135 protein-coding genes (1 of these 135 running past the window's edge) are annotated in these 182,217 nt (G+C 66.6%); 63 read left to right on the forward strand and 72 right to left on the reverse strand.

Annotation, left to right across the window (positions count from 1 at the left end; translation table 11 throughout):
- Window positions 1-445, forward strand: the 3' portion of a protein-coding gene (locus tag AAF481_07120; GenBank protein MEM7480929.1) for a hypothetical protein. The gene continues 47 nt to the left of window position 1, outside the view; only the last 445 of its 492 coding nucleotides appear in the window; its start codon lies beyond the left edge, outside the window; the stop codon is at window positions 443-445.
- On the opposite strand, the gene pepT is transcribed toward AAF481_07120, so the two are convergent.
- From pepT to AAF481_07140, 4 genes are all read right to left on the reverse strand, one after another.
- Window positions 442-1,707 (reverse strand): peptidase T, encoded by a 1,266-nt coding sequence (pepT, locus tag AAF481_07125; GenBank protein ID MEM7480930.1) that lies wholly within the window; start codon window positions 1,705-1,707, stop codon window positions 442-444. The two genes, AAF481_07120 and pepT, sit on opposite strands and share 4 nt — an antisense overlap.
- Window positions 1,704-2,501, reverse strand: coding sequence for a GNAT family N-acetyltransferase (locus AAF481_07130; GenBank protein MEM7480931.1), 798 nt, complete (start codon window positions 2,499-2,501; stop codon window positions 1,704-1,706). Before AAF481_07130 ends, pepT begins: the two co-directional genes overlap by 4 nt.
- A gap of 25 nt (window positions 2,502-2,526) precedes the next feature.
- A complete protein-coding gene (locus tag AAF481_07135; protein ID MEM7480932.1) occupies window positions 2,527-5,100 on the reverse strand; it encodes a molybdopterin cofactor-binding domain-containing protein in 2,574 nt (857 codons plus the stop codon).
- Between the two features lie 157 nt (window positions 5,101-5,257).
- Complete coding sequence (locus AAF481_07140; GenBank protein ID MEM7480933.1) at window positions 5,258-6,532, reverse strand: PQQ-binding-like beta-propeller repeat protein; 1,275 nt, start codon at window positions 6,530-6,532, stop codon at window positions 5,258-5,260.
- Window positions 6,533-6,640: 108 nt separating this feature from the next.
- On the opposite strand from AAF481_07140, the gene AAF481_07145 reads away from it, so the two are divergent.
- Both AAF481_07145 and AAF481_07150 read left to right on the forward strand, forming a co-directional pair.
- Window positions 6,641-7,342 (forward strand): hypothetical protein, encoded by a 702-nt coding sequence (locus AAF481_07145; protein ID MEM7480934.1) that lies wholly within the window; start codon window positions 6,641-6,643, stop codon window positions 7,340-7,342.
- A 50-nt stretch (window positions 7,343-7,392) separates the two neighbouring features.
- The gene (locus tag AAF481_07150; protein MEM7480935.1) at window positions 7,393-8,994 is read left to right on the forward strand and encodes a right-handed parallel beta-helix repeat-containing protein; all 1,602 of its coding nucleotides are present in this window, start codon (window positions 7,393-7,395) and stop codon (window positions 8,992-8,994) included.
- A 23-nt stretch (window positions 8,995-9,017) separates the two neighbouring features.
- On the opposite strand, the gene AAF481_07155 is transcribed toward AAF481_07150, so the two are convergent.
- Entirely contained in the window at window positions 9,018-9,575 is a 558-nt protein-coding gene (locus AAF481_07155) for a (2Fe-2S)-binding protein (GenBank protein MEM7480936.1), read from the reverse strand.
- Window positions 9,576-9,664: 89 nt separating this feature from the next.
- Here AAF481_07155 and AAF481_07160 point away from each other — a divergent pair, with 89 nt between their 5' ends.
- Window positions 9,665-10,360 (forward strand): SDR family oxidoreductase, encoded by a 696-nt coding sequence (locus AAF481_07160; GenBank protein MEM7480937.1) that lies wholly within the window; start codon window positions 9,665-9,667, stop codon window positions 10,358-10,360.
- A gap of 3 nt (window positions 10,361-10,363) precedes the next feature.
- Here AAF481_07160 and AAF481_07165 read toward each other — a convergent pair whose 3' ends face one another.
- The 5 genes from AAF481_07165 to AAF481_07185 form a co-directional block, all read right to left on the reverse strand.
- On the reverse strand, window positions 10,364-11,716 hold the full coding sequence (locus tag AAF481_07165) for a VCBS repeat-containing protein (GenBank protein ID MEM7480938.1): 1,353 nt from the start codon (window positions 11,714-11,716) through the stop codon (window positions 10,364-10,366).
- Between the two features lie 125 nt (window positions 11,717-11,841).
- Window positions 11,842-12,246 carry a secondary thiamine-phosphate synthase enzyme YjbQ gene (locus tag AAF481_07170; protein MEM7480939.1) on the reverse strand — a complete coding sequence of 135 codons (405 nt, stop codon included), beginning with the start codon at window positions 12,244-12,246 and terminating at the stop codon, window positions 11,842-11,844.
- Window positions 12,243-12,587 carry a bacillithiol system redox-active protein YtxJ gene (ytxJ, locus tag AAF481_07175; protein ID MEM7480940.1) on the reverse strand — a complete coding sequence of 115 codons (345 nt, stop codon included), beginning with the start codon at window positions 12,585-12,587 and terminating at the stop codon, window positions 12,243-12,245. Before ytxJ ends, AAF481_07170 begins: the two co-directional genes overlap by 4 nt.
- A gap of 26 nt (window positions 12,588-12,613) precedes the next feature.
- A complete protein-coding gene (locus AAF481_07180; GenBank protein MEM7480941.1) occupies window positions 12,614-13,333 on the reverse strand; it encodes a response regulator transcription factor in 720 nt (239 codons plus the stop codon).
- A complete protein-coding gene (locus AAF481_07185; GenBank protein MEM7480942.1) occupies window positions 13,330-14,301 on the reverse strand; it encodes a HAMP domain-containing sensor histidine kinase in 972 nt (323 codons plus the stop codon). The genes AAF481_07180 and AAF481_07185 overlap by 4 nt, the downstream gene beginning before the upstream one ends.
- A gap of 221 nt (window positions 14,302-14,522) precedes the next feature.
- Between AAF481_07185 and AAF481_07190 the strand changes: the two genes are divergently transcribed.
- A complete protein-coding gene (locus AAF481_07190; GenBank protein ID MEM7480943.1) occupies window positions 14,523-15,401 on the forward strand; it encodes a fatty acid desaturase in 879 nt (292 codons plus the stop codon).
- Between the two features lie 183 nt (window positions 15,402-15,584).
- Here AAF481_07190 and AAF481_07195 read toward each other — a convergent pair whose 3' ends face one another.
- From AAF481_07195 to AAF481_07225, 7 genes are all read right to left on the reverse strand, one after another.
- Complete coding sequence (locus tag AAF481_07195) at window positions 15,585-18,290, reverse strand: sulfatase (protein ID MEM7480944.1); 2,706 nt, start codon at window positions 18,288-18,290, stop codon at window positions 15,585-15,587.
- Window positions 18,290-20,998, reverse strand: a complete 2,709-nt coding sequence (locus tag AAF481_07200) for a sulfatase (protein ID MEM7480945.1) — start codon at window positions 20,996-20,998, stop codon at window positions 18,290-18,292. Before AAF481_07200 ends, AAF481_07195 begins: the two co-directional genes overlap by 1 nt.
- 8 nt (window positions 20,999-21,006) lie before the next feature.
- Window positions 21,007-21,582: a DNA-3-methyladenine glycosylase I gene (locus tag AAF481_07205; protein ID MEM7480946.1), complete on the reverse strand. Its 576-nt coding sequence runs from the start codon at window positions 21,580-21,582 to the stop codon at window positions 21,007-21,009.
- Window positions 21,579-23,090: an ion transporter gene (locus AAF481_07210; GenBank protein ID MEM7480947.1), complete on the reverse strand. Its 1,512-nt coding sequence runs from the start codon at window positions 23,088-23,090 to the stop codon at window positions 21,579-21,581. The genes AAF481_07205 and AAF481_07210 overlap by 4 nt, the downstream gene beginning before the upstream one ends.
- Window positions 23,091-23,230: 140 nt before the next feature.
- On the reverse strand, window positions 23,231-23,572 hold the full coding sequence (locus AAF481_07215) for a DUF1820 family protein (GenBank protein ID MEM7480948.1): 342 nt from the start codon (window positions 23,570-23,572) through the stop codon (window positions 23,231-23,233).
- A 61-nt stretch (window positions 23,573-23,633) separates the two neighbouring features.
- The gene (locus tag AAF481_07220; protein MEM7480949.1) at window positions 23,634-24,563 is read right to left on the reverse strand and encodes a hypothetical protein; all 930 of its coding nucleotides are present in this window, start codon (window positions 24,561-24,563) and stop codon (window positions 23,634-23,636) included.
- Between the two features lie 62 nt (window positions 24,564-24,625).
- Complete coding sequence (locus AAF481_07225) at window positions 24,626-25,663, reverse strand: hypothetical protein (GenBank protein ID MEM7480950.1); 1,038 nt, start codon at window positions 25,661-25,663, stop codon at window positions 24,626-24,628.
- 290 nt (window positions 25,664-25,953) lie between these two features.
- On the opposite strand from AAF481_07225, the gene AAF481_07230 reads away from it, so the two are divergent.
- The 3 genes from AAF481_07230 to folK are packed head-to-tail and all read left to right on the forward strand — an operon-like array spanning window position 25,954 to window position 27,664.
- On the forward strand, window positions 25,954-26,715 hold the full coding sequence (locus AAF481_07230) for an SDR family oxidoreductase (protein MEM7480951.1): 762 nt from the start codon (window positions 25,954-25,956) through the stop codon (window positions 26,713-26,715).
- A 39-nt stretch (window positions 26,716-26,754) separates the two neighbouring features.
- The gene (gene folB, locus AAF481_07235; GenBank protein ID MEM7480952.1) at window positions 26,755-27,126 is read left to right on the forward strand and encodes a dihydroneopterin aldolase; all 372 of its coding nucleotides are present in this window, start codon (window positions 26,755-26,757) and stop codon (window positions 27,124-27,126) included.
- A gap of 4 nt (window positions 27,127-27,130) precedes the next feature.
- The gene (gene folK / locus AAF481_07240; GenBank protein ID MEM7480953.1) at window positions 27,131-27,664 is read left to right on the forward strand and encodes a 2-amino-4-hydroxy-6-hydroxymethyldihydropteridine diphosphokinase; all 534 of its coding nucleotides are present in this window, start codon (window positions 27,131-27,133) and stop codon (window positions 27,662-27,664) included.
- A 498-nt stretch (window positions 27,665-28,162) separates the two neighbouring features.
- Here the strand turns inward: folK and AAF481_07245 are convergent, their stop codons facing one another.
- The 7 genes from AAF481_07245 to AAF481_07275 all read right to left on the reverse strand — a co-directional run bounded on the left by AAF481_07245 (window position 28,163) and on the right by AAF481_07275 (window position 34,783).
- On the reverse strand, window positions 28,163-30,736 hold the full coding sequence (locus AAF481_07245; protein ID MEM7480954.1) for an alpha/beta fold hydrolase: 2,574 nt from the start codon (window positions 30,734-30,736) through the stop codon (window positions 28,163-28,165).
- An 11-nt stretch (window positions 30,737-30,747) separates the two neighbouring features.
- Window positions 30,748-31,317: a DinB family protein gene (locus tag AAF481_07250; GenBank protein MEM7480955.1), complete on the reverse strand. Its 570-nt coding sequence runs from the start codon at window positions 31,315-31,317 to the stop codon at window positions 30,748-30,750.
- Between the two features lie 95 nt (window positions 31,318-31,412).
- Window positions 31,413-32,234, reverse strand: coding sequence for a GNAT family N-acyltransferase (locus AAF481_07255; GenBank protein MEM7480956.1), 822 nt, complete (start codon window positions 32,232-32,234; stop codon window positions 31,413-31,415).
- A gap of 4 nt (window positions 32,235-32,238) precedes the next feature.
- The gene (locus AAF481_07260) at window positions 32,239-33,000 is read right to left on the reverse strand and encodes a hypothetical protein (GenBank protein MEM7480957.1); all 762 of its coding nucleotides are present in this window, start codon (window positions 32,998-33,000) and stop codon (window positions 32,239-32,241) included.
- Entirely contained in the window at window positions 33,001-34,038 is a 1,038-nt protein-coding gene (locus AAF481_07265; GenBank protein MEM7480958.1) for a Rieske 2Fe-2S domain-containing protein, read from the reverse strand. It lies immediately after the preceding gene.
- Window positions 34,035-34,508 carry a hypothetical protein gene (locus AAF481_07270; protein MEM7480959.1) on the reverse strand — a complete coding sequence of 158 codons (474 nt, stop codon included), beginning with the start codon at window positions 34,506-34,508 and terminating at the stop codon, window positions 34,035-34,037. Before AAF481_07270 ends, AAF481_07265 begins: the two co-directional genes overlap by 4 nt.
- Window positions 34,505-34,783, reverse strand: a complete 279-nt coding sequence (locus AAF481_07275; GenBank protein MEM7480960.1) for a hypothetical protein — start codon at window positions 34,781-34,783, stop codon at window positions 34,505-34,507. The genes AAF481_07270 and AAF481_07275 overlap by 4 nt, the downstream gene beginning before the upstream one ends.
- Before the next feature lie 291 nt (window positions 34,784-35,074).
- Here AAF481_07275 and AAF481_07280 point away from each other — a divergent pair, with 291 nt between their 5' ends.
- The 3 genes from AAF481_07280 (at window position 35,075) to AAF481_07290 (ending at window position 39,594) form a co-directional block, all read left to right on the forward strand.
- Window positions 35,075-35,812, forward strand: a complete 738-nt coding sequence (locus AAF481_07280; protein MEM7480961.1) for an NRDE family protein — start codon at window positions 35,075-35,077, stop codon at window positions 35,810-35,812.
- 127 nt (window positions 35,813-35,939) lie between these two features.
- Entirely contained in the window at window positions 35,940-37,559 is a 1,620-nt protein-coding gene (locus AAF481_07285; GenBank protein MEM7480962.1) for a glutamate synthase-related protein, read from the forward strand.
- Between the two features lie 64 nt (window positions 37,560-37,623).
- Window positions 37,624-39,594, forward strand: coding sequence for a thiamine pyrophosphate-dependent enzyme (locus tag AAF481_07290; protein ID MEM7480963.1), 1,971 nt, complete (start codon window positions 37,624-37,626; stop codon window positions 39,592-39,594).
- An 8-nt stretch (window positions 39,595-39,602) separates the two neighbouring features.
- Here AAF481_07290 and AAF481_07295 read toward each other — a convergent pair whose 3' ends face one another.
- The 4 genes from AAF481_07295 to AAF481_07310 all read right to left on the reverse strand — a co-directional run bounded on the left by AAF481_07295 (window position 39,603) and on the right by AAF481_07310 (window position 49,609).
- On the reverse strand, window positions 39,603-39,758 hold the full coding sequence (locus AAF481_07295; GenBank protein MEM7480964.1) for a hypothetical protein: 156 nt from the start codon (window positions 39,756-39,758) through the stop codon (window positions 39,603-39,605).
- 11 nt (window positions 39,759-39,769) lie between these two features.
- Window positions 39,770-43,912, reverse strand: coding sequence for an Ig-like domain-containing protein (locus AAF481_07300; GenBank protein MEM7480965.1), 4,143 nt, complete (start codon window positions 43,910-43,912; stop codon window positions 39,770-39,772).
- A 356-nt stretch (window positions 43,913-44,268) separates the two neighbouring features.
- The gene (locus tag AAF481_07305) at window positions 44,269-45,216 is read right to left on the reverse strand and encodes a hypothetical protein (GenBank protein ID MEM7480966.1); all 948 of its coding nucleotides are present in this window, start codon (window positions 45,214-45,216) and stop codon (window positions 44,269-44,271) included.
- Window positions 45,217-45,478: 262 nt separating this feature from the next.
- The gene (locus AAF481_07310; protein ID MEM7480967.1) at window positions 45,479-49,609 is read right to left on the reverse strand and encodes a hypothetical protein; all 4,131 of its coding nucleotides are present in this window, start codon (window positions 49,607-49,609) and stop codon (window positions 45,479-45,481) included.
- Between the two features lie 245 nt (window positions 49,610-49,854).
- Between AAF481_07310 and AAF481_07315 the strand changes: the two genes are divergently transcribed.
- Complete coding sequence (locus tag AAF481_07315; GenBank protein MEM7480968.1) at window positions 49,855-52,740, forward strand: insulinase family protein; 2,886 nt, start codon at window positions 49,855-49,857, stop codon at window positions 52,738-52,740.
- Between the two features lie 6 nt (window positions 52,741-52,746).
- On the opposite strand, the gene AAF481_07320 is transcribed toward AAF481_07315, so the two are convergent.
- Window positions 52,747-53,763 carry an NADP-dependent oxidoreductase gene (locus tag AAF481_07320; protein MEM7480969.1) on the reverse strand — a complete coding sequence of 339 codons (1,017 nt, stop codon included), beginning with the start codon at window positions 53,761-53,763 and terminating at the stop codon, window positions 52,747-52,749.
- Between the two features lie 224 nt (window positions 53,764-53,987).
- Window positions 53,988-55,376 carry a TIGR00366 family protein gene (locus AAF481_07325; GenBank protein ID MEM7480970.1) on the reverse strand — a complete coding sequence of 463 codons (1,389 nt, stop codon included), beginning with the start codon at window positions 55,374-55,376 and terminating at the stop codon, window positions 53,988-53,990.
- A gap of 310 nt (window positions 55,377-55,686) precedes the next feature.
- Between AAF481_07325 and AAF481_07330 the strand changes: the two genes are divergently transcribed.
- The 8 genes from AAF481_07330 (at window position 55,687) to AAF481_07365 (ending at window position 67,035) form a co-directional block, all read left to right on the forward strand.
- Complete coding sequence (locus AAF481_07330; protein MEM7480971.1) at window positions 55,687-57,378, forward strand: pre-peptidase C-terminal domain-containing protein; 1,692 nt, start codon at window positions 55,687-55,689, stop codon at window positions 57,376-57,378.
- 87 nt (window positions 57,379-57,465) lie between these two features.
- Window positions 57,466-59,439 (forward strand): CehA/McbA family metallohydrolase, encoded by a 1,974-nt coding sequence (locus AAF481_07335; protein MEM7480972.1) that lies wholly within the window; start codon window positions 57,466-57,468, stop codon window positions 59,437-59,439.
- Window positions 59,440-59,484: 45 nt separating this feature from the next.
- Window positions 59,485-61,995: a zinc-dependent metalloprotease gene (locus AAF481_07340; GenBank protein ID MEM7480973.1), complete on the forward strand. Its 2,511-nt coding sequence runs from the start codon at window positions 59,485-59,487 to the stop codon at window positions 61,993-61,995.
- Window positions 61,996-62,004: 9 nt separating this feature from the next.
- Window positions 62,005-62,694: an ABC transporter ATP-binding protein gene (locus AAF481_07345; GenBank protein ID MEM7480974.1), complete on the forward strand. Its 690-nt coding sequence runs from the start codon at window positions 62,005-62,007 to the stop codon at window positions 62,692-62,694.
- 14 nt (window positions 62,695-62,708) lie between these two features.
- Entirely contained in the window at window positions 62,709-63,857 is a 1,149-nt protein-coding gene (locus AAF481_07350) for an ABC transporter permease (GenBank protein ID MEM7480975.1), read from the forward strand.
- The gene (locus tag AAF481_07355; GenBank protein MEM7480976.1) at window positions 63,857-65,047 is read left to right on the forward strand and encodes an ABC transporter permease; all 1,191 of its coding nucleotides are present in this window, start codon (window positions 63,857-63,859) and stop codon (window positions 65,045-65,047) included. Before AAF481_07350 ends, AAF481_07355 begins: the two co-directional genes overlap by 1 nt.
- A gap of 22 nt (window positions 65,048-65,069) precedes the next feature.
- Window positions 65,070-66,308: an efflux RND transporter periplasmic adaptor subunit gene (locus tag AAF481_07360; GenBank protein ID MEM7480977.1), complete on the forward strand. Its 1,239-nt coding sequence runs from the start codon at window positions 65,070-65,072 to the stop codon at window positions 66,306-66,308.
- Between the two features lie 181 nt (window positions 66,309-66,489).
- Window positions 66,490-67,035 (forward strand): DUF4256 domain-containing protein, encoded by a 546-nt coding sequence (locus tag AAF481_07365; protein ID MEM7480978.1) that lies wholly within the window; start codon window positions 66,490-66,492, stop codon window positions 67,033-67,035.
- Window positions 67,036-67,097: 62 nt separating this feature from the next.
- Here AAF481_07365 and AAF481_07370 read toward each other — a convergent pair whose 3' ends face one another.
- The 4 genes from AAF481_07370 to AAF481_07385 all read right to left on the reverse strand — a co-directional run bounded on the left by AAF481_07370 (window position 67,098) and on the right by AAF481_07385 (window position 74,104).
- Complete coding sequence (locus AAF481_07370; protein MEM7480979.1) at window positions 67,098-69,974, reverse strand: VWA domain-containing protein; 2,877 nt, start codon at window positions 69,972-69,974, stop codon at window positions 67,098-67,100.
- A 26-nt stretch (window positions 69,975-70,000) separates the two neighbouring features.
- Window positions 70,001-71,863, reverse strand: a complete 1,863-nt coding sequence (locus tag AAF481_07375) for an ABC transporter ATP-binding protein (GenBank protein ID MEM7480980.1) — start codon at window positions 71,861-71,863, stop codon at window positions 70,001-70,003.
- Window positions 71,864-71,996: 133 nt separating this feature from the next.
- A complete protein-coding gene (locus tag AAF481_07380; GenBank protein MEM7480981.1) occupies window positions 71,997-73,661 on the reverse strand; it encodes a PA domain-containing protein in 1,665 nt (554 codons plus the stop codon).
- A complete protein-coding gene (locus AAF481_07385; GenBank protein MEM7480982.1) occupies window positions 73,661-74,104 on the reverse strand; it encodes a hypothetical protein in 444 nt (147 codons plus the stop codon). Before AAF481_07385 ends, AAF481_07380 begins: the two co-directional genes overlap by 1 nt.
- A gap of 325 nt (window positions 74,105-74,429) precedes the next feature.
- Between AAF481_07385 and AAF481_07390 the strand changes: the two genes are divergently transcribed.
- The 4 genes from AAF481_07390 (at window position 74,430) to AAF481_07405 (ending at window position 78,412) form a co-directional block, all read left to right on the forward strand.
- Window positions 74,430-74,948, forward strand: a complete 519-nt coding sequence (locus AAF481_07390; GenBank protein ID MEM7480983.1) for an RNA polymerase sigma factor — start codon at window positions 74,430-74,432, stop codon at window positions 74,946-74,948.
- On the forward strand, window positions 74,935-75,567 hold the full coding sequence (locus AAF481_07395; protein MEM7480984.1) for a zf-HC2 domain-containing protein: 633 nt from the start codon (window positions 74,935-74,937) through the stop codon (window positions 75,565-75,567). The genes AAF481_07390 and AAF481_07395 overlap by 14 nt, the downstream gene beginning before the upstream one ends.
- Window positions 75,564-76,169, forward strand: a complete 606-nt coding sequence (locus tag AAF481_07400) for a DUF4252 domain-containing protein (protein MEM7480985.1) — start codon at window positions 75,564-75,566, stop codon at window positions 76,167-76,169. Before AAF481_07395 ends, AAF481_07400 begins: the two co-directional genes overlap by 4 nt.
- 71 nt (window positions 76,170-76,240) lie before the next feature.
- Window positions 76,241-78,412 (forward strand): choice-of-anchor D domain-containing protein, encoded by a 2,172-nt coding sequence (locus AAF481_07405; GenBank protein MEM7480986.1) that lies wholly within the window; start codon window positions 76,241-76,243, stop codon window positions 78,410-78,412.
- 7 nt (window positions 78,413-78,419) lie between these two features.
- Here AAF481_07405 and AAF481_07410 read toward each other — a convergent pair whose 3' ends face one another.
- The 5 genes from AAF481_07410 to AAF481_07430 form a co-directional block, all read right to left on the reverse strand.
- Complete coding sequence (locus AAF481_07410; protein ID MEM7480987.1) at window positions 78,420-80,513, reverse strand: DUF3857 domain-containing protein; 2,094 nt, start codon at window positions 80,511-80,513, stop codon at window positions 78,420-78,422.
- Window positions 80,514-80,644: 131 nt separating this feature from the next.
- Window positions 80,645-81,376, reverse strand: a complete 732-nt coding sequence (locus AAF481_07415) for a ParA family protein (protein ID MEM7480988.1) — start codon at window positions 81,374-81,376, stop codon at window positions 80,645-80,647.
- Window positions 81,373-82,911: a CHAD domain-containing protein gene (locus tag AAF481_07420; protein ID MEM7480989.1), complete on the reverse strand. Its 1,539-nt coding sequence runs from the start codon at window positions 82,909-82,911 to the stop codon at window positions 81,373-81,375. Before AAF481_07420 ends, AAF481_07415 begins: the two co-directional genes overlap by 4 nt.
- The gene (locus tag AAF481_07425) at window positions 82,908-84,173 is read right to left on the reverse strand and encodes a S1 RNA-binding domain-containing protein (protein ID MEM7480990.1); all 1,266 of its coding nucleotides are present in this window, start codon (window positions 84,171-84,173) and stop codon (window positions 82,908-82,910) included. Before AAF481_07425 ends, AAF481_07420 begins: the two co-directional genes overlap by 4 nt.
- On the reverse strand, window positions 84,173-84,661 hold the full coding sequence (locus AAF481_07430) for an EVE domain-containing protein (GenBank protein MEM7480991.1): 489 nt from the start codon (window positions 84,659-84,661) through the stop codon (window positions 84,173-84,175). The genes AAF481_07425 and AAF481_07430 overlap by 1 nt, the downstream gene beginning before the upstream one ends.
- Window positions 84,662-84,804: 143 nt before the next feature.
- On the opposite strand from AAF481_07430, the gene AAF481_07435 reads away from it, so the two are divergent.
- Window positions 84,805-86,520: a hypothetical protein gene (locus AAF481_07435; protein MEM7480992.1), complete on the forward strand. Its 1,716-nt coding sequence runs from the start codon at window positions 84,805-84,807 to the stop codon at window positions 86,518-86,520.
- On the opposite strand, the gene AAF481_07440 is transcribed toward AAF481_07435, so the two are convergent.
- On the reverse strand, window positions 86,517-87,497 hold the full coding sequence (locus tag AAF481_07440) for a hypothetical protein (GenBank protein MEM7480993.1): 981 nt from the start codon (window positions 87,495-87,497) through the stop codon (window positions 86,517-86,519). The two genes, AAF481_07435 and AAF481_07440, sit on opposite strands and share 4 nt — an antisense overlap.
- A 43-nt stretch (window positions 87,498-87,540) precedes the next feature.
- Between AAF481_07440 and AAF481_07445 the strand changes: the two genes are divergently transcribed.
- From AAF481_07445 to AAF481_07455, 3 genes are all read left to right on the forward strand, one after another.
- Window positions 87,541-88,635 (forward strand): SDR family oxidoreductase, encoded by a 1,095-nt coding sequence (locus tag AAF481_07445; GenBank protein MEM7480994.1) that lies wholly within the window; start codon window positions 87,541-87,543, stop codon window positions 88,633-88,635.
- 71 nt (window positions 88,636-88,706) lie between these two features.
- Window positions 88,707-89,123 carry a hypothetical protein gene (locus tag AAF481_07450; GenBank protein MEM7480995.1) on the forward strand — a complete coding sequence of 139 codons (417 nt, stop codon included), beginning with the start codon at window positions 88,707-88,709 and terminating at the stop codon, window positions 89,121-89,123.
- Between the two features lie 202 nt (window positions 89,124-89,325).
- Window positions 89,326-89,982, forward strand: coding sequence for an FKBP-type peptidyl-prolyl cis-trans isomerase (locus AAF481_07455; GenBank protein MEM7480996.1), 657 nt, complete (start codon window positions 89,326-89,328; stop codon window positions 89,980-89,982).
- A 74-nt stretch (window positions 89,983-90,056) separates the two neighbouring features.
- Here AAF481_07455 and AAF481_07460 read toward each other — a convergent pair whose 3' ends face one another.
- Both AAF481_07460 and AAF481_07465 read right to left on the reverse strand, forming a co-directional pair.
- Complete coding sequence (locus tag AAF481_07460; protein MEM7480997.1) at window positions 90,057-90,722, reverse strand: YceH family protein; 666 nt, start codon at window positions 90,720-90,722, stop codon at window positions 90,057-90,059.
- A complete protein-coding gene (locus AAF481_07465; protein ID MEM7480998.1) occupies window positions 90,722-91,162 on the reverse strand; it encodes a thiol-disulfide oxidoreductase DCC family protein in 441 nt (146 codons plus the stop codon). Before AAF481_07465 ends, AAF481_07460 begins: the two co-directional genes overlap by 1 nt.
- A 125-nt stretch (window positions 91,163-91,287) precedes the next feature.
- Between AAF481_07465 and AAF481_07470 the strand changes: the two genes are divergently transcribed.
- The 3 genes from AAF481_07470 to AAF481_07480 all read left to right on the forward strand — a co-directional run bounded on the left by AAF481_07470 (window position 91,288) and on the right by AAF481_07480 (window position 93,865).
- Window positions 91,288-92,319, forward strand: coding sequence for a serine/threonine protein kinase (locus tag AAF481_07470; GenBank protein ID MEM7480999.1), 1,032 nt, complete (start codon window positions 91,288-91,290; stop codon window positions 92,317-92,319).
- Between the two features lie 241 nt (window positions 92,320-92,560).
- The gene (locus AAF481_07475) at window positions 92,561-93,355 is read left to right on the forward strand and encodes a thymidylate synthase (protein ID MEM7481000.1); all 795 of its coding nucleotides are present in this window, start codon (window positions 92,561-92,563) and stop codon (window positions 93,353-93,355) included.
- 18 nt (window positions 93,356-93,373) lie between these two features.
- The gene (locus AAF481_07480; GenBank protein ID MEM7481001.1) at window positions 93,374-93,865 is read left to right on the forward strand and encodes a dihydrofolate reductase; all 492 of its coding nucleotides are present in this window, start codon (window positions 93,374-93,376) and stop codon (window positions 93,863-93,865) included.
- 701 nt (window positions 93,866-94,566) lie between these two features.
- Here the strand turns inward: AAF481_07480 and AAF481_07485 are convergent.
- Complete coding sequence (locus AAF481_07485) at window positions 94,567-95,250, reverse strand: alpha/beta family hydrolase (GenBank protein MEM7481002.1); 684 nt, start codon at window positions 95,248-95,250, stop codon at window positions 94,567-94,569.
- A gap of 124 nt (window positions 95,251-95,374) precedes the next feature.
- Here AAF481_07485 and AAF481_07490 point away from each other — a divergent pair, with 124 nt between their 5' ends.
- Together AAF481_07490 and AAF481_07495 are read left to right on the forward strand one after the other, a co-directional pair.
- Window positions 95,375-96,346: a hypothetical protein gene (locus AAF481_07490; protein ID MEM7481003.1), complete on the forward strand. Its 972-nt coding sequence runs from the start codon at window positions 95,375-95,377 to the stop codon at window positions 96,344-96,346.
- Window positions 96,347-96,351: 5 nt separating this feature from the next.
- Window positions 96,352-97,725: a hypothetical protein gene (locus tag AAF481_07495; protein ID MEM7481004.1), complete on the forward strand. Its 1,374-nt coding sequence runs from the start codon at window positions 96,352-96,354 to the stop codon at window positions 97,723-97,725.
- 84 nt (window positions 97,726-97,809) lie between these two features.
- On the opposite strand, the gene AAF481_07500 is transcribed toward AAF481_07495, so the two are convergent.
- The 5 genes from AAF481_07500 to AAF481_07520 all read right to left on the reverse strand — a co-directional run bounded on the left by AAF481_07500 (window position 97,810) and on the right by AAF481_07520 (window position 107,857).
- Window positions 97,810-99,273, reverse strand: a complete 1,464-nt coding sequence (locus tag AAF481_07500) for a hypothetical protein (protein MEM7481005.1) — start codon at window positions 99,271-99,273, stop codon at window positions 97,810-97,812.
- 120 nt (window positions 99,274-99,393) lie between these two features.
- Window positions 99,394-100,323 (reverse strand): DMT family transporter, encoded by a 930-nt coding sequence (locus tag AAF481_07505; GenBank protein MEM7481006.1) that lies wholly within the window; start codon window positions 100,321-100,323, stop codon window positions 99,394-99,396.
- A 9-nt stretch (window positions 100,324-100,332) separates the two neighbouring features.
- Window positions 100,333-102,129: a translation elongation factor 4 gene (gene lepA / locus AAF481_07510; GenBank protein MEM7481007.1), complete on the reverse strand. Its 1,797-nt coding sequence runs from the start codon at window positions 102,127-102,129 to the stop codon at window positions 100,333-100,335.
- A 245-nt stretch (window positions 102,130-102,374) separates the two neighbouring features.
- Window positions 102,375-104,438, reverse strand: coding sequence for a sulfatase-like hydrolase/transferase (locus AAF481_07515; GenBank protein ID MEM7481008.1), 2,064 nt, complete (start codon window positions 104,436-104,438; stop codon window positions 102,375-102,377).
- Window positions 104,439-104,524: 86 nt separating this feature from the next.
- Complete coding sequence (locus AAF481_07520; GenBank protein MEM7481009.1) at window positions 104,525-107,857, reverse strand: hypothetical protein; 3,333 nt, start codon at window positions 107,855-107,857, stop codon at window positions 104,525-104,527.
- A 305-nt stretch (window positions 107,858-108,162) separates the two neighbouring features.
- On the opposite strand from AAF481_07520, the gene AAF481_07525 reads away from it, so the two are divergent.
- From AAF481_07525 to AAF481_07545, 5 genes are all read left to right on the forward strand, one after another.
- Window positions 108,163-110,241 carry a sulfatase-like hydrolase/transferase gene (locus AAF481_07525; GenBank protein ID MEM7481010.1) on the forward strand — a complete coding sequence of 693 codons (2,079 nt, stop codon included), beginning with the start codon at window positions 108,163-108,165 and terminating at the stop codon, window positions 110,239-110,241.
- The gene (locus AAF481_07530; GenBank protein ID MEM7481011.1) at window positions 110,238-111,419 is read left to right on the forward strand and encodes an RNA methyltransferase; all 1,182 of its coding nucleotides are present in this window, start codon (window positions 110,238-110,240) and stop codon (window positions 111,417-111,419) included. The genes AAF481_07525 and AAF481_07530 overlap by 4 nt, the downstream gene beginning before the upstream one ends.
- The gene (locus AAF481_07535) at window positions 111,419-111,997 is read left to right on the forward strand and encodes a DUF2147 domain-containing protein (GenBank protein MEM7481012.1); all 579 of its coding nucleotides are present in this window, start codon (window positions 111,419-111,421) and stop codon (window positions 111,995-111,997) included. Before AAF481_07530 ends, AAF481_07535 begins: the two co-directional genes overlap by 1 nt.
- Window positions 111,998-112,134: 137 nt before the next feature.
- Window positions 112,135-113,994, forward strand: coding sequence for an alkaline phosphatase family protein (locus tag AAF481_07540; GenBank protein MEM7481013.1), 1,860 nt, complete (start codon window positions 112,135-112,137; stop codon window positions 113,992-113,994).
- A complete protein-coding gene (locus tag AAF481_07545; GenBank protein MEM7481014.1) occupies window positions 113,991-115,292 on the forward strand; it encodes an MltA domain-containing protein in 1,302 nt (433 codons plus the stop codon). The genes AAF481_07540 and AAF481_07545 overlap by 4 nt, the downstream gene beginning before the upstream one ends.
- A gap of 10 nt (window positions 115,293-115,302) precedes the next feature.
- Here AAF481_07545 and AAF481_07550 read toward each other — a convergent pair whose 3' ends face one another.
- Window positions 115,303-116,598, reverse strand: a complete 1,296-nt coding sequence (locus AAF481_07550) for an APC family permease (GenBank protein ID MEM7481015.1) — start codon at window positions 116,596-116,598, stop codon at window positions 115,303-115,305.
- Between the two features lie 56 nt (window positions 116,599-116,654).
- On the opposite strand from AAF481_07550, the gene AAF481_07555 reads away from it, so the two are divergent.
- On the forward strand, window positions 116,655-117,785 hold the full coding sequence (locus tag AAF481_07555) for a hypothetical protein (protein ID MEM7481016.1): 1,131 nt from the start codon (window positions 116,655-116,657) through the stop codon (window positions 117,783-117,785).
- Between the two features lie 28 nt (window positions 117,786-117,813).
- Entirely contained in the window at window positions 117,814-119,160 is a 1,347-nt protein-coding gene (pepQ, locus tag AAF481_07560; GenBank protein ID MEM7481017.1) for a Xaa-Pro dipeptidase, read from the forward strand.
- A 10-nt stretch (window positions 119,161-119,170) separates the two neighbouring features.
- Here pepQ and AAF481_07565 read toward each other — a convergent pair whose 3' ends face one another.
- The gene (locus tag AAF481_07565) at window positions 119,171-120,502 is read right to left on the reverse strand and encodes a PQQ-binding-like beta-propeller repeat protein (protein MEM7481018.1); all 1,332 of its coding nucleotides are present in this window, start codon (window positions 120,500-120,502) and stop codon (window positions 119,171-119,173) included.
- Window positions 120,503-120,661: 159 nt separating this feature from the next.
- Between AAF481_07565 and AAF481_07570 the strand changes: the two genes are divergently transcribed.
- From AAF481_07570 to AAF481_07580, 3 genes are all read left to right on the forward strand, one after another.
- Entirely contained in the window at window positions 120,662-121,786 is a 1,125-nt protein-coding gene (locus AAF481_07570; GenBank protein MEM7481019.1) for an amidohydrolase family protein, read from the forward strand.
- A 79-nt stretch (window positions 121,787-121,865) separates the two neighbouring features.
- Window positions 121,866-123,731, forward strand: a complete 1,866-nt coding sequence (gene recQ / locus AAF481_07575) for a DNA helicase RecQ (protein ID MEM7481020.1) — start codon at window positions 121,866-121,868, stop codon at window positions 123,729-123,731.
- A gap of 678 nt (window positions 123,732-124,409) precedes the next feature.
- Window positions 124,410-125,903, forward strand: a complete 1,494-nt coding sequence (locus AAF481_07580) for a sulfatase (GenBank protein ID MEM7481021.1) — start codon at window positions 124,410-124,412, stop codon at window positions 125,901-125,903.
- A gap of 170 nt (window positions 125,904-126,073) precedes the next feature.
- Here the strand turns inward: AAF481_07580 and AAF481_07585 are convergent, their stop codons facing one another.
- Window positions 126,074-126,766 (reverse strand): response regulator transcription factor, encoded by a 693-nt coding sequence (locus AAF481_07585; GenBank protein ID MEM7481022.1) that lies wholly within the window; start codon window positions 126,764-126,766, stop codon window positions 126,074-126,076.
- A complete protein-coding gene (locus AAF481_07590; GenBank protein MEM7481023.1) occupies window positions 126,763-128,436 on the reverse strand; it encodes a HAMP domain-containing sensor histidine kinase in 1,674 nt (557 codons plus the stop codon). Before AAF481_07590 ends, AAF481_07585 begins: the two co-directional genes overlap by 4 nt.
- A gap of 179 nt (window positions 128,437-128,615) precedes the next feature.
- Between AAF481_07590 and AAF481_07595 the strand changes: the two genes are divergently transcribed.
- Window positions 128,616-129,089: a PDZ domain-containing protein gene (locus tag AAF481_07595; GenBank protein MEM7481024.1), complete on the forward strand. Its 474-nt coding sequence runs from the start codon at window positions 128,616-128,618 to the stop codon at window positions 129,087-129,089.
- Window positions 129,090-129,214: 125 nt separating this feature from the next.
- Here AAF481_07595 and AAF481_07600 read toward each other — a convergent pair whose 3' ends face one another.
- The 4 genes from AAF481_07600 to AAF481_07615 form a co-directional block, all read right to left on the reverse strand.
- Entirely contained in the window at window positions 129,215-129,682 is a 468-nt protein-coding gene (locus tag AAF481_07600) for an RNA-binding protein (GenBank protein MEM7481025.1), read from the reverse strand.
- Between the two features lie 172 nt (window positions 129,683-129,854).
- Window positions 129,855-130,634, reverse strand: a complete 780-nt coding sequence (locus AAF481_07605) for a hypothetical protein (GenBank protein ID MEM7481026.1) — start codon at window positions 130,632-130,634, stop codon at window positions 129,855-129,857.
- A 213-nt stretch (window positions 130,635-130,847) separates the two neighbouring features.
- Window positions 130,848-131,651 (reverse strand): sigma factor, encoded by an 804-nt coding sequence (locus AAF481_07610; GenBank protein MEM7481027.1) that lies wholly within the window; start codon window positions 131,649-131,651, stop codon window positions 130,848-130,850.
- Window positions 131,652-132,329: 678 nt separating this feature from the next.
- Window positions 132,330-133,106: a sigma-70 family RNA polymerase sigma factor gene (locus tag AAF481_07615; protein ID MEM7481028.1), complete on the reverse strand. Its 777-nt coding sequence runs from the start codon at window positions 133,104-133,106 to the stop codon at window positions 132,330-132,332.
- A 192-nt stretch (window positions 133,107-133,298) separates the two neighbouring features.
- Here AAF481_07615 and AAF481_07620 point away from each other — a divergent pair, with 192 nt between their 5' ends.
- The 3 genes from AAF481_07620 (at window position 133,299) to AAF481_07630 (ending at window position 137,495) form a co-directional block, all read left to right on the forward strand.
- Window positions 133,299-133,865 (forward strand): sigma-70 family RNA polymerase sigma factor, encoded by a 567-nt coding sequence (locus tag AAF481_07620; GenBank protein MEM7481029.1) that lies wholly within the window; start codon window positions 133,299-133,301, stop codon window positions 133,863-133,865.
- Between the two features lie 137 nt (window positions 133,866-134,002).
- Window positions 134,003-136,594: a protein kinase gene (locus AAF481_07625; protein ID MEM7481030.1), complete on the forward strand. Its 2,592-nt coding sequence runs from the start codon at window positions 134,003-134,005 to the stop codon at window positions 136,592-136,594.
- A gap of 112 nt (window positions 136,595-136,706) precedes the next feature.
- Window positions 136,707-137,495, forward strand: a complete 789-nt coding sequence (locus AAF481_07630) for a hypothetical protein (GenBank protein ID MEM7481031.1) — start codon at window positions 136,707-136,709, stop codon at window positions 137,493-137,495.
- Window positions 137,496-137,691: 196 nt separating this feature from the next.
- Here the strand turns inward: AAF481_07630 and clpB are convergent, their stop codons facing one another.
- The 5 genes from clpB to hemB all read right to left on the reverse strand — a co-directional run bounded on the left by clpB (window position 137,692) and on the right by hemB (window position 144,282).
- Window positions 137,692-140,343 carry an ATP-dependent chaperone ClpB gene (gene clpB, locus AAF481_07635; protein MEM7481032.1) on the reverse strand — a complete coding sequence of 884 codons (2,652 nt, stop codon included), beginning with the start codon at window positions 140,341-140,343 and terminating at the stop codon, window positions 137,692-137,694.
- Between the two features lie 45 nt (window positions 140,344-140,388).
- Complete coding sequence (locus AAF481_07640; protein MEM7481033.1) at window positions 140,389-141,345, reverse strand: J domain-containing protein; 957 nt, start codon at window positions 141,343-141,345, stop codon at window positions 140,389-140,391.
- A 206-nt stretch (window positions 141,346-141,551) separates the two neighbouring features.
- A complete protein-coding gene (locus AAF481_07645) occupies window positions 141,552-141,806 on the reverse strand; it encodes a ferredoxin family protein (GenBank protein ID MEM7481034.1) in 255 nt (84 codons plus the stop codon).
- A gap of 183 nt (window positions 141,807-141,989) precedes the next feature.
- Window positions 141,990-143,267 carry a glutamate-1-semialdehyde 2,1-aminomutase gene (gene hemL, locus AAF481_07650; GenBank protein ID MEM7481035.1) on the reverse strand — a complete coding sequence of 426 codons (1,278 nt, stop codon included), beginning with the start codon at window positions 143,265-143,267 and terminating at the stop codon, window positions 141,990-141,992.
- A gap of 13 nt (window positions 143,268-143,280) precedes the next feature.
- Window positions 143,281-144,282 (reverse strand): porphobilinogen synthase, encoded by a 1,002-nt coding sequence (gene hemB, locus AAF481_07655; protein ID MEM7481036.1) that lies wholly within the window; start codon window positions 144,280-144,282, stop codon window positions 143,281-143,283.
- A gap of 139 nt (window positions 144,283-144,421) precedes the next feature.
- Between hemB and AAF481_07660 the strand changes: the two genes are divergently transcribed.
- Complete coding sequence (locus tag AAF481_07660) at window positions 144,422-145,291, forward strand: ArsA family ATPase (protein MEM7481037.1); 870 nt, start codon at window positions 144,422-144,424, stop codon at window positions 145,289-145,291.
- Entirely contained in the window at window positions 145,288-146,382 is a 1,095-nt protein-coding gene (locus AAF481_07665) for an ArsA-related P-loop ATPase (protein ID MEM7481038.1), read from the forward strand. Before AAF481_07660 ends, AAF481_07665 begins: the two co-directional genes overlap by 4 nt.
- Before the next feature lie 186 nt (window positions 146,383-146,568).
- Here AAF481_07665 and AAF481_07670 read toward each other — a convergent pair whose 3' ends face one another.
- From AAF481_07670 to sppA, 3 genes are read right to left on the reverse strand one after another with little or no spacing between them, the layout of a single operon-like run.
- Complete coding sequence (locus AAF481_07670) at window positions 146,569-147,363, reverse strand: DJ-1/PfpI family protein (protein ID MEM7481039.1); 795 nt, start codon at window positions 147,361-147,363, stop codon at window positions 146,569-146,571.
- A gap of 26 nt (window positions 147,364-147,389) precedes the next feature.
- Window positions 147,390-148,604: a DUF790 family protein gene (locus tag AAF481_07675; GenBank protein MEM7481040.1), complete on the reverse strand. Its 1,215-nt coding sequence runs from the start codon at window positions 148,602-148,604 to the stop codon at window positions 147,390-147,392.
- A 34-nt stretch (window positions 148,605-148,638) separates the two neighbouring features.
- Entirely contained in the window at window positions 148,639-150,408 is a 1,770-nt protein-coding gene (gene sppA, locus AAF481_07680) for a signal peptide peptidase SppA (GenBank protein MEM7481041.1), read from the reverse strand.
- 219 nt (window positions 150,409-150,627) lie between these two features.
- Here sppA and AAF481_07685 point away from each other — a divergent pair, with 219 nt between their 5' ends.
- Window positions 150,628-151,086 carry a RidA family protein gene (locus tag AAF481_07685; protein MEM7481042.1) on the forward strand — a complete coding sequence of 153 codons (459 nt, stop codon included), beginning with the start codon at window positions 150,628-150,630 and terminating at the stop codon, window positions 151,084-151,086.
- 167 nt (window positions 151,087-151,253) lie between these two features.
- Here AAF481_07685 and AAF481_07690 read toward each other — a convergent pair whose 3' ends face one another.
- Both AAF481_07690 and AAF481_07695 read right to left on the reverse strand, forming a co-directional pair.
- Window positions 151,254-151,709, reverse strand: a complete 456-nt coding sequence (locus AAF481_07690) for a hypothetical protein (GenBank protein ID MEM7481043.1) — start codon at window positions 151,707-151,709, stop codon at window positions 151,254-151,256.
- 132 nt (window positions 151,710-151,841) lie between these two features.
- Entirely contained in the window at window positions 151,842-152,396 is a 555-nt protein-coding gene (locus AAF481_07695) for a hypothetical protein (protein MEM7481044.1), read from the reverse strand.
- Window positions 152,397-152,615: 219 nt separating this feature from the next.
- On the opposite strand from AAF481_07695, the gene AAF481_07700 reads away from it, so the two are divergent.
- From AAF481_07700 to AAF481_07755, 12 genes are all read left to right on the forward strand, one after another.
- Window positions 152,616-154,406 carry an amidase gene (locus AAF481_07700; GenBank protein ID MEM7481045.1) on the forward strand — a complete coding sequence of 597 codons (1,791 nt, stop codon included), beginning with the start codon at window positions 152,616-152,618 and terminating at the stop codon, window positions 154,404-154,406.
- Complete coding sequence (locus AAF481_07705) at window positions 154,403-156,079, forward strand: sulfatase-like hydrolase/transferase (protein MEM7481046.1); 1,677 nt, start codon at window positions 154,403-154,405, stop codon at window positions 156,077-156,079. The genes AAF481_07700 and AAF481_07705 overlap by 4 nt, the downstream gene beginning before the upstream one ends.
- Window positions 156,080-156,126: 47 nt before the next feature.
- Window positions 156,127-158,232, forward strand: a complete 2,106-nt coding sequence (locus tag AAF481_07710; GenBank protein ID MEM7481047.1) for a glycosyltransferase family 39 protein — start codon at window positions 156,127-156,129, stop codon at window positions 158,230-158,232.
- The gene (gene pheA / locus AAF481_07715) at window positions 158,229-159,350 is read left to right on the forward strand and encodes a prephenate dehydratase (GenBank protein MEM7481048.1); all 1,122 of its coding nucleotides are present in this window, start codon (window positions 158,229-158,231) and stop codon (window positions 159,348-159,350) included. The genes AAF481_07710 and pheA overlap by 4 nt, the downstream gene beginning before the upstream one ends.
- A gap of 27 nt (window positions 159,351-159,377) precedes the next feature.
- Window positions 159,378-159,608: a ribbon-helix-helix protein, CopG family gene (locus AAF481_07720; protein ID MEM7481049.1), complete on the forward strand. Its 231-nt coding sequence runs from the start codon at window positions 159,378-159,380 to the stop codon at window positions 159,606-159,608.
- 3 nt (window positions 159,609-159,611) lie between these two features.
- Window positions 159,612-160,016, forward strand: a complete 405-nt coding sequence (locus AAF481_07725) for a PIN domain-containing protein (protein ID MEM7481050.1) — start codon at window positions 159,612-159,614, stop codon at window positions 160,014-160,016.
- Window positions 160,017-160,029: 13 nt separating this feature from the next.
- A complete protein-coding gene (locus AAF481_07730; GenBank protein MEM7481051.1) occupies window positions 160,030-161,001 on the forward strand; it encodes an NADPH:quinone reductase in 972 nt (323 codons plus the stop codon).
- Window positions 161,002-161,098: 97 nt separating this feature from the next.
- Window positions 161,099-163,021 (forward strand): hypothetical protein, encoded by a 1,923-nt coding sequence (locus AAF481_07735; GenBank protein MEM7481052.1) that lies wholly within the window; start codon window positions 161,099-161,101, stop codon window positions 163,019-163,021.
- A 129-nt stretch (window positions 163,022-163,150) separates the two neighbouring features.
- Complete coding sequence (locus tag AAF481_07740) at window positions 163,151-163,540, forward strand: hypothetical protein (GenBank protein MEM7481053.1); 390 nt, start codon at window positions 163,151-163,153, stop codon at window positions 163,538-163,540.
- A 215-nt stretch (window positions 163,541-163,755) separates the two neighbouring features.
- A complete protein-coding gene (locus tag AAF481_07745) occupies window positions 163,756-164,103 on the forward strand; it encodes a DMT family protein (protein MEM7481054.1) in 348 nt (115 codons plus the stop codon).
- Window positions 164,104-164,270: 167 nt separating this feature from the next.
- Complete coding sequence (locus AAF481_07750) at window positions 164,271-164,783, forward strand: VOC family protein (GenBank protein ID MEM7481055.1); 513 nt, start codon at window positions 164,271-164,273, stop codon at window positions 164,781-164,783.
- Between the two features lies 1 nt (window position 164,784).
- Window positions 164,785-165,168 carry a DUF1304 domain-containing protein gene (locus tag AAF481_07755; protein ID MEM7481056.1) on the forward strand — a complete coding sequence of 128 codons (384 nt, stop codon included), beginning with the start codon at window positions 164,785-164,787 and terminating at the stop codon, window positions 165,166-165,168.
- Between the two features lie 4 nt (window positions 165,169-165,172).
- Here the strand turns inward: AAF481_07755 and AAF481_07760 are convergent, their stop codons facing one another.
- The 3 genes from AAF481_07760 to AAF481_07770 all read right to left on the reverse strand — a co-directional run bounded on the left by AAF481_07760 (window position 165,173) and on the right by AAF481_07770 (window position 168,746).
- Window positions 165,173-167,005, reverse strand: a complete 1,833-nt coding sequence (locus AAF481_07760; GenBank protein ID MEM7481057.1) for a M3 family oligoendopeptidase — start codon at window positions 167,003-167,005, stop codon at window positions 165,173-165,175.
- Between the two features lie 125 nt (window positions 167,006-167,130).
- Window positions 167,131-168,558: a sodium:solute symporter family protein gene (locus tag AAF481_07765; GenBank protein MEM7481058.1), complete on the reverse strand. Its 1,428-nt coding sequence runs from the start codon at window positions 168,556-168,558 to the stop codon at window positions 167,131-167,133.
- The gene (locus tag AAF481_07770) at window positions 168,555-168,746 is read right to left on the reverse strand and encodes a hypothetical protein (GenBank protein ID MEM7481059.1); all 192 of its coding nucleotides are present in this window, start codon (window positions 168,744-168,746) and stop codon (window positions 168,555-168,557) included. The genes AAF481_07765 and AAF481_07770 overlap by 4 nt, the downstream gene beginning before the upstream one ends.
- A gap of 139 nt (window positions 168,747-168,885) precedes the next feature.
- Between AAF481_07770 and AAF481_07775 the strand changes: the two genes are divergently transcribed.
- Window positions 168,886-169,362, forward strand: coding sequence for a hypothetical protein (locus tag AAF481_07775; protein ID MEM7481060.1), 477 nt, complete (start codon window positions 168,886-168,888; stop codon window positions 169,360-169,362).
- An 87-nt stretch (window positions 169,363-169,449) separates the two neighbouring features.
- Here AAF481_07775 and AAF481_07780 read toward each other — a convergent pair whose 3' ends face one another.
- From AAF481_07780 to AAF481_07790, 3 genes are all read right to left on the reverse strand, one after another.
- A complete protein-coding gene (locus AAF481_07780; GenBank protein MEM7481061.1) occupies window positions 169,450-177,957 on the reverse strand; it encodes a GEVED domain-containing protein in 8,508 nt (2,835 codons plus the stop codon).
- Between the two features lie 109 nt (window positions 177,958-178,066).
- The gene (locus tag AAF481_07785) at window positions 178,067-179,908 is read right to left on the reverse strand and encodes a hypothetical protein (GenBank protein MEM7481062.1); all 1,842 of its coding nucleotides are present in this window, start codon (window positions 179,906-179,908) and stop codon (window positions 178,067-178,069) included.
- Window positions 179,909-179,916: 8 nt separating this feature from the next.
- A complete protein-coding gene (locus AAF481_07790) occupies window positions 179,917-181,506 on the reverse strand; it encodes a peptide chain release factor 3 (GenBank protein ID MEM7481063.1) in 1,590 nt (529 codons plus the stop codon).
- Between the last annotated feature and the right edge of the window lie 711 nt (window positions 181,507-182,217).

The raw sequence follows: 182,217 nt of genomic DNA on the forward strand, positions 1-182,217 counted from the left end.
TCTACTTCTGTTTCTGGTGGCGGGGCTCGGTGTCGCTCTTGCCGCCGAGGACGAGGCCGAGAGAGTCCGGGCGGATGTGGTGTCCGTGGAGGTCTCCGGTGAGCCGGGTGGGTACCGTTTCGCGGTGGGCGTCGCCAGCCCGGACACTGGCTGCGAGCAGTACGCCGATGGGTGGGAGGTGGTGAGCGCCGAGGGCGAGTTGATCCATCGCCGCGTGCTGGCCCATAGCCACATCCATGAGCAGCCCTTCGTGCGGAGCGGCGGACCGCTGGAGATCGCGCCGGACGAGATGGTGTGGGTGCGCGCCCACATGCACCCGACGGGCTACGGCGGAAAAGCTTGGCGGGGATCCGTGGAGAAGGGCTTCGAACCAGCCGATCCACCGGCGGATTTCGCGGCCTGCCTGGCCGAGGAGCCGCCTCTAACCACGGATTGTCCCGGCTAGCCCTCCGTCCACCGCCGCGCCAGGTGCACCAGCGTCTCCGACGCCTGGGCCAGCGCGGAGGCGGCGATCCACTCGCGGCGGCTGTGGAAGAGCTGGCCGCCGGCGTAGAGGTTGGCCGTGGGGTGGCCCTGGGCGGTGAGGTGGCTGCCGTCGGTGCCGCCACGGATGGCTCGGCGGAGGACCGGCAACCCGGTATCTTCGATGGCCGCGGTAGCGCGCTCCACGACCTGCGGATGCTGCCGCAGGATGTCGCGCATGTTCTGGTAGGTGTGGCTCGCGGTCACCTCGACCTTCGCTCCCGGATAGCGTTTCTCAAAGTCGGCGGCCAGGTTTTTCAGCCACGCGATCCGCCGTTCGTTTTCGGCCTGCTCGAAATCTCGCACAATCAGCCGCAGGGAGGCGTTTTCGTGATCCCCCTGGATGTGCCCGAGGTGGTAGAAGCCCTCACGGCCCTCGGTGCGCTCCGGCGATTCCTCCGCCGGCAGCTCGGCGGCGAAGCGGCCGGCGAGGCGGGCGGCGTTGATCATCTTGTCCTTGGCGTAGCCCGGGTGGACGCCGACCCCCTGGAGGGCGATCTCCACCCGCCAGGCGTCGAAACACTCGTCCTCCAGCTCGCCGGGCAGACTGCCGTCCACCGTGTAGCCGTAGCGCGGGAGTCGGTCGAGATCGATCCCGAGGGCGCCGCGGCCGATCTCTTCGTCGCTGGTGAAGACGATGCGGATCTCGCCGTGGGGCAGATTCGGGAAACGCTGGAAGGCCGCCACGGCGGCCATGATCTCGGCCAGCCCGGCCTTGTCGTCGGCGCCCAACAGGGTGCGGCCGGAGGCGGTGATGATCGTCTCGCCGTCGAACTGGGCGAGGGTCGGGGAGTCCTCGACGGTGAGGGTCAGCTCCGGATCGTCGGCGAAGGTGATCGGCGAGCTGTCCCATTCCGTGTGCAGCACCGGCCGAACGCCGTCGCCGGGTTGGTCCGGCGAGGTGTCGACGTGGGCGAGGAGCGCGAAGGGGTCGGCTTTCTCGTCACCGGACCGGGCCGGCAGGGTGGCGTAGACGAAACCCTTCTCGACCAGGTCGACGTGCTCCACGCCGAGCTGGCGTAGCTCATCCGCCAGCAGCCGCAGCAGATTCATCTGCCGTGCCGTGGACGGCACGGAATCCGACTCCGGGTCCGACGTGGTGTGCACCTGCACGTAGCGCAGGAAGCGTTCGAGGGATTCCCTGGCCAGCAGCTCTCGCACTTCGGTCGCGAGGGTTGCGCTCATTCGTCGGGCATCCCGACGTACACCTCCAGGTCGCACACCGTTTCGAAGCCCAGGCCCTCGTAGAGAGCGACGGCCATCGGAGTCGATTGCAGGGTGGCGTAGCGGTAGCCGAGGCTCTTCGCCTCGGTCAGCACGAAGCGCGAGATCGCCGCCGCGTACCCCTTGCGGCGCTCCTCCGGCAGGGTGGAGACGTTGTACACGCCGGCCACGCCGGCGCCTTCGAAGAGCGAGGCGGTGGCCACCGGCTCGCCTTCGACTAACGCCACGTAGTGATGCCACGGAGGGGCTACGCCGAGGGCGCGGAACAGCTCCAGGAACGGCCCGGTGGCGAAGTCCGGAAATTCAAAGCCGACGCCGCCCACCACGCACCAGGCTTCGAGCAGCTCGTCGTCGTCCACCCGCAAGACCGAGACGCCTTCCGGCAGGCCGTCCGGGTCCTCGAAACTCTTGAGGTCTCGCGCCATGCCCGGCAGGTTGCCGCCGGGCATCAGGCCGCGCTCCTGGAGGCGGTCGGCCAGGTCCGTCGGCCGGGCGCTCGGTCCGACCCACCACATCAGCGGGCGGTGGGAGCGCTCCAGGATGGCGTCAATCGCCTCGTCGGGGGCTCCGTCGTCGATGCGCGCCCGGGAAATGTTGTTGAATAGCGGGTAGGGCACCGGGCAGACGGTCTGCAGGATCTGGCCGTCGTCGATCAGTTCCAGGCCGTGCCACTGGTTCCAGGTGCGCACGAAGTGCGCCATGTTCTCTTCCACCGCCGAGCGCAGGGCATCGCGGTCGAGGGATCGTTCGCTCATCGGTTGCTCCGGCCGCCGAGGCGGCTCAGCGGGTGGTGAGGGAGTCCGCGTCCTTCTTGGAGAGGGCTTCTTCGCGGGTGGACATGGTGCCGGTGGCGCCGCGGATCTTCGAGCGCCGATCGGAATTGAAGTCATTGGTCGCCCGTCCGTCGCCGCCGTCCGCCGGGGTGGGGATGTCTAGAGTTTCGCCGTAGTCGATGGCCGGGAAAGGCGACGGGCCGAAGCGGGCGTTTTTGCCGCGCGCCTTGTCTTGGAGCGCCTTCAAGACCATGTGCGGATGAATCGGCACCTGATCCACCCGCACGCCGACGGCGTCGTAGATGGCGTTGGCGACCGCCGGCATCACCGGCAGCAGCGGCCCCTGGCCGACCTCCTTGGCGCCGAAGGGGCCTTCCGGTTCTGGCTCTTCGATCAGGTAGCTGGTGATCGGCGGCATGTCCTGGAAGGTCGGACTCTTGTATTCAAGGAGCGACGGCATCTTGTGAACCAAGGCGTTGGAGCGGCGCTTCGGCAGCCGCCGGAAGACCTGCTCTTCCATCATCACCTCGCCCAGACCCATGTAGACACCGCCTTCGAGCTGGCCCATCACCAGCACCGGGTTGATCGAGCGGCCGATGTCGTGGGCCATCCAGATGTGCTCCGGCCGCCACACGCCGGTTTCCGGATCGACCTCCACCTCGATCACCGCGGCGGAGTAGGAGTAGGCCGGCGAGGGTCCGACGCCGGCGCCGCGGTACTTGCCCGGCGAGCGCGGCGGAATATACGAGCCGGTGGTCGCCAAGGTGCCGCAGGCCGCTTCGGCGATGATCACCGCTTCCTGCCAGTCGACACCGGTTTCGGCGTCCGCCGCATCGAACACCCGGCGGCCGGAGAACAGCAGCCGCTCGGCGGGCACTTCCAGCCTTTCGCCGACGGCCTTGGCGATGATCGTCCGGGCGCGCTCGGCGGCCTCGACGGCGGCGTTGCCCATCATCAAGGTGACCCGCGAGGAATAGCTGCCGAGGTCCACCGGCGTCAGATCCGTGTCGGCGACGCACAGGCGGATGTCTTTCAGGTCCACCCCCAACACTTCCGCGACGAGGGCCGCCAGCACGCTGTCGGAACCTTGGCCGATTTCCGACTCGCCGCAGAACACGGCGACGTTGCCGGAACGGTCGAGCTTGATCATGACCCCGGACTGGGGCATGTGGTTCCAGTAGATCGGCAGGCCGGCGCCGCACAGGTACGAGCCGCAGGCGAGGCCCAGGCCGCGGCCCTCCGGCAACTTGCCGTAGCGCTCCCGCCAGCCGCTGCCCTCGACCACCGCCTCGATACAGCGGCCGAGGCCGGTGGTGGTCACTCTCAACCAGTTGGCGGTTACCGTGTCCGGCGGCAGCAGGTTCTTGAGGCGCAGGTCCGCCGGATCGATCCCCAGTTGGTGCGCCGCTTTGTCGAGGTGGACCTCGAAGCCGAAGCGCGGCTGCGGCGTGCCGTGTCCGCGCTTGGGTCCGCAGGGCGGTTTGTTGGTGAACACCCGCAGGCCGTCGAAGCGGTACTTGGGCAGCTCGTAGGTGACCGTCTGAAGGGCGCCGGTGTAATAAGTGGAGGCCACCCCATAGCTGCCGTAGGCACCGCCGTCCAATGCCGTGCGCAGATGCTGGGCGGTCATCGAGCCGTCCTTTTTGAAGCCGGTCTTCACATGCATGCGCACCGGGTGGCGCCCGCGGTGACAGTAGAAGACTTCTTCCCGGGTGAGGGTCACCTTCACCGGCCGGCCGAGCTTCAATGCCATCTTGCCGGCGGCGATCTCGTGGTTGAAAGGATCGCTCTTGCCGCCGAAGCCTCCGCCGTTGGGGGTGGCGACCACCCGAATGCGCGATGCCGGCACCTTCAGCACTTTGGCCAGGGAGCGGTGCAGGTAGTGGGGGGTCTGGCTGGAGGAGTAGACGGTCAGGCGGTCGTCGTCCTCGGGCACCGCCACGGTGGCGTGCTGCTCCATCGGCAGGTGGGTGTTGCCCTCGTAGTAAAAGTCGTCCTCGAGCACCAGATCCGCTTCTTCGAAGCCGCCCTCCACGTTGCCGAAGCGCATCGAGACCTTCTTGTGGACATTGCCTTCGTCGCCGTAGTCGTGGATACGCGGCTCCGGGATCTCCAGGGCTTCGTCGATAGAGGACACCGTTTCCAGCGGCTCGTAGGCCACCTTTACCGCCAGCGCCGCCTGCCAGGCGGCGTCCTCGGTGGCCGCCGCCACGGCCGCCACCGGATCGCCGACAAAGCGCACCTTGTCCGGGCACAGGGCGTGTTCGTCCTGGGACACCGGCAGAATGCCGAAGGTGTCCGGCATGTCGGCGCCGGTCAGACTTCCCAGAAAGCCGGGCACCGCTTCGGCCTCGGAGAAATCGATTCTGGAGATCACGCCGTGCGGTACGGTGCTGCGCACCAGCCGCATGTACACCATGCGCGGAAAGTCTAGATCGTCCGCAAAGCGCGTCTGGCCGGTGACCTTCGACCGGCCGTCCACCCGCCGGAAAGGCTTGCCGACGAGGTCGAGATCGCGCCCCAGGCGTTCCGTATCGTCCGGTGCCTTCGCCGGTGGATCTTTGCGAATCGGTTCAGCCATCGGGTGCCCCTCGAAAGCCGGCCGTTCAGCCGGTTCTCTCCTTCAGTCGTTTCCCAATGCACGGCCGCTCCGGGATATCGGGGCGGCGAAGTGCGGCGCCTCCGGGCAATTTCGCACGCCGCCGGGAGGCTGTCAAGGATGGACCGGAGGGTCTTCCTCAGCGGGCCGGAGCGGTCTGCGGTGGCATCTCCACGCAGTACAGGAACTCGTCCGTCCGCAGGTAGATGCGGCCGTCGGCGACGGCTGGGGAGGCGAGGGTGAAGCCGGGGGTTTGGTTCTCCGCCACGATCTCCGCCGGATCGCCGACCTTCACCACGGCGGTGGTGCCTTTCTCGTCGATGGCGTAGAGGTGGCCGCCGGCCAGCACCGGCGACGCGCTGTGGTTCCCTGCGCCCAGGCGGAGCGGTTCCCCCAGCTCGGAGCCGTCGTCGAGATCGAAGCGTCGGAGGATGCCGCGGTCGTTGACGATGAACAGCGTCTCCCCATCGGTGAGCGGGCTCGGCACGTCGCCGGCCCGCTCGAGGCGCCAGGCGACGGCGGGTGTCCCCTCGGGCGGGATCTTGAGCGCCAACAGCGGCGACACCCGGGACGGCACGATCAGCAGATCGCCGGTGACGACGGGAGTGCCCACCAGGCGGTAGTTCTTCTCGCGGTTGGGGTTGAGGCCGCCGACCCGCCAGAGCTCTTTGCCGCTGGCGAGGTCGTGGCCGGTGACGTAGTCGGCGCCGGAGATCACCAGTTCGCGGCGCTCGCCCACCTCCAGCAGCACCGGGGTGGTGTAGGCATCCGGCGATTCGAGCAAGGCGTCGGTCTTGCGCTCCACCTTCCAGCGGCTCTCGCCGCTCGCCCCGTCGAGGGCCACTACGTACGAGGGATCGTCGGTCTTCATGCCGTGGAGTACCTGGATGTAGAGGGTGCCGTCCACCAGCAGCGGCGAGGAGGCATAGCCCCACAGAATGCCGAATGGGCCGTAGTCTTTCTGTAGGTCGCGGCGCCACAGCATCTTGCCGGCGAAATCGAAGGCGGCGACCACACCGGTGCCGGTCATCACCCAGACGTGCTCACCGTCGGTCACCGGCGATGGCGAGGAGAGATTGTGCTTGCGGGGAATCCTGTTGCCGCCGTCCAGCGGGCGCTTCCAGACGACCGAACCGTCCTTCGCCGCCAGCGACCAGAGTTCCAGGCGTTCGCCGTCCGCCGCCTGCAGGAAGATGCGGTCGCCGGAGACGATCGGCGTGGCCCCGGAGAGGGCCGTCATCGGAGCCTTCCAGCAGAGATTGTCCTCCGCGCTCCAGCGGAGCGGCAGCTTCTCCTCGGCGCTGGTGCTGTCGCGCTCCGGGCCGCGCCAGTTGGGCCAGTCGCCGGCCGCCGAAAACGGCAGAGCGAGAGTGAGGAGGGCGGCGACTAGGGCGATCCGAGGGGGTCGAAACATCGGGAAGTTCCTCCGTAGGTGAGGGCAGGCGATCTTCGCACGGCCATCGTACCGCCGTCCGCGACCTTCATGCCGATTGCGCATAAGATGATCGGCGAGGAGAACTCCATGAACCGACGATCGAAGACTCGTTCTGCCCTATTCGCCACCCTGCTGGTCCTGATCGCGCCGGCGGCCTTTGCCGACACCGCCGTTGGCGTGAAGGCCGGTACCCTCGGCGTCGGCGCCGAGATCACCTTCGACCTGAGCGAGAGCGTCGCCCTTCGCGGCGGCGTCGCAACCTTCGACTACGCCCTCGACTACTCCGCCGGCGGCATCGACTATGACGGCGATCTGGAGCTCTTGGATGCCACTTTGGTTCTCGACTGGTATCCGGCGACGAAGGGCTTTCGGATCACCGCCGGTGCCGGCTGGAACGACCATCGGCTGGTCGGCCGGGCGCCACTGATCGATCTGCTGGCCGGCGAGATCGACATCCCTCAGTCTCTGCTGTCCCTCTTGCCGATCGAGCTGGGCACCCTGCGCGGCGAGGCGACGGTGGATGCCCTGGGCCCCTACCTCGGCATCGGCTTCGGTCGTGCTACCGCTCTCGGCAGTTCTCCCTGGAGCCTGTCTCTCGACCTCGGCGTGGTGCTGCACGGCGACCCGGAAGTCGAGCTGACCGCCGACTCGCCGCTCCTCGACGAGTTCCCGGAACTCCGGCCGCTGGTGGACGCCCTGGTAGCAGCGGAGGAGCGTGAACTGGAGGCCGAGGCCGAGGAGGGGAACTTCTTCCCGGTGGTGTCGGTGAGTATCGGTTACCGGTTCTGAGAAGCGCAGGGTCAATGGGTTGGCCAGAGCCAGCGCATAGAATGCCGGCTATGACCTCCGTTCCTTGCAGATGGCTCCTGGCCGGAGCCGCAGTCCTTGCTTCCTTTGCCTTGCCGCTCTCCGCCGGCAGCCTCGAGACCTTGACCCTGCCGGGGCCCGGTGGGAACGGCGGGATGTACCTGCCGGATCTTCAGGCCACCTATCCGGGTGTCGATTGGCAGACTCTCGACCGGCTGTACATTCCGGCGGCGCACTACCGGTTCATTCGCCTGGGCAACCTGCCGCTGCGGTCGCCGACGAATCCGCTGGTGATCACCAACAGCGGCGGTCAAGTGCGCGTCGGCGGACTCGACTTTCACTATGTGTTCTCGATCACCGGCGGAGCAAATTGGAAGCTGACCGGCCGCTGGGATGCGGACGAGGCCACCGGCCATCCGGACTTCCGCGGTCACGCCGAGGGGGACTACGCGAACAGCCGAGGCACCTACGGCTTCTTGGTCGACGATGCCTTCGAGGACACCAACTCCGGCCTCGGCATCGGCGGCGGGGCGACGGACTTCGAGGTGGAGATGGTCGAGATCCGCCACGTCGGCTTCGCCGGCATGTCCGTCAAGACCGACGACGCCGGGGACGCCCACATGGAGAACGTTTCGATCCACGACAACTACATTCACGATGTGGGCAGCGAAGGGGTCTACTTCGGCAGCACCCAGAGTCAGCCACAGCACAAGATCTCGGGACTTCGCTTCTTCAACAACCGCATCGTTCGCACCGGCACCGAGGCGGTGCAGCTCGGGCAGCTCGGCGGCGGCTCGGAGATCCACCACAACGTCTTTGTGTGGGGTGCCCTGGACTGGAAGAGCCCCTTCCAGCCCTTCCAGGACAACAACGGCCAACTCTCCTCGCGAGAGGGTAGCGTCGAGATCCACCACAACGTTTTCATCGGCGGCGCCAGCAAGTTCTTCATCCTGTTCAACCAGGTGGTGGCGGGCGACACCCACCTGCCGACGGACCGGTTCCACCTACACGACAACTACTTCTCCCACAGCCGGCACTTCGGCGCCTATTTCCAGTCCGGCGCCGACGGCGTGACGCGCTTCACCTTCGAAGACAATTTCTTCCGCGCCATCCATTTCCACTACGACGAGCACAGTCCGGGGCAGCAGGACTTCAACGCCGTCTTCCGCATCTTCAACACCGCCAACCCGATCGAGGTTACCGGTAACCACTGGCAGGGTGATCAGGACCTGGTGCAGGCGGCCGGCGACAACGTGGCGCTCTCGGGCAACGTCAACGGCTTCGTCGATTTCTACGCCTTTGCCGACTCGGGCTTTCCAGCGGATTTTGATTACTTGTTGCTCGAAGAATGGGCGGACGTGTCCACCCAGGGCGCGGCGCCGATCTTCTATTCGCAGGGGGACTGGGTGATGCACGAAGGCGCGCTCTACGAGTGCATCGCGCCGGGCAGCCACACCGACCGGCGGCCGCCGGACTTTCCCGACACCTGGGCGCCACGCCCCCTGCCGCCGGACGACCTGCGGCGTGATCCGGACGGGCCCTACCGGGGGATCGGACTGCTGGACGAGAGCGGGATCTTCGTGGACGGCTTCGAGAGCGGAGACACCGGGGCCTGGAGCGCGGTGAGTTTCTAGACGCCGACCTCGAGTGGTCTCGGTCAGGTGGCTTCCGGCACCGGGGAGCCGTAGATCGCCTCCGGCGCCACTTCGTGCTCGTCGTCGCGTAGGACCGCGGCGGCGTGCTCGATGGCTTCCAGGATCTTGTGGTAGCCGGTGCAGCGGCAGAGATTGCCGGCCAGAGCCTGACGCATTTCCTCGCGGCTGGGGTCCGGATTCTCGACCAGCAGCGCCTGGGCGGTCATCAAGATGCCCGGCGTGCAGTAGCCGCACTGGGCGGCGCCCAGGTCCGCGAAGGCGGCCTGTAGGGGGTGGAGGTCGTTGCCCTCCTGCATCCCCTCTACGGTTTCGATCGCCTTGTCCTCCATGTCCGCCGCCAGGACTAGGCAAGAGAGCACCGGCTGGCCGTCCACCAGTACCGTGCAGGTGCCGCACTCGCCGAGTTCGCAGCCGTGCTTGGTGCCGGTGAGGCCGCACTCTTCACGCAGCACTTCGAGCAGCGTATGGTGAGTGGGGAAGACCACCGCGTGCTCCTCGCCGTTGACGGTGAGGGCGAGGGTCGTGCGGTCCGGGGTGGCTCGGTTGACGGTAGAGGACATAGGCCGATACTGCGGCAAGGCTCTGGGAGAGTCAAGATCGCCGCGAGACCGAAGGAAACGAGCGAAGATCGGGAAGAAGGAGGCTGACGATGGGGGACGATTCGAAGTGGGTGGTGATCACCGGGGTGACCCGGGGTTTGGGGCGTGCCCTGGCGCGAGCCTTCGCCGACGAGGGCTGGCGGGTGGCCGGTTGTGGGCGCAGCGAAGATGCTCTCTCCTCGCTCACCGAAGAACTCGGCGAGACCCACCGATTCGCGGCCCTGGATGTTTCCGACACCGCGGCGGTGGCGGCCTGGGGTGAAGAGGTGATGGCGGCCCACGGCGCGCCGCACCTGCTGATCAACAACGCCGCGCTGATCAACTCGAACGCTCCGCTGTGGGAAGTTCCGGCGGAGGAGATCGACCGCCTGTTCGCCGTCAACCTGGCGGGGGTTTGCCACGTGATTCGCGCCTGGGTGCCAGCGATGGTGGCGCGGCGTCGCGGGGTGATCGTGAATCTGAGCTCCGGCTGGGGGCGCTCCACGGCCCCGGAAGTGGCGCCCTACTGCGCCAGCAAATGGGGCATCGAAGGCCTGAGCCGCTCCCTCGCCCAGGAACTGCCGGCGGGAATGGCGGCGGTGCCTTTGAATCCGGGGATCATCCACACGGAAATGCTCAGCGAGGCCTTCGGTGCCGGCGCCGCTTCGTACCCGAAGCCGGGGGAGTGGGTGAAGCGGGCCATGCCGCTGCTTCTGGGCCTCGGGCCGGAGCACAACGGCCGGCCGATGACCGTGCCGGGAAGCTAGGGCTTATTCGACCGCGGTGCTCCAAACGTCGATGTCGCCGGATTCGAAGCCGTCTTCGAAAATCCTGCCGCCGGGGTTCATGAACACCTGGTTGCCGGTGCAGGTGCCGGCGACGATGTCGAGCCATTCGTCGCCGTCGATGTCGAAAACGGCGAAGTCGAAGGTGCCGGTGGGGAGCCACGGCGGCTGTACCGCGTCGAAGGGGTCGGAGAGGCCGACGTTGGGAGCGTTGCCCATATTCTGAAGCACCGCCGGCTGGATGTCGGTACAGATCTGGAAGTCGGTATCGACGTCGGCGATCAGCACGTCCCGCCAGCCGTCGCGGTCGAGGTCCACGATGTAGGTGTTGCCGCCAAAGTCAGAGGTCACCTCGTCGGCCTGGACAATGGTGGTGAACTGGGCGCGGCCGGTGCCGATGTCGACTCCGGTGTTCAAGAGGTAGCGGTCGTCCAAGTCGTCCACGATGTAGATATCCGGCCGGCCGTCGTTGTTGAGGTCGTCGACCTCTAGCATGTAGGGCTGCCCCTCGTAGACGTGGTGCAGGTCGTCAAAGGTGCCGAGGTCGTCGCCACCGGCGTTGTACAGGATGCGCACGGAGTTCGGGAAGTCGTCTAGCGTCGAGAGCTTGACGATGTCCGGGGCGCCATCGGCGTTCATGTCGAGAATCTGGGCATCGGTGCCGAAGGCCGACTGGGACATCGCCGCGGTCATCCGCGAGTCGGTCTCATCGGTGAAGAAGCCGTTGCCGTCATTGATCAGCAGGCGGTCTTCGAGTGAGTTGTTGTAGTCCACGAAGAAGAGATCGAGCGCGCCATCGCCGTTCACGTCGCCGGCCGCCACGGCGCAAAACTGCGGTGCCGGGCTGAAGGTCGGCAGGCGGCCGTCCGCCGCCACCCAATCGAGGCCCAGCCAATTGTCGTCGCTGTCCTTGCCCAGGTTCATATAGATGCGCGGCTGCTCGGCGAAGGTGGTCACCGTCACCAGATCGATCCAGCGGTCGCCGTTCACGTCCGCCAGCAGAACGTCCCGGTCGTCGGTCTCGTCGGCGAAGTCCGGCGCCAGGTCCGCAGTGCGGTCCGTCAACACGCCGCCCTCGTTCATGAACAGAGCGTTTCTCTTGCCGCCGGGGGTGGAGAAGCGCACCTTGCGCACCACGACCAGATCGGTGTCGCCGTCGTTGTCGAGGTCGGCGTGGGCGAAGTCCTTCTCGAAGGGATCCGTCAAGCCCACCGGGTCGGCGGCGCCCTCGTCCGTGACCCACCGGGCCGCGGACTCGTCGGTGAAGTCCAGCCAGTCGGCGGCTGCCGGCGCGGCGAGAAGAACCAAAACGAGAAGCAGGGTCGAGGAGCGGCGCATGGGGAAGACCTCCTGGTTCGGCGAGACGTCTATTCGATCGGAGAACAACGGCGATTTCGATTGTGCCTGAGTATATATCTCAAGGCAAATGAAAGGACCTGCGGCGGCTCGGGTTTTCGAGGTCGTCAGCCGAGGTGGATGACGATTCGCCGCTCGTGGCGGCTCTTGCGGTGCTCCCACAGGAAGATGCCCTGCCAGGTGCCGAGGGCGAGGGCGCCGTCGACGATCGGAATCGACAGGCTGCTGGAGGTCAGCGCCGCTCGAATGTGCGACGGCATGTCGTCCGGTCCTTCGGCGGTGTGGGTGTAGAGCGGATCGTTCTCCGGCACCAGCCGTGCGAGCCAGTTCTCCAGGTCCTGCCGGGCGGAGGGATCGGCGTTCTCCTGGATGGTGAGGCTGGCGGAGGTGTGCTGCAGGAAGATGGTGCACAGGCCTTCCTCGATGCCGCTCCCTGCGACGACCCGGGCGACCTGGCCGGTGAACTCGTGCAGCCCCTGGCCGGAGACCGGTAGGGTCACCCGGTGGATCACGCGCCCGCTCCGGCGAGGGAGCCCTCGGTGATCGCACCGTGGCTGGCGTTCCATACCGCCCGGCCGTCGCGCAGCAGGATGGCCTGCGGTGACTCGTGGCGCACGCCGGTGCGCTCGGCGATGTCGTTCGACAGCGGGCGGGCCTGCTGGATCATCACCGCGGTATACAGGGTTTCATCGTCCGCCGGGCGGTCTTCGACAAAGCGCTGATACCGGTGCCAAGCGCGTGACGAGATGGGACAGGTCAGGCTGTGCTTGAACAGCCAGACGGGTCGCTGCGACGACGCGGCGAAGGCTTCGTCGAGCTGTTCTGCTGCGGTCAGGGTTCGTATCTCGGCCATGTCGATTCTCCGGAAACTTGGTGCAGTCAAGGCTCAAAACGATATCCGACGCCGCGCACGCTGTGAATGTGCCGCGGGCGCCAGGAGTTCTCTTCGAAAGCACGGCGCAGGGAGAGGATGACGTTGTCTACCACCCGGGTGTTGGGGTGGTTGGGGAGCTCCCACACCTCCGTCAACAGTTCCCGGCGGGTCACCGCCTGACCGGGCCGGCTGGTGAAGATCTTCATCACCGCCAGCTCCTTGTGGGAAAGCTCGACCAGGCCGTCGCGCGTCTGCGCCTGATAGCTCTGGAAGTCCACCCAGAAGTCGCCGAAAGCGAACCGGTCGCCTTCGCCCTCCGCCGGGTCGCTGGCACTCCAGGATCGCCGCCGCAGCAGCACCTCCACCCGCGCCAGCAGCTCGGCGAGATCGAAGGGCTTGACCACGTAGTCGTCAGCCCCCAGCTTGAGGCCATAGATCACGTCGTCCGGCTGACTGCGGGCGGTGAGCATCAGGATCGGAGTGAAGTTGCGTTCGTCCCGCAGTCGCCGGCAGACGTCGAAGCCGTCGACCTTGGGAAGGCGCACGTCGAGCAAGATCAGGTCGAAGCGGTCGGCGGCGGTGCGGTCGAGGGCTTCCTGGCCGTCCTTCGCCCACTCTACCCGGTAGCCTTTGAGTTCGAGATTGAGGATCACCCCTTCGGCGATCGCCTCCTCGTCTTCCACCACCAGCAGGCGGAAGGCCTCGTCGGATTCAGCGGTGGTCACGGGGTGGAGGCTCCGGAATTGGGTTCGGTCATCGGTAGCTCGATCACGAAGCGGGTGCCCGGCCGCCCCTCCTGGGAGTAGGCGCGGATTTCGCCGCCCATCTGTCGCACCAGCTGGGAGACGATCGACAAGCCTAGGCCGGTGCCTCCGCGCCTCCTGCCATCCCTCTGGCCATCCCGCGCCGCCTGATAGAAGCGGTCGAAGATCTTCGCCAGCTCCTTCTTGGGCACGCCAATGCCGTCATCTTCGACCTCGATCAGCACCACCGCTTCCTGATCCGTCACCCGGCAGCGTACCTCGCCGCCGCGGGCGGAGAAGCGTTCGGCGTTGTCGAGCAGATTGTCCATCACCCGGTGGAGGGCCTGCTCCGAGGCCATCACCGAGCTCGCCGAGGCGAGATGCGGGACCAATCGCACGCCGCGATGATCGAGGCGTTCCACGGTCTCTTCGAAGTAGGACGCAAAGAAGGCCGGGACGCGAACAGGCTCCAGTTGCGGTGGCTCGCGCCGCGCCAGGAGGCGGCTGCTCTCCAGCACGTTGTCCACTAGGTGGGCCATGCGATCGGACTGCTGGAGGATGCGCTTGAGGGAGCGTTCGGCCATCGCGCTGTCGAGATTCGGTTGGTCGCGCAAGGTTTGGGCGTGCACCTTGATGGCCGCCAGCGGCGATTTCATTTCGTGGGTGATGTTGGAGATGAATTCCTCCTGCTTGGCGGAGTAGCGCCGCGCCACCAGGGCCTGGACGAGTTGATAGGTCAGGCCGCCGATCAGGAGAGCGAACAAGACGCAGCCCAGGGTGAGCACAAACCAGTGGAAATTGTCCGTCGGTACCCCGACGCGGCTGCCCAACTCGTCGAGGCGGGTGCCGGAACGCACAATGTAGATCACCCAGAAAACCAGCAAGCCGATGGCCATCAACAGCGACAGGACATAGGCCGTGACGATGTGTGATGTGCGGCGACGGGTCATGGCGAGTCTCGGGGACGGTGTTGCGCCGCGATGCTATCCCGGCCGGCGGCCGGTACCACCCTCTCGATGCCGGAAACGGTGTCGGCCGGCAAGGGACTGACAGGGAAATGACGGTCTCGTGACGGCGCTTGACGGTACTCGCCGACATACTTCATCGCGGCATGAGGCCGAGGTGTCAACACCGGCAACACTGACCCATTCCGAGACGGAAGGATCCGGCGATGATCGAACCCGTGGCTGAACATCCCAAAATGCACCTGACCTGGCAGTCGATTCCCTTTTTTCTGGTCCACATCGCCTGTATCGCGGCGTTTTGGCTGCCGTTTTCCTGGGGTCTGGTGGCTTTCTGCTTCGGCATGTACTTCATCCGCATGTTCGCCATCACCGCCGGCTTCCACCGCTACTTCTCGCACCGCACCTTCAAAACCAGCCGGGCGTTTCAGTTCATCCTGGCGCTCCTCGGGACTCTGAGTCTGCAGAAGGGGCCGCTGTGGTGGGCCGCCCACCATCGCCACCATCACCGCCACTCGGATCGCCACGGAGACCTCCATTCGCCGGGTCTGCAGGGCTTTCTTTGGGCCCATGTCGGGTGGATTCTGACCACCGAGCACAACGCCACGGACTACGACCGGGTGCGCGACCTCGCCCAGTACCCGGAACTCGTCTGGCTCAACAAGTTTCACCTGGTGCCGGGAATCGTCGCCGGTATCCTGCTGGTGGCCTTCGGCGGCTGGGAGTGGCTGGTGTGGGGCCTGATCTCGACGGTCATCACCTGGCACGCGACCTTCGCTATCAACAGCCTGACGCACATGATCGGCCGCCGCCGCTACAAGACCAAGGACGACAGCCGCAATAGCTGGATCATGGCCTTGATCACCCTCGGCGAGGGCTGGCACAACAACCACCACTACTACAAGAGTTCCACCCGCCAGGGCTTCTTCTGGTGGGAGATCGACATCACCTACTACATCCTGCGCCTTCTCGCCCTGTTCGGCGTCGTGTGGAACCTGAAAGAGCCTTCCGCCAAGATCAAGGAAAGCAATCGGATCGACGGCCCGGAAGCGGTCGCCGTGCGTACCGAACCGGCGCGCTCGGTTTAGGACCGGATTTCACTCCGATGGGCCCGCGCCCGAGCGCGAAGGGCGAGGCAGCGGCGGAGCCGCTGAGGAAGGGGTGAGCTTGGAAAAGCTGAGCTTTTGCAGGCGAGGGGGCGCCGAGCCCCCTGGAATGAAGGACTAGCAGCGAAGCTGAAATCATGCGCGAAGCGCCTGTTCAGCAAGCTGCTAGTCGATGTAGCCCAGGGCCCGTAGGTTCTCGCGCAGCTCCGCGTCCTGGTCTGAGATGGTGCGGTCCGGCGCGCTTTCTTCCCCGACCCACTCGGCTTGCATCGTCGGCACGCCGGCGGCCTTCTCGCCTGGGTCGAGGGGACGCCACAGTTCTCGTTGCCAGGCCCAGGTGAGGGTGTTGGAAGAGCCGAGGTTGCGGGGATGGATGCGGGCTTCGCGCTTGGGACCTCCGGTGAGGGTCGTCACCCGCAGGGTGCCCTGCGGCACCACTTCCATCCGCAGGCGGCTGCGGCCGCCGGCGGGGAGGAGGATGTTCGCGGCCTCGGGCTCCGTCAGCCGGAGTTCGGCGCCGTTCAGGGCGACGGACTTGAGGCTGCTGGTGGTGATCATCGACCCTTCGAGGCGCAGGTGGAGAGGGGCGGCCGTGGGGTTGTTCAGGGTCAGCCAGAAGCCCGGCAGCTCGGAAAAGGTCGTCCGCAGTTCTTCCAGGGCTTCCGCTGGCGGCGGTGTCGGCGAGTCTTCGCTCGGATCCTGGCGCAGGTCGTAGGCCCGCGCCGCGCCCGCCACCGGCGGCCATACACTGTTGTCGTAGATCACCTTGAGGCGGTTGCGCAGGCGGAAGGACAGGCCGCGGTTGGTGTTGGCGGCGTAGCTCCAGGCCTTGGGCTCTGGCCCCGCCGGCCGGTCACCGCGCATCGAGGGGGCGAGGGACCGGCCGTCGAGGCCGGCGGGTCGAGGCAGGCCCAGGAGGTCCAACACCGTTGGGGCGAGATCGACGCTGCGCGCCTGGGCGGCGATCTTCTGGCCGGCGCCGACTCCGCTGGGCGCCGCGATGATCAGGGGTACCTTGAGGTTTTCGTCGTACAGGTAGGCGTGGCCGGCGAGGCCGTGCTCTCCCAGCATCTCTCCGTGATCCGAAGTCAGCACGATGAGCGCCGGTCCCAGGGCTTCGATGCGCTCGATGAACTCGCCGATGTAGTGGTCCATGTAGGCGACGGAGGAGTCGTAGAGGTCGCTGGAGATCCGAGCGAGATCTTCGCCCCCATCGGTGCGCAGCCGGTCGGCGCCGAAGGGCCGGTCGTCGGTCGCCGATTCGTCAAGGGGGCGCCCGGGCACCCGCCGGTCGACGAAGCCCTCCTCGGCCTCCGGCACACCGAATTCCGGCCGCGCCGTTCCCGGAGGGGGATAGCCGTGGAGCTGTTGGAACCAGGGTTGCCGCGGGCGGTAGGGGGCGTGGGTCTCGTAGGTGTGGAAGAACAAGAAAAAGGGCTCGGTAGCCATCTCGTCCAACGCCGCGTAGGCGCGGCCTAGGTTGACTTCCAGCTCCGGGGTGACCTCCTGTTGCGGTGCGCGGTAGTAGTCGAAGCGGTCGAAGCCCTGGGCCGTACCGTACTGCGGTACCAGAAAGCCCGCGGCGGTGACGGCGCGGGTTCGGTAGCCCGCCGAGCGCAGGGATTCGGCGAGGGTCTCGTAGCGGCCGGCGAGCGGTGCGTCGTGGTTGGCTCCATGATGCAGGGCGTTCACGCCGGTGAACATCGATGCGTGGCCCGGCAGGGTCCAGGGGGCCGAAGCGATGGTGTTCTCGAACAGGGTGGCGGCGCGTTCGGCCCAGGCGTCGAGGCGTGGCGTGGTCGGCAAGCGATACCCGTAGCTCGACAGCCGGTCCGCTCGCAGGGTATCGATGGAGATCAGCACCACATTGGGCGGGCGATCGCCCGCCAGCGGCCGCAAGATCTCGGGCGAGGCCCAGGCGGCGAGTCCAGCCGAGCGCACCCGTTCCGGCGATGCCCCGGTGACCGTGAAGGCCAACTTGCCGGCGCGGCCGGCTTCCGGCGCCAGGTCGATCTCCGCGCGATTCCAGCGGCCGGCTTCGCTCGCTTCTAGCTGGTGTTCGAAGAGCCGGCGCGCCGGCTCTCCCTCCGGATGCCAGGTGAGATCGATCCGGCAAGTTTCCGGATACTCCCGCGGCACGGACCAGGCGAAGCGCAAGCGGGCGCCTCGGGGGAGGGCGGCGACGGGTCGCTGCACCGGAATGTCCGGCACGGTGAGCCAGGAAGCGCGGGTATCGCCTTCGAGATCCAACTGCCAGGGGCGCGAGAGGGTGGCGGCGAGCAATTCGGGATCGGTGGAGGCGGTGGTCGCCTTCAGATGCCGGAGCAGCACGTTGCGCTGGGCGGGAGCCCCGATGCCGATGCGCAGTCGGCGGATGCGCCCCTCCCACAGCGGGTGCTCACGGAGGTCGAAGAACACGACCTGGCGGCGCTGCCGGGGGATCTCCGACGCCGGCACTCTAAGGCTGCGAGGCTGGGCGAACCCTTCGCCGTCCCGCGCCCAGTGGAGGGTGAAACTGGCCCCCTTGGTGCGGCCCGTCACCAGTTCGAAGGTGGCGAACTCCGAGGCCCTCAGGTCTACCCGCCGCTCGAGGGATTGGTAGTTCTTGGAGGCCGTCAGCGTCCGGCCGGCCGTCACGAAGCGATCGGATACATCCGTCAGCGGTGCCGTCCATTCCCGATCCTTCGCGAAGTCCCAGGATCGCACCTGCTCGATGCGCTCGAGGGATGACAAGTGGAAGACTCGAGCCGGCGGTTCCTCGATCAATCGCTGGGCGATCTGGTAGGAAGTCCGCGGGGAGTAGCCTCCTCCGCCACAGCCGAGGCTCAGCAGCAGAGCCGCCGCCAGCAGGGTCCTCAGCAAGGGGGGCATCAATCGATATAGCCCAGGGCTCTCAGCTCTTCTCGCAGAGCTTCGTCCTCTTGGGAGACGGCGCGATCGGCTTGCCGGCGCTCGCCGACCCATTCGGCGCGGAAGGTCGGTCCGTTCGCCGGCTCGGTGGCGTCGACGGCTTGCCAGCGATCTTCCAGCCAGGTCCAGGTGGCGGCGTCGATCGCCGAGGGGTTCAGGCGAAAGCTTGCGCCGGGCCGGTCAGCGGCCGGGGGCTTGCCGTCGACCAGTGCCCGGACGATCATCTCCCCCTGCGGCACCACCTCCACCCGCAGCACCGTCCGTCCGCTGCCGGGCAGGGCAATCCGAGCCCTTTCGGCTTCCGGTTGGCTCATGTTGGCGTTGCCGAGGGCGACGGACTTGAAACTGGCAGGGGTGACCAGCGGGCCCTGGATATCGAGGGTGAAAATCCGTTGGGTCGGATTCTCCAGGGTCAGCCACAGTCCGGGCAGGGCCTCGAAGCGTTGCCGCATGAGTTCGAGCGCCTCCGGCGGGGCTGGCAGAGGGTGCTCCTCGCGAGGATCCTTGCGCAGGTCGAAGGCCTTGGCTTTGCCGGCGGTGGGCGACCACACGCTGTTGTCGTAGATCACCTTCAGGCGGTTGCGCTGGCGGAAGCCAAAGCCGCGGTTGGTGCGCGAAGCATAGGCCCAGGCGCGCGGCGAATCCGCCGGGCGCCGACCCTCGAGATAGGGCCGCAGCGTGCGCCCGTCGAGGTCCTGGGACGGACGGATGCCGACGAGGTCCAAGATCGTCGCTACGATGTCCACCGAGCGCACCTGGTCGACCACCCGATCGCCGGCACCCAGGCCGTCCGGAGCGGCAATGATCAAGGGCACCCGGAGGTTCTCTTCGTACAGGCTGTCGTGGCCGGCCAGGCCGTGTTCTCCGAACAGTTCACCGTGGTCCGATGTGAAGACGACGACGGTGGGGCCGAGATCGTCGACGCGATCGAGCAGTTGTCCCACCAGGTTGTCCATGTAGGCGATGCCGGCGTCGTAGAGGTCGCTCGCCGCGGCGGTGACCTCCTCGCCTCCCTGCTGGCGCAGGCGTGGAACTCCGAAGGGCTGATCGCGCCGCGCCGCGGGATCCGGATCGTCGTCGTTGTCCGGCGGACGCAGTTCATCGGGTCGCGGCGGCGGCTGGCCGTGCAGGCGCTCGAACCACGGCTGCCGTGGACGGTAGGGGGCGTGGGTCTCGTAGGTGTGGAAGAAGAGAAAGAACGGCTCGCCGGCCATTTCGTCCAGGGCGTCGACGGCACGCTCCAGGTTGGTCTCGAGTTCCAGGGGCCGCTGCTCCGGGCTGTCGGGGGCGAAGTATTGGAAGCGGTCGAACCCCTGGGCGGTGCCGTACTGCGGGGTCAGGAAGCGGCCGGCGGTCACCGCTCGGGTGCGATAGCCGCCGCGGCGCAGAGCCTCCGCCAGGGTCTCGATTCCTGCCGCCAGAGGAGCGTCATGGTTGGTGCCGTGGCGGAACGGATCGAGACCGGTGAGCATCGACGAGTGAGACGGCAGGGTCCAGGGCGCTTGGGCGATGGCGTACTCGAAGACGACGCCCGAACGCGCCGCCCAGGCGTCGAGGCGTGGGCTGGTGGGCAAGCGGTAGCCGTAGGTCGACAGGCGGTCCGCCCGCAGGGTGTCGATCGAGATGAGCACCACGTTCGGTGGTCGCCGCGGAGCTTCGGCGGTCCAGATCTCCGGGGAGCCCCAGGCTGCCGGTCCGGCGGCGTCGACGACATCCCTGGGGGCGCCGGTCAGCCGGAAGGAAACTTTGCCGCCTTTGCCTTGCCAGCGGTCGAGATCGATCTCAAAGGGTTGCCAGGAGTCCGTCTCACCCTCGCCCAGAGGGTGCTCGGAGAGCACTTCGGAGGGTCCTCCTTCCGGCTGCCAGGAGATCTCTACTAGGGTGCCCGGGGGATATCCCTGCGGTATGGACCACGAACCGCGCAGCCGGGCGCCCGGCGGGAGCGCCGCCACCGACCGCTCGATCGGCAGGTCCGGCACCGCCAGCCAGGCGGAGCGCACGTCTCCGGCGAGATCGACCAGCCAGGGGCGGCCGAGGGCCGAGGCGAGCGCTTCAGGATCCGTCGTTGCCCGATTGGCGACCAACTCGCGCAGCAGGATGCGCTGTTGCGCCGGGGCGCCGATGGCGATGCGCAGTTTGCGGATCCGTCCGCGCCACGCGGGGTGGCCCCGCAGGTCGAAGATCGCGCTCTGGAACTGGTGCCGCTCAATGTCGCCGGAGGCCACCCGCAGGCTGCGTTCGCTCGAAAACCTCTCCCCGAGGCCGGCCCACTGCAGGGTGAAGGCGGCACCCTTGGTGCGACCCGTCGACAGTTCGAAGGCGTCGAAACGGGAGCTGTCGAAATGGACCGCTCTTTCGATAGTTTGGTACTCCCTGGAGGCTCGCACCTGGCGGCCGGCGGCGATACGGCGATCTTCGAGGTCCGAAAGAGGAGCCTTCCAGCGACTCCCGGGGGAATCCGGTTCGGCGGAGAAATCCCACCGTCGCTCGCCTTCCGTTCGGTACAGAGAACGGGGATGGAAGGGAAGCGGCGGTGGCGTCTCGATCAGCCGTTCGACGATCGGCATGCGATCTTCCGGCATCCCGAGGTCCGCTGCGGCCGGCCGAGGTTCCGATCCGGTGCAAGCGATGCTCAGGAGCAAGCCCGCCGCCAGCAGATGCTTGGTCATGATCGTTCTTATTCGGCTAGCTGAGGAAAGCGAAAGCAATCGGTGGTGTGGTCGTTGACCATCCCCACCGCCTGCATGAAGGCATAGCAGATGGTCGGGCCGACGAAGGTGAAGCCACGCTTCTTGAGGGCTTTGCTCAGCGCCTTGGACTCCACGGTCTCGACCGGCACCTCGGCGAGGCTGCGCCAGCGATTCTGCTTCGGCTCGCCACCGACGAAGTCCCACAGGAAGTCATCGAAGGAGCCCAGTTCCTCACGGAGGGCCAGGTAGGCGCGGGCGTTTTTTACCGTGCCCTGGACCTTGAGGCGGTTGCGGATGATGCGGGTATCCTCGAGCAGCGTTTCCACTTTGGCCTGATCGTAGCCGGCGATCACCTCGGCGTCGAAACCATCGAAGGCCTCGCGATAGCCCTCGCGTCGCTTGAGAATGGTGATCCACGACAGACCCGCCTGGGCGCCCTCGAGGATCAGCATCTCGAACAGGTGGGCGTCATCGTGCAGCGGCACGCCCCATTCTTCGTCGTGGTAGCGCTGGTAGATGGGCAGATCGCCGGCCCAGTCGCAGCGGATCAGGGAATCCGTCACGAGAGTTTCCGCGCCCGGGATCCGCCGCTCAGGATCGGGTTCTCGGCCAGGTAAATGTAGTCCGATCCGGGGTGCACCAGGAAGTCATCGGCAGGATTGAGGATGTCCTCGTCGCTGTTTGGAGCCCGCACCCCGACCAGCAGGCCGCCGGCTTCCTTGATCCGCCGGGACACTTCATCGAAGGGGGTGGGGCAAACGAGGCGGGGCTTGAGGGATCCAACAAACAAGCTGTGCGAGCCGATGGACGCCACTCGCGACAACACCGTCGCCGTTCCCGGCTGGGCAATGGCGTGGGAGAGCAGCGAGAAACCTAGGCGGGTCGTTTCGATCACCTCGTCGGCGCCGGCCGTCAGGGCGTGTTCGACGTTCTCCTCGTCCAGAATTTCGGCGACGATGTAGAGCGGTTGCTTGCGCCTGTTCTCCACCCCCTGGCGGGCCAGGAAGCGGCGTAGGGTGAAGGCCGTCAAGATGGTGGCGGCGTCCGCGTGCTGTGGGGTGACCTCACGGGAGGCGACCAGCAGGGCCGCCCGAGCGTGGGTCAGGCGCACCTTGCCCAGTTCGCTTTCCTTGGTGGGGTTGCCCTCCACCCACATGAACTCCGGCGGCACATCCTCCGGGCGCTCACCGCGCGCGAACAGCACAATGTTTTCCTGACTCGGGTCGAACTCCTGGCGCACCGCGTCGAGCAGCATGCCCGCGCCGGCGTCGTATCCGCAGATCACCAAATGGTCGATATAGCCGCTCATCCGAAACTGCTCCTCCCGAATGCCGAAGACCGACGTCAACAGCGTGCGCCCGACGATACCGGCGAACAGGGCCAAGTTGAACATACCCGCGATCATCAACACGCTGCCGACCACCCGGCCGAGACTGGTCACCGGGCTGATGTCACCGAATCCCACCGTGGTGAGGGTCACCAGCGCCCACCAGATGCCGTCGCCCACGCTCCTGAGATTCTTGTTGAGGTCGGCCTCGACGAGATAGAGGGAAAGGCCTCCGACCAGCACGGACACGCCTAGGATGGAAAAGGCGAAGGCGAACAGCAGAAGATTGTCCCGAAAGGCCCGTTCCAGGCCCCCGAAGGGGTTTTTGTAGCGAAAGATGCGTGAGGTCCGAAACAGCCGAAAGAGCCGCAGGACGCGCAGCCCGCGCAGGGCCGGAACCAGCGCCGCCACGGTCAAGATGTCCACCAGGATCAGCGGCCGCATCATGTAGCGCAGGCGCCCGAAGAGATGGGCCCGCAGCCGGCCGACAAACCCTCGGTCGAAAAAGTCGACCCCCGCGGGCCGGAAGCTGGCGACCCGGAGCACCAGTTCCACGGCGAAGACGAGCAGTACCAGTCGGTCGACGTAGACCAGCGATGCGTTTTTGGGGAAGGCCAGAACCTCCACTACCAAGAGCCCGATGGACAGCGCGATCAACACCCAGATGGCGCCCTGGACGATCCGGTAGATCCGAGTGTCGGGCCGATGAAAGGCGGCGCGCACCCCCTGCCATGGAGAGGACATCGGCGGGCAGCCTATCAGGCGAAGGGGCCGGCGACGGGTCCTTCGCGGCAGCCGTGTTTTAGGCGGCAGGGAGGGGCCCTGAAAACAACCGCCGGCAGAGCCGCTGAAAGGACAAGGCGAAGCCCTTTCTCAGCAATCTGCTAGCTCTTGGAGGGCTTCGGCGCCGGCGGGATGACCACCGGAAAGGGTGTGACCTCGCCGCCGTCACTCTCCGCCCGGGTGATACGCGAGGTGCCCTTGCGCTCGACTTCGTCGATGCGGATGACCGCGTGCATCGGAACGTGAAATCGCCGCACGCCGTCGAACTCCGTCTTGAGCTTCTCTTCGGACGGATCCAGCACCACCGAAGAGCGTTCTCCGAACAGCAACTCCTCGACCTCGACGAACCCGTACAGGCCGCCCTGGGAAACGTGCCGGGCATACACCTCGTAAACGTTGCCCTGGTTGTGGAAGACCACGCGGTAGATGGATTCGGTTGTCACGGATCGGCAGACCGGAATTTCGCTGGCAGGAGCCAGGAGAATACCACGTCGGTGACGTCGATCAGGGGCCGCGCGGCATCCCGAAGCGGAAGGAATGCTCGGTCAGCAGTTCCTCCTCGTTGCCTTTGACGCCGAGGACCCGCAGCTTGTGAAAGCCGGGACGCAGATCTTCGGTGGGAAAGGAGACTCCGGTGTTCTGGGGGTTCTCGTCGGGAATCTCGATCTGTGCCACCCTTTGACCGCTCGCATCGACCAGTTCGACTCGATAGGTCGGGAAGGTCGGCGCATCGGCACTCCAGTACAGAGTGACGTGCCACAACGATTGGCGGGGGAGAGGGAAGTCCCCGATCCCGCGCAGGTTGTCTCCGATCAGAATCTCGGGACCGGTATCGGTCAGAGCGATTTCCGTCGTGGGATCGCTCCTCAATTGCAACGAGACCACCCAGGCGCCGAGGGCGACGAGCCCCGCCAGGGCGGCGGCTAGCGGCAGGCGGGTCCGCCTCCGGGCTCGTGCCAGGAGGCGTTCGCGGTCGGCGTCCGGACCCTCGCGGATCCAGTCCCGGTAGGCCGTTTCCTCGTCGATGTCGAGCCGTTCGGGGTGCTCCGAGTCCGCACCGTGGAGAACTTCCAGGGCTTGCCCGCGCCTGATGTCGTCGATTTGGCCGACCCCCTGCCCTTCGCTGAGCTGACGCCGATCCAACCACAGAGGCACGGCGCAGCGCAGCACCAGCGGGGCCTGACCTTCCGTCGGCGGGCAGGGCACGTCGCGGCTACCGACCTGCCGGCGGTGATCCGCCGGCACCGCCAGGAAGCGATCCGCGTCCACCGGATCTCGCTGGATCAATACGAAGAAACTGTCGACCGAGGCAAGCGCCCAAATGGCCCCCGGCTTCGGCGACCCCTGTGGATCGGGCAGGGCGCTTCGAGCGGCGAGAGCCGCTGAGCGGCTTTCTTGCGCCAGCCGTTCCAGCAGAGATGAGTCGTCGGCCATCGTTCTATAGAGCGTCTTTTTTAAGAATCGTCGTTTAACTTTCAGATTTCATAAACTTCTTTTTATTCTCTGCACGACTCCGCGAAGCGTTGCAGAATCTGGATCAGCCGCTTCACCCGATCCCGGTGTATCCCGAGCATTTCCGCCAGCCTCCGCTGGCTCGGTGGACGTTCCGGGGAGCCTCTCCAGCCTACCGGGAGGTCCCCTCCTGCCCAGGCACTGTGGATGCGCCAGAGGTCGAGCAGGTCCGCCTTTTGAGCTTCGTCGCCGCCGTCTCGCGCGATCCATTCTGTTACGCAGTCTACGAAACGTTCAAAGCGATCGTCTGCGAGGGGGTCCGAAAGGGTCCGATCGGTCACCCCTTCGAGAGTGCTTTGAAGAGCCTTCGAGTCACTGATCATGCGACTCCAGCGCTGCCGAGCGTCCGTTTTCAGGGGTCCGAGCACGTCTCCCAGGGTAAACCTGTCGACCGGCAGTTCCGCGAGGCGGCGACAGAGGAAATTCACCGCTGCGGTCTTGCGCTGACCGCGGCCGACGACGAAAGCGGTCAACAGTTCGTCGTTCCAGGTAGCGACTTCGGAGGCCAGCGAGAATCCCGGGGAGGGAACTCCCGGCCGTTGCGGAATCAGCAGCGTGTCGGCGCTGACCCGGGTTGTCGCTTTGGGGGTCTCGAGGGCACCGCTGTCCAGGCATTCTCTGACGGCGCCGCGCAGAATGTCGAATAAGCGGTAGCCGATCGGATCGTGTTTCCGCTGAAGTTCGAAGAGAAAATGGCCGATATTCTTGTGGACCAGTCCCGAAAGATCCGGCTTGACCTGGAGTTGCCTCTGTAGTGCCTCCATGCGGTGGACGAAGATATAGCTAAAGGCCTTGGCTGCGAGCTCCTTCACCGCCTGCCGGTTCCAGGTCGGATGCCCGACGATGCCGAGGTAGGACGGTCGGGCCTGGGTCAGTCCTCGGCGTCGCAGTGCGCTCCACAGGGCAGTGCGCAGTGCCACCATCGCCCCATGCACTTCGGTCGCGGAAGGGGCACGCTCGTTACAGATCTCAACGTAGCGAGTAAAGGGGCCGCCTCGACCCTGGAATCGCTTTTCAGTCATCTAGCAGCCCATGGCACTCCGGGGGAGCACCTGAGAGCGTTCGAAGATTCTAGTGTTTCGCAATATGGATATATTAGACCACAAGTTCCCCTGGGCCTATCGATCACTTTATTTTATTTAATTATAATAAATATTATCATATAAACACAGATTGACTGCTCCGACCGGATGGTTGCAGGTGTCCCCTCAGTCCTATGAGGGAGAGAATCGGGCAAAAAGAGGATACAGCGGTTGTTTGACTCGCTAGGCCCTGCCGTGGATCATGGGTCCCCAAGGGGGATGCGATGGATTTGACGGACAAGACTGCGCTGGTGACCGGAGCCGCCCACCGCTTGGGCAAGGTCTTCGCGTTGGCGCTGGCGCGCCGCGGAGCGAATATCGCCGTGCACTACGGTGGTTCCCGCGATGCCGCCCGCCGTACCGTGGAAGAGATCGCGGCGTTGGGGGTGCGGGTAGAGCCCTTTCAGGCGGATCTGGCCGAGCGGGAGGCGCCGCGGGAGCTGATCGATGCGGTGGTCGGGCGCTTCGGGCGCCTCGACGTGCTGGTCAACAGCGCGGCGAGCTTCGAGAGTGCTCCTTTCGCGGAAATCACCCCGGATGCCTGGGAGCGGGTGATGGCGGTCAATTTGCGGGCGCCGTTCTTTCTCACCCAAGCGGCGGTTGCGCGGATGGCCGAAGTGGATCGGCCGGCGGACCAGCCGGCGGCGGTGATCAATGTCTCCGACCTGAGCGGCGTTGCGGCCTGGCGCGAGTATGCTCACCATGGGGTGAGCAAGGCCGGCTTGGTGCACTGGACCCGACTGGCGGCCCGCGAGTTGGCGCCGGCGGTGCGGGTGAACGCGCTGATTCCGGGCCTGATCTTGCCGCCGCCGGGGATGGACGAGGAGAGCGATGCCTGGGAAGCGATGGCACACGGGGTGCCTCTCCAGCGCTCCGGGGATCCGCGGCGGCTCGGTGAGGCGGTGGTCTTCTTGGTGGAAAACGACTTCGTCACCGGCCATGTGCTTCCCGTCGACGGCGGCGAGCTGTTGGCGGGTCCGGTGAATCATTGACCGTTCCGTCGATCACCAACCGACGGTGAGGGGGATGGCGTGGCGCAAGACAAGATTTTCATCAACGACCTGCTGGTGCGCGGGATCCTCGGTCTCAACGATTGGGAACGGGTCAAAAAGCAGGACATTCTGATCAACCTCGAGCTGACCTTCGACACCCGCCGTGCCGGCCGCGACGACGATGTCGCGCACACCCTCAACTACCGCACCCTCGCCAAGGCGGTGATTGCCTATGTCGAGGATTCTTCGCATCTGCTGGTCGAGACCCTGGTGGCGGAGGTGGCCCGCATCTGCGTGGTGGACCACGGCGCCGAAGCGGCCCGGGTGAGGATCGAGAAACCCGGTGCTCTGCGCTTTGCGCGCTCCGTGGGGGTGGAGATCGAGCGCCATCGGGAAGACTTCGGATCGTGAGTCCTTGACCGGCGGCGGAGCCCGCGAAAAGACCGTACTCTCGGCGGGCGGCGAGAAGGTCTTGGTCGCCCTCGGCTCGAACATCGAGCCGGAGCGCTACCTGCCGACGACGATCTTGCGGCTGCGGCAACGATTCCCGGATCTTGCGGTTTCGCCGGTGTACTCCTCCCAACCGGTTGGGACGTCCGGCCCCGAGTTTCACAATGCGGCCGTCTGTTTCCGTACTCGGCTCTCTCCGGAAAAACTGAAGTTCGATGTGCTTCGGCCTCTCGAAGCCGATTTCGGCCGGGTGCGCTGTGACGATCGCAACGCTCCGCGGACGATCGATCTGGATATCGCGTTCTTCGGGGACCGGGTGATCGACGATCGATCCAAGCGTCTGCGAATTCCGGATCCGGAGGTCCTGCGCTATGCCCACCTGGCCGTTCCCTTGGCGGATCTCGAGCCATGTTTGCGCCATCCGGTGGACGGCCGTGCCTTGGCGGAGATCGCGGAGCCTTTTCGCCGTGCCGGTGGATTGGTTCTCGTCAGCGGATAGTTGATGGCCGGGTGGTCGAGGGCGGGCCGTCCGGGACCGCGTGGGGCTGCTTGAACTTTGATGGATCTGCCCTGCGCTCCGCGAGCGCAGACCGATGTTGGACTCCCTCTGCCGGTGCGTGCGCTCGCGGAGAGCTCCCGGTCGACCCGCCCTCGACCACCCTCCAGTTCCCCCATTCCCAAATAGAGTTCGGATTCTCGGTATTTGGACCCGTGTGGTCCCAGGTACTCGTTCGGTCCGTTTTTCAGTCCGTCAGGCTTGTTGGGTGCGAGTGGGCCTCAGAAGTTGATGCCGATTTTTCGGTAGGGGATGGCACAACGCGGAGCGGGGGGAAGGCCACCCGGGAGCTCGACGCGAGCGTTCAGTACAACTAGTGGAGGGCAACTGGGTTTGCGCTCGCGGCGCGCAGCGCGGGGCCTGGCCGCCAAAATCGTAAAGCCCCGCGCGGTCCTGGGTGGCCTTCCCCCCGCTTCGCCGCTTCTCAACGAAGAAGAAGATTCACTTGAGGCCGCGCCGGTACTCTCGAAGTGCTTTCCAGAGGTCTCCGACAGTCGCCGGAGCGTGGCCGCAGTCTCGGTTGGCCGCTCCGATTTCGAACGCCAGGCGCCACTGTTGGCGGAGGATTTTCCAGCCTTGGAAAACGGAGTACCGGGGGTCGTAGATGTTGGTCGCTTCGGAGGTTACGCCGTTCAGTTCGATGACCCGCAAGGGGCCGCCGGCGGCAAAGGCTTCGAAGCTCTCCGCCCGCAAGTCGTAGCGGCCGAAATGAAAGCCTTCGAAGGTTCGGCTGATGCGGTCGATCTCTCGCTCGAGGGCGGCTGTCTTGAGGCGCTCGCCGTCGAGGAAGATGGCGCCGCGGCAGTGGGTGCCCAGTTCGACCAGCGGGTTCCGCTCGCCGGCTGCTGGGATGCGGTCCAGCTCGGCGCGGTGCAATTCCAGGTAGTGATCGGCCATGGCGACGGCTCGTGGGTCCGCCAGGATCAGGCGCTCCAAAGTCGCATGGCCGTCACCGGTGACCGCCGGCATGCGCTTCTCGGTGATGGCGAAGAGGAAGCCCTCGGGCTCGTCCGGTCGTCGCACGTAGAACGCGCCGATCTCCTCGCCCGGCACATATTCCTGCACCACTAGGTCGCCGGTGGCTTCGGTGAGGTAGACGCGCAGTTCCTCTGCTGATCGCACCACGGCGACGCCGGCGCCGCGCTGGCCGGCGTCCGGCTTGAGGACCACCGGCAGGCGGAGGTCGTGGTCCTCCAGGAAAGCCCGCACCGCCCGTTCCCGTTCGGCGAAGGGAAGGGCCGCGGGCAGCCGGCGCCAGGCGGGCAGGGCGTCGCCGGCGCCGGCCAGCCCCGCGAGGATCTGAGCCTTCGACTCGCCGATGAAGCCACCGGTGGGGATGGCGGGGTTGGCGGCGGTGAAGACGGCCAGGCCGCGGTGCTTGATTCCCAACCACAGGACGTAGAGGACGATCGGCGGATAGAACAGCCAGGGTGGCCAGAACTCCCAGCGAGTCCAGCGGCGCCAGGCGCCGAGCAGCCGGCGCCGTCCGGACCAGGTGGCGATCGGCAGCAGCAGCTTGCGCAGGAGGATCATACCGGCCAAAAGGAGGAGAAGCGCCGGCCAGATACCGCGGCCGATGCGCTCCAGGGCGGCCTGGCCGACGGTGGCCGAGAGGGCGATCAGCAGGGGAGTCCAGATCGCCACCGCCAGGAAGAAGTAACCGGCGAAGAACCAGAACCGGGTGCGCAGGGCACCGGCGGCGAAATAGGTGGGGAGCCGGGCGCCGGGGAGGAAGCGGCTCAAGAAGATCACCGCTGCTCCCCGCCGCTCGAACCAGGCGGAGCTGCGCTCGACATCCCGCTCGGAGATCCACCAGCGGAGCGGCGGTAGGGCCAGGGCCGGCCGGCCGAGGAAGCGCCCCGCCGCGAACAGCAGAAGGTCGCCGATGTAGATGCCGGTGAAGCAGGCCAGCGCCGCCGGCAGAAAGCCCAGCCGCCCGTCCGCCACCAGCAGGCCGGCGCCGAGGGTGGTGAGGTCTTCGCTGACCAGAGTGGCGAGGGCGAGGAGGAGCATGATCACCAGGCGGGTGAGGCCGGTCCACGGCGGGATCTCGCGGGGATCGAAGGGCTCGTTGGCGCGCGCCCGGCGCACGGGCGAAGCGTCGTCGTCGGTGGCGGCGGTGCCGGCATCCACCCGGCCGAGAAATTCGCCGATGCGGGGCGCCACGTCCGGCCGACCGGTGAAGACGAAGAAGTGGCTGGCGTCGAGCATTTCCATTTCGCTGTGGGGTACCAGGCGATGGTGCTCGGTGGCGACTTCCGGCCGCACCAGCGGATCGCGTCGCCCGTGGACGATCAGGGTGGGAACGGTCAGGGTCTTGAGGGCCGCCCGCAGGGGGCGCTGGTCTGTGTCGTAGAAGTTGCGGGCGTATTCGTAGCCGAGGGGGAAGCGGTCGAGCAGGCCGAAGTGGGGTAGCAGGTGACGGGCCGCCTGAATCGCCACCACCTGCAGGCCGTGGACCGCGTGGTTGAGGTGATAGTCGCCGAGCAACTCCAGCTCCTGTACCCCGATCGCTCCCATCAGAGTGATCGAGGCCACCCGCTCCGGAGCGCTGCGCCAGATTTCGAGGGCGCTGCCGCCGCCCATGCTGAAACCCACCAGGTGGACCTTCTCCAAGGCCAGGTGATCGAGGAGGCCGAGCACCGCCTCGCCTTGGGTGACGATCGAGTAGTCCGCCAGTTTCTTCTCGGAATCTCCGAACCCCGGCAGGTCCGGGGCGACCACCCGCCGGTCGGCCGCCAAGGTGGGGCCGAGAAGGTCGAAGTCGTGGTGGCTGCCGGGGCTACCGTGGAGCAGGACCAGCGGCAGGGAATCCGATCCGTCCCCGGCGGAAGGCGTGGAGCTCGCTTCCCATTCCCGCCAGGCGATCTCCACCACTTCGCCGGCCGCCGCCACCGGTACCCGCGGCAGAGTGGGGGGCGGAGCTTCGACCGCCGCTCGCCAGCGCACGACGCTGGAGGCGGCCACCAGGATCAGGTAGGTGGCGAGGACGAGCCACCGGCGGCGGAGCCGCATGGAGGTCTCGCTCAGACGCGTCGGACGCCGGTTCCCTGGCGCCGTTCATGCTCAAGGGTAGAGGGTGCGACGCCGAAGTCGCTCGTCGGCTCGATTCCCTGCAGGCGCAGCTGGGCGGCGATCAGGGCGTAGTGGTGGGTCGTGTGGCTGCACAAGAACTGGAGCTCGCGGCGCACCGTCGAGCGGCCGAGGGGGGCGTCCGGCGCCTCGAAGGCGCGATCGAGGGAAACCCGTACCGGGCGCTCGGCGAGGTCCGCCGGCAGTTCCTCCAGGCGGGCCTTGAGGGCGGCGATCAATCCCATGGCGTAGGAGCGGTCTTGCTGAATGCGCTCGTCCCGACGGCGCGCGTCATAGTCGATCTCACCTTCCGCTAGGCCGTCGAGGAAGCACATATAGAAATCCAGGCAGTGGCGCAGGTGGCCGCCGACGGTTCCCATCGGCACCGGGGGGGGGGCGACGTAGGCTTCGTCCTCGATCTGCGCGAGGAGTTCTTCGCCCTGGGTAAGAAGGGCCACGTTGCCCGTCATCCACCGGCTGTCGCCGGCCTGCGAGCGGTCTTTGTGTGATTCGTTCGCCGTCATCCTTCTCTTCCCATCCCCTTAGAATTCACATTCGACACGCAAGACTACATGGCATCGGTCCGCCTCGCCAGAAAAGCCCGATGGCAGGCCGTGGGTCATCCTTCGAAAAACAGGCGGTAGGTTCTCGGATCCATTCCCTGGACATCGAACAGCACGAAGAAGTCGATGGTCCGAAAGGCGCGGTCAATGGCCGGCGCTCCGCAGACCTTCGACCCGTACCGCAAATACGTTTTGAACAGCGCCGGCAGATCCACCGGGCCCGCCTCTTCCATCGCCGAGGGGGCTACGACGCCTTCGTCGCATTCGAGACCGGCCTGCGGCGGGATCTCGATCTCCGGGTGCATGTGCCCTTCCCGTTCGAGGTAGCGGAGCACCCGGAGTCCTTCGGCACCGTCCTGGCTGTTCAGGGAGCAGCAGCCGAAGAGAAAACGCTTGTCGTTGGTCAAAAGGTAGCGGGCGAGACCCTTCCACAGGAGAAACAGCACCTGCCGGTTGCGGTGCTCGCGGGAGATGCAGGCGCGGCCGATCTCGATCGCCCGATCCATCACCGCCGGGGGCAGGGCGGTGAGATCGAACTCGCCGTGCGAGTAAAAACCATCGCCGCTTTCCGCCATCGCCGCCGTTTGAATGCGGTAGGTGCCGATGATGGTGTGGGTCGGTTCGTGCTCGACCAGCAGGTGGTGACACTGGCGATCGAAGGGATCTTCGTCCCGGCCGGTGGCGTCCGATTCCTCCAGGCCTTCGCCGAGCTCCAGGTTGAACACCCGATAGCGCAACCGCAGGATGGTGTCGAGTTCGTCTTGGGTGGTGGCGAATCGCACCCGGTAGCTGCCGTACTGGATGAGGCCGGTGGGCAGACCCTCCGGATGGGGAGGGTAAGCATTGTGCGGGCGGCCGCCCTTTTTCTCCGTCAGCATGGTGCTATCCCTTCAGTCGCCGAATGGCGCCCGGGTCCGCCGCCAGGATCCATAGGTCGCCCAGGCGACGAATCTGGCCGGTGATCTCCACGGGCTCCGCCACGCGGTCGAGAATCTGTTGATGGATGGCCTCGCCTTCCGGACCGGTCAGCAGGTAGCTGAAGGTCGAGCCATCGGTTCCTTCGAGCACGAACAAAGGCGGCATGCCGCCCCGGATGCACAACTGAGCGCATGCGCGATGGGGCTTGCGCCGGCCGGGCTTCATGGTGCCGAGAAAACACTTGCTGTCGACGATCTCGCCGCGCAGCGTAGGGCGGTCGCCGTCGCGCGGCACCGCTTCCGCCCGCTCGGCCTCGCCGGTGGCCTCGATCCCCGCTCCGGAAAGTTCCACGAAAGTGAGATTTTCACGATAGAGGAAGGCTCCCTCGAGGGTGACGGCGCGGCCATCGAGTCCGGCGACGGCCGCTTCGGCGCCGGACTTGCCGAAGGGAATGAGGGGATAGCGAGAAGGCTCCCCGCCCCCCGGCCGTTCCACTTCGAGCAGCGGAACAGGCCGCTCGCGCAGGGTGCCGGAAAGGGTTTGATACTCGCCGAATTCGAAGGTTCCCGGATCGAAGGACCCCTGGGTTGCCGCCAGCAGCGCGGCGAAGCCGGCGGCGGCGAGCAGGAGTACCAGCACGCGGGCTTTCAGGAAGCGAGCCAGGGCATCCGGAGCCTTGCTCCGGTAGCCGATGTAGAAGTCGCCTGGCGGCGGGTTCTCAGGCATTCAGCTCTCCACCAGCCGAGCCGGTTCGACGTGGGTTCCCGGCGGGTTGGGGCGTGGATCCACCAGCACCCGGTCTCCGTCCAGCCGCACACCGAAGGTGGCGACCTTCTCGTCGAAGGGCGGAGGCGAAGCGCCGGTGGCCGGGTCGTACTGAAAACCGTGCCAGGGACAGGTCACGCAACCGTCGAGAATCCGACCTTCTCCGAGCGGACCGTTTTGATGACGACACACGTTGGAAATGGCCGAAATCTTACCGTCGTAGCGAAACACCGCAACGCGTTCGCCGGCCACGGTGACCACCCGGGCGCGCTTCTCCGCGATCTCCGAGGCCCGGCAGACCTCCACCATGGCGCCATCGCCGGCGGTGAGTTCGTCATCCCTCGCCCGCTCCCGCCAGCCGGCCAGCAGGTGCAGCGTCAGCAGGGTGGCCATCCCCACCCCCAGGGCGATCGGGAAGAGCGGTTGCGTCTCCGCCTGCAGCACACCCAAGGCGACGTGCATCACCACCAAGCCGTAGGCCACGTACACCAGCATGTGCAGGGCCTTCCACGCCGGCGGCGTCAAGTTTGCGAGCCAGAAGTCGTGGCTAGTGGCGGCCATCAGGAAGAGGATCAGAAGGGCCGCCAAGCCCAACGCCTGGAAGGGAAACTGAGCCAAGCTGTCGTAGCGACCGTTGCTCACCAGCACGCTCACCAGCGGATGCAGGTCGCCCAGGGCGTGGAACTGAACGATCGAGAAGCCGCCGTGGCCGAGGGCCAGGAGGAACATCGTCACCCCCAGATGGCGGCGGTTGTAGAGCAGCGGCAGAAAACGGCGGTCGAGGCGGCTCAACGGGCCGATCGCCAGAATCAGGTGGAGCAAAAGAAAGGCGCCAGTGCCGAAGGCTCGGATGAGCAGGGTTTCGATCGTCGCCTCGGGCTTCAAGGCCGCGCTGACGGCCACGAACAGCACCAGGTAGAGGGCCACACCGCCGGCCAGGGTGAAGTCGTAAATCCGTTTCTGGCGATTCCAGCCGACGGCCCGGTAGGCGTGGCTCATCGGTCACCTCCGTTCGCCGGGCGATCCAGCGACGAACGGACGACCACCCGGTGGTGACCGAGGCTGTAGACCACCAGTTCCCCGGCGTTGGCTGTGGGCAAGTCGAAGGTCGATCTGCCGGCCGTCAAGGGGCCGAGGAGCCGGGCGTCCGCCGGTAGCCGGGTGCCGTCGCCGGACCCTCCGCGGACACTCCAGTAGAGCAGCAGATCCGGACCCTCGACGCTGCGGCCCGGCGGCCGATCCACCCACAGCCGAGGGCCGCCGGGGCCGGCGCCGAGTCGGGCGCTCAGCGGGTGATCCGGGAACAGGTCGTCATCGCTTGTCGTCGGCGGGGGAGCCGCCGTGGCGGGCGCGTGGGCGGTAAGCGGAAACTCCGGTCGGGCGGCCAGGGCCAGTACGAAAAGAAGCGGCAGGGCAACGGCCAGGGCGATCCACATCCAGCGGTGACGGCGGCGCAGCGAGCGGATCATGAGTTGGCCTGGCGCCATCCGCTGGTCGCCGGTTCGTCGCACAGATGAGCGCTCGATTCCTGCGGCGGTGGGGTTCCTCGGACCCAGCGCCAGGCCAGGTACGGCCAAAACGCCACCACTCCCGGCAGAATGACCAGCCGAAATCCCCAACTGCCGCCGTCTGCCGCCGGGTCGATGCGCGAGACGCCGCGCAGCACGAAGGCGATGGCGAAGATCAGACCGACCAGGGCGTAGATCGAGACCAGCCAGACCAGCGCGCCGGCTACCGCGATCATCGGCCGCGCCCCCGGCGAGTGATGTGCCACGCCGTGAGCTGAATGGCTATCCGGTGGTGCTGCAAGATCGACAAGTTCAGATTCTTGAGGTCACAAATATCATTCGGCGATTACCGCCTCCGGAGAAGGCCGGCGGCCCACAAAGAAACTTCAGAAATCAATAGTTTCCCGGCAAAACCCTAGCACACGGCGGCCGTTGATCCAGCACAAGCTACGCACCTCCTCCGACATCGGTTTCGCCGTTTTGGCACGGCCCGATGATGCTCGCCGGACGGTAAGATCTAGCGCGCGATGTGTACGGTGACTTGGACCTCCCGCCCCGGTGGCTATGCCCTGTACTTCAACCGCGACGAGCGGCGCAGCCGAGTCGCCGCCCTGCCGCCGGCCCCGGCGGTAGGCGATGGGGTGCGCTACCTGGCGCCGCGGGATCCCGAAGGCGGAGGGAGCTGGATCGTCGCCAGCGAAACCGGTTGGACCGTGTGCTTGCTCAATTTTTGGGCCAGCGCCCCGCTCGTCGATGCGGCCGAGCGCTCCAGCCGAGGCCTCTTGGTCACCGGCCTGGCCGCCATCGACCGGTTCGAGAGGGTGGCGGAGCACGCCGATCCACGTCGCTACCGGCCCTTCACCCTGCTGGTACTCGATCCGGCGGGAGAGGCGCGGGCTTTTCGCTCGGACGGTCTCGAATTCATCCGGCGGTGGGCGCCGGATCCGCCGCTGCTCAGCTCGTCCTCCTGGGACGAGGGTTCCGTCGAAGGGACGCGGGAGGAACTGTGGCGTGCCTCTTCCCTGGCAACCGGCGGGACGCGGGCCGATGCTCTGGCCTTCATGACCCGCCATGCGCCCGAGCGCGGACCGGCCTCTCCCTGCATGCACCGGCCCGATGCCCGCACCGTCAGCCTGACGGTGGTCGAGGTCGGGGCGCAGCGGGTGTCCATGGCCTACGCCGACGGACCGCCCTGCCGCCATCCCCTAGCGGAACCGGTTTGGTTGCCGCGCGAGTGCTGTAGTACCGTCCTGTCAAGTCCGTAATCGGAAGTCACCAATCCGCCCCGCCGGCCCTTCCGGAGACAAGCCGGAGGCCGCGGGTCGATTTGTGGGCCGCGCGGGATTCTCAAGTGCTGCGACGGAGTGCCGCAGGTCTTTCGAGGGTGAGGTCATGAAGAAAGTCAAAGTCGCTGAGTGGGAGGAGTTGTCCGATCGCCAGCCGGCCTACGCGCTGGTCGGCAACGTCGATCTGGTGGTGGTGCGTTGGGACGACCGGGCGTCGGTTCTCTACGGCCGCTGCATTCACCGTGGCGCCCTGCTGGCGGATGGCCGGGTGGAAGGCGAGGACCTGATTTGCGGCGTCCACAACTGGGACTATCGGCTCGACTCCGGGGTCAGCGCCTACGACAATGCCGAGGCCCTTCGGAAGTTCTCCTCTTGGGTGGAGGACGGCACTGTATGGGTGGACGAGGACGAAATCAACGCCTGGGAGGAGGAGCACCCGCAGGCCTGGGATCGCGATGCCTACCAGGGGCTTTACCAGGACCACCACGGCACGAAGGACGAGCCCCACACCTCGTTGATCCACCAACTGGCCCGGGACGGCCTGTCGAAGGTCGGCCATCACGGCCCAGTGGCGGCGATGGGGGTACCCGCACCGGAACTTCCGCGCTGGGACGACCTCCAGTTCGTCACCGGGCAACTCGCCCGGGTGCCCAAACTCGACGACGCCGAGGTCGGCACCGAGCTGGTCATCGGCCCACGGGCCTCCAAGCCGCTGCGCCTGGAGATCCCGCTATTCGTTTCGGACATGAGTTTTGGTGCCCTGTCGGAAGAGGCGAAGGTCGCCCTCGCCGCCGGCGCCGAGCGCGCCGGTACCGGCATTTGCTCCGGTGAGGGCGGCATGCTGCCGGAGGAGCAGGAGGCCTGCAGCCGCTACTTCTACGAGCTGGCCTCCGCCCGCTTCGGCTTCTCGATGGACAAGCTGGCGCGCGTCCAGGCCTTCCACTTCAAGGGCGGCCAAGGAGCGAAGACCGGCACCGGTGGGCACCTGCCGGGAGAGAAAGTCAAGGGCAAGATCGCCGAAGTGCGGGAACTCGAGGAAGGCGAATCGGCCATTTCGCCGGCCCGTTTCCCGGACTGGGAGCAGGTGGACGATTTTCGGCGCTTTGCCGGGGAGGTGCGTGAGGCGACCGGCGGCATCCCCATCGGCTTCAAGCTCTCCGCCCAGCACATCGAAGACGACCTCGACGCGGCCCTCGCGATCGGCGTGGACTATGTGATTCTCGATGGCCGCGGTGGCGGTACCGGCGCCGCGCCGCGGTTGTTCCGGGACAACATCTCGGTGCCCACCATCCCCGCCCTGGCGCGCGCCCGGCAACATCTGGACCGGCGCGGGGCGAGCCGCGACGTCACCTTGATCATCACCGGCGGCCTGCGCACCCCGGCGGACTTCGCGAAGGCCCTGGCCCTGGGGGCGGACGGCGTGGCCCTCTCCAATTCGGCGATCCAGGCCTTGGGCTGCCTCGCCATGCGCGCCTGCCACACCAACAACTGCCCGGTGGGCATCGCCACCCAGAAGGAGCACCTGCGGGCGCGCCTCGACATCGCCATCGCCGCCCAGCGGCTAGAGCGCTTCTTCCGAGCGAGCGTTGAGCTGATGCAGGTACTGGCTCGGGCCTGCGGCCACGACCATCTGGCGCAGTTCCGGCGCGAAGATTTGACCACCTGGCAGCGGGACATGGCCTATTTGAGCGGCGTTCGCTATGGCGGCGTCTTGCCCGTGAGCTGAGAGGAAGTGGACGATGAGTGAAACGGAAGGCGACCGCGGGATGCATCGGCCTTTGGCCGACGAAATGACGTCTGGCGCGGGATGGTTCAGGGTGCTGGCGCTGGAGGAGCTGCCGGAGGGGCGGGTCAAGTCCGTCACCTGCGCCCACCGCACCCTGTGCATGACCCACCACCAGGGCAGCTTCGCCGCCCTCGACAACCGTTGCCCCCACCAGGGCGGTCCGCTGGGGGAGGGGTCGATCGAAAAGGGCGTGCTGCGCTGCCCCTGGCACGGCTGGGACTACGATCCGCTCACCGGCAAGGCGCCGGGCTTCGACGACGGCGTCGAGACCTTTCCGGTGGAGGTGCGGCACGACGGCGTTTACGTTCGCCTGGAGGAAGAAGCGCCTCACGAGCCCACCGTGACGGACGTGATGGCCGAGACGATGGTCAACTGGGGAGTGCGCCAAGTGTGGGGCATGGTCGGCCACTCGAACCTCGGCCTGGCGGACGCGTTGCGGCGTCAGGAAAAGGCCGGCAGGGTCACCTTTTACGGCATCCGCCACGAGGGGGCCGCCTCCTTCGCCGCTTCCGCTTACGGCAAGCTCACCGGCCGCCCGGCGGCCTGCTTCGCCATCGCCGGTCCCGGCGCCACCAACCTCCTCACCGGCCTGTGGGATGCCCACGTCGACCGCTCGCCGGTGCTCGCCCTCACCGGCCAGGTCAACACCCAGGTGCTCGGCCCCGGCGCCTTCCAGGAGATCGACCTGGCGGCGGCCTTCGGTGGCGTCGCCCAGTGGAGCCAGCCGGTGCTGCACGACTCGAAGCCGGCAGAGCTGATCAACCTGGCCTTGAAGAGTGCCATCTTGAACCGCGGCGTGTCCCACCTGATCTTTCCGGACGAAGTGCAGGTGCTGCCGGCCGGCAGGGCCAAAGCCGGCGGGCCGCAGGGCCGCCTACCGGAGCGGCGCATCGCGCCGCCGGAGGAAGCGGTGGAGCAGGCTCTGGCGGTGATCTCCGGCAGTCGGCGCCCGGTGGTGATCGTCGGCCATGGCGCTCGCTTCCAAATGGACGAGGTGATCGCCCTGGCGGAGGCCCTCGATGCGCCGGTCCTTACCACCTTCAAGGCCAAGGGGCAGATCCCTGACGATCACCCGCTCGGCTGTGGCGTCCTGGGGAGGAGCGGTACCCCCATCGCCTCGTACTTCATGAACGAGTCCGACGCCCTGCTGGTGTTCGGCGCCAGCTTCTCGAACCACACCGGCATCACCCCCAAGCGGCCGATTGTGCAGGTGGACTGGGATCCGATGATCCTGGGCAAGTTCCACGCCGTGAAGGTGCCGGTGTGGGGCGAGATCGGGGTGACCGCGAAAACGCTCCTCCACCGCCTGCCGGAACGCTCGGAGGGCGAGAACCCGCGCTCGGAAATCGCCGAGCGTTGGGCCATCTGGCGGCGCGAGAAGGATCGCCGGGAGGCCGAGGGCGGTGGCGACAACGGATCCTCCGGAGTCCATTCCGCTGCCGTCTTCGCGGCCATGAATCGCCAGGTTCCGGCGGACGCCATCCTGGCGGTGGACGTCGGCAACAACACCTACTCCTTTGGACGCTACTTCGAGTGTCGGCGTCAGGCGGTGTTGATGTCCGGCTATCTGGGCTCCATCGGATTCTCCTTCCCGGCGGCGATGGGCGCCTGGGCGGCCACCCGGGAGAGGGGCACTCCCTTTGCCGGCCGCAAGGTGGTCTCCGTCTCCGGCGACGGCGGTTTCGGCCAGTACCTGGCGGAGATCACCACCGCCGTCAAGTACGGCATGAACATCACCCACGTCCTGCTCAACAACTGCGAGCTGGGCAAGATCAGCAAAGAGCAGCGGGCCGGCGATTGGGACGTATGGCAGACTTCCCTCGTCAACCCCGATTTCGCCGCCTACGCTGAACTCTGCGGCGCCAAGGGCATTCGCGTCACCGCCGCCGGCGACCTTGACGCCGCCCTTGCCGAGGCCATTGCCCACGATGGGCCGAGCTTGGTGGAGGTGGTGACGGACGCGGAGCTGGTGTAGCGGCCGGTCTAAGGTACCGGGCAGTCGCCGGACAGGATCTCGATCAGGAAGGCCGAGGCGATCACCAGGGTTACCGCGCCGTAAAGAGCGCGGGCGAGCCAAGTGCGGGCGCGAGAGGAGTCCGCTTCGTGGCCCTCGGAAGCTGCGCTGGATTTCAGAGCCATTTTCCCTCCTTTTACGGCACCGTCTGCGACCAGGCGGCCGTGTTGCCGGTTTCGAAGCCGTCGGTGAAGATCTCGGCCGCCGGATGGTCTTCGGGGCGGCGGTCGAGCTGCCGGAGGTAGGCCAGCAGGGCGTCGATCTCCGCCGCCGGCAGGGCGCCGGCGCGGCGGTGAGGCTGGGCGGCGGCGCGGTCGTCGGCGGCCGAAATCAGTACGTCGTCGAGGCTCAAGTTCGGGAAGCTCGACGCGGCGGCGATCTCAAGGGTATTTCCGGCGCCGGCGCTCCACTGGATTCCTTCGAGACGTAGGACTTGCCAGTGGGTATGTCGCCAGCTCGGCTCGTTGCCGGTGGGCGGGGCGGGGAGGGCGTAGGGCGTGCCGTTGACCGAGATGTCGAGATCGACCAGATTGGCGGAGCTGTAGCGGATCTCCAGGGCTCCTGGACCGCCAGAGCCGCCGTCCACGCCGCTCAAGGTGAGGCGGGCGCCGGGTTGGTTGAGGGCGATGTAGGCCCTGCCGTGGACCGTGTCGTCGTTGTTCAGGTCCACCCACTGATCGACCCGCTGGGCACCGCCGGAGACGCCGCCCTCTTCCGCCTGCAGGGTGGTGCCGCCGGCCACCGTGAAGACGTCGCGCAGGGTGGGCGCCGAACCGTCGTGAAAGTAGGGCGCGGTGTTCCACACCCCGAGCAGAGTGGGCGTATCGATACCCGCCAGCGGGCCGCCAAGGCGGCCACCGGAGGTGGTGCGGAGCGTCCCCACATCGTGCAGCAGGGCCGCCGGTCCGCGGCTGTCGGTGAAGGTGGGGCCGCCGTGGCAGTTGCCGCACCCTTCGCGCGCGAAGATCGTTCGGCCGGTCGCGGCCTGGGCGGTCAAGGATCCGTCGCCCTGCCGGAAGGGGCTCTTGGGCAGGGTCTCCCGGCCGAGGGAGGCGACGTAGGCGGCGAGGGCGTCGAGGTCGGCGCTCAGGCCAGCCTTGGGCGCGCCGAGGGGATCGCGGGTGGCGTCGAAGTCGCCATCCTCCATCAGGCCAGAGCCGCCGAAGGCGCTGCGGATGTCGCCCTCGAAGTCCTGGATCTCGTCGAAGTTGGCGGTCCAGTGGACGTTCCCCTGCGCCATGCCGCTGCGGCCGCGCAGGGTGGTGGTGTTGCGGAAGCCCTCGCCGCGGCCGTTGAAATCCCACACCCGGCCGTCGTGACCGCCGTCCAGGTGGCAGGAGGCGCAGGAGAGGTATCCCTCGGCGCTCATCCGCGGGTCCGAGGCGTTGTAGAAGATGCGCTTGCCGGCCAGCACCGCCGGCGGCAGCATCTCCGCGGTGACCGTCGACACCTCCGTCGAGGCGACGTTCTTGTCTCCGCGGCGGAAAAGGGCGTCCGTTTCTAGCACCGTCAGGCTGCGGCCGAGGAAGTTCTTGACGAAGGTGCGGTTCGTCACCGGGTCGACGCACACCCCTTGCGGCGCAGCGCCCGTCGCCAGGCGGGTGACGAAGCTGCCGAAGCCGGGATTGCCGGTGGCGGCCAGGGCGTCGAGCACCAGTACCTCGTCGTTGCCCTGCAGGGTGGCGAAAAGGTAGTCGCCCAGGGGCGAGAAGGCGACGGCGGAGGCCGAGTCGCTGTTGTCGATGTCGATCGCGTCGGCGACGGATCCGCCCTCGGCCATGTCCAGCCGGGTCAGCAGGTTGCGAACGGTGTTGTCCTGGTCGAGGTCGTCGGCGAAGAACAGACCGCGCTCGGTGTTGGGCTTGTTGGAGGGCACCCAAGCGCTCTCACCGTCCGGCGACAGGGTGACCCCCACCAGGTAGTTCGGCACGCCCTTGCCGGAGGCGGTGGTGTCGCGGTTGGCCTCGCCGCCGCGCTTTGCGATTTCCAGGGTGCGGGCGAGGGCGAAGCCGGCCGCGTCGACCTCCCACACCTCGGCGTGGTCCTTGGGCGATAGGAAGCGGCTGACCAGCACCATATCGCCGTCGCCACTCACCGCCACCGCCCGCGGCCCCGGACCGAGAGCCAGGCTGCCGGTCTCCTGCCGGCTGGCGCCGTCGAAGCGGCGCAGTTCGCCGCGTCCTTCGAGGGCGACGTAGACCGTCCTACCGGCCGGATCGAAGGCCATGCCCGAAGGCGCGCTGCCCCACCCCAGGGGCAACGTGTCGACGACGGCGCCGGTGGTGGGGTGGAGGACCCGCAGGGTGTCGTCGCCGCGGCAGGTCACCCACAGCTCGCCGGTCGCGGCCCGGGCAATGGAGCGCGGATCGGCGCACGCCGGCACTTCGAGGTCGAGGGTGAGGGCGTCAGCGTGGACGGCGGAAACGGAGTCGTTGTCCGGGTTCACGGTCCACACCCGCCGGTTGCCCGCGTCGCACAGTAGCGGCGCGCTGGCGGTGGGCGCCGGACCGCTCGGGGCGACCGTCACGGTGACGCCGAGGGTGCCCGAGGCGAGGGAGCCGGCGCGGTCGCGCACCTGGGCGGTCACCTGGTAGTGTCCGGCCGCTGCCCAGGCGTGGCTGGCCGATGGCGTGGTGGACCAAGCGGTCTTCGGCGAGCCGTCACCAAAGTCGAAGCGCACCTCGAGCGTGCCGCCGTCGGGATCGGACACGGCGGCGGTCAGCGTCGCGTTTTGCCCCGGCGCCAAGGGGTAGGCCGAGGCGGTGAGGCTGTCCACCGACGGCGGCGCGTTGCCGTTGACCGTCGCGCCGGTGGAGAAGGTCCAAGAGGTGCCGACCATGCCGTTGCCGGCGGCGTCCTCGATGCCGCCATCCGGCAGCACCACCTCGTAGGTGGTGTTGGGCGAGAGCGGTGGGTCCGGAGTGAAGGTCAACACGTCGTCGAAGGAGAAGGTCAGCCGGCCGCCAATGGCGCCGCCGCCGACCGGCCGTACGATGAAGGTGCTGCCGTTGACGAGGGTCGAGGTCTCCAGGGTCTCGTGGATCAGCAGGCTGATCGGTGCTCCCACCGGGTAGCCGGTACGCCCCGCCTGGGGGATGTGGAAACCGACGCTCGGTCCGCGGGTGTCCGGCGCCGCCTGGTGGGCCCAGATCGCCATTCCCTGGTCCGGGCCGATGCCGCCGGTGACCAGCAGATTGCCCAGCGGCAGGGCGAACTGGCTGGTGTCGATGCCCACCCCGCCATCGTTCGGGCGGGTGGTGTTGGCGCCGTCCAGGAACAGCACCGACTCGAAGGTGCGCAGATCGACTTTGTGGGAACCCATGAAGGCGTATTCGTCCTGGAATTGGATGTACATCGAGGCGTCGCCGGGCAGGGCGCGGTCGGTGACGAATCTCATGTCCGTCGGGTCCGTCAGGTCGGCCACCCGGAAGCCGTTGCCGTTCGAGCGGTAGGGAAACACCGCGTAGAGCTTGCCGTCGCCGCCCCACAGTTCCGGCCAGTATCCGCCCGGGCCGCCGGTGGTGAGGACGTCGAGGAGCACCGGGTTGGTGGGGTCCGAGATGTCGTAGGTGGCGATGCCGGTGCGGCTTTGGTCCGAGGCGAAGATCAGCAGGTCGCCGAGAATGAAGGGGTGTCCCACCACTCCGGTCAGCCCCAGGTGGTCCCAGGTGGCGAGCGTCGAGCCGCGCAGTTCGAGGCGCGCATCGCCGCCCACATCGCCGTAGCTCCAGTAGGTCGGGCCGGCGAACCACGGCTGGAAGAGAGAGCCGCGTACCCCGGCCCCTTCGAGGCCGGCAAAGGTGGTGCGGGTGACGGTCCCCGGCGCCGCCTCGGCGCGGAAGCTCCAGGGGGCCTCCGGCGGCCAGTTGGGGCCGATCACCAGGTAGCCGCCGCTCTTGAAGTAGCCGTGGGCATTGATCGGCATGGGGGAAATCCCCAGGGTGCTGGTGATCACCGGCGCGGTCGGGTCGGACAGGTCCCAGGTGCGTACCTGGAAGTCCGATCCCGGCTGGCTCGACGGCAATTCCGGCACGGTGAAGAGCACGCCGTTGTGGTAGGCGATGATCGCCGTGCGGCCCTGATCGGGAGCGTTTAAGCCGGAGAGGACGGCCCCCGGGGTTTGCGGCACGTTGGGGAAGCCGCCGCTAGCGCCGAGGGGTTGGGGGCCGAGCGGTTCGGGGAGCGCTCTAGGGCCGGGGCCTTCCGAGAGTTGGGAGGCGGTCGGCACCGCCACCCCGAGGACTGCGAGAACCAGCAGAACCGTCCACCGCTTGCGCATGATGACCTCCAAAATACAGAGCCGCGGGTACCCTGCGGTAGCCTGGATCTATACAAAAGAATTCTGGAGATTCTATCAGTCCGCTGACCTGGGCCGGCCGTTGCGGTGGGAAGGCCGGCGGCTCCGGGTGGAGCCGCCGACGGATGCCGCGCGGCGGCGGCGCGCGGGATTCCTCGTTCGCCTGCCTTTCTCACCGGCAACTTACTGCGAGGCCGTATGCCACTGAATCTGCTGTGTTACCCGCGGAACCTGCTTCTCAGCGTACTGACAGTACGCTATCGGCGCAGAACCCGCGGATGCCTTGCATTTCCAGCGACCTATGGCCTCTCGCTACGGTCGCCGGTGAGAAATCCAGGCTAGGTGCGATTCACCGGCGTGTAGCGCGGTTCGAAGGGCTGGACTTCGATCGGCTCGCGCGGCTCGAAGTCCGGCACGTGGCGGCACGGAACGTAGGTGTCGATGCAGTGCTGGTGCGCCGGCGAGCAGACCCAGGTGTTGGGGTCGTTGATGGCATCCCAGTCCGAGGGCACCGGGTTGCAGTGGCAGGAAGTGTAGGGGCACATGGCCTGGTGATCGGAGAGCGCCGCCGGGGCGATCCCCGCCACGCCGGCCACAAAGTTCGACGCCGGCGGCATCTCGCGATCCACCCGACCGTCGAGGTCGGTGTCGACCTTGACCGTCGCGGCGGTGCGATCGATCTCACGCTCCGACCACACCGAGAAAGTGCCCGGTCCGAGGGAAACCTCACGGCTCACAGCGCGCGCCGCGGCCCGGCCATCGACCGGCGTAAAGGAGACCTTGACCTTGAGTTCGAGGGGAGCTTCGTAGCTGCCGCCGTACTCGTCGTCGCGGAAGATCTTCATTTCGGTGATCGGCTGCTCGCCGTCGAGCGAAACGGCGACGTGGTAGGCACCGCACTCGTTCTCGAAAACCTGCGGGCTGATCATCGACAAGGCCATCAGCTGGATGCGCGTGGTGGCGACGCCCAGGTCGTTGAACACCGCGTCGTCGAGGCGCTCGACGATGGTGTCGATGCCGCCGAGTTCACCGGCCGGCTCGGTGTGCAGGGGAGCGCCCTCGAAGGCGATGGCGCCGGTGAAGGCCTCGGAGCCTTCGCAGAAGAAGTTCGCCGGAATCGGATCGTGGGCGAAGGTGGAGTAGGTGAAGCCACCGGCGGTGGTCTTCCACATGTCGGCGCCGCGGTAGATCACGTCCTCGGCGAAGGCCGGCACCGCGATCAGCGCCAGAATGGCTACGCACACCCAACACCAGGCTACCTTCAAACCCTTGTACTGCTGTGTCATGAACTCTCTCCTTTCCAGGACACACTAGATTCACTCGGCATCCTCGCGGCGGAGAGAACTTCGAGTCCAACCGAGCCCACGGTGGGCTCGGGATTCTGGAGAAATTTTGCGGCCTCGAAAGAATAGCAGATTTTAGATTTGAGTGAAAGGGTGGAGGGCGACAAGGCGAGGGAGACTGGACCGCGGGCGGCCGACAGCCGCCGATCCGGCTCCCGCGCTCCCCAACCTTCGAGGGCGGGGGAGCGCGTGGAGAGGGTAGCGGTCAGGCTTGCGGCACTTCCAGGCGCCGGGTTTCGCTTTCGACGACGGTGCCGTGCTGGTCTTCGGCGACGACTTTCCAGTAGTAGGTGGGGCTGCCGCCGAGGTCTTCGATCGTCACCGTGTCGGCGGTACCGGCGTTGGTGGCAATCAGGCAAAGGAGGGCGGCAAGGACCGCTACGATGAGCAGGATCACCAGGGCCCACTTGTGGCTCCGTCGGGTGAAGATCAGCAGCAGGATCCACAGCGCCAGGGCGATGATGGCGATCCAGCAGTACCCGGGTCCGAAGCTTGGGGACCGCCAACTCGGGGTACCGGTGGAGCCGATGACGACGCAGCGGTTGAGGTCGTAGAGCTCCTCACCGCTCCACACGCAGTGGCGGTAGGTGAGAGGTCCGCCGTCGGGAGCTTCCGCGGTGTTCCAGGCGAAGCGCACGTCGGCGGCGGGTACCACGGCGAGATCCGCCGGTGTGGCGAGCCGTGGCGGCGTCGGTGTCGGCAACAGGGCGAGGCGCTCGGTTTCGAGATAGGTCTCCGCGAAGGAGACTTCGCCGGTCGCCATCACGTCGGCCACGCAGTTGGCCTGGCGCTGCCCATCGATGAGCCCGGCGCAGTGACCCTGGGCCTGCGCTGCGGGCATCGGCGCGGCCGGTGGGACCTTCGCCGGACCGCCCGGCTGCGGCGGAGCGATGCAGCTCTGGGGTGACTCCGGCGGCCAGTCGCGGATGGCGTAGCTCTCCGGCCCGAGGCCCGCCGCATAGTCGAAGAGCGAGGTCGCGCCGGTCACCCGCCAGGACTCCGCGAAGGTCTGGTAGAGGTCGACATAGCGCTGGCTGAGGTCCGCCGGACGGGGTCCGAGCCAGGTGTCGTTGGCGAGTGCCGGCAGCCACTCGCCCGGGGCGACCGCGCCCATCACCCCGCGCACGGCGCGGGCGTGGCGCACGTCGATGTTCATGTAGTGGATCTGGTAGCGGGTCCAGAATCCGGGGGTGATCACGACGGTGGTGCCGCCGGGATACTGCACTTGCACCCCGTCGTCGGCCGAGGTGGCGAGGACCCGGCCGCCTTCGGCCAGGGTGACCGGTCCGGCGTTCAAGTCCACCGGCTGTCCGTCTACCCGCAGGACCAGCCTACCGGTGGATCGGTCCGAGGCCTCAAGGGCGCCGACCTGAAATTCGTCGTTCTGGACATCGTCCTCCGAACTGCTCGGAAGGCCCGGCTGATAGGTCACCCGGTGGGTGCCCACCCGCAAGGCTACAGCGGTGTTGACGCTGACGCAGGAGGACAGCCCCGTGTGGTGATTGGGCGGCAGCGGACCGTTGGTGGAAACTGCCGTCTGGCGCGCCTGGAGTTCCATGTCCTCGTCGCGCAGCAGGGTGAATTCACCGGCGCTCTGGAAGTCGTAATACACGCCATCGACGGTGCGGATGTGGGGGTCGCCTTCGGTATTCGGCCGGCCGCCGATGATCCAACGGCGGAAGGTCTCGATGTCGGTCTTTGAGAGCGGCGGACCATCGCAGGGCATGAGCCCGCCCGGGCAGCGCTCGTCGGCGATGTCGGGATCGGCGAGGTCGTCCGGATTGGAGACGTTGTAGGGTTCGAAGGGGTTGTAGGGGTGCGCCAGTAGACCGTTGTCGGTGATGCGCTGGTAGAGGAAGCTCTTGGAAGGGTCGATGCCGGTGCCCACCGGGCAGTTGGGGGTCGACGGTGGACAGGCTGGAGCGCCGATCAGCGATCGCGCCTCCCGCATCGACCGCCACAGCCGACGCTCGCCGGCCGCCGGCTCCTCGTTCTCGGACAGATCGAGGGTCACGCTGTAGGTCTGTGGCGGCGGATAGCCGAGGCCGCCGTGGCACTCGATGCAGCCCTTGTTGAAGATCCGCTGGATGTCCGTGTAGGTCGGCACATCGTTTTCGGTGCCGGGCAGGCGAGCCAGTTCGGTGTTGGCCAGGTTGCAGGCGTTGACCGAGGCTCCCAGACTGCCGCGCAGTGCGGTGATCAAGGCGGCCGGGTAAATCGAGAAAAGGTCCGCGAAGGTGTAGGTCCGCGACCGACCTCGCACGCCCATCGACCACTTGTCGACGGACACCCCCAGGGGCTCGAGAAAGTAGCGGAAGAGGGCGACCTGCGCGGTGTGGTCCCCCAGGCTGCCGGGCGTCGAATCGTCCTCGCGGTCCGCGTAGGCGCCTTCCGGCGCGGTGATGCCGTTGCTCATCACCGTTTCGTCGCGATGGCCCGGGGCCATTTGGCGGCGGAACACTTCCTGGCGCAGCCGGCGCATCGAAGTGTCCGTGCCGCCGGTGCCCCCGGTGACGCCGGCGGTTCCGGCCCCGTATTCCTGGATCAAACCGTCGATGATCAAGGTCGGCGGAGAGAAGGGAGTGGGGTCGAGTGCGTAGAGGTCGCCATCGCGGTCGAGGGTAGCCTTTTGGATGTCCGCCTTGCGCCGGGTCAAGCTCTGCGCCCGCCGGCGGGTGTCGTCGAAGACCTGATCGAAGGACATGCCATTGCGGGCGTTGAAGAAGGCCGCCACGGCGGTCGGCAGTGCCGGCGTGATGGTCTGGGTGTTGCCGATCGCCGTGCCGCCGGCCACCGTGAAGCAATTGTTCTCGGCGATGGCGAGGGCGATCGGTCGGACATCGAGCCTCATGTTTCCGGTGACCACCGGATGATTGAGCAGTTCATCGGCGATGCGCTGGGGATTCGGCCCCTGGGTGAGCCGGTCGAAGAGTTCGACGCCGCGGCCTTCGTCGCTTTGGGGCTGCGTCGAATGATGCAGTGTCACGAACGAACGGGTGCGCTTCACCTCCGTACCGCTGCTGCCGGCCCGGCGGTTGAACTCATAGGAAACCGTGGGCCCGGAGCCGATGGGCTGGGGCTCCTGCCCGACGGCGGTGCCGGTCGGGTCAAAGCCGAAGACGATGTGGCCGTCGTTCGCGCCGCCTTCGAAGACGTTTCGTCGGATGCGGTGGTCCGGCGTGCCGGTCGGTGTTCCGTCCGGCACGCCGGTCGGCTGGAGCTGGAGCTGTTCGATGATCGAGCGGATGTCGGGCTGGTCCTGCCAGGTCCAGAGATTGAAGATCTTGCGGAAGGCGGCGGCTTCTACGGTGCCCTGGTAGATGCGGTCGCGGTTGAAGCCGAGCATGCCGCCCCAACTGTCGTAGGTGTCCCAGTTCGGTTTGGATTTGAAGGCGACCGAGCGGGGCGGGTTTCCGTCGGTGCCGGGCGTCGTCCCGGGGACCGGGCCGCGATTCAACACGTTGCGGGTCGTATGGCAGGCAAAGCACTTCTTGTCGTCGATGGAAACGCCGCGAGGCCGCAGCGGGAAGCGCCGGACCGCCGGCGGACCGGGATCGATGACGTCCCCCATCGGGTCGATCTGCTTCAGGACGATCTCGTGGAAGCGGAAGTTCTTCGTCGCGGCGTCGTACTGCATGAACTCGATGGCGTTCGGATGGGAGCCCGGGTACGAATCGTGGACCGTCATGCCGACGGTGAAGACGTGCCGGGCGTCGGCGCTCGGCATCAGAATTCGGGGCGACTCGGCGGTTCCCGTCTGCAGGCTCTCGGAGCGCGGTATCAGGATCCAGTTCTGCCGGTAGTCGGCCGGCAAGGCGGCAATGAACTCTGCCGGCGTGTCGATGCCCGCATTCGCCGGCAAGGCCAAGAAGTCGCCGATGCCGCTGCGGCTGCGATCCGCCGCGACATCCGCAATCTGGGCTCCCGTGAGCTGGTTGATGGCGGTGGACGGAGTGAAGTTCGCTCGCACCGAACGCATTGCGTTCATGCTCAGGCGACACTGGTTCGGGGGCGTGGTGAGGTCCGTATCGGGACAGTCGCCGCCCCAGCCGTTGAAGGTCGATCCGGTGTTGGGTGCCGCGGTGAGGGTGACGAAGTCGCTCGGCGAGAAGCTGAGACTGCAGACCGGGGTCACGCCGGTCGCCACGGCGCCGCAGTTGATCCCGGAGCCGGTGATCCGCCCTTCGCCGAGGCCGGTCGCCATCACGCGCAAGTTCTGGGCTTCGGCCGCACCCACGAACAGGAGTAGGACCGCAAGAACTTCGCCGACCCTCCGGATCGAGCGAGTGGATGGACGTGGTTCCAAGGCGGACGGTCGAACGGTGGCGAAGTTCATCTCTCCCTCCCGGAGCCGAGGCCAAGCTCCTGGCTAAATTTTGGAAACGCAAGACCTTAGGTGGGTGATGTCGAGGCAGCGTTACCCGCCGGCAACGTTTCGGGCACGGCGGGCCAGTGGCATGCAGGAATTCCTCGAATCGACACCCGAGTTCTCACAGGCGTCATGAGAAACTCCGCCAGGTGCCGGCCGTACTCGGTGGTCGGAGAGCTTTTGCGCGGTGTTCCCCTTCTGGGAGGTGGCTTGTGAGACAACGGTTCGCATTCTCGGTGATTGCGGTTCTCCTGCTCCTTGTGCTCGGCGGCTGTGCTTCTTCCGGTGTGCTGCCGGAGCGGCCGCGGGAGATTCGGCTGGAGGATCCGCTACCGCTCGATCCGTCGGTGCGTTCCGGGCGCCTCGACAACGGTTTGACCTACCTGATTCGGGCCTATGGCAAGCCCGCCGAAAGGGCCGATGTGCGGCTGGTGGTGGATGCCGGTTCGCTGGTCGAGGAAGAGGACCAGCGCGGTCTGGCGCACTTCGTGGAGCACATGGCCTTCAATGGCAGTGAGCACTTCGGCGAGCAGGAACTGGTGGATTACCTGGAGTCCATCGGCATGCGCTTCGGGCCAGACATCAACGCCTACACCAGCTTCGACGAGACGGTGTACACGTTGACCGTGCCGACGGACGATCCGCTGCTGCTCGATCGCGCGTTCTTGATCCTCGAAGATTGGGCCCACGGTGTCGCCTTCGACGAGGCGGCGGTGGAGCGGGAGCGGGGGGTGGTGATCGAGGAGTGGCGCCTAGGGCGCGGCGCCGGCGCCCGGTTGCGGGATGCTCAACTGCCGGTGATGCTCCGGGGGTCGCGCTACGCGGAGCGTTTGCCGATCGGCGAGTTGGAAGTTCTGGAGACTGCCACTGCGGCGGATTTGCGGCGCTTCTACGAGACCTGGTACCGACCCGACCGGATGGCGGTGGTGGCGGTGGGGGACTTCGATCCGGATGAGGTCGAGGAGGCCATTCGAAGCCGATTCAGCAACTTGCGGCCGGCCGATGAGGCGGCTCCGCCCTCGACCTTCGACATTCCTGCCCACGACGAGACGCTGTTCACCCTCAACTCGGACCCGGAGGTCTCCAACACCTTCGTCTCGGTGCAGTACAAGTTGCCGGCCGCTGAGCAGGGCACCTTCGGCACCTACCGCCGCCGCCTGGTCGAAACGCTCTACCTGTCGATCCTCAACGAGCGCTTGTCGGTGACCGCCCGTCAGCCGGAGCCGCCCTTCCTCTTCGCCTCGGCGTCGCAGGGCGCCCTGGTGCGGGCCGGAGAAGTCTTCACCCTGGCCGCGGCGGTCGAGCCGGGGCGCTCGGCGGCAGGTTTGGCGGCGGTCTTGACGGAGGCCGAGCGAGCCTTCCGGCACGGGGTGACGGAGGGTGAAGTGGAGCGCGCCAAGCGCAACATGCTGCTGTTCTACGACCAGGCCCTGGTGGAGATTGAGAAGCTCGACTCATCCCTCTTCGCCGCCGAGTACACCCGTCACTTCCTTACCGACGAGCCGATCCCGGGGATCGCCCGGGAGGTGGCGATGGTGCACGTCTTCCTGCCCGGCATTTCGCCGCGGGAGGTGCATACGGTGGGTTCCCGCTGGATGGAGGAAGGGAGTCGCGTGGTGTCCGTGACGGCGCCGGAGTCGGCCACCGTTCCGCTGCCGGCGCAAGAAACCTTGGCGACGGTGCTGGCCGGAGTGGCGGCGACGGAGATCGAGCCCTACGACGACCGCACCCTCGACCGGCCGCTACTCGACGCCGCGCCGGAACCGGGAGAGATTGTGGCGGAGAGCGCCGTGCCGGAGGTTTCCCTCACCCGCTGGATCCTGTCGAACGGCATCGAGGTCCTGCTGCGGCCGACGGATTTCCAGAACGATCAAATCCTGCTCGCGGGCTTCAGCCCCGGCGGTCTGTCGCTGGTCAGCGATCGGGACCACCCCTCCGGCTTCCTTGCCACCACCCTGGTCGGCGAAGGAGGCCTCGGGGCCTTCGACCAAGTGCAGCTCGCCAAAGCCCTTTCCGGCGTCGCGGCCGGGGCGCAGCCCTACCTGACGGAGCTGGAAGAGGGCATCACCGCTAGCGCTTCGATCAACAGTCTCAAAGAGATGTTCGAGCTGGTGTACCTGACCTTCACGGCGCCGCGCATCGACCCGCAAGCGGCGGATGCCTTTCTCGCCCGTTCGCGGGCGCTGGTCAAGGATCGCCTCGCCAACCCCGGCACGGTGTTTTCGGATCGCATGGTGCGGGCCTTGACCCAGGATCACCCGCGCCGCCGGCCGGTGTCCGTGGCGCTCCTGGAGGAGGTCGACCTGGAGACGGCGGTGGAGGTGTATCGCGATCGCTTTGGCGATGCCGGCGATTTCACCTTCGTTCTGGTGGGCTCCTTCGACATCGATGATCTGCGCGAGCCGGTGCGCACCTACCTCGCCTCGCTGCCGGCGACCGGCCGCGAGGAGACCTGGCGGGACGTGGCGCCGCGGGCGCCCGCCGGCAACGTGGAGGTGGAAGTCACCAAGGGCCTGGAGCCGAGGAGCACTGTGCAGGTGGTGTTTTCCCGCGATGTCGAGTGGAGCCGCGAAGGGGAGTACGCCATGGGCACCCTGGAATCGATCCTCGGGGCGCGCCTGCGGGAGGTCCTGCGGGAAGACCTGGGCGCGACCTATGGTGTCCAGGTGTCCAGTAGCCTGACCTCCCGGCCCTTCGAGCACGCCACCCTGCGGATCGCCTTCGGCTGTGCGCCGGAGAAGGTGGAGGAGCTGCGGTCGGTGGTGTTTTCGGAACTCGAACGGCTGCGCAGCGAGCCGGTCGAGGAGGACGAGCTGGACAAGGTGCTGGAGGCGCAGCGGCGTAGCCGCGAGCTGCGCCTGAAGCAAAACGCCTTCTGGGTGGGTGCTCTCAAAACCTACGAGGTGCGGGGCATCGATCCGCGAGACCTGCTGAAGTTCGAAGAACTGATCGGCGCCATGACCCCGGAGCGGGTGCGCCGGGCGGCGGAGGAGTACATCGACCCGGAGCGCTACGTGTTCGGGGTGCTCTATCCGGAAGGGGAGAGCGTCGAAACGGAAGCCACCGCCGCCGAGGAATCCGCCGCGGCCGGCGGCTAGGCGGCTCTAGGGCGAGTCAGGCCCCACCCGGATGATGAGTTTGCCGGTCTTGCGGCCGTCGAACAGCCGCAGCAGGGCCTCCGGGGCATTTTCCAGGCCGTTGATGATGTGCGAGCGCGACCGGATCTTGCCTTCCTGGATCCACTGGCCCATCTGTCGGGCACCCTCGCCGTAGCGGTCCTGGTAATCGAAGACGATGAAGCCCTCCATGCGCGCCCGCTGCACCAGGAGCGACAGGTAGTTGGCCGGTCCCGGCGGCGGCTCGGTGGCGTTGTACTGGGAGATGGCGCCGCAGATCACCACCCGGGCGCCGCGGTTGATGGAGCGAAGCGCCGTGTCCAGGATTTTGCCGCCGACGTTGTCGAAGTAGACGTCGATGCCCCGCGGGCAGGCGGCGCGGAGGTCGGCGTGCAGATCCTCCGTCGCCTTGTAGTCGATGGCGGCGTCGAAGCCCAGTTCCTCCGTCAGCAGGGCGCACTTCTCGGGCCCGCCGGCGATGCCCACCGCCCGGCAACCCTCGATTTTGGCGATCTGGCCGACCAGCGAGCCCACGGCGCCGGCGGCACCGGAGACCAGCACCGTCTCGCCCTCCTTCGGCTCACCCACATCGAGCAGGCCGAAATAGGCGGTCATCCCCACCATGCCGAGGGGGCCCAGGGCGAGCTCGTAGGGCACGCCCGGCGGCAGGGCGTGGAGTTCCTCTCCGGGCATCACCGCCCACTGCTGCCAGCCGAGGGCGCCGGAGACCCGATCGCCTTCAGCGAACTTCGGATGGCGGGATTCCACCACCTCGCCCACCGCCAATCCGCGCATCACATCGCCCAGGGCGACCGGCGGAATATAGGACTTGCGGTCGTCCATCCAGCCGCGCATCGCGGGATCCAGGGACAGCATCACCGAGCGCACCAGCACTTCGCCGTCGCCGGCTGATGGAAGATCTGCTGCGGCCACCTCGAAGGTCGAATCGTCGGGCAGGCCGACGGGGCGTTCGGCGAGGCGGATCTGTAGGTTCTTTTCGGTCATCGAAGCTCCGCAGAGGATGGCCCGCACGATCCTTCAGGTTTCGTCGCGAGCAGAATTAGAGGCATGCGATCCGAGCCCAGAGGGCGAGGAGGCAGCTTAGCTGCCGAGGACGGGGTGAGCCCGGAAAGACCTGTTCTTTTCGGGCGAGGGGGCGCCCAGCCCCCTGGAAAGAAACAGCTAGCGGATGAGCTGAAATCATGCGCGAAGCGCTCTTCAGCCATCTGCTACTGGAGGCCGATGGCGATGGCTACCGCGATGGCGATGGAACCGACCACCCAGACCTTGAGCATGAAGGGAAAGACCAGCCGGAACCACCGGTCGTAGGGGATGCCGGCCAAGGTCAGGATGCCGATCAACACCGCGTTGGTCGGCACCAGGATGTTGGTGAACCCGTCGCCGAACTGGTAGGCCAGCACCGCCACCTGGCGGGACACCCCCACCAGGTCCGCCAGCGGCGCCATGATCGGCATGGTGACAAACGCCTGGCCGCTGCCCGACGGCACGAAGAGGTTGCACAGGGATTGGACGAAGAACATGCCGATGCCGGCGGCGGTGGCGCCCATCTGCTGTAGCGGCTGGGCGATGCCGTGGATCACCGTGTCGATCACCTGGCCGTCGTTCAATACCGTTTCGATGGCCCGGGCGAAGCCGATCAGGAGGGCGGTAGTGGTCAGCTCCGAGGCACCGTTGCAGAAGGACTTCGCCGCCTTGCTCGGTCCAATGCCGGCGATCACGGCCATAGCCAGCGTCAGGATCAAGAACAGGCTGCCCATCTCGACCAGGTACCAGCCCTTGGCCTTGATGCCCCAGATCAGGAGGCCGAGAGCCACCGTCAAGGCCACCAGGACGAGCCCGTGGCGGCCGGTCATGGTCATTTGCTTCGGTGCCCTCATCCCCGCCGGCACCGGAATGCCGGCGACCAGTGAGCGGTCCGGGTCGGCTTTCACCCGGCGGGCGTAGCTCCACACATGGTGCAGCGCGATGGCGAAGAACACCGCCAGAAGGATCCAGCGGAATCCCTGCCCGGAGGCCGGTTCCAGGCCGGCGACGCCCTGGGCGATCAGCACCGTAAAGGGATTCAGAGCGGCGGCACCGTAGCCCACGCCGTAGCCGATGCACACCACCGCCACGGCGGTCACCGTATCGAAGCCCAGAGCCACGAATAGGGTGATCAGCACCGGGATGAAGGGAATGTATTCCTCCGCCATGCCGATGGTCGACGAGCCGACGGCGAACACCGCCATCGCTCCTGCCACCAGCCAGAAGGGCCGATGCCCCAGCCGGTCGATCAACCTGCCGATCGAAGCGTCCACCGCGCCGGTGGCGCGGAAGACGGCGAAGAAGCCGCCGACGATCAGGATGAAGAAAATGATCTCGGCCGTCGAGTGGATGGCGAAGGAGCGCGGGATAGCGGTGAAAACGGCCAACGGCGATAGCGTTTCGGCGTCCGCCAGGCGCTCGTAGGTGCCTGGAACCACCTGTTCCCGGCCGTCCTCGTTGGTGATGCGCTCGAACTGGCCGGCGGGCAGCAAGAGGGTCAACGAATAGGCGACGACGATCATCCCAAAGAGCAGTACCAGCGTGTGGGGAACGCGGAAACGCGACTTCTTCATCGGCATCTCTCCCGAGCGAGGTTTCCATGGGCCTTACAGATACTTCGTTGAAGTAGCGCGAGGATAGCGCATCACTTCGGGGACGGGATTGATGAGCTGGAGCGCACGAAATCCCTATTTGCAAAATATATGGAAATGTGTATGATTCCGAAAAGGTAAGTAGTCAAAGCTTTTAAATCTGGTGCCTCGGCTGCACCTATGAGGTTTACTTCTTGGAATTGTCGCCGCCGCAGGTCGCTACCCAGAGGAGCTGTTCCTCCCCGCTGGATCCAGACGGGGTTTTTTCCATTTCAAGCAGGAGGCTTGACCAATGCGAACGAAGATCTTGTGTGCGGTGGCCCTCGCGCTGCTCGTCGCCATCCCGTGTTTCGCCGACAAAGTAGACGGAACCGACTTCAAAATGAACACCGACGGCAGCGTCGAGGTCAAAGGCCAATACTACGGAGACATGCTGGAGTTCCAGCTTTCCGACCAGTTCAAGCAGGGCGGCCACCGCTGCGGTAGCCAGAACCTGAGCGAGCTGGAGGAGCGGATTCTCCTCGCCCAGCCGTCCGACTGTTCCTTCAGCTCGACCACCATCCAGAGCGAGTACGACCCGGCGAACGGTCCGGTGTACACCATTCCGGTGGTGTTCCACATCATTCAGCGGACCAACGGCACGGGCAACGTGTCGAATAGCTTGATCAACAGCCAGCTCGACATCCTCAACGAGGACTTCCGGGCCTTGAGCGGCACGCCGGGCGCCCCCGGCACGGATACGGAGATTCAGTTCGTTCTCGCCAGCACGGACCCGAACGGCAACTCCACCACCGGTATCAACCGAGTGACCAGCAATGCCTACTTCACGGATCCCGGCCCGGGAGCCTTCAACGACATGAAGCAGGCCCTCAACTGGGACACCACCCGCTACCTCAACATCTATTCGAACGACGCCAACGGCGCTCTCGGCTATGCCACCTTCCCGCAGCAGGACGCCGGGGCCTACCTGGACGGCGTGGTGCTCCTGTGGTCCTCCGTCGGCCGTAACGCCCCGCAGGGCGGCATCTACAACCAGGGTCGCACGGCGACCCACGAGGTGGGGCACTACCTGGGGCTGTTCCACACCTTCCAAAGCGGTTGCGGTTCTGCCAGCTCGCCGTATACCACCGGCGACCTGATCGCCGACACGGAGCGCCAGTCGGCGGCCAACTTCAACTGCCCGGGGAGCGCCAATAGCTGCTCCAGCCGCGATCCGATCGAGAACTACATGAACTACACCCAGGACACCTGCATGGATCGCTTCACGGCGCAGCAGACCAACCGCATGCGTTGCTCGCTGGTCAACTATCGCTCGACCCTGGTCGGTGGCGGTGGCGGTCCGGGACCGGGCCCCGGTGAGCTGGAAAACGGCGTGGCGGAGACCGGTCTGTCCGGCTCGACGGGCGCCGAACTGCGCTTCACCCTGGAGGTGCCGGCGGGTGCCAGCAATCTGGTGTTCACCCAGTCCGGCGGCAGTGGCGACGCCGACCTCTACGTGCGCTTCGGCGCCGCTCCGACCACCAGCACTTGGGACTGCCGTCCCTACGCCGGCGGCAACAACGAGAGCTGCCCGATCAGCCCGGCGCAGACCGGGACCTACCACGTGATGGTGCGCGGCTACAGCGCCTTCTCCGGCGTCTCCCTGGTCGGTAGCTTCACCACCGGCGGCGGTGGCTCGCCGTGCCCGGGCTGCGAGGAGTACACCGGCAGCCTCTCCGGCACCGGCGACAGCGACGCCCACCCCAACGGCACCTGGTACCAGAGCGGCGCCGGCAACCACCGCGGCGTGCTCGAAGGCCCCAGCGGTGCGGACTTCGATCTCGAGCTCTACCGCTGGACCGGCAGTTGGACCAAGGTCGCCGAATCCACCAGCGCCAGCTCCGACGAAGAGGTCAACTACAGCGGTGCCAGCGGCTACTACTACTGGCGGATCCGTTCCTACAGCGGTAGCGGGTCGTACACCTTCTACCTCGATCGCCCGTAGTCCGAAACGGCCCAACCGGTCGTCCGAAGCCCGCCTCGCCCTTTGCGCAGAGGCGGGCTTTTTCGTAGCCTGGGGCGAGATCTCCCCATGAGACGCCTCCTCGCCCTTGGTTTCGCACTCCTTGCCTTGAGCGGGTGTGGTGCGTCCGGGGAAGTGGAGTACCCACCCACCGCCCGGATCGAAGTCGCCGCCGAGATGAAGGCCGATTTGGCGGCCGAGCGCCATGCCTCCGATGGTGGGGGAAGGGCCTGGCTGGAGACGCCCGGCGCCGAGGCGGTGCGCGCCGGCGCGCCGGGACGCTGGACCCTCCACTTCGAGACCGGACCGGAGGGCATTGCCGTCGGTGGGGTGATCTACCTCCAGGTGTCGCCCTTCTGGGGCTGGGGATCGCCGCAGACCGAGGCGCCGGACAGGCCGGGCTACACCCGTGTCGTCTCGGACCTTGAAGGCGTCGAACTGTTGGCGGCGGCGCTCGGTCCGCAGCTCTTGGCCGTGGAAGTGGGTGGACGGGCCCTCCTCCCGGGAGAGAAGGTGACCTTCGAGCTGGGCGCCGGTCGGTGGGGACTCACCGCCGACACCTACGCCGAGCGCGATGAGCGCTTCTGGGTCGCCGTCGACGGCGACGGCGACGGCATCCGCCAGTGGATCGCCGATCCACCCGCCGTCGACATCGCACCGGGGCCGCCGGTGCGGTTGGCGGTCACGATTCCTTCGACCGCCGCGCCGGGCGCCGTCCTCGAAGCGACCGTCGCCTGGCTCGACGCCGCGGCCAACGCAGCGAAAGCGCCTGCAGGCACGGTACGTTTCACCAGCGAGCCGCCCGGCCTAGTGGTCCCCAAACCCTGGTCCCCGCCCGGTGCCACCCGAATGTCAGACGAAAGGTCGGAGGCGGAGGAAGACCTTGGTTTTTCAAGGCTTTCCACGGGTGCCACCCGAATGTCATTTGAAGCTCCGAAGGCCGGAATCTACCGGCTGGTTGCCGAAAGCGACGTTGGCCTGCGGGCCGAGAGCAACCCCCTGTGGGTCGAGGCCGGCGCGCCGACGGTGCTGTGGGGAGATCTCCACGGTCACTCGAACCTGTCCGACGGCACCGGCACGCCGGAGGACTATTTCCGCTACGCCCGGGACGTCGCCGGCCTGGACGTTGTGGCGCTCACCGATCATGACCACTGGGGCCTGCCGTTCCTCGACCAGAGTCCAGAGCGCTGGGCGGAGATCCGCCAGCAGGTGGAGGCCTTCCACCAGCCGGGGCGCTTCGTGACGGTGCTGGGCTTCGAGTGGACGAACTGGATCTGGGGTCATCGCCACGTTTTGTACTTTGACGGCGCGACCTATGGGGTCGCCGAGGTGCTGAGCTCCCTCGATCCGCGCTACGAACATCCGGAGCAGCTGTGGGACGCGCTGCGTGGCCGCGAGGCGATGACCTTCGCTCACCACAGCGCCGGCGGGCCGGTGGCGACGGACTGGAGCATCGAGCCGGATCCGGAACTGGAGCCGGTGGCCGAGGTGGTCTCCGTCCACGGTTCGAGTGAGGCGGCGGACACGCCCTCGCCGATCTACAGCGCCGTCGCCGGCAACTGGCTGCGGGACGCTCTCGATCGCGGCTATCGGCTGGGAATGATCGGTAGCGGCGACGGCCACGACGGACATCCCGGACACACCCATCTGATCTCCCGCACCGGCGGTCTGGCGGCCATCCTCACCGCCGACCGCACCCGCGCCGGCGTCCTCCAGGCGCTACGTGAGCGCCGGGTCTACGCCACCAGCGGACCGCGCATCCTGCTGCAGACCGGCCTCGACGGCTTCCCCATGGGCGGCCGCCCGCCCGCCTCGGCGGTGGCCGGCGGCCAACTCGACGTGCGGGTGATCGGCACCGGACCGCTCGAACGGCTGGACGTGATCCGCAGCGGACAGGTGGTCGAGTCCATCCCCGGCGGTCCATCGCCCGTCGTCTCCCTAACCTTCGACCTTCGGGATCTCGCCGCCGGCGAATACATTTACGTGCGGGTGGTGCAGCACGACGGCGGATTGGCTTTCTCGAGCCCAATCTTTGTGCAGTAGGAAGGGTCGAAGTCTAGCTCCCGCTGCTAGCATGCGCCCTGCCCTATGAATCGAACCTTCCGTAGTCTCCGAGTCCTCGCCCTCGTTCCGCTCCTTTTCGCTGTCTCCTGCGCCTCGATGGCGCCGGCGGATTCATCGTCGACGACGCCGGCCGATAGCGACGCACCCTCGATTGCCGACACGGTGGAGGGCTTGGAGCCGCAGCAGGGGCTGTTCACCCTTTGGCCGGATCCCCGCCAGGGGCACCTGTGGTTGGAAGTGCCGCCGGCAGATGACGATGGGTTGGTCGGGCGCTTTCTCTACTACCAAGGCATTTTGACCGGCCTTGGCTCGAATCCCGTCGGTCTCGATCGCGGGCAGCTCGGCGAGGGCCGCATCGTCCGCCTGCGCCGCCTCGGCGGCCGGTTGTTGATCGAGGAGGAAAACCTGCGCTTCCGGGCGGAAAGCGACGATCCCCGGGAGCGCCGGGCGGTGCGCGAGTCTTTCGCCCCTTCGGTGCTGTGGGCGGGGACCCTCGAGGGCTTCGACGAGGACGGCTCCGCCGTGGTGGACCTCGCGCCCTTCGCTCTGCGGGACGCCCACCGGGTCGTCGCCCGCCTGCGCGACTCCGAAGAAGGCGCCTTCAGCCTGGATGCCGAGCGCAGCGTCGTGGACTTCGAAGCCAGCCGCTCCCTGCCGAACAATCTGGTGCTCGAAGGGTTGCTCACCTTCACCTCCAACGAACCCGGCCCCGAGGTGCAGGCCACGGCGGCGGACCCAACGGCGATCAGCCTGGTGCAGGTGCAAAACCTGGTGCGGCTACCGGACGACGACTACGTTCCCCGCGACTACGATCCGCGCATGGGGTCCTTCGAGATCTCGTTCCAGGACTACGCGGCGCCGCTCGATCAACCCATCGTGAAGCGCTACCTGGTGCGCCACCGCACCGACGAGCCCATCGTCTTCCACGTCGATCCGGGCATTCCCGATCCGGTGCGCTCGGCGGTGCTCGAGGGTGCTTCCTGGTGGGCCGATGCCTTCACTGCGGCCGGTTTTCCGGACGGCTTTCGGGTGGAGTTGCTGCCGGACGACGTCCATCCCCACGACGTGCGCTACAACGTCATCCAGTGGGTCCACCGGGCTACCCGCGGTTGGTCCTACGGCGGTGGGCTGATCGATCCGCGTTCTGGCGAAATGATCAAGGGGCACGTCTGGCTGGGGTCCCTGCGGGTGCGGCAGGATCGGCTGCTGTTCGAGGGCCTCGCCGGGGTGGCGAAGACCGGCTCCGGCGCCGCCGACGATCCGGTGGAACTCGCCCTCGCCCGCATCCGGCAACTCGCCGCTCACGAGGTCGGTCATGCCCTCGGAATGGCCCACAACTTCGCCGCCAGCACCTATGCCGACCGCGCCTCGGTGATGGACTATCCGCCGCCGCGGGTGCTGTTGACGGCGGACGGCGAGCTGGACTTCTCCCAAGCCTACGGCGTTGGCATCGGCGCCTGGGACAAGCTGGCCGCCACCTACGCCTACGGCGAACCGCCGATCGGGGAGAGCGAGGAAGAGTTCCTCGGCGGCCTGGTTCGCCGGGCGATCGCGGAAGGCATGCTCTTCCTGTCGGACGAAGACGCCCGCGGCGGCGCCTTCCATCCGAGTGCCTCGCTGTGGGACGACGGGGCGGATCCCGTCGCCGCCCTGCGCCGCGCCTGGCGAGTGCGCCGCGTCGCCCTGGACCGCTTCGGGGCCGACCGCATCGCCGCCGGCCGACCCCTCGCGCTGCTCGAAGAGGTGCTGGCGCCGGTCTACTTACACCACCGCTACCAGGTGGGTGCGGCGGCCAAACTGATCGGCGGCGTCGACTATCGCTACACCCTCGCGGGCGATGGTCAGCCGATGGCCACCGTCGTGCCGGCGGATCGTCAGCGGGAGGCCCTGGGGGCGCTCCTCGACACCCTCGATCCGGCGGAGTTGGATTTTCCCGAAGAAGTGTTGGCCCTACTGGCGCCGAGGCCGGCCGGTTTCGCGCCCACCCGAGAGCAGTTCGGAAGCCGGGCCGGTGCCGCCTTCGATTCCCTGGAAGCGGCCGCTGCGGCGGCCAACCTCACCTTCGACGAGCTGTTCGATCCGGCCCGTGCCGCGCGCCTGATCGATCAAAATCGGCGCGATGCGTCGCTACCGGGTTTCGAGGAGGTGATGTGGTTGACGGATCTCGCCCTCGCCGATCGGGTCGCCGGACACGGCCGAACGGCGGAGATCGCTCGCCGCGTGCAGTGGGAAATGGTGCGTCGCCTGATCGCCCTCGCCGACCGGCCGGGTGCGTCGGTGGCGGTGCGCTCCCGAGTGGAGGGTTGGCTGCGCCGGTTGCAGCCGACGGCAGAGGAGCTGGCCGCCTTGCCTCATTCAGGAGAACGGGCCCATCGCGCCTATCTGCGGACGGAAATCGAGCGTTTCTTGGCGCGCCCCGAGGGTAGCGAGCGCATCGCGCCGCCGGCCCTCGCGCCGCCGCCGGGCAGCCCCATCGGCGGCGCGGCCGGCACCGCCTTCGGCGTTCACGAGTTCTGCGGTTCCGGCTCGCTATAATCCGCCATCATGTCCAAGCCACTAGTAGTGCTCGAGAACGTAACGAAGGTCTATAAGCGCGGTGCCGAGACCTTGCAGGTGTTGGACGGTCTGTCCAGCGAGGTGGGGGAGGGCGAATTCGTCGCCCTGATGGGACCGTCCGGCTCCGGTAAGACCACCCTCCTCAACCTGATCGGCGGCCTCGACAAGCCGACTTCCGGCACCATTCGGGTAGGGGACGAAAGCATCGACCGGGCCTCGAATCGCCGGCTCACCCGCTGGCGGGGGCGCCACGTGGGCTTCGTCTTCCAGCTCTACAACCTGATCCCGGTTTTGACCGCCGAGCGCAATGTTGAATTGCCGTTGTTGCTGACCCGCCTGGGCCGGGGAGAGCGCCGGAAGCGCGCCGCTACGGCCCTAGAAGTAGTCGGTCTGGCGGATCGCTCCGGCCACTATCCGCGGCAGCTCTCCGGCGGCCAGGAGCAACGGGTTTCGATCGCCCGGGCGATCGTCACGGATCCCACCCTGATTTTGGCCGACGAGCCCACCGGCGACCTCGACCGCGCCTCCGGCGACGAGATCCTCGATCTCCTCCAGCTCTTGAACGAGGAGCACGGCAAGACCATCGTCATGGTCACCCACGATCCCCGGGCGGCGGAGCGGGCCAATCGCATCGTCCATCTCGACAAGGGTCGCCTGGCGGCGGCACCGGCAGCCTGAGAGAGTCGCAAGTCATGCGCTACTTGCCCCTCATCTGGAAAAACCTCACCCGCAAGAAGGTCCGCACCGGGCTCACCCTGCTGTCAATCTTCGTCGCCTTCTTCCTCTTCGGCCTGCTGATGGCGGTCAAGGTGGGCTTCGGCGCCGGTATCGAGATCGACGGTTTGAAGCGCCTGGTGATGCTCAACAAGGTGTCGATCATCCAGCCGCTGCCGTACTCCTACCGGCAGCGCATCGAAAGCCGCGAGGGGGTCGCCCGGGTGAGCGAGGCGAACTGGTTCGGCGGCGTATACCAGGATCCCAAGAACCAGTTCGCGCAGTTCGCCGTCGACCCGGAGGCGTACCTGGCGATCTATCCGGAGATCGAGCTGCCGCCGGATCAGCGAGAGGCGTGGTTCGCCAACCGTACCGGTGCGGTGGTCGGACGCAAGACCGCCGAGCGCTTCGACTGGTCTATCGGTGATCGGGTAGCCATCGAAGGCACCATCTTCCGGCCGTCCGACGACCCCACCTGGGAGTTCGTCATCGACGGCATTTACGACGGCGCCGAGCGCTCAACGGACGAAACCCAGTTCCTCTTCCACTACGAATATCTGCGCGAGCGGATGAACAACATGGGCTCCACCGGCATGTATCTCATCGAGGTGGAGGATCGCGACCGCGCCGCCGCCATCGCGGCGGATCTCGATCAGCTCTTCGCCAATTCATCGGCGGAGACCAAGACCTCCACCGAGAAAGCCTTCGTTCAGGCCTTCGCCAACCAGACCGGCAACATCGGCAAGATTGTTGTGGGGGTGTCGGCGGTGGTCTTCTTCACTCTCCTGTTGGTCACCGGCAGCGCCATGGCGCAGTCCGTGCGGGAGCGCATCCATGAGTTGGGGGTCCTGAAAACCCTCGGCTTCGAGGACGGCAAGGTGATGGGTCTTGTACTCGCCGAGTCCCTGCTGCTGGCGGTGCTCGGCGGCGGCTTCGGCCTGGCGGCGATCTGGTTCCTGAGCCGCAACGCCGACCTCGGCGGTCAGTTCCTGCCCACCCTTTACATGCCCACCCAGGCCTTGATCATCGGCATCGTCCTGGTCCTGATGTTGGGGCTGGTGACCGGCGCCGTGCCGGCCGTCCAGGCGCTGCGCCTGCGGGTGGTCGACGCCCTTCGGAGAGGCTGATGCGCTGGCTGTCGCAGATCGTCGCCGTCACCGCCTTCAGCCTGCGCGGCCTGCCGCAGCGCCTGGGTAGCTCCGCCGTGACGGTGGTCGGCATCGGTGGGGTGGTGATGGTGCTGGTCGGAGTGCTCTCCGTTGCCGCCGGTTTCCGCGCCACCCTCGCCAGCACCGGCGACGCGGACAACGTCATCGTCATGCGCTCCGGCGCCACCTCCGAGATGGTCAGCGGTCTGTCCCTGGAGCAGGTGCAGATCATCAGCGAGCAGCCCACCGTGGCGCGGGACGGCGAAGACCGACCGTTGTCGTCGGGCGAGCTGTTCGTCGTCGTCGACCAGCCAAAGAAGGGCACCGGCACCGGCGCCAACGTACCCCTGCGGGGGGTCGAACAGGCCTCCTTCGAGGTGCGGAGCTCCTTTGAGGTGGTCGAGGGACGGTTGTTCGAAGCCGGGCGCAACGAACTGATCGTCGGCCGCGCCGCCTCGGAGGAGTTCGAGGGGCTCTCCCTGGGCTCCGAAGTGCGCTGGGGCGACATCGACTGGCGGGTGGTGGGGATCTTCGACACCGGCGGCACCGCCGAGGACTCCGAAGTCTGGTGCGACGCCAAGGTGCTGCAGCCGGCCTACCAGCGGGGCACGTCCTACCAGTCCGTCCACGCCAAGCTGGAGTCGCCGGCCGCCCTCGAATCCTTCGTCGCCGGCCTGAAGGCGGATCCGCGGGTCAACGTCAAGGTGCAGCGGGAGTCGGACTACTACTCCGAGCAATCGACGGTGATGACCGCCCTGATCACCGGCTTGGGCACCATGATCGCCCTGCTGATGGGCTTCGGCGCCATCTTCGGCGCTCTCAATACCCTGTACGCGGCGGTCTCCGCTCGTACCCGCGAAATCGCCACCCTGCGAGCCTTGGGCTTCGGCTCCGGTCCGGTGGTGATCTCGGTGCTCGCCGAGTCCCTGGCCCTGGCCGCCCTGGGAGGACTTCTCGGCGCCGGGTTGGCCTTCGTGCTGTTCAACGGTTTCCAGGCGGCGACGCTCAACTTCCAGACCTTCTCGCAGGTTGCGTTCGCCTTCGCCGTGACGCCTTTTCTGATGACCGTCGGAATCTTCTACGCCCTCTTGATGGGCCTCTTCGGCGGCTTCTTCCCGGCTATTCGCGCCGCGCGCCTGCCCGTATCCACCGCCCTGCGGCAACTCTGATCCAAGTCCAGGAACGCCCGCGATGAACGAAACCCGCCAGAAGCTGGGAGATCTGCGCATCTCCGACGACGACCGATCACCAGATGCCTCCGGTGGCCGCCGCTGGGGGCTGGTCGCCCTGGCGGCGGTGCTGCTGGTGCTGGCCCTCGGCGCCGGCTGGTGGCTGACCCGCCCACGGGCTGTTGAGGTCGAGACCGCCACCGTCGTGCGCGAGGGCGGCGGGGTGGAAAGCCGCGCCGCGGTCCTCGATGCCTCCGGCTACGTCGTCGCCCGGCTGCGGGCAACGGTGTCCTCCAAGATCACCGGCAAGATCGAAGAAGTGCTGGTCGAAGAAGGTGTCTCGGTGGAGGAGGGCCAGGTGCTTGCCCGCCTCGACGCCTCGGGCCCCCAGCGGCAGGTCCGCTTGGCCGAGGCCGAACTGGCCTCCGCCAAGAGTTCGCAGGAAGAAACGCGGGTGCTGCTGGCCGACGCAAGACGTTCCGCCGAACGCAGCCGTTCCCTCGCCGAGCAGGACATCCTGAGCACCTCCATGCTCGACGAAGACCAGGCGACGGCCGATGCCCTCGCCGCCCGCCTCGAACTCGGCCGCGACCAGATCGCCGTCGCCGAACGCCGCCTCGCCGTCGCCCGCCAGGCCCTCGACGACACCGTGGTGCGGGCGCCCTTCGCCGGCATGGTGGTCACCAAAGACGCCCAGCCCGGCGAGATGATCTCCCCGGTCTCCGCCGGCGGCGGCTTCACCCGCACCGGCATCTGCACTCTGGTCGACATGAACTCCCTGGAGATCGAAGTCGACGTCAACGAGGCCTTCATCACCCGCGTCCGGCCCGACCAGCCGGTGCGCGCGGTCTTGAACGCCTATCCGGACTGGGACATCCCCACTCGGGTCATCACCCCGGTCCCCACCGCCGACCGTCAGCGGGCCACCGTGCGGGTGCGCATCGCCTTCGAAGAAATGGACGAGCGCATCCTGCCGGAGATGGGGGTCAAAGTCTCCTTCCTCGAAGAAGCCGAACCGGTCCCCACCCAAGCCGACCGCCCCCGCCTGTGGATCCCCACCTCCGCCGCTCGCCAGGACGACGGCGGCACCTTCGCCTGGGTGGTAGAAGACGGCACCGCCCGCCGCCGGGCCATCGAAACCGGCACCGAGCGCAGCGAGCGGGTGGAGGTGGCGCGAGGCCTGACGGTGGGCGAGGTCGTGGTCACCGAGAACACCGCCGATCTCAGCGACGGGCAAGCGGTGCGGGCCGAGGCGGAATGATCTGGGTGGAGTGAAGAGTCCGCTTTTTGCCGCAAATAGATCCTCGGGTGGATTTTACTTCCGATTATTTGCGCCAGATTGACCATTTTGTGGAGTCATGATGGCTCCGCCGACATTCGGGTGGCACCTTTCCTTCCGCCGCCGACATTCGGGTGGCACCTGGTGAGGGAGTGGGAGAACGATGAAAGCCAAGGAACGGGACGAGCTTCTCAAGACGCTGGAAGAGCGGTTTGCCGCGAATCCTCAGCGGCATTCCGGCGTGGTGTGGGCCGACGTCCTGGCGAAGCTTGGAGGCTGGCCTGAGGCTCTGCGGTCGATACACGAGATGGAGAAGACCGGTGGCGAGCCGGATGTGGTGGTTCTCGACACCGGCGCGAATCACATCGTCTTCTGCGACTGCTCGGTGGAGAGTCCTGCGGGGCGGAGGAGTCTCTGCTTCGACCAAGAGGCCCTCGAAGCACGGAAGAAGAACAAGCCGCGCGGCAGCGCCGCCGGGATGGCCGCCGAGGTGGGCGTCGATCTTCTGACTGAGGAGCAGTACCGAGCGCTGCAGAAACTCGGCGAGTTCGATCTGAAGACTTCGAGCTGGGTGGCGACACCGCCCGAGGTACGGGCGCTCGGCGGAGCAATCTTCTGCGACCGGCGCTACGGCCGAGTGTTCACTTACCACAATGGTGCGCAGTCCTACTACGCTGCCCGGGGCTTCCGTGGAGTGGTTCGGGTGTGAGTGGGATCCGAGCGCCTCGGTCTCGCCCGCCGAATTCCGGCACCTGGCCTTGGCGGTCCCCGCTAGGAGCCGCCGCGGCCGGTGGCGGCTCGGACCTGTAGGCCTTGGACTTCGACTTTGATGTCGGCGAGTTCTTCGGCGCTCAGGGGGCGGTTCGTCGAGACGCCGAGGATGTATTGGTTGCGCAGTTCGGCGTTGATCTGGGCGTAGGCTTCGGTGAGTTGGTCGAAGCGGTCGATGTCGAACAGCCGGCCGCCGGTGCGGGCGGTGACGGTTTCGAGGTCGGCCCGGCCGTAGGGCCGCGCCCGCGGCCGGCCGCCGATCTGTTCGCTCGCCAGCCCGGCGAGGGACAGGATGTACACCGGCACCCCTTGGGCGCGGGCTAGTTCGACGGCGCGGCGGGGACCGAAGCGGCTGCCAAAGTCCTGGCCGTCGGTCAGAAGGACCAGCGCCCGCCGGCCCGGGGCGTCTGCGATCTGCCCGAGGGAAAAGACGATGGAGTCCCACAGGGCGGTGCCGCCGCTGGCGCGCAGCGCCCCGAAGCCGCGGATCAGATCGAGCACGTCCTGGGAGTAGGGGTGGATCAGGCGCGGCTGGTCGTCGAAGGAGACCAGGAAGGCGCCGTCGCCGGGCGCGACGGTTTCCGTCAGGAAACGCGAGGCGGCCTTCTTGGTGTCGGGCATCAGCACCCACATGCTCTCGGAGGTGTCGACCAGCAGGCCGAGGACGAGGGGCACTTCGTCGGCGATCTGGAAGCGGCTGACCGCCAGGGTTTCACCTTTGCGCTCGACCCGAAAGTCTTCTGCCGAGAGATCGGGTACCGGCTTGCCGCCGCGGTCGCTCACCACCGCGAAGATCTCCACCAGATTGACCTCCACCCGGTCCGTCAGGCCCGGCGAGGCGGCGAGCCAGACGTCTTCCAGGGTGCGGCCATCGGCGAGCACCGCTTGGAGGCGTAGGTAGTCGGCGGCGGAGGCGTTGTCGGAGGCTTCCGGCGGCAGCTCCAGACGAAAGTCCTGGGGCGTACGGCCGGTGGTGGTGATCAGCTCTTCGTTCCAGTAGAACTCTACCCGCTCGAGGACTCCGTCCGGCGGTAGGTCGAGGTCGGCGGAGACGGTGAGGGTGCTGCCTGCCGGCTCGCCGGCCACCCGCGTCAGCCGGAAGCGGAAGGAGGCCGCCGCCTGGTTGATGTCGAGGGTGTGCTCGCCGAGGACTCCGCGGCCGCCATCGAGGGCGACGACTCTCAGGGTTTGCGGCCGGGCTTCTCTTCCGAGATCCACCGTGGCGGAGAAGGGCTGGCGGTCGTCTTCCGCCACCTTCTCGCCGTCGAGGTAGAACTCCACCCACATGACCGCCGGCGTAGTGACGAGGGTCTCTAGCCGAACTTTGCCGGTGACCGCTCCTTCGATGCCGCCGGCCAGGCGTCCCAGGCCGGCGCGCCGGGGCGGTAGCAGCAGGATGACCCGGCGTCCGACGGTGGGCGCGGCGGTGTTGGTCTCGGGAGGTTGCCGCGGCGTCCGTTCATCGGCGGCTTGTGGTGGGGTGTCCGTGGAGTCTTCGCTGACCGAAGTCGCCGATATCGCGTCGACGGTGCGTCCGGGTCCGTCGGCCAGCCGCGCTCCTCCGAATTCCAGGCGAGCCGCCCCCCAACGCCCTGCGGCGCGGTCTTCGATCACCACCGCGCCACCGCGCAGATCGCCTACCTCGAGGCGCTCGCGCCAGCGCCAGCGGGCGGCGCCGGCGAGGTCGTCGGCCGCGAAGGTGCGGTGGACGACCAGCGGTGCGGCGTCGAGCCGGTCGAGGTAGAGGGTCGCCAGGAACCGGGCGGAGTCCGGGTTGTCCGACGCGAGGTCGAGAACGGCGGTGACGGCGCCCACGCCTTCGGCGAGCGGCGGGCCTTCGTTGCCACCACCCCCCGGGCCGAGGCGCACGGCACCCCGCACGGTGAGGGGGCCTCGGTCACCGGTGCCCTCCAGGACCGCCCGCGCCCGCGTTTCTCGGATCGCCATCGGCGTATTGGAGGAGGCGAGGCGAAGGGGATTGCCGTCACCGTCGGTGACTTCGGCGAGGGAATCCACCGGCATCTCTTGGAGCGGAAGGCACTGCACCACCTGTGATCCCTCAAGGGCCACCAAGGCCCGGTCGAGGTCCTCCGGACTCCGCACGGACCGCCCTCCGGAGAGGGCGGCGGCATCCCGCGGAGGAGACGCCGCCGGCCGCGCCGGTGCCGGGGCCCGGTCCATCGCCAACGGCAGGAGGGTCCAGCCGGAGGCGGCGGCGATCGCCGCCAGCTCGTTTTCGGCCGCTACCGCCCAGTCCTCGAAGGTGATTTCGTCGCGCACCCGGAAGAGGGCGGACGGAACGGCGCGGTCCACCGTCGCCAGATGGTGGAGGAGGGCGTCACGGGAGCGCTCCAGCAGGTCCTTCTCTTCGGCCACCAGTTCTCGTTCCAGGCGCCGAGCGGCCTCGTCGAGGGGGCGCTCCGGCAGCTCCGAGCGAATCTCCGCCAGTTCGCCGGCCAGCGCGCTCGAATCGGCCAGGTCCAACAGCGCCTCGCGGATGGCGGCGGCGTCGCCGGTGGGGTTCAGGTAGGGCGTCGGCACCGGATCGACCAGGACCACCTCGACCTCGCCCAGGGTCGCCAGGGCGCCCGCGCGGTTCGCCAGGGCGCGGGCGCTCGACGCCATGGAAGACGGGGTCAGCAGGGTGGGATCGAAATAGAGGCTGACCCGCCAGCGCTCGACCGGCCGGGTGACGATGTCGACACACGGCCCACCGTCCACCTGGAGCGCCTGCGGGGTGTCCGGCAGCACCGTTTCGAAGACGGGAGCCTCGGCGTCGGTCGGCGGTGCGGGCTGGGCGGTCGCCGCCGAGGCGACGAGGAAGGTGGTGGCGAGGAGAAGTCGAAGGCTCATCGCCGGAACGGGATGCAAGACCATCGCCACCCTCGGCGAGGGGGTGCGCCCTAGCCGGGGCGCATCATTGAGCCGCCGCCGGCCTTGGGCGCTGCTTCGCGCTCCGGTTCCGGGGTGAAGTCCTCTCCGGGATTGATGAAGCGGTCCGTCACCACCCGGTGCTGCTTGTCGTAGAGCTCGCGATAGCGGCCGCCGGCCGCCAGCAGGGTGGGGTGGTCGCCGCGCTCGACGATCTCGCCCGCCTCGATCACCAGGATCTGGTCGGCGCTGACGATGGTCGACAGGCGGTGGGCGATGACGAAGGTGGTGCGGCCGGTCCGTAGATGGCCGAGGGCCTCCTGGATCAGCCCTTCGCTCTCGCTATCGAGGCTGGAAGTGGCTTCGTCGAGGATCAAGATGGCCGGGTCCGCCAGGATGGCGCGGGCGATCGCCAGGCGCTGCCGCTGGCCGCCGGAGAGCTTGACCCCACGCTCGCCGATCACCGTGTCGAAGCCGTCCTCGAAACCCTCGACGAACTCCGTGCAGTGGGCGACGGCGGCCGCCTGTTCGACCTCTTCGCGGGTGGCGTTCGGGTGGCCGTAGGCGATGTTCTCGGCGATGGTGCCGTCGAACAGGAAGTTCTCTTGCAACACCACGCCGAGGTGCCGCCGGTAGTCCTGGAGGCGCAACGTGCTCAGGTCTTTGCCGTCCACCGTCACCCGGCCGGCGAGGGGGCGGTAGAAGGCCGTCACCAGGCCGATCAGGGTGCTCTTGCCGGAGCCCGAGGAGCCCACCAGGGCGGTGGTCGAACCGGCCTGCGCTGCAAAGGAGATGTCCTTCAGCACGGGCACCCCTTCTTCGTACTCGAAGGTCACGTCCTCGAAGGCGATGTCGCCGCGCACTCCCGGCAGGCCGGCGCGGTCGGCGTCTTCGGCATCTTCGGCGGTGACGGTCATCAGCTCTCGGATGCGGTCGAGGCCGGCGAAGGCCTCCGAGAGCTGGGTGCCGATGGAGGCGATCTGCACCACCGGCGCCACCAGCATGCCGGTGAAGAAGATGTACATCACGAAGTCACCGAGGGTCATGGTGCCGGCGACGATCGAGCGGGTGCCGATTACCATCATCAGCACGCCGATGCCGCCGAACAGCAGACTGGCAAGGGCACCGACGCCGGCCACCGCCGTCACCGATTTGGCGACGTTGCGCAGCAGCTTGTGGACGCCGCCGGTGAACACCCGCTGCTCGCGCTTCTCGGCGGTGTAGACCTTGACGATGCGAATTCCGCCCAAGGCTTCGGACAGCCGGCCGGTGACGTCGGCATTGAGCTTGCCGCGCTCCCGGAAGAGCGGTCGCAGGCGGCTGAAGGCGAAGGCCATGATGCCGCCGAAGACCACCAGCACGAGGAGCGTCAAGGAGGTCAGGCGCCAGTTGAGCCAGAACAGCACCACCATCGAGATGGCGGCGGTGATGAAGCTGCCGACGAGCTGCACAATGCCGGTGCCGACCAGGTTCCGGATGCCCTCGGCGTCGGTCATGATGCGCGAGATCAGCACGCCGCCCTTGGTGGAGTCGAAGTAGGAGACGGGCAGCCGGCTGACGTGTTCCTGCACCTGTCGCCGCAGCTCGGTGATGGAGCGCTGGGCGGCCACTCCCAGGAGCTGCGACAGGCCGAAGGTGGTGACCGCCTGAACCACCGTGGCGGCGCCGGCGGCGGCAGCGAGGGTCATCAGCAGGTCGGTGCGGCCCTGGCCGAGAACATCGTCGATCAGCACCTTGGAGGTGGCCGGCAGCACCAGGCCGGCGAGGCGGCTCACGATCATCAGGCCGAAGCCCACGGCCAGCCGGCCGCGGCGCGCCCACAGAATGCCTTTGGCTTCCTGCCAGCCGTCCCTCAGGCGGTGGACTTTCTTCTTGTCGGAATCGGGTGTACTCAAGGAGGCACCTCGGTCAGGCGGGAATGGATCCCTCGAAGACTCCTCGAGGGTGGAAGTGCATCATACCTGCCGAAACGAAAAAAAGGCCGGCGCTTCCACGCCGGCCTTCGAGGTCCTCCTCAGGGGAGAGAACTCAGGGGTGCAGGTTTCGAATCACGCAGCGCAGCAGGCGGCTGAATTCGCGCCCGTTGATCTCGTGGCTGAACTTGAGGTACAGCAGGTAGTGAAACGAGCAGCCCAGGTACTCGAGCGGATGAGAGGCATCGAGTTCGCACTGGGTGAGGTTGTCGGAGATGCTGCAGCCGTCGCCGAACAGCGTGTTGTCGACACCCGAATCGCAGCTTCCGATGACCACCGTCGGGCCGGTATCGGAATCGATGCACTGATCTTCGATGTCACCGACGCCGTCGCCGTCGCCGTCCATCAGGGACCAACCGACATCGACCATCTGGAAGGGGGTCAGATCGAGGGTCTGTGCGCCCTCTAGGTCGGAGTTGATGGCGGGCTCCATCAAGAGGTTGGGAGTGGCCACCGAGTCGAAGTGCGAGATCGACGAACCGAGGGCGACGACCGGCGGCGCATAGAGACGCGCCAGACCGTTGTCATCGGCTCCGGACAGTTTGTTCGGGTTGAGGCCGATGGTCGCCGTGAGGCCCGGCAAGTTGCCCTTGATGGCGTTGCCTTGGTCGAGGGTGATGCCCACAGAAGGGATGGTGATGGTGGGGTCCGAGCCGCCCATCGGGGCGGGGCCGCCGGCCACGTTGTTCGCCACGATCGCCGCCACGGCGCCGGCCGCTTGAGCGTTGCCGACCTTGGTGGTGAAGCCACAGCCACCCCGATCGATCAACGCGACGGCGCCGGTGAGGTCGCCGACCAGCGGTTCGCAGGCATCGGTGCGGGGAGCGACGCCGTCGTCCACCAGCACCACCGGTCCGGTGGTGCCTCCGAGGGTCAAGGCCGGCCCGAAGGCGGCGGCCTGCGCATCGAAGGTGCCCGCGACGCCGGCATCGACGAACGGCCGATTGCCCAGGAACCGGTCGGTCCGGGCGGTGACCTCAGGACCGTTCCACACCACGTTGCCGTCGTTGATGGCGGAGGCCACGCGCTCGGCGTCGGTCGCCATCTCGACCCAAGTGAGGCCGGTCGTGTTGTCCTGGGTGAACACCGAGAAGATGTCGTCCTGGCCGTTGAAGAAGGCGCCGGTCGCTTCGTTGGTGAAGTTCGAGAAGCCGAGACCGTGGGCCATCTCGTGCAGGATGACGTTCAAGAAGTCCACGCCGGTGCCGGCGTCGTTGTCCAGGCCGTAATACCAGCCGCGGCCCCCGAGACAGGTCGGATCGTCATCGATCAGCGAGTTGAAGCGCGAGATGATGTCGCCGAAGCCGGGGTTCAGGTCCACGCCGGCGATCTTGTCCGCCAGGGAGGAGTGGTACCAGGTCGTCGGTCGCGCCGAAGGATCGAAGTCTGAGAACACGAAGGTGGTGCCGGCAGAGCCGAGGACGGCGCCGGTCGGGGTACAGGTGAGTGGAGTGAAGGAGGCGAGGACGAAGATGTCCACATCGCTCTCCAGGGTGGCGCCCCAGATGTCGGCGGCAAACTGGTAGGCGATTTGGCGCTGTTCGCCGAGGGTGACGCCGGGGTTGCCGCCGACCGGAGTGGCCGGGGTGGTGTCGTTCAGGCCGACCCCTGGCGGGTCGATCCCGACGACGATGACGTTGGCGCCGGCGAAGGCCGGGCTAGCGACGACCAGGGCGAGCAGCAAGGCGAGCAGAACGGCCGGTAGGTGGCGACGATTCATCACTGCTCCTCCTGCGGGGCCGGAACCTGGTTCGGCGTCGGCTCGGCGGCGGCGTGGGCCGCAGCGGCCTCCTCACCCTTGATGCACTCTGCGACCCATTCGCCGTCGGCATTCACGCGAATCACGGTGTGCTCGTGAAGCGCCGGATCGAGTTCGGCAGAAACCATCCCGTTGGCGTGGTAGACCGGGCCGCGGGCCGGTGCCGAGATGTTGCCGAACCCGTTGCGATCGGTGTGGCGGCGCATGGCGGCGAAAGCTTCGCTCAGCTTGGCTGCCTCTTCCGGAGTCGGCTGGCGGAGCTTGCCGGTCTCCGGGTCGATCTGCACGATCATGCCGGAGCTGAGGGCCGGTATGGACACCTCGACGGATTCAGCATCGTCGGTCGCCGGGCGTTTGCCTTCGTCAGCGGTAACCGACGCGGCGAAAAGCAGGGCGACGGTCAACAGAACCAGCGCCAAATGAACTGGGGTTTTCCACCGAACACTCATGATAGTGCCTCCTTACGACACGAGGTTGAGATGTAGGCCGCCTCGAGCGGCCGTCTACAGAATCGATGCTCCGGGGCGGCGGCAGGTACTACTTCGCATTGAAAAATCTACAGAGAATTACTTGCGTACAGGCTACGAAGAATACTCAAGACTGTCAAGAATTTCATTTCTGAGATGTCAGGAAATTGCTCTTTTGGGTGAGGTCGTTTGAAGCGCGGGATCCATTTCCTGAGGCCTCCGTGTAACTTTTCGCCTTCTCGCCCCGTTGGAATCCTGTGTGATGGGGGGCTCCTTTGACGAAGTGTTCGAGCGGTATCAACGCCGCATCTTCACCCTCGCCGTTTACACTTTGGCGAACCGGGAGGAGGCCGAAGAGGTGACCCAGGACGTGCTGGTCAAGGTGTGGCGCCGGGGAGGTGAAGTTCCCGCCGATGGCCGCCTGGCGTGGGCCCTGCGGGTGACCCGCAACGCCTGCATCGATCGCATCCGCCGGCGAGCGGCGGCGCGCTCGGTCGCTCTCGACGCGGGTGGCCTGCCGGAGATTCTCGCCGCCGCCGGGCCGGGGCCCGAAGAACGAGCCCGCAACCGCGTCCTGCGCCGCCGCCTGGTGTCGGCCCTCGGCGAATTGGAGGAGCCCTACCGCAGCGCGTTGATTCTGCGGGAGGTGCAGGGCCTTTCCTACCGCGAGGTAGCGGATACCCTGGAACTGCCCTTGAACACCGTGCGGGTCCACATTCACCGCGGGCGCCGTAAACTGCGGGACGAGTTGCGTGAGGTCTATGCCGATGTGGCGAGCTGAAGATCGAAAGGACTGCGACCGGTGGCGCGAGATGCTCGATGCCCATCTCGACGGTGAGTTGACCGCCGCCGAAGTTCCAGTGTGGGAGGAGCACCTGGAGGCCTGCGTCGCCTGTCGCGAAGAGCTGCGTTTGGCCGAAGAGGTGCACCAGGAGCTGCGCTCGCTGCCGATGTTCGACGCGCCCGAGATTTCGACGCCGGAGGCCGGTGCCGGTTTCGTTGCCGATGCCGGTGTCGCTCGCTTTCCCTCCCCGTCGGCTCAGCCGGCGGCAGGGGGCTGGCGGTCCTGGGCGGCCGCCGCCGGGCTCGGAGTGTTGGTGCTGACGATCTTCTGGTGGCTGGCCTCGGGAGCGGGGGAGGCCCGCCGAGACCTCGCGCGGCTGTCCGACGAACCGGCCAGCTCTGCGCCACAGGACCTGCGCCTCGCCGAGGAGGAAGCGCGGCTCGCCTTCGCCTATATCTCCCGCGCCGGTCAGCGCGCCGGCATGCAGGTGCGCGACACGGTGCTGCGCGAGGCAGTGCTCGAGCCGGTGGTCGAGACGCTGGCCCGGTCCCTGACCCGCGCGGATACCTCCCCGGCGGAGGGTTCGCCTTCGCCCCGGGAGGGCGCCGCCTCGTGAGTTCCTTTCGTTTGCTAGGAGCGGTGGCTTTGGTGGCGGCGCTGCTGTGGAGCGCCGCGCCGCGGGCGGAGGCGCAGCCCGAAGCGCCGCCGCCGGCGGAAACGTCGGCCCTCGAGTCCCATCCGGGATACGTGCCCCTTGGCGAGCTCGCCCTGCTGCCGGAGGACAGCCTGTCCGTCGAAGTCGACCTGTCCGGCCCGCTGCTGCGCCTGATCGCCGGCGCCACCCGCTCCGAGGACCAGGATTTCTCCAGCTTGATCTCGGGGCTGCTGTCGATCCGCGTGCAGGTGGGCTCGGTGGCCGCCGGCGATGCGAAGCGGGTGGACCGGCGGGCCGCCGCCGCCGCCCGCTGGCTGGACGATCACGGCTGGCACCCCACCGTGCGCATGCGCGATGGGAACGGTCGCAACTACATCTACCTCAAGGAGCAGGACGGCGACCTGGTGGGCCTGACGGTGGTGGCCTTTGAGCACGATCAAGAAGCGGTGCTGGTGAACATCGTCGGGCGCATCGACCCGGAGGGCCTCGGCGAACTCGCCGGCCGTTTCGACCTCCCCGGCCTACTCGGGGTGGACTCCACGGAAACGCCCTCGGATCCGTAGACTCATCCGAAAAGGAGCGCCTCGATCCGACGGCCTCTCTATGTCTGATTTGATCTATCGAGGGTGGAGCGATGGGAACGGATCCGTTCGACAACTTGATCGATTTGCCCCTCGGCGAAGGGGAGGATCGGTCGCGCGAAGCTGAGCCATCACCGGGCGACCCCGCCCCCCGGCCCGAAATCCCCGAGTCTCCGCCTCCCGCACCCCCGCCGCGCCGCCAAAAGGTCGCCTGGTGGCCGGCTCTGTTGCTGCTCATCGCCATCGCCGGTGCATTGGGCTGGTATTTCTACTCGACCCAACGCAATCCGGCGGTGATGCGGGTGGAACCGGCGTTGGTGGATCTCGGCTCCATCGCCGTCGGTTCCTCCGGCGAGGCTTCGAACGTCACCTTGAAGAATGACGGCGGTCGGGCTTTTACCGTTTCGGACCTGGCGAGCGGTTCCCCCAGTGCGTTGATCGACGGCGACGAGTGCCGCGGCCGACGGTTGGAGCCGGGGGCGAGCTGCGTCCTGGCCCTGCGCCTACGGCCGGCGGAGGCCGGTCGCCTGAGCGGCCGATTGACGATTTCCGCCACCGCCGCCAACAGCCCCCTAGAGGTGCCCTGGGTGGGCACCGGAACCGCGCCGCGAGCGGAACTGGAACCGTCGGCCGTCGCCTTCGGTGAGACGGAGGTCGGACAGACCGGTTCGCCTCGCACCCTGACCGTGCGCAACTCCGGGATCGGCCCCTTGATGGTGCGCGAAGTGTTGCTCGAAGGCACCGCCGCCGGTGCATTTCAGCGTGAGCAAGATGGCTGCCGTGGTGTGCAACTCGCTCCCGGGGCGAGCTGCCGCGTCGAGCTGTCCTTTGCTCCGCGGGTGGCCGGTTCGCAGGAAGCCAGCTTGCGCTTGTTGAGCGACTCCGCCGAGGCGGTACCGCTCGTCTGGCTGTCCGGCAGCGGGGTGATCGGTGCCCGGCTGCGCTTCGTCGCCGACGATCTCGACTTCGGAATTCACACCCTCGGCGCGCCGGCTGCCCGTCGCGAATTGACGGTGGTGCACGAAGGTCGTGCCGCCGGAGTGGATATCGAGGCGGTGGCGCTGGCCGAAGGGGATGCGCCTTTCGAGATCTTGGAGGACGGTTGCCGTGGGCAGCAATTGGCTAGCGGTGAACGCTGTGTCGTGAGCGTCGCCTTTTCGCCGTCGGCGGCAGGATCCCAAGAGACGCCCCTGCGCCTGCTCCTGCGGGACGACCGGGAGGGACCCTGGATTCCACTGCGCGGAGTCGGTGCGCCGCCGATGCTCGAAACGGAACCCTCCGGTGCGGTGGACTTCGGCGAACAGGCGATCGATTCCGGGCCGTCGGAGAGCCGACGGATCGCCTTCACCAACGGCGGCGAGGGCGCCCTTCCGCTCGCTCCGCTGGGGCTGCGGGGCGATGACCGCGCGGCCTTCCGGGTGGTAGACGACGGGTGCGGCGAGCGGGTGCTGGCGCCGGGTGAGCGCTGCGCGGTGCGGGTGCGTTTTCTGCCGACCGCCGAGGGGGTGTCGGAGGCGCGCCTGATGCAAGAGGCGGCGGACAACTCCGGGATCGCGGATCTCAATCTTGCGGTGGTGCTGCGCGGGGTCGGCGCGGCGGCGGCGCTACGGGTCGAGCCGACCCGTCTCGATCTGGGTTCAGTGGCCACGGGCGAGGCGGCGGGGGCAACCTTGCGGCTGTCCAATCCGGGACGGGCTCCCCTCGCCATCGAGTCGTCGGACGTCGTCGGCGAGGGCTTCTCCGTCGACCGGGCAGACTGTCCGTCGTCTCTCCCCGCCGGTGCGTCCTGCGTCTGGCAGGTGCGCTTCAAGTCGCGGCGGCCCGGGACGGCCGGCGGCCGCCTGGAGATCGCCTCCAATGCCGGCAACCGGCAGGTGCCGCTCACCGCCGAAGTGAGAACGCCGCCGAAACCGGAAGTCGCCGTTCAGCCGGCGCGCCTCGACTTCGGAGGCCAGCCGGTGGGCGAGCGCGGCGAGATTTTGGACGTGGTGATCCGCAATCCAGGAACCGGTCGGCTGGTGCTCGAACCGATGCGGCTGGAGGCCGGGGACTTCCGTTTGGTACCCGGCTCCTGCGAAGGCGCGCCCTTCGTCGCTCCGGGGGCCGACTGCACCGTCGGCGTGCGCTTTCTGCCGACGGCGGCGGGGCCGCGCAGCGCCCGCCTGCGTATCTCCCACAACGCCGGAGCGGCGCTGATCGTGATGATCGCCGGTGAGGGACTTTGAAGTCCTGCTAACCGCGGCGAAAGGCGAACCACACGCCGACACCGAACAACAGCAGAGCGATCATCACCAGGGCGGTGGCACCGCTGACGAAGATCAGTTTGCCTCGGTCGGAGTGGTCGCTCCACCATTCCCCTTCGAAGAGCTCCGGCTCCCGGTGGATCTGATAGCCCAAGCTGCCGGAGAGACGGTCGACATCCTTGCGATAGCGGTCGAGATCAGCGGCGGGCACCCGGTCCGCCCGGGTCTCCAACTCGTAGGTCAGACGGATCCCGTCGGGCACCTCCGTCGATCGCGCCGTGTACCGAAACCATGGATTGTCGATGGTTTCCTCGACCGCTTCGAAGGGTCCCTGGAGTTCGGCGGAGATCTCCACCTCCTCGATGCGATGGAGTGGATGAGGTAGGGCGTAGGGAGCGGCGCGCTCTCCGGGATCCGGCCGGGGGAGGTCCGAGCCGACCAGGAGGACGAGGGTTTCGAAGGAGATGTCGTTGTCCTGCGGGCGGCGGAGTTCATAGCTTTCTCGGATCTCGATTCGGTTGGCGGAACGAGAGTCTTCAATCTCGAGATCCGCCGTTTGGGTGATCGAGCCTTGATCCATCGTGTAGTACTCGACGTACTGCTCTGCCAGCTCCTCCTCGGTCGTGGTCTGTAGGGTGCGGCGCTGCTGTTCCGCCAGGTAGCCGGTGAACTCCGATTCGATGACCGCCGAGGCCGCGCCTCCGTTGGGAACCCGGTAGGCATAGCGGTGACGGGATGCTCCCGGCCCGCCGGCGGTGTCCGGCAGCGCCGTCAGGCCGGCGACCTTCGGGCGGCTTTCCAAGGCCAGGCCGTAGTCCGGAATGTAGACGTCGTCCGGTCCCTGGCCGCCCTGCTGGCTCAAGGTGGCGTCGATCCAAACGGATTCGCCGTCGATCTCGGCAACGGCGACGACGTGGTCGAACACCCGGGGAGACGGCAGGTCTCGAGCGATGCTCGCTCGCCGCTCGCTGTGTACGAAGGCCGGCCAGGCCTCGATGCCGAGTTCCCGCAACAGTGCGAGAAGCAGCGTTGTTTTGTCCTTGCAGTCGCCGTAGCGGCGTGCCAGGACTTGCCGCAGGTCGTAGGGCTGGTGGGTGTGTTCGTCGACCGCCAGGGCGAAGTAGCGGATCTCTTGCTGCACCCAGTCGCGCGCTGCGACCAAGCGGGCACCGGGATCGGTGGTGCGGCGCGCGATCTGCCGGGCGACCTGGGCCAATTCCGGCGGGGTGGTGCCGGGGCGGTAGAGGGGAATCGACCAGGCCGCCACTTCGGACCAGTCGCGAAACTCCGACACGGTGAGGGTCGGCAGGCTGAACCAGCCGGCCGGCTCGTTCCACTCGGATTCGGCGGGCTCGATGTCGCGGCCGTGCCAGTGGATCTCCTGCCAACCGTCAACATCGAGGGTCCGGGCTCTTGGCAGGGTGTCGCTGGGACTCTCGGGAGCTTCGAGTTCGCGACTGGCAGAGGCTTCGTCCTCGGCGGCCTCGTCCTCGCCGTGGAGGGCTGCGAAGACTTCGCCTCCGCGGTGGATTTGAGCCTGCAGGGTGCGCCCTGGAGCGCTTCGCAGGCGCAGGCGCTCGTGCTCCACCGGGATGCTGGCGGTGAGGCCGAAGTCGGAACTGTAGCGCCCGCCATAGACCGGATTGGATCCGCGCAGGGTGTAGGCGATGCGCAGGGTGTCGCCGACTCGGAGATCGCCGATCAGGGCGACCAGGGTTTGATTCTGGTCGTAGATCAGGCGTCGCAGATCGTCCTCTCGCTGGATGACGCTCAGGCGGCTGGCCGCGAGGCGGTCGGACCAGGCGCCGCCGCGCAAAACCTCCAGATGGTGGAGGGTGAAAGTGTGGTAGCTCGGCTGGAAGGGGATTTCCCAAATCCCCCAGTTTTCAAGATCCGCCTGCGACCCGAGGACCACCTGAAAGTCGTAGTAGGTCTCCGCCGGGCCGACGGCGGGTAGCAGCACTTGCCGGTCCACCCAGCGGTAGGCGGTGCGCCGGGAGGATGTCTCCGGCGGCGGATCCGAAGGCGGCGCGGTGTCGGTCGCTGGAGTGGCGGGTTGGGCTTCGAGCAGCTCTTCGGGCATTCCTTCGACCCACGACGGAACTTTCCCGAGACGCACCGCGGGATGAGGCGAGGTCGGCTGCGCTGAGGCGGCCGTTGCGCTCCAAGCGACCAGGGCGAGGAGTGCGAGCCTCCAAGGCCGGAAGGCGCCTCTCAAACTCGCGCGAGAACTTCTTGCCATAGGGTTCGGTAGGCGTTGGCCGGTTCGCTCTTCGCCACCCACTCGCCGAGGGGCGCGCGGTAGAGGCCCATACGCTCGACCAGAGTGGAGTAAGGGATGTAGGACCTGAGGAGGGAGCCGTCCGCCTCGGCGACAATCTGCTTGTGCAGGCTCTTGCGGCGGTCGACCATCGAGAAGAAGGGCAGCACCTCGAGGCGCTTGGGTCCGCGCTTTTTGAGGTGCCGGCGGATCTGGTCGAGGGTGCGCATCGAGAGCGGCGTGGGGATGGTCGGCACCAGCAGCGCGTCGGCCGCCACGAAGACGCTCTCGGAGGTTTGCGAGATGCTCGGGGCACAGTCCAGGATCAGGTGGTCGTACTCGCCGGAGAGCGGTTGCAGCAGACGGGCGAACTGCCGGCGAGGATCGGCCGTGGCCTCCAGCGCCTGATCCATCTTGCGGTAGGAGAAGGCCGCCGGCAGCAGATCGAGGCGCGGATAGTCGGTGCCCTTGATCACCTCAGCCAGTTCTCGCTGGCCGCGCACCAGCTTCTTGCCGCCGCCCTTGACCTTGGCGGCAACGCGGAAATAGAAGGTCGCCGCCGCCTGCGGATCGAGATCCCAGATCAGGGTGCGGGCGCCGGCCGCGGCAGAGCACCAGCCGAGGTTGACGGCGGCGGCGGTCTTGCCCACGCCGCCCTTGATGCTGTAGCAAGCGAAGATCTTCATGCGCTTTCCCCGCCCGACCCTCCGAGTCGGCGAAAGAGTTTCTCCGTCGGTGGAGAGTCGAGGGCGGCGAAGCGCTCGGCAAAGCGGCCGCGGACCTGCCGCGCCCGCTCGGCAAGCTGCTCGACCAGGCGACCGGTGGCGATCAGCGCCGCCGGATCTTCGAGTTCGCTGGCGTATTCGGCGAGGGCCGCCCGGTGGACGGCGAGATCGTTGAATTCGCCCAGCACGTCCTGCAGCCGCTTGAGCTGCTTGATGGCGCGGGTGGCGTCCTTCGGTGACCAGAGGGAGCGAAAGAGCTCTAGCAGGTAGCGCAGTTTCTTGCCGTCGATGCGCAACCGGTGGAGGGCCTCGTCCGGCGTGGTTTCTTCGATCGCCCGGCCGCGCTTCAGCAGGCGTCGCCGCGCCTTGCGCACCTTGCCGGCGGCGGTCCCGGCGATCGGCCGGTTCGCCGCTTCGGTCGAGTTCCCGTCATCATCCACGAAGGCCGCCCAGCGCTTCAGCAGGCGCTCGTAGCGGGCGGATTGGAGCACCCGCGCCAGGCGCCGCTGGGACTGACGATGCTTCTTCTCGAGCAGCCGGGAGAGGGGCGTGAGGTCCCGGCGAACGGAGTCCGGCAGACCGGCGGAATAGCCGTCGATCTTGAGGCGGTAGACATCGAGATCGCGGGCTGGCCCGGTCTGGCGACCGAGCCAGCGCAACTCATCGGCCAGCGCTCTGCGTGGCCGCTCGTCGAACAGGTCGGAGAGTTGACCGAGGATCGAGCGCGAGCGGCGCACCGCCACCCGTAGTTGGTGCAGGAACTCCGGGTCGAGGCCCCGGACGGTTCCTGGCTGGTTGAGCCGCACGATGTCGTGGAGGCGGCCGAGAGCCGCGCGGACGGCGTCTCCGGCCGGCTGCTCCGGATCGAAGCGCGGTGCGAACTTCGAGGGATCGACTCCGAGCTCGAGGTCGAGAGCCTGGGCGATGTGTTCGAGTTCGTCGCCGGCCAGGGGCTGGGCATGGGCCCGAACGAGCTCCCGGGCCACCGCATCTGCCTCGTCCGTGTAGCCACGGAGCGCCGTCACCCGCAGCAGCGGCGGCAGCGGGCGGTAGGCGCCGCCGCCGGCCGGGCGCTGGACGTCCCCCTCGATCACCGCCAGGCGGGCGACGATCTTGCGGCGCAGGTCGAGGATTTCGAGATTCATGCCGGCCCGGCGATGATGGGCGATGGGAAGCAGGGCGCGCACCCCGAGGATGCCGGCCAGTTCGGCGGCCCAATCGGCCTCCGGCAGGGCGCCCGCGCGGGTGGGCAGGGATGCGGTGCGCACGGTGCCCAGCACCTTGCCCGCGGCGTCGCGCCACTCCAGCTCGTGGGCTCCGCTGCGGCGCCGGCTGAGGAGCCGGCGACCGGCTCGGTGGAGGCGGCCGTCGAAGGTGTCGTAGTACACCCGGCGAACCGCCGGCAGCCGGCGACGGCGCACAGCGGTGGCGGATGTTTCCATCTGCGCCAGGGCTTCCGCAGAGTCTCCGGCGGTGTAGAAGCGGGGCTCGATCATTTGCCTTCGTCGGGCGAACGGCTGGCCTTCAATATGTCGCCCAGGGAACCGAGGCCGCCGGTTGATTGCACCCGCGGCGGAATCTTGGAACCGGCTGCTGGCGAGCCGGCTGCAGGGGAATCGGCGGTCGCCGTGCCCTCCGCCTCGCCGTCGTCCACCGCCGCGTCGAGGGTCAGGGAGATGCGCCGCCGCTCCTCGTCCACGGAGAGCACCCGCACGGAGAGGTCCTGCCCCAGTTCCACCGCCTCGCGGGCGTGGGCCAGTCGCCGGCCGCGCCCCAGCTCGCTGATATGGAGCAAGCCGGTGAGGCCCGGCGCAATCTCCACGAAGGCACCGAACTGCTCGATGCGCAGCACCCGGCCGGAGAGGATGGCTCCCGGCGGGAAGCGCTTCGCCGCCTGGTCCCAGGGGTCGTCTTCGAGGCTTCTGCGGGAGAGCGAAACGCGCTCGCCCTTGCCGTCGCGGCCTTCCTCGATCTTGAGGATCTCCACTTCGAGGCGCTGACCGACGGACAGTTCCTCCTGCGGATGTTCGAGCCGCCGGTGGCTGATCTGGCTGACGTGCAGCAGCCCTTCGAGGCCGCCCAGGTCGACGAAGGCACCGTAGCTGGTGAGCGAGGTCACGGTGCCTTCGAGAATCGCGCCGACGGACAGCTTGGCGCGGGTGGCCTCCGCTTGCGCCTTGGCCTCTTCCTCCAGCAGGGCGCGGCGCGACAGCACCACGTTCGGCCGGCCACGGACCTCTTCGAAGCGCACGATGCGGAAGGACAGCGTGCGCCCGATGTACTCCGTGGCGTCTTCGACAAAACGCATTTCGAGCTGGGAGATGGGGCAGAAGGCCCGCAGGCCGGCGACCACCACCTCGACCCCGCCTTTGTTCACCGCCTCCACCTGGCCCTCCACCGGCAGGCCGGCGCGGAAGGCCTGGGCGATCTCTTCCTGCGCCGCCTCGCCACCCTGCACCCGGCCGGCCTTGACCCGCAGGATCAAGCAGCCGCTGTCGTCGGTGCCGGTGACCATGCCCTCGATCTCCTCGCCCACGCCGTGGGTGAGGTCGCCTTCGTCGTCGATCAGTTCCTGAATGGCGACCGTGCCCTCGGTCTTGCCGACGAGATCGACAAAGGCCGTCTCGCGGCCCACCGAAAGCACCGTTCCGCGCACCCGGTCGCCCACCTTCGGACCCTTCTTGGGCGTCGCTCCGTCGCCGCCCTGGCTCTTTTCGAACTCAGCCAGGATCTCCGCGAAGTCGCGCTCGTCGGTCATCAACCGACTCCGCCGGTGGCCTTGGAGCCCAGTTTCCTGACGATCTCGAATTCCGTGCGCTGAACCGGCTGGATCGAAAGGCGTTGACCGCGCTTGGTGACGAGCATCTCTTCCAGGCCCTCGGTTTCTTTGAGGGTCGCCAAGGACACCACGCCGGGGAACTTTTTCTTGAACCGGATGTCGACCATGTACCAGGTCGGGTCATCGGGGTCGCTCTTTGGGTCGTGGTACTTGTGCTTCGGGTCGAAGGCGAAGGAGTCCGGATAGCCGGCCTTCGAGACCTCCGCCAAGCCCACCACCCCCGGCGGCTTGGCGTTCGAGCGATAGAACAGCACCCCATCGCCCACCCGCATGTCGTCGCGCATGAAGTTGCGCGCCTGGTAATTGCGCACGCCCTCCCAAGGGGTCGTGCCGTCGGACTCCAAATCGTCGATGGAGTAAGCCTCCGGCTCCACTTTCATCAACCAATATCGCTTCGTCTTTGTCATGGTTTCCTTTCGGACAGGGGTCGAGATCATAGCAGCCCGCGTTGACGCCGACCGCCGGGCGCCGTCCTGCTACGCTGGCGGGCATGATCGGGCGGCGGCGGAAAGCGTGCGGTGGGAATCGGCTCTGGCGCTGGAGCCTGACGTTGGCGGTAGGCCTCGCGGCGGCGACCGGAGTGGCGGCCGTTGCCCAGGATCCAATCCCACCCACGGCTAGCCGCCTGCTGGAAGAGATGGTTGCGGCCTACGCCGAGTCCCGGGATCAGGGCTATCGGGATCGAGGCGAGGTACGGATCGACGGCCAGGGGTTTCGCTTCGAGACGGCGGCCGGGCCGGCACCGCTCTTCCGCTTTACCTGGACGGAGCCGGACGGCACCCGTACGGTTCTGTGGCGAGACGACGCGGGGGAGTACCGCTGGAGCGGCAAGACCGGCGAGATGGAAGGCGAGGTACCCCTCCTCGGCGCCCTCAGCGCTCTCCTCTCCGGCGCGGCCTTCGACGCCCTGACGGTGCCTTCCCTTTTGATCGCCGGCGCGGCGGCGTTCGAGCCGGCCGAGGGTTTGGCCGTCGACGGCCCGGAGCGCTGCGGCGAGGCGACCTGTTGGGTGGTCACGCTGGGGCGTTTGGCCGGGACGGTGGAAAGCCGTCTGTGGCTCGACCGTGAATCCTCTCGCCTGCAGCGGGTCGAGATCGATCACTTTCCGCCGCCGGCGCCGGTCGCAGTCGAATCCTTCCGATCCCTGCGGCTCACTCTCGAGGAGGCCGGAGAGGCCATCGCCGGTCCCTCCTTCGACCCTCCGAATCGACCCGACGAAGCGGCGCCCGCGCTGGATCCGGGTGCCTTCGGCGAAACCATCGAGGTGTCGTTGCGGACGATCGCCCTGCGGGCCGTCGATTCGCGCGGCGAACCGATCGCGAATCTCGAGCCGGACGATCTGCGGGTCACCCGTGGCCGCCTGGGCAAGCGGCAGGAGGTGCCGGTGATCGCGGTGGACTGGATCGCGGCGGCCTCCGAGGCGGGCACCGAGCCGACCCTTCGACGGTCCCGGCTGAGAGGTGCTCGGCTGAGAGATGCCGACCCGGCGGAGGAGGCGGCCGTCGGCTTCACCGATGCACCGGTGGGGACGGCTGAGGAGCAGTCGATCCTGTTCTTCATCCAGCCGGACATGCACGCCGTCCGCACCAAGGGGCACCTGCGCATCCTGCCCGAGCTGCGCAAACTGCTCGCCGCCCTGCCGGCCGACGACCGGGCGGCGGTGGTGTCCTTCGACTCCCACCTCAAGCTGTGGCACGACTTCACCCTCGATCGCGACGCCGTCTACCGAGCGATCGAGCGCTCTGTACGTTTCAGCGCCATGCCCGAGGGCCGGCGTCTCAGCGAAGTGAAGCGCGACGGTCCGGGTCTCGCCGAGCATTTCGACGTGCGCGCCGCCCGCGACGTGGCGCGTCCCGAGGAGGCCCTGCGCACGGTGGCCGAGATTCTCGACCGGCTGCCGGGCGAGAAAGCGGTGATCTGGCTGGGCTGGGGGCTCGGGCGCTACGGCGGCGGTGGCGTCAGCATGGGGCGGGACTACTCGCCGGCGGTCCGGCGACTGGCATCGGCCCAGGCCACGGTCTTCGTCCTCGACATTACCGACGCCGACTTCCACACCTTGGAAATCGGCCTCCAGCGCGTCGCCGCGGACACCGGCGGCACCTACGAGCGCACCCACGTCTTCACCGGCCAGGTGGTGCAGCGCCTCGCCCGCACCCTCGCCGGCTACTACCGGGTGACCCTGGCGACGGACGAAATCCCGGACAATCTGCGGGTGACCCTGAGGTCGAAGGAGGGCAGGATACTGCTCAGGCCGGGGCGGGGTTAGGGCTTCGACTTTTCTTTGCGCAGGCGATCCTCGAGCCAATCGATGGCGCCTTTGGCTTCTTCGGAGCGGTCGAAGCGGTCGAGGAGGGCCTTGACGGCCGGTCTGCTGGTGCCGTGGACTTTGCCTTGGATCCAGCTCACCCCTTCGTACGTCGAAACCTCTGGAGACTCTCCGGAATCGTTGACCAGCACAGCCAAGGGATCGACGAACGCGTGGAAGGACTCGCCATCTCTCACGGCACCGCTGGCCTTGAGGCTGAGCAAGAAGCGAATCCCCTCGATGGCACTCAGTGGCACATTGGGGCGGTCAGCTCGATCGAGACCCTGGATCGTTCGACCGACCACATCGGACAGGCTTTGTTCCTCCTGGGATCCGACATTCATCGCCTGAATGAACTCGAAGCTGTCGCCCTCCGCGGTTCGAAGGATCTCCGACACCAGAGCGTCAGAGTCCCGAGCTAAATCCCAGAAGCGCCGATCCAAGTCTCGGAAATCTTCGAACTCGAAAGGGAAGTCAACGATCTCTTCCGCCCACCATCCGCTCTCCAAGTCAGCGAACCGGACGGTCCAAAGATTCTTCCGAGGGTCCAGCGACTGACTTACGACGATGCGATGGCCGCCGGGCGTGAGGATCAGCCAGTGACCTTGAAGAACTGTTCGGTGGATCTTTACTCCTTCTGCCACCAAACCATCGGGCTCCCCTCGCCAGGCAAAGTAGTAGTGGATTCCCAGGGTTTTTTCTTGCCCAGCAGAGATAGTGTGTGGAGCAAGGACGCTCATCCAACACACGATCGCAGCGAAGCCAAGACGACGAAGGGTTGGTGTGTTCTTCACGGAGTCCTCGGAGGGAGGTGGTGCTCCTTGCCGTAAGCGAAACATTTTCGACATCGTCTCACACGGGCGCCGTCTGGGCAGTCGGTTTCGGTGTCTTCCGGTCCGATCGCCGCGCTGCGGCCGGAATTGCCGCGGTTTGACCAAGATGTTGCCGCTGTGGCATTGTCGCGTTTGGAGGTTTTGAACGATGGCGACAATTTTCTTGACCGGCTTTCCGGGCTTTCTCGGGGCCCGGCTGCTGCCGCGGGTACTGGGACGCAATGCGAAGTCGACGGCGGTTTGCCTGATCCAGACCAAATTCGCGGTGGCCGCCCGGCAGCGGGTGGCGGAACTCACCGCCGAGACCCCGGAACTGGCCGGCCGGATCCGGCTGATCGAAGGCGACATCACCCAGCCGGATCTGGGCCTCGAAGGGGCGGAGGCGCGGGAACTGGTGGAAGAAACGACCGAGATCTTCCATCTGGCGGCGGTCTATGACCTGAGCGTGAAGCGCGACCTCGCCATGCGGGTGAATGTGGACGGTACGGTACAGGTGCTGGATTTCGCCCAGCGTTGTCCCCGCCTCGCGCGGCTCCACTACGTGAGCACCTGTTATGTATCCGGTCGCTATGCCGGCATTTTCGCGGAATCGGATCTCGACAAGGGGCAGCGATTCAACAACTTCTATGAGGAAACGAAATTCCTCGCCGAGGTGGAGGTCCAGGAGCGCATGGCCGCCGGCCTGCCGGCGACCATCTACCGGCCGGCCATCGTGGTGGGCGACAGCCGCACCGGCGAGACCCAGAAATACGACGGTCCCTACTACGCCATGCGCTGGGTACTGAAGCAGCCTTTCTTGGCGGTGCTGCCGGTGGTGGGGAAGCCGACCCGCACGCGGGTCAATCTAGTGCCGCAGGACTTCGTGATCGATGCCATCGATTTCTTGAGCGGCCGGCCGGAGTCCGCCGGCAAGGTCTACCAGCTCGCCGATCCGGCGCCGCTGACCGTCGACGAGTTGCTCGACGAGGTGGCCCTCGCCACCCGCCGGCGCCTGATCCGCCTTCCATTGCCGGTGTTCGCCGCCAAGGCCGCGATCGATTGGGTGCCCTTCGTCGAGCGGGTGATGCAGATTCCTTCGAGCACCATCGACTACTTCATTCACCCCACCCACTACACCTGCACCCACACCCAGGCCGACCTCGCCGACTCGGGCATCGCCGTGCCGCCGCTGCCCTCGTACCTGCGCCGCCTGGTCGACTTCATGCGGGAGCACCCGGAAATCGGTTCCGAGGCGATGGTCTGAGCGGTTCCTCGGCGCGTCGCCGTATACCCTTGCGGGGAGACTCAGTCGACGGCCGAAAGGGAGTGGAGACAATGAACAAGCAGGCCTTGGGGACCTTTCTGCTCTGCGCGCTGCTTTGCGCCGCCTGTAGTTCGCCCAACCGGGGCGTTTGGCGCGGCACCTTCGACGGCGATGTCTCCGGCGTGGTCGAGTTTCGGATCAATGCCCGCGGTACCCAGCTCGAAGGATCCCTGGATGGAGAGACTTCCGATGGCGCGCCTTTCGAGGCGGTCATGGAGGGCCGGATCGAAGGCGACGCCTTCTACGCCACCTTCGAGGGAGATGGCCGTTCCGGCATCTACCCGGTGCCGTTCAAGGGTTTCTTGAAGGGGCAGTTGATCGACGGCGCCGGCGGCGGCGAGTGGGAGGCCCAGCTGGAAACGCCCCTCGGCGAACCCTTGGGTGCCAAGCTGTTGGGCGACTGGCAGGTGCAGCAGGTGTCCGAGTAGCCTGACCCTCGTTTTCAGCGGGATGGCGCCTTTCTTGCAGCTTTTTCAGGCCGGCGGGCCCAACTACGATACAATCCCGCCTTCCTACGACCCGCCACAAGTCAATTCAGGAGACATGATGAAAAAACTTTCCGTACTGATAGCGATCCTCTGTCTGGTCTGGGCGGTCGCCGCCTGTGCGCAGGAGGCCGATCAAGCAGCCATGACCAAGCCCGAAGCCCTAGAGGACAAAGCAAGCTACGCCATCGGCATCAACATGGGCCGGGGCATGGCCCAGCAGGGTGTCGATCTGAACATCGACTATCTGGTCAAGGGCATCACCGACGGCATGGTCGAAGACGGCGAAGTGATGCTGACGGACGAGGAGATGCAGACCACCATGCAGGAATTCCAGGCGGCGATGATGGCCAAGCAGCAGGAGAAGGCCAAGGAAGAAGCGGCCAAGAATGAAGCCGCCGGCGCGGCCTACCTGGAAGAGAACAAGACCCGCGAGGGCGTGACGGTGACGGAAAGCGGCCTGCAGTACGAGGTGGTGGAAGAAGGCGACGGCTCGATCCCGACGGCTGAGGATCGGGTGCGCGTGCACTACACCGGCACCTTGATCGACGGCACCAAGTTCGATAGCTCCGTGGACCGCGGTCAGCCGGCGGTGTTTCCGGTGGGCGGCGTGATCCCCGGCTGGACGGAAGCCCTGCAGTTGATGAAAGTCGGCTCCAAGTACAAGCTGGCGATTCCGGCGAACCTCGCCTACGGCGAGCGGGGCAGCCCACCGGTGATCGGTCCGGGCTCCACCCTGCTGTTCGATGTTGAGCTGATCGCCATCGAGGGCGATGGTCAGGCGGACGCCGGCGACCAGTAGGCCGGGCGACGCTTCAGCGCAGTACCCCGACGGCTCCCGGATTCCGGGAGCCGTTTGGTATTTGGGTTGTGGGTTCAGGTCAGCGCTTCTTCGAGCGCCCGGACGGCCCGTTCGAGGGCTTCGATGCGCCGTTCGAGAGCGGCGTAGCGATCGTCTGCGGTGGTGGATGCAGCTGCCGGCGCAGGGCTATCGACGGTGGGCGAAGCTAATTCCGGTGCCGCTTGGTCGTCGCCCACCAGGTGTCGCCAGCGACTCTCCTTCTGCCCCGGCGCCTTCGCGAGCTGGGCCACTAGCGGTTCCCGGCCGGTGGCCAGCTCTTGTAGTGTGGCCTCCACTTCGCCGACGGAAGCAAAGGAATGCATCCGTTCGCTGCGCCCGCGCAACTCGCCGGGGGTTTGAGGACCGCGCAGGAGCAGCACCGTGATCACCGCTCGGGTGGCCGGCTCCAGTCTCCACCGCCGGTCCACGCTGTGCCGCCACCGCACCACTCGGGCGCCGTCGGTTTTCCATACCAGGACGTGCCGGAACAGCCGTTCCAGGGCGTCGCGTACTTCGCCTTCCGTCAAGGCCATCACCGGATCGCGATTGCTCTTTTGGTTGCAGGCCTGGAGCAGGGCGTTGACGGTCAGCGGATACTGATCCGGCGTGGTCTGTTCCTTCTCGAGCAGGGCCCCGAGCACCCGTACCTCGACCGAGTCCAGGGCATGGGGAAGGCGTTCCATCGGGGTGGGATCGTCCATCACGGCAGGAACCTCTCCCGTTCGTCGGCGCTGGGGATGCGGCAGGTCTCGCTGCGGCCGAACCAGCGGTAGCGATTGCGGGCGATCCAGCGGTACACCAGGTCGCGCAGTGGTGGAGGTACAAGGCGGGCGACGGCGGCGAGAACCCGCCACGGACCTCCCAGTTGGGACCCCGCCGCCAGCACGGCGCTCGAGTGCAGGAGAACGGTACCCGCGGCGGTCTCGGGCCGGGCGTGGCGCACGAAGATCAAGCTGTCCTGGGATTCCGGCAGCAGCCCCGCGGCGCGCAGCCCTGCGGCGGTCGTGCCCTGCAGCGGAGCGAAGGTCAGGGCGCCCTTGCGGTCGCGCTTGAGGAGCCAGTCCACGGTGCCATCGCACAGGTGGCAGTGGCCATCGAAGAGAACGAGCTGGTGAGTCTGCCTAGGGTCGCTATCCTGCATTTCTAGTCATCATACGTGTTCGCCGGAAACGGGGTTGCTTCCGGAGGTCCGGTGCGGGATGCTCGCACCATCGGCTTTCGCTTTGCCGCCACAAACGGTGGATGGCGCGGCCGAATCGAGACACCATGAGCGATCTGTTTCTCTCTCTGACGCCGCAACGGGTGCTTGCCGCCGTCGAGGCGGCCGGCCTTTCCTGCAACGGCGTTTGCTACCCGCTGAATTCCTTCGAGAACCGCGTCTACGAGGTGGAGCTCGACGATCGCAGCCGGATTATCGCCAAGTTCTACCGGCCGGAACGTTGGACCCGGGAGCAGATCCTGGAGGAGCACGCCTTTCTTTCGGACCTGGCCGACGCTGAGGTGCCGGTGTGCCCGGTGCGCCGCTTCCCGGACGGCTCGACTCTCAAACAGCAAGACGATCTGTTCTACACCTTGGCGGAGCGCCGCGGCGGCCGGGCTCCGGACGAGCTGACCGATGCCACCGCCGAGCGCTTGGGCATGCTGGTCGGGCGCCTGCACGCCGTGGCGGTCGCGGCGCAGGCTCCCCATCGCCTGCGGCTCGGCGCGGACACCTTCATTCGCGCCAATCTGGTTTGGCTCGAAGAGCACGGCACCCTTCCGGCGCGGGTGCGGGATCGCTATGTCGCCGCCGCCCGCGAGGTGGCGGGGATCCTGGACGAACGGCTCGCCGGCGTGCCGGTGCACCGGCTGCATGGCGATCTCCATCTGGGCAACGTCCTCGAACGGGACGGGGTGCTGCATGTGCTGGACTTCGACGACATGACGGTCGGTCCGGCGGTGCAGGACGTGTGGCTCGCCCTGCCCGGCCGGGACGCTTGGGCGAACCGCCTGCGCGAGGCGTTTCTCGAAGGCTACGAGCGCTTTCGGCTCTTCGACCGCTCGACGCTGCGGCTGGTGGAGCCCTTGCGGGCCCTCCGCATGATCCACTACGCCACCTGGCTGGCCCGCCGCTGGCACGATCCCATCTTTCCGGCCAATTGGCCGCAGTTTGGCGACGAGGACTATTGGGACCGCGAGACGACGGACCTGGAGCAGCAGCTGGCGGTGATTCACCGAGAGGACGGGGGTACTCAGGCGGCGGCGCCGGCGGAGGAGTTGACCAACGAAGATTTTTTCTGGGATTGGGAGGGGGACTAGCATTCGCAGGGGGGCTGTTCCAGCCCCCCTCGCCCGCAAGAAGTGTCATTCTTGCGGGCACACCCCTGGCCGGGCGCCCTCCGAGTCGGGCCTGCAGGCCCGTCGAGCCTTTCAGGCTCTCCTCGCGTTTGCTTGGCATGGTTAAGAAACCAGCAGAATCTCTGTTTCGCTGATTTTCTGAGTCGGGGTTGATGAGGTCCGCTAGACTCGGTGCCGTACTCGGATTGATTTGAGGTCTCCTATGCGCTCGTATCTCGATCTTCTCGCCCATATCCTGCAAGACGGCCTGCGCAAGGAAGACCGCACCGGCACCGGTACGCGCAGCGTGTTCGGCTATCAGATGCGTTTCGATCTGTCGCAGGGGTTTCCCCTGTTGACCACCAAAAAGCTGCATTTTCGCTCCATCGCCTATGAACTGCTGTGGTTTCTGCGCGGCGACACCAACGTCCGCTACCTTCAGGATCACGGGGTGAAGATCTGGAACGAGTGGGCCGACGAGGACGGCGAGCTGGGGCCGGTGTACGGTTCCCAGTGGCGCTCCTGGCCGACGCCGGACGGCGAATCCATCGATCAGGTCACCCAGGTGATCGATCGGATCCGCGCCAACCCGGACTCTCGCCGCCACCTGGTGAGCGCCTGGAACGTGGCGGAAGTCGATCGCATGAAGCTGCCGCCGTGTCACACGCTGTTCCAGTTCTGGGTGGGGGAGGGGCGGCTTTCTTGCCAGCTGTACCAGCGCAGCGCGGATGTGTTTCTCGGGGTGCCTTTCAACATCGCCTCCTACGCCCTATTGACCCACATGGTGGCGCAGGTTTGCGATCTGGAGCCCGGTGAATTCATCCACACCTTGGGCGATGCTCACCTCTACAACAACCATCTGGAGCAGGCCCGCCTGCAACTGGGCCGAATCCCGCGGCCGCTGCCGACCTTGACTCTGGATCCCGCCGTCGAGTCGATCTTCGAGTTTGACTTCGAACACTTCCGCCTCGAAAGCTACGATCCGCACCCGCACATCAAGGCCCCGATCGCCGTCTAGTCCGACGGGTTTCCTCCGATGACCTTTTCGATTCTGGTGGCGACCGCCGAGAATGGAGTGATCGGTCGCGACGGTGACTTGCCGTGGCGCCTGCCAGCGGATCTCGAGCGCTTCAAGGCGCTCACGATGGGCCATCACCTGATCATGGGGCGCAAGACCTGGGATTCCATCGGCCGGCCCCTACCGGGGCGGACCTCCGTGGTGGTGAGCCGGACGAGTCCCCAGTTGCCGGAGGAGGTGGTGGTGGTGAACTCGGTGGACAGGGCTCTGAAGGTGGCTCGGCGGGCGGGGGATGAGGAGCCCTTTGTGGTGGGTGGAGCGGAGATTTATCGCCAGGTAATGGATTCCGCGAGCCGTCTGTATCTGACCCGCGTTCATGCGGAGGTTGAGGGTGACACCTTCTTTCCGGAGCTCGACGAGAGCGAATGGCGCCTGGTCGAGCGCCTAGAGCATCCGGCGGATGTGCGGAATGAGTACCCTTTCAGTTTCTTGACTTTCGAGCGTAACTAGCCAGGAGTGCTGCTAGGCGACCGGATCCGCTGCGCGCGGTGCTCGAACTCGCTTGAGATTGCCTTTGCGCCGGGCGACCGAATCCGCTGCGCGCGGTGCTCGAACTCGCTTGAGATTGCCTTTGCGCCGGGCGACCGAATCCACTGCGCGCGGTGCTCGAACTCGCTTCGGCGCTTTCGCATCGACCCCCCGCATCCTTGATGGGCTTCCTCTGCCGTGTCCAACGTCGTTCAGCTCGGACAACTGCGCTCCGTGCTCGCCGGTTCCGGTCGCCCTCTCGGTGAGCCCTGGGACAGATGGGTACTCTTCTATCGCTCCCGCCGAGGTCCGCTGGGACCGCTTCGCTCCGTGCTCGTCGGATCCGGTGGCCCTCTCGGTGAGCCCCGCGACGGACCCCTGCTCCTCGGTCAGCGTCTCCGGTGACTTCTCAACCCAACTACGAGAAGTCTACTTGGGATAAGAAAAGGTCCCTTGGTACGGGATGCGACACCGGTGAAGGGCGGCGGGCCGTGTTTGAGCACGGAGCGCAGCTGTCTGAGCCGAGGGAGGTGGGGGCGGGGAATGCGTTCGAAGGAGAGGGTTCTAGTCGTTGAAGAAGAATTGCGGGCGAGTTCGAGCACCGCGCGCAGAACACGGCCCGCCGCCCAGGAGACTCGCGCGCAGAACACGGCCCGCCGCCCTTCCGTAAATGCCTGAGCAACCTAGGCCAGGAGTTGATCGTCAATCCAGCGACTGAGAACCCCACAGATCTCGTCCAGCACCTCTTCGTCCGTCCGTCCAGAGCGCTTGAGAACGTGGAAGGAGTGATCGGCGCCGGGGGAGACGTGGAGAGTCGCTTTCGGTCCGAGGCGGCTGCACACCGGTTGCAGGAGGTCCAACCCAGCGAGTTTGTCGCGGTCCCCTTGCAGGAAGAGCATCGGAACGGTGACGCCATCGAGGTGATCGCCGCGTTCGGTACCCGGCTTGCCCGCGGGATGTAGAGGAAACCCGAAAAACACCAACCCCTTCACCGCGGGCAATGCCTCCGCTGAGGCCGCCCGCGAGGTCATCCGCCCGCCCATGGACTTGCCACCGGCGAACAGCGGCAGGCCGGGGCATTGCCGTGCCGCTGCGGCGACCGCGGCGCGCACCGTGGTTTCGAGCTTTGGGGCACGGTCCGGCGCGCGGCGGCCCTTCTCCATGTAGGGGAACTGATACCGAAATACCCCCAGGTCGAGGGCCGTCAAACGCTCGATGACCTGCTCGAAGAAGCGGTGGTGCATTCCCGCCCCGGCGCCGTGGGCGAGGACGACCAGGGCCTTGGGGTCGGGCGGCAAGTCGAGAAGGGCGGAGACTTCTGCTCCGAGTTGGGGAATCGGCACGGAGACGGCTTTGGATCGACTCATGGCGCAGCCCACTTTATCGCTACGCGAGGCCTGCGAGGCGCCGGCCAGGTGGTAGGCTCCGGCCCTTGCACGAGGTCCCTCCCATGCTGCTGGATACCCTAGATTCTTCGAGAGAGTTCCCGCAATGCCCCTGATCAGCGGTTCCGCCAGCGTCACCCGGTTTTCCATCGTCCACAGCCCGGAGCCGCCGGACTTCGAGCGGGCAGCTTTTCACGGCATCGCGCCCGGCTCCGAGGTGCGCGACGCGGTGGGTTTCGTGCCGTTCGAGCTGGGAGCGCCCTGGGAAGTGGGCCATCGCCGCTACGCCTTTCGCGTGCAGATCGACAAGCTGCGTCCCGATCCGGTGGCCGTCAAAGAGCGCCTGAAGCAACTCGTGCACGTCGAGCAGGAGCAGACCGGCGCGCCCTTCGTTGGACCGAAGAAGCGCAAGCGCCTCAAGGAACTGGCCGAGGAAGAGCTCATCTCCCAGGCGCGCCCGCGCAGCCAGATCATCGAATGCTGCATGGACGGCCCGCTGCTCTATGTGGGCACCACCGCCAAGGCCTATTTGGGTACGGTGCTGCAACTGCTGCGGCAGATCGACGTGGTGGCCGACTACAAGGCGCCGTGGATCGACCTCGACGAGCCGGAGGTAGACGGCGAAATCGTGGAGACCACCGAGCCCGGCCAGTCGGTGCTCGGCTGCCGATTCCTGAAAGCGGTGCTCGGCGATCGCGACATCATGGTCGAGCCGGAGGCTGGCTACGTGCGCCTGCAAACCCGCGAAGCGCGGATCACCCTGACCGGTGCGGTGCTCAACGACCTGCGGCACTACGTGAAGAAAGATGCTGAACTGCTGGCCGCCAAGCTGGTCGCCGGCGAGAGCGCCTTCCGCTTCGATGCTCTGTCCTGGCGCATCGGCAGCCTGCGGATCGAGACGGCGCGACACGAGCACTGGACGGATCTGCTGGACGAGCGACTGGAGAAGGTCTCCGGCGTGTACGAGCTGCTCGACCGAAAGTACGCCTCCCTGCGACCGCGGCCCCGGCGCACCGAATCGGTGCCGGCCGAACCCCCGACCTCCCCGGCGATGTCGGATCCACCGCCTGCGGACTGACCTTCGTGCGGCGAATCCTCCTCGCCTTGTTCGGGTTGATGGCCGCGGCTTGTCGCGGCCCGGAGCCGGCACCGATTCCCGCCGTCTTTGCCCAAATCCCGGCCGACGATCGGCTGCTGGTGGTGTTCGTACCGGGGGTCACCGGTAGCGTGCTCAAAGACGCAGAGTCCGGTGAGATTTTGTGGGGTACTGGCCGCCAGCTCCTCGTTCCGCGGGACGGTGGATACGCCCTCGCGCGCTCGATTCACCAGCCGGTCGGCGGCGCGCCGGCGGCCGGCAGAGTCCGGGTCGAAACCCCGGACATTCTGCGCGTAATCCGCCTGGGGGGTGGGCGGAAGAAGATCTATCAGCCGCTGGTGGATTTGTTCGAACGGGCGGGCTTCGCGGAGGGGGATCTCTCGCGTCCGGAGGCGGGTGGGACCTTCTTCCCGTTCCCCTACGATTGGCGTCAGGACAACGTCGCCAGCGCCCAGCGTCTGCAGGTGGCTCTCGAAGGGTTGCGCCGGACGCGACAGCAGGATCGCCTGGTCGTCGCGCTCGTCTGCCAGAGCAACGGAGCCAGCATTTGCCGATATTTCTCCCGCTACGGCGGGGCTTCGCTGGCGGCAGCCGAGGCCGGCCGCGCCGACCACGATCCGGGCCTTGAGATTCGCGGCATGGTGTTCATCGGGACCGCCAACGGCGGCAGTTTACGGATTTTGCGCGAGGTGGATCGTGGCCGAACGTACCTACCGCTGGTGGGACGCACGCAGCATCCGGAGGTGCTCTTCACCTTCCCGTCGCTTTATCAGGAGCTTCCGGACTACCGAAGCGACTTCTTTCTGGACGACGAGGGGAAACCGGTGAAGGCGAACCTGTGGCAGGCGGCGAACTGGGAGAAGTGGCAGTGGTCGGTATTCGCGCCCGAGGCGGCAAAGCGGCTCGCGCGGCAAGAGCGGCCCGACCTTTTCGGCAACCTGGAGCAGCGCCGAGCCTTTCTGAAGGATCAGCTTGCCCGCGCTCGGCGATTCCGGACGCTCCTCCGGCAGGGGCCGGCGGCGGCTCCGGTGCCGCCTATTTTCATGGTCCAGAACGCCTACCGAGAGACCCCTGACCGGGCCGTCCTGCGGCCTTTGCGGAAGGCACCCAAGGGCTTACGCTGGCGCGCCCATTTCACCGGCGACCGCTGGCTGCGGCGGCAATCCTACCTGCGCTTTCGCACCTCGGCGCCGGGCGACGATCACGCTACCCGGGCGAGCCAGCTCTGGCTGTCCGCGGCGGAGACGGCGGCGCTGGCCGCGGAGCCCTTCTACGTCCGCGGCGGGCACTTCGAGATGATTCTCGAGCCCGCCGCGGAGCGCCGGCTGCTGGAATTCCTGGCCGAAATCGCTACGCCCTAACAGAGTGCCGGAGAAGGCTTCGGCTCTCGCGACCGAACCCACCGGGCGAGGCACGGTACGCGAAGCGCCTTTCCAGCCGTCCTGTTATTCAACGGAAGTGGTCCAGGCGCTGACGTTGCCGGATTCGAATCCGTCTTCGAAGATGCTGGGGGCATCGCCCCGGGTCACGGTCACCTGGAAGCCGTTGGCGGTTGCCGAGTCGATCCGAATCGAGATCTCATTGGCGGTATCGACATAGGTTTCGCCGACCTTCCACATGGAGCCCTCGTTGTCCGAGAAGGTGGCCGGTGGCACGTCGGCATCGATCACTTCGGCGTCCGCCGCGCGGCTCGGATCCACATGGTGGATGATCACCGCCCGGCCCGGCACATTGCCGTCGTAGTTGCCGGTTTGGTCGCGCGTTTCGACGGTGTATTCCGTCGCCCCACCAAGGGGGATACGGATCATGCGGTAGTTGGAGGTCGAGGCCCGGGCGAGGTTGTCCACCGTCACGGTGAAGGAGCCGTCATTTGCAACCGTGAAGATGCGGTTGGCGGGAATCCAATCCAGCCGGTTCTTATGGTACGAGTTGATGTGTTTCCCGAGACGGCCGTAGGTGGAGTCGTTCACCGTATAGCTGGTGGCGGCGCTCATCACGTCCCAGGGGCTGTCGTAGGGATCCGAATCGCCATCGGAATTGTTGGAGTGAGGCAGCCCGAATCCGTGGCCCATTTCGTGGGCGATCACCGCTTCCTGGGCGAATGCCCAGGGCGGGTTCCAGGTCGAGCGCCAGGACTTGGAAACGCCGTCGAGGGTGGCGAAACGGCTACCGCCCCAAGCGCAGCAGTCGAGGGTGGCGTTGAACATCAAGTTGATGCCCTCGAAAGGGCTGCCGCCGTTCGAAAAATCGACCAGCGAGTCGGCGGCGGCGGTGCAATCGCTGAACAGAAGGCCGAGGTTGGCGTTGTTGCCGGAGCCGGGGGTGGGGACGTACTGCGTTCGCACCCGGGGCAGGGTGACCCAAGCGACGGCGGTGCTTCCCACGATGTCGATCGCATCGTAGGAAACCTCTCGCCAGTAGTGGTCCAGGCCGCCGGGGACATTGGCGTACATGCCCTGGAAGAACGCCAGGTTCTCGGGCTCGGCGCTGATGTCCGCAAACTTGCAGAGAATCGACACCCAGGGCTTCGAGCCGGAGATCGGCGAGCGGCCATCGGAGCGAATGGCTTCGGGCTGTGAAGGGAGCACCTCGACCAGCCGGACGAGGGGCGGCGTGCCCTGGTCGACGGCCGCGGATTCGTAGGTCACCCGCACCCGCCGGTGGTTCCAGCGGTCGATGCCGAAGCGGGGAAGGTCGTCAATCCGGAGCTCCGTCCGGAGGCCGCGGTCATCGGTGAGAAACCAGCGCAGGTGATGCTCGCCGTCCGGGGCATCGCCCCACACCGCATCGAGAATGCCGGTCGCTTTGGTCAATGGGGTAGCAGTGGCGGCGGCGGCAGCCGAGCCGGCTGCAATACACAGGGTGAGGAGGAGAAACGCCGAGAAGAGGAGACGGGCCTTGGGCAGCATGAAATACCTCCAGTAGATGATCGCCTCAGGGAGAGTCCGATGCAGAAACTACAACCGCACGGCCATTCTATCTACTTTTGTCTATAGACGCTTTGAAGGAAGTTTCTAGGACCGGGCTCTTCAGCCGCCCCAAGACATCCAGCCGACACCGCCAATGGCCAACAGGGTGCCGGCGATCGCCCGTGGACTGGGCACGACCCTCTGCTCGCGGGCTTCGAGCAGCAAGCTGAACACCGGGCTGGTAGAGAGCAGCACCGCCGCCAGGGCCGCCGGCGACCCGGCGATGCCCGCCATCATCAGCAGAATCGCCAGGTAGGTGCCGAGGAACGACGGGGCGGCCAGCTCCTTCCAGGCGGTGGGCGAGACGAGGGTTCGCAGGCTGGCGAGGAGCTTGCCCCGCACGGCGAGAACCGCCAGCAGGCCGAGTACCGCCGTCGCCAATCGAACCAGGGCGGCGGAGAGAAAGGGCACGGACTCCATGCCGACCTTGGCGAGGGCGACGCCGGTGCCCTGCCCAAAGGCGGCGAGGAGGGCGAGGGCGGTGCCGGCGACCGCCGCTCCGGCCACCGCCGGAAGGGGTCGCGAGCCGCCGCCGGTCCTGGCGTGCGGGGCCCGCGTGGAGACCACCAGGGTGATGCCGACGAGCACCGTCGCGCCGCCGATCCCTTGATGCAGGGTCCAGCGCTCACCGAACAGCCAGCCGGCCCACAGAGCGGTGAACAGCGGATTGACGGTTTGCCACAGCAGGGTGCGGTAGGCGCCCAAGAGCGGCACCGCAGCGAACAGGGCGGTGTCGCCAAGGGTCATGCCCAACAGGCCCGAGAGGGCGATCCAACCGACCGCCACGGGCGGCGCGGCGAGGAGCACCGGTCCCTGGCCGACGGCCCACACCGTGACGGCGAGGAGGACCATCGCCATGGTGCACTTCGCCAGGTTGACGGTCCACGGCCCCCAGGTGGCGATGGGGCGCCGGAACCAGCCGACGGCCACCGCCCAGGCGAGGGCCGCCGCCAGGCATGCCGCCATGCCGACGGTCGGGCTGGGAACCATGATTTGGGGCTAGCGGTCGTCGGACTTCAGCACCGCGACGAAGGCCGACTGGGGGATCTCCACGGCGCCCACCATCTTCATGCGCTTCTTGCCCTCTTTCTGCTTTTCGAGCAGCTTGCGCTTGCGGCTGATGTCGCCGCCGTAGCACTTGGCGGTGACGTCCTTGCGGAAGGCGTTGATGGTTGTGCGGGCGATGACCTTGCCGCCGATGGTGCCTTGGATGGCGATCTTGAACTGCTGCTTGGGGATCGTGTCTGCCAGCTTCTCGCAGTAGCGCAGTGCCCGGGAACGGGCCTTCTCCTCGTGGACGAGCTGGGCCAGGGCGTCCACCGGTTCACCGTTCACCAGGATGTCCACCTTGACCAACTGGGTCTCGCGGTAGCCGATCATCTCGTAGTCGAAGGATCCGTACCCCTGGGTGACGGTCTTCAACCGGTCGTAGAAGTCGAACATCACCTCCGCCAGCGGCAGCTCGGAGGTCAGCTCGACGCGCCCGACGGACAGGTAGGTGAAGGTGGTCTCTTCGCCGCGCCGATCTCGGCATAGCTCCATCACCGCCCCCACGTAGCGCTCGGGCATCATGATGGCGGCCTTGATGTATGGCTCTTCGGCCACTTTGATGCTGGCCGGATCCGGGAACAGGGCGGGATTGTCGATGCGCAGCTTCTCGCCGTTCTCCAGTTCGACGTGGTACTCGACGGAGGGCGCCGAAAGCAGCAGATCGAGGTCGTACTCGCGGTGCAGCCGCTCCTGCACGACGTCCAGGTGAAGGAGCCCGAGGAAGCCGCAGCGAAAGCCGAAGCCGAGGGCGCTCGACGAGTCCTTCTCGTAGGTCAGGGCGGCGTCGTTCAAGGCCAGCTTGTCGAGGGCGGCGCCGAGGTCCTCGTAGTCGTCCGTCGACATCGGGTAGACGGACGAGAACACCACCGGCTTGGCTTCTTTGTAGCCGGGAAGCGGCGCCGCGGCGGGCCGCTCTTCCTCCGTCAAGGTGTCGCCGATGGCGATATCGCGCACCGTCTTGATGCCGGCGATCACGTAGCCGACGGAGCCTGCCGCCAGTTCCTTGGTCTCGACCCGCTTGAGCTGCAGCAGGCCCACCTCCTCGACCTCGTAGCTCTTCTCGGTGTGCATCAGCCGGATGGTGGTGCCGGCTCGGAGGGTGCCTTGCTGGATGCGCACCAGCATCACCACGCCCCGGTATACATCGTATTGGGCGTCGAAGATGAGGGCCTGGAGGGGAGCGTCCGGATCGCCGATCGGCGCCGGCAGCTTGTGGACGATGGCTTCGAGCACGTCGTCGATGCCCTGGCCGGTCTTGGCCGACGCGTGAGCGGCGTCGAACGGATCGAGGCCGAGGTCCTCGATGATCTCTTCGTTCACCCGGTCGATATCCGCCGACGGCAGGTCGATTTTGTTGATCACCGGCACCAGCTCGAGGTCGTATTCGAGGGCCAGGTAGAGATTGGCGACGGTCTGCGCTTCGACTCCCTGGGCGGCGTCCACCAGCAGCAGGGCGCCCTCGCAGGACATCAGCGAGCGGCGTACCTCGTGGGAGAAATCCACGTGGCCAGGGGTATCGATCAGGTTGAGGGTGTAGGTCTCCCCGTCCTGCGCCTGGTAGCGCAGGGTGACGGTGTTGCTCTTGATGGTGATGCCGCGCTCTCGCTCGAGATCCATCGAGTCGAGAATCTGGTCGCGGAACTCGCGCGCCTCGACCCCGCCACAGCGCTGAATCAGCCGATCCGCCAGGGTCGACTTGCCGTGGTCGATGTGAGCGATGATGCAGAAGTTGCGGGTTTTTTCCACCGAAGTGTTCCTGAGGTCAATACCGACGAGCCGTGGTCTCCCGAGCCTGGAAGGCTCGGCGGCGCCTTTGGCGCCGAGGACGGGGTGAGCCCGAGAAGACACGTCTTCTCGGCTGAGGGGGCGCCTAGCGCCCTAAGAATAACAGCTGGCAGACTGCTGAAATCGTACCTAAGGCGCCTGTTCAGCGGTCTGCTAGCGGAGCGACATCCTATCGCGTCCGGCGGCACCTGGAGAGGGTCATCGGACTAGGGTTCGAGGAGTGGGGCCAGGGCCGAGTCGCCGAGGGCCACCGCCCGCGCTCGCGGGTCCCGTGCGATGGCCTCTTGCAGGCGATTGCGCGCCGCCGCCGGTTCTCCTCGGTCGAGCAGGATGCGCGCCAGCTCCAGGCGGGCCGGTACGAAGTCCGCTTCGTCCGGCGTCGCCCGGGTGAGCCAGACTTCCGCCTCGGCGGAGCGTTCCAGGTCGTGGAGCAGCAAGCCGAGGGAGGCGGCGTGGGCGAAGGCCTCGGCGGACAGCTCTGCGGCGCGGGAGAGGGCCGCTGCCGCCGCTGCCTTCTCGCCTACCCCGAAGAGAGCGAAACCCAGCCGCAGGTGGGGCTCCGCCTCGTCCGGCGCCAGCTCTGCCGCCCGCGAGAGGGCGCCGACGGCGCGCTGCCGCTGGCCGGCTACCCCGAGGGTCGACCCGAGAGCCAGCCAGCCGTCCGCCCGCTCCGGCTGAAGCCGCACCACCTCCAACCACTGCGTGACGGCGTCGCTCATGGCGCCGGAGCGCATCAGGCTGACGGCCAGGGTGCGGCGGCTCTCCGGCTGATCGGGATCGAGGGCCACCGCCTTCGCCGCCCGCTCGCGCGCTTCGGCTGCCTGGCCGAGAGCCAGCAACGCTTCCGCCGAGCGCGCCAGGGCGAATCGGTTCTGCGGATCTTGGGCGAGGGCTCGATCGAAGGCCGCGAGGGCGCCGCGCGCATCGCCCGCGGCCATCGCTCCTTCGGCTTCGCCGAGGAGGTTCCAAAGGCCTATGCGGTCCTTCGGATCCGGCGCGTCCGGCGGCGGTTCGTCCGGTGAGGCGGCACCGCCGCCGGCATAGCCGAGGGCGCGCAGCCGCGCGACCGCCTCCGGATCGTCGGTGCCGCCGGCCTGCCGGGCGGGCTGGGACTCGACGGTGCGCAGGTGCTTCTGAAGGGACCGCGCCCGCCGACGCTCGCGGTCCACGAGGTTGTCGGCTTCCGTCGGGTCGGCGGCGAGATTGTACAGCTCCGGCTTGGGAGCGGCGATCAGTTTCCAGTCTCCTTCGACGACCGCCCGCAGCGGCGCCCAGCCGTAGGAGATCCACGGCCTGCGGGTTTCCAGGTACGCCGGCGGCGGATTGAAATCTCTGCCGCGCAATGCTGCCGCGAGGCTCATGCCGTCGAGGCCCTTCGGCAGCGGCAGGTCGAGCAGCTCCAGCAGGGTCGGGAAGACATCGATCAGACGCGGCCGGAGGGTACCGGGAAGCAGGCGCGGCGGCAACTTCGACGGCCAGGCAAACACCAGCGGCACCTCCATGGTGCTCTGGTAGATGAAGAAGCCGTGGGTCTCCTCGCCGTGCTCGCCGAGACTCTCGCCGTGGTCGGCGGTGAGGACCACCAGGGTGCCCGCGCCGCCGGCCGTTGCCAGGAGCTTTCCGAGCTCTCGATCGACGCTCAGGACCTCGCCGTCGTAGGCGCCGCGCGGGCCGTCTCGCCGCAACTCCGCCGGCGGCTCGTAGGGATCGTGCGGATCGTAGAAATGGACCCAGGCGAACCAGGGCTCCGGTGCCCCTTCGAGCCAGGTGATGGCCGCTTCGGCGGTGGCCTTGGCGGATCGCTCCGAAGAGCCCGGCGGGAAGTCATCGTCGTAGTGGGCGAATCCTTGGGCCAGGCCGAAGGCCGAATCGAGGGGAAAACCGCTGACGAAGGCCGCCGTTCCGTAGCCGGCGTCGGAGAGGGCCGCGGCCAGACTGTCGAGGCCGCCGGGCACGGTCTGGCCGTTGTCCCGCACGCCGTGACGGCGGGGCAGCAGGCCGGTCAGCAGGGAGGTGTGCGCCGGCAGAGTGAGCGGCGCCGGAGACAGCGCCCGAGCGGTGCGTACTCCGGAGCGGGCGAGGGCGTCGAAGGCCGGGGTGGGATGGCCGCCAGAGATCCAGCCGAGGGCATCCGGCCGCAAAGTGTCGACGGTGACCAGGAGGACGTTGGGGGGGAGGAGGTTCGGGGGGAGGACCTGCGGTGACGATTTCGGGGCAACCGCCGCGGGCTGCTGTGAGAAGAGGGACGCGCAGACGAAAACGGCCTGCACCCAGAAGGCGCAGGCCGTTCGAAGACATCGCGGGCCGCGATACCGGGCCGGGAGGATTCGCCCCCGGCCCGCGGCCTGCGACGGCGCTACTCGACGGACGAGGACCACAGGGCTACATTGCCCGACTCGAAGCCGTCCGCGAAGATCAGGTTGCTGACCCCGCAGACATCGCTCTGGCCATCGGCCACCTGCAGCGACGCGTTGGTCACCAACACCTCATCGAAGGAGAATCCGGCCAGTGCCAGGCCGCCATCGGTGCCGTAGGTCACCTCGAGCTGCACCGGCTGCCCGGCGAAGGTCGAGGACTGGAGATCCCCGGCATTCCAGGAGCTGGAGGCCCAGCTCGCGTTGGTGCCGGCCCAGCCACCGCCTGGATTACAACCGCTGTAGTTGTTGTCGTTGGTGGTGTTGTAGGGCCGGCCGGAACTCGGCGTGATGGCGGTGCGATTGTCGGCACCGTCAACGATGGCGACGTTGGCCCGGTCATACCAGGAACCACCGGAGACATTCTCGATGGTGAAGTTGGTCCACAGCGAGAGCGTCGAACCATTGCTCAGGCTCAACAGCGGGGACCGAATGCGATCACAGGCGTTGTCGATGTTGCCCGACGAAGCCTGCGCGAAGGACGTACCGTCGCCGCCGCCGAGAGCGCTCGACCGAGCGAAGACGCCTCCGTTGACGTTCCAGTCGTCGTTGTCGGTTTCGAAGTCGAAGGTCTGCGTACCCGAAGCCGAGAAGTCCGACTCGGTGAACGGAATGCTCACCGTCTGGGTACGGGTGGCCGGCGACAGTTCGTCGCTGGTGACCTCGATTTCGAACTCCACGGTGTCGTTGGGGGACAGCCCCGTCGCAACGAACTGGAAGGACCCCGTGGCGCTGTCGCAGGCACCGAGGCTCGCGGCCGCCGTGCCCGGGAAGGAGATCGAAGGATCGATCGCCGGATGGCTGGTCGAGGTGACCGATTCGATGCGGACGTTGGTCAGCGACCCGGTTCCGATGTTCTGAATATCGAAGGTCACCCGACCGTCTTCGCAGTTGTCGAGGAAAATGTCGCCGTCGCCGGACTGCACCTGGGCGTTGGTGGTCGCTCCCGGCACCGCCATGTTGGCTCCGGCCGTCGGAATCGCCGACGTGCAGGCGCTCAAGGGGCTGATGCAGGTCTCGCCGGCGCCCTTTGCCGCCACCGTGTAGAAGTACTCCACGCCGTTACCGAGGTTGGTGTCGACGAACGAGAGGTCGGAGGTCTCACCGACGATGGTCTTGCCGAAGGCGCAACCGAAAACGCCCTCGGTGCGGTAGATCCGGTAGCTGGTGGCGCCGGCGATGGCGGCCCAGGACAGCGCGACGGCGCGGTCCGACGGGTTGGCGACCACCGTCGGAGCGACGGTAGGAGCCCCGGCGCAGCCGGCATCCTGGACCGTCGGGGTGGGACAGGCAATGCCGTGCCGGTCGTAGGCGTCGAAGATCGCCTGCATATGCGGGGTGCCGTCCGTCAGGTCGCCGTTGTCGTCGTCGATGGCGAGGTAGTTGAGGTAGCCGCCGTCGGCGTTGCAGCCGTCACCGGTGCTGGTGCCGTCGACGCAGCTAAACCACGAGCCGACCGGCGAGGCGCCCATGAACGTTAGGCTGGTGGCGATCTCGCGGGCGGTGTCCAGGGACATGCCGTAGAGCGTCTGGAGATCACGGTTCCACAAATCCCACACGGCCTCGCCGTAGACGGCGCCCTCGCAGTGGGTCGAGCCGCCGCAGGGGGTGCCGCCGCCGCTGCCGCAAGCGGGATCGATGAAGGCGATGTCGTGGGGATTGCCGGACGTGCGGTTCGCCCAATCGATGTCGCGCACGCCGTCGCACTGGGTGCAGGGATCGCCGTAGCCGTTGCAGTTGTTGCCCAGCCGGAAGTTCCGGCCGATGCAGGAGGTGTTCAGGCGCAGCGAGGCGTAAATGTCGGCGATGCCCTCGCCCGGCGAGGAGATGCCGGCGTTGACGTCCGTCGCGTCCCGGCCGTGGCCCCACTCGTGGTCGAACACGCCGGCCAGCTCGCCGGTGTTGGAGCAGCCGCCGCCGGAGGTGAAGAAGCGTAGCTGGCTGGCGCCGCCGGTGGCGTTGCAGTTCGAGTTGATATTCATGGTCGACAGCAGCGGGCTGTTCAGCCACGGGTCGTTCGGCGTGAAGCCGCGACTCATCTCGGCGATGCGGTTGAGCTCGTAGAAGCCCGAACGGCTGGAGTGGGTGTTGCCGGGAGAGGAGCCCGGAGGCACGGTGCAGTCGATGCCGCCGCTGGTACCGAAGTCCAGCACATCGCCGCTGGTGGACTCGTTGATCGGGCCGCAAGTGTCGTTCATGGTGATGAACGCACCGGACAGGGTCGAGCTGATGTCGCCGTCCAGGCATACCGCTACGTTGCCGCCGGTGTCCGAGAAGTACGTCGTGCCGTTGTTGGTGACGTCGGCGAAGGGGAAGCGGTAGGTGACGTTCACGCCATCCGGTGCCACGCCGTCGTTCGACACCGGGTAGACGCCGCCCTGGATGGTGCGGGTGCTGGCGTAGGCGGCCATGTCCTCGAAGGCCAGCAGCTCACCGCTGTGGGCGTCGACCAGACCTTCCCACTCTGCCAGGTCATTGCTGAATTTCGTGGCGATCGCCCAGGCCAAGCGATAGCTGTATCCCTGACCGACGGCGATGCGCGCCAGGTCCGTGCCCCTGGACATCGGAATCAGCTCGAGCCGGGGCTTGCGCCAGGTGGAGTCGGCCACGTAGGGCGACAGGTGCCGGGCGACGACCTCCTGCGCATCGTCGGCGTCGAGGGTGGGAATCGACGAGACATTGACGTCGCCCCACTTCTGGGCGCCGAACAGTACGAGGTTGCCGTGGCTGATCACCGCCACCAGGTTGCTGCCGCGCACCGGCACGCCGTGCACCTCGCGTTGGGCGACGATCTGGACCTTCTTGCCGTCGCGGTAGACCGCCACTCGACCCGGGCTTGCGACCTCGCTGATGTCGATGTTGAGGGCCGACTGACGGGCGCTCAGGTAGTTGGCAAAGGCGTCCCAGGCGGCCTGCTGGTGGGCGGCGTGGGACCCGGGGCTGTCTCCGCGCAGATTCTGCCAGGTCAGGGAATTGGCGGAGCCGGGGAGAATCGGATCGGAGGGCAGCAGGGTGCCCCAGCGGCCGCTGCGCAGGTCCATGCGGGCCTTCGAGGCCGGCAGGCCGAGGGCCGCAAGGCTCTGCTGGGCGTTGCCCGCTGCGGCGGCCGGTAGATCCGCGGCCGGCTGCAAGATGTTGCCGATGTAGAGGTCGGCATGGCGATACTCCTTCTCGCGAACCGGCGATTCGTCCGGTTGCCGGAAGGCGAGCAGAGGAGCGGCGACGAGAACCGTCAGTGCGACGATTCCAGCAACGGGCCTGCTGATACGTACCATGATCGTGAATTCTCCTTGGGAAATGAATCCGCGGCAGTCCAAATAGTTCCAGCCCGACGGTCGACGCCGAGCGCGGTAGTTTCGTTGTCCGTTTCCTTAGATTCGTAGGCTTTCCGCGGGCGGACGCAAGGACGCTGCGCGGATCCAACGGCTCAGGATCTGGTTGACGAGAGTCAAAACTGCAATCCTTTTGACGATAACATAATGCCCAGTTGAACCGACCACGCCGCTTTCCGCTCACGCGGTATCCTCCCGATCTCTCGCGGCACTCCGCAAAACGTCTCCGAATCCCTCGAAAACCGCCGATGACCCGACTGAATCGCGATCCCTTGACGTTTCTTGGACGGGCACCGTTTCTTGGCTGGGCGGGCCGCACCGATCGTCGGCGGGTGCCGGTGGCGGTCTTCATCGCCTCGGTCCTGGTGGCGGGGGTTTTGGCCTTCGGCGCCCCGACAGTAGAGCCGGCCGCGCGGCCGAATCTGGTGCTCGTCACCCTCGACACCACCCGCGCCGATGCCCTGGGGGCCTACGGCGGCTCCGCGAAAACGCCGGTGCTCGATGGTTTGGTGCGGAGGGGACTGCGCTTCGAGCGGGCGATCACCGCTTCGCCGCTGACCTTGCCGGCTCACGCCTCCCTCCTCACCGGCCTCGATCCACCGGCCCACGGAGTGCGGGACAACGGCCTCGCCGCCCTGCCGTCGGACCTGCCGACCCTCGCCACGCGCTTCGCCGACGGCGGCTGGGAGACAGCGGCGGTGGTGGCTTCGCGGGTGCTCGATCGCCGTTTCGGCCTGGCGCGCGGATTCAGCCTCTACGACGACTCGATGGCCGCCGAGCGAGTGGGCGAGTACGGCTACGCCGAGCGCGAGGCGGATCGAGTCACGGACGTGGCCCTCGCCTGGCTGGCGAACGGACGCGATTCCCAGGCCCCCTTCTTCCTGTGGGTGCACTACTACGACCCCCACTCCCCCTACCTGCCGGCGCCCTCTCCGCGGCAGGGCTATGACGCCGAGCTGGAGCGGGTGGACGGCCAACTCGGCCGCCTGCTCGCTGCCTTGCCGCCGGCAACGCTGGTCGCGGTGGTGGGGGACCACGGGGAGTCGCTGGGGGAGCACGGCGAGGATCGGCACGGCATCTTTCTGTACCGAGCCGTTCTGGAAGTGCCGCTGATCCTCTCCGGCCCCGGGGTGCCCGCCGGGGCGGTGGTGAAGGAGACCGTCGCCAGCCGCCGTCTGGCGCCGACCTTGGCGTCGCTGGCGGGCCTGCAGGCTTTGCCGGGCGAGGTGTTGCCGGGACTTACCAAGGGCGATGGCGACGCTGGGGAGAACACGATCTACAGCGAAGCGACCCTTCCCGCCAGGGCCTACGGTTGGAGCCCCTTGAAGGCGGTAACCCGCGGCGATTGGCGCTTGATCGCCGCGCCGCGCCCGGAGCTCTACAACGTCATCCAGGATCCCGCCGAGAGCGACAACCGCGTGGTCGCGGAGCGCCGCCAGGCGCGGCGCCTGCGGGACGATCTGCGAACCCTCGAAGAGGAGATGGCGAGCCGGTCGGCGCCGGAGATCGAGGGCGATGCGGCCCTCACCGAGGCGGTGCGCTCGCTGGGGTATACGGCGGGTGCGTCGAGCGAAGCGATGACCGGGCCGGTGCGGATCGAAGGGCGGGATCCGAAGGACGGGATCGCCCTCCTCGCCCGGCTCGCTGAGGCCAAGGACCGGATCGCCGCCGGCCGTGCCGGCGAGGCGGTCCCGTTGCTCGAGGCCCTGGTCCAAGAGGATTCACGCAATGTCCCCTTCTGGAGCCAGCTCGGCAACGCGCGCCGGGCCACCGGCGACCTCACCGGCGCCGTCGCCGCCTACCGCCAGGCGGTCGCTCTGAATCCGGCACTGGGTCTGCTGCGCATCCCGCTGGGCGATGCCCTGGCGGACGCCGGCAAGGCGGAGGAGGCGCGCCGCGAGTACCGGGCCGCCATCGAGCGCGATCGGCGATCCGCCACCGCCTGGCTGCGCCTCGGCGAGATGGCCGCGCGGGCCGGCAAGAGCCGAGAGGAGCGGGCTCTGCTGTCGCAAGCGGCCGAGAACGGAGCGGACAGCGCGGCGCTCCTCACCCGGCTGGCCCAGCTCGAACTGGCGGCCGGTGACGCTGCATCGGCCGTCCGCCGCCTCGAAAGGGCAACGGAGCTGTTGCCCTCCTGGTCCACCGGCTGGCTGGTGCTCGGCCAGGCGAGCCTGCGGGCCGGCGATCGCGGTGCGGCGAAGAGTGCTTGGGTGGAGGCCTCGCGGCTGGCCGGCAACGGGCCAGAAGGAGCCCAGGCGCGCCGCTGGCTCGAGGAGCTGGCGAGCCAAGAACACAAGGCGGCGCCGCCCAAGGGAGGGACACCGTGAGCTTGCGGCTGGTCGCGATCTGCGCCCTGGGCCTCGAAGAATTCCTACAGGAGGAGCTGAAGGCGCTGGGTATTGCGCAGACGAAAGCCGGCCGCGGCGCGGTTACCTTTCAGGGCCGCTGGCCGGATGTGTGGCGGACCAACTGGCAGCTCCGCACGGCGAATCGGGTGCTGGTGGAATTGGGCCGCTGGGCGGCGCCGGAGGATGACCATCTCTACACCGGCGCGCGCGCCCTGGTGGAAGACCGCACTCGCCGATGGGACGGTCTCGCCGCCGGCCGCCTCTTCGCACCGGACCGCACGATCGCGATCCACGCCACCTCCACCGCCTCCGTCGTGCGGGACACCCGCTGGGTGGCTTTGAAAACCAAGGACGGGCTGGTGGACGGCCAGCGCAAGCGCTTCGGCCGCCGTGCGTCGATCGACCGCAAGCGCCCGGATCTACCGCTGCGGGTATGGCTGCACAAGGATCGCGCCTCGCTGCTCCTCGACACCTCCGGCGAGCCCCTCGACCGGCGCGGCTACCGCCGGGCGACGGGGGTGGCTCCTTTACGCGAGACAATGGCCGCAGCCTGCGTGCTGGCCTCCGGCTGGGATGGCCGGGGGCCGGTGGTGGATCCCATGTGCGGTACCGGCACCCTGCTGGCCGAGGCGGCGTGGTTCGCCCTTCGGCGGCCCGCCGGCTGGGCGCGAGGCGCCGCCGGCACGGGCTGGGCCTTCGAGCGTTTCCCGGGATTCGACCGCGCGGCCTTCGCGGCGATCCAGCGGGGGACGTCCGAGACCGACCGGCCGGATCTCTCCCTGTGGGGTATCGACCGGTCCCCGGAAGCGGTGAGCGCCGCCGGCGAGAACCTGGAGCGAGCGGGTCTGGCGGACATCGCAAGGGTCCAGCGCGGCGACGCTTTCGAGTTCAAACCGCCGAATTCTCCGGGACTGGTGATTCTCAACCCGCCCTACGGTGAGAGAATCGACGAAGACGCCGCCCAATGGCGGCGCGTTGGTGATCTACTCAAGCAGTCCTACGCCGGCTGGAAAGCCGTCGTACTGGCCGGTGGCGAGAGCCGCGGCAAGCAGATCGGGTTGCGCCCGCGGCGGCGCATCGCCGTGCGCAACGGACCGCTGGATGTTCGAATTTTGCCTTTTGATCTCTATCGGGGCACCCAATCAGGAGTTGCATGATGCAGTCGATGTGGGATGGATCGAGAGTTGGGGAGGGGGCGCGGGCCGGACTGGGATGTTTCGGTCTCTTGCCGTTCGGATGGTTGCTGCTAGGGGCCTTGGTGTTGGGGCTGTCGCCCTTCGCCGAGGCGGACTCGCCGGTTAGCGCGGACGCGATTGTTGGGGTTTGGGCTTCGGCACCGAGTTCCGACGGCATCGCCCACGTCGAGATCTATCGCAACGGCGACGGCTTCGACGGACGTATCGTGTGGCTGGAAAAACCGCGCTACCGGGCCGGCGACCGCGGCGGCATGGCCGGCCAGACCAAGATCGATCGTGAAAACCCCGATCCGCAGCTGCGCGATCGGCCTCTCCTGGGCCTCAAAATCCTCGATGGCTTTGAGTTCGACGGTGAGGGCACCTGGGGAGGGGCGCAGATCTACGATCCGGACTCCGGCAAGACCTACCGTTCCAAGGCCTGGCTCGAAGGTCCCGATCGCCTGGGCCTGCGCGGCTATCTGGGGATCTCCCTCCTCGGCCGCAACACCGTGTGGACCCGGGTGCAGGATTCCATCCGGTCGACCCAGGCCGGCGGATGATCCGCCGGGCGAGGTGGGGCTGGTGGCCGCTCCTCGCGACTCTGGCGGCCTGCGCCACGGGGCTTCCTCCCGCCGCGCCGCCCGCCGCCCCAAACAACGCGGATTCACCCGCGCCAGCGGGCTCGGCTCCGCGGCTGATGATCGTCTCTTGGGACGGCGCCGGCGACCTGATCGTCGACCGGATGCTGGCCGAGGGGCACCTGCCCCATCTGGCGGCCCTGGCCGAACGCGGCGTGTCGGCGCAGTACAGCGTGCCGGGCCTGCCGTCCAAGACCGCCGTCGGCCATGCGGTGTTGTGGACCGGTTGCGGGCCGGCGTGCAACGGCGTATCGGCCAACACCACGCCGCTCTTCCCGGCGTCCGAGCACACTCTGCTGGAGCGCCGCCGCGGTTTCAGTTCCGCGGCGCTGACCGCCGAGCCGCTGTACGTAACCGCCGCTCGCGCCGGCCGTCGGGTCACGGTGCTGTCGGCCACCCAGTCCTATCCGCCGGAAGTCCACGTCAACGCCCTGCGCCAGGCCGGGGTGCCGGAGGAGGGCTTCCGCTCGGTCAGCGGTTTCGAGCAGGTGATCGCCCGCAGCGCCGTCCTCGGCCGTGAGGATTTCCGGCCTGCCGATCCGTCCTGGGAGGCGCCCGAAGGTAGCCTGGAGGCGAAACGAATCCTCGGCGACTCGGTGTTTCATCTGCTGATCCCGCAGGGCTCAGAGGGATTCGGTGGAGTCTTGATTTGTCCGGAGACCCGCGCCTGCGGCGATCCGGTGGAGCTGAAGCCTGCATCTTCCGATGGCGATTCCCTGGCCTCCTGGAGTCCCGCCTTCGCGGTGCAGCAGGGCGGGCGCAGCGGCTTCACCTTCTTCCGGCTGTTCGAGCTGGCGCCGGACGGGTCCTCCCTGCGGCTGTACCGGCGCGGTGTCCACTACCTCGACGGAGCGATGCCCGCCGGCGAGTTGGAGGCCTACCGCCAGGTCTACCAGGGATTTCACGACGTGCAGTTCCGCCTCTACGAGTCCGGCGCCCTGGGTCCTCCGCTGATGCTGGGCGGCGACGGCCAGGCCGAAGAGCGGGTACTGGAACTGACCGCCTTCGACGTGGAACAAAGCCGTCGGGCGACCCGCTGGGCGATCGATCGTTGGCAGCCGGAGGTGCTGTTCCACTATCTGCCGATGGCCGATCCGGCCGGGCACACCTGGTACGGCGTCTTCGACCCGACGTCGCCGAGCCACGATCCGGCAACGGCCGAAGTCCTCTGGCCCTACTATGCCCGGGTGTTCGCCCTGCTCGACGGCTGGCTCGGCTCCGTGCTGGAAAAGCTGCCGTCGGAGACAGCGGTGGTGGTCACCAGCGACCACGGCATGGCCGGCGTGTCCCAGGACCTGTTGGTCAATGCGGTATTGGAACAAGCGGGCTTGCTGGTGCGTCTCGATCGTGGAGGCGACCAAGGTGGCAGCTGGCGGGCGGCCATCGACCTCTCCCGTACGCGGATCCTGGCGGCGGAGTTTGGTGATGCCTTCTTTCTGAAGGTCAACGACACCTCCTGGAAGGACGGCATCGTGGCACCGGAGGACCGGGAGGCGGTCCTCGAGCAGGCCGCCGAGGCGCTGCTGGCGGTGCGCCATCCGGTGACCGGCGAGGCGCCGGTCACCCGGGTGTTCCGGCCGCAGGAGGAACCGGAGATGGAGGGCGGCGGCCCGAGCGGCGGCGACCTGTACTTCTCCCTCGCGCCGGGCTACTACCCGCGTCGCGGACTCGCCGAACCCGGCGTGTTGTTCGAGGCCACGCGGCTACCCTGGGGCGAAGGCCAGCACGGTTTTCCGCCGCGCCGCCGGGAAATGCACGCCATCTTCTACGCTGCCGGACCGGGCTTGCGCCAAGGGGTGGATATCGGCCCCATTCGCCACATCGACGTCGCCCCGACGGTGGCGGCTCTGCTGGGCATTTCCGCGCCGCCACAGGCGACCGGCCGGGTGGTCGTCGAAGCGCTAGGTTCGGCGCCGTGACGTCGAACGAAATCCGATCTTCGCAGGGAGACCCGATCCGGGTTTGGCGCGTTCTGTGCGCGGTCCTCGCGGTCTGGTGCCTGTCGGCGACCGGCTGGATTCTGGTGCGATCCTTCGGCCCCGACGACGGATCGACACAGGATGCCGGGGTACCCGTTCCCCTGGAGGCCTTGCCGGAGGAACCGGTGCGGGTCCTCCGGCCGGCGACCTTCGATGACCTGCCCGGCTGGGACGACGACGACCACGCTGGCGCCCTGGCCGCCTTCCTGGAGACCTGCCGCGCCTGGGTGCAGCGGGACGACACCGCCCCGGTCGGCCCGGACGGCATGGCCGGGACCTACGCCGACTGGCGCTACGCCTGCTTCCACGGCGAGACGGCGCCCAACCCGCAGTACTTCTTCCAGAGCGAGTTTCGCCCTTGGCAGGTGCTCGACGGCGACGAATCGGCGGGCCTCTTTACCGGTTACTTCGAGCCCACGCTGCGCGGCAGTCGCCAGCGCGGCGCCAAATTCCAGCATCCCCTCTACCGTCGACCGCCGGAACTGGTGGCCGTGGACCTGGGGCGTTTTCGGGCAGACTTGCGCGGTCGCCGACTGGCCGGCCGGGTAGAGGGTGGTCAACTCCTGCCCTTCGACGACCGCGCCGCCCTCGCCGCCGGTTCGCTGGCCGGGCGCGGCCTGGAACTCGTCTGGGTGGACGATTCCATCGACTCCTTCTTCCTGCATATCCAGGGGTCCGGGCGGGTGGAGCTGGCCGAGGGCGGGGTGATGCGGGTGGGCTATGCGGCGCAGAACGGCCACACCTACCGGGCGATCGGCCGCAGCCTGATCGAGCGCCGCGAGCTGACCCGGGAAGAAGTCTCGCTGCAGAGCATCCGGCGGTGGCTGCGGCAGCATCCACAGGAAGCGCCGGCGCTGATGGCCGAGAACGCTTCCTACGTGTTCTTTCGAGAGCTGTCGGAACCGGGGCCGGTGGGTAGCCTGGGAGTGGTGCTCACCCCGGGGCGGTCGCTGGCGGTGGACCGCACCTACATGCCGCTGGGGGCACCGGTGTGGCTCGACGCCACCGCCCCGGCCGCCGAGTTGGCGATGCCGGACCGTGCGCTGCGCCGGCTGATGGTGGCCCAAGACACCGGCGGCGCAATCCGCGGCCCGGTGCGCGGCGATGTGTTCTGGGGACCGGGCGAGGAGGCCGCCGAGGTCGCCGGCCGCATGAAGCACTCGGGTCGCTACTGGTTGCTGCTCCCCAAAGAGGTCGAACCGCCGCTCGGACCCGAGCCGGTGATGGACTCCCCCTGAGAAGAACGCCCTATCGATCCTTGCGCCGCAGGGCGAAGATCACCGCGCCCACCGCCAGGGCCAGGGCGCCGGCGATCAGGTTGTTGCGGCCGGCGCTGGCGGCCAGGGCGAGGGAGAGGAGCGCGGCCGCCGCTGGAATCAGCCAGCCTCCCGGCAGCCGGAAACCTTCACTTGGCTGAACGGAGTGCCGGCGTCGCAGCACCGGCACGGCTGCCGCGGTACCCAGGTAGGTGGCGAGGCGCGCGATCACCGACAGGGCGGCGAGCCCGGTGAAGCTGCCGGTCAAGGCCATCGGCACGGCGATCACCGTTTGCAGCAGCAGGGCGTTGGCCGGCGTGCGGTACGTCGGATGAATGCGGGCCAGGAAGCGTGGCCCATAGCCGTCCGCCGCCAGGGCGAAGAGGTAGCGCGGCCCGGCGAGCACCGAGTTTCCGTTGGTGCCGAGGATCGAGACGGCGGCCCCTACCGTTAGCAGCAAGCCACCCCAGGAGCCGAAAAAGCGGCCCGCGGCGTCGGCCAGCGGGGTGGTGGAAGCGGCGAGGTCCGGCTGGGTGCCGAGGGCTACCGCCTGGACGCCGCAGTAGATCAGCGTCACGATGGCGATCTGGGTGATCAAGGCAAAGGGCAGGTCGCGCTTCGGCCGTCGGAACTCGCCGGCCGGCGCGGCGGTGTTCTCGAAGCCGGCATAGGCGAAGAGCAGCAGGAGGGCCGCTTGCCCGAGCCCCCCTTCGCCCATCCCCGCGGTGTCGCTGGCGGTCTGCGCGGCAAACACTTCGCGAGAAAAATAAAAGGCACCGGCGACGATGAAGACTGCCAGCGGCACCAACTTGGCGATCACCAGCACCACCGCCGTGCGAGCGCCGGACTTGACTCCGATCCAGTTCAGGTAGGTCAGTCCCAGCAGCGGCAGAATGATGGCGGCGGTGCGCGCTAGTCCCTCCGTGGCGGCCGCCGGCCACAGATAGCCGAGGGCCTGGGCGAAGCCGACGGACAGCGAGGCGATGGAGGCCACCCGCGCCAGCCAGGTCATCCAGCCGACCTCGAAGCCGACGAAATCGCCGAAGGCCTCGCGGGTGTAGAGGTAGGCGCCGCCGGTGCCGTCGAAGTGGGTGGCCGCCTCGGCAAAGCAGAACACCACCAGCAGCACCGTGAGGCCGGCCAGTGCGACGGCCAGCAGGCTGGCGTTTCCCAGGTAGCCGGCCTCGGCCGCCGGCAGCAGGTAAATACCGCTGCCCACCACCCCGTTGATCGCCAGCCCCAGCACCTGCCAGCGGGAAACGGTGCGGTGAAGGGTCGGTTGGCGCATAGAGCGCAACCTATCACCGCCATCCGCATTGTCGCCTAGGCCGTACACTCCTCGTCATGTCCCGCCGCTTGCCCTTTTGGCTCCTCTTGAGCACCGCCTTCGTAGCCCTCGTCATCTGGTTGCCGCCCGGCCTCGGGGACTGGCGCTCGCAGGTGCTCCGGGAGTGGCCGGATCCCGGCCATCCACGCGTCGTCACCGCCTTGGCGGTGACCGATGGAGGCGAACGGGTGGCTTCCGCCGACGCCGGAGGTGGGGTGCGGGTGTGGAGCGCCCAAGGCGAAGCTCTGCGAGCGGTGGAACTCAACTCTCCGGTGGAGGCGCTGGCCTGGGACCGGTCGGACCATGTGCTGTGGCTGCGGACGGCGAACGGCAAGGTGCTGGGCTGGTCCGATGATGCCCCTCGGCCGGTAGCGGCCGCGGCGCCGGCCGAGGGCCTGCCTGCGCCTTCGGTCTCCGGCACACTTTCAGTTCCGGCGCAGCGGGGTTCCTTCCGAATTGCGTCCGGCTCACCGGATGACGACACCGCGGCCTTCAGCGGCGACGACGGCACCGTGCGCCTTCTGCTGGCCGGCGAGTCCTCGCCCCGGCTGCTCGGGGCGCCGGTTCTGACCTTGGCGGTGAGCGAGGACGGGCGCTGGCTGGCCACCGGTGAAGGGGCTGGCATCCTCGGATCCGGGCGGGTGGCGTTGTACGACCGGCGGAGCGGCGACTTGCGGGCGGCGCTGTTTCTGCCGGACGGACCGGCGCGCTGTATGCGCTTCTCTGGCGAGGTGCTGGAGATCCGGCAGAGTCGAGAGCGGAGCTACCGATGGCGCTGGGGTAGTGAAGGGTCGGCGCCCCTTGCCGCCGCGGATCCCCTGCCGTGCCCCGGCGGCGAAGGGCAGCGCTTTACCGTGCGCTCTCTCGGCCAGGTCCACGGCCCGGAGGCGGCGCTGGCGGATCGGCGTCACGAGCTGCTGGTCGAGCTGCTGCCGGAAGTCTCGCGGGCGCGGGAAGTGCGCCGCCGCGGCGTCCTCGATCGTTTCCTCGGCCGTGTCGAGTGGTGCGGCCTGCGCCAGGACGGCAGCGTGGTGTCGGTGCGCAGCCGGCCGGCCCAGCCGCTCCCGGCGATCCTGTTCGGCGCCTGGCTGGCGGCGCTCAGCGCTCCTTTGCTGGCTGCTAAGCTCAGCCGCCGAAAGCCCCATTGAGAACCCACCGACTACGGGAGCCCAGCGCATGACCAGCACCGATCTCTATCGCGATCACCTCGCCGCCCTCGACCGTTGGTTGGCGGACAGCCTGGAGCGGGCCGGCCGGCGCGGGGTGTCCCTCGACGGTGTGCTCTTCCACGCCGGGCGCGAACGGACGTACCACGCCGACGACAACGCCATCGCCTTCTGGAGCACGCCGCACTTCCGGCGCTGGTGCCCGATCGCGGGGCCGGAACACATCGTCCTGGCTCGCCCCGGCGGCCGCGTACAGGTGGTGCGGGTGCGGCCAATGGATTTCTGGTTCGACACCTCCATGCCGCCGGCGTCGTACTGGGAATCGGTGGTGGATCTTTCCGAGGCGGAGAGCTTCGAAAAGGCGGCGGAGTCGCTCGGTTCGCTGGAGCGGATCGCCTATGTCGGCGATGCGCCGGAAGCGGCGCAGGCGGTGGGAATCGATGCCGACCGCATCGAGCCCGCGGAGCTGATGGCGCCCCTCGACTGGTATCGGGCCTACAAGACCCCCTGGGAGGTGGCATTGACCGAGGTCGCCGTCCGCAGGGCCGCCAGCGGCCACCTCGCCGGTCTCGAAATGTTCCGTGCCGGGGCCACCGAGCGGGAGATCCACTGGGCTTTCCTCGAGGGGTCGGACCAAATCGAGCGGGAAGTGCCCTTCAACACCATCGTCGCCCTGGAGGAGAAGGGAGCCGTCCTGCACTACGAGCGCAAGCGAGGTCCCGAGGCCGCTCCGGGGCGCACCCTGCTGCTCGACGCCGGAGCCAGCTTCGAGGGCTACGCCTCGGATCTCACCCGCACCTGGGTGGGGGAAGGGGCCGATCCGGTGTTCAAGGAACTGGTCGAAGGGGTGGATGCGCTGGAGCAAGAACTGGTGGCGATGGTCGCTCCCGGCGTGCCGTACCCGGACATCCACCAGGCGGCGCACCGCGGCGTGGCGCAGATCCTCCAGCGGACCGGGGTGGTCAAGGTATCCGCCGACGAGGCGATGGAGCGCGGCCTCACCCGCCACTTCTTCCCCCACGGCGTGGGCCATCACCTGGGGATTCAAGTGCACGACGTCGGTGGTCACCAGGCCGGTCCCGACGGTGGAGAAGTCGCGCCGCCGGCCGAATACCCGCTGCTCCGCACCACCCGCCCGCTCGAAGCCGGCCACCTGGTGACCATCGAACCGGGGATTTACTTCAACCCGGTGCTGCTCGATCCGGTGCGCGGCAGCGACGACGCCTCGGCCATCGACTGGGCGGTGGTCGACTGCCTCCGGCCCTTCGGCGGCGTGCGCATCGAGGACGACGTGCTGTGCACCGAGAACGGGGCGCGGGACCTCTCCCGCGAGCACCTGCCCGGACCGCGGGAGTGAGCCTCAGCGGTCAGCGGGTTGCTTTCGCTTCTTTCTTCGCCGTGGGCGCCTCTTGCCGCACCGCCAGTAGGGCGCTCGGCGTCCGCAGGTAGATCGTTCCGTCCACCAGCGCCGGGGTCGCCATCAGTCGTTCGCCGTGGTCGATGGTGGCGAGATGCTTGTATTCGTCTCCAGCGGCGACCACATGAACCTCTCCCTCTTCGCTGGCGAGATAGATCTTGCCGTCGGCGCCCACCGGCGAGGCGCTGTAGGTGCCGCCGACACGCTCCCGCCAGAGGCGCTTGCCGGTCGCCGGGTCGTAGGCAGAGAGGATTCCTTCATCGGTGCAGCCGTAGAGGCGCCCGCGATAGAGCAGCGGCGAAGGCACGTAGGGGCCGCCGCGCTCGCTCAGGAACGCGTGCTCGCTGCGGTCGGTGTCCTCAGCCAGCGACACGTCGCCGCGGGCGCTGGTGCGAATGGCGCGAATCGGCTGGCCGCGCGGATAGCCGCCGGCGATGTAAACGAATTCTTCGGAGATCACCGGCACCGGCACCATCACCTGCAGGTCGATGGCGAAACGCCACAGTTCCTCGCCGGTCTTCGGCCGATAGCCCCGCACATAGCCTGGAGACGAAGTCACCAGAACGTCTTCGCCGTCGTGGCGGTAGATCGCCGGGGTGCTCCAGGAGGGTTTCTCATTGCGCTCGTTGCGCCACAGCTCTTTGCCCGAGGCGGCCTCGAAAGCCGCCAGATAGGAATTCCGGTGGCGGTCCACCTGGACGAACACCACGCCCTGCCATAGACGGGGCGAGCTGGCGTGGCCCCACTGAGAGCTGGCGTCCGAGGCCATGCCCTGGTCGAGCAGCCCCAAGTCCTTGCGCCACAGCTCTTTGCCGCCGAGGTCGTGGGCTACCAGCGTCGACGCGCCGAGAATCGAAACGATGCGCTGATCATCGACGGCGGAGGTGGCGTTGGCGTGGCTCGATGCCGGATGGTGCTCCAGGCGCTTGGCTTCTTCGACCACGGCGCGTTCCCAGAGAACCTTCCCGCTGGCCCGGTCGACGGCGACCAGCACCCATCGAAGGGTCTCCTTCTTCCCCTCGACCTCTTCAAAAAAGGAGACAAAGAGGCGCTGGCCCTGGACCACCGGACTCGAGAAGCCGGTGCCCCGCAGGTCGACTTTCCACTGCACATTGCGGCCGGACTCGTGATCCCAGGACTCGGGATACGAATCTCCGTCCGCCACGCCGGATCCGTTCGGGCCGCGGAAGGACGGCCAATCGGCGGCCAATGCCGGCGCGGCCACCAAGGCGAGAAGGCACAGGCAGCAGATGGCTGACGGGAGGATGCGCGGTCGTTTCATTTCGGCTCCTAGGTGGTCTCGAGTGAATTTCTCAGCGGCGTTGCCGGCGTTGATTCTACTACGCACGTCGTAGGGGGTTTCTTCGGTCGGCCAGGGAGCATTATCCTTGCGGTCTGGGTTGCCCATGGCGGGTGGCCCACCGACTGGTCTGGAGAGTTCATGTCTCGATCTTTCGCCGTCTTCCGTTCCCTCTTCGCGCTGATGGTGTGTTCAGCGCTGCTGCCGCTGGCTGCCCAGGACATGTCGTTTGAGGAGTACGAACCGAAGTCCACCCTGGTGGTGCCGGAAAATTCCGTCGAGCGGGCGCGCTATCCGTTCATCGATGTCCACAGCCATCACAACGCCGGCCGCATGAGCGCAAGGGATGTCGAGGTTCTGGTGGCGGAGATGGATCGGCTGAATATGGGCGCCATGGTCAACCTGAGCGGCGGCACCGGCGAACGATTGATCGCCACCGTCGAGCGCATGAAAAAGGCGTTTCCGAACCGCTTCGTGATTTTCGCCACGGTGGACTTCGAGGGTATGGGGGAGCCCGGCTTCGGCCGCCGAGCGGCGGCCCGCCTGCAGGCGGACTACGACGCCGGGGCGCGCGGCCTGAAGATCTTCAAAAACCTCGGCCTGACCCTCGAAGACGTAAACGGCGAGCGGGTGCCGACGGACGATCCACGCCTCGACCCGGTCTGGCGAAAGTGCGCCGAGTTGGGCATTCCGGTGCTGATCCACACCGGCGAGCCGGCCTCCTTCTTCGAACCCCACGACCGCTTCAACGAGCGCTGGCTGGAGCTCAAGCAACGGCCCAACCGGGCGCGGCCGCCGGAGCGCTTCCCGCCCTGGGAACAGGTGATGGCGGAGCAGTGGAACCTCTTTCGCAAGCATCCGGAGACCACCTTCATCGCCGCCCACCTCGCCTGGCTCGGCGGCGATTTGGCGCGCCTCGGCCGGCTGTTGGACGAACGGCCCAACGTCTACACCGAGATCGGCGCGGTGCTGGCGGAGCTGGGTCGCCAACCGCGCTTCGCCCGCCGGTTCTTGGAGCGCTACCAGGACCGCGTGCTGTTCGGCAAAGATTCCTGGCGGCCGGAGGAGTATCCGGTCTACTTCCGCACCCTGGAGACGGCGGACGAGTACTTCGACTACTATCGCCGCCGCCACGCCTTCTGGCAGCTCTACGGCCTGGACCTGCCGGACGAAGTGCTGCGCAAGCTGTACTACGAGAACGCGTTGCGCATCCTGCCGGGGCTGGATCGCAGTCTCTATCCGGAGTGGGCGGAGCCGGAGCCGTAGGGCCTTTTCCAGCAGGGCCTTGAACAGCGGGTATCATCGACGGGTTCGCCCGGCCCGGGCGGTGCCGTTCCCGACTCCGATGTCCTCCCACCAAGCCCAACTCGAAGACGTCCTGCGCCACACCTGGGGCTACGACTCGTTCCGGCCGCTCCAGCAGGAGGCGATGGAGGCGGTGCTCGCCGGCCGCGATTCCCTCGTCGTGCTGCCCACCGGCGGTGGCAAGTCGCTGTGCTTCCAGGCGCCGGCCCTAGTCGAAGACAGCGGGTTGGCGCTGGTGGTTTCGCCGCTCATCTCACTGATGAAAGATCAAGTCGACGCTCTCGCCGCCAACGGCGTGGCGGCCGCCTTCCTCAACTCCAGCCAGCTGCCGGAGGAGCGCCGACAGGTGCAGGACGGCTTGCGCCGGGGCGAGTACCGGTTGCTCTATGTCTCGCCGGAGCGGTTGGTGATGGACGGCTTCCAGAGTTTTCTCGCAGACTGCCGGGTGTCCTACCTGGCGGTGGACGAAGCCCACTGCATCAGCCAGTGGGGGCATGATTTTCGCCCGCCCTATCGCGAGCTGGGTCGGCTGCGGGAACGCTTTCCGGACCTCGCCGTCCACGCCTACACGGCGACCGCCACCCGCCAGGTACAACGCGACATCGTCGAGCAGCTTGGACTTCTCGAGCCGGAGGTCCTGGTCGGCTCCTTCGACCGGCCGAACCTCATCTACCGCGCTCGCCGCAAGAACCAGCTCGACCGCCAGTTGCGCGATGTCCTGGCCCGCCACGCCGGGGAGGCGGGCATCATCTACTGCATCTCCCGCCGTGAAGTGGAGGAGATCGCCGACAAGCTCCGCGGCTGGGGAGCCAAAGCCCAGGCCTACCATGCGGGCCTCGACGCCGAGGCCCGCCACGCCTGCCAGGACGCCTTTCTCGAAGAGCGCATCGACACGGTGGTGGCGACCGTTGCCTTCGGTATGGGAATCGACCGCTCAAACGTCCGCTACGTGGTCCACGTCGGCTCGCCGCGCTCGCCGGAGCACTACCAACAGGAGGCCGGCCGGGCCGGCCGTGACGGGCTGGAGGCGGAGTGCCTTCTGCTCTATTCGCCGGGGGATTTCGCCACCTGGCGGCGGCTGCTGGAGGCGGACGGCGAACTGAGCGAGGGCGCCCGGCAGCTCCTGTCGGCGATGCGCCAGTACGCCGGCGCCACCGGCTGCCGCCATCGGGTGCTGACGGAGTATTTCGGCCAGGCCTACGAACCCGACGACTGCGGCGCCTGCGACTGGTGTTTGGGCGAGCTGGAGACGGTAGACGAGCCGGTGGTGCTGGCCCAGAAGATCCTCTCCTGCGTCGCCCGCCTGGGGCAGCGCTGGGGCGCCGGGCAGGTGATCGACGTGCTGCGCGGCCGTGAAACGGACAAGGTGCGGGCGCAGGGTCACGCCCAAGTCTCCACCTTTGGACTGCTCGAGGATGCTTCGATTTCCGATCTGCGCGGCTTTGTCGGCCAGCTCCGGGATCAGGGTTTTCTGCGGTCGGTCGGGGACCGTTACCCGATACTCCAACTGACCGAGGAAGGGGTAGCGCTCTTGAAGGGCGGTGCGCCGCCGGAAGACATCGCTCTCTTCCGCCAGCCGGCACCGCGCTCCCGCCCGCGCCGCCGCGCCCGGGACGACGAGAACTGGGAAGGAGTGGATCGCGGCCTCTTCGAGCGCCTGCGGGAGTTGCGCCTGGAGATCGCCCGCGAGCGCGAAGTGCCGCCCTACGTCATCTTCCACGACAGCGTGCTGCGCGAACTGGCCCGCATCCGGCCTTCCCGGCCGGAGAGCCTGCTGCGCGTGCGGGGCGTAGGGGACCGCAAGGCGGAGGATCTCGGGCCGCGCTTCCTGCCGGTGATCGAAGAGTTCTCGGCGGAGCGGGGACTGGAGCGGGATGTGGGGTTGCTATTGTCGCGCATGGTCTGATTTGCGCTGGACCGCTGACTCGTTGGGACGCCCGGAGGGAGGGGGCGAGGGACCGGGCGCGGCTCTTTTGACTTTCCAGAACCGGCCGCGCCCTGCGCGCTGCGAGCGCAAACCATCCACGCCTCCCCAGACCCCGACGAGCGCTCGCAGCGAGTTCCCTCGCCCCCTCCCTTCGGCCTCTCCGGACCTCTTCCTCGCGCCCTCAAGCAGCGCTCATCACAGCAGCCCTCTGCTGGGGCGAGGGCCTCACCGGGCGACTTTCACAAGTCCCCCCTTCGATTCCGCCCACGTCGCTCATCACAGCAGGCTTTCGCCCAGGGAAGGGTCGAATGTGGAGCTGGTTTGGAGGAGAGGATGGTAGAGGGTCGTCGTGGGGGCGGTCGCCGGGGAGCTCGGCACGAGCGCTTGGAGGGTGATTGGGAGTTGTGAACGGTTTGCGCTCGTGCCGCGCAGAGGGTGGCCTGGAGTGCAAAGTTTGAGAAGCCACCCTCGGTCCCCGGCGACCGCCCCCACGACGACCCGTCGAAGCGCACAAAAGCAAGAGCCACCACAGTCCCGCGACCGCCCCCACGACGACCCGGCGAAGCGAAAACAGATCCAGAGTGCCGCTGACCCAGAGAGCGGTTAGAATCCATCCGTCAGCCCTTCTGGCTGTCATCCCCAACGAGATCTTCATCCATGATTCGGCCTACTACTTCGATTCGCTTCATCGCCCTCGCCCTGATCGGTGGAGCGGTGAGTCTGGGCGGGTGCGTGACAGAGGATCCACCGCCCATTCCGCCACGCAGCAATATCCTCCTGGTCACCGTCGACACCCTACGGGCCGACCATCTCTCCGCCTACGGCTACCCGCGCGAAACCTCGCCGGTGATCGACCGGCTGGCGGCGGAAGGAGTGCGTTTCGATCAACCGGCGGTGCAGTGGCCGAAAACCGGGCCGTCCATGGCCTCGATGTTCACCGCCACCTACCCGAAGGACAACGGCATCGTGCGGCGCATCGGACAACCGCTGCCGTGCCGCTTCGAGATGCTGGCGGAAACCCTGCAGCGGGCCGGGTACCAGACCCATGCGGTGGTCGCCAACGCCGCCTTGGCGAGCGACTTCTACTTTGACCAGGGCTTCGACACCTACATCGAAACCTGGAAGCTCGATCCGCCCGAGGACGGCAGCGACCCCAACCGCGCCGAGGCGGTGACGCAACTCGCCCTCGGTCTGCTCGACCGCATCGAGAGCGAGAAGAATGAAGACGGCCAGACCAAGCCGTACTTCCTGTGGGTCCACTACCTCGACCCCCACGCTCCTTACGTGCCGCCGGGAGAGTGGCGCGACGGCTTCCAGGACGACGAGTACTTCGATCCCACCGAGCGCATCACCATCGCCGACAAGCCGCGCCAACAGATGACCGGTATCGGCCGCGACCAGGTGCTCGACGGCCGCGACGAACTGGCCTTCTACCGCGCCCGCTATGACGCCGAGATCTTCTACACGGATTTTCAGATCGGCCGCCTGCTCGAAGAGGTCGACGTGCGGGGCCTGCGCGAGCGCACCATGACCGTCTTCACCTCGGACCACGGGGAATCCCTGGGCGAGCACCGCTACTACTTCGATCACGGTCGTTTCGGTTTCCAGACCTGCGTGCGGGTGCCCTTCATCGTTCACTATCCGGGAGTGCTCGCACCGCGGGTGGACGAAGCGCCGGCGGAACTGCTGCACCTGACGCCGACCCTCCTCGAGGCGGCGGGGGTGGAACTGGAAGAGGGGCAGCGCTGGCGCCAGGGCCGGAGCCTGACGCCTCGCCTGCTGGGCGAAACGCCGGAGGCGCCCACCCTGGCCTACTCCGAAGCCGGCTGGGAAACCAAGAACAAGTGGCAGAAGATCGTGCGCGACGAGCGCTTCAAGCTGGTCTTCGCCCAAACCCGCCCGGAGCAGCGCTGGATCGGCGGAGAAGGGGTGCGCTTCACCCTCTTCGACCTGCGGGAAGACCCCGAAGAGACGCGCAACGTGGCCGAGGAATACCCGGAAGATCTCGAACGCCTGCAGCGCCTGCTCTCCGCCTGGAACGGCGCCGACCGATTCGATCCGCTGCTCGACGAAGTGGGCGGCGCCTGCGGCGACGAGCGAAGTATGGGTGGGGAAACCGAGTCGCTTTTGAAGTCCTTGGGGTATCTGTAGCAGGCGTGAACGGATTCGAGTAGTTGGCATTTCGCGACTGAGCCTGAAAGGCTGGGCGCCCCCGGCGACTAGCTGCCGGGATGGGGGTGAGCCGAAAAGCTTGATTTTCGGGCGAGGGGGGCGTCCAGCCCCTCCTAGGATCAATAGCCAAAAAATCCGCGAAGCGGAGTTCAGCGGTCTGTTAGCTTGTAGCCCAGGCCGTGGATGGTGACCAGCCAGCGGGGATCCGCCGGGGTGTCTTCAATCTTCTTGCGCAGCTTGGCGATGTGGGTGTCGACGGTGCGGGTATAGGGGATCGCGTCGTAGCCCCACACGCCGTCGAGGAGTTGATCGCGACTCACCACCTCGCCGCGGTGGGCGGCGAAGTATTCGAGCAGCCGGAACTCACGCGGTGAGAGGGATAGCGGGTGCCCGCCCTTGGTCGCCTCGTGGCGGCGGAAGTCCACCGTCACCTCGCCGATGTGGATGACCTGCTCCTCGTCGCCGCCGCGATGTCCCTGCGCTCGGCGTAGCACCGCCTCGGCGCGGGCGAACAGTTCCATGAAGCTGAAAGGTTTGGTGATGTAGTCGTCGGCACCGAGCTTCAGTCCCAGAATCTTGTCGATCTCCTGACCGCGGGCCGTCAGCATGATGATCGGCACCGCATTGCCCTCACCGCGCAGGTCCCGGCAGACGTCCAGGCCGGTCTTCTTGGGCAGCATCACGTCCAGAATGATCAGCTCCGGCGAGCCTTCTTGGGCGGCGGACAGACCCGCTTCGCCGTCGCGGGCGACGGTCACGTCATAGCCCTCGTACTCGAAGCCGTCCTTCAAGGCAACGGCCATCGCCTCGTCGTCTTCGACGATCAGCACCCGGTGGCTCACGGCTTCTCCTCGTCAACGGTTTCCCCGGTTGGCTCCAGCGGAAAATGTAGCGAGAAAGTACTGCCGCGGCCGAGATCGGACTTGACGTCCACCCGCCCGCCGTGGGCCTCGACGATGTGCTGCACGATCGACAGGCCGAGGCCGGCGCCGCGCACATCGTGCACCAGGCCGGTGCCCACCCGGTGGAAGCGGTCGAAGATGTGCTTCTGCTCCTCGCGCGAAATGCCGATGCCGTGATCCCGCACCGAGACCACCGCCTCGCCGGTTTCCGGGTCGCCGCGGCGCTCGATCGTCACCTGGATCTCCTGGCCGCCGTTCGAGTACTTGACGGCGTTGTCGATCAAATTGCACACCGCCTGCACCAGGGCGCCGGGATCGGCGTTCAGCAGCAGCGGCTCGTCGGCTTCAGGTCGTTCCAGATACACCCGGAAGCCCTTCTGCCGTAGCCGCACCTCGAAGGTCTTGAGGGCGCCGGCCACCAGCTCTTCGAGATCGCAGAGTTCCCGGTGGTACACCTTGCCACCGGACTCGATGCGCGAAAAGTCGAGAATGTTGTCGATCAACTGCGTCAGCCGCCGGCTCTCCGTCTCGATGTACTCGCCGTACTCGCGGACCTTCGCCGCATCCGTCACCCGGTCGAGGCGCATGAACTCGCCAAAGACTCGGATCGACGACAGGGGAGTACGCAGCTCGTGGGAGACGTTCGAGACAAAGTCGCTCTTCATCTCCGACAGATGCATTTCCCGCGAGGCGGTGCGCAGCGCCAGGCCGATGCCGCCCAGGAGTACCAAGGCCAGGACAGCGGAGAGGGTCAAGTTGAACAAGAAGTTGGCCCGCGCCCACTGCTCCGGAGTGGAAGTTGGGCTGTGGATCGACACCTTCCAATCGTCGAAGGGTTTGGGCAGCCGTCGGATCGTCCGCTCGCGATTCCCGGAGTCCTCGTCCTCCGGTCCGATCATCCGCTCGCCGCGCTGATTCCAGACCGTCGCCACCAGATCCGGCTGCTTGCCGAGGACCTCCTCGAAGGCCGAAGGCAGCACGTTGTCCCGATAGTGGTCGGGATCGAGCGTCATCCCCGCCAGCCCCACCAGCCGCGATTCATCGTCCACAAGAGGCCGGATCATCAGCCGCATCTCGGGATCGTCCCGGAAGCCCTCGGGCTCGGGTTTCTCGACCCTCCGCTCCATCCGGCCGCGCACGATCCAGGGCACGGCGGCGGCGTAGAACGCCTGGATGCGAGGCGACTCCGCTGCTTTCACCATCGACTTTGTTTCGAAGTCGTAGAGGGAAATCTTGGCGGGGTCCCCAAAGGAGACGACGAAGTAGGTGCGGGAGCCCGAAAGCTCGTTGGACACTTTGGTGAAGTGCTTGGCGAGCTTGCCCTCGTACTCGGGTTTCAGCGCCGTGGCGGACACGGAAAGAGACCATTCCGCCTCCTTCCAGGTGCCGTAGCCGACGTTCTTCGCGATGGCGTCCAGGTAGGTACCGAGACTCGCTTCCCGAGCTACCCGCGAACTCTCCTCCAACTCCGTCAACCAGCGGTACTGCAGGCCCAGGAGGATCAGCAAGGGAACCAGCGCCGCGAGGAATCCCAACAGCAGAGCACGGCGCCGGGCTCGCGCGCGGCGCTTGGGGAATCCTTCCGGTGGGCGGGATCGCACCTTCGTCATGGCGGCAATATAGCCCACCCGCCAAGGCGAAAAGACCCGGTTTTACAGATTGTTGACATCTCTCACAAGCTTTTACGGCGCCTCCAGGACATTCACACGGCGGCTCTCTAGCCTTTGACTCGTGGCGGAGCGCTACCGCCCGAATCACAAAGAGCAACACCGGATAGGAGGATCCACGAATGAAGCTTTCCACCTGGCTCGTCGCCCTGACCGCCCTCGCCGCCATCACCGCCAGCGTCTACGGCGGCGACTACAAGAAGTGCGATGCCAGCACCGAAGAGTGCCTCACGGCGATGGCCGAGAAGATCCGCTCCAAGGGTTGGCTGGGGATCGAGACCGAGAAGAACGCCGACGGCCGCTACGCCGTCACCGCCGTCACCGCCGACAGCCCGGCCGCCGAAGCCGGATTCCGTGCCGGCGACGTGCTCTTCGCCCTGAATGGCGTCGAACTGAGCTCTGAGAACAAAAAGAAGCTCGCCAAGGTCAAGAAGAGCCTCGGCCCCGGCGCCAAGGCCGACTACGTGGTGCTGCGCGGCGAGTCCAAGACTAAGCTCGTCGCCGAACTCGCCCCGGTGCCGGACACCGTGATGGCGCAGTGGATCGGCCAGCACATGCTCGACCAGCACGCCTACGTCACCGTCGCAGCGCGGTGAGCAATCAGCTCAGACTTCAAGATCCTTGAGGGGCCTCATACCTTTGAGGAAGCAGCGTGAAAAAGGGCGATCGGCTGAGGCGCCGGTCGCCCTTCTTTTTGCGAGCAGGCCTGAGGAAGGAGCGGTTACAGACTTCTCTTGCGGCCGCGGAGGCCTCGTCGGCTGCCCTTGGGCTTGCCGCCTCCGGCATTGCCCTTGTAGCCTCCGCCGCCTCCACCCCCACCGAAGCCTCCACCGCCACCGCCGAAATCGGCGAAGTCGCCGGCCTGCGGACGAAAGTCCTGGCGCGGCGGGCGCGGACCGGAGGGCGGACGTCGCGGACGGTCCTGGGCCTCGTTGATATTCAAATTGCGGCCGGCCAGCTCCGTGCCGTTGTACTGCTCGATCGCCTGAGCGGCCTCTTCGGGGGAGGAGAATTCAACAAACGCGAAGCCGCGGGGACGACCCGTGGCGCGGTCCGTTGGCAGGTACACATCCACGACCTCGCCGGCTCCCGCGAGGTAAGTGCTGAGCTCGTCCTTGGTGGTTTGAAAGTTCAGGTTGCCGACGAAGACTTTGGAGGAAATGGTTGTTCTCCTTGCAGATTCAGCCAATCGGTACCGCGGGCGCCCGGAGAGCGCTCAGGGCTGCTCTTTTCCAACCATGCCGCCGGATGCGATCCATGGCGAAGAGCGCCAAGGAGTGTAGCAGGGGGTCAGGACCCAAACAAGCGAGAATGGGGCGTGACCTCAGAATGTCAAGGGATGCGTGAAGATCGAAGAGTCGTTACGGAGCAGGCAAGAGGGGAGCGGAGAGGTCGGAATTGAGCTGCCCAAACTGGTCGGCCAAAAGACTGAACTCATCGTTCTGCGCGCCATCGGCGAGGAGCGTTTCGATGCGCCCCAGCGATGCTTCAACGGAAGGGTTTAAGGCCCGCACATCGCGAGGCGAAGATTTCGGCCGACGGCGCCAATGGCGGTCTAGTTCCTCCGTCGCACCAAAGACGGCGGCAATGCGGCCGGTCTCGGTCCAAAGTCCCCACTCGAGTACCTCCTCCGAGAGTCCTTTGCGGAGGGTGGATTCCAGGGCTTCAGTTTCCTCGGCTAGGCTGCCGTCGAGAGTTGTCGGCCTCAAGGCTTGTCGCAGTTGCCCTTGCGCAATCTCCAGCTTTTCCTTATCGCCCAGAAGTCGCGCCGCTGTGATCCGAGCGAGGAGCACGCCGGCCTTGAAGTCGACGGAAGTGTCAACGTGAGAAGGGTCTCCACTGCGTGGCTGGCTCAAGCTTGACACACCCAGGCTGATGGCTGCGCCTCGGTAGTCCGCGAGCCAGGCGAGCCGCTCCTCCGCGCTGCGGGGAGCCTTGGGAATCAAGAAAATCAGGGCCAGAATAGCCGCGATGGCACCAAGAGTCAGCGCCGCCCGGCGCTTGGGGAAAGCGAGGGGTGGCTTCACAACGGCCGGGTCGACAGAATCCGGCAACGGATCCGGGGCGACGGTTTGCTGTGGCTCTAGAAGGACCTCGTCGTCCTCCTCCGAGGCGTCTAGGAAAGCGTATCCATCAACCACCGCGTCTCGGCATTCTGGGCATCTCGCGATGTGACCGGTCACCTGAGTCCGGCGATCTCCGGAGAGCCGACCCTCGACGAAGGCGGCGAGATCCGCAGGCTTTGGGCAATGCTGTATAGGCATATTCATCTTTTCGCCCGCCATGGAACTAGACGGACTTCCTGCGACGGATTTGGCGAAGCCGGTGCGAGAAATCCATTGCCATGCGGTTTCCTAGCCACGTTGCGGACCCTCGTCGTCATCTGGATCTTCGTCGTCTCCGAGGTCCAGAAAGAAGTCCGGCCATTCTAAGAGTTCCCGAATCTCGTCCCAAGAAAGCCCACTCTTTTCGAGATGCTTGCGCAGGGCCTGCAGATGCCGATCCCGCAGGCGGTAGAGATCGCCTCGCTCCGGCGGGCCGATTGAACGTTTGATCTGGGAAATCCTCACACCTTGCAACAGAAGCTCGAAGACCGCTTGGACGTACTTGTCTTGTGAATCCAGGTAGCCGCGAACTTGGCCTCGAAGATCGTTCGTTCGAGCTTCGAGCTTGCGGTGTAGGGTCTCGTCCGGTGGCGAGGTTGGATCCGGAGCGTCACCTTCCGGTACGAACTTTCGTGGAAGCCGCGCGGGCAGTTGAGCGGCAATCGCGTCCAGGTCGATCGTTCGCGCCCACGGTTCCTGCCGGACGAGAGCCTTGGCCTCGTCGAGAGAAAAGCCCGCCCGAAGGTACTGCTCGAGCAGGGTCCCCGCCGGACCTGACCGGTGTGCGATGGCCGAAGGCCGATTCAAGCGACCGTGGTTCTTCCGCAGCTCGTCAAAGATGATCCTGCGAGCGATCTGAAGGATGAAGCTCTTGAGGCTGCTCTCGCCGCGGTAGCTCGCCAGCCGGCGGTAGTCGTCCTCAATGAGTTTCAGGTGAACTTCCTGAACCAGGTCATCGCCCTCGGCCTCGAAGAAGCCTGCGCGACGGACCACCCACCGGATGGCCCGGTCGAGCTCCTCGAAGTTCTCCTCGTACAGACGCTTCCCGCGCAAATCCCCTCCGCCTCCCAAGTTGTCGCAGTCAGGGATCGCGTGCCGACGGAGCGCCGAGATTGGCCGTGAGAAATCCTCGTCCGTCGTCCGTCCTGCGAGACAAGTGATACCAGCGACCCTGCAAGGACTCATGGTCAATGACTGCCAGGAAACAGTATCGGTCTCTATACTTTCATAGATGCTCACGCCGCTCGACCTCCAGGACCGTGGGTTATCCAGAAGGTCCCAGAAGGCCTAGAGCTCTGCACGATTTGGCCGAGATTTCTCAGCCGACGTCAACAACTGGAATCGTTGAGCCTAGGTCCGTCTTCTAATTTGGTCGTTGACCGTGAGGCGACTCTCGGCCGGTTCTGATCGAGCGAGCCGAAGAGGAATCAGTCAAGGGGGTTCGGCGGTACAGCGAACAGCGCAATGAGCCGTGATTCCAAAGCTTCCGATCGAGAGTCTCGAGCAACGGAGACTCGAACGGCTCCTGAGGTTTCGTGCCTCAGCGATGAAACCCTTGCAACCTTGGCCGAAGGGCACCTAGATTCCGAACGGGCCGGCGAGGCCCTGCGCCACATCAGTCTTTGTGACCGATGTAGCATCATCTTCAACCGCGTAATCCTGGAACTCGATCCAGAGAGCCGGTATGAAGATGAGGACCTCAGGCTGGTCGTTCGGCTGATTCGTCGATGCCTACGATAGCCACTTTCTGACCTCCTTGGCCGAAACCCCTTCGTGTTCAAGCCTGCGCCGCACATCTCGAAGGAGCCGCTCGATCCGCCGGTAGAGTGGTTTCTGCTCCAGCTCTAGGCGGCGAGCGATCCTCGCAACGGTCAGCCCCTCTCGGTAGCGCAGTCGAAGGATCTCTCGATCTTCGTCCGACAGAGTGTTCCAAGCCATCTGCAAGGCGGCCGTCAGAGACCTGGGAAGAGCGCCGGCGCTCCAGTTTTTCTCGGCCGGAGTTGAATCGGTGAGGCGGGCCAGAGTTTCTTCGCCCTCGAATCGCCTCGGCTGGCGGAACGGGATCCGACGCGCCATCTCATCGATCGTCGCCTCCGTGACTCCGGGGTAGTCCGCGCGAATCCACTCGGAGGCCTCGGCCAGGGTGAACTCGTCGCGGGTCAAAAGTCGCTCCAAATCGATCGCCATCGGCCCCATCTCGCTAGCTGTCGCGGAGGGACGCCATTTCCCCCAGCAGTGAATCCGAAAATCGAGAAAGAGACGGTGAATGACGGTCGTCAAGTAGGTCTTCAACGAACTCCGCTTCCGGTACCGCCTCAGAATGCGAAAGTCGTTGTCTATTAGTTTGAGCAGTGCGTAGGACCGAAACTCGTCGGCATCCATGCCGATTTGGCGGCATCGAAAACACCTCAGTCGAATAACCTGCTCGATCAGTTCGTATGAGCTGTTGAAGAATTCGCGTGAATTTTGCGTCTCCATTTTATCTCCTCTCAAGGTCAGCGGTGTCATCTGCCCGGCAGACGATGGGATCCCGAGAGGAAAACTGGTGAACTGCCGAAACCGAACAGCTCGACTGGAATTCGAAGTAGGGACTCTGGTACGTTTTCTGCCTAAGTTGCCGCTAGATCAAGATGATGCTGAGTTCTTCTCAGTCCAAAGGAAGTCGGACCCTGGAACACTGAAGTCGTAGGGGGATTGACGATGTCGACCTGGGATGGTGAACCCACGTCTCTGGTACTGCTAGCCCGATACCAGCATGGCGACGAGGCGGCAAGAGAGGAACTGCTCGCCCGGTACCTACCGAAACTCCGCAGGTTTGCGCACGGCCGGCTGAACGGCCATGCTCGGGATGCCCAGGACACCCAGGATCTTGTGCAGGAAGCGCTGCTCAAGTCGTTCCCGAAGCTTGAAGATTTCGATGCCTCGAATGGGGTGACGTTCTTTCCCTATCTCACTCGGACGATTTGCCACTTGGCGCGCGACTGGAATCGCCGGGAACGCCGACGATCGGTTCTCGAGGAGATCCTTCCAGTTCGGGAACCCTCTCCCCTCGACCTATTGATCCAGGAAGATGGTTTCGAGCGGCTTTGCGAAGAGTTGGATATGTTGGAGCCGCGGCAATCCGAAGCCATCGTGGCGAGAGATCTTCTCGATTTCTCGTGGCGGGAAGTGGCTCAACATCTGGAATTTGGCACAGAGGATGCTGCGCGCATGGCGGTCAAGCGAGCCAAGAAAGCGCTAGTCAAGCGTCTGGAGGACGATGCCTAACGGCAGTCTCCCGAGGCATCTTCCAAGGGGTCGCAGTGCCACGTAGCAAGGCGGCCCTCGACTTGCTCCATCGCCTTCGGCAGATCTGCGCCGAGTCAGAGGAAGACGAGAGTCGGACTCGGCGACTGGATGAAGAGTTGCTTCTACCTACCGGATCTCTCGTCGACGGGCAGTGGGGTCGATTTCAGATCAAGGAACTGCTCGGTCGGGGAGGCTTTGGGGAGGTCTACCGCGCCTACGATCCGAAACTGGATCGAGAGGTCGCTCTCAAACTTGCCCACCCTCAGGTATCGGGTGATGCCGCTCATTCTCTACGAGAGGGTCGTCACTTGGCGAAGATCCGCCATCCCAACGTGGTCACCGTCTACGATGTGGGAGATCACGAGGGTCGGGTAGGCATTGGAATGGAACTCGTGAAGGGCGAAACTCTGGAGGAATCCCTGCGAAGGCGGGGACCCTTCGAAGAGTCGGAAGTTGTCGAGATCGGAATCGCCCTTTGTCGAGCGCTGGCCGGAGTACATCAGCAAGGCATCCTGCACCGAGACATCAAGGCTCAGAACGTCATTCGCCAAGTGGACGGCCGCATCGTCCTCGTGGACTTCGGAGTCGGACTCGATCAAAGCCGGCCAGAACCCGGGCACGACGGCGTAGCGGGAACCCAGCACTATATCGCCCCAGAGGTACTCGCCGGCGAACCGAGTAGCCCGGCGTCGGATCTTCATTCGCTGGGGGTGTTGCTGTTTCGTTTGACAACTGGTGGATTTCCTGGCCGGACAGAGTTCGCCTCTCCAGCCCAATCAAGGCCGCCTCACGGTGCTTCGACAAGCGTCAGACTTGCCAATCTACTTCAGAATCTAATAGCGCCGAAGCCAGTCCGCTATCGATCTGCAGAGGAGGCCAAGGAGGCACTAGAGAACCTCGGCCGGGAGGGTGCTCCGCTTTGGAAGCGGCTGGCAATCGCATCGATCATTCTGGCCGTGCTGACGGTTAGTGTTCGCCTGCTTTTGCCGTTTGCCATTCCAGGATACTTCGTGTCAAAGGACGTTCGGATCGCTGTCGCACCTGTCCTTGAGGGAGGTGACCAGGGTCTACGCGATCGACTAGAAGAAGAATTCAAGGAAAGTTCGGGGGTTGAACTCGTGGGCTGGAATGAAGCGGAGGAGTTTAGAAAGAACGTCTGTTCTGAGTGCGGATCTTGGGATCTGGAACTTGCGAGTCTTTGGGCTCGGTATGATGGGGCGGTCGGTGTTGTCATAGTGGACGAGTACGGCGCAAGGTTGTTCCCCGTGAATCGAGCCGGACGTGTCGGCCCCCTGTCGGCTTTTGTTTCGCTCGCACCCAATCTGGCATCCTTCGAGCGTCGGCCCTGGGCGCAGAGCGCGGCCATACGGCTGCGCCGATCGGGAATGCATTTGGGACGCCAGAAGCATCGGTTCAGGCGACTGTCTGTTTCGCCTGTTCACAACCGGCAGGCCCTAGCGGCTTTCATGAACGGTATACAGATGGACAATCCGCGCGAGGCAGCAACCTGGTTCGCAAAGGCCAGGATGCACGACCCTAGTTTTCTTTCCGCCTACTACCGCGCGGCCGAATCGCTCGACAGCGGCTCATATTTCGGAGAGGGCGCTGGACTCGGTCTCGCTGGCGCGGTTCGGGTGGATGCCTCGATCAAGAGGTTCCTAGAGTCAGGCGAACCTCTTCCCTGTGACGCATTTCTAGTGCGCTTCCGTGCTTCACCCGCCATGGGTCTCTCGGAGTTTGAGATCTGGACTCTCGTAGTCGCTGCTCGTCAGAGGCTCTGCTATGACGCGGCACTCCAGCTCCTCGGCGCTGCAAGTTCGGATTGGCGTTCAGCGATTGAAGCCTATCGGCAGATAGCCCTAATCTTGGAGAGGAAAGGTCCATCCTTTCTTCCCCTGGCCTATGAGGAGGCCCTGCGTATCTTGGAAGGGGATCATGATCCCATCAATATCGGGTTCCTCGCATTTCTTGAAGCCTTGATGGGGAGAGGTGACGAGGCGCTGAGGCGACTCGCCGAGAACACAGACGATCACATCGACTACTGGTTCTGGCCGGAAGGCCTTGCTCATGTGGCGAACGGTGATTTCGCCAAGGCCGAAAGGGCGTTCAGGAAGCTAGAAGCCAGCAAATGTTGTGAATTCGCGGCTCTCTTCAGAGTTCAACTCGCTCGCAAGCGTGGCAACCTCGACCGCGCTAGGAATCTCCTGGAGGAGTTCCTGGGCTCGAGTGCAGTTTCGGCCAGGCCTTCGTCTACGCAGGCAGAGGCCTGGTTGATGCTTGCAGAGCTTCACAGAGTCGATGGACTGGAGGACGGCATCGCGATGGCCCTGTCCAATCTCGAGAACCTAGATCCGAGTCCCGCCAATCTAAGGTACTTCAGATCCGCTGCGGTGCTTGCGCTTCGCTCTGGCCTAGGGTCCGCTGACTTCTTCGTCCAGCAGGTGCGCGAGATTCACCTCAAGGCTCCTTCAAATGTGTCAGTTGCCCTTCTGGCCCAGGTCAATGCCGAACTGCTGCTTGTCGAGCCAATGGCTGATTTCTCCTCGCATTCCATGATTCTTGGAGAACTTGTCTGGTTTGATGAGAGCCTGGTTGGGACCAAGATTCGGGTGTTGGAACGCCAGGGGCTTTCGAGCGAGGCCCTGAATCTTCAACGCACTCTCCACAGTGAGTGGGCAATCATGGCCTTTAATCGACTTTCAGTGTAACTCCCGTCTTCAAACCCTCCACGGAAATCCACATGCTAGGTTCTGGGAATCCTGTGGGCAGTGCTCGTCTAAGACACCGTGAACTTACGATCAACTAATGATTGGAGGAGCAATGGGAGACTATTGGGGAGTATTGGGTCGAGCCTGTGCACTTGGAGACTCATTTGCGAATGCTCTTCATGACAAGAGTGGTAGTCAGGATGAGTTCTATAAATTTCTTGTTGAGAAGAGATGTTTTCGCCTTTCGCGTTGGGAGAGGGAATCCCTGAGATTTGCTGTTCGCAAGCTTAAGCAGGAAGGTCACCTGGGGAGTTTTGAAAAGATCCGAGTGGCTTGGGGGGATTCGGCTATTCAAAGTCAGGATTGCTGGCCGATCAATGCGCCTGAGATCCGAGAAGCCCTCTCTTTCTTCGGTATGCTATGTATCGACAGAGATTACGCCATTCTCGCCCATGAGACAGCGAATGATCAGCGCCCTCCGGATGCTGGGCAAACCTACTTCAAGAATTTTGTGGAGACTGGGACCGTTAGGTTTTTCCCGGGCGTTTACTTGGCTCAGCTGAGAGACGCGATCAGGCAAGATACTGTACTGAACGAATTGCTGGATATCGAGAACAACGGGTGGAAGATTCCAGGAGCCAAGCCTTGCGCTGGAGGGTTTGTCCAAAATAATGATTTTCAATTCAAGGATGCTGATTCGATAGTGATTCTGTCGGAGTTGTTGAGGGCTGATAACCAAAAGCTAAGAAATGATCTTGGAGTCGTAGGTGATCTTGGCGCTCAGGTTGATCGTGTGCAGGGTTTATATCTTCGAGAAAGCAATGCCCTGAACTCAATTGAGGATCTTTCACTCCTGGGTAGATTCGAGGATTTTGTTTCCTCGATTCAAAATAATTCCTAGCGAGAATCGGGCGCCTGCCTCCGCCAGGCGCCCAACTGGACTCCTCAAGTTGATTCCTGGTTGGGAGCACGGTGAGCACTCAAACTCATGCGCCCCGCCGTGCTTCGGAGGGCTCAGGCGACCGCGCTAATAGGAGTCCGGATTCCTCCTGGTATCCGGGCTGTATACAGAACCTGTCGAGTCCTTTTGCTGGGCTTCAGCGAAGGGCGGGTTCCGCCGCCATTGAGGCCTCCTCGGGCCCGCCAACCTCCACCGCCAGCTCCCCGCCCTCCATCCTCACCACCAACTCCGCCCCATCCCGCACTTCGCCTGCAATCAGCGCCCGCCCGATGCGCGTCTCTAGCTCCCGCTGGAGGTAGCGCTTCAGGGGCCGGGCGCCGTAGACCGGGTCGTAGCCGCGTCGGGCGACGTGGGCGCGGGCAGCATCGGTCATGGATAGGGTGATGTTGCGGTCCGCCAAGCGCTTTCTGAGATCGTTCAAGAGCAGGTCGACGATTTGTTCGATCTCTTCGAGGGTGAGGGTCTTGAAGAGGACGGTGTCGTCGATGCGGTTCAAGAACTCCGGGCGGAAGTGGGCGCGGAGTTCGTCCATCACCGCTCGGCGGGCGCCTTCGGTGATCTCGCCGTCGGGGCCGAGACCTTCGAGGAGGTGCGGCGAGCCGATGTTGGAGGTCATGATGATGACGGTGTTCTTGAAGTCGACGGTGCGGCCCTGGGAGTCGGTGACCCGGCCGTCGTCGAGGATCTGGAGCAGTACGTTGAACACGTCGCCGTGGGCCTTTTCGATTTCGTCGAACAGGATGACGGCGTAGGGCTTGCGGCGCACCGCTTCGGTGAGCTGGCCACCCTCTTCGTAGCCGACGTAGCCCGGCGGGGCGCCGATCAGCCGCGAGACGGCGTGCTTTTCCATGTACTCGCTCATGTCGATGCGGACGACGTTGTCCTCGCTATCGAAGAGCGCCTCGGCCAGGGTTTTGGCGAGCTCGGTTTTGCCGACGCCGGTGGGGCCGAGGAACAAGAAGGAGCCGATGGGCCGGCGCGGGTCTTTGATGCCCGCCCGGGCGCGGATCACCGCGTCGGCCACGCGATCGACCGCTTCGTCCTGGCCGATGACCCGCCGGTGGAGGATCTGGTCCAGCCGCAGGAGCTTTTCGCGCTCGCCTTCGACCAGGCGCTGTACCGGCACACCGGTCCATTTGGAAACGATCTCCGCCACTTCGTCGTCGGTGACTTCTTCGCGTAGGAGCTGGCTGCCGGTGTCCTGCTTGGCGTTCAACGCCGTTTCGCGCTTGTCGAGCTGGGCGAGGAGTTCCGGTAGGCGGCCGTGCTGTAGTTCGGCGGCCTTCTGAAGGTCGTAGTCGCGCTCGGCCTGTTCGATCTCTCGGCGCACCTTCTCGATTTCTTCGCGCAGACCGCGTACGCCTTCGATGGAGGACTTTTCAGCCTCCCACTGGGCGCGCATGGAGTCCGCCTGGTTTTTAAGGTCGGCCAGGTCTTTACGCAGGGCTTCGAGGCGCTCTTTGCTGGCGCGGTCTTTCTCCTTCTTCAAGGCCGCTTCTTCGATTTCGAGCTGCATCACCCGGCGGGTGACGGCGTCCAGCTCCGCCGGCATGGAGTCGATCTCGGTGCGGATCATGGCGCTCGCTTCGTCGATCAGGTCGATGGCCTTGTCCGGCAGGAAGCGGTCGCTGATATAGCGGTCCGAGAGGGTGGCGGCGGCGACCAGGGCGTTGTCCTGGATGGCGACGCCGTGGTGCACTTCGAAGCGCTCTTTCAAGCCGCGCAGGATGGAGACGGTGTCTTCCACCGTCGGCTGGTCGACCACGATCGGCTGAAAGCGGCGCTCGAGGGCGGCGTCCTTTTCAATGTATTTGCGGTATTCGTCGAGAGTAGTGGCGCCGAGGCAGTGCAGCTCGCCGCGGGCCAGCATCGGCTTCAGGAGGTTGCCGGCGTCGGTGGAGCCTTCGGTGCGGCCGGCGCCGACGATGTTGTGCAGCTCGTCGATGAACAGCAGGATGCGGCCCTCGGACTCCTTGACTTCGTTGAGCACCGCTTTCAGGCGCTCTTCGAACTCGCCGCGGTATTTCGCGCCGGCCAAGAGGGCACCCATATCGAGGGAGAAGACGGAGCGGTCTTTCATCCACTCGGGCACGTCGCCGCGCACGATGCGCTGGGCGAGGCCTTCGACGATCGCGGTCTTGCCCACTCCCGGTTCGCCGATCAGCACCGGGTTGTTCTTGGTCTTGCGGGACAGGATGCGGATCGCCCGGCGGATCTCCGCGTCGCGGCCGATCACCGGGTCCATTTTGCCGCGGCGGGCCTGGGTCACCAGGTCCACGCCGTACTTTTCGAGCGCCTCGTAGGAGGACTCCGGGCTGTTGCTGGTCACCCGCTGGGAGCCGCGCACGGCGGTGAGGGCGGCGAGGAAGGCGTCGCGGGTGACGCCCGCCTCGGCCAGGGCCTGGCCCGCTTCGCCCCGCTTGCCGGCCTCGATCAGCGCCAGCAGCAGGTGCTCCACGGAGACGTACTCGTCCTTTAGGCGCTCAGCCTCGTCCTCGGCGCGCACAAACACTTTCTGCAAGCCCTCGGTCAGGTAGATCTTGCCCGCCTCGGCGCCCGGTCCGGAGACCGACGGCCGTTTGCTGAGGGCCGACTCCAGGCGGCCGGCGAGGTCCTCGACGGACACCTCCATGCGACTCATCAGCCTTGGCACCAGCCCTTCCGGCTGTTCGAGGAGGGCGAGGAGGAGATGGGCGTTGTCCACCTGCTGGTGGCCGTGGCGCACCGCAAGGGTCTGCGCCCCTTGGAGCGCCTCCTGGGATTTCAGAGTCAGTTTGTTGATGTCCATCGTCTCGTCATTCCTCTCTATGAATGCAGGCTCCGTCCGCGTCCGCTAGGCCCGGGGACGGAAGCTCGATCTTTTTTTCAGCTTCTCGAAGAGCTGTTGTTCGTCGTCGGTCATTTCGTCCGGCGAAGGGACGACCACGGTGATCTCGGCGAAGAGATCGCCGGCGCCGCCGCTTTTGAGCGGAAAGCCCTTGCCGGACAGCCGGATCTTGCGGCCCGACGACGATCCCTGGGGGATCTTGATGCGCAGCCGGCCATTCAGAGTCTCGACCTCTGCCTCGCCGCCGAGAGCTGCTTCCCAGGGGGTGACCGGCAGCGAGATGTGCAGGTCCGAGCCCTTGAGTTGGAAGCGCGGGTGGGGCAGCACATTGATCTTCAAGAGCAAATCGCCCGCCGGGCCGCCGCCGACCCCCGGCTCTCCCTTGCCGGCGAGGCGCACCTTCTGGCCCGGCCGCACGCCTTTGGGGATGTTGACGGAGAGCTTTTGCCGCTCGCCGGTTTCGGGGCTGCGCAGGGTGAGTTCCCGCGAACCGCCCTTCGCCAGCTCGTCGAGGGTGAGGGTCAGCTCCGCCTGGACGTTGGCGCCGCGGCCAGGGCGCTGCCCTTGGCGCCGCACCCGCCCGCCGGAACCGAAGAGGGATTCAAAAAAGGAGCTGAAATCGCCCGCCTGGCCCGGTCCGGCTCCCGCTCCGGCGCCGCCGAAGCCAAAGCCCTCGCCGCCGAGGTCGAAGAGGATGTCTTCCCAGCCCGGCGGTGGGTTGCCGGTGGCACCCTGGCCGGTCTGCTTCCAAGCCTGGCCAAAACGGTCGTAGCGCTGGCGCTTGGAGTCGTCCTTGAGGACTTCATAGGCCTCGCCGATCTCCTTGAACTTGGCCTCGGCCGCCACATCTTTGTTGATGTCCGGATGGTATTTCCGGGCCAGCTTGCGGTACGCCTTCTGGATCTCGTCCGCCGAAGCGCTCCGTTCGACCCCCAGGGTTCCGTAGTAATCCTTGAATTCCACCCTCGTCTCCTCTGCATCGCATGGGAAGCGCGCGGCAGTCCCTCTAAATTGAGTGCTTGGCGCTTAGTTGAGTCAATCTGACTCACATTGTAGAACGATCTCCGCTCCAGTGCTATTCCCAAAGCCCTGATTTTCCTTGCGCCTACGAAAAAGGCGCGGAGAACCGCGCCTTGCTGAGAACTGCTGAAAGACCTTTTGCCTGCTAGCTATGGAGCCTCGATATCGAAATGCTCATAGTTCTTGGCGATGAACGCATTCCATTTCTCCGGCACTTCTTCTTCCGGAAAAATCGCCTCGACGGGGCAGGCGTCGACGCAGAGACCGCAGTCAATGCACTCTTCGGGGTGGATGTAGAGCATCTCGAAGTCGTCGTCCTTGCCGTAGATGCAGTCCACCGGGCAGACATCCACGCAGGCAACATCCTTCACCCCAACGCACGGTTCCGCGATGATATGAGTCATATTGAAAAGGCCCTCCTTTTGGCCGCTGATTCCTTCCCGGTCGATGTCGAATGCAACGCGCGCGCGCTTCCACCGGCCGACCGCCCCATGTCACCCGCGCATTATACAGAGAAGGCACAACGGGCAATGCCTCGTATGTACCTGTGCTCTTTCGGTTTGCACTCGCCGAATCGGCCGTCCGGATCACGCCTCCGGGGCGACGGCGCGGTCGAAGGCTTCGACGGTACGTTCGATCTCCTCCGGGCCGTGGGCGAGGGACAGGAAGAGAGTTTCGTAGGGCGATGGCGGCAGGTGGATTCCGTCGGCGAGCAGGCGGTGGAAAACCCGCTGGAAGCGGTCGCGATCCGAGGCGTCGACGTCGGCGATGGACTCCACCGGCCCTTCCGCGAAGAAGAGGCCGAGCATCGAACCCTGGCGCTGGACCCGCAAGGGAACGCCGTGGCGCCGGGCGGATTCCCGCAGGCCACTGGCGAGAGCGCCGCCGGCGGCTTCGAGGATCTCGTAGGCGTCCGTTCCGGCGAGGGTGGAGAGGGCCGCCCGGCCGGCGGCGACGGCCAAGGGGTTACCGGAGAGGGTGCCGGCCTGGTAAATCGGCCCGGCCGGCGCCACCTGGCTCATCAGGTCACGCCGACCGCCGTAGGCGCCAATCGGCAGGCCGCCGCCGATCACTTTGCCGAAGGTGGTGAGGTCCGGGGTGACGCCGAGAATTTCCTGGGCTCCTCCCCAGGCCACCCGGAAGCCGGTCATCACCTCGTCGAACACCAGCACCGCCCCGCGCTCGTCGCACAGCCGCCGCAGGCCTTCGAGGAATCCTTCTCGCGGCGGCACCAGGCCCATGTTGCCGGCGATCGGCTCAACGAAGACGGCGGCGATGTCGTCGTGGGCCTCGAACAGCATCGCCACCGCCGACAGGTCGTTGAAGGGGGCGAGGAGGGTGTCTTCGACCACCGCCGCCGGCACTCCCGGCGACGACGGCACTCCGAGGGTGGCGGCGCCGGAGCCGGCGGCGATCAAAAAGGCGTCGCCGTGGCCGTGGTAGCAGCCTTCGAATTTGACGAACTTCGAGCGGCCGGTGGCGCCCCGGGCCACCCGCAGGGCGGACATGGTGGCCTCGGTGCCGGAGTTGACCAGGCGCACCATTTCAAGGGACGGCACCGCCGCGATCATCTGCTCCGCCAGCTCGATTTCGGCGATGGTGGGGGCGCCGAAGGCGGTGCCTCGGCGGAGTGCGTCGTGCACCGCTTGGGCGATGGGCTCGGCTCCGTGGCCGAGGATGTGCGGTCCGTAGCCGCCGATGAAGTCGAGATAGCGGCGCCCATCCTCGGCTTGGAGGTAGCAGCCCTCGGCGGCGCGCACGAAGACCGGCTCGCCGCCGACGCCGCGGAAGGCCCGAACCGGGGAGTTGACGCCACCGGGCATCACCCGCTCGGCGCGTTTCAGAAGAGAGGTCTCAGGGCTCATTCGGTCCATTCCCTCATTCGGTCCATCCCTGCTGCAGCAGGCGCGCCGCGTCGACGGCGCCGTAGGTGAGGATGAGGTCGGCGCCGGCGCGCTTGATGGCGACGAGGGTTTCCATCAGCACTCGGTCGTAGTCCAGCCAGCCGCGCTCGGCGGCGGCTTTGAGCATCGCAAACTCGCCGCTCACGTGGTACGCCGCCAGCGGCAGGTCGAAGCGCCGGCGCAGGGCCGCCAATAGATCCAGATACGGCACCGCCGGCTTGACCATCAATAGGTCGGCGCCTTCCTCCACGTCGAGGGTCGCTTCGCGCAGCGCCTCGCGACCGTTGGCCGGATCCATTTGATAGGCCCGGCGGTCGCCGAAGGCCGGGGCGGAGTCCGCCGCATCGCGGAACGGGCCATAGAAGGCGCTCGCGAACTTGATGGCGTAGGAGAGAATCGGTGTGTCGTGGAAGCCGGCTGCATCCAGGCCGTTCCGGATGGCGCCCACCCGGCCGTCCATCATGTCCGACGGGGCGATCACGTCCGCTCCCGATGCGGCCAGAGACACGGCCTGCCGGGCGAGGTTTTCGAGGGTGGCGTCGTTGTCCACTTTCTTGCCGCCGCGGCCGTCGTCCAGCAGCACGCCGCAGTGACCGTGGTCGGTGAATTCGCAGAAGCACAGGTCCACGATCACCACCAGCTCCGGCAGGGCGGCCTTGATCGCCCGCACGGCGCGCTGAACGATGCCGTCTTCCGACCAGGAGTAGCTGCCCTCGGCGTCCTTCGCCTCCGGCAGCCCGAACAGAATCACCGCCGAGATCCCTGCCTCGGTCGCCTCGCGACAGGCCTCGACCAGGCGATCCACCGAGTGCTGGAACACCCCGGGCATAGACAACACGGGATTCGCTACCCCCTCGCCGGGGCAGGCGAAGAGGGGCAGCACGAAGTCGTCCGGCGACAGGCGCGTTTCGCGCACCAACCGGCGGAGGGTGGGCGTGCGGCGCAGGCGCCGCATGCGATGTTCTGGAAAGGCCATGGGCGGGTTTTACCACAGGCACAGGGGCTGAAACAGCCCTCGCCGCGAACCGGACGAGCCTTCGGATATAGTTGACGTCGCACTGCGGCATCGAGGCCGCGGGGCGCTCCTGCCGAAAATCATGCCGCACCCGCCGCTCATGGAAAGTCTGCGCTCTCACCGCCTGCTGGTGGTCACCGGCAAGGGCGGCGTGGGCAAGACCGCCGTGGCGGCGGCGCTGGGCGATTCCCTGGCCGCGATGATGCCGCCGAAGCGGGTCCTGGTGATCGAGGTGGACCCGAGGGACAACCTGCATCAGATGCTGGGCACCCCGCCCTCCGGTGGCGGTATCGTCGAGGCGGCGCCGAATCTGTTTGTCCAGAACCTGCGCGCCCGGCGGGTGGTGGACGCCATTGTGCGGGAGCGCCTGAAGATCGACCTGCTGTCGAAGCGGGTGATCGCCAGCCCGGTCTACGAGCACTTCACGGAAGGGGCGCCGGGTCTCAAGGAAGTGGCGATTCTCGGCCACGCCCTGAGACGCCTGGAGGGGATCGGCGGGCAGGGCTTCGACTTGGTGATCCTCGATGCCCCGGCGACCGGCCACGGCGTCTCGCTGCTCGATGCGCCGCGTTTGCTGTCGGAGGTCATCGAGAAAGGACCCTTCGGTGAGCTGGGTCGGCGCCTGGCGGAGTTTGTGGCGGATCCGGCGGACTGCGGTGTGGTGGTGGTGACCAGCGCCGAGGAGATGCCGGTGCAGGAGGCGCTAGAGCTGCGAGCGACGCTGGCGGAGCGTCTGGATCGCGCGCCGGAGCTGCTGGTGGTCAACGGGCTTTATCCGGAAGTGGCGAAGGGCGATCGCGAGCTGTGGCGCCGCCGCCGCCGGCTCAACGAAGCGGAATTGGCTCGTCTCGATGCGGCGTGGGAGGGACCTCGCGCCCTGCTGCCGCTGCTGCCCCTGGACCGCGGGCCGGCGTTGATCGAGGCCCTGGCCGGCGCCCTCCACCGCTCTCTGTCGGAGGTTCCCTCGTGACTCTGTTGTCCGATGACCGTCCACTGCTGATCGTGGTGGGCTCCGGCGGGGTGGGGAAGACCACCCTCGCCGCCGCCCTCGGCGTGACTTCGGCGAATGAAGGTCGCCACACGCTGGTGATGACCTTCGATCCCTCGTTGCGCTTGAAGGATGCCCTGGGAGTGGACGCAGGAACCGAAGAGGAAGCCAAGGAGGACGCCGTGACGGTGGATCTCGGTGAGCTCGGCGGCGCCGGCCGGGGATCCCTGGCCGCCAGCCTGCTCGACGCCGGCCGCACCTTCGACCGGCTGATCGAGCGCTACGCGCCGGACGAGGCCTCCCGCCGCCGAATTCTCGACAACCGTTTCTATGGCCACCTTTCCGGGTCGCTGGCGGGCATTCTCGAGTACATGGCCGTAGAGCGGCTGTTCGAGGTGCAGGCGGCGGGCCGCTACCAGCAGGTGATCCTGGACACTCCGCCGACCCGCCAGGCGCTGGACTTTCTGGAGGCTCCGTCGCGCATCGTACAGTTTCTCGATTCCGGGGCCCTCAAGATTGCCTTGAAGCCTTGGTTCGACTCACAGGGGCGACTGCGCGGCGCCACCCGCCTCGGCCCCATCGGCCGCCGCTTCGAACGCTTCATGGACGACATCGTCGGCCTCGATCTGCTGCGCGACATGGCAGAGTTCTTCCAGGCCTTCGGCCCGCTGTTCGACGGCTTCCGCCAGCGCGCCGCCAAGGTCGAGGCGATGCTGCGCTCCGAGCAGACTCAGTTCCTGCTGGTTGCCGGCCCCGGTGAGGAGCGCATTCCGGACACCCTGTTCTTTGCCCGCAAATTGGAAGAGGCGGGCCTCCACCTCGGGCCGATCGCCGTCAACCGCATGCACCCGCCGGTGGAGGCGGCCTCGAGGGAGTTGTCCGAGGCGCGGCAGTTGTTCTCCTGGCTGGCGGAACGAGACCGGCGGGGCTTTGAGCATCTGACGGAGCTGGTGGGCGAGACGAGGCCGCTGGTCGGCCTGCCGCTGTTGGCGGATGAGCCAACGGATCTCGAATCCCTCGAAGCCATCGGCCGGGATCTGCTGGCCCGGTTGGCGGCTGAGGGAGCCGGCTAGGAGAGAGCTGAAGAACTCGTCAGCACTCTGCTCCGAGCCCGAAGGGCGAGGCGGCGCCAAAGGCGCCGTGGACGGGGTGAGCCCGAAAACACTGGTGTTTTCGGGTGAGGGGGCGCCCAGCCCCCTTAAGAAAAAAGCTAGCAGGGCAGCTGAAAGAATAGGCCGAAGGCCTTTCTCAGCAACCTGCTAGCTTTCCGGCACGACCACCGTCGCGATCTCCGCCGAGCCCTCCGGCGGCCAGGGCAGCACCATGCCGCGTCCTACCCCTTTCGCCACCTCGTCGCCGTAGAGGTGCGCCACCAGGTACAGTGCCGGATCGAAACTGCGCGCGCCGCCCTGGGAGGTGATTGCCGGGCCGTCGTGGACGTAGATCGCCTCGCGCCGCAGGTCCAGCTCCGGAAACATCTCCGCGAAGCGATCCTGATCCGCCGGGAAGGTGGTGACGGCGCGGTCGTCGAGCAAGCCGGCGGCGGCGAGGACGAAGGCGCCGTCGCACAGCGACATCAGGTAGCGCGCCGCGCCGCCGACCTCCCGCACCCACGCCATCATCGCCTCGTTTTCGAGATCCGAGTCCATGCTGTGCTCGGCGCTCGGCACCACCAAAATGTCAATCGGCGGCGCCGTTGCGAAGGAGTAGTCCGCCTCGATACGCAGGCCTTCGAAGGTGGTTACCTTCTCGCCGTCCGGCGAAACGGTGAACACCTCGATTCCGGGCAGGCCGCCGTTTTCCGGTTTGCGGGTGTGGAAGATGGTGTGCTGGAGGAGGTCGTAGGGTGCCGTCAGCTCGGTGTTGTAGACGCCGTCGACGATCAGGAAGCCAGCGCGCAGCGGGCGATCCGCGGGTAGATCCATGGGAGTGGGCAGGGGCGTCCAGTCGGCGGCCGGAGCGAGCTGCGGCGGCGGAGTGTCTTCGATCGGCGGCATCTCGGGAGCACAGGCGAGGCCGGCGATGAGGAGGAGGGCGAGGCAGAGCGGGCGCATGGTGGACTCCTAGTGCAGTTCTTGGGTCATTCCGTTCGCAGGGCTTCGAGGCGTTCGAGCACCTTGCGCGGCAGCGGACGGCTGCGAAAGGTCATGATCTCACCGGGCAGCTCCTGCAGGCCATCGCGCTGGGTCGCCAGCTTGGCCGACAGGGCGAGAATGAGATTCGGTGGCCCGTGCTCGGCAAGGAGCGCCAGGCGGTTCTCCAGGGCGCCGCGATTCCAGTAGCCGAACACTTCCAGGAATGCCTCGCAGCCGTCTGGGTGGCGAAACCGGAAGTCCGGCACCAGCACACCGCGGCCGCCGAGGTCGACCAGTGCCGCATCGGTGGAAATCTCCCATTCGCTCCCGAGCTTACGGAAGCGGCCGGCGAGGTCCGCCAGTTCGTCCGGCCGCCACTGGCCGGTGAGGCGGGTGCAAGGATCGAGACCCTGGTCGGAAGCGAGCCGCAGCGCCGCTTCCAGTCGTTTCTTGCCCCAGAACACGGTGGCGTCCAGGGACCAGTCGTCGAAGTGCAGCAGGGTGGGCAGGAAGCTCGCCATCTGCAAGCCGTAGCGTTGACTCGATTTGAGAATCGAGGCCGGGCCGTCGAGGTGGATCCGGTAGCCCCGGCGCGGTGAGCCCTCCACCGAGTGCATGAGCTGGAAGAACTTGATCTTGCGGAACAGCGCCCGCCAGCGGCGCGTCGGTTGCGGGCCGATCTCCAGGGTCAACTCGCTCGCCCGCAGCAGAATGCCCTGGGCTAGGGCGACGTTGTAGCGCCGCAGCAGCCAGTCACCGTCGCACGGCTTCCACCGCTGGAGGATCTGCTCGCCCTTGAGATCGGCGTAGAGGTAGCGGTCGGTGTCCTCCAGCGTCAGGCCGGTTCCGTCGAGGGCAGCGGTGAGCGTTGCCGGGCGTTCGAAGGCGAAGTCTTCGCGGGAATCGGACAGCCAAGCGGCGGCGGACTGTTCGAATACGCGGCGGCGCAGCTCCGCCGGTTCGATCGGCGCTTCCGTCTCGAAGGTGCAGCGGTCGAGCAGTAGCTTGGCGAGGCCGCGGTGGAGCAGGAAGGCGGTGCCGGTGCCCAAGAGATCCGCCAGCTCCGCCTCCAACTCGTGGCGCGGCCGGCCGACCGATGCGCGAAAGATCTCGATCAGGCTGTCGGCCAGAGCGCGGTGATCCGGATCGTCCGTGTCGATGTAGCGCGGACGGATCTCGCCCTTGTAGCGGCGAGCGAGGATGAGATCGGTGGTGAGCACGGGTGGATCTTATTGGACCACCGGTGCTTCTAGATTAGTAGATGAGCTCCACCTCGGGCATCATCAGGGCGCCGCCCTGCGGCTCAAGGAGCCCCGCCTTCTGGGCCACCTGGGCCAGTGGGCGCAGTGCCTCGAAGGTCCGCACGGCCATCAGCCGCGCCGCCTGGTCGCTGCTGTCTGGGCCCTTGTCGTTGTCGAACAGCATTTCGAAGGGTGTCTGCGGCCGCGGGAATTCCCTCAGCTGGATGTCTTCGTCGGCCTCGATCCCGGCCGCTTCACGGGCCAGTTCCAGGGCCACATCGAAGCCGCCCAGGGCGTCCACCAGGCCGATTTCCAGGGCGTCCTCGCCGCTCCAAATGCGGCCCTTGGCGATCTCCTGAACCTGTTCGAGGGACAGACTGCGGCCATCGGCCACCTTGCCGGTGAAGTCGTCGTAGATACGGTCGAGGGCCGTCTGCACGCGCTGCCATTCGGCCTCGCTGTAGTCCTCGGTGGACATGAACATGCCGGCGTTCTGGCTGGTCTTGACGTCGTCGAAGCTGACCCCCAGCTTGTCCCACATCTCGGAGGTCAGCAGCTTGCCGCCGAAGACGCCGATGGAGCCGGTGATGGTGCCCGGCTGGGCGACGATCTTGTCCGCCGCCATGGCGACGAAGTAGCCGCCGGAGCCGGCGACGTTGGACATCGAAACGATCACCGGCTTACCGGCTTCCTTGGCCCGCTTGGTCTCGTGCCAGACGGTGTCCGAGGCGACGTAGGACCCGCCCGGGCAGTCCACCCGGAAGAGAATCGCCTTGACGTCGTCGTCGTCCACCGCCGAGCGAATCGCCCGAGCCAGGGAGTCGCCACCCAGGGCCGCGGCGCCGGTGAGCGGGTTGTAGGTGCTCTCGCCGCGCTGGATGCCGCCGATGCCGTAGATCACGGCGATGGTCTCGCCGGAATCCCACAGGTCGTCGGCCCGTTCGGCGTAGCGCGACAGGTAGAGCAGCTTCGAGCCCTCGCCGCCCATTTCCTTGACCCGATCGAACACCTGGTCGCGGTAGAGCAGGCCGTCCACCAGCCCGGCGTCCACCGCTTCCTGGCCGTAGAACGGACCGCGGTCGATGGTCGCCCGAAGGTCGTCTTCGGTCATCTCGCGGCTCTCGGCGATGCCCCGCACCATCTGCCCGAAGGCCGAGTCCATGAAGGCCGCCAGGGCCTCCCGGTGGGGTTCCGTGAACTCCTTCTCGGTGAAGGTGTTGACGGCGTTCTTGTACTCGTAGCGCTGGCCCATGCGCGGCGTCACGCCGATCTTCTCGAAGGTGCCGGCGAGGAACTGCGACTGCATCACCAGGCCGGTCAGCCCGATGTCACCGGAGGGCTGGATGTAGATTTCGTCGAAGGCCGAGGCCAGGTAGTAGGTGCCGTTGCCGGGGCCGAATTCACCGAAGGTGTCGGTGTAGGCCACGGCGGTCTTGCCGGATTCCCGGAAGGCGAGGATGGCGTCGCGTACCTCCTGTACGTTGGCCAGGCCGCCGATGATGCCGACGCGCGCCACCAGCCCAACCACCTGATCGTCCTGGGAGGCGACCTCCAGGGTCTCCAGTAGATCGATCATCCTCATCTGCTCCTCGGCGAAGAGCGAACCGATGGGATCCTGCGGGACCTGTTCGAGGAGCACTTCGTCGAGGCTCACCTCGAGGATCGTCTGATCCGGGACGCTTCCCTGGGAGCCTTTCATCAGTGCCCAGATGCCGACGCCGACGGCGACCAGCAAGAGCAGTACGACAACGAGAATCAGGCCCACTTTGGCCGCGGTTTTCATCGATCCAGTCTCCTTCGAGTATTCGCTGAGCCGGGAACCGCTCGCTGCGGCCCCGGTGAACATGCAGTGTACTGATCCGGTGGCGGATTTATTCGCGCCGGAAGTACCCGATGATACGCGCATTTTTGCGAATGGGTTGCCGAGAGGGACCGATGGCGCCTGGACGTGCGCCGAATCGGGATCTACCGGGTCGGTAGAATCCTTGCCAGGAGGAGAACAATGAACGGACAAAAGAAGACGGTTTTGATCGGCCTGCTGATCGCGGCGCTGGCCTTTGCCGCGGGCTTCGCCCTGGGAGGGGAAGATCCCGTCCAGCGATTCAAACTGCCCGGCGCCGATGGCCGCCCCTTCAGCCACGCGGTGGTCGCCCACCCCACGGTCTACATCGCCGGCACCCTGGGGCTCGACCCGAGAACCCGCAAGCCACCGGCGGACGCCCGGGCTGAGGCCCGGCTGGCGCTCGACGGCATCCGCGACAAGTTGGAGCTGGCCGGCGCCACCATGGATGATCTCGTGTCGGTGCAGGTGTTTTGTACCGATTTGGAGCTCTACGACGACTTCAATGCCGTCTACGCCACCTATTTCGAGAAGGACTTCCCGGCCCGCACCTTCGTTGGCTCCGGGCCGCTGCTCTTCGGCAGCCGATTCGAGATCAACGCCATTGCGGTCAAGAGCTGAGAGCCAAAGCAAAACCGGCGGCAGGGAATCCCCCCGCCGCCGGTCGTAGTGCTCTTCCCAGAGGATTTCCGAGGATTTTGCCGTCCTGGCAAGGCGCGCGACCGCAGGAGTAGCGGAGCTACTTCAAGGGAGCGCAACGCCGCCAGGGCGGCAAAAGACCGGAAAGCCTAGAGGGTGGCGAAGTCGAGCGCCTTCACCACCAACCCCATCGGTACCTCGACGTGGACCCGCGTGCCGGGCTCCTCGACGTCGATCACCATGGCGCCGTTCTCGGTGCGAACCCGCACTCGGTCGTTGCCGTCCCGGACGGTGACCAGAGTGGCGTTGTCCGGCAGGTCGGCGAACTCCGACGCGAGGCTCCGAATGTCGTCGCTGTAGGGTCCGATCTCCGCCCGCAGCTCCTGCCGGGCTTCCTCCGGCATGAAGTGAGTGGCGGTGGACATTCCGACGCCGACCAAGGCCGCTGGAATGACGAAGGAGAAGGAGTCGCCGCCGTCTTCCTGGACGGAGACGGCGACCTTGTCCGAGTGGACGACGGCGGCCACCGCCAGGCTGGTCGCGCCGACGGTTCCGACCAGCAACACGGCGAAGGTACCGAAGGCAATCCAAGCTAGCTTTTTCATCCGTTGACTTCCTTTCGCTACAAGATTTCGGTCTGTCGTACCTTGTTTCACCCGACCTCGGAATCGCTAGCCTTGCGTCCCGAGCCCGCGAGGGCGAGGCGGCAGCAGAGCTGCCGAGGACGGGGGTGCTAGCTACCGAGCCTCGGCGAAGCGGTCCACCCACACCCGCACGTGGGTGTCGTTGTCCGTCACGGTCACCAGTTCGCCCTCGCCGCGGTCGGCCAGCGCGCGCAGGGCGCCCATCAGGTCGATCTCGTTGCCTTCACCGGAGAGCAGCGCTTCGACCACTTCCAGCGGCAGCCGGGCGTCGATGTGCTCGCCGTTCCTGGACTCCACCGTCGCCACTCGCAGGTAGCCGTCCTCCTTGCGCACCTGAAGGCGCTGGTCTTTGTCGTCGATGTCGACGAACACCACGTCGTCGAGATCCGTTACCGAGCGCCACAATTCGCGCAGTTCGGCGATCGAGAAATCCGTGTCGTCGATCTGGATGCGGCCGTTTTCGAGTTCCTGCTCGGGAATCATCGCCAGGGCCTTCTCGGCCACCGACAGCGGTAGGTTGACGCGCACCTGGGCGCCGTCTTCACCTTCATCGACATGAACGTGTAGCCAAAGGTCCGAGGCGGCGGCGCTGCCGACGCAGGTCAACAGGAGCAACAGGGCTAGGGAAATGTGCTTGATCGCTTTCATGGGTCGTGATCTCCTTGAGGTCGAGAGTCCGCGCCGATTCCGTTCGTCTGGTCAGTGGTCGATGGCTTCGCCGCGTCGGTTCTCGGGTGTGCTCGGGATCGGCGCTCGACCGTTCCGGCGGTTGCGGTGCCGATCCCGTTCTAGTTCCACCTAGTCCACGTTGTGCGGCGCGAGAAAGTTTCAGTCGCTGCCGATATCCACTCCCCGGAGGACGGGCCCATGCGGCGAGACGGCGAGCATCTAGAGCACGCAGGCGATGGCGGCGAGGACCCGGTCGCAGCGAGCCCCGGCCACTTCGACCGGCGCCGTTTCAACCTGCTGCTGGCTGCCGTCGGGGCGTCGCTGCCGGCCGCCCTGTGGGCGGAGGACGAGGCGCCGGAGATCACCCGCGAGGTGGTGCGCGCCGCCGAGCAACTGGCCGGTCTGGAACTGACCGACGACGAGCGCGACCTGATGCTCGCAGGGCTCACCGATCTGCGCGCCGACTACCGGGCCGTGCGCGCCGTGGCACCCGGTAACGAAGTGGCGCCAGCTCAGAGTTTCGCGGTGTTGCCGGCGCCGCAGCGCGACACGCCGGGGCCGATGCGCCGTTCGGCGGTTTCCGTGGGCGAGGCGCCGCGGGACCTCGAAGAACTGGCCTTCCGGCCGGTCACCGAACTGGCGGAGCTGCTGCGCCGGCGGCAGGTGACCTCGGTCGCGCTGACCCGCATGTACCTCGGCCGTTTGGAGCGCTGGAACGATCTGCTGGAGTGCGTGGTCACCCTCACCTCGGAGCGGGCGATGGCGCAGGCCGAGGCGGCGGATCGCGAGATCGCCGCCGGCCGCTGGCGGGGCCCCCTCCACGGCGTACCCTGGGGAGCGAAGGATCTGCTGGCGGTGAAGGGCTATCCCACCACCTGGGGAGCAGAGCCCTACCGCGAACAACGCCTCGATACGGACGCCGCGGTGGTCCGCCGGCTGGACGACGCCGGCGCGGTACTGGTCGCCAAGCTCACCCTCGGGGCGTTGGCCTGGGGAGATGTGTGGTTCGGCGGCAAGACGCGCAATCCCTGGAACCCGGAGCAGGGCTCGAGCGGCTCCTCCGCCGGCTCCGCCTCGGCCACCGCCGCCGGCCTGGTGGCCTTCGCCATCGGCACCGAGACCTGGGGCTCGATCGTTTCGCCGTCCACCCGCTGCGGAGTGACCGGCCTGCGGCCGACCTTCGGCCGGGTGAGTCGGACCGGCGCGATGGCCTTGTCCTGGACGATGGACAAGATTGGCCCCATCGCCCGCTCGGTGGAGGACTGCGCCCTGGTCTTCGATGTGCTCCACGGCGCCGATCCACCGCCGGTGGGCGATCCCACTGCGGTGGATCGTTCGTTCCGCTGGGATGCCGAGGGCGATCCGCGCCGGCTGAAGGTGGGCTACACCCGCTCACTGTTCGAAAAACCGCTGGACGAAGACGCCGACCAGGCCGCTGAGGAAGTGCGGGCGATGGACCTCGCGGCCTTGGCGAAGTTGCGGCAACTGGGAGTGGAGCTGCTGCCCTTCGAGCTGCCGTCGGACCTGCCGGTTTCCCATCTTTCCTACATTCTGAGCGCCGAGGCGGCGGCGGCCTTCGATCACCTCACTTTGAGCGGCGACGATGACCGGCTGGTGCGGCAGATCGCCAACGCTTGGCCCAACGTGTTCCGCCAGGCACGCACCATTCCGGCGGTGGAGTACCTGCAGGCCAGCCGCGTGCGGCGCCAGGTGATGGAACGGATGGAAGAGGCCTTGGGCGACCTCGACGCCTACGTCGTGCCTTCCTTTGGCGGCAACCATCTGCTTTTGACCAACCTCACCGGTCACCCGACGGTGGTGGTACCGCACGGTTTCAAGACGGACGGCACGCCGGCTTCCATCTCCTTCGTCGGGCGCCTGTGGGGCGAGTCCGATGCGCTGCGGCTGGCGAAGCTCTACCAGGACGGGACGGATTTCCACTCGCGCCGCCCGGACCTCGCCGCGGTGGAGACTCGCAAGACGGATTGACCCCCTTGTCGCCGCGAAGCCGGATCGCAGGTCTCCTCGTCGTCGTGGTCGCGGCTCTGGCGGGCTGTGGTGGCGAGCCCTCGAACCCAGATCCGGCGCCGCCGAATTTCCTGCTGATCGTGACCGACGATCAGCGTTGGGACACCCTCTTCGCCATGCCGCACCTGGCGGCTTCCCTCGGGCGCGACGCGCTGCGCTTCGACAATGCCTTCGTCACCAATCCGGTGTGTTGTCCCTTCCGCTCGAGCCTGTTGGCCGGCGGTTTCCCGTCGCACCAGACGGGTGTGCTGACGGCGACTCCGCTCAACGGCGCGGCGGCGCGCTTCGACGACTCGGAGACCCTCGCCACCCTGCTCTCTCGGCGCGGCTACCGCACCGGCCTGATCGGTAAGTACCTCAACTTCTACGACCAGATCGCGCCGCGGGTGCCACCCGGCTGGAACCGCTTCATGGTGGCCACCACACCCTATCGCTGGTGGAACACGGAGTGGATCGTCGGCGCCAGCGGCGTGGACGGGCCGGCAGAGGGGCAGCGGCAAACGACTGGCGCTTACATCACCTACGTCGAGGCCGAAGCGGCGCTGGCCTTCCTCGACGAGGCGAGCGCCGGCGAACCGTTCTTTCTGCTCGTTGCCACCCACGCCCCGCACCGGCCGGCCATTCCGCCGCAGGCCGATGACGGCCGCTGGCGCGATTTCTCCTACCGGGCGCGCGCTTTCGACGAGGAGGACCTCGCCGACAAGCCGGACTACGTGCGGCGGCGCGAGGACTTCTTCCACCAGCACAATGCTGAATCCGGGCTGGTCGGGGTGTTGCCGCGCGGCCAGCTCGAAGCCCTGGGCGCGGTGGACCGCATGGTTCGGGATCTGATGGTCCGCCTCGAAGAGCGCGGCCTGGCCGACAATACGGTGGTCGTTTTCACTTCCGACAACGGCATGCTGTGGGGCGAGCACCGGCTGTTTACCAAGTCGCTGCCCTATGAAGAGTCGATCCGGGTGCCCCTGCTGATGCGCTTGCCGGGGGTGGCGCCGCGGGTGATGACGGAACTGGTGGCGGTGGATCTCGATCTGGCGGCAACCCTCCTGGACCTGGCCGGTATCGAGCGGCCTGCCGAGGGCAGGAGCCTGCTGCCGCTGGCCGAAGGTCACGGCGCTGGCTGGCGCGATGCTTTGCGCTTCGAGAACTTCGGTGTCGATCCGGATGTCGTGCCGCCTTGGGTGGCCCTGCGCACGGACCGCTGGAAGTACGTCGAATACGCCACCGGCGAGCGAGAGCTCTACGACCTCGAGGACGATCCCTTCGAACTCGACAACCGGGTCGCCGGACCGCGAGTCGCCGATGCCGAGCGAACGGCGGAGCGCTTGGCCGCCCGCCTGGGCGGCTTTCGCGGCCTGGCGATGGCCGATTCGAGCCGCCTCCCGGAGGCGCGGTTAGGCGAGTCGTGGAGTCATCCGCTGACCGCCGTCGGCGGGACCGGCGAGCGCTCCTGGCGGGTACTCGAAGGGCGCTTGCCGGCAGGGCTCACCCTCCAGGCCGACGGCCGGATCGCCGGTACCCCGACGCGCCCCGGATCCTTTCGAGCCCTGGTCGAGGTGTCGGACGAGTCCGTTTCGCCGGTGACCGGCCGGGAACAGTCCTATCGGCGCTGGTTCGACATCCGGGTGTCCCGATAGAGTTCGGTTCCGAGGTGGCATCGTCGACGTTCTGGAGACCCGTGGAGATGGTGAAGGTGGCGGAGATGGGCCGTACCGGAGGTGGGGGAGAGGTCAGCCGGTGGCTTGCCGCCGGGGCGTGGGGGGCCTTGGTCGTCCTCTGGTTATTGGACGCAAAGTTAGACCTTCCGGCCGGTCTGCCTCGCACCGTCGCCGGCCTCGCTGCCGGCGCCAGCCTGTGGGCCGTTTGGCGGCACCCGACGCTGCTGCGCAAGCCCGGCCGCTGGTTGCCCTTGGCGCTCCTCGGCCTTTCCCTGGTCGTCCGCTTCACCGGTATCGAGTACGAAATCTCCGGCCACTACTATGCCGACGAGGGCACTTACTATAAGCAGTCGACGCTGATCAACGAAGGGCGGCTGCTGTCGCCGTCCTTCAACTACGGCCATTTTCTGTACTGGGCCGGGGCCTTCGCGCTGTGGCTGGCGGAGCTGTTTTCGGGCCTCTCGGCGAGCCTAATCGGCCTATGGGGAGTGACCGAGCCGATCGATCGTGCTTGGTGGGTGTTGCGCTCGGTGGTGGCCCTGGCGAGCGCCCTCACGGTGCTGCCGGTGTACGCCCTGGCGACCCGCCTGGGAGGTCGCTTTGGCGGCCTGGCGGCCTCGCTGCTGCTGATCTTTTCGCCGCTTTTCAACCAGTTGAGCCACCTGATCCTGTGCGACACCGTTTCGGCGTTTTTCGCCACCCTGTGCGCCGCCTGTGTCGGGCGCCTGGTGGATGTTGAGAACCGGCGCGACTACCTGCTCGCCGGCGCCGCGTCGGGCCTGGCCGCGGCCAGCAAGTACCCGGCCGGCGTGGTGGCGGTGGCGATCATTGCGGTGTGGCTGCTGCACCGGTTGACCTCCCGGCGATGGAACGCCGGACTGCTGTGGGCCGGCGCCGCTTCCCTGGGGAGTTTTCTGGTGGTGATGGTGGCGATGTTCAAGCATCCGGAAGCGGCTTTCTTGAGCCGCCGCGGCATCTTCTTCGGAGTGCGCCAGTACGCCGGCGGCGGCTGGCTCGGGGTGCAGCCGCAGAGTAACCTCGCCTGGTACGGCAACGAGCTGTGGGTGACCTTCGGGATCGGCGCTCTTCTGCTCGGCCTATCGGGCTTCTTGTGGCATCGGCGCGACACCCTGCGGCGGGTGGCCTGGAACCTGGTTTTCCCGCTCACTTTTCTGTGGCTGATGGTGGCGATGACGATGGTGGTCAAGCGCAACCTGCTGCCGGTTTTGCCGGTGTTGGCGGTGCTTCTCGGAGTGGGCCTGGCCGGCTGGTGGCGGTGCTTCGGTAGCGAGCGGCCAGGGGGTTCCGCAAAACGGTCGTGGCTGGCCGCGCTGCTGCTGGTCGCCGCCCTGGCGTTGCCCTGGTGGACGACGGCGCAGCAGGCCGTGGGGTTGGCGAGCCCGAGCAATCGCGAGTGGACGATGGCCTGGATCGTGGATCACCTGCCGCCCGGTGCCCGCTTCGTCAAGGAGTCGTATACCCCTCGCTTGCCGCCGGACTTTCCCTACAGTAACTCGCGTTTCGCCGGCCGTTTTTCGCTCGATCAGATTCGCCATCCACAGAATGATTTTCTGCTCCTGTCGAGTGCCGCCTACCGGCGCTTCCTCGCGCCGGAGAATCTGACCAAAGAACATCACCGGGTGTTTGCCCAGCGCTACCGTCAGATCTTCGATGAGATGACGCCGCTCAAGGATTTCCATCCCAGCCCGACCCGACGAGGTCCGGTGCTGCGCCTCTATGCCCTCGACCCGCCGGATCCCCGGCTCGAGCGGCGCCGGCCCTTCCGGGCGGCGGAAGGCTTCTGTGCAGACGGCGCCCGCGTCGCCGAACAACGGGCCGTCTACGAGGCGACCGGCGGCTGGTGCTTGTTCAAAGGCTATTTCGAACCGGGGGAGTATCGGTTGGAGTGGGTCGGTTCGGAAGTGGCGGCTGCCGCCGCCCAGGTCGATGTGCGGATGCGCGAGGGGGAGAAGGTCGGCTGGTCGCCGCTGCCCGGGCGGATCCGGTTGCCACAACCGGGAAAGGTCTTCTTCTATGTGCGATTGCCGCCGGGCGCGCAGCTCGAGTCTTTCGGCGTGGTGGGCGTCGCGGCGGAGGACCCGCCGGCAAGCCTCCCGAGGAACGACCGATGAACCGCTCCCCCCTGCAGGATTCCCGCGAGGCCCTCGAGGCCATCGACCGGGAGATCCTCGCCCTGCTCAAACGCCGTATGGACGAGGTGGACGCCATCGCCGACGCCAAGATCGGCGCCGCTTCGCCGCTCAGGGACCGGCAGCGGGAAGATCTGGTGTTTCAGCGGGTGCGCCGGGAGGCGCAGGAGTTGGGGCTCGATCCGCACCGCATCGAGGGGCTCTACCGCCAGATCATGGAGATGTCCATCGCCCACCAGCAGGAGCACGTTCGCCATCGGGCAAAGGTGCCGCTGCGGGTGGCGTACCAAGGGGTCGAGGGTTCCTACAGCCACCTGGCGGCTCAGGAACGCTACGCCGGGCGCGAGGGGGGTGCCCTGCTCACCGGCCACGAATCCTTCGAGGAGGCCGCCGCGGCGGTGCGCCGCGGCAGCGCGGACTTTGCCCTGTTGCCGATCGAAAACTCCACCGCCGGCAGCATCCACGCCACCTACGACCTGTTGGCGGAGGGCGGCCTGGTGATCTCCGGTGAGGTGGTGCGCACCATCGAGCACTGTCTACTGGCCCTGCCGGCAAGCTCTGTCGAGACCCTCCGCACGGTGATCTCTCACCCCCAGGCCTTGATGCAGTGCGAAGCCTTCCTTCGGCGCCTGCCGTGGGTGCGGCCGGTGGCGGAGTTCGACACCGCGGGCTCCGCCCGCAAGGTGCGGGAGCGGGGCGATGTCAGCGTGGCGGCGATCGCCAGCGAGCGGGCGGCGGAGGTCTACGGTCTGGAGATCCTCGAACGCGGCATCCAGAGCGACACGGGCAACGCCACGCGGTTTTTCGAGGTGGCGGTGGAGGCGGCCCGGTGCCCGGCCGAGGCGGACTGCAAGACCTCGCTGCAACTGGTGCTGTCCCATGAGCCGGGATCCCTGGGGAAGGTGTTGACCCAGCTCGCGGAGCGCGGCGTCAACCTCACTAAGCTGGAGTCGCGGCCGCGCCGGGGCACCCCCTGGCAGGTTCGCTTCTATCTCGATCTCGAAGGCCATGCGGAGTCCGAGCGAGTCGCCGCGGCCCTCGAAGCGGTGCGGCCTTTGACGGAGGAGATGAGCGTGCTCGGAACGTATCCGAAGGGCTGACAGTGAAAGTGATGTATGATGTAAGACATGAGCAAGCATCGAACGCAAATCCAGCTCGAAGATTGGCAGTATGAATCCCTCCGAGCGATGGCCGAACGGCAGGGTCGCAGCCTCGCCGGAGTGGTGCGCGAAGCGGTTTCGGCGTACCTGGCCGACGAGATCGATGAGCGTCGTGATGGTCTGGCCGCCATTGAAGGCATCGGATCCGACGAAGGATCGCGCGGACGGGATCACGACCTCGCTCTGTACTCCGAGTAGGCCTTGCAGCGCCTTTTCGTCGATACCAGCGTCTGGTTCGCCTACGTCAATCGGCGGGATCCGGACCACGCCAGCGTCTGCGAGCTGATCCGATCCTTCGAGGGGCGGTTGATGACCTCGAACTACGTGTTCGATGAAACCGTTACCCTGTGCCGTATGCGCCTCGGCCACCCGATCGGCCAGCGGGTGGGGACGGTGCTGCGAGATCCGTCGTCCGTCGAGCAAATCCGTCTCACCGTGGCCGACGAAATGGCCGCCTGGATCCTTTTCAAAGAGCGTTCCGACAAGCACTACAGCTTCACTGACTGCACCTCGTTCGTGCTGCTACGACGCCTGAGGCTCGTCCGGGTTGCCGCCCTCGATGCGGATTTTCGGCGCGAGGGCTTCACCCTGCTACCCGAGCCATGAGGTCTCCGAGGCGATGAGGGCGGTGAGGGTTCGCGCCTTCGGTGGTCCGGAGGTGCTGCGTCTGGAAGAGGTGCCGGATCCCGTGCCGGGCAGCGGGGAGGTGCTGGTGCAGGTACACGCCGCCGGCATCAACCCGGTCGATACCTACATTCGAGCCGGAGCCTATGGAGAACTTCCGGACCTGCCCTACGTGCCCGGTTCCGACGCCGCCGGGGTGGTGGAAGCCGTCGGGGCCGGGGTGGAGTCCCACCGCCCTGGGGATCGGGTGTACGTTGCCGGTTGGGGCGGGCGGCGAACCGGCGGACACGCCGAGCGGTTGACCTGTTTCGCCGATCAGGCCTGGCCGCTGCCGGCGAAATGTTCCTTCTCCGAGGGCGCGGCGATCGGCATTCCCTGTGCCACGGCATATCGTGCGTTGGTGCAACTCGGCGAAGCGGTGGCTGGCGACACGCTGCTGGTGCATGGCGCCGCCGGTTCCGTCGGATCGGCGGCGGTGCAACTCGCCGTCTCCCGAGGGCTGCGCGTCTTCGGAACCGCCAGTTCTGCTGAGGGTCGGGAGTTCGTTCGCTCGCAGGGTGCACAAGGTGTTTTCGATCACTCGGCGCCGGACCATCTGGACATTGCGATGGAGGCGGCGGGCATCGACGGCTTCGATTTGATCTTGGAGATGGCTGCACACCGCAACTTGAACGACGACCTGCAGGCGGTGGCTCCCGGCGGTCGCATCGTGGTGATCGGTAGCCGGGGGCGCATCGAGATCGACCCGCGCCACGCCATGATGCGCGACGCGACGGTGCGCGGCCTGGCCCTGGCGAACGCCTCTGGCGACGAGATGGCGGAAATCCACCGCGCGCTCGGTGCGGCCCTGGCGGAGGGCTCGCTGCATCCCGCCGTCAGCGCTGAATTGCCGCTCGAGCGAGCCGCCGAGGCCCATGCGCTGGTCGTCGAGACCGGACGCAACGGCAAGGTCGTCCTGATTCCCTGACAACTCCCCGAAACGAAAGTACGCGTTTTAGGCATTGGGTAAGTGGGGGGTGCTTTGCCAGCGCTCCTATGATCCATTGCCTTGGAGGGAGTTTGAAATGCGTTGTGAGGTCATCCTGCGATCGCTTGTATCGTCCGCTCTAATCTTCGCTCTCGCCTGTCAGCCGGTGGAGAAGCCCGACGGCGAAGTCGAGGTGGCCGTCTGCACCGGCCCCGGCGGAACCCTCGATCTCGCCTGCCCGGCGCCGCCCAACATTCCCGCGACCGCCCAGCAGCCAGACTACGACTACTTCTCGTGGAACACCTTCGTCGCTCTGAACTGGCCGGCGGTCGATCCGAGTAGCTCGAACAGCTATGCGCGTGGCTTCCCGGATGCCGACGCGGCCTTCACGGATACCACTGCCGGTGACCTCGCCTCGCTGGTGGTGTGGGAAACCTTCAAAGAGAAACGAGAAATCTTCGACTTCGGACCCGGCCCCCTGGTGACCCCCAACCCGACGCCGCCGGGAGAGTGGCGCCAGCCGGTGCAGTACCTCGGAAACATTAGCGGGGACGTGGCCGATTGTCCGGCCGCCGGCAACGGCGGTCAGGAGATCGTCTTCCAAACCTCGAAGTCCTTGCCGGACAGCTTGGACGAAACCCTGGAAGTGCTCTCCGAGGCTTTAGAGACGCCCGATCAACTTTGCCATGGTTATCCTTCCGGACCGAAGGCGGAGTTTTGCCAGCAGGTGCCGCAGCACGCCGTGTCGCCGCACGTTTGGAAGGGCTTGCCGACGGATCCGAGCCCGCAGCCGATCCGCTACGAGGTCAAGGTCAACTGGGACTTCTTCAACTACGTGGTCAACACCACGGTGCAGTCTACGAGCGCCACCTACAAGGACCTCTACAAGGACTCCGTCAAGCAGGCGGCGATGATGGATCCGGACGCGCCCCTGCGGTTGCCCTATCGTTCGAATTCCTCGACCCGGCCGGACGGCAGCACCTCCGGTCCGAACTCGAACGCGGTGCTCGACTACTCGGCACTGGAATGCATGCAGCACAACCTCAAGGGACCGACGGATCCCTCTATCGAGCCGTGCGGGATGGGTGCCGTCCACACCAAGGCGGCGTGGATTCCCCTTCACGATCCGGCGGACTACGACAAGTACTACACCAAGAAGGCCCTGTACTACGTTTCGACCTCGGAGACGGATCCGGTCGAGTGCCGCGAGGGGGTCTTCGGACTGGTCGGATTCCACATCATTCAGCGGGTGCATCAGAGCACCGGGCAGAAGGGGATCGGCGGCACTTTCATCTTTTCTTCCTGGGAGCACAAGGAGATCGAGCAGGGTGGCTACAGCTACGTCAACTACTGGGACGGCCGGCCGCTCGATGCTCCGAATAGCGCCGGGTTCTATCCCAACCCCCTCGATCCGAGCTCTCCTCTGCCGGTGAAGCGGCAGGTCAACACCATCCTGCCGAACACCATGGAAGTGAACGAGTCGGTGTGGGCGGCCATCCGAGAGAAGAATCCGAACTCCGTGTGGCTCAACTACCAGCTCATCGGCACCCAGTTTCAGCCGGTGGACTTGAACAATCTGTCTGCGCCGAGCGATCCGGCCTTCCCGGTGTCGACGAACGATCCGCTGGGCATCGGCCAGCCGCAGTTCATGGCGAACCTTGCTCTGGAAACCAATCTCGGATTGCAGCACTTCCAAGGCTTGGCGCCGTTGACCTCCGTCAACGGCAAGTTCTCCGGCACCGCGCCGGCCGGCTGCACCTTGACCGGTGGATGTCCCTCGGGGATCCAGAACAACGGCTCGGCGGGCTTCGCGCGGACGGGCTACAACCTCGCCTTCGGCACTCTGGTCAAGGATCAGATCCAGCCGGTGGCGTACAACATGGGCGGCTGCATGGGCTGCCACGGCGTGTCGCAGCTGCGCGGATCGTCGTTCAGCTTCGTGCTGCTCGCCGGTCAGGCCGGCGCCGATGCGGATACGGAGCGCACCTTCACCCAGCAACCGCCGCCGACCGTGCCGTAGCCCGCTCGGCTTCGCGACGGTAGAGGCGGGTTCGGCTCAGCGCCGAAGCCGAACCCGCGGGACCTTTCGGACGGATTACGCGTACAATAGTAGTAGACAGCTATGTCCACTCAACCAAGGGAGTCCGATATGAAGAAGATCTTGCTGCTCGGTGCCGTCGCCGCTCTCGTCCTCACCGCCTCGCTGGTCGCCGCGCCGGATCAACAGGTGTTGAAGGGCGAGTATTTCTGGACCTACGACAACACCCGTGGCGATCTCAAGGCGACCTTGACGCCGACCGGTGAGAACACCTGGGACATCGCCTTCGATTTTCGTTTCAGCGGCGAGCCCCACACCTACAAGGGAACGGCCACCGGTAGCCTGGACAATGGTTCTCTCGCGGGAACCGTCAAGAACGAAAATGGTCGCCGGACCTTCACCTTCGAGGGCAGCTTCGACGACGGGCGCTTCGAAGGCACGCACGCCGAGTTGAGGAAGGGCAAGGAGCGTTCGATGGGTACCCTCTGGCTCGCGCGCTGAGTTTTGCCTGCATTTCTCGCCCGCTATCGACTGCGACTACCTATGCCACTGAATCTGCTGCGTTATCCGCAGAACCTGCTCCTCGACGTACTGAAAGTACGCTTTCGTCGCAGACCCCGCGGATGCCTTGCATCTCCAGCGACCTTCGGCCTCACGCTAAGATCACTGGTGAGAAATGCAGGCTGGATGGATGCGACTGGTAAGGTGCGCGGATCATGTCTATTTTGAGCCGCACGCTGTGCCTGCTGGTGATATCCAACCTGTTCATGTTGACGGCTTGGTATCTGCACTTGAAGTTGCTGGACCACCGTCCCTGGTACGTCGCATCGGCGGTGAGCTGGGGGATTGCCTTTTTCGAGTACACCGTCCACATTCCGGCGAACCGCATCGGGTACCAGGTGCTGAGTTTGTCGGAACTCCAGATCCTCCAGGTGGGCCTGTCGCTCGTGCTGTTCATGCCCTTCTCGGTGCTGGTGATGGGCAAACCGATCAAGCTCGACTATGTATGGGCGGCGCTGTGTCTGGGCGGCGCCGCTTACTTCATCTTCAGGCCTGATGGCTAGCAGGTCTGCTGAAGAGCGCTTCGCGCATCGTTTCAGCAGACCCGCTAGCTTGCTCTTTCAGAGGGGCTGGGCTCCCCCTCGACCGAGGAAGCGCAGCTTTTCGGTCTCGCCCCCGTCCTCGGCGCCTTCGGCGCCGCCTCGCCCGTCGGGCTCGGAGCACGAAATTCATGAACTCTTCACCACCCCCTAGCGAATCTGGATCACACCCGGGTTTCGAGGGCATCGACCACGTCGAGATGTTCGTGCCGTCCCGCCGGGAGGCCGTGGGCTGGTACGGAGAAGTCCTGGGGCTCGACGCCCTCGCCGAGCGCAAGGACTGGGCCTTGAGCCCGGGTGGGCCGCTGATGATCTCGAACGACCAGGGACAAACCATGTTGGCCTTGTTCCGAGCGGACGGCCACGGCATCGATCCCGCGGTGCGGGTGACTCCGTCCGTCGGTGCCTTCCGCTGGGTCGCCTTCCGTGCTTCGGGGGAGGGATTTCTCCGTTTCCTCGGGCGTCTGGCGGTCCTGAACCTTCTGGATACACGCGGCGAGGCGGTGACCGTCGAGCGGGTGTCAGACCACCAAAGCGCCTGGTCGATCTACTTCGCCGACCCCTGGGGGCATGCCTTGGAGGTCACCACCTACGACTACGAGGTGGTGCGGCAGGGGCTGGTAAAAGCCTCCGAGAAGGGATGAGATGAAAATCCTCAGCGTGGTCCTGGTCGTTCTTGTCGCTCTGGAGCATCTGTACTTTCTCTACCTGGAGATGTTCCAGTGGACTTCCCCGCAGGGCAGAGCCGCTTTCGGGACCACCCGCGAGCAGGCGGAGGCGTCGAAGGCTCTTGCCGCCAATCAGGGTCTCTACAACGGCTTCTTGAGCGCCGGGCTGATCTGGGGCCTGCTGCACCCGAGTGCCGCCTGCGGGGTGCAAATCCAGGTGTTCTTCCTGCTCTGCGTGGTGGTGGCGGCGATCTTCGGAGCGGCGACGGCGAGCCGCAAGATTCTGTGGATCCAGGGCCTACCGGCCGCTCTCGCCCTCGCGTCGCTGGCGGCTCTGCACTATTTTGGTGCTGTCGGTTAGCTTCTTACTCTTCCAGCGCCTCCAGCTCGTCCACTCGGTCTTCCACCAGCCGGAAGCCGTCGCGCCAGAATTCCGGATCGGTCATGTCGATACCGGCCTCTTCGAGAATTTCCTGGGGTCGCGCTGACCCGCCATAGCTGAGCAATTTCAAGTATCCAGGTTTGAAGGCTTCTCCCTCTTCCAGGTAGCGGCGGTAGAGGGCCAACACCAGGAGCTGTCCAAAGCTGTAGGCGTAGCAATAGAAGGGCGTGTGGAAGATGTGGGGGATGCTCAACCACTCGTACTGAAACTCCGGCGCCACATCGATCGAGTCGCCGAACTGATGGGCCAGGCCTTCCATATAGAGGGCGTTCAGTTCGTCTACCGATCCGCCTTCGAGGACAGCGCGATGGGCGTCGATCTCGAAGCGCACGAAGTAGGCCTGGCGCAGCACGGTGGCGTAGAAATCGTCCACCGAGGCGGCCAGCAGCTCGCGGCGGGTCAGGGGATCTGTCTCCGCCCGCAGCAGGCGATCGGTCATCAACATCTCCGCGAACACCGAGGCCGTTTCCGCTAGCGGCAGGGAGGCGTGCTGAGTGAAGCAGGAGTGGTCTTCGGCCAGCATGCTGTGGACGGCGTGGCCCAGTTCGTGGGCCAGAGTGGCTACGTCCCGCACCCGGTTGTTGTAGTTCACCAACACCCACGGTGTGAAGCGCGGTAGCACCGTGGAGCAGAAGGCTCCGCCCCGCTTGCCCTTGCGCACCTCACTGTCGATGTGGCCGTTGCGGAAGACCCGCTCGGCCAGCTCCGCCACCCGCGGGTGGAAGTCGGCGAAGGTGTCGAGCACCGAAGCGACCGCTTCTTCGTAGGGAATCTCCCGGTCAGACGTGGCGATGGGGGCGTAGAGGTCGTAGCGGCGTAGGCGATCCATCCCCAGCCATTGGGCCTTCATGCGGAAGTAACGGCGGAACACTCGAGCGTTCTCGGCGGCTACATCGAGGAGTACCTGGGCCGCTTCATCGGGGATGTCGTTGTGCAGGTTGCGGACCGCGATGGGGGAAGAAAAGCCGCGCAAGTCGAGGTTCTCGGCGGCCCAGTCTCGCACTCGATTGGAGTAGATCTGGCCGAGGATGGTGGCCTCCTCCTCGTAGGTGCCGTAGAGCTCGCGGTAGGCTTTTTCGCGCAGCTCGGCGCGGGGCGAGAAAACGTAACTCATCAGGCCGTCGCGCGGCAGGACTTTCTCCTCGCCGTCCACTTCGAGACGGTACTCGAGGCGGTTGGTGAGCATCGAATAGAGCGTCAGCAGGGCGCTCATGCCGTTCGAGTCCTTGACGTTGATCAACTGCTCCGAAGACTCGCGCAGGGTGAACGGCTTCTCGCGGCGCAGGTTGGCCAGGAAGTGCCGATGGTCGGCGTGCTCTTCAACGGTCGGCAGCAGCCGCTCCGCCGCCGCGTCGTCGAGGGACTTCCACCACACCTCGAAGAACAGAATGCGGTTGTGCAGACCGGTGACGATCTGATCGATACGGTTGCGGAAACTCTGCGCCGGTCGCGACTGGGTGTCTTCGGCAAACCACAAGGAGGCATAGCCGAGAAAGGTGTCGAACCGCTCGAAGATCGCCTCGAAGGAAAAAACCACCTGAAGAAAATCGTTCCGTTCCATCGCCGCGGTCAACTGCGGCCGCAGACCCTCGAAGGCTTCGACATCCGCTGTCAGGGCGGCGAGACGACGATCGACTTCGGCGGGTTCGGTGTTGGGAAGGAGCTCCGAGAGGTCCCAGCCGGTCAGCGAGTAGGTGGTGGAAGAGCTGGAGATGGGTGGACTGGAGTGAGATGGAGTGGGATTGGATATGGTCATCGACTTTCGGCGTTCAGAGAAAGGGTGAAGGATTGCTGGATCACGCATGCTCAGCGATCGAAACGCCTATTGTAGCCCCTTGACGCCATCTGCACGAGAGGGGCGCTAGGCCCCCCAAAAAGGCCTCAGGCCGGCTGGTTGGCCGGGCGCAAACGGCTCACCGCGATGCCGGCGACGAAGCCTGCGACCAGGGCCCAGAAAGGCGGCAGGAATCCCGCCGTCGGCAGGTGGCCGCTCCAGCCCAGAATCAGCACCGCGTTGCCGGCGGCCAGCGAAGCGAGGGCGCCGCCGGCGGTGAAACGCTGCCAGCGAACGCCGAGGAGCAGGGTCGGAAAGAGCGTCAGGTAGCCTTCGAAAGCCTTGCGGGAGATGCCGAAAACGGAGTCGTCCCAGGTGATGGCGAGCACGAACACCACCGCCCCGATGGCCGCCGAGAAGATACGCCCCACCCACACTTCCGAGTCGAGCTTCTTGCCGCGAGCGGGCTCGATGACGTCGCGCACCACCATCGAACTCAGGGTCAGGATCTGCGCATCGAGGGTGGACATTACCGCCGCCAGCACTGCCAGGAAGCCCAGGCTGCCGAGAATCGCCGGCAAGTGCGTGGCGGTCATCCGGTGGAACACTTGATCCGGCACTTCGAGCCCGGGAAAGGCCGCGGCGCCCCAGACTCCGATCAACACCGCCGGCACCCATAGGATGCCCAGAGCCACCGGGTAGTAGCGGCTGACTTGGCGCAGGGTCTTCTCCTGGTCGGCGGACATCAACCGCACCATCATGTGGGGGAAGGTGATCACCGTCAGCGAGATCACCAGCCCCCAAGAGGCCCAGGCCTTGGGAGCGAACAGTCCGCCGCTGCCCTTGACCAGCAGGGATGGATCGACGTCCCGCACCCGCTCCATGGCGGCGCTCAATCCCCCGAGGGAATGCGACATCAGGAAGAAGGCCGCTACCATGAAGACCATGAACACCACCCCCTGGAAGACGTTGGTCCAGGCCGTTGCCCGCATGCCGCCGAGACTGGTGTAGGCGAGGGCGACCAACACCACGCCGAGGGCGGCGACGGCGGCCGAAAGGCGCCCGTCGCTCGACTCCGAGAGGATCAACGCCGCGCTCTTCACCGCCTGCACCATGTACGGCACGGTGTAGAGGGTGAAGAGCCCGAAGAGCACGAAACCGACGGTCTTCGACTTCAGATGCTTGGCGTAGAGCTCCGCCGGGGTCAGCGCCTCCAGCTTTGCCGCTAGCCGGCGAGCGGGGGAGCCGATCGCCCAAAAGGTCAAGGGAATGCCCAGCGCGACGATCGGCGCGTTGAGACCGAAGACACCGATGCCGAGGCCGTAGGCGAGGCCGGGAATTCCCACCAAGACGAAGGAGGTGTTGTTGGTGCCGAAGAGCGCCATGAACAACACCAGCGGTCCGAGGGTCCGGCCGGCCAGAAAGTACTCCTCCGGCGACCGGCCAGCACGCCGGGTGGCGATCGCGCCGAGCACCAGCACCACTGACACATAGAGGGCGGCCGCCAGGGCGAGCTGGACGAGGGGATCGCTCATTCGTCCCGCCAGACCTCAGTGGTGAAGAAGATCAAGTACAGGCAGGCGAGCACCAGCCAGGCCAGCCGCCAGGCCATCTCCTCCGGCAGCCAGCCGAAGTACAGCACCGGCCGTTGAGGGCGCCAGAAATCGAGGTGGAGGATGAGTAGGGCGGCCAGTCCGGCCCAGGCGAGGGTGCGGTATTTCATAGGGCTTCTACGCAATAGACCGACTGAAGATAGCAGGAGATGTAGAATCGGTGGTGTGGCGATTGCGCGATTCTTGCAGTTGAGCGTTCGTCAAGCAGTGTTCGAGCCCTACCGACCGGACCATCACGAGGATCGATCTATGAAGACTTCTCAGCGAATTGCCATCGTTCTGACCCTCGGCGTCCTTCTCGGCGCCGGCTTTGCCCTGAGTCCCTTTTTCGGTGACGGCGATCCCATCCCCTTCACGGACGTCAAGGCCCAGGCGCATCGGTTCATCGAGTGGGAGAGTTCGATCGAACTCACGGACGCCCAGGAACTCGTCAAGAAAGAGGCCCTCGAAGCCCTGCCGGCGCCCTGCTGCTCGGACAACACCGCCTACACCTGCTGTTGCCCGTGCAACATGTCGCTTTCCATTTGGGGACTGTCCAACCGCCTGATCGCCGAGCACGGCTACAACGCCGAGCAGGTGCGCGAGAAGGTCAAGAGCTGGATCGCCACCATCAACCCGGACGGTTTTTCCGGCAGGGTTTGCTACACCGCCGGCGGTTGCCCCAAGCCCTTCGCCGAGGGTGGCTGCGGCGGCATGGTGCGCGGCAAGGTGAGCTGGGGCGAGTAGGGAACTTCGCCGTCAGGGGAAGACGGAAAAGGCCGGATCTCGGGTGAGATCCGGCCTTTTCTTTGCCGCTGGATCTAGCGGTTGGCCTTACCGCATCGCCATCCGCCGCCGCAGGGTGCCGATGGCCGTTAGGGCCAGGAGCATCGCCAGTACCAGAAGGCCGATTTCGCCAACGGTGGGAATCTCTAGGATGCTGACCGGCAAGTCGATCAGCGTCGGCTCGTCGTCGTCGCCGGGGTCGCCGTTGTCGTTGGCGTCCGGGTCGCTGCCGGCCTGCGAGACGTCGGTGACTTCAACATCTCCCGGGCTGGTGCCGCGCCCCAGGGTGGAGCACTCGTAGGGACCGGCGTTGCCGCCGGGATCGACCCGCACGGAGACCATGACCTCGCCGGAACCGCCGACCAGCAGGGCGTTGCCGGGCGCCAGGAGCTCGATCAGGGAGACACCGTCGAAGTCGTCGTTGACGGTGAAGTCGCTGCTCACCGGCGTCACCGCCTCGAAGCTCGCCGCCGCCGCAAAGGCGAAGGAGAAGTCCACGTCGCTGTTGAGGTCGGACAACGGCACGTTGCCGTAGTTGACCAAGCGGATGAGGAAGGTCACCAGGAAGCGCCCGTCGGGTTCCTCCACCACATCGATCAACTCCTTGGCGACGCCGATCGCCGCCTCCTCAACGCCGATCGGCGCCAGATGGTCCTCCACCTCGCCGTCCGGCGCCGGGCCGCTCGCACCGAGGCCCGCCTGGCTGCTGATGCGGAAGCGCGTGCAAGCGGTGCCGTCCGGGCTGCCTACGGGCACCGGGAAGGTGAGGTCGACGCTGTCGTTGGCCGGCAGCGGAACATCGGTGAGCACCTGCTCGCCGAGATCGTCCCAGTCGCCGTCCTGGTTGAAGTCGATCCAGCCGCTCACCAAGCCGCCGGTGGTACCGGTGGTGACCGTGACCTCACCGCTGGCGCCCGGCACCAGCACGCCCGGGAAGGCGATGCCGTCCTCGTCGTCGGTGTTGTCCAGATCGTCACCGTTGTGGGCCGGCGAGGGTAGGCCATCCGGCTCCGTATCGACACCGGCGCCGAGGATGGGATTGCCCACCAGCAGCACCGAGTGGCGGGCGCCGTCGTTCACCAGCAGGGTGGGGAAAGTGGGATCCGCCGCATCGCCGAAGTCCAGTCCCTTGACGATGAAGCCGTAGTCCTCGACTTCACCGTCCATCGCCGGCTCGGTGGGCGAGGTCACGCCCGTGGAACTCAACCGGAAGCGCGCGAAGCTTTCCGCCGACTGCACGTCGCAGGGCACCGTGTAGCTCACCTCGGTGGTTGGGACCGTCAGCGGCAAGGCGCTGGCGATGCGGTCCCGCGGATCGTCGAAGGCGCCGTCGCTGTCGAAGTCGATCCAGGCGTCGAGAAGCGGCGTGGTGACCCCTGCCGTGTTGGTGAGGGCGACGGTGAGAGTGGTGTCGTCGCAGGCGCTGGCCATCGCCATACCGCCGGCGAAGGTGATGCCGTCCTCGTCGTCGGTGCCGTCGAGGTCGTCGCCGGTGGCGTCCGGCGAGGGCAAGCCGTCGGTCTCCGCATCGATGGCGGCGCCCAGGCTGAAGCCGTCGGTCACGCCGTGGTTCGGGCCACCGCTGGCGAAGGTGGTGCCGTAGGTGTCCGGCGCGTCGCCGAAGTCCACGGACTTGGTGGCTACGGCATAGTCCTCGACTTCGCCGTCCATCGCCGGACCGCCGGTGGGCAGACCGCCGGCGGAACTCAATCGGAAGCGCGCAAAGGTGTCTCCGCCGGTGGTGGTGCAGGGCACCGGGAAGGTCAGCGTGTTGGAACCGGCGGTGACCGCCCGGGAAGCCAAGACCTGATCTTCCGCTTCGCCAAAGGTACCGTCGCCACCGAAGTCGAGCCAGGCGTCGAGCAGGCCATCGGCTCCCGCCGTCACGGTAATCTCCGCTGTCTGGCAGGCGACCACCATCGTCTCGAAGGTGACGCCGTCCTCGTCGTCGTCGCCGGCACAGGTGCCGGTCACCGCGTCGCCGACGCTCGCATCGTCGCCGGTGGCGTCGAGCGGAGTGGCGGCGTCGTCCTCTGTGTCGACGCAGGCCCCGAGGAAGAGGGTGGCATCCGGATTCACGCCGTGGAGCGGTCCACCGGCGCCCTGGCTGGTGCCGTAGGTGTCCGGTGCGTCGCCAAAGTCCACGCCCTTGGCGAGGAGCACGTAGTCCTCCACCTCGCCGTCCATGGCTTCACCGCCGGGGGCCAGGCCGCCCGCCGAACTGAAGCGGAAGCGGGCGTAGGTGGAACCTTCGGTGGCCGAGCAGGGAACGTCCACCGTCAAGGCGTTGTCGCCGGCGGTCAATGCCTGGTCGGTGAAGACCTGGTCTCCGGCTTCGCCGAAGGAGCCGTCACCGGCGAAATCGATCCAAGCATCGAGCAGGCCGGCGGCGCTGGCGGTGACCGTCAAATCGAGGGTCTGGCAGGCGATGAACATGGAGTCGAAGGTAACGCCGTCTTCGTCGTCGTTCCCGGCGCAGGTACCGGAAGCGGGGCCCGCCGCGGCGTCGTCGCCGGAACCGTCGAGGGGCGTGGCCGCGTCGCCTTCCGTATCGACGCAGGCGCCGAGGAAGAACGGGTTGGCGGGATCCACCCCGTGAGACGGACCGCCGGCCGCGTCGGTGGTGGTGTAGGAGTCCGGCGCGTCGCCGAAGTCCGCTCCCTTCACCGCGACCAGGTAGTCCTCAATCTCACCGTCCATGGCGCTGCCGCCGGAAGAAGCGACACCGGTGGAACTCAGCCGGAATCGCGCATAGGTGTCGCCCGTTGCGGCATCGCAGGGCACGGCGAAGGTCAGGCCGTTGGCACCCGCCGCGACGGCTTGACCATTGAAGATGCGGTCCGCCGTATCGAAGGCGCCCTCACCGCCGAAGTCGACCCAAGCATCGAGGATGCCGGCGGCGCCGGCGGTGACGGTAATCTCCGCCGTCTGGCAGGCGATGATCATGGAGTCGAAGGTGACGCCGTCCTCATCGTCGCCGGCGGTACAGGTGCCGGCGGCGTTGGTGCTCACGGCGAGATCATCGCCATCGGCGCCGGTCGAGGGGGCGCCATCCATTTCCGTATCGACACAGGCACCGAGGAAGAGGGTGCTCGCCGGGTCGACTCCATGGTTCGGACCGCCGGTCCCGGAGGTGGTGCCATAGGTGTCCGGTGCGTCGCCGTAGTCCGAGCCCTTGACGGTCACCGCGTAGTCCTCCACCTCGCCGTCCATCGCCGGTCCCGTGAAGGAAGCGACGCCGGTGGAACTGAGGCGGAAGCGGGCGTAGGTGGTTTGTGCCTGTACGGCGCCGCAGGGCACGTTGACGGTGACCGCGTTGGCACCGGCGGCCAGCGCCAGGCCGCTAGCAATGCGCTCGCCGGCGTCGTCCCAGCTCTGGTCTGAGTTGAAGTCGAGCCAAGCGTCGAGCACGCCGGCGCGGTTGGCGGTGACCGTGACGGTGGCGCTCTGACAGGCGATCAGCATCGCCCCAAAGGTGACGCCGTCCTCGTCGTCCCCGCCGCCGCAGGTGCTGCCCGTGCCGGCGGCGGTGTCGTCGCCGGTGGCGCCGGCGGCTGGCTGGCCGTCGGCTTCCGCGTCGATGCAGGCTCCGAGAACCAGCGGGCCTGCCGGATCCACGCCGTGGCGCGGGCCGTCGTCCGCCAGCAGGGTGGGGTAGGTCGGCGGTGCGTCGCCCCAGTCGTTGCCCTTGATCGACACCACATAGTCCTCCACCTCGCCGTCGGCGGCCGGGCCGGTGGGCAGGGCTGTGCCGGCGGTGGACAGGCGGAAGCGCGCGAAGCTCGCACCGACGTTGGCGGCGCAGGGGACGTTGAAGGGAAGGGTGTTGGCTCCCGTCGCCATCGCGACGCCGGTCGCCACGCGGTCCACCGGATCGTCGAAGGAGCCGTCGGCGCCGAAGTCGATCCAGGCGTCGAGCACGCCCGGCCGATTGGCGGTCACCGAGACCGACGCAGGGCCGCAGGCCACCAGCATGGAGGGGAAGGCGACGCCGTCCTCGTCGTCCCGGCACGGGCCGATCGTGATGGTGCCGACGTTGTTGTCATCGCCCAGAGCCGCACCGTCCGGTTGGCCGTCGGACTCCGTATCGATGCAGGCGCCGAGCAAAAGAGGATCCGTGGGGTCGACATTGTGGGCCGGCCCACCGGCGCCGCTGCTGGTGCCGTAGGTGTCCGGCGCGTCGGCCCAGTCCATGCCCTGGATGCCCACGAGGTAGTCCTCGACTTCACCGTCCGGCGCCTGGCCGACGGGGTTGAGACCACCCGCCGACGAACAACGGAACCGGCTATAGGAAACGCCCAGGATCGCCGTGCTCGGCACCGTCGGGGTGAGTACTACCGACGCACCGCTGGAGACGGTCAACGAGGCAGCGATCTGCTCCCCCGCCTCGAACGATCCGTTCTGATTCCAGTCAATCCAAGCGTCCAGCGAACAGTCCGCCGCTGATCCCACAGAGACGGTGATCGCGGTTGCCGTACCCGGGACGAGCGGGTCGCTGAAGGCCACTCCGTCCTCGTCGTCGCCAGGGGTGGCACAAGTGCCGATGGTGCTGCCGAAGGACCCGAAATCGTCCGCCGTGGCGTTGAGGTCCTGGGCGATGCCGCTGTCGCCGTCGACGCAGTCACCGAGGTATGGGCTACCGGCGCCGAGCATGTGGGCGGCGCCGCCGTCGAGGGCGGTAGTCCGGTAGTCGCCGCGGGTGGTACTGGCGGCGACATCCGGATTGTCGCCGTAGTCGAACTCCGGCTGACCGGCGCCTGGGGCAAAGCCGAGGTCTACAGTCAGGTTGGTGTTGTTGTCGCCGTCCTCCGTTTCGGGCTCGTTGTCGGCAGCTAGGGTGACCGCCTGGGTACCGACCACTACTCCCAGGTTGGTGCTGTTGTCGTCGCCGTCGAAGTCGTCGTCCGGATCCGGTGCCGGGTCGTTGCCGGTGCTCGACTGCTTGCCGGCCAAGGCTCCGGAAGGGCTGAAATTCTCAGGATCGACGAACACCAAGTAGTCACCTGCCGACAACCCATCGAAACGGTAACGCCCGGCGTTGCCGCCGAGGGTCTGGGTGGTGGTGGTGGCAATCCGCTCGCCGAGGCTGGGCAGGCCATCGCCGTTGTCGTCGAGGTAGAGCGACAGGACTACGCCGTCAACGCCCACTTCGGCATCCTGGGGCTCGTAGAGGCCGTCGTTGTCGTCATCACACCAAACCTGGTTGCCGAGTTCCAGGTTGCCGCCCGGCGCGATCAGGCCGGCGTCGAGGGTGGAATTGAATTCCGCCGGGGCGAAGGTGAGGACAGGCGCGGTGCCGGCTCCGGTGTCGGCATCGGAGTCCATGGCGTCGTCGCCGCCGGTGTCTTGGCTGGTGAAGCCCGTCGCGACCGCCGGCAGCATGAACTGCACGAAATACGGGACGCCTGGGGTCAAGCCGTCGAAGCGGTAGTAGCCGGGATTGCCGTAGACGTCGTTGGCCGTGGTGGTGGTGGCGACGGGCATGCCATCGTCGCCGCCGGGTTCCGCGACGCCGTCGCCGTCGTCGCCGAAGAGCTTGACGGTCACGCCGTTGGCGCCGTCGAAGGGCGATTCGTCCTGCAGGCCGTTGCCGTTGCGGTCGAACCAAACGTAGTTGCCGAGGGCAGAAACCGCCGGCGGTAGAAGACCCATATCGAGGGTGGGGTTGTCCTCGTCGGCGCCGAGGGTCACCACCGGGCCGCAGGCGGTCACCGGGTCGGCGTCGGAGTCGATGGTGTCGTCGCCCCCGGCGTTCGGGGTGGTCACTTCGTAGGTGGTGGGCACCTCGAACTGGACGTAGTAGTCGCCCGCCGGCAGACCGTTGAACTCGTACCAGCCGGGATCGCCGCCGGCGTCCGGCGCCGTGACGGTGGTGGCGACGAGTACATCGTCGAAAGTGCGGGGAACGCCATCGGCCCCCGGATCGAAGAGCTGGACGAAGACATCGTCGAGGCCCGTCGGACCGTCGTTCTGCGTGCCGTCACCGTCCGTGTCGACCCACACGAAGTCGCCGAGGGAGGCGCCCGGGCAGGTGCCGGCGGCGATGCCCACCTTGTTCGGTTCGGCGGACAGAGCGCCGAGGCCGTCGCCGCGCTGGGCGCGGTAGGCAAACGAGTTGAAGGCCTCCTGGCCGCCGTTGGGCAGATCCGCCGGAGCGGTCATGCGGAGCTCGAAGGCCACCGTGTCGCCGGCTCCCACCTCGCGGTTGCCGAACTCGATTTTGATGGCCTGCGTGCCGGTGATCGGGTCCGGCGGCACGGTGGTCCAGTTCGGCGCGTCGCAACCGGTGGTGGGGCCGCCCACCTCCGGCCGGCAGGGATTCCCGGAAAGGCTGTAGAAGATGACGGTACCCGCTGGCGGAATGATCGGCGCCGTCAGCAGCGGGCGCCACAGCGACAGGCGGGGCGAGGTGTCGAGCACCCCGGTGTCGCCGACGAAGGGCAAGATGTCCACCAGCACGAAGTCCTCCATCGGCACGGTGCCGACGTTGGTCACCTCCAGGCGGTACTCGATCGCTCCGCCGGCTAGGGTGCCGGCGCTCGAATCGGTGAAGTTCGCGTCGCACGCGCCGGCGACCCGTTTGCTCGAAACGAGCTGGGCCACCGGGGCGATGGTGGCGCTCTGGGAGTCGACGCACAGCACATCGGTGGTGTCGCCGTCGCCGTCGAGGTCGTTGATGTCCGGCGTCGAGGAGTCGCAGCGCTGGGCGAGGCCGGGATCGTTCTGGGTCATTCCCATCTGGTTGGACAGGGGGCCGAAGGTGGCGCCGAAGGCGACGGTAGTGTCAAAAGTGATCCACACCTCGTCTCCGGGCGCCAGGGCGCCGCTGGCCGCGGCCCAGGTCCATCGCAGGAGCGTCCGTCCGCTGTTGTTGTAGTTGGGGATCACTTCGAGAGTGGGCGCCGGCAGCCCGGTGCTGCGGTCGTCGTAGGTGAAGCTGGCGGCGGTGTACGCCAAGTCCTCCGGCAGCAGATCCACCACCACCAGGTTCTCGAGCGGTAGCGGATCGCTTGCCAGGTTGACGTTGTTGGTCCGCAGTTGCCAGCGCACCGTGGCGCCGACGCCGAAGGGACCGCTGCCGGAAAGGTTGCTCTTTTCCGGCGCGTGCTGGCTGAAGGGCCCGCTCAAAACGAAGTCGCGACAGGTCGAACGGGTGACCGGCCTGTTGGCGCCGCCCGGATCGTAGACGGCGGAGAGATCGACGCAGTTCGACACCGTATCGCCGAAGTTCACCGGGTTGCCGGCGTTGTCCGGGTCGATGATCGTGCCGTTGATGCGCGGCTGCGGTTGCGGCGCCATGCCGCTGGGCGCCGTGCCGTACTCCCAGCGCAGTCTGGTCACGTACTCGCCGGCGCCGAGAGCCGGAATCGTGAAGGTCGCGTTGGTGCCGCCGGGAGAGCTGCCCAAGGTCACGAAGCCGGCCGAGAGGTTGGTCTCGTAGCTCACCGCCACGCTGGCCGGAGGATTGTTGTAGGCACCGGTGCTCACGCTGGTGACGTCCATCTGGATGGGCACCGTGTCCGTCACCACAAAGTTGTCGAGGTCGACATTGCCCTGGTTGCGTGGGTTGAGAATGTACCTGAAGGGCTGATTCAGAGTCGGTGGATTCGGGCTGTTGCCGGGAATGTTCTTGCCAATGGCCGCCCGGGGGTTGGCGACGAACGAGGTCACCGGGTGGGTGATGCCCTCGGGGCCGAAGCCCTGCGGTGCAGCCTCGCCGACGAATGTGCCGTCGGCGGAAAATTCGTTGGTCACCATCTCGCCGTCGGAGAAGGTGGTGCTTGGGTAGACCACCGTCACCAAGAAGTCGAGGCTATTGTCCACGTCTACCGAGAAGGGCCCACTCCACACGAGCGCCGGCGCCACCGTGCCGACGCAGCCGGGCTCGCAGTCGGCGGCGGGGCTGGCGCCCTGGAAGACCGCCCCGGCGGGAAGGGAGTCCGACACGGAAATACCGGTGAGGTTGAGGCGGCCGGTGGTGTTCGGGATCGAGAGGCGCAGCTGGTAAGTGGTGTCGCGGTCGAGGTTGGCCGCGGTGGTCAAGGTCTTGGAGAGATTCACCTCACCCCGCGCCACGGCGGTCACCGTGACCGGCGGGGTCGTGAAGGTGCCCGGGGTGCTGGTGAGATTGACGCCGTCGGCGGTGTTGATGGCGTCCGTGCCGTCCGGCGTCGAGCCGTTGGGGAAGCGCACGTTGATGATGAGATCGCCGCTGTTGCCGGCGGTCAGCGGATCCACCATCACGAATTCCACCGTGCCGTTCGAACCCACGGCCGGGGCGTTGATGGTCGCCACATCGCTGGTGCCGATGGCCGAAACGAACACCACCTCCGGTGGCAGAGCGTCCACCACCCGGGCGTTGTTGCAGTCGCCGGTGGTGGCATTGCAGCGATAGGTCAGCCGATAGCCGAAGATCTCACCGGTCACCTTGGTGCTGCCGGCGTCCGTTTGGACGGCGCTCTTTTCTAATTCCTGGGCGGCAGCCGGTACGGCGAGAGAAAGCGTTAGGAAAACAGCGGAGAAGACGAAGAACCCCAATCGATCGATAGCGCGCATGACCACCCCCAACGAGACGTACAACTTATTCGAAAGGACAAAATATTAGATAATCCTACAATTATCATTGCGAAGGTAACAGGAAGATGAGTTCTTGACAAGGCCCGCCCTAGGAGAGGGGGACTGCGCGCCAGGCGACCGCCACCGGTAGCGAGTAGCGCTCGACGCCGGGCCCGGTGAGGCGCACTCGAAGGACCGCCGGACCCGAGAAGCCCTGCCACAGCGCCGCGAGCTGTTGCCGCTCCGCCGGCGGTGGCAGGAGCAAGCCGCTTTCGGCGGTTCTCGGCAGCAGGCGGTGGCGCCGAGTCTCGCCGTCGGCCGTTTCCATCTCGAGGTAGACCGGCGGGATCCGCCATAGGACCGCCGACAGGCGTCCGACGACGGTGGGTCGAAACTCCAGCTCGGCAAAAAGAGCCTCGTTGGGCTCGCTCCTTGGAACCGGAATCCACTCGCTGCCGAGCTGGCCTGCTGCGAGGAGCCGGTCCGAGAGGGCGGTCGGTCGGTTCCGCCGGGTGAGCATCAGGAGGTTTGGTTCTGCAACCTGCCGGGCGATTCGGTAGTGGCTCAGCAGCGTGCGCCAGGTCGCCGGCGTGTCCCATAGCAGATGGCGTCGGTCGATGGCGTCGAAGTGGACGAGGAGGTGCCGCGGGGCGCTGTCGCCGGCGAAGTGACCGGCGGTGCGGTGGTCGAGTTCGGCGGTGTATGCGGTGTAGAGCTGGAAGACCGGCTGCGGACGCCATGGCAAGTCGTTGGCCGGCAGGTAGGTCAATTCCCAGGGCACCACGTCGACACTGCCGGCGGCTCGCAGGTCGCCGGCCACCGCTCCGGGCAACGTGCGTTTGTTGAGGGCTCGCCGGCTCTGGCGGTTCAGCATCTGACGGCGTTCCGGGAGTTCGGCCAGGGCGGCGAGGGCGTTGATGCCGCGCGCCCCCAGCACCGTCCGGTGGTCTCCGATCGGGACCACCGGCAGGGCCAGGAGTAAGGCGACGGCGCCCAAGGCGGTGGAGGCTCCAGGACGAGACGACAGTACGCCCAAGGCGGCCGCCACCACCAGCAGGGCGAAGAAGATCCTCACATGGCCGTCGGCTCGCACGAAGCCATGCTTGAAGGCGAAAAACATCGCCGGCGCCAGGAGCAGCCAGACTCGCCGGTTGCGTCCACCGCAGATGAGCGCCAGGGCGGCGAAGGCACCGAGGCCGACGAGACCGGCGGCGGTGAGGCTGCCGTCGGAAGCTGGCAGGGCCATGGCCGAGCTGAAGCCCGAAGCCAGTTCCCACTGCAGTCCGAGCCAGCTCCAAGCGTCCGTCAGGGAACCGCCGAACATCCTCCAGAAGGCCACCGAGGCGCCGGTGCCGAGCACGAGGAGGGCCGTGCCGGTGGGTCGCCAGCGGCGTTCGTCGAGGAGGTGGATCGCCAAGGCGAGGGCCGCGGCCAGTCCGAGGTGGATCCGCATCAGGATCAGCACGCAGGTCAGGGTGGCGGCGAGGGGGACGGCGCCGGGAAACGGGGATCTTTGGCGCGGATCTACCGGTTCCGGCGCGAGCAGCATCACCACCAACACCAACAGCCGGTAGCCGGCCCCGAGTCCGATCACCTCGGAGGCCAGGAGCAAGGCGGCGAAGGCCGCGGCCCGTGCCGGCCGATGGAAGGCCCGGCGGGCGAAAACCGCCACGAACAGCAGATGGACTCCGATCCAGAAGGCCAGGCCTTGCACCAGGTGCCCTCCCTGATCGAGGGGCAGGAGTAGCCAGCCGAGGGGGCCGAAGGTGAAGGCCGCGTCGCCTCCCCAGCGCGCCTCGGTGTCGTCGAAGGCGTTGATGGCCCAAGCGTAGGAGCCGTCGAGGCCGACGGAGTGGGCGCCGTAGGGCGCCGGGAAGAACCAGAGGGCGAAGGCGAGGGTCAGCAGTGCCGGAGCCAGGAGCCGCCCACGGGATGCCCGGTCGCCGTTCATGGTGCCGGTTACTGCACCTGTTCCTTGGTGGTCAGGAAGCGAATCTCCGGCCAGTCCGATTGCGCTTTCTCCAGCCGATAGGCGCTCCTGGCCAGGTAGACCGGCGCTTCGTTGTGGTCTTCGGCGATGGCCTCCTCGTGCTGGGCGATATAGGCCTTGAGGCGCTTGGAGTCGTCACTTTCGATCCAGTGGGCCGAGTGAACGGTGGTGCCGGTGAAGGTGACAGGGATCTCGTATTCGGTGCGGATGCGATCGGCCAGCACGTCGAACTGCAGCGCCCCGGCGACGCCGACGATCCACTCGGAGCCGATGCGCGCCTTGAAGATCTGGGCGGCGCCTTCTTCGGCCAGTTGAAAGAGCGCCCGGCCGAGGTGCTTGGCCCGCATCGGGTCGGTAGGGCGAACTTTGCGCATCAGTTCCGGAGCGAAGCTCGGAATGCCGGTGAACCGCAGGTCTTCGCCTTCCGTCAGCGCGTCGCCGATGCGCAGGTTGCCGTAGTTGGGAATGCCCAGGATGTCGCCGGCCCAGGCTTCTTCGGCCAGCTCCCGGTCCTGCGCCAGGAACAGCACCGGATTATGGATATTCAGGGTCTTGCCGCTGCGGATGTGGCGCAGTTTCATGCCGCGCTCGAATTTGCCCGAGCACATGCGGGTGAAGGCAATGCGGTCCCGGTGCTTGGGGTCCATGTTCGCCTGAATCTTGAACACAAAGCCGGTGACCTTTTCTTCGGTCGGGTCGACGGTGCGGGTGGTAGTGGGGCGCGGTTGCGGCTGCGGGGCGTAGGCGGCCAGCCCTTCGAGCAACGTTTGCACCCCGAAGTTGTTCAAGGCGCTGCCGAAGTACACCGGCGTGCGGTTGCCCTCGAGGAAGGCTTTGCGGTCAAGGGGCGGGGTGAGGCCCCGCACCATCTCCACCTCGTCCCGCAGGGCGGTGGCGGCTTCGTTCGCCAGCAGGTCGTCGAGGGTCGGGTCGTCAAGGCCTTCCACCGCGACGCCTTCCTGTTTGGTGTCCCGCCGGGCGCGGTCGAGGAGCACCAGCCGGTCGCCGAGCAGGTCGTAGCAGCCCTGAAACCGTTGTCCCATGCCGATCGGCCAGCTCACCGGCGAGGTCTCCAGGGCCAGGGTTTGTTCGATTTCGTCGAGCAGGTCGAAGGGGTCCCGGCCTTCGCGGTCCAGCTTGTTGACGAAGGTCAGAATCGGCATGTCGCGCAGGCGGCACACTTCGAACAGCTTGCGGGTCTGGGCCTCGATGCCCTTGGCGGCGTCGATCACCATCACCGCCGAGTCGACGGCGGTGAGGGTGCGATAGGTGTCTTCGCTGAAGTCCTCGTGGCCCGGAGTGTCGAGCAGGTTGAAAGTGCAGCCGGCGTAGTCGAAGGTCATCACCGAGGCGGTGACCGAGATGCCTCGCTCTTGCTCCACTTTCATCCAGTCGGAGCGCGCCCGGCGCCGCTGCCCGCGGGCCTTGACTTCGCCGGCGAGCTGGATCGCACCGCCATAGAGGAGGAGCTTCTCCGTCAAGGTCGTCTTGCCGGCGTCCGGGTGGGAGATGATGGCGAACGTTCGCCTTCGGGCGATCTCTCTGCTCAACTTGCTCATGGGTTCTTCGCGCCGTCTGAGGCAGTTTGACCGGCGACGATGCAGACTACCAGCATTCCAGGTTCGCCAGGGACCGGGCTTGGGGTCGGTCCGCTCGGCGTCCAGGCTCACCAGGGACCGCGCGAGGCTGCTCTAACTCGGAACGACCGGCCTCGCGGTGCGCGTTCCGGGCGCCTGCCGGCTCGGACTCCCAATACCGACGTGAGCGCCCGGAACGAGCTCCCTCGCGAGCCTGGATGCCGAACGGACCTCCATTGTCCTGGCCTGCTCTGTTGTCCATTCGTCGTGAGCTGTCGTGGGAGCCTGCGGCTACAAGGAGTCCTGGCCCGCTCTTCTTGCCCATTTGGTCGTGAGATGTCTCGGGCGTGTGTGGCAACAAGGACTTGGGTCTTCGGAGCGACATCGACGTACTCGAAGTACGTCGAGGAGAGGCCAACAGAGCGCTCTCACCTGATGAGAACGCTCTTCGCTGCGCCCTCCTGGGTCCATCCCTTTTGATGGAAGGGCGGGGGGGGGGGGGGGGGGGGGGGGGAGAGCGGTGAGGGGGGGGGGTGGGGGAGGGGGCGCGGGGGGTGGGAGGGGCGGCGGGGGGGGCGGGGGGGGGGGGAGGCGGGGGGGGGGATCCTGTAGGAGGGGGGAAAAAGAATGGCAAACAAAGAAAAACAACAAGAAACAAACAGAAAAAAAAAAAAAAAAAAAAAAAAAAAAAAA

The sequence above is a fragment of the Acidobacteriota bacterium genome (assembly GCA_039030395.1).
In the GTDB taxonomy this organism is placed as follows: Bacteria; Acidobacteriota; Thermoanaerobaculia; order Multivoradales; family JBCCEF01; genus JBCCEF01.

Coding starts and splice junctions, on each gene's coding strand:
- AAF481_07305 (MEM7480966.1), bottom strand. CDS start 45,216: ATGACACAGCAGTACAAGGGTTTGAAGGTAGCCTGGTGTTGGGTGTGC.
- AAF481_07425 (MEM7480990.1), bottom strand. CDS start 84,173: ATGACCGACGAGCGCGACTTCGCGGAGATCCTGGCTGAGTTCGAAAAG.
- AAF481_07555 (MEM7481016.1), top strand. CDS start 116,655: ATGTCCCGCCGCTTGCCCTTTTGGCTCCTCTTGAGCACCGCCTTCGTA.
- AAF481_07570 (MEM7481019.1), top strand. CDS start 120,662: ATGTCTCGATCTTTCGCCGTCTTCCGTTCCCTCTTCGCGCTGATGGTG.
- AAF481_07370 (MEM7480979.1), bottom strand. CDS start 69,974: ATGGTCTTGCATCCCGTTCCGGCGATGAGCCTTCGACTTCTCCTCGCC.
- AAF481_07765 (MEM7481058.1), bottom strand. CDS start 168,558: ATGAGCGATCCCCTCGTCCAGCTCGCCCTGGCGGCCGCCCTCTATGTG.
- AAF481_07285 (MEM7480962.1), top strand. CDS start 35,940: ATGAAGAAAGTCAAAGTCGCTGAGTGGGAGGAGTTGTCCGATCGCCAG.
- AAF481_07220 (MEM7480949.1), bottom strand. CDS start 24,563: ATGGCCGACGACTCATCTCTGCTGGAACGGCTGGCGCAAGAAAGCCGC.
- sppA (MEM7481041.1), bottom strand. CDS start 150,408: ATGAAAACCGCGGCCAAAGTGGGCCTGATTCTCGTTGTCGTACTGCTC.
- AAF481_07270 (MEM7480959.1), bottom strand. CDS start 34,508: ATGATCCGCTCGCTGCGCCGCCGTCACCGCTGGATGTGGATCGCCCTG.
- clpB (MEM7481032.1), bottom strand. CDS start 140,343: ATGGACATCAACAAACTGACTCTGAAATCCCAGGAGGCGCTCCAAGGG.
- AAF481_07500 (MEM7481005.1), bottom strand. CDS start 99,273: ATGCTGCCCAAGGCCCGTCTCCTCTTCTCGGCGTTTCTCCTCCTCACC.
- AAF481_07275 (MEM7480960.1), bottom strand. CDS start 34,783: ATGATCGCGGTAGCCGGCGCGCTGGTCTGGCTGGTCTCGATCTACGCC.
- AAF481_07690 (MEM7481043.1), bottom strand. CDS start 151,709: ATGAAAAAGCTAGCTTGGATTGCCTTCGGTACCTTCGCCGTGTTGCTG.
- AAF481_07710 (MEM7481047.1), top strand. CDS start 156,127: ATGGTGAAGGTGGCGGAGATGGGCCGTACCGGAGGTGGGGGAGAGGTC.
- AAF481_07735 (MEM7481052.1), top strand. CDS start 161,099: ATGCGTTGTGAGGTCATCCTGCGATCGCTTGTATCGTCCGCTCTAATC.
- AAF481_07770 (MEM7481059.1), bottom strand. CDS start 168,746: ATGAAATACCGCACCCTCGCCTGGGCCGGACTGGCCGCCCTACTCATC.
- AAF481_07720 (MEM7481049.1), top strand. CDS start 159,378: ATGAGCAAGCATCGAACGCAAATCCAGCTCGAAGATTGGCAGTATGAA.
- AAF481_07700 (MEM7481045.1), top strand. CDS start 152,616: ATGCGGCGAGACGGCGAGCATCTAGAGCACGCAGGCGATGGCGGCGAG.
- AAF481_07565 (MEM7481018.1), bottom strand. CDS start 120,502: ATGAAACGACCGCGCATCCTCCCGTCAGCCATCTGCTGCCTGTGCCTT.
- AAF481_07210 (MEM7480947.1), bottom strand. CDS start 23,090: ATGTCCTCTCCATGGCAGGGGGTGCGCGCCGCCTTTCATCGGCCCGAC.
- AAF481_07475 (MEM7481000.1), top strand. CDS start 92,561: ATGCGCTCGTATCTCGATCTTCTCGCCCATATCCTGCAAGACGGCCTG.
- AAF481_07145 (MEM7480934.1), top strand. CDS start 6,641: ATGAACCGACGATCGAAGACTCGTTCTGCCCTATTCGCCACCCTGCTG.
- AAF481_07290 (MEM7480963.1), top strand. CDS start 37,624: ATGACGTCTGGCGCGGGATGGTTCAGGGTGCTGGCGCTGGAGGAGCTG.
- AAF481_07330 (MEM7480971.1), top strand. CDS start 55,687: ATGCGAACGAAGATCTTGTGTGCGGTGGCCCTCGCGCTGCTCGTCGCC.
- pepT (MEM7480930.1), bottom strand. CDS start 1,707: ATGAGCGCAACCCTCGCGACCGAAGTGCGAGAGCTGCTGGCCAGGGAA.
- AAF481_07470 (MEM7480999.1), top strand. CDS start 91,288: ATGAGCGATCTGTTTCTCTCTCTGACGCCGCAACGGGTGCTTGCCGCC.
- AAF481_07225 (MEM7480950.1), bottom strand. CDS start 25,663: ATGACTGAAAAGCGATTCCAGGGTCGAGGCGGCCCCTTTACTCGCTAC.
- ytxJ (MEM7480940.1), bottom strand. CDS start 12,587: ATGGCCGAGATACGAACCCTGACCGCAGCAGAACAGCTCGACGAAGCC.
- AAF481_07415 (MEM7480988.1), bottom strand. CDS start 81,376: ATGAAGATCTTCGCTTGCTACAGCATCAAGGGCGGCGTGGGCAAGACC.
- AAF481_07485 (MEM7481002.1), bottom strand. CDS start 95,250: ATGAGTCGATCCAAAGCCGTCTCCGTGCCGATTCCCCAACTCGGAGCA.
- AAF481_07730 (MEM7481051.1), top strand. CDS start 160,030: ATGAGGGCGGTGAGGGTTCGCGCCTTCGGTGGTCCGGAGGTGCTGCGT.
- AAF481_07160 (MEM7480937.1), top strand. CDS start 9,665: ATGGGGGACGATTCGAAGTGGGTGGTGATCACCGGGGTGACCCGGGGT.
- AAF481_07320 (MEM7480969.1), bottom strand. CDS start 53,763: ATGACCGAAAAGAACCTACAGATCCGCCTCGCCGAACGCCCCGTCGGC.
- AAF481_07480 (MEM7481001.1), top strand. CDS start 93,374: ATGACCTTTTCGATTCTGGTGGCGACCGCCGAGAATGGAGTGATCGGT.
- hemL (MEM7481035.1), bottom strand. CDS start 143,267: ATGAGCCCTGAGACCTCTCTTCTGAAACGCGCCGAGCGGGTGATGCCC.
- AAF481_07405 (MEM7480986.1), top strand. CDS start 76,241: ATGGGAACGGATCCGTTCGACAACTTGATCGATTTGCCCCTCGGCGAA.
- AAF481_07540 (MEM7481013.1), top strand. CDS start 112,135: ATGATCGTCTCTTGGGACGGCGCCGGCGACCTGATCGTCGACCGGATG.
- AAF481_07595 (MEM7481024.1), top strand. CDS start 128,616: ATGAAGCTTTCCACCTGGCTCGTCGCCCTGACCGCCCTCGCCGCCATC.
- AAF481_07755 (MEM7481056.1), top strand. CDS start 164,785: ATGAAAATCCTCAGCGTGGTCCTGGTCGTTCTTGTCGCTCTGGAGCAT.
- recQ (MEM7481020.1), top strand. CDS start 121,866: ATGTCCTCCCACCAAGCCCAACTCGAAGACGTCCTGCGCCACACCTGG.
- pepQ (MEM7481017.1), top strand. CDS start 117,814: ATGACCAGCACCGATCTCTATCGCGATCACCTCGCCGCCCTCGACCGT.
- AAF481_07760 (MEM7481057.1), bottom strand. CDS start 167,005: ATGACCATATCCAATCCCACTCCATCTCACTCCAGTCCACCCATCTCC.
- AAF481_07430 (MEM7480991.1), bottom strand. CDS start 84,661: ATGACAAAGACGAAGCGATATTGGTTGATGAAAGTGGAGCCGGAGGCT.
- AAF481_07465 (MEM7480998.1), bottom strand. CDS start 91,162: ATGCAGGATAGCGACCCTAGGCAGACTCACCAGCTCGTTCTCTTCGAT.
- AAF481_07615 (MEM7481028.1), bottom strand. CDS start 133,106: ATGACACCGCTGACCTTGAGAGGAGATAAAATGGAGACGCAAAATTCA.
- AAF481_07250 (MEM7480955.1), bottom strand. CDS start 31,317: ATGACGGCGAACGAATCACACAAAGACCGCTCGCAGGCCGGCGACAGC.
- AAF481_07645 (MEM7481034.1), bottom strand. CDS start 141,806: ATGACTCATATCATCGCGGAACCGTGCGTTGGGGTGAAGGATGTTGCC.
- AAF481_07785 (MEM7481062.1), bottom strand. CDS start 179,908: ATGAACGGCGACCGGGCATCCCGTGGGCGGCTCCTGGCTCCGGCACTG.
- AAF481_07245 (MEM7480954.1), bottom strand. CDS start 30,736: ATGCGGCTCCGCCGCCGGTGGCTCGTCCTCGCCACCTACCTGATCCTG.
- AAF481_07140 (MEM7480933.1), bottom strand. CDS start 6,532: ATGTTTCGACCCCCTCGGATCGCCCTAGTCGCCGCCCTCCTCACTCTC.
- AAF481_07260 (MEM7480957.1), bottom strand. CDS start 33,000: ATGCCTGAGAACCCGCCGCCAGGCGACTTCTACATCGGCTACCGGAGC.
- AAF481_07280 (MEM7480961.1), top strand. CDS start 35,075: ATGTGTACGGTGACTTGGACCTCCCGCCCCGGTGGCTATGCCCTGTAC.
- AAF481_07660 (MEM7481037.1), top strand. CDS start 144,422: ATGGAAAGTCTGCGCTCTCACCGCCTGCTGGTGGTCACCGGCAAGGGC.
- AAF481_07195 (MEM7480944.1), bottom strand. CDS start 18,290: ATGCCCCCCTTGCTGAGGACCCTGCTGGCGGCGGCTCTGCTGCTGAGC.
- AAF481_07790 (MEM7481063.1), bottom strand. CDS start 181,506: ATGAGCAAGTTGAGCAGAGAGATCGCCCGAAGGCGAACGTTCGCCATC.
- AAF481_07340 (MEM7480973.1), top strand. CDS start 59,485: ATGAATCGAACCTTCCGTAGTCTCCGAGTCCTCGCCCTCGTTCCGCTC.
- AAF481_07200 (MEM7480945.1), bottom strand. CDS start 20,998: ATGACCAAGCATCTGCTGGCGGCGGGCTTGCTCCTGAGCATCGCTTGC.
- AAF481_07255 (MEM7480956.1), bottom strand. CDS start 32,234: ATGCTGACGGAGAAAAAGGGCGGCCGCCCGCACAATGCTTACCCTCCC.
- AAF481_07345 (MEM7480974.1), top strand. CDS start 62,005: ATGTCCAAGCCACTAGTAGTGCTCGAGAACGTAACGAAGGTCTATAAG.
- AAF481_07460 (MEM7480997.1), bottom strand. CDS start 90,722: ATGGACGATCCCACCCCGATGGAACGCCTTCCCCATGCCCTGGACTCG.
- AAF481_07695 (MEM7481044.1), bottom strand. CDS start 152,396: ATGAAAGCGATCAAGCACATTTCCCTAGCCCTGTTGCTCCTGTTGACC.
- AAF481_07445 (MEM7480994.1), top strand. CDS start 87,541: ATGGCGACAATTTTCTTGACCGGCTTTCCGGGCTTTCTCGGGGCCCGG.
- AAF481_07745 (MEM7481054.1), top strand. CDS start 163,756: ATGTCTATTTTGAGCCGCACGCTGTGCCTGCTGGTGATATCCAACCTG.
- AAF481_07750 (MEM7481055.1), top strand. CDS start 164,271: ATGAACTCTTCACCACCCCCTAGCGAATCTGGATCACACCCGGGTTTC.
- AAF481_07295 (MEM7480964.1), bottom strand. CDS start 39,758: ATGGCTCTGAAATCCAGCGCAGCTTCCGAGGGCCACGAAGCGGACTCC.
- AAF481_07740 (MEM7481053.1), top strand. CDS start 163,151: ATGAAGAAGATCTTGCTGCTCGGTGCCGTCGCCGCTCTCGTCCTCACC.
- AAF481_07590 (MEM7481023.1), bottom strand. CDS start 128,436: ATGACGAAGGTGCGATCCCGCCCACCGGAAGGATTCCCCAAGCGCCGC.
- AAF481_07780 (MEM7481061.1), bottom strand. CDS start 177,957: ATGCGCGCTATCGATCGATTGGGGTTCTTCGTCTTCTCCGCTGTTTTC.
- AAF481_07505 (MEM7481006.1), bottom strand. CDS start 100,323: ATGGTTCCCAGCCCGACCGTCGGCATGGCGGCATGCCTGGCGGCGGCC.
- AAF481_07390 (MEM7480983.1), top strand. CDS start 74,430: ATGGGGGGCTCCTTTGACGAAGTGTTCGAGCGGTATCAACGCCGCATC.
- AAF481_07670 (MEM7481039.1), bottom strand. CDS start 147,363: ATGCGCCCGCTCTGCCTCGCCCTCCTCCTCATCGCCGGCCTCGCCTGT.
- AAF481_07185 (MEM7480942.1), bottom strand. CDS start 14,301: ATGACCCGTCGCCGCACATCACACATCGTCACGGCCTATGTCCTGTCG.
- AAF481_07300 (MEM7480965.1), bottom strand. CDS start 43,912: ATGCGCAAGCGGTGGACGGTTCTGCTGGTTCTCGCAGTCCTCGGGGTG.
- AAF481_07150 (MEM7480935.1), top strand. CDS start 7,393: ATGACCTCCGTTCCTTGCAGATGGCTCCTGGCCGGAGCCGCAGTCCTT.
- AAF481_07455 (MEM7480996.1), top strand. CDS start 89,326: ATGACCAAGCCCGAAGCCCTAGAGGACAAAGCAAGCTACGCCATCGGC.
- AAF481_07310 (MEM7480967.1), bottom strand. CDS start 49,609: ATGAACTTCGCCACCGTTCGACCGTCCGCCTTGGAACCACGTCCATCC.
- AAF481_07535 (MEM7481012.1), top strand. CDS start 111,419: ATGCAGTCGATGTGGGATGGATCGAGAGTTGGGGAGGGGGCGCGGGCC.
- AAF481_07420 (MEM7480989.1), bottom strand. CDS start 82,911: ATGATCGAGCCCCGCTTCTACACCGCCGGAGACTCTGCGGAAGCCCTG.
- AAF481_07410 (MEM7480987.1), bottom strand. CDS start 80,513: ATGCCCGAAGAGCTGCTCGAAGCCCAACCCGCCACTCCAGCGACCGAC.
- AAF481_07490 (MEM7481003.1), top strand. CDS start 95,375: ATGCCCCTGATCAGCGGTTCCGCCAGCGTCACCCGGTTTTCCATCGTC.
- AAF481_07620 (MEM7481029.1), top strand. CDS start 133,299: ATGTCGACCTGGGATGGTGAACCCACGTCTCTGGTACTGCTAGCCCGA.
- AAF481_07130 (MEM7480931.1), bottom strand. CDS start 2,501: ATGAGCGAACGATCCCTCGACCGCGATGCCCTGCGCTCGGCGGTGGAA.
- AAF481_07190 (MEM7480943.1), top strand. CDS start 14,523: ATGATCGAACCCGTGGCTGAACATCCCAAAATGCACCTGACCTGGCAG.
- AAF481_07265 (MEM7480958.1), bottom strand. CDS start 34,038: ATGAGCCACGCCTACCGGGCCGTCGGCTGGAATCGCCAGAAACGGATT.
- AAF481_07775 (MEM7481060.1), top strand. CDS start 168,886: ATGAAGACTTCTCAGCGAATTGCCATCGTTCTGACCCTCGGCGTCCTT.
- AAF481_07380 (MEM7480981.1), bottom strand. CDS start 73,661: ATGAATCGTCGCCACCTACCGGCCGTTCTGCTCGCCTTGCTGCTCGCC.
- AAF481_07395 (MEM7480984.1), top strand. CDS start 74,935: ATGTGGCGAGCTGAAGATCGAAAGGACTGCGACCGGTGGCGCGAGATG.
- AAF481_07325 (MEM7480970.1), bottom strand. CDS start 55,376: ATGAAGAAGTCGCGTTTCCGCGTTCCCCACACGCTGGTACTGCTCTTT.
- AAF481_07355 (MEM7480976.1), top strand. CDS start 63,857: ATGCGCTGGCTGTCGCAGATCGTCGCCGTCACCGCCTTCAGCCTGCGC.
- AAF481_07135 (MEM7480932.1), bottom strand. CDS start 5,100: ATGGCTGAACCGATTCGCAAAGATCCACCGGCGAAGGCACCGGACGAT.
- AAF481_07165 (MEM7480938.1), bottom strand. CDS start 11,716: ATGCGCCGCTCCTCGACCCTGCTTCTCGTTTTGGTTCTTCTCGCCGCG.
- hemB (MEM7481036.1), bottom strand. CDS start 144,282: ATGGCCTTTCCAGAACATCGCATGCGGCGCCTGCGCCGCACGCCCACC.
- AAF481_07365 (MEM7480978.1), top strand. CDS start 66,490: ATGAAAGCCAAGGAACGGGACGAGCTTCTCAAGACGCTGGAAGAGCGG.
- AAF481_07155 (MEM7480936.1), bottom strand. CDS start 9,575: ATGTCCTCTACCGTCAACCGAGCCACCCCGGACCGCACGACCCTCGCC.
- AAF481_07335 (MEM7480972.1), top strand. CDS start 57,466: ATGAGACGCCTCCTCGCCCTTGGTTTCGCACTCCTTGCCTTGAGCGGG.
- AAF481_07350 (MEM7480975.1), top strand. CDS start 62,709: ATGCGCTACTTGCCCCTCATCTGGAAAAACCTCACCCGCAAGAAGGTC.
- AAF481_07550 (MEM7481015.1), bottom strand. CDS start 116,598: ATGCGCCAACCGACCCTTCACCGCACCGTTTCCCGCTGGCAGGTGCTG.
- AAF481_07685 (MEM7481042.1), top strand. CDS start 150,628: ATGAACGGACAAAAGAAGACGGTTTTGATCGGCCTGCTGATCGCGGCG.
- AAF481_07360 (MEM7480977.1), top strand. CDS start 65,070: ATGAACGAAACCCGCCAGAAGCTGGGAGATCTGCGCATCTCCGACGAC.
- AAF481_07520 (MEM7481009.1), bottom strand. CDS start 107,857: ATGGTACGTATCAGCAGGCCCGTTGCTGGAATCGTCGCACTGACGGTT.
- AAF481_07525 (MEM7481010.1), top strand. CDS start 108,163: ATGACCCGACTGAATCGCGATCCCTTGACGTTTCTTGGACGGGCACCG.
- AAF481_07630 (MEM7481031.1), top strand. CDS start 136,707: ATGGGAGACTATTGGGGAGTATTGGGTCGAGCCTGTGCACTTGGAGAC.
- pheA (MEM7481048.1), top strand. CDS start 158,229: ATGAACCGCTCCCCCCTGCAGGATTCCCGCGAGGCCCTCGAGGCCATC.
- AAF481_07450 (MEM7480995.1), top strand. CDS start 88,707: ATGAACAAGCAGGCCTTGGGGACCTTTCTGCTCTGCGCGCTGCTTTGC.
- AAF481_07580 (MEM7481021.1), top strand. CDS start 124,410: ATGATTCGGCCTACTACTTCGATTCGCTTCATCGCCCTCGCCCTGATC.